The following is a 230,686-nucleotide window of genomic DNA, read 5'->3' as shown; positions in this document are numbered from 1 at the left end:
GATTTTTGTTTTTTCTTAATTTTGCCGTTTACTATAAACCCTTCAAAACCTTATGTTTACTACATCATTGATATAAGCTGATTCGCTAATAATCAATATCTATAAGTGTTTCTGCTTATATTTTTTATATATAAGTAATTATGCTTATATTTGCAGTATGATAGCGGTCATTACCGGTGATATTATAAATTCACAGCATGCGGATACTGAAGTTTGGATTACCAGGCTTAAACATCTTCTCGAAAAATGGGGAAGCGCTCCTGACACATGGGAAATCTACAGAGGAGATGAGTTTCAGTTCAAATGCAAAATTGATGACGTTTTCTGGCGTTTTCTAGCCATAAAATCTCTTATTAAAAGCCTGGAAAATTTAGATGTAAGGATGGCCATAGGTATTGGTGAAGAAAGTTTCTCTTCTGAGAAAATCACTGAATCTAATGGTACAGCTTATGTAAATTCCGGAAGATTGCTTAATGACCTTAAAAATGACGGGCATACCGTTGCCATTAAAACCTCCAGTGACCCGGTGGACAGAGATCTTAATATTCTTTTGAAATGGTCGTCTAAGGACTTTGATAACTGGACCATGGCTACAGCAGAGATTATTCATGAGATGATCATGAATCAGGATATTACTCAGGAAGATCTTGCTAAGAGATTTGCTATTTCACAGTCTTCGGTAAGCCAGAGACTGAAGCGAGCCAACTATGAGCTCATCGTGGAGACCAATCAGTATTTCAGAAAGAAAATCTCAGAATTGTAAGCATGATCTTTATCAAACTCATATTGGCACATCTACTTGGAGATTTTATACTTCAGCCAAATTCATGGGTTGCGGATAAGGAGAACTATAAACTAAAAAGTAAGTTTTTATACTTTCACATTCTGATTCACACGGGTTTAAGCCTTCTCTTTCTTTGGGATCTTCAGCTTTGGTGGGTCGCCGTTTTAGTAGGAGTTACTCACTTCATTATTGATGCAGCAAAACTTACATTTCAGAATGTAAAGACTAAAAAAAGATGGTTTTTTATTGATCAGCTGCTGCATGTTTTGGTGATTGCCGGAGTTTCTTTTTATTTTCAGGAATTCAGCTTCAGCTTTTTACAGAATCAGGAGTTTTTAAAAATAATTATGGCAGCATTGTTTCTGACAACACCTGCTTCTATTTTTATTAAAATCTTACTGTCATCCTGGACTCCTGCTCCGGATGGTGCCAACACTATTCAAACCGAATCTTTATCAAGTGCCGGAAAATATATCGGAATTTTAGAACGTCTGCTGGTTTTCACTTTTATTATGGTGAATCACTGGGAAGGCGTAGGTTTCATGGTAGCTGCCAAATCTGTTTTCAGATTCAGCGACCTTGCACAGGCAAAACAGAGAAAACTTACAGAATATGTATTAATTGGTACACTGTTAAGTTTTGGACTGGCTGTCTTAACAGGAATAATAATAAAATAAATCAATAAATCTAACTACAATTTAGAAAGTAAAATTATGAGTCAAAAGAAAGAAATGTTGTACGAGGGGAAAGCAAAACAGGTATTTGCAACTGATAATCCTGATGAAGTAGTAGTACGTTTCAAAGACGATGCTACAGCATTTAACGCTCAAAAGAAAGGTCAGGTTGATCTGAAGGGTGAAATGAACAACGCGATCACAACCCTTATTTTTGAATACTTAAATGAAAAAGGAATCAAAACTCATTTCATCAAACAATTGGACGAAAGAGAGCAGTTGGTAAGAAAAGTATCTATCATTCCTTTGGAAATGGTAGTAAGAAACTACTCTGCAGGAAGCATGGCACAAAGATTAGGAGTGGAAGAAGGAATTAAATCTCCGGTAACCATCTTCGATATCTGCTATAAAAAAGACGAGTTGGGAGATCCGCTTATCAATGACCACCATGCCGTTTTCTTAGGAGCAGCTACTTATGAAGAGCTTGACGAAATGTATGAGCTGACTTCAGATATCAACGAAATCCTTATCGACCTGTTTGACAAAATCAATATCATCCTGGTAGATTTCAAAATCGAATTGGGTAAAACTTCAGACGGTGAAATTATCCTTGCTGATGAAATCTCTCCTGATACTTGCAGACTTTGGGATAAAGATACCATGAAGAAATTAGACAAAGACAGATTCAGAAGAGACTTAGGAGAAGTTACTGAGGCTTATGTTGAGATCTACAACCGATTGAAGAACTTACTTGCAAAATAATTTCAGAAATTAGAAGTTAGATATTAGAAATTAGTATGAAATCGCACCGGATAGAGGATTTGAAGGTTTGGAACAAATCAATGGCTTTAGTTAAAGAGGTTTATTTGATCTCAGCTGAATTACCCATGGAAGAAAAATTTGGACTACAATCTCAAATCAGAAGATGTGCTGTTTCAATACCGTCTAATATTGTGGAAGGAGCCGGAAGAAATAATAAAAACGAATTTTACCAGTTTCTCGGAATTGCGTTTGGTTCTACCTATGAACTTCAAACCCAACTTCAGTTATTGATTGATTTGAATTTTATTTCGGAAACTAAAATAGCTCCCTTAAAAGAACTTTTATCTGAAATTCAGAAAATGATCTATTCATTAAAAGCAAGTTTAAAATTATAATTGAAGTTAACTTAGACTAATTTCTAACATCTAATATCTAACTTCTAATCATTAGAAAAAATAGAAATGAAAAGTTTAGACATTCATAAAAGTGAATATTTAAAACAGTTTGAGACCCAGACTTACGGAAGGAATCTTTTCAGAACTCAGGAAGAGGAAAGACTGGATGCTCCTAATGAAGAGTGTGGGATCTTCGGATTGTATTCGGATAATGATCTGGATACTTTCTCTCTTTCACAATTCGGGCTTTTTGCTTTACAGCACAGAGGTCAGGAGGCTTGTGGGATTTCCGTTTTAAAAGATGGAAGAATCACAAACATGAAAGATGAAGGACTGGTTTTAGATGTTTATAAAGACATTCAGGAACCTGAAACTTTTATGGGAAATTCTGCAATCGGGCATACCCGTTATACTACTGCAGGAGATAAAAAGAAATATAACTTCCAGCCATTTTTCGCGAAAAACGAATATGACCAGATTATACTTTCTATAGCACACAACGGTAACCTTACCAATGCAAAAGAATTAAAAACAGAATTAGAGGCTGAAGGTGTAGTTTTCAGAGCTACTTCCGATTCTGAGGTGATCCTGAGACTGATCCAGAAAAACCTTGATTTAGGTCTTCGTGGAGCCATCAAAGCTACCATGGAAAAAATCGAAGGAGCTTATTCTGTTGTAGGGATGACAAGAAACAAATTCTTCGCATTCAGAGACTTCAACGGAATCCGTCCATTGGTGTTAGGAGCTATCGACGAAAGATCTTACGTGGTTGCTTCAGAATCTGTGGCACTGGATGCTGTAGGAGCTCAATATGTACGTGATATCCTTCCTGGTGAAATCATTTATACCAATGAAAACGAACCTGGAAAACTTCATTCTTATATGATGGATGAAGCGAAAGGAAAGCAGAGAATCTGTTCTTTTGAATATATTTATTTTGCAAGACCTGACTCTACATTAGAAAATATCAATGTATATGAAATCAGAGAAAAATCGGGTGAGAAAATCTGGGAACAGGCTCCTGTAGATGCTGATTTGGTTATCGGAGTTCCGGATTCCGGAGTTCCTGCTGCCATTGGTTTCTCTAAGGCTTCAGGAATACCTTTCCGTCCTGTTTTAATCAAAAACAGATACATCGGAAGAAGTTTCATCGTTCCTACACAGGAAATGAGAGAAAGGGTAGTGAACCTTAAGCTAAACCCAATTATCTCAGAGATGAAAGATAAGAGAGTGGTAATCATTGATGATTCTATCGTTCGTGGAACTACCTCTAAAAGACTGGTTAAAATTTTAAAAGATGCAGGGGTGAAAGAGATCCACTTCAGAAGTGTTTCTCCACCTATTATTGCACCATGTTATCTGGGGATTGATACGCCGTCTAAAGATGATCTGATCTCTGCAAATATGTCTACAGAACAACTTAAAAACTATCTGGGAGTAGACTCTTTAGAATTTTTAAGTATTGATAATCTGAAAACTATTTTAGGGTCTGCTAATCACTGTTTCGGATGCTTTACTGAAGAATATCCTGTAGGAAAAGGAGAAGAGGTAGATTTATTCAATTAATCTCTTTATTGAAATAGTAAAAATAGAAGACCTGGGTTAATAGCCCGGGTCTTTTGTTTTATAAATGTAGCAAAAGCTTAATATTCCTTTGTTATACAGTATATAATGAAATTTTAATTTTGTCAGAATAAACGTCAGGATATGAAAAACGCATTTTTTACGGGTATTTTTCTGGTATTTGCCCAGCTTTATTCTTCACAGTCATTCGATAAACAGGCACACCGGGGAGGAAAATCACTTTACCCGGAAAATACAATTCCGGCCATGAAGAATGCCTTAAAAATGAATGTCACAACCCTTGAAATGGATTTGGCTATTACCAAAGACAAAAAGGTTATTCTTTCTCATGATGCTTTTCTGTCTCCTGAACTCATTACAAAGCCAGATGGAACTTATATCCCCAAAGACTCAGGTTTTTACTACAAAATTTATGAAATGCCTTACGCAAAGATCAAAACATTTGATGCAGGCTTAAAAAAATTGAATAACTATCCGGACCAAAAGAAAATGAAGGTTCAAAAACCTCTTTTTTCAGATGTTATAGATGCTTGTGAAACCTATGCCCGCGAATTGAAGAGGCCACTGCCTTTTTATAATATAGAAACAAAAACACGCCCTTTCTCTGACAATATTTTCCATCCGGAACCACAAGAATTTGTAGATCTGATGATGAAGATGATCGTAGAAAAAAAGATTCAGAACAGAGTTATTATCCAGTCTTTTGACCCCAGAACTCTTGAAATTATTCATAAAGAATATCCTAAGGTGATGACTGCTTTACTGGTAGAAAAAGTAGATGATAAAAAGCTGGCTCAGCAACAGGCTTATTTTAAAAATATTCCTGTAGAAAAGTTCAAAATGTATCCCAATCATCTGAGTGGAGTAGCCGGAGATATGAAGTTTCTAAGTTTTACTCCAACCATTTATAGTCCGGATCACACCCTTGTTACGTCCAAATTGGTGCAGGAATGCCACTTATTAGGAATGAAAGTAATCCCATGGACTGTGAATACCAAAGAAAGGCTGGAAGAATTAAAAGATATGGAAATAGACGGCGTTATCAGCGATGATCCGAGAATATTCGAATAAAACCTTTTTTCAATATAAATAGCCGGAAGAAAAACTTCCGGCTATTTTATGCATGCAGATTACTCTGCACTTAGGGTTAAAAAATTGGTCGTTGATTAGAATTTATAATTCAGTCCTAACTGAAATACTCTGTTGTTGTTTTCAGCTGCAGACATGCTCTTATCAATCTTTGTTAAGCTGTTTACGTATCTTGCATTGATACCGATATTGGAAGTGATGTCATATCCTAAACCAAGGCCTAAACCAAAGTTGAATTTGTTGATCATATCTTTGTCGATATCTGTAGAGTGAGAACTTGAAGTGGTAGTTGTAATACCTCCTGTAGTACTTGCTACAGTAGATTCTCCTTTATTTTTTCCGTTGATGAAATAACTGAACTCAGGTCCTGCTTCGATATAAAACTTATCAGTAGGTCTCATCTGAACCATTAACGGAACTGAAATGTAATCCATTTTTACTCTGCTCTGTACCTTAGTTTTTACATTCGTTACACCATTGTCAGTTTCTGTAGAATACATTACATCTTTTGCACCCATTTGGTTATACAATACCTCTGGCTGGAAGCTGAATTGTTTTGAAATTGGAATATTAACGAATACACCCGCGTGGAAACCTAGTTGTTGAGTGTTGATTCCGAACTTTTGCTGACTGAAATAAGCTGAGTTTCCTCCTGCTTTGATCCCAAATCTAACGGGTTGAACATCTTTTTTTAGTGGTGATGCACTTACTGTTTTTGTTTCTGTCTTAGTCTCTGTTTCCTGAGCGAAAGCTAATGCACCAGCAGTTAATGCTAATCCTAAAAATAACTTCTTCATAATTTTATTTTTTAATTTTACTATTTGTGTCGAATGATTTCCCAATCAGACTCGAATTATTTTGCAAATTGCTTGCCAAACTTGAAAAATGCCTATTTATAAAGGTTTTCGAGTGGTTTCGCTAAAGGTTTTTTTTAATCATTTATCCCTTTTTAATGAATAAATGTATTGCCAATCTCTATATTTTTGAAAAGAGTTTAATGTTAAAAATGCTTTCTTGTTGATAATTAAAATGATGAAAATTTAAAATCAGAAATGAGTTTTTAAGAAAATTTATAAGCTATCTGGACTATTTTTATGAGTAGAAGTAAAAATACCGGACTTTAAAAAGCCCGGTATCCATTTTGAAAATAATAAATATCGCTATTTAAACTTATAAGCAACGCCAATCTGAATGGCATTATTTCTTACTTTGTCACCCTCATTGTATTTGTAAACCTCAGTAAGGCCCGCAGTAAATCTGGCGGTCACACCAAAACTTTTAGTAAAGTAATATCCGGCACCAATTCCTAGTCCCAGATTAAAACGATTAAAAAGGCTTGTTGAAATATTCTGTGAAATATGATCTGTATGATCAACAGTAATTGAATTTCCGGTAGTTTCAATAGTCGTTAAATCTCCTTTTGTTCTTCCTCCAAGCAGATATCCAAATTCAGGACCTGCTTCCACATAAAGCTGAGGAAGGATATTATATTGAACCATCACAGGAAGAGAAAGATAATTTAAGGTTGTACTATAATCATAGTGTTGTGTTCTTCTGTAGTTCCCAGAGCTTGTTCTGTAGTTATAATCTGATTTTGATCCCAGCTGGCTGAAAAGAAGTTCGGGCTGGATGCTGAATTTTTCAGAAACCGGAATATTAGCGAATACACCTGCATGAAAACCTACTTTCATTTTCTCATTGTTGTCATATTCATAACCGTCTCCTCTGGTAAGGGTAGACCCATTCAATCCGGCTTTAACACCAAAAGTAACAGGAGACGAAGATTTTGACTGATTTTTTTCTTGTGCATTTGCGAAAAGGCTACCCGCAACTGCAAGGACTGCAAAGAGTTTTTTCATGGATTTAAAAGTTTAATTTAATTTTTCTTCATTGTGACAAAATATCTGCCATAAAGGGGAGAAGTGATAAAAATCATGCTAAAAGCGAAAAAGTCAGGCCTAAATTAATAAACCTGACTTTTTCTATTGAAATCAAAATGTATCTAAATTATGGAACAAAATACTTTCCGGTATTCTGCAATGCACTCTAAATGCCAGCCAATTTGTTGAAGTTCTCGTTAAAAATTAATGGTAATAGTTAGTTTCAGTCTTGAAAATCAATTGAATGATCAACTGAATCAATACCTATTCATTGTAAAAACAGGAACTGTAAATTGGAAATTCCGAATAAAGTACAATCAGTATTCAATAGGCAAATTTCTTGCCAAAATATCAATAAAATATAAAAGCCGGATTAATTATAATCCGGCTCTGTATTGAATAGAAAATTTACTTAGAATTTATAAGCTAAACCAAATTGGAATACTCCATTTTTAGCTTTATCATCAGATAAATCTGGTCTGTTTTTAGCAACATCTGTTAAACCTGCAACATATCTTGCTGTAACTCCGATGTTTTGTGTGAAATAATATCCTGCTCCAAGACCAATTCCAAAATCAAAACCTTTGAATAAATCTTTAGCATCTGCAGAATTAGAATTAGCCTTAAGTTTTGAATTAATTAAAAAACTGAATTGTGGTCCTGCTTCCAGGTATAGATTAGGAAGTGCGTTATACTGAAGCATTAGGGGTACGGAAATATAATCCAGATTTACTTTAACATCATTACTTCCTTTAATCTTTGCACCCATCCCGCTATATAATACTTCTGGCTGGAAAGAAAAATCCTGAGCAACCGGAATATTTGCAAATAAACCTCCGTAGAATCCTGCTTTAGAGTTGAAATCATTTTCAGATAGAGTAGAGATGTTAAGACCTGCTTTTACCCCAAATCTAGCTGGAGAAGTTGATGCAGTAGAAGTTGAAGTTTTCTGAGCGAAAGTAAAAGTACCTGCTACTAGCGCAAGGCCTAAAAAAATCTTTTTCATAAGTTTATATTTTAATAGTTATTAAGTTTTATTTAACATTTCATTAAGAATCAAATGGTGTGCCAAAGTCAAACTATGCTGTAAATCTACTATTTACGTATATTATGAAGAATAATTTCCCATTGAAACTAAAAAAGCCGGATTAAAATTAATCCGGCTCCACTTTAATTATAAAAATTTAACAAAAAAGGTGATCGTGCTTTAGAATTTGTAATGTACTCCTACCTGGAATACACTGTTTCTTACAGATCCCGGTCTGCCATATCCATAAAGATATCGCTGTTGTTTTGCATTCACAATATCAGATAGCCCTGTAGTATATCTTACATTCACACCAATGTTTTTGGTAATATTATACCCAGCTCCCAGTCCGATTCCGAAATCGAAACTCTTGGTTGCGTTTTTAAGTTGCAAACTTCCGACATCATCTTTTAGTTCTGCCCCCATAAGGAAATTAAATTGAGGTCCGGCTTCTACATAAAAATTAGGAAGTGCTTTATACTGAAACATTACAGGAACGGAAATGTATTCTAAATTAAGTTTTGCATTACCGTCTCCTTTTTGTTTTGCCCCCACAGCACTATATAATACTTCCGGCTGGATAGCGAAATCTTTTGCCACAGGAATATTTACAAATATACCACCATAGAATCCTGTTTTTGCTTTCATATCCATATGAGAAAGAGCGGATACATTCAGACCTGCTTTTAAACCGAATTTGATTTTGGAAGAAGATGTAGATGGAGTAGCTGCATCAGTGGATGTGGAAGTGCTTTGAGCAAAAGCAAAAGTACCTGCGACAAGTGCCAGGCCTAAAAAAATCTTTTTCATAGATTAGTTTTATTTTACATTGTTTAACGCTGGATAAGCAACAAACAATATGCCGTGAAACCCCATGAATAGAGACTTTATATATTTTTAACGAATGAAAAAATCAACTATATGGGATGTATTTATGGTGAATTATTAACTCCATCTTATTTTAACATAAAAAAAGACCAGATTAAAAAATTAATCTGATCTTTTCTATTGAATATAAAATTTGTTAGTGAATGTATAGCTTATTTAAATTTATAAGCTAATCCAACCTGGAATACATTGTTTCTGACAGCATCAGCACCGCTAGGTCTGTTTTTTGCAATATCTGTTAAACCTGCAACATATCTTGCTGTAAGTCCAAGGTTCGGAGTGAAGTAATACCCAGCACCAAGACCAATACCAAAATTGAATGTATTGAAATTGTCTTTGTAATTGTCTGAAGTAGTAGAATCTCCGTTGGATTCATTTTTCAATTTGTTTTTAGCACTTACCATGAAACCAAATTCTGGTCCTGCCTCTACATAAAGATTAGGGATTAAATTATACTGGAACATCACTGGTACTGCAATATAATCTAACTTCGTAGAAGCTGAATATTTTGTTCCAAATGAAGTGAAATCTGATTTATTACCATACTGAGAATATAATACCTCCGGCTGAACGCTGAATGATGCAGCCAATGGAATATTAGCAAATACTCCTGCGTTGAATCCTATTTTAGATTTCTGGTCATCAAGACCACTGTCTTTTGAAAGTGAAGATACGTTCATTCCCCCTTTTACCCCAAATGTTACTGGATTGGAAGATGTATTTCCTGTCTGTTGAGCGAATGCGAATGTTCCTGCAGTTAACGCTAATCCTAAAATTAACTTTTTCATAACTTTAATTTTTTTAATTTTACTCTTTCTTAATTTTAAATTTTACTACTGTTCAGCATTTTCAGTTGAACGCAGAGTATCTTTCAAATTGCTTGCCAAAAATATTTTTTATGAGTAAAATCAATAAAAAAATCACTTAGCGTTTAAGTGGTTTTTGAAATATGTAATTGATTTACAGTAAATTATGAATTTAAATAAACATTTGTTTAGAAGAAATCTAAATTGACAATTTTGTCAAAAATAGCTTTTAAAGGGAATATGTTTCTCCAAAAAAACGTTAAGCATCATTTAATTTTCTATAAAAAGATAAAGATTCAAGGATATTTTCCTGGCTGCATTGATGATCATACGTACAAGAACCTATTCCTGAAAGCAGAGAAAAGTTGATTTTACTGTCTGTATTCTTTTTATCATTTAATAATAGTGCTGTGATATCTTCATCTTTGAAATCGCTGATATCAAGGTATGGATAATATCTCTGGATATTTTCAATGATCATTTTTGCGTCTTCTTCAGAAATAAGATTTTCAAGCCAGGCAAGATGCGCTTCTGCAATCATTCCCATAGCAACTGCTTCACCATGAAGGATAGGATTTTGCTGTTGTAAGCACAAACTTTCCACAGCATGGCCTATTGTATGACCGAAGTTGAGTGTTTTTCTGATGTTCTGCTCATGGAAGTCCTGATCTACCACATTCTGCTTGATATTCATTGAAGTCTGAATATGTGGGGTTACCGTTTCCACTTCCAGCTTACGGATCTGAATCAGCTGATCCCAATGATTTTTATCAGCAATTAATCCGTGCTTCAGCATTTCAGCAAAGCCACTTCTTAATTCTTTAAAAGGTAATGTTTCTAAGAATTTTGGGAAAATAAAGATCTGTTCAGGAAAAGCAAAAGTTCCCACCATATTTTTAAAGTGCATCAGATCAATCCCTGTTTTTCCTCCTATGGAAGCATCACACATGGATAAAAGGGTAGTAGGAATGTTGATAAACTGTATCCCTCTTTTATAAGTAGATGCAACAAATCCGCCCATATCCGTAATTACACCGCCACCAAGATTGATAACCAATGCTTTTCTATCCGCCTGCATCTCCGTAAGAATTTCCCAAAGCTGATTGGCTGTCTGGATATTTTTCATTTCTTCTCCGGCTTCAATCTCTAAAATTTCAAAACCAAGATCAGTTTCCATATTTCCTAAAAGAACAGGAAGGCAGTATTCATGGGTATTTTCATCTACAAGAATGAAAATTTTACTGAAAGATTTTTCGTGAAGAAACTCGTTTAGCTGTGAAAAATTATCGTTTAATATTGTTATCATCTTCAAATTTATGTAAAGTTAAAATGTAAACTATAGTGCAAAGTTATGATTCTTAATTTTTAACTCGTAACTAAATTACTATCTTTGCAGAAATTTTTAGAATGAGCAGAGATAATAATAATTCAGACAGACCAAAGAGACCAAGAATTTCAACCAAGAAAAGTTCTGATGATTCTCGTGCTTCCAGATCTGGAAATTCTTCAGGATCAAAGCCTTTTAAGAAACCGTTCTCTAAAGATGGGGGAAGAAAAGGGGCAGAACATCAGGGATCCACTTCAAGATTTGAAAAGAAACCTTTCAAAAGAAATACAGACAGCTCCGAAGGTTCCAGCGATGAGATGGGATCAAAATCTGAAAGAAAACCATACATCACGAACAAAAGTGAGAGTTATGAGAAAAAATCTTTCGGAAAACCAAAGAGAGGAGGAAAGAGCTTTGATGCAAGAGATAAATATGAAAGAGGTAGTCTGAAATATGGCAGAAGACCCTCTAATGGAGATGAAAGAGAAGACAGAGCAAAATCTTTTGTACAAAAAAGAAGGTTAAACAAAATTGACAAAGATGTTCATAAAGACACGATTCGTCTCAATAAGTATATTGCCAATTCAGGGATCTGCAGCAGGAGAGAAGCTGATGAGCTTATTACTCAGGGACTTGTAGAAGTAAACGGAAAGGTAGTCAATGAAATGGGCTATCAGGTACAGAAAACCGACAGAGTAGTTTTTGACGGACAAAGTATTACTCCGGAAAAACCTGTTTATGTACTTTTGAATAAACCAAAAGGCTACATTTCTACAACGAAAGATGACAAAGCCAGAAAAACAGTAATGGATCTTGTAGCGAATGCTTCTCCTTACAGAGTTTTCCCGGTTGGAAGATTAGACCGTTCTACAACGGGTGTTATTTTATTGACGAATGACGGACACATGACTAAAAAATTAACGCATCCATCTTTTGATGCTAAAAAGATTTATCATGTAACGTTAGATAAAAAACTTACGGGTGAAGATTTACGTCTTATTGCAGAAGGAATCCGTCTTGATGAAGGTGTAGCAGTTGTTGACCAGATTTCGTACATTGAAGGAAAGCCTAAAAATGAGATCGGAATTGAGATTCATATCGGATGGAATCGTGTTATCAGAAGAATATTCCAAAGATTAGGATACGAAGTGGAAGCTTTAGACAGAGTGATGTTTGCAGGATTAACGAAGAAGAATATCAAGAGAGGACACTGGAGAATCCTTACAGAACTGGAAGTGAATAACCTTAAAATGCTTTAGAATAATGATGAATTATGAGTTATAAATGATGAATGACAGGTTCAGTTTGTAACTTATTTCATTCTTTTAAACAGTACATTTAAGTGTAAAGAATAAAAAAGCGCAGAATTGTTTTCTGCGCTTTTTGTTTTATATGGTGATGAAGCCTATCATTAAAGTATTTCTTAATTCATAGCTCATCATTTATAATTCATCATTATCCTAACACGGTTACTCCTTTTTCAATCATGTCGTAGATGGCATCTCTTGCATTGTCAGGTTTTACGTTTACAGCACGTGTTCCGTTGAAATGAAGGCAGGTTACATATCCGTTGGCCACAGCATCCTGAGCCGTGAATTTAACGCAGTAATCTAATGCTAATCCTACGATTTCAACCAATTGAATGTCGTGGTATTTCAAGAAGTCATCCAATCCGGTTTTCATAAAATGATTATTATCCTGGAATCCGCTATAGCTGTCTATTTCAATATTTTTACCTTTTTGTATAATGTGGGTTACTTTATCTCTGTTCAGATCTTTGTGAAATTCTGCTCCGAAAGTTCCCTGAATACAGTGATCCGGCCACATAAACTGTGGAACACCATTCAAAATAATACTTTCTCCTACCTTTCTGCCATTGCTGCTTGCAAAACTTTTATGACCTGCAGGATGCCAGTCCTGCGTCAAAACCACCTGATCATATTCATTTTCCTCCATCAGAAGATTGATATAAGGAATAATTTCGTTGGCTCCAGGGACTGCAAGTGCTCCGCCTTCACAAAAATCATTCTGTACATCGACTATTATTAATGCTTTTTTCATATTTTGATTTCTCGAATTTTTGATAAATTTAAAAAAACTAAACCACAAAAATTTGTCCAAAAAAGAATTATCGGACAAATCGGCAATGTAAATTTTCAATACTCCCGAAATGAGTGGTTTACAATTAAAATAATTGTATTTTCTTTGAAAAGTATGGCATTTTTGGGATATACACCAAATATCAATAACGTATCTTTGCAGGAAATAAGTATTTTTTATGTCATTTGAGTCTTTAGGATTATCACACAATATTATTCGTTCTGTTAACAAATTGGGGTATTTAAAACCATTTCCAATTCAGGAGCAGGCCGTTCCCGTAATTTTACAAGGGAAAGATCTGATGGGAATTGCACAGACAGGTTCTGGTAAAACAGCTTGTTTTGTGATGCCGATTTTAGAAAAACTACAGAATTCGGAAGTTAAAAAAGACCGTAATGTTCAGGTTTTAATATTGGTTCCTACCCGTGAACTGGCTATTCAGATTGATGAAGTATTCAGAGCTTTTACAGAAAATCTGAAAAGAGAAGTCCGAACAATGGCTGTTTATGGAGGAGTTTCTATCAATCCGCAAATGAAAGGAATGTTTGGGGTGGAAGTTCTGATTGCAACTCCGGGGCGTTTATTAGACTTAATTGATCATAATGCCCTGAGTATTTCAGGAATTAAACATCTGGTGATTGACGAGGCAGATAAAATGTTTCAGCTTGGCTTTGGTGAAGAGATGAATAAGCTTTTTGCAATGATGCCGGTAGCCAAACAAACCACTTTATTTTCAGCAACTTTAAATGATAAAGTTTCTGAGATGAAAGAACGTCTGTCCATTAATCCTACCATTATTGAAATTAAAAAAGAAGAAGTTGAGATAGATAATATCGAACAGCTGGCCTATCATGTTTCTCCGGAAAATAAAGGTCCTTTTTTAAGATATTTAATTAAGGAAAAGAAAGTTGAAAAAGCTCTTATTTTTGTCTCGTCCACAAGATCTGCAGACAATTTGGTAGAGAAGCTTAAAAAGAATAAAATTAAAGCTGTGGCGATTCATAGTCAAAAGTCACAGGGTGCCCGTAGAAATAATCTGGAAGAATTTAAAGTAAATGGAGCTCAGATTCTGGTGGCTACAGATCTGATTGGCCGTGGAATTCATATTGAATCTCTGCCATGTGTTATCAACTACGAATTACCGCGTTCTCCTTTAGATTATATCCACCGCATTGGTAGAACAGGGCGTGCCAACGAAAAAGGAACAGCAATTAGCATTCTAACGGATGACGAATTACAGCATTTCAGGGTGATTCAAAAGAAAATGGGAAGAAAAGTAACCCTGCAAAGAACAGAAGGTATTGATTTACACGGTTATTAATACTTGATTTAAATAAAAAAAAGGCTTCAGTTGATACACTTGAAGCCTTTTTTAGTGAAAAATTGGTACCACAAAAATCATTATCTGTACAATTAATGCTTTATTCACCTTAGATTCTTGAATTTTTGATAAATTTACATCCAGTGATATTTGAAAAATTGTCTGAAAAGAAAATGATCGGACAAATCGGCAATATTTAAAAATTAAAACCCTTGAACAATGAGTGATTTAGAGAAAAAAAAGTTTCCAATAGGACCGTTTGAAGCTCCTGAAAGCATCTGTGACACCACCTTGGATACTTATATCAAAGTGATTAAAGACTTTCCCGGCAGGCTAAAAAATCTCATTGAACATTTTACAGACGACGAATTGGATACTCCTTACAGAGAAGGTGGCTGGACGGTAAGACAGCTTGTGAACCATCTTTCAGACAGTCATATGAACAGTTTTATCCGTTTTAAACTGGCTCTTACGGAAGATAATCCTACAATAAAACCCTATGATGAAGCGAAATGGGCAGAACTGCAGGACAGTTTCCATATGCCTGTAAAGCCGGCCATGAGAATGTTGAAAGGAACACACCAAAGATGGGTGGTACTTCTTAAAAGCCTTACCAATAAACAGTTTGAAAGAACTTTTCATCATCCTGAACACAATAAAAATTATGATTTAAGAGAAAGCCTTGCTTTGTACACCTGGCATTGTAATCATCATTTTGCTCATATTGAAAATCTGAAGAAAGAAAAAGGTTGGTAAGAAAGCGTCTTGATAATCCCATATACTACAACGAAATTGTAAAGAGAATTTCTTTGTTATCTGAAAACTCCATAGGAAAATGGGGGAGAATGAGCGTATGCCAAATGGTAAAGCATTGTGATCTAGTTCTTCAGGTAGCCCTGCAAAAAATTGAACTTCCCCGTATTAATGTGGTATTCCAGACAATAGGAATCATTACAAAAGTAGAAATGTATGTTTTCAATAATGGAATTCCCAGAAACATGCCTACTTTTCAAAAACTAATCGTTAATTTTGAGTGTGATTTTGATGTATCAAAAACCAATCTGCTGAAAACGCTGGAAGAATTCCGGGAAGCTTGTGAAAAAAACAGGCTGCCGGATCATCACAGACTATTCGGTAAAATGACTGAAAAAGACTGGACATTTTTAGAATATAAACATCTTGATCACCATCTAAAACAATTTAATGTATGAGTTTTTTTGATAAAATATTTGGTGGAAAAAGCGAAACCCCTGATCAAAAATCATTCTGGAAAAAGATAGAGTCTGAGGAAGACCTTACAAAGGCTATAGAAGACTCTTTTCAGAATAAAATTGCTATATTCAAGCATTCAACAAGCTGTTTCATCAGTAAGACAGTACTGAAAAACTTTGAAAAGGAAGTGGAAAGTTCAGATCAGCCGGTTCATGTTTATTATCTGGATCTTCTGGCTCACCGATCTGTTTCTAATAAAATAGCCGCAGATTTTGAGATCAGACACGAAAGCCCGCAGCTCATTGTAATTGAGAACGGAAAGTCCATAAACAATGCTTCACACCAGGATATTTCTTTAAGCCAGATTGTATCATGAAGAATATAAATAATTATTTAGCTAAAGTTTTAAATGTTCCGCTTCAAAACGTGAACACCTGCAGCCTGCACTATGAGGTAAAGAAAATTCCTAAAAACCAGTTTCTTCTTCAGTATGGCGAAATATGCCGTCATATATTCTTTGTAGAAAAAGGACTGATAAAAATGTATTCTATTGATAAAAACGGAAAAGAACATATTATACAGTTTGCCCCGGAAAGCTGGCTTATTTCTGACCGAAGCAGTCTTTATTTCAATGAAAAATCCATTTATTATATAGAAGCAGTGGAAGATTCAGAGGTTCTGTTTTTACATCCTGATTTCTTTAATAAATTGGTGGAACAATTCCCAAACAGTATTGAGAGAAGTGATTTTCTGCTGCAGAAACATATCAGAAGTCTTCAAAACAGGATCAATTCTTTATTGGGAGAGACGGCAGAAGAAAGATACATGAAATTTATTAAAATGTATCCGGATTTACTGTTGAGAGTTCCACAATGGATGATTGCTTCTTATCTGGGGATTACTCCTGAGAGTCTTAGCCGTGTAAGAAAAGAACTGGCAAGAAAAAACTTCGTTCCTGATAATAAATAAAGAGGGCTGGAAGATGGGAGAGGGAAGCTTGAAGCTCTGGTAAACACAAAAGAACTTGACAGTTATTATTCAAACATCCTTAATAAGAATCGGCATAATCTATTCTTAAAACCATAATAACTTCCATCTTCCAGTCTCCTTACTTTAAATAAATTTTTTTAGCAAGATTTCCGACCTGTCTGAGCTTTGCCTGTGTATTTTCCGACCAGGGAAGCCCTATACAAAGTCTCATACAGTTTCCAAACTGCTCCTGAAAAGTAAACATTCTTCCGGGAGCTATACTGATGTTTTGCTTGATGGCCAGATCATATAATTCTGTTGTCCGGATTTTTTTATCAAATTCTACCCATAATGATAATCCTCCCTGTGGACGACTGGTTTTGGTGCCTTCAGGGAATGATTCTGCAATAGTCTGAACATAATTCTGATAGTTGAACTGTAAGGTTCTGCGAAGCTGCTGAAGGTGTTTTTCGTACTTCCCGGATTTCAGAAAGTTGGCAACAGCTTCATTCACAATAGAAATAGAAGATGTGGAATGCAGGAGTTTTAATTTCATGATCTTATCTTTGTATTTCCCAGGAGCAATCCAGCCAACTCGATAGCCGGGAGCTAGTGTTTTTGAAATTGAACTGCAGTACAGTACATTTCCGTCTTTATCGAAAGATTTGCAGCATTTTGGACGGCTGGAACCAAAATAAAGGTCTCCATACACATCATCTTCTATCAGCGGAATATTGTTTTCCGACAATATTTTTACAATTTCTTTTTTATTTTCATCAGGCATACAGCTTCCCAGCGGAGAATTGAAGTTGGGAATCAACAGACACAGATCTATTTTGGGAATTACTTTTTTTAAGGCTTCAATTTCTATTCCGGTAGTAGGATGGGTGGGAAGTTCCAGTACTTTTAGGCCTAATCCGTTTGCCAGCTGTAAAATACCCGGATAACAGGGACTTTCAATAGCAACGGTGTCTCCTGGTTTTCCCAGAGCCATTAAGCAGAAAGAAAGAGCATTCATTCCGCCATTGGTGGTAATCAAATCATTTTCGCTCAGGTTTCCTCCCCATTGCAAAGAACGTATAGCAATCATTCTTCTGAGCTTCAGATTTCCCTGAAGTTCTTCATAGTCAGTACCTCCGTCTTTTAATTCTCTGGTGGCATTCACTATTTCTTTTTTCAGTTTTGCCTGAGGTAAAAGATCTCCGGACGGAATACCGATAGAGAAAAAAGTAAGGTCCTTTTTGCCCATATTTTCATACACTTTACTGATCAGCTCATCCGGTTCATCATTATTGGCAATCAATGACGGACGGCTTACTTCGGGTAAAGGAAGTTTTGCAGAGAGCAGCTGGCTTACAAAATATCCCGACTGTGGTTTTGATTCTATCAAAGATTGTGATTCCAGTTCAAGGAAAACACGTTTAGCGGTGTTCATACTCACCTGATGTTCCTGGCATAGCATTCTTACCGAAGGAAGCTTGTCGCCGCTCTTTAAAATGCCATTTCTGATCTGCCCTGCAATTCCGTCTGCAATTTCTGTGTATAAAAATTCTTTGCTCATATTTTCAAACTGTGCTCATGCAAATATACAAAACTGATACTGTGTTTATCAAATTATCCTTTCTAATTTTGAACCATCAATTAAAACCTTTCTTACAATGATGACAAATCAGATAACAAAAGATGAAAATATAAGCGGATGGATCAATGGCTTCATTGGTGTTGTATTATTTAGTGGAGGGCTGCCCGCTACCAAATTAGCGGTAATGGAAATGAGCCCAACTTTTGTAACAGTAGTTCGTGCAGCTGTTGCCGGAGTATTGGCTTTAATCGTATTATGGGTGGGCAAAGAAAAGCGACCGGTGAAGGAACAATTCGTTCCTTTGCTTCTGGTTTCCCTTGGCTGTGTGGTAGGATTTCCGCTTCTTTCTGCATTGGCTCTTCAGTATCTTACTTCGGCTCACTCCATTGTATTTCTGGGAATGCTGCCTTTGGCAACCGCTATATTTGGAGTTTTCCGTGGGGGTGAGAGGCCTCATCCTATATTTTGGTTTTTTTCAATTGTAGGAAGTCTTTTAGTGATTGGATATGCTGTTTCACAAGGAATATCAGCGTCACCAATTGGCGATATTCTGATGTTGTTGGCAGTTATTTTATGCGGTATGGGCTATGCTGAAGGCGCAAAATTATCCAAAACATTAGGTGGCTGGCAGGTGATTTCCTGGGCTTTGGTACTGGCATTGCCTGTGATGATTCCTTTATTCTTTATTTATTTTCCTGAGGATATTGGCCATGTTAGTTTCCAGGGATGGTTTGGATTGGGCTATATTTCTCTTTTCAGTATGTTTATTGGATTTATATTCTGGTATAAAGGATTGGCACAAGGAGGAATTGCTACTGTGGGACAGCTGCAGCTGCTTCAGCCTTTCTTTGGTCTGGCATTGGCTGCCTGGCTTCTTCATGAGCAGGTGAGTATGGGAATGCTGGGGGTAACGGTAGGCGTGATCTTATGTGTTGCAGGAACTAAAAAATTTGCGAAATAATTAAAATATATTAAGAATAATACCCCAATAATCCTTTGGGAACTCCTTATAGAAAGCCTGGTTTCATACAGAAACCGGGCTTTTGCTTTAATAATCAAAATGTTGCGATGAATATCGGACTTTTTTTAATTGCAAAAAAATGCATATAAAGCGGATTCTTTGATAAGTTTAGAGCAATAAGCTTGAAAGTGATTGGAATTAACAATTTATTTAACTTTATTTAACATTCTGATCAATAATTAAGGTGCGGTTTTTGCATGCAACTTACAATCGATTGCCAATACTATTTTTACTGAGACTAAGAGGATAGGAAGAAGAAAACAATTCCAAAAAAGGCTATTATGGTTATCGACGAAAACATTTTGATTTCAGCGGGAGCAGAAACGAGATATTATAACCCTTCAGAAATTATATTCTGTGAAGGGGATATTCCTAATTATTATTATCAGATTGTTAAAGGGGAAGTAAAACTCAACAATTACAATGAGGAAGGGAAAGAATTTATTCAGAACATTTTATCTGACGGGGAAAGCTGTGGAGAATCCATTCTATTTATAGAAAAACCTTATCCTATGAATGCAGAAACTATTACAGAATGTAGTGTTCTCAGACTTCATAAATCTTCTTTTTTTAATCTGTTGAATCAATCTCCGGAATTATATATGGAGGTAAACAGCTTTCTTTCAGAACGCCTTTATTATAAATTCATTATGATGCAGAGTCTCTCCTCACAAAACCCTTCCATACGCTTGAGAGGATTGATGGATTATCTTAAAAGTTCTCAAAAGGATCTGAGCCCTTATTCTTTTCTGGTTCCGCTAACAAGGCAGCAAATGGCAAGCCTTACAGGTCTTTGTGTGGAAACTGCTATAAGGACTATCAAACATATGGAAAGAGATAAAATTGTAAGAATTGAAAATCGTAAAATTTTGTATTAACTTAGGCATATTATTTGTAATTTTTTTCATTGAAAAACCTAGTAAAATATGAAAACAATAAGCTGCATGAATATTGATGAAAGCCTTCTGTACTCTTTTGGTGCAGAAAACAGGGATTATAAAAAACGGGAGTCGGTTTTTAGAGAAGAGGATCATGCGCTTTATTATTTTCAGATCAGCGAAGGAAAAGTAAAACTGAATAATTATAATGAAAACGGAAAAGAATTCATTCATAATATTCTTGGCAAAAAACAAAGCTTTGGAGAAGCCATGCTTTTCCTTAATCAGAATTATCCAATCAATGCCATATGTCTTGAGGATTCGCGGATTATAAGACTTCCCAAAAATAATTTCTTTGAAATGATCACGCAGAATCCTGATCTTTCTCTCGAAATGAATGCCTGCCTCTCCCAGGAAATTTTTTATAAATTGAAAATGATGCAGAGTCTGGCATCGCAAAACCCTATGCAGAGGCTGAAAGGCTTACTTGATTATCTTAAAAGCTATCACGATGAAGACTGTCATCAGTGTTACCATATTGCATTTACGCGGCAGCAGATTGCCAATCTTACGGGTCTGCGTGTAGAAACAGTGATCAGAAACTTAAAAAAGATGGAAAAAGAAGGAATGCTTTCTTTAAAAGATCGAAAAATTTTATATTAATATTCATTTTGATGACTCAGATCATAAAATAGTGAGTTATTCTGTCGTACATTTGACATTCATTCTTTCCATATAATTCTTAAGACCTTAGTAAAAGGCACGCAAAAAGCACTTTGCTTTTGTTATCGTTTAAAATTACCGATACCTAACTGTTGCCGTCTAATACTAGCTACGGGCTGTAATACGTATCACTAATATTAATATAAAAAAATCAGTTATGAACACTAGAAATTCAGGAAACTACGGACAATAAAGTCTCATTATTTGGAGTGAGACGTAATTCATAATTCTTTTTCCAGGATTGTTTCTTTAATCAAGTAAAAAGAGGTAATCCTTTAATAACAAACACCATTCACACCATGCCCAATAAGATATTAGAAAATAATAGTGCAGTTCCTGCCACCAAAAAAGGAACGGCAGATAAAGAAACAGTCAACAAGGATGAAATGAAAAATTCACCGCTTCATAAGTTCTTTGTAAGTGCCCTAAAGGATATTTATTTTGCTGAAAATGCCATTCTGGACGCATTGGAAAAAATGCAGGAAGCTGCTACTGCAGAGGAATTGAAAGATGCTTTTGAAGACCATCATCTTCAGACCCAAAAACATGTTGAACGACTGGAAAAAGTATTCCAGCTCATTGATGAAAAGCCTGAAAAGAAAGAATGTAAGGCTATCAAAGGGATTATTGAAGAAGGGGAAGAAGTTATCAAAGCTACAGAAGACGGTACTGCAACAAGAGATGTAGCATTAATTATTGCCGCACAGAAAGTAGAACATTACGAAATTGCCACTTATGGCGGATTGGCTCAGCTAGCTATAACCATGGGACATGATAAAGCTGCGGATCTTCTTGAAAGAACCCTTCAGGAAGAAGAAGACACTGATTCTTATCTTACAGATATTGCAGAAACATCCATCAACTTTGATGCAGAACAAGAAGACTAAACTATACAATAAGCCATGTAGCTTTATGGCTTATTTAATCATGAAATCAAAATATATGGACTGTCAGAAAATTATAAAAACACTGAGACACAAAGATTTTGTAAAAGTGTCCCATACAGGAAAGTGCTTCGAGGACGGAGCCGCAATTTATGCAAAAGAGATCAGAGAAAATATCTTCCTGCTATTTATCATTCTGAAAGATATTGATATTGAAAATATACAGGCGTTAATTGCTCATTTCGACTGTTTCGGCAGTATCGGATTAAAAGAACCGGAACAGATCATGTTTTATTTATCCATAAAAGATAAAAATGACCTTCATTATTTTGAACAATATTTGAAAGTTTCCAATAACTAATACCATTTTTTGACTATGACATTTGAAAACGACACTTTGCAACATTCCGAATTGAATAGCAAAAATAATGCAATAGAAAATGAGTCATTATTTCCGTCTATTATGAATTCTTACGGAGTAACAGCTTTTCTGATTAAGTCTTTAGAAAAGATTAAAAACAATGCTACCTGTGAAGTTCTGAAAGGAGTTATAGATACTTATCTCGAAGAATATATCCTCAATATCCAGGAGTTTCATTCTAACAACACAACGAAAACTACAGATATGGATGCTGAAATAAGATTTGAATCACCTGCATTTACCTTGTATGCTAAAACAGCTTATTATAAAGTCCTGAAGGAGGAAGAATATATCAACAGGCTTCTTGAAATTCTGGGAAATAAGACAGAGTAATTTCTGCGCCCCATTATTTAACTGCTTTTGAAAGAAAATACACCAACTACAAAAAGATTATGAATATGAACACCAACGAACACAACAAGAAAGCAGAACAACTGGATGTACACAGTACTTCTAACGAAAATGAAAAACTGACTACCAATCAGGGTTTAAAGATCAATAACAATCAGGATTCTTTAAAAGCCGGAGAGCGTGGCCCTTCATTGCTGGAAGATTTTATTCTGAGAGAAAAGATTACCCATTTTGATCATGAAAGAATTCCTGAAAGGGTAGTTCATGCACGGGGATCCGGTGCACATGGCGTTTTCAAACTTAGCAAAAGTCTTGCGGCATACACCAAAGCAAAATTTTTAACAGAACTGGGAAAAGAAACTCCGGTATTTGTAAGATTCTCAACCGTTGCAGGAAGTAAAGGAAGTACCGATCTTGCGAGAGATGCCCGTGGATTTGCTGTGAAATTTTATACAGAAGAAGGAAATTATGATCTTGTAGCCAATAATATTCCTGTATTTTTTATTCAGGATGCCATCAAATTTCCGGATCTGATACATGCTGTAAAGCCGGAGCCGGATAATGAAATTCCGCAGGCCGCATCTGCTCATGATACATTTTGGGATTTTATTTCACTGATGCCCGAAAGTATGCATATGATTATGTGGGTAATGAGTGACAGAGCCATCCCGAGAAGTTTGAGAATGATGGAAGGATTTGGGGTACATTCTTTCAAATTTATCAATGAAGAAGGAAAAGTTCATTTTGTAAAATTCCATTTCAAACCCAGATTAGGAGTTCATTCCGTAGCCTGGAATGAAGCACAGATGATTTCCGGAGTAGATTCTGATTTTCATAAAAGAGACCTTTGGGAAGCTATTGAAAATGGGGATTATCCGGAATGGGATTTCGGAGTACAGTTGATTCCTGAAGAAGATGAACACAAATTTGATTTTGATCTTCTTGACCCTACAAAACTGGTTCCCGAAGAAGAAGTTCCGGTAGAGATTGTAGGAACTTTGACATTAAACAGAAATCCGGATAATTTCTTTGCAGAAACTGAGCAGGTTGCCTTTCACCCGGGACATATCATTCCAGGGATTGATTTCACCAATGATCCGTTGCTGCAGGGAAGATTATTTTCCTATACCGATACTCAACTCTCAAGACTGGGATCTCCCAATTTCCATGAAATACCAATCAACAGATCTATCAACACCGTTCATAACAACCAAAGAGATGGTCATATGAGACAGCAGATCGTTAAAGGAAAAAGCAGCTATGAGCCCAATTCCATAGGTGGCGGATGTCCTTTTCAGGCCATGATGTCTGAAGGCGGATTTACCTCTCAGAAGGAAAGAGTTTCCGGAGAGAAAATAAGAGAAAGAAGTAAAAGTTTTGTAGATCATTATTCACAGGCTAAACTATTTTACAACAGTCAGTCAACACCGGAGAAGACGCACCTTCAAAATGCATTGATTTTTGAATTGTCAAAAGTCACCCGTCCCGAGATCAGAGAAAGACTGGTAGGTCAGCTGGCCTATATTGATACAGATCTTGCCGGAAAAGTAGCAGAAAAATTAGGAGTAGAAGTTAAAAAACTGGAATGGCCCAATCAAAGTCTGCCAGCGGATAGTAATATCATAGACCTTCAAAGCGAAGAAAAAGAGCCTCGTACAAAGACTTCTGATGCTTTAAGCATGAAGAATACCATTAAAAATACCATTAAAACCCGGAAAATAGGTTTTATTCTGGCGAATGGCGCTGATGGCAAAACTGTTAATAATCTTAAAGCTAAACTCGAAGCAGAAGGCGCCAGAGTGGAACTGATTGCAACCAGTGTAGCTCCTGTAAAATTGAATGACGGTTCCGAACTGACTCCCAAACATTCTCTTAACAGTACGGCAAGTGTCTGTTTTGATGCTCTTGTCATCTGTCCGGGAGAAGATTCCGTAAAAGAACTGATGATGGCTGAAAACAAACATCTGGTTCTGCATTTTATCAATGAAGCATATAAACACTGTAAAGCAATTTACTTTGGAAAGGATACAGAGGTACTTTATCATAATTCCAATGTATCAGCGAAACAGCATGAGGATCCTGCAATCATTACATGGGAGGACGGAGATCCAACAGATAAATTCATCAAGGCTATTGCTCAGCACAGAGTCTGGGATCTTGAAAAGGAGAGAAACGCATAATCATAAAACACCCTTCACACCCATCATTTTAAATATTTTAATATGAAAGCAAAGCTGCTGTCTATTCATTCAGCAGCTTTTTTTAGCCTTTTTTTAACCTCACAAAAAATATTATTATGGATTTTCAAAAAAATCTTCTTGAATATATAAGCCAATCCCTGATGACCATCGATGAGAGCATTTCTATTGCAGAAAGTGTTACTTCAGGATGTTTGCAGCTGGCTTTCTCACAGATGCCTAATGCTTCTATGTTCTACAAAGGAGGAATGACAACCTATTCTTTGTCAGAAAAAGTAAAATTACTAAAAGTGGACAGACAGGAAGCCGAAGAATGTGATTGCGTATCCGAAAATATTGCCGAAACAATGGCATTAAATGTTGCAAAATTGTACGACTCGGACTGGTCTATCGCTACAACCGGCTATTGTACGCCAATCAGGAATTCCGGCTATAAAATTTTTGCCTATTTCTCATTCTCTTACAAAGGTGAGATTGTTCTGACTAAAAAACTGGAATTGCATCCGAAAACACAAGCCCTGAATGCCCAGCTGTATTACACAGAATTTATTTTGGGATGTTTTAAAAGTGAACTTAACAGGCTTTTAATCTTAAAATAAATCTATGGAACGCAAGAATCAATATGCCCTTATTACAGGGGCTACCAGTGGTATAGGTTATGAACTGGCAAAACTGTTTGCAAAGAACGGTTATGACCTTGTAATTGTGGCCAGAGATCATGAAGAGCTGAAAATAAAAGCCGGTGAATTCAAAAATTACGGAGTGAATGTGATCAGCATCTCCAAAAATTTATTCTTACAGGAAGAGGTCTATTCTCTTTATTCCGAATTAAAAATGAATGGAATAAGCCCTGAAATATTGGTGAATGATGCCGGACAGGGAGTGTATGGGAAATTTCAGGATACGGATATTCACAAGGAAGTAGACATTGTCCAGTTAAATATCATTTCAGTCATCATATTGACCAAACTGTTTTTAAAGGACCGTCTGCCCAAGGGATCAGGGAAAATTTTAAATCTGGCCTCTGTTGCCAGTAAAGCTCCTGGTCCGTGGCATTCGGTATATCATGGTACTAAAGCATTTATATTATCATGGTCTGAAGCCATTCGTGAAGAGCTGAAAGATTCAGGAATTACAGTAACGGCTCTATTGCCAGGTCCTACAGACACGGATTTCTTCAATAAAGCAGATATGAACAGAAGTAAAATACTGGAAGACAGAGATAATCTGGCTTCACCAGAAGAGGTGGCTGCTGATGGTTATCATGCCCTGATGAGCGGTGATGATAAAATAATATCAGGGTTAAAAAACAAACTTTCCGTAGCAATGGCCAATATAGCCAGTGATAGTATGGCAGCTCATAGAATGTCTGAAATGCAGAAACCTTCAGCAGAAGAATAAAAAGATTGGTATGACAGGAAAATTAGAAAATAAATCTGTTTTAATTACCGGAGCAGACAGCGGTATAGGAAAGGCTGTAGCTCTTCTTTTTGCCCTGGAAGGTGCTGATATTGCTATTATATACCATTCAAGTGACAACGATGCCGGAAAAACAAAGGCGGAAATTGAAAAACTGAATAAAAAATGTATCATTTTCAAGGGAGATATCAATGATTATGAATTCTGTGAAGAAACGGTAAAAGAAGTTATTTCATCATTCGGAAAAATTGATATTCTCATTAATAATGCTGGTGTTCAGTTTCCGGCAGAAAGCATTGAACAACTTGAAGAAAAAAACATCAGACAGACTTTTGATTCCAATATCGTAGGAATGATTTTGTTAACGAAAGTAGTATTTCCATATCTGAAAGAAGGTGGAAGTATTATCAACACTACCTCGGTTTCAGCGTATCAGGGCCATCCTGAACTCCTTGATTATTCTGCAACCAAAGGAGCTATTGTTTCCTTCACCCGCTCATTGGCACTTCAGGCAAAACCAAAAGGAATCCGTGTGAATGCTGTTGCTCCGGGACCTGTGGCTACACCGCTTACCGAAGAAACTTTTGATCAAGAGAAAGAAAATCCCCAAAAACCTCCTCTGGAGAGAAATGCCACACCGGAAGAAATTGCTCTTAGCTTTTTGTTTCTGGCCAGTAAAGATGCTTCACAGATTACAGGCCAGGTACTACATCCCAATGGAGGGCTGATTGTAAACGGTTAACATTAAATAGTTAAAATATGAAATCTACAGCACTTATTTTAGGCGTTATCAATCTATTTGCTTTTGCATAGTGCAGATGTAATATTGACGAAGATGAAAATAGAAAAAGAGACCAAAAAAAATCATTCCAATACCGATAAAACAGGGCTTCCTGAAAGTGATATATTGAGTGTCAGATAAGTTTAACATTAAAATATTTGGTTATGTACAGAGACGGAGCAAGAAAAAGCATATGGCAGGAAGAGGTCAGAAAATTTTCTACAGAAACTGATCTCAATTCATTATTTGATGTTGCCATAGTAGGCGGCGGAATTACCGGAGTTTCAACAGCAGTGAAGCTCCAGGAATCCGGAAAAAGATGTATTATCCTGGAAGCTGTGAATATTGGATTCGGAACAACCGGAGGTACAACTGCTCATTTAAATGATTTTTTTGATACAACTTTTAATCAGGTTATCCGTGATTTTGGACTGGATCATGCTAAACTGTATGCACAGTCCGGAACTGATGCCATCAGCATTATTGAAGATAATATTCAGAAATATCAGATCAGCTGTGATTTCACAAGGAAGTCAGCTTACCTTTTTGCTTTGGACGAAAAACAGGAAGAACGGTTAAAAGATATTGCAGAAGGAGCAGCTAAGGTAGGTCATGAAATGAATTATGTAAATGAGATTCCTTTTCCTATACCATTTAAAGAAGCGGTGCTTATTCCGGGGCAAGGGCATTTTCATCCTGTAAAATATATTAAAGGACTTTGCGAAGCCTTTATAAAACGGGGAGGTTCTATTCTGGAAAATTGTCTTGTTAAAGAACATGATGAGCAGAAAGACTATGTTATTTTAAAAACTTCTCAGGGAGAAATAAAAGCCAAGCATGTAGTGTATGCCACTCATATTCCGCCTGGAGTGAATCTGCTTCATTTTACGAATGCGCCTTACAGAAGCTATGCTATGGCATTTACTATGAAAAATGATAAATATCCGTGGGAACTTGGCTATGATCTCTGTGAACCTTATCATTATTATCGTATTCAGAATATTGATGGTGAAAATCTATTGATTGCTGGGGGCGAAGATCACAAAACTGGGCATGCAGACGATACCGGAGAATGTTTTTCAATTCTTGAAAATTATGTCAGAAAATACTTTGATGTGGAAACTGTATTTTACAGCTGGTCCAGCCAATATTATGAACCTATAGATGGACTTCCGTACATTGGAAAACTTCCCGGAAGTAAGGAACGAATTTTTACAGCTACCGGTTTCAGAGGAAATGGAATGATATTCGGGACCCTTTCTTCACAGATCCTGCATGATCTGATTAGTACCGGAAAAAGTAAATACGGAGAACTATTCAATCCTTCAAGAATAAAACCTATTGCAGGATTTTCAGATTTTGTGAAAGAAACTGCAACCGTTGCATTTGATTTTATAAAAGATAAAATTTTAACTGAGAAAATTGATTCCTTCTCAGAAGTCGGAGAAGGAGAGGCAAAAGTCATTAAGTATGAATCCGAATCTTACGCCCTTTATAAAGAAAATGACGGCACACTGCACCTTCTCAGAAGTACCTGTCCGCATGCCGGATGTGAAGTCCGGTGGAACAGTGCAGAGCTGAGCTGGGACTGCCCATGCCATGGATCCAGGTTCAATGTCAATGGGAAAATCCTTACCGGACCCACCACAAAGAATCTGCAGAAAGTATTTCCTTATCAAAAACGTGATTCATAAACCTTAAACTTTAAACTTTAAACCTTGAACCTTAAACATTTAAATTAAAAGTTATGTCACGCACCAGTTTCCTGTATCGCAACAGCTTAAGTATTGTTCTGATTACTCTGATGATTATATTTCTTGCAGGGCAGTTTTTTATGGGTTGGAGAACTGAAAACAAAGAACTTATTGAAAACGGCAAATCTGCGTTAAAGATTACTGAATACATTCATAGCGGTCATTTTATCCAGGCTACCTTTGAAAACTGGGAGAGCGAATTTCTTCAGATGATGCTCTATGTTTTACTAACGATTTCTCTGCGGCAAAAAGGCTCCAGTGAATCAAAATCTATGACAGAAGAGGAAGATGTTGACAAAGAACCTGTTGCACATCCCAAAGCGCCATGGCCAGTTAAAAAAGGCGGCATATGGCTGAAACTCTACAAACACTCTTTATCACTTGCTTTTGCAATTCTCTTCCTGGCAAGCTTTATTTTGCATTTCTATGGAAGCTTAACGGATTTTAATGATGAACAGATGATGAAAAGTAAACCTTCCGTTACAGCAATGCAGTATATTTCAGAATCAAGGTTCTGGTTTGAATCTTTTCAGAACTGGCAGAGTGAATTTCTGGCGGTAGCTTCCTTGGTTCTTTTATCGATCTGGCTTCGTGAAAAAGGCTCTCCCGAATCAAAACCTGTTGATATGCCTCATGACGAAACCCCTTAATTCTTATTCACCTTTGGCTTGGTCTGCATGATGGCAAAATAGGATGACGTGAATGCTGATAGACTTTGGTAACCCACTTTATAAGCTACTTCACTCAAAGTGTATTGTCTGGTATCGATTAGTTCAATACTTTTTAAAATCCTTGTCAGCTGAAGATATTTCTGTAAGGTAATTCCTGTTTCGTTTTTAAAAATTCTCTGCAGGCTTCGCACAGACATTTGTGCTTTTTCAGCCAGAGCATCAATATCCATATTATATTTAAAATGAGAATTGATCTCATTACATACCGGGATCAGTCTTACATCAGTAGGTACAGGAATTTCCAGACCGCTGCTTTCCTTACAGAAGTTGGGAAGGCTCTTTAAAATGGCTTTAAAAAAGATGTCCTGTTCTTCATTATCTTCCAATAATTGATTCCATTTTGAGGCATACAAAAGCATTTCCTTTAAAACAGGCGGAACAGCAAATACCTGAACATGCTGGTAAAATTCTTCTTCAAAAACCGATTTGAACAGGAATACCATCAGATTGACTGTTTGGGCTTCCGAGGTTATTTTGTGAGCTTTTTCTGAAGGAATCCAGATGACATGATGCTGTGGGACAAGATAAATTTTCTGGTCAATATGGAAATACTGATAGCCTTCCTCTACAAAAGTAAGCTGTGCACGGTTGTGCATATGCTCATAATCGTCATGCTTCCAGTTTTTTTCGCACCATACATAAGCTTCTTTGTTGATGGAATCTACAAACTGGCTTTCCGTTTTTTCAATCAGTCCACATTTCATGTTGTCGTTTTGTATGTATATTTTGGCAAATTTAATAAAAACGACAGTAGTAATTTTGTACTATCAAATAATTAATCCAACATATAATCTATATCTTATTCAGAATGAAAAAACTATGTCTTTTTTTTATTTTAATTTTATTATCTAATACCACCAACATTATGGCACAAAATAAAGCTAAAATATTAGTTCTCATCCATTCAGATAATGGAGGAACTTACAACCTGGCTAAAGAAATAGCCAAAGGAATTGAAAGTGAAAATATTGCAGTTCCTTATATTAAATTGGTCAAAGCTTCAGAAAATCCCAACCTGAAGAATATACCAGTGGCAACAGTAGATGAACTTACAAATTATGATGGAATTGCCTTTGGATCACCGGTTTATTTCGGGAACATCAGTACAGGAATGAGCGAATTCTTATCAAAAACTGTTCAGTTGTGGACCAGCCATGCTTTGGAAGGAGTTCCGGCTACCGTCTTCATGTCTGCAGGAAGTGGAGCCGGAAAAGAACTGGCACTTCAGGCATTCTGGAACAGTCTTGCCGTACACGGAATGGTATTGGTGTCTAATGGAATCCGCGGAACAGAAGAATTGAATAAAGCGATTCCACAGGGGAATACAGTACTGGGAGTTACGAGCATGGCTTCTTTAAAAGATGTGGAAAGGCCTACGAAAGGAGAGCGAAATATTGCCGAACTTCAGGGAAGAAATTTTGCAAAAGTAGTATGGGCACTAAAGGATACGCATCCTAAAAAAATAGTAACTGCTGTTGAAAATCACCAGAATTTCAGTGAAATACTGAAGAAAAAAAATATTACCCTTCCTCAGGTTCCTAAACCGGCAGGGAATTATCAGCCGTTTGTGCGTTCCGGAAATCTGGTATTTATCAATCAGGTTGCTTTGAAAGACGGCAAAATTTTCAATCCCGGAAAGTTAGGAGTGGAAGTTAATGAACAGCAGGTAAAAGAGGCAACAAAAGTAACGATGCTGAATGTTATTTCTGTATTGAATGAAGCGGTAGGAGGAGATTTAAGCAGAGTGAAGCAGTGTGTACAACTTACAGGAATTTTCAATACCAAAGATGATTATACAAAACATGCAGATCTAATGAACGTTGCTTCTGATCTGGCGGTTGAAGTTTTCGGAGAAAAAGGAAAACATGCCAGAGCTACTTTGGGAGCTTCATCTATTCCTGTAGGCTCTTCCGTAGAAATTCAGGCGGTTTTTGAAGTAGAGTAGTTTTATAACTGATATATAGCTTCCTCAATTAAAAGTTTATCATCTAAAAACATATCCAATTCAACAGATTACGCAGAGTTTCTAATGCTCTGCGTAATCTGTTGAAAATTTAGAAATAACCTCAGCAATCAAAGGAATACTTTGTGCCAGCTGTTCCTCAGAAAGTGCTCCATAGCTTAATCTGAAACCATTTACATGATTTTGACTGTATTGCTTCGGATGGATAATCTTAATATTTTTATCCAGTAATAATTGAGTTATCATATCCCAATCCAGTTGTTTTTTAGGAACAATCCAAAAGGCGAGACCACCTTCAGGCAAAGTAAAATCTGCAATATCGATCATGCATTTTTTTAACAGCTCAAAAACAAAATCTCTTTTATTTTTATAATGAACGGTTGCTTTTCTGATATGTTTTTTCACAGCTCCTTCTTTGATCAGTTGAAGAACAGCCTGTTCCATGATGACATCTCCGTGAACATCAATAATCTTTCTCAGATCACCAATTTTTTTCAGCAATTCCTGGTTTTTAGTGACCAGATAACCAATTCTCAAAGCTGGTGCCACCACTTTGCTCAATGTTCCGATATACACATAATTGTGAAGTTCCGGAAAACTCGAAATGGGCAGAATAGGGCGATATCCAAAATGAAATTCATTATCATAATCATCTTCAATAATCGTTACATTATATTGGTTTGATAATTCAATCAATCTCAATCTTCTTGACAGGCTCAGCGTAACCGTCGTAGGATATTGTCTGTGAGGAGTAATGTATATGGCTTTGACATTCTGATGCTCTGTCAAAAGTCTCTCAATAGCTTCCATATTGATTCCTTCTCTATCCACAGGCACACGCAAAAGCTGAGCTCCGGCATATTGAAAAGCTTGCCATGCAGGCTGATATCCGGGATCTTCTACAATAACCTGGTCTCCGGAAGTTAAAAGAGTCTGAGCGGTAAGAAACATTCCCATCTGGCTGCCACGGGTAATAGAAATTTCATTTTCATGAATATGCATTCCGCGCTGATGATTAAGCATCTGGGAGATCATTTTCCTGAACTCTATATCGCCATGTTCATCTCCATAACCCATCATTTGCCATTTGGCTTTGATACTGAAGATTTGCCTGTAAGCTCGTGCCAGTTCATTGACAGGCGCAATTTTACTATCAGGATGACCATCATCAAAATTGATCAGAACTCCGTTAGGCATTGTCCGTTGATTTTGAGAATCATGCATTGCATCTGCATTTTTTCCATGTAACAGAGGAAGCTTTTCTGATACAAAAATACCTTTCCTTTCTCTTGAAATTACCCATTCTTCATTAATCAGGACCTGGTAGGCTTCCACCACAGTATTTCGGTTAATTTTTAAGGTTTGGGCAAGATTTCTGCTTCCGGGCAGTGCATCTCCTGCTTTTAATCTTCCTGAGCGGATATCCGTGATAATAGTATCTGCAATCTGTAGATAAACGGCTTTATCAAGATTTTTATCAATTTCTAATTCTAATTTCCAAGGACGTAACATCTGGACTATCTATTTATGTGAAAACTGAATCATTTAAACAGTCCAAATATAGAATAATTTTGTCATGCAATAAAGCACAAAACCATAATAATTTTAAAATCATGGACAAGAAACAATTCAGTTCTAAAGATTTCCACGAAACTTTTGCAAGACCAAAGTATGTAAAACCAAGCCATTTAATTCATAAAAATGTAGAGAATGCGGGGGAACACAACCAGTTTTCAACTGAGAGAAAGCATCCGGTTTTCTTTGTTGATCTTCCGAGTAAAAATGTAAGCATGACCATTGGAGGATTAACTCCCGGACAGCAAACGAACAGACACCGTCATACTTATGAAACGGTATTATTTGTAATCGAAGGAAAAGGCTGGACAGAAGTAGAGGATGAAAGAGTACACTGGGAAGCTGGAGATGCCGTTTATATTCCTTCATGGGCCTGGCATAAACACCAAAATTTAAGTGATACGGAACCTGCCAAATATATTGCCTGCGAAAACGCTCCTCAACTGCAAAACTTAGGAGTGGCTTTGAGAGAAGAAGAAGGCAGAGACCTTTAGGATCTGAGAGGTAAACCATTGAGAAACTGTTTTCGTTACTTTTATTGATACTGGATATGATTTTCCTTTTTAAAGGAAAGCTCAATTGAATATTCTTAACAACTTACTATTTTCTTAATGGTTTAAAATAATCTTAAACATTTAAACCAAAAAACATGAAAAATGTGCCATTTAAAGGGATTATTGCCTATCCCATAACACCTTTTGATGAAAATGAAAAAGTAGATATTCCTCTTTTCAAACATTTGGTAGAAAGGCTGATCACTTCCGGAAGTCATGGTATTGCTCCATTGGGAAGTACAGGGGTAATGCCATACCTGTCTGATGAAGAAAAGGAAGAGGTTACAGAAGCTACCTTACAACAGGTAAAGGGAAGAATTCCAACACTGGTAGGGGTTTCCAATCTTACCACAGAGAAAACGATCCACCATGCTCAATTTGCAGAGAAAGCAGGGGCTGATGCCGTGATGATCATTCCGATGAGCTACTGGAAGCTTACGGACGATGAGATTGTTGCCCATTATGATGCCGTTGCCCGTAAAATTTCTATCCCGATTATGGCTTATAATAATCCGACAACAAGCGGAGTAGATATGTCACCAATCCTGTTGAAAAGGCTGCTTGAAATTCCTAACGTAACCATGATCAAAGAAAGTACGGGAGATATTCAAAGAATGCATCATCTGAGAAGAGAACTGGGAGAAGAGGTTGCTTTCTATAACGGTTCCAATCCCTTGGCTCTGGCCGCATTTTCTGCAGGAGCAAGAGGCTGGTGTACGGCTGCACCCAATCTTATTCCTGAACTTAATATCAGCCTTTACAATGCTGTTGAAGAAGGAAATCTTGAAAAAGCAAAAACAATTTTCTATCAGCAGTTTGACCTTTTAAAATTTATTGTTAATAAAGGATTACCAAGAGCGGTGAAGTCAGGTCTGAATATTCTGGGTGAAGATGGCGGGAACTTGAGAAGTCCTTTAAAACCTTTACATGAAAAAGAAACAGAAGAATTAAAAAATATTATTAAAACCCTTATTAATTAATACAATCTTATGAAAAAATCCATTTTTTATCATGCAGGATGTCCTGTATGTATCAGCGCAGAACATGATATTATCAGCCTTATAGGGTTGGAAAATGTTGAAATTATCCATTTGGGTAATGACAAAAACAAAATTGAAGACGCAGAAAAAGCAGGCGTGATGTCTGTACCCGCTTTAGTAACACCAAACGGGAACGTCCTTCACATTAATTTTGGAGCATCTATAGAAGATGTGAAAAATTAGCATTATTAATCTTGTATAAACGGCTCAATTTCTTGAGCCGTTTTTTTTCTTATTAGAGAATTTACTGCTTATTCAGAATTTTCTAAATCGTTGCATTTCCTTCTACACCGTCAGAATTATTGGTTTTATTTCCTGTGATTGCAGCCGCTACAAAACTAAACAGGCTTACCAGTTTTCCCGCTTTGGTATCCCAGTAATAGGTTTCTCTAGGTTCTACACGGATAATTGTAACGTTGGGATCATCTTTTCCGTCAAACCATGCTTTAGCCAGAGGAGACCATTTATCTTCAATAGTGGCTTTGTCCTTATAAACAGACGCTTCTCCGTACACAGAAAGATATTGGGAATCACTGTTATTCATAAAAAACAGTTGAACTCTCCGGTCTTCTTTAATTTCAAAATTTTTATTGCTGGTACCACTGCTGATAAACCAAAGATTTCCGCTGTCATCCGTTTCCTGTAAGCTCATGGGTCTTGAATTAACCGGAACGGTGTCCAGTTCTGTACAAAACATACATATTCTGGCTTTTTCCGAAAGTTCTTTGATTTTTTTGATCGCTTCGAGATGGGTAAGATTTTGTGTTGACATGATATAATATTTTAGTGATTGGTATTCATTAAAATATTCAAATACCTGACCAAAAAGGAATAAAGTGTGGTACCTTCCGTTGATTTCTTTTCAATAAATATGTTTTACGTACATTTGATGGATGCAGATTTCGCCTCCTAAACATTTAGCGCCTTATATCAGGCATTATATCTTTCTGGAAAATCCCGAAAGCGATATAAGGCACCTAAGGCTCTTTACTGATGGGAGTTCCGGACTTATTCTATCCGGGGATATGAATCTGTATTCCGGTATTTCAGAAGACCATATGCCACTTTCCTTTTTTTACGGAGCTTTAAACGGATACAAAGACTTTTCTTCAAAAGGGAGATTTTCTCTGATTGCTGTTGTATTCCAGCCTTATTTTCTGAATATTCTTTTAAAAACTTCTGCTAAGGAAATCAGTAATCAGATTGTTTCTGTGGAAGACGTATTGAAAAATAAGCTGGAAGTATTTCAGGAAAAACTGTTTAATAAGACAAACCCTTTAGCTGTTATTCATGATCTGAATACATTTTTTACTGATTTTTTATCAGAAAGCATGCATGCTGAACATCATATGATAGCTGCAACACAGCAATATATTCTTCAGAATAAAGGCTCTGTATCCTCCAAAAATTTACAAAGTTTCACTGGGTATTCTGAACGGCATCTGGAAAGAAAGTTTGAATATCATATGGGAATATCTCCCAAAAAATATGGAAATATTATCCGTCTTCATTACTTTTTAAGCCTTATGAATAAAGGATTTGATCATGAAAATATGACGATGCTTTCATATGAAGCGGGATATTCCGACCAGTCACATCTTATCAGAGAATTTAAAAATAATATCGGGCTTACTCCCAAGCAGTATCTGAATACAGAAAATAAGATGGCTGTTAATTTCATTGAGCTGTAAACCGGACATGTCGGTTTTATACAATTTTTCAGCGGCGGATCTCTCTAGTTTTGCTTAAAAAAAATCAATGAATATTAAAATTTCAACCGCACAATTTGAAAACAAAAGCGGGGATAAAGCTTATAACCTGTCCGTTATCGAAAAATTAGCTGCTGAAGCGGCATCCAAAGGCTCTCATGTGATTGTTTTTCATGAATGTTCAATCACAGGCTATACTTTTGCAAGGAAACTTTCCAAAGAACAACTCCTCGACGTTGCTGAACGTATTCCGGAAGGGGAGAGCATCCAAAAATTGCAGGAGATTGCCATAAAATATAATATTACCCTATTAGCAGGTCTGTTTGAAAAAGATCAATATGACAATCTTTTCAAAGCATATGTATGTGTTGATAAAACAGGGCTGAAGGCTAAATACCGAAAACTTCATCCTTTTATCAATCCGAATCTTATACCCGGAAATGAGTATTGTGTATTTGATATTATGGGCTGGAAGTGTGGAATTTTGATCTGCTATGATAACAACATCATTGAAAATGTAAGAGCAACAAGACTTCTGGGAGCCGAGATTATTTTTATGCCACACGTTACCATGTGCACCCCTTCTACAAGGCCGGGAGCTGGGTTTGTTGATCCTCAATTGTGGGAAAACAGGGTCGCTGATCCTACCTCTTTACGGTTGGAATTTAAGGGAATGAAAGGCAGAGACTGGCTGATGAAATGGCTTCCGTCAAGAGCTTATGATAATGGTGCTTACATTGTTTTTTCAAACCCTGTAGGAATGGATGATGACCAGCTGAAAAACGGATGTTCCATGATTATTGATCCTTTCGGAGATATTATTGCAGAATGTCATTCGTGGGAAGATAGCTTTGAATCGGCTGTCATTACCCCAGAAAAGCTTACTCAGGCAGGAGGGTACAGGTATATTAAAGCCCGAAGACCTGAATTGTACCGAGACATCATAGGGCAGGAGCATTCACCGCAACAAAAAGTTGTATGGCTTGACGATAAAACCATTTAAAAAATAAATCTCTCCTGTAAATGATATGCAGGAGAGATTTATATTTATTGACTCATTGTTTTCTGAAGGTCTGTCCAGGCACCTCCGTTATGAATATGGCTGAAGCCTCTTTCTTTGAGAATATTTTCAGCTTTTACACTTCGAAGCCCATGAGAGCATACTGTAATGTATGTTTTTTCAGGATCCAATTCTACATACCGCTCTCTGATTGTTCCTAATGAAATATTTACAGAACCTTCTATATGTCCCGTTTCATATTCTTTTTCAGTTCTTACATCGAGAATTATCGCTCCTTTTTTGAGCAGCTGCGGTAATCCGTTATCTAAAGTCTGGAATCGGTATATTCTGTAGGCAACATAAAGAATAAGGGCAATTCCACAGAATATAAAAAGGCTTTTCATAGCTTGCTCAGTATTTTTTTGTCAATATAAAATGTTCCAAACGGAATAAAGCAGGCAAGAATTACTTTCCATGTTATTTCTTTGAATTTCCAGTTCTGTTCCACACCCACACTCAATGTATTGAATAGGAAAAGCAGGAATAATGTTCCGTGTACCGGGCCGATGAGTCTTACCAATAAAGGATTTCCCATCCAATACTTCATAGGAACGGCAATGCCTGTCAGGGTCAGTAATGAGATCCCTTCTAAAATAGCCAGAATTCTCAGCCGTCCGATTTTTGTTTTAAATAAATCTATCATAATTATCTGAAATAAGGTCTGTTTGCAAAAGGAGAAAAGGGCCATGGAATGGCAATGAAAATAATAATCAGCGCAATAGAAAACCAGATGCCCATAGTTTTGAATTTTTCTTTATCTGAAGATTTTCTTTTGGTTAAAGCAGAACCAACTGTAATGATAATAATGGCGGTAATCATCAATGAAATATGAATCAAACCAAAAAACAGATGTTCAAAAGATTCTTTGGCTGCATTCAGATTCTTCCAGAAGTATTGAATTACTGGGCTTTTCAAATAAAAAACCATTCCTATGATCAGTTGGATATGAGCGATAGTAGCGGTCCAATGCCTGACAGCATTATCAGTTCCTGTAAATTTTCTTTCCGACATAAATCCTTTGAAAGAACGGTAAATAGCATAGAGTAAGCTTATTAAGACCAACCATCGGGTTAATGAATGTAAAAAAGTAAGGGTTTGGTACATGGGTTATTTTTTAGAACAGGACAAAGGTATAATAAAAACATACTAATTAGTATGTTTTTGAGTAAAAAAATTATTGAAGAGTTTTGAAGTAAGACTTAAGTCCCTTTAAATAAATAAGATATACTTCTTTTGAATTTTCAACCTTCCCCAAATTTCTGACTCCCCAATACCCGGAAATGACAAAAACACTGACTTCTCTTGCGCTGACTTCCTTTTTAATGATTCCTTCCTTTTTTCCTTTTTCAATACTTTCAGTAAAAGCTTCTTCCCATTCTTTTGAAAGCTCATGTAAAGCCTGGGTAAAGGCAGTGTGCCAAGGTGCCATTTGCTGCACAAAATTCGAAGTAGGGCAGCCATACTCAACTTTTAGAAAATCATTTTCCATCAGGAGATTGTGGATGATCTCATAAATATTGTCCAGAGGATTTTTGTTGTATTCAAGGGATTCAATAAAGTTGCGTCTGAAGTTGGGCTTCATCAGTTCGTTGATAATAGCCAGTCCCATCTCATCTTTAGTTTTAAAATGATAGTAAAAAGCACCTTTTGTCACCTGAGTCGTTGCGATAATTTCATCAATGCTTGTTGTCTGGAAACCTTTTACATAGATTAATTCGAACGCTTTCTGGAGAATAGTAAGTCGGGTTGCTTCTGATTTCTTCATTAAAACTGCTGATTATTGTACAAAGGAACAAATTTTAAACTTAAAATAAAACTATCATTATTCTGATACTTTGATGCAATTTAAATAATTTTTATAATACAAATATTCGTCGGAAATTTGCCTTATCAATATCAACAAATTATAAGACAATGAATTTTCAAAAAGAAATAGAAATCAATACTGCAACACAGACGGTTAAAAAAGGTCTTCCTGCAGCTTTATGGGCATTAACGATTAGTGCCTTCGGAATAGGAACTACTGAATTTGTAATTGTGGGACTGCTGCCCACTGTAGCATCTGATCTCGGGATTACCATTCCGTCAGCAGGATTACTGGTGAGTCTTTATGCGATTGGAGTAGCTATCGGAGCTCCTATATTAACGGCATTAACGGGGAAAATTCCTCGTAAAACACTTTTGGTTTCTATTATGCTGTTATTTGTTATCGGAAATGGCCTGGCATCGATTGCTCCCGGATTTATAACTTTAGTGCTGGCAAGAATTTTAACGGGTTTTGCCCATGGAGTTTATTTTTCCATCGGTTCTACCATTGCCGCTTCATTGGTACCTGAAGAAAAAAGAGCTACAGCAATTTCTATTATGTTTGCCGGACTGACACTGGCCATTGTAACAGGAGTTCCGCTGGGAACTTTTATAGGACAGCACTTCGGATGGAGAGCGACTTTTATTGGGGTTTCAATCCTTGGAATGATTGGGTTAGCAGCCAGTTTATTACTGGTTCCCAATACGCTGAAAAATGGGAAAACAGCTTCATTAAAAAGCCAGTTTAAGGTATTGGGAAATAAACGTCTGATCTTTGCTTTTTTAATGACTGCAATGGGGTATGGAGGAACATTTGTTGTTTTTACTTATCTGTCACCTATTTTACAGAAGATCACAGGATTTCAGGAATCTACAGTCACTTTTATCCTTTTGATTTATGGAATTGCCATTGCACTAGGAAACCTGATTGGAGGAAAAGTAGCAAATAAAAACCCTTTGAAAGCTCTTCTATGGATGTTTGCCGCACAGGGACTGGTATTGCTTGCCTTTTATTTTACCGTAAGCAGTCCGGTGCTAAGTATAATTACCCTTTTCCTTTTAGGAGCATTATCATTTGCTTCTGTTCCGGGACTTCAGCTATTGGTGGTACAAATTGCAGAAAAAGAACTTCCGGGAACGGAAGACGTTGCCTCAGGGATCAATATTGCAGCCTTTAATATGGGTATTGCAATCGGATCTTATGCAGGAGGAATGATTGTGACATCTTCTTTAGGGCTGGAAAGTACACCCTGGATCGGGGCTTTGTTCCTGCTGGTTACCGTATTGATAACGATCTACAGTATCCGTTTAAGCAGGAAAAATTAAGATTTCACAAATAATTTTTATCAGACTTATCAATCCTTGTCAAGGTTCTGAACCTTGACAAGGATATAAAACCAAAGTATTAAATTTCATAAATTTCCGCGTCTGTAAATACAAAAAATGTACTTTTCTTAGGCAGATTTTTGGTATCCAATCCTGTGAATTCACTAAAAGCAGGAAGTAACAATTGATCGCTGGTGAGCGCAAAGCAGGGAAGCCTGATATTCTTTACCGCAGAACTCAGCACAATTCCGGGGTGAATATGTCCGGTAATCTGAAATCCGGATCTGGCCGGATCAAAATCATGAATAAAAGTAATGTCATCAGTTTCAAGCCATTCAGCTTTGTAATCAAAACATAATTTTTCCTCTAAAGCTTTGGAAATTCTGTCATGATTTCCTTCAATAAGATAAAACTGCAAGTCGGGATATTGCTTTTTCCATACACAGAATTCATCCACATCAGAATTGTCTCCGGCGTGAAGTAGATCACCAACCACAATGAATTTTTCAGGCTGAAAAAACTCAATCAGTGCGGATAATCTTTCCAGGTCGCTTTTCATAATATGATTGGCCAATGCAATACCATTTTTACGGAAATGAGCAGTTTTCCCGATATGAAGATCGGAAAGGATCAATGCTTTATCTTTTTCCCGGAATGCTGCCCGCTGATTGGTCAGAATTAAAGTTTCATTATGGATGGAAATTTTTTTTGTTGCTATAAACACTTGATGGATTGAAAATTTAATGCTTAAAGGTAAACTATTTAAATCGGATTAACTGACTCTCCGGCTTACATGAAATTTTTCATCAAAAACATAAGTCAGAGGAATACCGGTAGCAATTTCCCGTTCTAAAATTTCTTCAGGAGAAAGATGCTCCAGATACATAATAAGTGCACGGAGACTATTTCCATGGGCTACAATCAATACATTCTCGCCCTGTTTTAATAAGGGTCTTATCTGACTTTCAAAATAAGGAATTACTCTGCTGTAAGTATCTTTAAGGCTTTCTCCGCCCGGAGGAACCACATCAAATGATCTGCGCCAGATATGAACCTGCTCATCACCATATTTCAGTGCGGTTTCTGCTTTGTTTAATCCTTCTAGATTTCCGTAAGAACGTTCGTTTAATGCTTTATCCTTGATGACCGGAATATTGGGATTTCCAATTTCGTTAAGGATGATGGAGAGGGTATGTTGTGCCCTTACCAAGGCAGAAGTAAATGCAATATCTATTCTTTCTCCTTTTAGCGCAAGACCTGCTTTTTTTGCTTCTTCAATTCCGGCTTCAGTTATATCAATATCTTTCCAGCCTGTAAATCTGTTTTCCAGATTCCAGAGTGACTGTCCGTGACGGACCAGGAATAATTTTTCCATTATTTACATTTTATTTTAAACTTCTAAGAAGGTATACTCTAAGTTACGATGATTATTTAAACTTATCAAGAAAATTAACTTAGAATATTAGGCTAAGAATAAGATTAAAATTGCAGAAGAATTTATCAGAAAAGCCTTATGAAATATCACTTATATTAGATAGTTTCAACATTCTTTTAATCCTTGCATCCAATCCTTCACTCGAAAGAGTTTGTCTCAGACTGTCTACTTTGATGGGGAAGCTGAGCGGGGTAAAAGAACGGGAATGTTTTAGAATAATTTCAGATTTTTCAATCCTTTTAAAAGCTTCTACAAGCCGTTGTTCCTGAAGCTGCATGTTAAAAACTTCTGTATAGGCCTGCTTTATTAAAAAATGATTGGGATCATGGTCTTCCAGAACTTTGAAAATCAATCCGGCAGAGCTTTGTAATGATTTGTTGGAGCGCTGCTGTCCTGCATAATTTTGAATCACCATTCCTGAAATTACAGCAATATCACGAAATTTTCGTCTTGCCATTTCTGCAGAATTAATACTTGCAATCACATCGTTCATCAGATTGTCTCTCGTAAGAATCTGTTTCAGGTTTTCTTCATTTAGCGGGATCTCTTTGTCACTGAACAATTCGAATCCGTAATCATTCATCGCCATAGAAAAGGAAATAGGCGCAAGCTTTGAAATCCTGTAGGCAATCAGGGCGGCCATTACTTCATGAACCAAACGTCCTTCAAAAGGATACATGAACAAGTGATATCCTTCACGGTTTTTAATCATTTCAACAAGAAATTCATTTTCTTTGGGAATATGAGAATTTGCTTCCTGATTGATCAGAAGTGGATGCAGAAATTTGAGTTCTTTTTCTGAAGCTTTTGGATTTAAAGCGTGTGAAAGTTTTTCTCTTAAAAAATGTCCTAAATTAGAGCTTAGTGGCAATCTTCCTCCCAGATAACTGGGTACTAAAGCCCTTCCTTTAGCTGCTCTTACATACACGGTCATATCTTTGATCATTGCAACTTCAAGGGTACGTCCGGCTAAAATGAATTTTTCCTCTTTCTTTAGTTTTGAAATAAAATATTCTTCAATCATTCCGATATAACCTCCGGAAATAAATTTCACCTTTAGCATCGCATCACTTACAATAACACCCATATTCATCCTGTGAAGCATCGCTATTTTTCTTGAAGTGACTTTATAAAGGCCGTCTTCCATAATGACTATTTTATGGAATTCTTCATAGTTTTTCAACACACTTCCGCCAATGGTAAGAAACTCCAGGATGCTTTGCCACTCTTCATCCAACATTTCCTGAAAAGCATATACTTTTTTGATTCTTTCATAGAGTTCATCAGGATAAAAGCCATCACCAACAGCCAATGTCATCAGAAACTGAACCAATACATCAAAACATAAAACCTGTGGTTCTCTGGGCTCCACTACTTTTTGTTTTACGGCTTCTTTTAAGGCTGAAACTTCAATCAGTTCCAAAGAATGGGTAGGGACACAATAAATTCTGGAAGTTTCAAAAGGGGAGTGACCGCTCCGTCCGGCTCTTTGGAGGAAACGTGCGACACCTTTTGCGGATCCTATCTGAATAACGGTGTCAACTGGTTTAAAGTCAATACCAAGATCGAGGGATGATGTGGATACCACAGCTTTTAATTTACCGGAACTTAGATTTTCCTCAATCCAGATTCTCAAATGGGCATCAATAGAACTGTGATGGATTGCAATTTGTCCTGCAAAATCAGGATGAGCATCCAGCAGAAGCTGGTACCACATTTCGCTCTGGCTTCTGGTATTCGTAAATACAATGGTAGATTTTGAATCCAAAATAATAGGGACTACTTTATCTGCAAGCTTATTTCCAAGATGTCCTGCCCAGGGTAATGTTTCGATTTCATTAGGAAAAACAGGAAGAATATCTATCTTTTTATGCTCTTTAGCTGTGATTTTTGTCTTTTTAATATCATAAGGGATGAGTACTTCCATAGCTTCATCCAGATTTCCGATGGTGGCTGTAATTCCCCAGATTTTAACTTTCGGGACATATTTTCTAAGCTGTGAAATACCGAGTTCTACCATCACACCTCGTTTTGAGCCCAGTAATTCATGCCATTCGTCTACAGCAATGCATTTCATATCCCTGAAAAAAGCTTCATTATTTTTCTGAGCAAGGAGCAAATGGAGACTTTCGGGAGTTACCACCAGAATTTCAGGCATTTTTTTAACCTGCTGCTGTCTTACTTTTGGATCAGTATCGCCGTTTCTTACTCCTACAGCCCAGTCGAGCCCTATTTCATCAATTGCTTCCTGCATGGCTTTAGCAATATCTTTGGACAGAGAACGAAGTGGTGTCATCCAGATCATTTTCAGTCCTTTTTTATATTGATCGGGATGATTCAGGAAGTTAGAAATTAATGCTAAAAAAACAGAGAACGTTTTTCCAAAACCGGTAGGAGCAACTACCATTCCGCTGTATCCGTTTTCAAATTTCTTCCAGGTTTCTATCTGAAATTTAAAAGGTTCAATACCTTTACCGGTCATCCATTGCTGAATGATCTTAAATCCGTCGGTATGTTCGAAAGCTGCCAAATCTATTTTAATTTAATTTTAACGCAAAAGACGCTAAGGGTTTATATTGGTTTCATTTTTTTGTTCGCAATGGCGTTTCACTCAGCAAAGACAACATTTCATAATAGCTGAACACAGTGCCTTTTCGATCGAAAAAATATTCATAAATAACATGAAAACTTTTGCGGTCGTTGCGCCAAAAATATTATTGTATTAATTTTTTAATTTCTTCCAAATCATCAATTTCATCCACCGTTTTATCTTTCCGCCATCTTACAATTCTTGGAAACCGGAGTGCAACACCACTTTTATGACGGTTGCTGAAACCAATGCCTTCAAATGCAATTTCAAAAACCAGTTCTGCTTTTACGGTTCTCACAGGTCCGAATTTCTCAATGGCATTTTTGGTAACAAACCGGCTCACTTCCATAATTTCTTTATCCGTTAATCCAGAATAGGCTTTGGCTATGGTGACCAAAGTATCTCCGTTTTTCACAGCAAAAGTATAATCCGTATAATAAGCACTTCGTCTGCCACTGCCTTTTTGGGCATAGATCAGGGCTGCATCAATCGTAAACGGATTGATTTTCCACTTCCACCAGTCGCCTTTTTTCCGGCCGGAATGGTAGGGTGAGTTTTTTTGTTTTAACATCAATCCTTCACTGTTTACTGTCCTTGAATTTTCACGAAGCGAATCCAGTTCTTCCCACTGTTCAAAGTCCAGACTTTTAGAGAGACTGATATTCTGAGGATTCTCATTCAATAATAATTCTTCAAGCAAAGCTCTTCTTGCAGAGATTGGTTTTTCCCTCAAATCATTATCTTCAAGTTCCAATAAGTCATAGGCAAAGACTTCTATCGGAATTTCCGACAGCATTTTTTTAGTTAAAGTTTTTCTGTTTAATCTTTTTTGTAATTCATTAAAATTTAAAACCTTACCATCCTTTACCGCAAGTATTTCTCCATCTATAACAAAGCTGCCTTTCATCGCTTTCACGACCTCTGTAATCTCAGGAAACTGCTCGGTAATAAGTTCTTCTCCTCTTGACCAGATGAAGACTTCATCGTTTCTACGGATGATTTGTCCGCGTATTCCGTCCCATTTATATTCTACCAGCCATTCGTCCGGATTTCCCAGTTCCTGAGTTTCTTTTTCCAAAGGATAAGCAAGACAGAAAGGATAAGGTTTTGAATTGTCAGGATTCACATTTTCAGCATCAATAAGTTCTTTGAAAGAAACTTCATCAGGCAGCCATTTTCCCATTAAACTGTGCATGAGAGCACTCGATTCCTGCCCGGAAAATTTTGTCAGCGCATTGATTAATGTTTTATCTGAAACCCCGATTCTGAAGCTTCCACCAATTAATTTGTTGAAAATCAAACGCTCTGTATAGTCCAGACCGTTCCATGACTGTAATACAAATTCTTTCTTTTCTGTATCTGTTTTGCCTTTGAGATTGACAATGTCGTTCATCCATTCTGATAAGGAGCGCTCTATTTTTTCTTCCGGAGGTGGAAGAATTAATGATAATGTTTCCCCAAGATCTCCTACAGAAGAATACGATTCCTGAAATAGCCAGTAGGGAAGTTTCGTGATTTCCAGCGCCCATTCTTTCATGTAATTGGTATTAACATTTCTCTTAGGTCTTTTTCCGGTAAATAAGGCGATAAACCATACTTTATCTTCATCGGGAGCGCGTTCCAGATAATCAATGATAGCATCAATTTTAGCATTGGTTTTGTTGGTGGTTTCCAAAGCATTGATAAGGTCTGCGAAATGTCTCATGATTCAGGGTTTTCAGTGATTTCTTTTTCAGATTCCTCTTCATCTTCGCCAAATAATGTTTCTACAACATCAGCTTTTATGCCTATTTCATTCAAATATTTTGAAAATACTTCCGTCTGTCCATGGGTAACATGCACAATTTCGGCTTCCGTAGCTTTTACAGTCTGCAATAAACCTTTCCAATCTGCATGATCACTCATCGCGAATCCTGCATCTGCACTCCGCCATCTTCTGGCACCACGAACCTGCATCCAGCCTGAGCATATTGCAGTAGCCGGATCAGGGATTTTTTTGATGATATTGCTGTCGAGTAAAGCAGGAGGAACAATAACAATTTCATGCTCCATTTCCTTTGGACGTTCTCTGAAGTCTGCAATGGTATAGTCCGGAAGGTCAATTCCTACAGTTTCAAAAGCTTCATTCAGTTTTCCGATGGAGTAGTGTACATATATTTTCCCCAATTCTTCCACTGCTTTCATAATACGCTGGGCTTTCCCTAAAGAATAGCCTATAAAAACAGAGGTTTTATGATTTTCTTTATTCTTCAGTACCCAGTTTTGGAGTTTTTTATTTAAATCCGGAACTTCAAGCCAGTTATAAATAGGCAGGCCAAAGGTACTTTCTGTCACAAATTCATTGCATTTTACCAGCTCAAAAGGAGTGCTCAGTCCATCATTCTGAACTTTGTAATCTCCTGAAATTACGGTCACATATCCTTTATATTCGAGTTTTATCTGTGCCGAACCAATGATATGTCCGGCGGGGTGAAGGGAGAGTTTTACTCCATTGATGGTAATAACTTCTCCATATTCTACACTTTGGCATTCGATATCTGTTCCTATTCTTTGATGGAGAATGGGTTTTGTAAAATGATGACAAAGGTATTTTTTCATTCCCCAGCGGGCATGATCGGCATGGCCATGGGTGATAACCGCCATATCTACAGGTCGCCAGGGATCAATATAGAATTTTCCCTGTGGACAATAAATTCCTTTTTTTGTAAATGTGATTAATTTCAATGGTGTGACTGGTTTTATGAGATAAGCTTCAAAAACTTAACCAATTTACAATAAACTGTTTATTTTTTATTATCATTCAAATCTGAAATCTGACTTTCATGGTTCTTTGATAATAGTTTTTTTGAACTTTTCAGCAATATAAAAATGAACTTCCAGGCAATATTATCCTTCTGGAAATCTTTGAAATTTGTACCAACATTAAAAAAGAATACAATGAGTAAAACAATTTTAATTACAGGTGCAGCAAGTGGATTCGGAAAGATTGCTGCTTTTGAGCTTGCGAAAAAAGGACATAAGGTAATTGCCACTACACAGATTTATCCTCAGATGAGTGATGTAATCCGGGAAGCTAAAGAACAGGGAATTGATCTTATAGTGGATAAATTGGACGTTACCAGCCAAAGGGATATTGATTATATCTTAAAGAAATATGAAATAGATATTTTAATCAGCAATGCCGGAATTATGGAAGGCGGTCCAATTGCTGAACAGCCGGTGGACATTATCCGCTCTATGTTCGAAGTCAATGTATTTGGTGCATTGAATCTTACCCAGGGTTTCATCAAAAAGTTTGTTGAAAAAAGAAGTGGTAAGATTGTTTTCACTTCATCAATGGGAGGTTTATGGACAGTTCCTTATGTGGCTGCCTACTGTTCCTCCAAGCATGCGTTGGAATCTATTGCTGAAGGGCTGAGGACTGAGCTTGCTCCATTTAATATCAAAATTGCAACTTGCAATCCAGGGGTATTTGGAACAGGATTTAATGACAGGGGAGTAGATTCTATTTTCCATTGGTATGATCCGAAAATCAACTTCACTCCGAAATCCGCTTTTGACGGAGCCGCAGAATCTTTAGCCCATCAGCTTGATCCACAGTCTATGGCTGAAGTGATTGTAAATGTGGCTTTAGATGAGGACAGTCATTTTAGAAATGTACATCCAAAGGAAACCGAAGATTTTGTGAAACAGCTTCAGGCAGAGGCGTGGACAGCAAAAAGTTAATAGTATGGAACTGAATTATAAAGCTGTAGAAAAGGTTTTAAATGCAGCAAAAGAAAAGGCATTATCCATGAATATTCCCGTGAGTATTGCCGTAGTGGATGCGGGAGGTCATCTTGTTGCACTGGCAAGATTAGATAGTGTGTATGGAGTGATTGATTTTGCTGTTAAAAAAGCAAAAACAGCTGCTATGTTCGGAGTAAATAGTGATGTGATGGGAAGTATTATTTCAGAAACCGGCTTTCATGGCTATGGAATGCTGAATTCAAACGAAGGACTGCTGACTATTGCAGGCGGTGTTGTTCTTAAGGATATGGAAGGAAAAATCATTGGTGCTATAGGTTCTTCAGGAGGAACCCCTGAGCAGGATAAAGAAATTGCAGAAGCAGGAGCTCATGCTATTGCTTAAATTTCAGATATTTGTATGATGGAAAATACTTCTGAGATTATATTTGATAAACTGGTTTATTCATGTGCTTTTGAATCTTACAGAGGCCATGAGGAATTTATTCCTGACCATTTTCTGGGATTTCAGATATCCGGGGAAACGCATGCTTTTCATGAACAAGGTAAAACGGTGATCAAAGAGAATACGGTGGTTCTGGTAAGGAAAAATCAACTGATCAGAACGATTAAATATCCTTCAGACAATGAAAAATATCAGTTTGTTTCTATCACTCTTGACGATGAAACCCTGAGAGATTATGCCACAGAAAACAAAATAGCTGTACATGCTAATTTTCCGGAAAGCCAGCGTTTGTTTTTTGAGCCTGATGATTTTTTTAAGAGCTATTTTGCTTCACTCATTCCTTATATTCATAAAACGAAAGAAGTGCCTCCAACATTGGCTGCTTTAAAGGTAAAAGAAGCCATCGAGCTTATTTTATTGAGTAATCCTGATCTTAAAAATCTTCTTTTTGATTTTTCTGAACCCCATAAAATTGACCTTAAGGAGTTTATGAACAAGAATTTTATGTTCAATGTATCGGTGGAGGCTTTTGCAAAGCTTACAGGCCGTAGTCTTTCAGGTTTTAAGCGGGATTTCAACAAAATATTTGAGATGACTCCAAAACAATGGCTGAAAGAAAAAAGACTAAAGGAAGCGTATTATTTAATTAAAAACAGGGATAAAAAACCTTCGGATATCTATCTTGATCTGGGTTTCGAGAATTTATCCCATTTTTATTCTTCTTTTAAAAAGAAATTTGGGGTAACCACTACAGAAGTTTAATGGAAGTCATTAAAAAAACACAAATTATACTATAAGCATTGCTTGTTTGTTGAAAGCACAAAGACACAGGAAATAAATCTTGAGTCTTTGTATTTCCTTTTCCATTAAGGAATTATATTTTCTGCTCTAAGTCTTTCAAAAACATTTATAAAAGAATCTTCTGTGCTTACATAAGCCGTGAAACCCAGTTTTCTGCTTTTTGACATATCACACATGACTTCCAGCGGTCTTCCAAGATCAAGATCCGTATGCCATGCTGATGATAAACGGTTAAGATCTTTTTCTTTCAGATTATATTTTTCGGCAATAGCTGTCCAGGTCTGGTGGTCGTTTTCCAGTTCTTTTTCAAGAGGTTGTATGGTTCCTTCAAAACCTACAGCTTCTATACCGAACCAATCTGCCAGTCTTTTCCACAGCCATTTCCATCTGAAAACATCTCCATTTGTAATATTGAATGCCTGATTTTTTGCTGATTCTGTAGTAGATGCCCAAACGAGTTGCTGAGCTAATATTCTGGCGTCCGTTACATCCGAAACTCCATTCCATTGTGCTTCGGATCCCGGCCAGATAAATTTCCTTCCGGTTTCTTTACAGATGCTGGCGTATACAGCCAATGTTACTCCAATATTCATGAGGTTTCCAACTGCATATCCAACCACGGTGTGAGGCCTGTGAATACTCCATGTGAAGCCCTCTCTTTCTGAAGCTTTATACACTTCGTCTTCCTGTGCATAATAAAAATTGGGAAGTGGAAGTCTTGGATGTTCTTCTCTGACAGGGGTTTCAGGTAAAATTCCTTCTTTAGCATAGGCCTCAAATGGTCCCAGATAATGTTTAAGCCCTGTAACCAGAGCTACATGCTGAACCGATTTTTTAGGAGATAAAACGTTCAAAAGGTTTCTTACCAGCATACTGTTGACCCGGATATTTTCTTCCTCAGTGTCATTACGCATCCAAGTGGTAAAGTAAATATGAGTAGGAGAGATCCCATCCAGGGCTTCCGCAAGATTCTGCTCATTCGTAAGATCTGCTTTAATGGGAAGAAGACCTGGAATACCGGTATTTGGATTTCTTGATAATCCGTATGTTGTCCAGCCCTGGGTGATCAGTTCTTCAGCAAGATTGCTTCCTGTAATTCCGGTAGCACCTACTACCAATGCAATTTTTTCCATAAGTATTATAAAATTTCTTGTACAAAATTATGGGTGGATAGAAGCTTTTATCCTTGATTTGGATCATGCCTTTGAGTTGATCTGGATCAAGTATTGTTCAAAGAATTCTTTTTACGGATCCTGCTCACGGTTTCAGGGGCAAGACCAAGATAGGAGGCAATAAGATTGTGAGGCACTCTTTTAATCATTTCCGGACTCTTTTGTGCCAGTTGAAGATACTTTTCTTCAGCAGTATAGCTATTGGAAACAATAAGTCTGTAATCTTTTGTAACAAGACTATTCTGATATAAGATCCTGAAATATCTGTCCATTACAGGAACTTCCAGCATCATTTTTTCATAATTTTCCAAGGTGATCATCAGAACTTCCGTTTCTTCAATAGCATCAATATTCAAAACTGATTTTTCCTGATTGATAAAACTGTTGAAGTCTGAGATCCACCAACCTTCAAAGGCAAACATATTGATGTGTTCATTTCCTTTTTCATCCAGAAAATAAGATTTTAACAATCCTTTACTTACAAAAGACAATGATTTACAGATATCTCCTTCCTGAAGCAGATATTGTTTTTTACGAAGCTTTTTTAAGGTAAAGAAAGATTTAACCTGATTTTTCTGTTCGTCGGTGATATCAATCTTATTCTCAATATGGGAAAGCAGAACCTCAAACATCCAATAAATATTTCATCAAAAATACTACTTTCAACAGCAATTAAGGTTTTATTTCTCAAAATCATAGAGATTGATTCCTATTTCTTCGTTTTTAATTTTTACCACTCTGGCATTCAGTGGATAGAAAATAAATTCTGCAGCTCCCTGGATTTTTGCTTCCAAAAGATGCCCTGCCAGCGCAGTGTAATCTTCTCTTCCCAACGTAATGTGAAGATGAAGAGTCGGTTTTCCTTCTATTTCAGAGACATTTCCGGAAATATTGGTAACTTCCATCTGTTCTTTAAAGGTTTTATCCACATATTTTTTTGTTGAAGGATTAAAGAAACGAAGTGTTGCCTCACTCACGGCACCTATTCCAGTCACTTCTCCTGCCTGGATATTTTGGTTTTGAATAAAATCCGTTAAAGATTCTACAATATTAGAATGGTTGTCAAGGCTGACGATATAGATGTGACCTACCTTTTTTGCTGACCATTGTTTACCGTTATAATTGATAATCTCCATATTATTTTTGTTTTAAATAGTTGATAATTCCTATAACATCATCCTGACCAAAGCCTTTATCATGTGCATTTTGATAGGTTTGAATCAATGCTTCGGATAAAGGAAAATCAGCGCCTGCATTTTTAGCGAGGAGGATGTCTTTCAACATTAAATCAAGAGCAAATGCCGGAGCATACTGATCTGCAATCAACATCGGTGTTTTTACTTTGGTAGCACCGCTTCCACTGGCACTTTCATTAATTATCTCAAGCATATCTGATCTTTCAATTCCTAATTTTCCAGCCAATAAAACAGTTTCTGCCAATCCCTGATAAATTGTGGAAAGAAAATAGTTGATCGATAACTTTCCGGCAATACCTTTTCCGTTTTCGCCCAGATGTTTTACGGATTTTCCCATTTTCAACAGATAGGGCATGGCACGCTGGATATCGTCATCTTCACCTCCAGCCATAATGATTAATGTACCTTCCTGAGCGGGTTGGGTACTGCCTGCTACAGGAGCATCAATAAATGAAGCTTCTTTTATTTTCAGAGCTGCTGCCGTTTCTTTGGAAACTTCCGGAGAAATTGTACTCATGTCCACAAAGAGTTTCCCTTGAATATCTAAAGGAAGAATTTCCTCATACACTGCTTTTACAGCACTGTCGTTGGTCAACATGGTGAATATGATATCGCTGTTTTGTATCAGGTCTTTAATGTGGGTACAGACAGCAGCTTTTTCTTCGAAATCTTTGGCTTTTTCTGAAGTTCTGTTGTAAACAGATAGCGGAAATCCTACTTTTTCAAGATTTTTAGCCATAGGATGTCCCATATTTCCCAATCCGATAAATCCGATTCTTTCCATTATGATATTTTTTATGTTGTTGTTAATTAAATTTTTAACTCCTGAATGAAAAGGAGTTATCTGACGATCTACAAATAAGATTCTAAAATACGTGTATTTTGCAGCAAAATATCTACCAAATAGCTGCTTCACAAAATTAAGCTTTAATTATATTTTTAATCGTAACCTTTTAAAACCGGAGAAACTTTCAGAAATTTGCAGCAAATAAGAATCAATGAAGATTGTAGATATAGACAACTGGAACAGGAAAGAGCATTTCGAATTTTTCTCTAATATGGCAAGCCCTTATTTTGGATTTACCACAGAGGTAGACTGTACAAAAGCATATGACACAGCGAAAGAAAAAGGATATTCATTTTTTGCCTATTATTTTCACAAGTCTATGGTAGCCATCAATACAGTGGATGAATTAAAACTAAGAATTATTGATGGTCAGGTAATACAGTTTGATACGGTTCATGCCGGCAGTACAATTGGAAGACCTGATGGTACTTTTGGTTTTTCATTTACTCCTTATTCAGAGGATTTTGAAACTTTTAACACTGCTCTGCAGGAGGAAATAAAAGGCGTACATCAGACTTCAGGATTGAGATTGAGCAATGAGAGACTTGGAAAAGATCATATAAGACATACGACTATTCCATGGAATGCATTCAGTGCTATATTGCATCCTACAGATTTTAATACCACAGAATCAGTTCCTAAGATTGCTTTTGGAAAATTTACGATCAGGGAAGGTAGAAAATACCTTCCGGTTTCGATTGAAGCGCATCATGGACTGGCAGACGGAATTCATCTTGCCCAATATCTGGAAGAGTTTCAGAAACAGCTGGATCAGTAACACATTACAAAGGAGAACTAGGAAATAATTTTGATGGTTACAGTTTCCATTTTTGAATTCTTTCTTTTTCATTTTTATCAACGTTCTTACGGAAAACCGTAAAGAATATTTTGGGATCTTCAATACATTTGAGGTAATATATTGTTATATTAGAGCATTGATTTACGATCAATAAACTAATTACCATAACTCAATTGTATTAAGATGACTAATTTTGAAAATCCTGAACTTCAGGTTCTTACTTCCAAAGCAAGAGCAGATAAAGCAATCAATTCTTTAAAAGGGCTTTTACTAGGTATTCTTTCTGATAACATTATTGATGTCAGAGAAATGGATGAACTCAGATTATGGGCCAAAGAACATTATGATCTGATCAGTAGAAATCCATTCCGAGAGTTCATGCTTTTAATTGAAAATACAGCCTCCAACGAAATTCCGGCTAAAGAAGCCATTGAAGATTTGTATTGGTTATGCCAGAAATATGAACATGACAGTATCTATTACAATGGAATTACTTCAGATTTGCAGCTTTTGCAAGGAATTTTCCATGGTATACTGGCTGATGGTATTCTCAATGATGATGAGATCTTTAAACTTCATGAATGGCTATCTGAGAATGAGCATCTGAATTCTCATTATCCGTATGATGAGATCAGAAGTCTCGTTCTATCAATTGTTGCTGACAAAAAAATAAATGAAGAAGAAAGAGCTGTGCTGACAGCTTTTATTAAACAGTTTGTAGAATTAAAAAATACAGAGATCGCTGAAAAAGTGGAAAAAGATACGGAAGGTGTTTCTATATCTGGTATCTGTGCTGTAGATCCTGAAATTACTTTTGAAAATAAAACCTTCTGTATTACAGGGATTTTAAGTCGTGGAACCCGGAACGAATTGCAGGAAGCAATTTCTAACAAAGGGGGAATTCCTGTGAATACCATTTCAAGAAAAACAGATTACCTGATTATTGGAGATACCAATAATGCTTGCTGGAGCTATTCCTGTTACGGAAGAAAAGTGGAAAAAGCCTTAGATCTCAGAAAGTCAGGACACACTATTATTTTGGTTCATGAGTTTGATGTTTTTGACGCGGTTTGAAGAGAAGCCTCTTCAGAACATTCTATAATGATAACCTCCGAAAATACTATGCCTAACAATCAAGGTTCATTCAATACCGATCCTTTTATTATTGATGTTTCCGGACATTTGGAAAGTCGGATTGATTTTGGAAACGAAGATTTTGTTTCTGGGAATATTCCTCAGGATCAGAGCCAATCTTCTCATCCGGATTCCTGGAAAATTGGAAAAAAATACAGCAGAAAGCTCAATCTTAACGAGGATCAATCCGCCATGTTGGATACCATGTCCTTTTCCGGTAACGTTTTCAATGAGATTGAATATTGTAAAATACAGATTATTAAGCAGTTTTTAAGATCCATTGAATACCTGTATCAGAACTGTATTCCTGTCAACAAATCATATCCAACTGTCATTGAAGAACTGTCAGAAATTATTGTCTGCCTCCGGTACAATTACAGAAAAGACAGCCTGAATTACAATTATACTTACAATTCCGTACAGACAGAAATTTTCAATCATATTTTGAAACTGAGTGAAAACAATGTCCGTGAAGTGTATGGTATTAAAAGAAAAATTAATACTGATTTTATTTATACTGAGGAGGAAATTCTTTATCATTACAATAAAAAGATCGTTTCAAAGCTTGATGCCTTCCTGAGTGAAAACCAGCACCAGATTCTTGATGCCGATTACAAAACCAATATTATCCTCAATGAGAATAATACTAGCCGTTGGAAGACCAAATTTGAAATGATCCGGAATGATTATTCCAACTCCCTGGCTTTTGAAAGAGAGATATTCAGGCTTTCGGATGTGAATATCAAAAATCCGTCAATAGATGCTTTATTTTTTGAAGCTTCAAAATTTGTAGCAGAATATGATAAAAACTGTGCATTAAGGCTTTATATTCACTATCTGGAAAAGGATCTTAGCTCCCCAAAATTTGATAAAAGAGAGCTCCCAAAAAATGTTCAGAAAAACCTGTTTTCTACCTCAGAATTGTTCACGGACTTTGAAAATATTCTGAATGAGTTTATTAGCGACAGAAATATGGAAATCGCTCTTGAGAAAATTAGTCAGTTTTATTTGCCTAAAAGAAAGAGAATTAAAATTGATACTGAAGTCATTAAAAATATTCAGGCACAGCATTCAGAAACAGCCGATATATTAGGACAGATTCTGAATGATGATAGCGGAGAGGAAATGATTTCCATACAACAGACAGAAATTGCTGATGAAAAAGAATTAACCATTACCGCTATTCCACACCTATCAGAGATTCAGGTTTCCAAATATATGGATGATCTTCATTTAACAGAAATTCAAAAAGATATTATAGATTTATTTGAGAAACACAGCTTCAATATCCTGCAGGAAGAGCTTCAGGATTTTATCAAAGCAAAAGGAATGTTTATGGGCTCTACCATAGATTCTATTAATGAATGTTGTTTTGAACTTCTCGACGATATTCTGATTGAGGAAGAAGAGGAATATTTTATTATTAACACAAATTATTACAAAAAACTTTTAAAAAATGATTGACAATATTAAACCTAAAGAAGCTACTTCCATTATCAATTCTTTGGTAAGCGGAGTAGTTCCGAAAATAGGAGTACAACATATTACAGTAGGGAGATCTGAAGAAATTAATGCTTTTATAAGCTCTCTGGATGATGTCAAAAACGGATTGAGCCTTGTGAAATTCTGGATTGGTGACTTTGGAAGTGGAAAATCTTTTATGCTTCATTTACTGAATACAGTGGCTTTAAAACAAAAGTTTGTTGTAGCTAATGCAGATTTTACACCGGATAACAGACTGTATTCCAATGATGGAAAAAGTGTGATCCTATATTCTGCAATTATGGATAATATTGCGATCCAGACCAAACCAGAGGGAGGAGCATTGCCAACTTTACTTGAAAAATGGATAGAACAGGTGATTGCAAAAACGGCAGAGGAAAATCACATATCCCTGATGGAAATCCGAAGTGATCAGTATCTGGGGTTGATTCAGAATTCTATTATGAAAACTGTGAACGAAATCACAGAAATAGGTGGTTTTGATTTCGGTTCAGCTATTGTAAAATACTATGAAGGTTATATTAACGGAGATGAATTGCTGCGCAGAAATGCACTGAAATGGTTGAAAGGAGAATACAGCACTAAAACAGAAGCAAGACAGGATTTAGGAATCAGGGAAATCATCAATGATTCCAATTATTATGATATGCTCAAGAATTTCTGCAAGCTTTTTGTGAGCATGGGCTATAGTGGTTTCATGATCAATCTGGATGAAGCCATCAATCTCTATAAAATTTCTACAATGGCTTCCCGTGAGAAAAATTACGAGAAAATTCTGTCTATTTACAATGACTGTTTTCAGGGGAAAGTAGCCAACCTTTTCATTAATTTTGCCGGAACAAAAGAGTTTCTGGAAAATGAGAGAAGAGGTCTTTTCAGCTATCAGGCACTGAAATCCAGACTTGAAGCCAATAAATTCGAAACCTCTGAACTGCGTGATTTCGCCCAGCCGGTGATCAAACTAATGCCTTTGAATCATAATGAAATTTTTGTTCTGCTAAAAAAGCTGAAACTGATTTTTGATTTCAATTATAAAACAGAGCTGGATATTACAGATGAGGATATTTCTGCTTTTATGGAGGAAATTTTCAACAAACCAGGAGCTGCAGAGTTTCTGACGCCAAGAGAAGTGATCAGAGACTTTCTCAATATCCTTAATATCATCAGACAGAATCCTGAAGTGGATAAAAAAAGACTTTTCGGGGAAATTGAAATTGCAGACGAAAGACCCAATGATCTTATTCTTTTAGACAGTATTGAAGAATTATGACAGCCTTTAATCTGCTTTCCGAGCCTATCAGGAAATATATTCGGAATAAGAAATGGGAGAGCCTAAGACCTATTCAAGAGGCTTCTATTCAAAGAATTATTTCTACCGATAATAATTATATTTTAATATCAAGAACAGCTTCAGGGAAAACTGAGGCTGCTTTTCTGCCTATTTTGTCTAAGGTAAATTTTAAAATCCCCGGAGTAAAAGTACTTTATATTTCACCGCTTATTGCTTTGATCAATGATCAGTTCTTCAGAGTGGAAAGCCTTTGTGAATACCTGGATGTTCCTGTCACAAAATGGCATGGGGAAGCTTCTAAAGCTGCGAAAGACAAACTTTTAAAAAACCCGGAAGGTATTGTTCTTATCACTCCTGAATCTATAGAAGCGATGTTTGTGAATAAACCTTACAATATACACCATCTTTTTTCTGGGCTGGAGTATGTGGTTATTGATGAAATTCATTCTTTTTTAGGATCAGACAGGGGAACTCATCTGCAGTCATTATTGAGCCGCCTTCAAAAAATAAATGTCAAAAAATTTAGTATTGTAGGGCTTTCAGCAACAGTAAGTGATGCCAATCAATATACCGAGCTAAAAGAATTTTTAGGAGATAGTGAGCATACAAAAGTTATCAGGGATACCACTCCCAAGCCAATCAATGCAGTATTTAAATATTTCCCCGGCTCTGTTGAAGAACTACCTTTACCATTATTAAAAGACCTTTATATCCGAACCAGAGAAAGTAAAGTTTTAATATTTCCAAATGCCCGTGGAAGAGTGGAAGAAGTGGCTGTAAAACTGAAACAGATCTCTGAGAAAGTAGGTGGACATAAAAATTATTTTTCACATCATTCTTCTGTAGACAAAGAAGTCCGCGAATATGTTGAGTTTTTTGCTAAAAATTCAGCTTTACAGAACTTTTGTATTTCCTGTACTTCAACACTGGAACTGGGAATTGATATTGGTAATGTAGATGAAGTAGTACAAATTGATGCTACCCACAGTATTGCCTCCCTCATTCAGAGGGTAGGAAGAAGTGGCAGAAGGGAAAGAAAAGCGAGCAATTTATTACTTTACGCGACAGAACCATGGAGCCTATTACAATCTTTAGCCTGCTGGATGCTCTATAAGGAACAATATATAGAACCCGTTTCCATTAACAAAAAGCCTTATGACATTATGGCTCATCAGCTTTTATCTATTGTTAAAGGCTCTTCAGGGATTTCTTTACCTGAACTTGTGGAAGAAATTACAGGAAATTCTGCATTTTCAGAGATCAGCATGGAGGAAACAGAGGAAATCATCCACTACCTTATTGCTATTGATTTTTTTGAAAAACTGGGTAATGAACTGATCATTGGGATACACGGAGAAGAAGTGGTCAACACGAAAGAGTTCTATAGCCTTTTTGATACCCCTGTTTTTTTTAAAGTATCCAGCAGCGGAGTGAAAATTGGAGAATTACCATTATCGCCACAGATAAGAGAGAATGAAAACATCTATCTGTCTGCTAAAATATGGAGTATTAAGGATATTGATTATCAAACCAAAAAAATAGAGGTAATTCCTGCCAGAGATGGTAAAAAGCCCAAATTTTTTGGAGATGCTGCAGATACAGCTCATCAGATCAGGGAAAAGATGCTTGAGATACTTATTTCCAAAGAACAATATGAATTTCTGGATGATGTTGCCCAGCAAATCATTATTCTTTTAAGAAGTGAATTTTCTTCTTTTACCATCAGTGATTTTAAAAAGGAAAGACCTCTGTTGGATCATAACGAAAAACTTACGTTTTATTCTTTTACAAGTTCAAGAATTAACCGTTCTATAGATTTGATATTGGATAGTATGAATATAGAAAATACGCTGGATCCTCAAAAGAGTGCTTTTGAAATAGGAGGTCATACTACAGAAGAGCTAAAAACCGTTTTTGCCAATTTTCTTATAGAAAAAGATATGGATAAAATACTGACGGGTTTATTAGAAGACAAACCTGAAATTATTGATTTTTCTAAATGGGGTAAATATCTTCCTATAACCTATCAAATAAAATTACTAAAAGAAAAATATTATGATTTTGAAGGCTGCCGGATTTATCTTCAGAACTTGAAAATAATAGAAAATAAATAGTAATAATAAAAAAGCCGGCTTCAATCCTGCTTTTATTTTTAATAATAAATTTTCCCGCGTTCTATTTTCAGAACCTGATCCTTTTCCATATGTTTTATGGTTCTTATAACTGTTTCTACACACAATCCGGTAAGTGAAGCAAGCTGTTGGCGGGTAAGCGGAATCTGGAAAGAATAAGGGGTTTTATCGTCATGATAGCTTTTCAGATAATCCATCAGGAGTTTTAGTTTGGAAACGGGGTTTTGGAATGAAAGATTATAAAGCATGATATATTTATAATACATTCTTTCAGCAAGACATTGATAGACATTTAATGAAGTTTCAGGGTGATTCTGGAGCAGCTCCAGAAAGTTCTGTCCCGGCATTATAAAAATACTTGAATCTACCATTGCAACAGCATTCATAGGATAAGGTCTGTTGACAAAAAGTAAGGATTCTCCAAAGCTATGACCATCTGAGAATATATTTTGGATAAACTCTTTCCCGTTTTCTGTATAATTATTGAGTTTAATTTTACCTTTTTGAATCTGGTAATACTGTATTGGTAACTCTTCTTCACGAAAAATAATATCTTCCGCTTTATAGTCTTTAATTTCGGCTCCAAATGAGATAAGCAAATTTTCACTGATCATTAGTTTTCATTTAAATTTCATATAAAATTTTAAATACCTCTTTTAGAGACTGCTAATGCTTCAAAATTTTATAATGATAAAGGAACATCCATTTTATTTGTTTCTTCTATGATGTGGTACCATTCATATACCACATATATTGGTTTTTTCCGATAAATAGGTTGAAAACATTGATCGAGATCATAAAAAGTTAAGGGAATAACACACTACATTTACTTCCTATCAAAACAGGAACGCAAAGAATGGGAAACAAGCTGATAAAAGCAATTATGATATTTTGACTCAATATATAACGTGGTATCTATGTGGTACACATATTTAATAAAATTTTAATCATTTTTTCTTTCTTTGCCTGTATAAAAATGGAAAGAAATTCATATGTGTAGTTTTTTTAACATAATCATTCAATAAATGCGGGTTATACACCATCAATCGTTACATTATATTAATTAAAAGCTACAGAATTTTGAATACATAAAAATTATTTTGTTCCCAATGGTGATTTGGTAAAATACAAATTGAACAGTAAAAAAAGACTTTGTACAGATTCCCAAGAGATGTGGTATCTGAAATAAGAGATGAAAAAGTATTATGAAAAATAGAAAACCTGAAACTAACTTAGAGGATTTAACCCAAAAGATTCTTGTACAAGACGAAATAATGGCATTGGCCAAAGCAAATTCCCCTCGTCTCTTAAATAAATTCAGATTGGTTTATCCCGATTTTTTTAAAAAGTTATCTGATATACAGCCTTCCCTTAAAAATTCTGAACTGATCTTTTGTATTTACCTTAAGCTCAATATGACCACAAAGGAAATTGCAACCTGTATTTTTGTTACCCCAAAAGCAATACAAAACAGGAAAAACAGGATCAGAAAAAAACTTAATATTCCTTCTGAATTTGATATCTATAAATGGTTTAATGAAATTTAAACCATTTTTTTATTTAAATTTCTACTACAGATTTCTCCAGGTCATGGTACAAAAGAATTTTCCAGTTGTTCTCTCTTGCTTCCTTTTCCCATGTAAGTCTTAATTCCATGGCTTTTCTGCCATCGAAATCACTTTTATAGGCTAGATGATATTTTAAATAAGAAGCCTGTGGAAGATCATCAGCACCATAAAAGACAGTTTCCCCATTTTCTCTGATCCAGAACACCTGCATAAAAGGAGTGTGTCCGCCAACCACTTCATAGGAAATCTCATTAGTGATCTGTCCCTGATCATCATTCATCCAGGTAATATTCGGGAGCTGAATCAGTTTTTCCAGCATATCAAAATCAAAAGAAGGATTTCCTTTCTTTTCCATCGCAAAATCCAGTTCGCGTTTCTGAATATAAATCCGGGCATTTGGGAAAGCAGCTTCAAAACCATTCTCTGTAAGCTTTACAGCACCTTCAATATGATCTTTATGAAGGTGAGACAGTAATAACTTTGTAATTTGATCAGGCCGGATATTTTCCTTTTCCAGAATTTCTGAAACAACGGTGGATCCGGACTCATTTTTCCAGCCAATTCCTGCATCCAGAAGGATATAATCATTTTCAGTAATGATAAGAAACGGTTGTACAGACATTTTTATTCCTCCAACTTTATCAAAATTGTCTTCTGTTAAAAGCGTGAAGTCTTTGGTTTTGCTTGCCGAAAAATTACCTTCTTTAAGTGGAATGATTTTCATGCTGCAAATTTCTTTAATATTTCTAATATTCAAAAGGTTTTTCATCGATATAAGTTATCAATAAAAACAATCATAGAAGCAGAACGCTGGAATCATTCTACTTATCACAGAATCATCCATCATTCATAAAAATGTAAAGAAGAGAGACTGATCATTTCTTTTTTTTATGATTACCTTTGATCTCTTAAAAATCTGACGGTTCCATCATGATCTGCCGTCGGACAGCTTTCAATCCAAATAAAATCTTATACGCAATGCAGGAGAGTTCTTCCCATGGTATTTCCCGGACTGTTATCTGGCTTATGGCCATTATTTCCGGACTTGTGGTCGCTAATAATTATTATAATCAGCCTTTATTGGCGCTTATTTCTGAAGAACTTCAGGTTTCTGAGAGTGCGGCGAGTAAAATATCTGTGCTTACCCAGATTGGTTATGCCTTAGGGCTGTTGCTAATTGTTCCGTTAGGAGATAAATTCTTTCGCAAGAAATTAATTCTAATCGATTTGTTTCTGGTTTTCGGGTCGCTCTTATGGATGACTTTTGCCACTCAGTTATGGATGTTGTATGCTGCCAGCTTATTAATTGGTGCTACATCCGTGATTCCGCAATTGTTTGTTCCTATTGCTGCAGAGCTTTCATCCGATAAAGAGAAATCAGCCAATATTGGATTGGTCATGTCCGGATTACTGCTGGGAATCCTTCTTTCCCGTTTTATAGGGGGAATAGTAGGGGAAGTATGGGGCTGGAGAGCCATGTTTGGTATTGCTGCCGGATTGATGATTCTGGTTTGGCTGGCAGTTTATAAAATGCTACCTGAGCTATCTCCTAATTTTAAAGGAACTTACAAAGAACTGATGCGTTCTGTTGCTCAGCTTGCCAAAACACAGCCTGTACTTCAGCTTGCATCTTTCCGTGGAGCAATGGCATTTGGATCAATGTGTGCACTGTTTACAACATTGGTTTTTCACATGGAGAAACCGCCTTTTAACGCCGGATCATCTGTAGTAGGAAGTTTTGGATTGGCAGGAGCGGTAGGAGCTTTAGCGGCTGCAAAAGTAGGAAAGCTTCAAAAGTATCTGGATCTTAACCGAATTATATTGTATTCTTTATTGATCGTTATTGGAAGCTGGGGTTTTACCTATTTTGCGGGGGAAACTTATTGGGGATTGATTGTAGGAGTAATTCTTGTTGACCTGGGAGTACAGTCGAGCCATATCATGAATCAGACCAATTATTTCCTTATCAAATCTAATGCTGTCAACAGGCTCAATACTGTTTATATGGTATCTTATTTCATTGGAGGATCACTGGGAACATGGCTGGCTTCTATCGCCTGGCAAAAGGCTCAATGGACAGGAGTTTGTTTTGTAGGGACAACATTTGGAATATTGGCACTCATAGCACATGTTCTATTTTGTAAAAAAGTGAATAAAGCATAAATCAGAATTTATTTTATATTTCTGATCCTTTTAAGTTTCGGGGATTTTATCGTAGATAAAATCCCCGAAACTTTTTTATTTATACTCTTCTGCATTCTCTTGTACCTGCATCAATTCTCTATGCTTTCCACCCCATTCATCGAGCTGTTTCCAGATCGGAATCAACTCTCTGGCAATAGCTGTAAGTTCATAATCTACTCTTGGAGGAACTTCCGCATGTACGGTTCTCTTCACCAGGCTTTCTTTCTCCAGTTCTCTTAACTGGAGCGTCAGCATTCTTTCTGTTATCCCTGAGATAGAGTTTCTAAGTTCACTGAAACGTAATTTCCCATCTTTTAATTTATTTAAAATAATCAGTTTCCATCGGCCCCCGATTTTACATACGGCGTAACTCAGATCACAACCCTGTATATACTGTCTGTTGATATTATTCGTTGAATTTTCTTTTATCTTGCTCATTACTTACAAATTTGTTAGTACCATACATTTAGCTGTATACAATGCAAATGTAAGGGTTGAGATTTAATTTTGTTGCTCAAACCAGAAAATATACTGCAATAAAGAACAATAGCGCTCATGTTCGCGGCAGAAACAATAACTTAAATCAAAATAGAAATGCAATTAACTCCTAAAATAACACAGATTTTAAATCATTTAGAAACAATACAACCTTTCAATCCAAAAGATTCTTTAGACGGAGCCCGTAAATATCTTGAGACGATGTCGCTGCAGTTAAGTGGTAAAAAAGAATCAGTAGCGATGATTGAAGAACTGAGTATTCAGCAGGACAATTATCAGATTCCTGTTCGTATTTACCGTCCTCATGGAAAAGAAATACAACAGTCATCAGCTATTATTTATATTCATGGAGGATGGTTTATAGCAGGAGGATATGAAACCCATGATGCTGTAGTTCGAAAACTGGCTAATAAAACCGGATCTGTAGTTATTTTTATAGATTATCGCCTTGCTCCGGAACATCCTTTCCCGGCAGGCTTAAATGACTGTATTGATGGGATAAACTGGGTGTTCAAAAATGCAGAATCTTTAGGGATTGATCCTGATAAAATTGGCATCATAGGCGACAGTGCCGGAGGTGCTCTGGCAACGGCAGTTTCCACTCAGTTAGGAAAACAGTTGAAATTTCAGATTCTGATTTATCCTGCCGCTGACAATCAATTGAACTCAAAATCATGGGAAACATATGAAAATGGTCCGGTTCTTAACAAACAGGGAGGAATTGATGCCTGGGCAGGCTATCTTCCCGAAGAAGAGAAAGGTAATCCGCTGGCGATTCCTGTTTTGATAAAAGATTTTAAAGAAACTCCGCCTACATTAATCATTCTGGCGGAACATGATCCTTTGCTGGATGATGGAAAACAGCTTTCTCTGAACATGGAAAATGCAGGAGTAACCCTTAAAACAAGCCTTTATAAAGATATGGTTCATGGGTTTATGCATATGGGAGACCTGTTGGAGGAAGTGCAACTGGCGGTGAATGAAATGGCAGATTTTGCCCATCAAAATTTAAAATCTGACGAATAAACAGGATTATGAAGAAGTATGCATACATTGGATGTCTGGGATTTATAGCTGTTATTACAACAGAATTCGGAGTTATCGGAATTCTTCCGCAAATTGCAGAACATTATCAGATGAGTATAGACAAAGCAGGGTATCTGTTAAGCGCTTTTGCATTAATTATTGCTCTTACAGGACCTTTTATGACCCTACTTACCTCAGGTTTTGACCGTAAAAAAATAATGCTCACGGCCATTTTTATGTTTCTGGTGACAGGATTTGTGTCTTCTTTTTCACCACCTTTCTGGCTGCTGATGTTGGTAAGAATTTTACCTGCCTTTCTTCAGCCTGTATATATTGCGACTGCATTATCTGTGGCCGTTTCTCAGGCGGATGATCGTAAAAAGAATGAACTCATGGGGATTGTTTTTAATGGAGTAGCCATTGCCATGGTCACTACAGTTCCTTTTGCAACATGGATTGCTGGACTGTGGTCCTGGGAATATTCATTCATGATACAAACTATAGTCAGTTTGATTGCTCTGGTTGTAATTTATTTCCTTCTTCCTCCGATGCCTGTGAAGGAGAAAAAATCTTATGGAAATCAGGCCCGAATATTGAAACAGCCTCCATTCGTTCTGAGTACGCTGACTAATTTTTTTATGATTACAGCCTGGTTTTCTACCTATAGTTATTTTGCAGATTATCTGAATAAAGCCAAAGGAATGGATACTTCAATGGTAAGCTATATGCTCCTGTTATTCGGAATTATTGGAGTGGCAGCCAATGGAGTAGCCGGAAAAATGCTCAATAAAAATGTGGTGGCTACAACGGCTATTTTTCTTTCCGGAACTATTTTAGTACCTGTTCTTTTATATTTTTCTGATGGGAATCTCTTAGCAACAATTGCGGTCATTGGAATCTGGGGATTTTTGTATTCACCAAGCTTTTTGAATGCATCCACCTATATGATTTCTTCCGCACCGGATTCACTGGAGTTTGCCAACAGTCTTGCCACATCATTCGGAAATTTAGGGGTGACGCTGGGAACCACCATTGGAGGATGGGTTATCGTGACAAAAGGAGTAGAGTATATTCCCTGGATAGGCGTGATCTTCGGGCTTCTAGCTTTTCTGATGATGATCTTAAAAGGGATCGTTGAAAAGCGCAGCCAGGTACTTTCCACCTGTCAGAATTAAACTGTAATAATATTTGTTACATTAAATAAAATACAGTACATTTGTACTATTAATTTGAAACTTGTTTAAACGTTTATTTTTGAAACATTAAGATTATATCAAGATGTTGAGAATATTAAGATAGGCTTCGCTTTAAGCTTAAAAATCAGAATGATTCATCTTAACTATGCTTTATTTCTTACATTCTCCTTAATGGTTTTAATAAGTTTAAATAGTTTCTTGATTTAAAATTAAATACAATGAAAATAGAAATCTGGTCGGATGTAATGTGTCCGTTTTGCTATATTGGAAAGAATAATTTTGAGCAGGCTTTAAGTAAACTTCCTTTTAAAGATGAAGTAGAAGTAGAGTGGAAGAGTTTTCAGTTGGATCCTACTTTAGATCCGAAGGAAACGCAGGACACCATTCAGTATTTTAGAGAAAAAAAGGGTGTTGCAGAAGCTCAGGCTACACAAATGCTTGGTCAGGTAACGCAAATGGGGAAAGGAGCCGGAATTGATTTTAATTTTGGAAAAACATTGATCACCAATACTTTCAGCGCTCATAAATTGCTTCATTTAGCCAAAAAGCATAATAAAGCTAATGAAATGGAAGAGGCATTATTTATCGCTCATTTTATCGACGGTAAAAACGTAGGCGATAGAGATGTTTTAGTGGGTCTTGCTGAACACTTAGGAATTGATAAAGACGAGGCAATCCAGGCGGTTACAACAGATCAGCTGGATTATGAAGTGAATCAGGATATTCAGGAAGCAAGAAATAATGGGGTTTCCGGAGTTCCGTTCTTTGTTCTGAACGGTAAATATGCTGTTTCCGGAGCTCAGCCGGTAGAAGTATTTGAAAATGCACTTCAGCAGACTTATAAAGAAACTGTGAGTCCGTTTAAAGATCTCTCAGGAGGCAGCGGAGCTTCCTGTGATGCAGATGGATGCAGTATTTAAGATATCAGAACCCCAAAATAGTTTTATTTTGGGGTTTTTATTTTAAAAGATTAGAAGAAAACTCTCGTATCTTTGTAATACAGTCACAACAACTGCATAAATCTAATTCCTCAATGATAAAAATTAACAACGAAACCCATTATTCAATTGATGACACCCTTTTTGTTTTTGCCTTAGATTCCGAAGCAGGAACTGTTTTTGATGATAAAAACAAATTAATTACAGGTATTGGAAAGGTGAATGCAGCGATAGAATTAACCAAAGAAATTCATACAAGAAAACCTAAACTGATCGTGAATTTAGGTTCTGCAGGAAGTAAAGGATTTCACAAAGGAGAAGTGGTATGCTGTACAAAATTCATCCAAAGAGATATGGATGTAAGAGGATTAGGATTTAAATTATATGAAACCCCTCTATCCGGAGTTCCGCCCGTATTGGAATATGGCCTTAAAATGGAAACTTTGCAGGAAGGAATCTGCGGAAGTGGCGACAGTTTTGAAATGAACCATTCTGAAACGGATTATAATATTGTAGACATGGAAGCCTATCCACTGGCACTGATTGCCCAACAGGAAAATATCCCGTTTCTATGCCTGAAATATATTTCTGATGATGCAGGAAGTGATGCTGCAGACGATTGGAGTGTACAGGTACACCTGGCTTCTGAAGCATTTAAGAAAATTCTTTTCTCATAACAATTACTCTTACAATCATGAGTTCAATTATTATAAACAAAGCAACTGCTGAAGACTTAGACGTTCTACAAAGCCTAGGAATTCAGACATTTTCAGAAACATTTGCTGAAGATAACACAGAAGAGGCTATGAAAATATATCTTGATAAGAGCTTCAACACAGAAAAGATAAAATCAGAGCTGAATAATCCTGATTCTCTTTTCTATATTGCCTGGGAAGAAGACAATCCGGTAGGCTATCTGAAAGTGAATACAGGAAACGCACAGACAGAACTTCAGGATGAGACCAGCCTTGAAATTGAACGAATTTATGTCAAGAAAAGCCATCATGGGAGAAAAGTAGGACAACTCCTTTATGATCAGGCTTTAGATACCGCCAGACAGCTTGATAAATCATACTTATGGCTGGGTGTCTGGGAAGAAAACCTGAGGGCTTTACAATTTTACAGAAAAAACGGATTTGTTGAGTTTGATAAACACATTTTCAGACTTGGGGAAGAAGAGCAGACCGATCTGATGATGAAGAAAATGTTGGTTTAATTTTTTTTTGCCCACAGATAGCACAGATTTTCACAGATGATCATGGTTTTATCTAAGAAAAAAACTGGTTGCTCAATTTTTCTTGTTGAAAATTTTGTGATTCAAAAATCAAGGTGATTATATTTAGACTAAAAATTTTCAAATGAACCACTCAGAATTTGTAAAACATATCAATCAGTATTATCTTTTATCTGAAGAAACAATTCAAGATTTACTGGATATCTGTACGGAAGAGTACTATCACAAAAATGATCTTCTGCTGGAATCCGGCTCCATGGCAAGGTATTATTATTTTATCAAATCAGGATTGATAGGGTATTATACAGTAGATGAACAAGGAAATAATATTTATAAAATCTTCTTTGAAGAAAACAGTTTTGTAGCATCTACAGCCGCCATTATTAAAAATGTACCTAGCGATTTCAATATTATTGCACTGGAAGACTGTGCAGTTATCCAATATCCTGCAAAACAGTATAGAGAATTGTTGGAAAAGCATCATGATCTGGCTCTTTTCCATATGTATTATCTGGAAAAAAACTGGGTAGTGAAAAAAGAACCTCTGGAAGTATCTCTGAAATATGAAACTGCAAAAAAACGGTATTTACAGTTACTTGAAAATCAATCTTTGTACAACAGATTAAAGCAACATCATATCGCTTCTTTCCTTGGAATTACTCCTACACAGCTAAGCCGGATCAAAAAGGAAATAAACTGATATTCCTAATTCTGAGTGGAATAAATTACCCTGAGTTCGGTTTAAGAAAATTCAGTTTTCTGGACTGAAGCTGTCTGATCTTTATATTGATTTTTTAACCACAAAAGACACAAAAGTTTTAAATACTGAAGTTTTTTTTATGCTAAGCTTTATGTATAATCAGTACACCTAAGTTTTGTGAAAATCTTTGATTTTCATCTTATGTGAACTTTTATACTGTATCATTTTAAACTTACTTAAGTGAACTAAAATGTTTTAAAATAATAGCTTTGGTGACTTTTGTGGTTGGTAAAGTTTAGATAACTTTTTTATAAAGATTAATAATCCTCTTGGAATTTTATTCTTGAACTTCAATAACTTCGCTCTCCAGCTTTCTGACTTCATTAAAATGAAATTCGAAATCTGAGTAAAATAAACTAATAAAATCTTCAACATATGTTGAGGTTTTTTTTCTTTTTATGCTGCAATTTTGCTTCATCATACAGTCATTGGTACATTATATGTTTTATCATAAAAACCTGTGATTATTATTCATTAAACATTTTTAAACATGAAGAAACTTATCAAAATTGTAGTTGTGCTGGCTGCATTTGCCCCATTATCAGCACAAAAAATTATTCATCAGGAAATTTTCAGTCCGAAAATGAATAAAAAAATCAAAACAGTTATTATTACCCCAAACCTTCAGCCTAATACAACCTATCCGTCTGTGTATATTCTTCATGGTTTCAGTGGTAATCCGGACAGAATCATGAAACAGGATATTCCTGATCTTGTTAAAAAAGCACAGGAACTTAAAACAATCTATGTGCTTCCGGATGGAAATTACAGTTCATGGTATGTAGACAGTCCGATCGTTAAAGATTCACAATATCAAACCTTTATTGGAAAAGAACTGGTAGAATTTATCGATAAAAATTATCCTGTGAAAGCTGATAAAAAATTCCGTGGCATTATGGGATGGAGTATGGGTGGCTATGGAGCAACCAATATTGGGGTTACTTATAATAAAACGTTTGGTATTGTAGGAAGTTCATGTGGTGCGTTGGATTTCAACTCATTTGGAGAAGGATATCAAAAATATATGGTAAATAAAGTTCTGGGACCACTGGAATCCATTAATCCTAATTTTCTTACCGACAGTAAAGTGAAGCTGATGGCTGGAGCCGGACAGCAATATATCTTCGATTGTGGTACGGAAGATACTCAAATGATCACGATGAACAGGAATTTTCATAAAAAACTGACAGAAATGAAAATCCAGCATCTCTATACAGAATCGTTGGGTGGGCATGTTCCCGAATACTGGAGCAGATCACTGTCTGAACAATTGTCTTTATTTGATAGATTTTTTAAACAATAAACCTGTTTTTTAAGTTTTGGCTAAAGCCGTTGGAATTTATATTTAATTATTAAAACGGGCTAAAGCCCGTTCCCATTGAATTTCGATTAGTTTTTATATTAATAGAAGCGGGCTAAAGCCCGTTTGTTTTTATTGTTGATGCAATACTGGCTTTAGCTTTACCCCATTGATCCGTGTCAAGGTTTTGAACCTTGACACGGATTAATCAAATGAAAATCAAATAAAAAATCCTTTTTAAGCACTGCTTAAAAAGGATTTACGATTGATTGATGTTCAAAATGCTAACTAACCAGCATATTAAAATTGTTGAAAGTTTTTACCCAAATGCTCTTCTATTACAAAGAACGGATCTTCTGTAAGCGTGTGTGCTCTCATATCGATAAGACTTACTTTACTCATCATACGAAGCATAATTCTTCTCTCACAAGGCTGTTCAATACCGTCAATTTTTCTCACTCCTGCACGGAAAGCTGATCTTCCGTGAGCACATAAATGATTATTAACCAGAATGACATCTCCCGCCTGAGGTGTAAACCCTGAATAAATCAAATGTCTGGCTTCTTCCCAGAACTCATGCAGCGTACTTTGAGCTTCCTCAGATTGTCTTATACTCGAATTGAAAAGCTGCTCAGCAGCATCAAACCTCATAAAAGGAAGGCTTAAATTCCCATACAATACAGAATCTAATGTTTCTTCCTCAGTATCTCCTGTTTCCAGATTCGCATCTTTTGGGATTTTATAAATACGCTCAAAAAGAGGTCTGTAGTTTTCACCGATAGACTCATGAGAACGGATGGAGTAAAGAGTAGAAGGAACCTGTTCTTCATTTCTTACATACATAAAGCTTAAATAATCTGCCTGATGTTTCAGGAAGGCATCTTCGGTATGTACATACAAATCTGTTGAAGATCCTGATCCTGTCTGCGTTTCTTTCATTTTCTCATCCGGAATGATGGCATGAATCAATCCGCCTCCTTTACGCTGTGAATAATATTGTACAGGTTTTGATGGCAGCGCTCCATGAATAAGTGCACATGCAAAACCATATAAATTAAATTTTGAATAATCTGCAGCCTGCCAATTGGAAGGGGTTGAACCTATATTCTCCTGATCTATATCCATTAATCCGGTAAAGATCAGTGCACCATACTGATTTTTTGAAAAGTCACTTGCAAAATCAGCTGCTATATTTAAAATTCTCTCCGGTAAAAAATAAGACGCCAGCTGATGTACATGCTTAATAAAATCACGGTTTTCATAAGTGTCATACTTTTTCTGAAGATGTAGTGCAGCATCTTTTATCATTCTTCTCTCCTGTGAGGTGACCTCTATGACCGTAGGAAGCAGTTTTACCGCTGTAGAACAGTCTTTATCTAAAATTTCTGTAGAATTCATTAAAAAAAAATTTGGTGTTAACTAATAATTTTTATATTTGTTTTTAATTATTCTAAATAACAATAACCGAGTCAAATTTATGAATAATTACTCAACCACCAAACAAAATCTTAAAAAAATGTAAAAAATAAAAACCTGACTATCAGATATATATAATCGTATATCAAAAAAACCACAACAACTCACAGATTTAAAAAATCACATTACAAAACTTTTATGAACAACAATTTAATTTCCCTAGAAGAGCTCGCAAGCACAACTTCACCTCACATTTCGGGGAATTTCGGGAATATTTTCCATCCAGACAATTATGATCATTATCGTAATGCAGTCAATAGTACTTTAGACCTGGTTCAGGAATTTCTTTACAGAAACAACAAACCTTTCAGTGGTATAGAAGCCAAAACAATGAAAGGGATGGTACAACAGATCGATCTTAATCAAAAACTTTCCAATTACAATGAACTTCTTGCGGAAGTAGATGAAATTTATGTAAAACACGCTACAGCTTTTCACCTTCCACAATATGTTGCACACCTTAACTGCCCGGTAGTTATTCCGGCATTGGCAGGAGAAATCCTTGTTAGTGCTATCAATTCTTCACAGGATACTTATGATCAGAGTGCCGGTGGAACTTTTATGGAAAGAAAACTGATCGACTGGACAGCGGGTCAGATCGGATATAATACCAATGAAAGCGATGGCGTTTTCACAGCAGGCGGCTCACAGAGCAATTTAATGGGATTGGTTATGATGCGTGACTGTTTTTCCCAGAAAAGATACAACCACAATATTAAAATGGATGGCCTGCCGGCAGAGGCAAGCCGCTTCAGAATATTTGTTTCAGATAAATCTCACTTCAGCAATTTAAAAAATGCTTCCATTATGGGATTGGGTGAGAAAAGCATTGTTAAAGTTCCTACCGATGACAGATTCCGTATGGACATTTCTCTTTTGAAAAAATACATTAAAAGAGAAGAACAATTAGGAAATATTCCAATTGGAATCGTGGCTACCGCAGGAACAACAGACTTTGGAAATATCGATCCATTAGAAGATATCGCAAATATTGCAGAGCATTATAACATCTGGATGCACGTGGATGCAGCTTATGGTTGTGCTTTATTATTAAGTGATAAATACCGTAACCTGATTAATGGTATTGAAAGAGCAGACTCTGTAACGATTGATTACCACAAATCATTCTTCCAACCCATCAGTAGCAGTGCCTTTATTGTTAAAAATAAAAAAGAACTGCTGATTCTTAAACATCACGCCGATTATCTGAATCCGAAAGAAATGGATGAAGAAGAAATTCCAGCACAGATCAATAAATCTATTACGCAGAGTACCCGAAGATTTGATGCTTTAAAACTTTGGTTTACCATAAGAATGATGGGTAGAGAGCAGCTGGCAGAATATACAGATACCGTTATTGATCTTACCAAGGATGCAGCCGCAATGATTACTGAAGATGCAGATTTTGAACTTCTTTCAGATTCGGATTTAAGTGTTCTTGTTTTCAGATATGTAAATCCGGAAATCAGTGATCTGAATGCCCTGAATCAATACATTAAGATGAAACTTTTCTACAGCGGAGAAATCCTTGTAGCCAGCACAAAGGTTGATGGAAATTTCTATCTAAAATTTACCTTCCTGAACCCGATTACCACTACTGAAGACATTCATCAAATTCTTACCACAATCAAAAAACATGGAAAAGACTTTAATTCAGAAAAATAAAACAGGAGAACAAGCCAGAGAAATTACCTTCAGAATTCTTCTTAACGGAATGCTGAGAGAACTGGGAAATGGAAAATTCTATCAGGGAGTTCCAAAATATGATCTCCTTACAGCAAAAGCTCTGCAGAACAGCAATGATCCGCTGTATATGAGATTCGAAATGAAGAAAAGTGGATTGTTCCTGTTTGCTCCCGTTTCTTATCGTTCCGAGACTCTTTTTCATGAATACGGACCTGTTTTGTGGGCCGTTGACCATCAAAATCAAGAGGTTTTTGAAGTCAATAATGAAAAACTGACTGAATTGGTTTACAAGGAGTTTTCAGAAACGACAAACGAAACCGGATTCAAACAGTTTGTGGAAAGAATTCAAAGCAGTTTAAGAAATCTGGAAAAAACAACGGAAGCATGTCTTCAGGATGATCAGCTTTTAAGCTATTCTTTTCTGGAATCTGAACAAATGCTTCCTGCAGGACATAATCTACATCCTTTCACCAAATCAAGAATGGGATTTTCTGAGGAAGAACAGCTTTTATACGGCCCGGAATTCGGAAAAGGATTTCAGCTGGATTACTTCCTGATTCATAAAGACTGTATTACAGAAAAATCTCTTCCGGGGATTTCAGCAAAAGAAATCTTCGAAAAATGGGCTTCTTTACCGGAAAGCTACGATTTTGAAAACATCAATGATTTTTATATAGTTCCATGCCACCCATGGGAGGCACAATATCTTTTATCAACAGCAGAATATCCTGAAATGTTAGGTTCCGGAAAAATTATTCACATCGGACCTTTGGGAGAGGATTTTTATGCAACATCATCTATAAGAACAGTTTACAACCCTGATTTCAGCTGGATGTTGAAATTCTCTCTGCATGTTTTAATGACCGGTTCTGTGAGAACAAACAGTTTAAAAGATCTCAACAGAGGGTATGCTTCTGCAATCTGGTGGCAGCATCAAAAAGCTTCATTTGAACAAGATTTCCCGAATTTTAAATTATTGCTGGAACCTTCCACGTTAAGCGTTCATAATGGAGGAAAGAATATGGACAGTCTTAATATACTGCTCCGTGAAAATCCTTTTTCAAATGAAGATAAAGTTATTTTACTGGCAAGGCTTTGTCAGGATGAATCTACAGATGGATTCAATTTTACGACTCATTTCTTTAAGAATGTGGCGAATCAGCTGGGTGTAGATGTTGAAAAAGCAGCTATTATCTGGTTTGAAAAGTATGTGAATCTTTTGCTTTCACCTTTAAACAGATTGTACAATCAATTAGGTATGGCTCCGGAAGTTCATCAGCAAAACCTTCTTGTTCAGCTTGACAATCAGCTTTTACCGCAGTCTATTTACGTAAGAGACGGACAGGGATATCTTATAAAAGACAGTTTCAAAGGAAAATATGAATCTCTGATCAAAGATTATCCTGAAGTGGAAGATCTTTTCATTAGAGATGAGCGTCTTCTGGATATTGTTTCCCACCATCTTTTGGTAAGTAACCTGAGCGCACTGATTGCTTCAATAGGCAAAACGGGACTGGTTAAAGAAAGAAGATTAATCAATATTCTGTATAGAGAATTTGAACAGCTTCATGAATCTGAACCATCATCTTTAACAGATTACGCACTGAATCAAAGATATTGGGCGGTAAAATCTAACTTACAATCGGCGGTAGCTGATGTAGACGGAGGCGTGAATGCAGCATCTATTGCTTATGCGAAAGTTCCGAATCTTCTTCACAAACATTTCTTCTCAGACCAGTTAATTCACCCGCAAGGAAAAGAAGTTTTCTTCAAAAGATACTTCCAGAAAGAGGATGTAACCATGAGTATGCGTCCTATAGATCTTGAAAATGACCTTGAAATGCTTCATGAATGGTTCAACCGCGAGCATGCTGTAAAAATCTGGCAGATGAACTGGCCGATTGACGAACTGGAAACGTATTACAGACTGATGCTTCCAAGTGATGAAGCCCACAGCTATATTATTGCAGGGAATGATGAACCTTCCTGTAATATAGAGGTGTATTGGGCGTGCAGAGATATCGTAGGAGATTACTATGATGTATTGCCTACAGATTACGGAACGCACCAGTTTATTGCACCTACTGATCCTAAAAAGAAATTTGTTTCTCCATCTACACAATCTATGGTTGACTATGTTTTTGCACAGCCACAGGTAGGAAAAATGGTAGGAGAAGGATCTGTAGACTCTCTTGCTTCGATGATGAATAAAGCCCATGTAGGCTTCAAAGTAGACAAAGTAATTGAAATGCCTCATAAAAAAGCCAATCTGAACTTCTGTTACAGAGAATGGTACTGGGAAAAATTCCCGCAAAATAAAGAGGTACAAATCACCACAAACATCACAAAAAATGACTAACGAAGCCGTATACAACGTAATAGGCATAGGTATTGGCCCTTTCAATCTGGGACTTGCCGCATTATCCAATCCGATTTCGGAACTCAAGACCCTTTTCCTGGACCAGAGAGATGGTTTCGACTGGCATCCGGGATTGATGATTGACCATGTAACCCTGCAGACTCCATTTTTGTGTGACTGTGTATCCATGGCTGATCCAACCAATCCTTTGAGCCTTTTGAATTATTTAAAGGAAACCGGAAGACTGTATAAGTTTTTTATCAGAGAAGATTTTTTCATTCCGAGAAAAGAATACAACCGTTACTGCCAATGGGTGATTGAACAGCTTCCTCAGTGTCGCTTTTCAACACAGGTAGTTGATATTATTTATGAAGATGGATTATATCATGTAACGACAGTTCACACCAAAACCAAAGAAACTACAGTTTTCAAAACAGAAAGACTGATTTTAGGAACAGGAACACAGCCTCATATTCCTTCTTTCATTCCGAAAGATGATTCCCGTGTTATTCATACCAGTTCTTATCTATATAGAAAAGAGGAATTGCTGTCTCAAGGAAAGAAAATTGCCATTATCGGTTCGGGACAAAGTTCTGCTGAGGTATTTTATGACCTGCTTCAGAGCAGAGATGAAAAAACACAGTTGGGTTGGTATTCCCGTCCGGACAGATTTTTCCCTATGGAATATTCTAAACTGACACTGGAACTTACTTCTCCGGATTATGTTGAATATTTCTACAACAGAAGTGAATCTGCAAGGAAAACCATTTTAAGCAAGCAGCAAGCTCAGTTTAAAGGGATCAATTACGACCTGATCAATGATATCTATGATTTTATTTATGATCTGAATATCGACAATGCTGATCCTAATCTTAAAATTATTCCTAACAGTCAGCTGAATAAGGTAGACAACAGCAATCCGGATTTCATCAATCTCGAATTCACCCAGCTGGAACAGGAAGTACCTTATGATCAGGAAGCCGATTATCTGATTCTGGGAACCGGATATCGTTATCATGAGCCTGCATTCTTAAAGAATATTCAATCCAGAATCAAGAGAGATTCAAGCGGATTGTTTGATGTCAACAGGAATTATTCAATAGATCATAACAAAGGCGAAATCTATGTTCTCCACGCTGAAGTACATACCCACAGCTATATTTCTACCGATCTGGGAATGGCGGCTTACCGTAATTCCTACATTATCAATGACATTCTGGGAAGAGAGCATTATAAAATTGAAAAGAAAATTGCTTTCCAGGACTTTGATGTGGAAAAATACGCTGATTTACCAACTGCCAAAATTTAATCATAAAATGAACACCAACTTAAAAAATACAGTAAGCCAGGAAAACTGGAATCAGGCTAACAGAAACTTAATGGCCAAAACCATCGCAGAACTGATGCACGAAGAGCTTCTAAAACCTGTGGTAACTTTTGAAGATAAAGACGGATATACAGTTTTTAAACTTGAAACCGGACTTGAAAACATTACCTACAGCTTCCGTGGGCAGGAGAGAATGATGGATTATTGGCATATTGATAAAGACAGCATTACAAAAACAGAAAACGGTGAAGATCTGTCTGCCGTAGATGTGGCGGCTTTCTTTTTGGAAATGCAGACTGTTTTTGACTTAGATCCTTATACTATTGCAAGATACACGGAAGAATTACTGCATACGTTGTATTGTGATGCTTTAATTTTATCCAAAGGAGTAATGTCTTCAAAAGATCTTGCTGATGCAGATTATCAAACAGTAGAGCACAATATGACCGGACATCCGTGGGTCATTGTGAACAAAAGCCGATTAGGTTTTTCTCCACGCGATCTGAAAACATTTGCGCCTGAAGCTGATGAAAATTTAAAAGTAATCTGGCTGGCTTCTCATAAAAGCAGATCGTCATTCCAGTCTTTGGAACATATTAACAGAGAAGAATTTTATCGTTCTGAAATAGGAGATTCGCTGTATAATGATTTTCAGCAGCAGCTGATGAGCGAAGGAAAAATTGTTGAAGACTATCATTTTATTCCTGTACATCCATGGCAATGGGAACACAAACTTCAGATTCATTTTGCAGGAGATCTTGCTTCAGGGCTTTTAATCCCAATGGGTGAGGGTAGTGATACTTACAGTCCACAGCAGAGTATCCGTACTTTATTCAATGTAGATCATCCAAAGAAAAGATATTTGAAAACAGCTGTCTCTATTCTGAGTACAGGAAATATCAGAGGGCTATCTCCTAAACAGATGAAAATTGCTCCGGCTATTACCGATTGGGTAAAAGGATTAATCAAAGATGATGTTTATCTGGAAAACAAAGGAACTATTTTCCTGGGAGAAGAGGCAGCCATTGCTTATCTGCATCCACAATATGGAGCTATTGCCAGCGTACCTTATCAATATAATGAATTCCTTGGAGCATTATGGAGAGAAAGTGCCGAAAATTATCTGAAAGAGGATGAGCAAATGGTTACCATGGCTTCTTTACTTTATGTAGACGAAAGCGGAGTTCCACTAGTTCAGGCATTTGCAGAAAAAGCAGGAATGAGTATCAAAGAATGGGTTGAAAGCTATCTTGATGCTTATCTGACTCCTTTATTGCATATCTATTACACGCATTCATTATGTGTTACTCCACACGGAGAAAACATTATGGTTGTTTTGAAAAACGGAGTTCCACAGAGAATTGTAATTAAAGATTTTGTGGATGATATCGTTTTAACAACTGAGGCCAGAGAAAAACTTCCTGCACACCTTGCAGACGGTTTGATTCAGTCTTCCAACAAAGAAAATATTCCGTTGTTTATTTTGCTTGGAGTTTTTGATGCCTTCTTCAGATATCTGTCAAACGCTTTACACACATATTCCAACTTTAATGAAGAAACATTCTGGGAATTGGTTCACAACTGTGTAGAAAATTATAAAGCTGAGAATACTCACCTTCAGGAAAGATACGAAAAGTATGACCTGTACGTACCGGCATTCAAAAGATTCTATATCAACAGTCTGCGTCTGAAAAATAACGGTTACAGTGAGAATAAAGCATTTGCTATTCCAAGAAAAGATGGAGCATTGCCTAATCCGTTGTATCAGATTGCTAATAAAAATTCAGTAGCAGCAATATGAGGAAATTCCTGCATATACTAAAAGAAGGAGCGGTTTTTACGTATGGAGCCATAGCCGGGAAAAAAGTCGAACTGACTTCCGGAAGTATCAACCGTTCCATCTTTAGCCTTGCCATTCCCATGGTAATGGAACTTGTCATGGAATCTGTTTTCGTGAGTGTCAATCTATTGATTATTGCAAAATTAGGAGACAAAGTTCTGGGCCTTGTGGGAATTACAGATAACTACATCAACTTTGCTTATGCCATTGCAGTAGGGTTAGGTATTGCTGCAGCTACTCTCACAGCCAGAAGAGCAGGTGAAAAAGATCAGGAAGGAATGGGCAGAACAGCTCAGTATATCATCCTTCTTGCTTTACTTTTTGCGGTGCTTATTGGTGGGGTTTCCAGCTATTTTGCAACAGAAATTGTGGATTTCCTGGGAGTCAATGCCAAGGCAGTAACTGAAGGCGTTTCTTTTTCAAGACTGGTATTTCTGAGTATCGGACTTGTCATTCTGCGACTTTCAATAAATGGACTTTTCAGAGGTGCGGGTGATGCAGATATTGCGATGAAATCACTTTGGATCTGTCATATTTCCAATATCATATTGGCGGTAATCCTTGTTTTCGGAGTAGGATTTATTCCTGCTTTTGGATTAATGGGATTGGCTTATGCTACCGTTTTATCAAGAACGTTAGGAGTCTTATACCAGGCTTTTATATTTCTGTCTGGTAAAACCAGTATCAGCATCAGAGTTCCTTTTCAGCTTGATATCCCATTGTTGCAGAAGATTCTGAAAATAGCCTTTGGAGGACTGGTTCAATATATCATCCCCACATCCAGCTGGCTGATTATGGTGAAGATCATCTCTACCTTCGGAACAACTGCTCTTGCAGGATATATTATTGCACAGCGTATTGCTTCCGTAGCAACGATGCCTGCCTGGGGAATAGGAAATGCAGCAGGCGTTCTTACAGGCCAGAATCTGGGTGCCGGAGAGCCTGAACGCGCAGAAAAAACAGTATGGAGAGCCGGAACAATCAACATGACCTATCTGGTTATTGTAGCCTTATTCTGGCAGATTGCCGCGGAATATGTGGTGAAATTCTTCACTACAGAACCTGAAGTTGCAAGATATGCAGTTCAGTATATTCATGTGGTATCTATGGCTTATCTGCTGTTAGGATTCACCATGGTAATCAGCCGTGCTTTGAATGCAGCCGGAAACATATTACAGGTAACGTTGTTGTATCTCGTCATGTTTTATGTCATTCAGCTTCCTATGGCTTATCTGTTAGGGGTAAGACTTCATTGGGAACTGAGAGGAATATTTACCGCCATCGTTTCTTCGGAAATTGTTTTAGCCGTGTTATTCCTGATGATTTTTAGAAATGGAAAATGGAAAACTATAAAAATTTAAAATGAACACTACAGAAGAATTTTATGAAATTATTGCCTCTGCCATTGCAATCAAGAAAGAATTGGTAGATGAAAAACTAACGTATCAGGAAATCCCGGAATGGGATTCTATGTCTCATCTTCTTATCGTAGAAGCGCTTGAACAGTTTTATCAGATCAAATTTGATTTTAATGATATTCTGGAGATGGGAACCGTCGGAAAGATTCGTGAAAAAATGAAAAAATACGAAGTATTCGTAGAAAACTAAGCATATGAAAATTTTAGAAAATGTAATTGCCAATAAGAACTTGGAGTTTACAGATGCTTCCACCGGTACAACAATACCGGTGGGAACACTGTACCGGTCTCTAGGCTTAAACCCCGTAGAAAAAGGGCTCCTCTTTTTGTACAATGACAATCAGCTGCCCAGTATTGAGGTTCTCCTCAATTTTTATGGAACAGCTCATACGATTGCGGTACTGGGACAGAAACTGCATGAGGAATTCAAAGCACGTATTGAGGCAGAATACCGTCCAAAATATATCTTTGATCCGCAAAGAGAAACCATTGAAGGATACAGCCTGAAAGAATTCTCGGACAACATCAGAATCTTTGCAAAGGATGATTATAAGAGTGAAATTACCATTCATTCCGAAATCAAGATCCTTTTGAGTACTTCCGGTACTACGGGTGTTCCGAAGTTGGTGAAATTATCCGATGAAAGCCTTTACCAGAATGCTTTGAGCATCCTTCAGTATATGCCCGTTAAGGAATCCGATGTGGTTCCTTTAAACGTTCCTATCAACTTCGTATACGGATTCTCTATTTTCACTACGAACTGTATACGCGCAGGAAGAATTGTATGTACAGATAAAGACATTATGCAGAAAGCATTCTGGGACGAAATGGAAGAGTACGGCTACAGTACTTTAGGTGGAGTTCCTTTTCTTTATGAGAACCTGAACAGAATAGGATTTTTCAGAAAAGATTCTCCAAGTCTGAGGTATTTTACCCATACCGGAGGCGTGATTAATGCTGAATTGAGAAAAACAATTTTCACGTATTGTCATGAATTTAAAAAAGATTTTTTTGCTCAATATGGTCAGACGGAAGCTGGAGGAAGAATGGCTTATCTTACGACGGAAGGACTCCTTGAAGAAGAAACCTCTATTGGAACTGTTGTAGAGAGAGGAAACTTCAAGATTGATCCTGACACGGATGAACTTCTTTTTTCACATGTCAGTATTTTTGGAGGTTATGCCAACAAACTGGAGGATCTTGCCACTTATGAGCAACCTTCCGTACTACATACCGGAGATACCGCCAGAAAAGGGGAGAACGGAATCTATTATATCACAGGAAGAATAAAGCGTATCATGAAGCTTTTCGGAATACGTCTGAATCTGGATGAGGTAGAATTTATTCTTAAAAATGAAATGCAGGGCAATACCTTCGTATGTCTGAATGCCAATGATAAAAAAATCGTTGTGCTGTATGACAATCCGGACATTGATCCTCAGATCATCACCGAGACCATCAAAAATAAACTGCGTATCAATCCACAATATGTACGTGTCGAACTTATAGAATCATTCCCATTATCACAAAACGGTAAAATAAACTATCCCCTGTTACAAAACTTACAGCATGAAAACATCTAAAACCCTTATATTACTTCTTGGTCTTGCTTTATCTTCAAACTCGCTTTCTGCACAGCAGGGCGACAGAGTTCATGGCAAGATCATGCTGTCTGAAAAGTCGCCGGTAAAAAATGCAATTTTAAGACTTGTCAACACGTCTTATCAGGCAAAAACAAATAATTTAGGAGAATATTACTTTGAAAATGTGCCACCTGGAGAATATACGCTTCAGGTGGTTTTAAATGACATTGAACTGATGAGAGAGCAAATCTACATTCAGAAAGATGTCCACGAAATTCCTGCGATCTACGCCCCGTTACACAATAATGTGATTGAGGGAATCACCGTATACGCAGTGAGCAGAAATAAATTTTTGGATAAAGACAGTACTTCAGTGGGCAAAATGCCTTTAAAAGCTCTTGAAAATCCACAGGCTTATACAAGCATCAACCAACAGATCATGAAAGAGCAGATTACTTATGATATTTCGGAAGTATTGAAAAATGTTCCGGGAATGGTAAAAATGCAGGGAAGTCCGGGAAGAGGTTCAGGAGATGGAAGTTTCTACTACAGCCTTAGAGGTTTTCCAACCAAAGTATCTATGGTAGATGGTGTTCCGGCAACTACCAATGGTGAGATAGATCCTGCCGATCTTGAGCGTCTGGAAGTAATCAAAGGACCTTCCGGAACATTGTACGGAGGTGCTGTAACTTCTTTTGGAGGTTTGATTAATGCGGTCACCAAAAAACCTAAAGATTATTTCGGAGGAGAAGCTTCTTATCTGATGGGAAGCTACAACCTGAACCGTGTAACCGCTGATGTTTATGGTCCCATTACAGAATCACGAAATATGCTGTTTCGTTTAAATGCTGCTTATCAGTACCAAAATGGATTCAGGGATTCCGAATTCAGAAAATCATTTTTTGTAGCTCCTACGATAAGTTATCAGGTGAATGACAGACTTAAGTTCAACCTGGGAGCTCAGATTTACAATTATGAAGGAACAAATACTCCGATTATTTTCCTGACCAGAACAAGGCCTTATGTTGCTCACAACCCTGATGAACTTGGCTTCGATTGGAAAAGGTCATACTCCAACAATGATATGACCCTAAAAGCTCCATCCATCAATGTAAAAGCTGAGGTTAACTACAAAATTTCAGACAAATGGACTTCGCAAACTTTACTTTCAAGAAACTTCAGAAAAACGGAAGGATTATATCAATATCAGTTTATCAGAGGGACAACCAGTGATGCTCTGTTGGAACGTAATGTACAGTGGCAGAACTCGGAAGCTTCTTCTACAAGTGTCCAGCAGAACTTTAACGGAGAATTTAACATCGGTAAAATTAAAAATAAAGTGCTGATTGGGTTAGATTATCTTAATCAGACCATCAACAATAACCATTCCCCGATTGTGGTATATGACTATATCGATGGGACAAATCCTTCAGGGCCAGTGGTAGCACCAGTGACTGGAATATATGGTAACATATCCAAAGATCTGGCGCTGCAAAAAATTCAGGCGGTTACCCAGGCTGCAATCCTGGCGGGTAAATCTCCATTGGTAAGAAATACCACAGCATCCAATCTTTATGGAGCTTATATCTCAAATGTAACCCATATTACCGACCGTTTAACTACCTTGATCAGTTTGCGTATGGACCATTATGAAAGTAAAGGACAACTTAATTTGAATGACAACAAACGCGCTGGAGAATTCAAACAAACAGCATGGTCTCCAAAAGTAGGCGTTGTATACCAAATCCTTAAAGATCAACTATCTGCTTATGGTAACTATATGAATGGTTTCAGCTATACAGCACCTATTACCCAGCAATTGGCAGATTATAGCGGAGATATGAAACCACAGATGGCCAATCAGTGGGAAGTAGGAATCAAAGGAAACCTTTGGAGAAACAAGGTTAACTTTACCGTTTCATATTATGATATCCTTGTTGACAATATCCAGAGAGGAACCGGAGTGATCCGAGACGGAAAAGAATACAATATTGTGATTCAGGATGGACAACAGAGAAGTAAAGGAATTGAAATAGAAACCATTATGAATCCTGTTCAGGGATTAAATATTATGGCCGGATATGCCTACAACCACAGCAGATATGAAAAAGCAGATCCCGCTGTAGATGGCCGTCGTCCGGAATCTGCAGGTCCTGCGAATGTATTCAATTCATGGATCAGTTATATTCTTCCTATCAGAGGACTTCAGGGACTTGGAGTTGGCTTTGGGGTAAACCGTGTAGGAAAACAGCTTACCGGAAACAAAGTACTTACCGGACAGTTTGCATTCCCAGCTTATACGTTGGTGAATGCTTCCATTTCCCTTGAAAAAGAAAGATACAGATTAGGATTTAAAATGAATAATCTGGGCAATGTGCAATATTTTGCAGGGCAGGGAGTGGTAGTAGCTCAGATGCCTCGTAACTTTGTTGCTGAGGTTAGCTTTAAATTTTAAGAATGAAGTTAAAGTTTAGAAAAATTGCATATCAGTTACATCTATGGCTCGGACTAACGTCCGGGCTTATAGTTGTTATCATGGCCGCTACAGGATGCATCCTGGCTTTTGAAGAAGAATTAAAACATATTGTTCATCCTAACAGATATTTCGTTGAAAATATCGGAAGAAAAAAACTTTCATTATCAGAACTTACGGAAAAAGCAGAAAAAGCACTTCCTGAAGGTTTGAAAGTCAAAAGAGTGGTAATGTCTTCTGATCCCTCACGAACCTATGTCTTCCGCACGCTCAAAATGGATGAGGAAGCATGGACGTATTGGGGAACTTATCTTTATTATTACCGGATTTATGTAGATCCTTACACGGGAAAAGTACAGGAAGTAGAAGATGCCAAAAAAGATTTCTTTGAAATTGTACTGGATCTTCACAGAAGACTTCTGCTGGGAGAAAAAATTGGAAAAACAATTACCGGTTATTCCACATTGATTTTTGCTGTAATCCTTTTATCGGGACTTGTGATATGGTATCCCCGAAAAATGAGTAAAGCCATGTTGAAAGGAATGTTTTTCATTAAAACATCTGCTAATTGGAAAAGGATTAACTATGACGCTCATAATGTGCTGGGGTTTTATGCTGTGATTCCTTTACTCTTAATCTCTTATTCCGCATTGATATGGAGCTTTGAAGATGTAGACAAATGGGTAAAGAATACACTGAACGGAAACATTACAGAAAAGAAAGCCAAAAGTACCATTCCTTCCGGAGAATCTTCAAACCGTGAAAATATTCTCAATCTCATCGGAAATACCATGGAAAAAGGATTGAAAGATAAGAAATCAGCGCTTGTCAATTTTCCAAGATCGGAAGAAGGAACATATTATGCTGAACTGACCTATGACGGAAGGCAATATAGAAATGAACATTTTAATTTGGATCAGTATTCAGGAGATATTGTAAAATCTCAATCTTATAAAAACAAAAATATCGGATATGGAACCGCATTAAGAGAAAGAAATTATGATCTTCACACCGGAAGTATCCTTGGGCTGACCACCAGAATTATTTATTTTCTGGCCGCTGTTATCGCACTATCACTCCCGATTACAGGTTTTGTCATCTATTTGAATAAGAAAAAGAAGAAACCAAAACATAAGAAAAACAAAGTAATTTTCCCTTCTCAACATTAATAAAAGCCTCTGTAAAGGGACTTTTGCTTTTTTTTAAACCACAAAAGTCACAAAAGATTTTATTTTGAACATTTAACCGTTAATAAGTTTAAAATGATACCGCACAATAAGTTTACATAAGAAGAAAATCAAAGATTTTCAAAACTTAGGTGTACTTTATTATGCATGAAATTTAACTTTAAAAAACTTAAGTGGTTAAAACTTTTGTGTCTTTTGTGATTAAAATAAATCTAAAAGTTAGATAACTTCTTATTTTTAAATATCCAGTATCAATTTTATCGCAGATAAAATCCTTGCGCCTTAAAAACAAGTTATTTTTGATTTCATTTGCGCCTTTGCGTTCAAAACTAAAATATTCTTTTGATAAAGTATTTTTTTTGAAATCGCAAAGGCGCAAAGTTTTTTAATCTTATAACTTTTTAAGGCGTAAGAAAATCAAAGATTTTCAGCAAGTGATACCTCATAATTTTCCTGCAGATCCATAAAACGGTACAATTATCTATTCTAATCACCCAATCAGTCCCTTCACATTTTTTGAAAAAACCTCAATTCCTTTGTTCATTTCTTCAAAATTAAGATCCCCAAATCCCAGTCGCATGGCGGTAAGCCCTTTGTTCTGATACAAAAGCGTTTTGGGAATGAAAAGGTTATCCTTAGCACAGTTCCGGCTTAGCTGCATCAGGTTCAAATGGATATTCCATTCCAGCCAAATCGCAAGACCTCCGGAAGGCTTTTGGAAGGAGATCAAATTACCCAGATTTTCTTCCAGTAACAAAGTAAAATGATCACGTCTTTCCTGATATACTTTTAAAGACTTCTTCAGATAACGGTTGATTTCTCCCTCTGCAATCATTTCTCCAAGTGCCCTTTCCATCAGGATATCACCCTGTCTGTCGATAATTCCCAGATATTTACGCATTTCGGTCATCAGATTTTCCGGAGCTACAATAAATCCAGTCCTGAATCCCGGAGCTAAAGACTTTCCGAATGAACCAATATAAATTACCATTCCGTTGGTATCGGCGCTGGCTAACGGAAGAATAGGGCTTTTATCATAATGAAATTCATAATCATAATCGTCTTCCAGAATAATAAATCCGTATTCATTCGCTAGCTCTAATAACTCAAATCTTCTCTGAGCACTCAAAGCAACGGTAGTAGGATAGTGGTGATGGGGTGTCAGGTAAAGCATCCGTATTTTCTGCTTTTTACAGGCTTCTCTTACACTTTCTACAATAATTCCTTCCTCATCAATGGGAATAGAGACAATATCAACACCCGCTTTCATAAAGATCATATTGACAGAAAAATAGCTTAAGGCTCCTACTAACACAGTATCACCAGCCGAAAGAAGAATTTCGGAAACAATATAAATACTCATTTCCGTACTTCGGGTTATGAGTAGGTTGTTCTTAGAAATAGGAAGTCCACGGGAGAGATTCAGATATTGAGATAAATGTTCTTTAAAAAACTCACTTCCGTCATGATTATAATGTCCCAAAGTCTTCTGGTTGGATTTACGCTTCAAAATAGAGCTGTAAAACCGGGAATGTTGTCCGATTTGCGTCAAACGGATATCCGGCACTCCATCATTAAAGACATATTCACAATCCGAATGTTCAAAAGGATTATCTAAAATATTGGATGTTTTAAATGAAAAACCGGTTGATATTGGGTAGTTTTGAAGGTTATTTTGCTCAAAATCGTTCACTTTTACAGGTTTCTCCTGATCCTTTCCAATCACAAAGGTTCCTTTATTCGGAAAACTCTCTGTCCAGCCCTGAGCCGATAATTCATCGTACACAGCAACAGCAGTATTTCTATGGATTTCCAGCATTTCACTGAACGTTCTTGTTCCGGGAAGCTTTGTTCCAAAAGGAAGAAAACCTCTTTGGATCGCATTGACTAATTGATTCGCAATCTGCAAATAGATAGAAGTCTCTGATTTTCTATCAATCTTTATAAAACTTTCATAAGGAATCTTAACCGGACTATCCATAACATCAAAACTGGCACAATACAACCATCCGGCAATATACTACTTTTGACATCAAAATAAAAATCTATGGAATTTCATCATCTGTTAAAAAAAATTGTACAGGAAGGAAGTACCCACGCCAAATGGCTGAATACACTTTCTTTTATGGAAAATGCCGGTGCAAGAAAAATATCAAAATGTGAACATCCTACATTGGTTTCTCAGATCCAGCTGAAACATGCTGCCGAAGAGCACCGCCATGCTTATTATCTAAAAAAACAGATCGGGAAAATAGATCCTGAGTTATGCAAAACCTACGAAAGTATGGAACTTCTGGCTCCGATAGCAACAAGCCAATATCTTCACTCATTGGATATTAAAGCCTGCCGTTATCTTCAGAAAGCTTTCAATCTTAATAAAACAGATATTAAATATGCCGCATACCTTTTTGTAACCTATGCTATTGAGGTTCGTGCTGATGAACTTTATCCTGTTTACCAGCAGGTTCTTACCGAAGCTTCTTCCAGAATTATGGTAAAATCTATTATTCTTGAGGAAGAAGGCCATCTTGAAGAAATGATCAACCAGCTTAATGAATTTTCACCAGATTGGAAAGAGCATGCGGACCATGTTTTAACAATAGAAAAAGACCTGCACGAAGAATGGATTAATGCTGTTACAGAAGAAGTAGCTCAGTTGAATTATGCTTAGTAATAGCACTCGTTTTCAGGAATCTCTTAACAAAAGAAAAGAGGAAGGAACATTAAGACGTTTGCGGCTTCAATCTGATGGAATTGATTTTTATTCTAATGATTACTTGGGGTTGGCAAAAAGTGAAGAACTTCAACATGTACTACTGCAAAAGATTACAGATAACCCTCAATTGCTTTCAGGAAGTACAGGCTCAAGGCTTATTAGTGGAAACAGTGATATTGCGGTCTCTGTAGAAAATGATATTGCTCAGAAACATCAGTTTGAATCTGCATTACTTTTTCCATCCGGATACAATGCAAATCTGGCCTTATTTTCTACGCTTCCCAGCCGTCATGATATAATAATTGTAGACGAACAGATTCATCGGTCGGTACATGATGCCTGCAGATTATCAAATGCAAAAAAGCTGAAATTCAAGCACAATAATGTTGAAGATCTTGAGAATGTTTTAAAGAAACAAAATGGACACTGTTATATCGCAATAGAAAGTTTGTACTCTATGGAAGGAGATTTTGCTCCTATTCAGAAAATTGCTGAGCTTGCCCATCAATACAAGGCCTCTCTGATTGTTGACGAAGCCCACGCATTTGGAGTCTTTGGATATGGATTGGTTGAAAAATATCAATTACAGAACCAGGTTTCAGCAGCAGTTGTAACCTATGGAAAAGCTCTCGGAGCTCATGGAGCAGCAATCCTCTGCAATGAAACAGTGAAATCTTACCTGGTCAATTTTGCAAGCCCTTTCATTTACACTACTTCCGCACAGGATTTCCAGTGGATGAGTATAAAAACTGGGTATGAATTTTTAGATCAGCATCAGGATCTCACAAAAAAACTTCAGGACAATATCAGAGTTTTCCGAAGCAGAAATTTAGACTCTCCATCAGCGGAAACAAGCCCCATTCAGGCCATTGTAATTCCGGATAATCAACAACTGAAACAATTACAGGACAATTTATCTGAGGAAGGATTTTTAACCTACGCAATATATAGTCCCGCCGTAAAAGAAGGAAGTGAACGACTGCGGATTTGCCTTCACAGCTTTAATACAGAAGAGGAAATTATAAAACTGACAGAAATTATTAGAGAATTTATTTAAAACAAAAAATAAGCTTTCAAACCTCGCAACACGAATCCCGAATCCCGAAAACATGAAATTATTTATAACAGGAATAGGAACCGAAATCGGAAAAACAGTATGCTCGGCTGTTTTGGTTCAGCATTTTAAAACAGAATACTGGAAACCCATACAGTCTGGAGATCTGCAGTACACGGACAGTGATAAAATTGAAGCATGGACAGACACGAACTTCTGCCATCCTGAAACTTTCCGCTTACAGCTGGCCGCATCACCACATCAGTCCGCAAGAGAAGAAAACATCACCATAAATCTGAATGATTTTCAACTCCCCAAAACAGAAAAACCATTAATTGTAGAAGGAGCAGGTGGTCTTATGGTTCCCATATCTGATTCTACATTTATGATCGATTTGATTGAAGAATTAGATCTTCCGGCGGCATTGGTAGTCAGAAATTATCTGGGATGCATCAATCACAGCTTATTGTCAATCATCGCATTACAACAGAGAGAGATCCCATTGGAATATTTAATTCTCAACGGAGATTTTCCGGAAGATACTGAAAGAGTAATCTGCAGTTTTATTGAAAAAGAAACAAAAATTATAAAGATTCCCGAAATCCAAAGTACTGATAAGGAATCTATACAACATGCTGCAAAGCAATTAACAATAACAAAAATAGGATAATGGATACAAAAACAACATTGAGAAACACCTGGACTAAAGAAGAGATTGAGGAAATTTATCACCTTCCTCTGATGGAACTGATCTACAAGGCAGCCACCGTACACCGCGAATGGCATGATCCTTCTGAAGTACAGATTTCCACCTTATTATCCATCAAAACCGGCGGATGCCCTGAAGACTGTTCATACTGCGGACAGGCAGCCCGTTATCACACGAATATCAAAGTACAGGCTTTGTTGCCTACGGAAACAGTAATTGCACACGCTCAGAAAGCAAAAGATTCAGGATCTTCAAGATTCTGTATGGCAGCAGCATGGCGTGAAGTTCGTAATAACCGTGATTTTGACAGGGTTATTGACATGGTAAAAGGAGTGAATGAACTTGGATTAGAAGTTTGCTGCACTTTGGGAATGCTTACCGAAGAACAGGCTATCAGACTTCAGGAAGCAGGATTATATGCCTACAATCATAATCTTGATACCTCTGAGCAATATTATGAAGAGATCATTTCTACCAGAACATTTGACAACAGGATCAATACCATCAACAATGTAAGAAATGCAGGAATCACCGTGTGCTCCGGAGGAATTATCGGACTGGGTGAAACGCACAGAGACAGAATTTCAATGCTTCTCACGTTGGCAACAATGCCAAAACACCCGGAATCTGTTCCTATCAATGCTTTAGCAAGAGTAGCAGGAACACCGTTAGAAGATAATGAAAAAGTAGATACCTGGGAAATGGTAAGAATGATCGCTACAGCAAGAATTGTAATGCCTTCTTCTATGGTGAGATTAAGTGCCGGCCGTATAGAAATGTCTGAAACAGAACAGGCATGGTGTTTTATGGCAGGTGCCAATTCCATTTTTACAGGAGAAAGAGAAACATTATTGGTAACCCCTAATCCTGGAGTTTCAGAAGATATGCAGATGCTTCAGACATTAGGACTGAAACCTATGATGAAAAAAGAAACATGCTGCTAGGTAATTATAAATTATGAATGATAAATTATGAGTGATGAGCTGGATTATGAGTATTATAGAGTTTATTATAAAATTGATAGATACTTTAATCAATATTTAACGCTAAGATTCGCAAAAGATTGATTACCAATAAAAACACTTCGTTCGCAAAGGCATTCTATTCAGCAAGGCAGAATATCTATTATTGCTTAGTGAAACGTCTTTGCGAACTTTAAAATACAGCGTACACATTAAAAAAAACTTAGCGATCAAAGCGTTAAAATAAAGCACTCCATCACTCATTATCTTTTTTACATCAATATATGAATACAATAACAAAAGAAATCAGCCTGCAGCAAAGAGATAAAGCGGTTAACTGGCATCCGTATACGCAGATGAAAACAGCTGACGACATTATTCCTATTGTAAAAGGAAAAGGAATTTACCTTTATGATAACGAAGGGAACAAATATCTGGATGTCGTTTCATCATGGTGGGTGACGCTGCACGGGCATTCTCATCCTTATATTGCGCAGCGTGTTTTTGAACAGTTAAACACCCTTGAGCAAGTTATTTTTGCAGGATTTACCCATGAACCTGCCATACAACTTTCAGAAAATCTACTGAAAATTCTTCCGGCTGGCCAGGAGAAGGTTTTTTACTCTGATAATGGCTCTACTGCAGTGGAAGTGGCTTTAAAAATGTGTATTCAATATGCATACAATAAGGAAAAAAAGAAAACGAAGATTTTAGCTTTTAAAAATGCGTATCACGGAGACACCTTCGGTGCCATGTCTGTAAGTGAAAAAAGTTTCTGGACAAGGCCTTTTGAAAGCATGCTGTTTGAAGTTGTTTTTATCGATACACCCAATACAGAAAATCTGGAAAGCCTTCAGAAACAGATTAAAGAACTGGCTGATGAAGTAGCCTGCTTTATCTACGAACCGTTAGTGCAGGGAGCAGCCGGAATGCTGATGTATAAAGCTGAAGATCTTAGCCAATTGATGAAATTCTGCAAGGAAGAAGGAATTCTTATGATTCAGGATGAAGTTTTTACAGGATTTGGTAGAACGGGTAAGCTTTTCGCAGCAGATTATCTTACACAGAAACCGGATATCATGTGTTTTTCAAAAGGACTTACAGGAGGAACAATGCCAATGGGAATTACCACCTGTTCCAATGAAATCTATGATGCTTTCCTTTCTGATGATCGTTATAAAACTTTATTTCACGGGCACTCGTTTACGGCCAATCCTTTAGCCTGTACAGCGGCTTTGGCCAGTATGGAACTCCTATTGACAAATGAAACTCAAATGAATATCAACCGCATCACTTATCAGCATTCAGAGTTTGTGAAAGCACTTGCTTTGCATCCTCATGTAGAAAAGGTTCGACAGATCGGAACTATTTTAGCTTTCGATTTCAAAACCGGGAATGGTACTTCTTATTTCAATGAAATAGGGAAGAAACTTTACAATGAATTCTTACAGAGAGGGATTATCATGAGGCCGTTGGGAAATGTAATATATCTGGTTCCGCCATATTGCATTACATCCGAAGAATTGGATTTTGTATATCAGAATATTATGGAAGTTCTGGATCAGTTTAAAGATTAAATTGATCCTGCTCCGGTAATAATTATTTTTAATTTTTTTAAATGTACCTTATAGGTTTTGTACACCTATAAGGTTTTTATGTTTACCTATTGACAACGATTGCAGCTCAGGATTTTTTAAAGTTCCTGTTCCGCTTTCTTCAAAAGAGTAATCAATTCTTTCAGGTCATCTTTATTGAATTCCTGTAAGCTCTGATTAGAATAATGGGAAGGAATTTTTATATAATTAACCCACGAAGAAAGTTTTTCCCGATAAACACTTCCAAACTGAATATTGCTCATCGTAACAAACTTATATTTGGTTTCCTGGTTTGTTTTTTCATTTTCTTTCTGTTCTACCATCTGAAGAGCCTGAATCAGTTTTCCCAATTCATTTTTATCAATTGTCAATGTCTTTTTTGATATCTCATCAAAGGTTTCATATTCATACATGATTCCCAGAAAACGATCTGATGAATTATCAGAAATATCTTTCGTTACAATCTTTTGAATATTCAGGTTTTTAAACGTGCCCAGAGTGCTGATTTTCTTCTCAATTAATGTCCCTTTTCTTGAATTGACGGTAAGTGCCCTGGATGGTGTTGATCTTTGGATAGTAGGTGGCGGCGCTATTTGAGCAGCAGCCCATGTACATGATACACAGGAGATCAAAATAATGATTCTTTTCATTGGTAAAAATTGTTATTAGTTTTTATACCAAAATTACACGGTAATTTTTGCCAATATATAAAATATTAAATAAACAGTTCTATCTCAGTTCATTTCCCCACAGATGTAATTGAGAAAGGATAGGCCCTAGCTTTTTTCCTTTTCCAGTAAGCTTGTAATACACTTCCGGCGGAAAATTATACACTTCAATCCGTTCAATAATAAGATCTTCTTCCAGCTGTTTCAATTGCTCGGCAAGTACTTTCTTGGAAACTCTGGGCATACTTCGCCAAAGTTCCACAAACCGTACCTGATCTTCTTCAAAAAGGTTATGTAGAATCAGCGGTTTCCATTTGCCCGAAAGAATATTCAGGCTTCGTCTTAATCCACAGTTTTTAAATTCTTCAAAATTCATACATCAATTGAATATTTATGGTTAACCTTTTGGTAACCTTCGATTGTTTTACCTTGATCAGGCAATAGCTTTGCTCTACAAACTTAGTCAAAATGAAATTACAATTATGGCGCAATGCAACATTGCTATTGAATATTGATGGAATTTCCATCCTGATAGATCCTATGTTGGGAGAAAAAGGATCTATGGGAAAAATGCCCATGACAGATAGTGAATTACTGAATCCTCTCGTAAATCTGCCTTTCAGTAAAGATGAATTATTAAAAAAATTACAAGGAATAGATGCCGTTGCCGTCACCCATCTTCATCCTGATCATTGGGATGCTGCAGCCATAGAACTTCTTGATAAAAAAATTCCGATTATTTGTTCAGGGATTATTTCAGACCAAATTTCAAAACAGGGATTTACCAACGTGATCGCTGTGAATGATCAGCTTCAATGGAAAAATATTGAGATATCTACCACCAAAGGCCAGCATGGAACCGGAGAAATAGGAGAGAAAATGGGAATTGTAAATGGTTTTGTTTTTAAAACAGAGCATACATCAGTTTACATCGCAGGAGATACTATTTGGTATGATGAAATTGCCCAGGAAATTGATAAACATAATCCTCAACATATCATTGTGGCAGGAGGAGCCGCCACTTTTTCTGTAGGAGATCCTATTATTATGACCAGTGAAGACATTGTAAAAGTCTGTGAACATGCACCGGAGTCTACGGTTTGGATAACCCATCTGGAAGCAGTGAGCCATTGCAGAGAAGACCGAAAATTTATTCAGGGAAAAATAACAGAAAAAGGGCTCGAAAACCAATGTTTCATACTGAAAGACGGAGAAGAGGTAAGCCTGAAACAGAAATGAAATAAATAACAGGAGCTATGGCTTGTTTTTTGAATATTTCCTGATAAATAATTTGTATGCTGTCAGTTTTTCTCTTAAATCTTGATTGGAAAGAATTATTACTGGGACACGAAGAATGGTCTTTTCTTTTAGAGATCATTCTTCGTACCATGATTATGTTCCTTGCTATTATCATCGGACTTAGAATTTTAGGAAAAAGAGGCGTAAAACAACTCTCAATCTTTGAGTTGGTAGTGATTATTGGCCTGGGATCGGCCGCAGGAGATCCTATGTTTAACAAGGATGTCGGAATTATTTCATCCCTTATTGTTTTTATTGTTATTATTCTTCTATATTCTATTGTGACCTATTTTATCGGAAAAAGTAAAAAATTTGAAAATCTAGTCGAAGGAAAATCTATCTGCCTGGTAGAAAATGGTGAATTTTCAATTAAAAACTTTCAAAAAGAAAACCTTGGGAGTGACGAATTCTTTGCAGAGTTGAGGCTAAAAGGAGTTTCGCAACTTGGGCAGGTTGAAATGGCTATAGAAGAAATATCAGGAGAGATCAGTGTATTCTTTTTCGAAGATGAATCTGTAAGATACGGGCTTCCTATTATGCCAGACTCATTACATAATCCGTTACAATTTATTCATGAGGACAGCTATTACTCTTGTATATTCTGTGGGTATACAGAGCATAAAAAAGCAGGTAATGCAGGAAGCTGCCCAAAATGCCAAAAAGAAGAATGGGTAGCATCCCACAATAAAAGACGTGTTACCTGACCTTGATGACTATCTTAATCTTCTACAAACTTATTTCTCGCCGCTTTCATTCCAAAATACAACATCAGCAGTACAGCACCACTTAATAAATAAAACGAGCTGTCCCAGGAAATATCCCAATCATGAAGCTTTCCAAACAACGGAGGTCCGAATGCCGCAATCAGATATCCTACAGACTGTGCCATTCCTGATATTTTAACAGCATTGATACTGCTTTTCGTTCTTGTAGAAAAAAACAGAATCGAAAGACTGAAAGATAATCCATTAGAAATCCCTATAATTACTGCATTCACATAGATCCATTGAGATTTTAGGAAGACAAACATCATGGTACTTCCAAACATCAAAGCACAGATAAAAAGGATCATTAGCCTCTGATCTTTCATTTTACTGGCAATAATCGGGCAACAGAATGTTACAGGAATCATGGTAATCTGAATCACAAAGAAAACCCAGCCGGAACTTTCTCCCTGCATATGAAAATCTGAAAGAAATGAAGGAAGCCACGCTACAAGACAGTAGTAAAACAACGACTGAAGCCCCATAAAAATGCTGATATTCCATGCCTGAGGAGATTTAAACATATTAAAATCTGAAGTACTGAGTGCGGTTTGAGATTGAACCGGATTTCTTTTATTAAATATGAACTCCAATGATAAAACAAGAAAACCCAATGCAGCAATCACCAGCCAGATCCCCAGAGAACCTTTCCATCCAAACCCTGTCAGTTCCCCGATTTTTACACTGAACCCTGAAGCTAAAGCAGCAGTAAGGTTCATAGATACCGCAAAAATTCCGGTCATGAGACCAATCTGTTTCGGGAAATTATTCTTAACATATCCTGGAGTAACCACATTTCCAATGCAGATACCCAACCCAATGAATATAGACCCTACAAACAAAAGCCATAGAGATCCGCTGATTCGTAAAAACAACCCGAAACTCAGAATAATCAGTGAGTACATCAGAAGTTTGCTGATACCGAACTTATTGGAAAATCTGCTAACCAGCACCGAACAGGCAGCAAACATAAACAGTGGAATAGAGGTTAAAAGGCTCACCTGAAAATTGTCCAGCTTCAAAACATCTCTTATCTCTCCCAATACAGGCGCAACCGCCACAATAGGTGAACGGAGGTTACTGGAAATGAGTATAACCACCAGAACATTAATAAGTAATAAAACATACGAAGCATTCTTTTTTACTTCATTCTTCATCATAATAAAAACTTTTGTACAAAATTAGTACAGTAATTTTGTTTAATTTTGCCAAAGTTTTAACCTAAAACGACATGAACATCAACGGCACCATAAAAATAGATGAACTGAAGAAACCTTATTTTGTATGGTTTGAAGAAAACTGGATTCATGATGATGTTCTTCATCACCATCAGAAAGGGCAGCTTGTTTATGTAGAAAGTGGGTTTCAATATATTACTATCGAAGAAAAAATCTATCTTCTTCCTCAGAATCATGCCGTATGGATTCCTCCGAATGCTGTTCACAAAACCAATTCTCATTCTGAAAAGATCAAGCTGATGATCATGTTTGCCGATATCAGTACCCAAGAATCTTTCTATCATGAAGTGAATGTATTTTCTGTTCCTCCTGTATTGAAAGAAATGATAAAATACGCAGAAAAGTGGTCTAAACAGATGACTGTGGATCATAATGAAAACCAATTCCTGAAGGCACTTTTCAACGAACTGCCACAATTTGTAGAGCATTCACTGACCTTTCACATCAGCCTTCCCAAAGATAAACGTCTTGCTAAAGTTATACAGCATCTGCACAATCATTACCGGAATGAAATCAAAATGGAAGATCTTAGTGATACGGCTCATTTATCTTTCCGTACCCTGGAACGTATTTTCAAAAAAGAAACCGGGCTTACTTTAAGCAAATACCAGCAAATGCTTCGTATTATCAAGAGTCTGGAGTATTTGAGTTCGGGTAATCTTACGATTTCAGAAACCGCTTATGAAGTAGGGTATAAGAGTGTTCAGGCATATACCAGAAGCTTTCAGTCTGTAATGCAGTTCAGGCCAACGGATTTTATGAAAACAATTCAATAGGCTTATAAACCTGTACAAAGGGGGTTGAAATTTATCAAAAAGGAGAGTTATTGACATCTTAAAACATCATACATTCCTTTATAGAAAAGAAATTGGAAAGATTTAAAAAGGTAATATTTCACATTTCACTCTTTTTTCCACTTCAATAGACAATATTCAATTATGATGTTATTGAAAACAAAAAGGTCTCCACGAATGAAGACCTTAAAAAAACACAAATGATGAAAAAAAATTATTTCGATTCACAAATATAAGCAAAAATCATGGTATGCAAAACATCATAAGCTCATTTTTTTTAAAAATTATTTATTTCAAGTGAAAATAATTATTTACTAAATGTGTTTCATTTTATTCAGGATTCCGAAATTAGGAGTAGAAAATCATATCCAATTAAATATAATTCGCCATCTGAAGAATTGTACGTATGATTTTCGCCAAAAATAAATAATTGACAAAAAGTGAATTATTATCAAAACAAGGTCTATATCAATCGATATTTAAACAATTGTTTGACTCTTTTGTGACCCCAGTCATAAAATTTTGTAATGTTTTTATCCTATTTTGCTTAAAACCGATCCTATGAGTCCAAAGAAATTCAAGGGAGTTCCTGTACAAAAATTCGGAGGTTCCCATGATACAGAAAGCCGAAAAGCATTTGAGCAGGATTTGATTCCGCTGAAGTATAAAATATTGAAAGAAAGATTTTTTTCAGTTAATAAATGGGAAAGTTATAGTGGTAAGGCATTTGCCGCATTTAAATTGTATAATTTTGATGGGAATCCCGTAGATCGCGAGCCTCAAAAAGGAGATTTCATCCGCATTGATATTCCGGGGCCGGGAGAGCCTGAAGCAAAAGGGTACGACTGGGTAGAGATTACAGATATCTGTTTCTATCAGGACAGTTTTTCTGAAAGTATATCGATGACATGCAGGCCATCAAGAGATCCCCAAAACAAAGAAAGTCATCATATTGCTCATTTTTACAGTTCTGCAGCAAGTTCAACCTTTATGATTTCCAGAAATATAGCTCATGTAAAAGCAGCAGTATACGGACGAAATGAAAGGCCTAACTGGAATGCTCAATTCCTTGATGTGATTAGAAATCTTGCAACGGCTGCAGGTGGAATGATGGGAATTGCTAAAATACAATGGAAACAACTTACTGATAGCTTCCTCGATTTTGATTAATTTAATGTACCGTTTTTGATCTAGATCAAAGTTTTTTATTTGTTGTACAGGGACCTTTGCACCCGAATATTTTAAACAAAATTTATGAGTACAACATTAGAAAAAGGACAGACTATTAATTTCTATCAGGCGACTGCTCCGATTATCATTTCGGTATTCGGGGTTTATCTCACAATAGGAATTGCCCTGGGAGTACTTCCAAGGTTTGTCCAGGACAGTTTAGGTTTTGACAGTATTATTGTAGGACTTGTCATTGGTCTGCAGTCGTTGTCAACCCTTTTAACCCGTGCTTATTCCGGAAAAATCACTGATACAAAAGGAGCCAGGAAAAGCAAAATGTCCGGTGTGATACTGGCAGTGATTGCCGGAATAGTTTATGTATTGGCTGTCGTATTTCAGGCTCATCCATTGCTGGCACTGGTCTTTCTTTTAATCGCAAGAATTATCCATGGAGTTGGTGAAAGTTTCCTGGTTACCGGAGCTTTAACGTGGGGAATAGGTCTCGTAGGGCACTCCAATTCCGGAAAAGTAATGACATGGAATGGTATTGCCATGTATGCAGGCATTGCCATTGGAGCTCCCATCAGTATCTGGCTAAGTAAAGAATACCATATCCTGCCTGCTTTTATGCTGATTGCCTTACTTCCGCTGGTAAGCTGGCTTTCCACCGCAAAACTTCCTTCTATTCCGGTAGATAAAGATCATGTGCGAACTCCTTTCTACAAAGTAATTGGTGCAATATCCGGTCAGGGGTTGAGTCTTGCTTTTTCATCAATGGCTTTTGGATGTATCGCTTCTTTTATTGCCTTATTTTTCACACAAAAAAATTGGGGTGACGCCTCACTTGCTTTTATGATTTTTGGAGCCTGCTATGTCCTCACCAGAATTTTATTCGCTTCTTTTCCGGATAAATACGGAGGTTTTAAAATAGCATTGATCTCTCTGATTATCGAAGTGGCGGGGCAGATGCTCATCTGGACATCTCCTTCCAAAACATTAGCCTTACTTGGATGTGGATTAACAGGTGTAGGATTCTCACTGGTTTTTCCGGCGTTGGGAGTTCTTGCCATTCAAAAAGTAAAACCTCAGATGAGGGGAACAGCATTGGGAGCTTATGTGGCTTTCGTTGACCTGTCATTAGGACTGGCAGGACCTATTGCCGGATTGATTGCAGGCTGGTTTGATTATCAGACAGTGTATCTGTTCGGAGGCATCAGCTGTGTTTTATCTATGATCATTTTACTATTCAATAAAAAATAAAAAATGGAAAATTCTATAATAGTTCAGGCAGGGAAAACAAAAAAAATACGTTCTGCATTTATTGTTAAAAACAAGCAATATCTTACTCCACATCTTATCCGTGTGATATTCGAAATCGATGAAAAACAGGCTGAGTTGTTGGCGAATGTCGGTTCCGGTTCTAACAATAAAATTTTTATCCCGGCTGAAGAGGACGGCGTTTCTCTCGTCAGAACCTATACCAACAGAAAAATTGATCTTGAAAATAGGGAATTAACTATTGATTTTGTTGCTCATGGTGATAATGGTCCGGCTTCTGCCTGGGCACTAAAAGCCTGTACAGGTGATGTATTAGAAGTAGGAGTGAAAGAAAGTACAAGACCACTAGTTCCTGATGCTGATTTTTACCTGCTGGCAGGAGATGCAACAGCGCTTCCTGTTATCTGTGCCATTGCAGAACAGTTTCCGTCTTATGTATCCGCAAAGATCCTATTGGAGGTAGCCGGCAAAGAGGACGAGCTTATTCTGTGTTCTGCAGCCGATATTTCGGTTGAATGGCTGCACAATCCTCATCCTGAGAAGGGAAGTAAGCTTACTGAAACGGTGAAATCTGTTCAGTTTCCATCCGGAGTTTTAAAAGAATATGTTTACATCGCTGCAGAATATACTACGGTACATGAGCTTCGTACTTATTTCAAAACAACGCTGGACTGGGATCCACATGGGATGTACATCTGTTCATACTGGAAAGCCGGGCAGGCAGAAAATCCATAGACAGTACGGAATAAAAGAGGTAAGCAAAGCCATTTATCCCTATTTTTGCTTACATGCAGGAACTTTTAACATCATATATTAAAAATAGAATAGCAGTAACGGATAAAGAATTGGAAACGATTCTCTCTTATTTCAGACCGATCCAATTAAAAAAGAATGAAATGCTGCTTTCTAACGGGCAAAACAGCCAGAGAACATTCTTTGTAGTGAATGGCTGCCTCCGTATATTTTTCATCAATGAAGAAGGACAGGATTCCACCCGATATTTTGCATTTGAAAACCAGTTTGCCACTGCACTTACCAGTTTCATTACTTCTGAACCCTCTGAGGAATTTATTGAGGCCGTAGAGGATTCAGAAGTATATTATATCAGCCATAAGAATTTTTACCACCTCCTGGAAGTTATCCCGCAATGGGAAAAGTTTTACAGAATTTATCTGGAAACAGCGTATGTGAATAATACCAAAAGACTCATGTCTTTCCTTGTTCAGGATGCTCTTGAAAAATACCGTCAGCTTCTGGATGAAAATCCGGTTGTTGTAAGAAGACTTTCCAATAAAATGGTGGCTTCTTATCTTAATATTTCACAGGAAACGCTAAGCCGGCTGAAATCCAGACTTTAATTTTTGTTTGGTGAATCTAACATTATTTTGAATCGCTATTATTTATTTAAACCATTTTTAAACTAGATAAAATTCTCAAAAAATTAATACTGGTGCGCTCTCAGGAAAAATTTAAGCCCTATATTTGCATCCATGTTAAAATGGTTCTCCATATTATGTTCGATGATGTATGTACTGGCTACCACCAATGCGGGGGAAGTATTGAAAGTTCCTATGTTTGTTGAGCATTTCATGGAATATCACGGTAGCTTTTCAGAATTTGTAATGGAGCATTATGATAACCATAAACAGGATTCTGACTGGGACACTGATCAGAAACTGCCGTTTATCAATCCACCAATTGTACTAACTGTACATGCTCAGCTTCCGGAGTTGACATTCGAATTTAAAAAACCTAAAGAAATTACGGTTTCAAAGAAAACCACTATCTACAAAGAAAAAGATTTCTCCAATCAATATCTTTCTCAGATTTTTCAGCCTCCGCGGCTTTCTTAATTGATTTTATCCTGAAATTGCTTTATCCTTAAAGCAATCCATTTATTATTCCATATCAATTTAACCTGTTGTGCATTATAACTCTGTTTACGATGTCATTATAACTTTGTTGTTACCCTAAGCAATTTCTGCAATGGAAAAGTCCAACAGTTTTTATAACGCATTCCCGGGTTACTAATTAATCGTTTTTCCATGTTAAATAAAATTATTGAGTTTTCTGTAAAGAATAAACTCATCATTGCTCTGTTTACAGTGGGGCTTGTGCTTTTTGGAGTCTATGAAACCACCAAACTTCCTATTGATGCACAGCCGGATATCACTAATAATCAGGTTCAGATCATTACAACAGCTCCTTCTTATGGTGCAGCAGATATAGAACGTCTTGTTACATTTCCTATTGAACAGGCTACCAGCAATATCAGCGGAATTACAGAGCTGAGAAGCTTCTCCCGTTTCGGGCTTTCATTGGTGACTGTAGTTTTTGATGATAATACCGATGTGTATTGGGCTCGTCAACAGGTTCAGGAACGTTTACAACTCGTTCAGGACAACATCCCTGAGGGAATCGGGAAGCCGGAATTAGGGCCTATTTCAACCGGATTGGGAGAGATTTTCCAATATGTGGTACGACCCAAAAAAGGATACGAAAATGTGTATGATGAAACTGAACTCAGAACCATTCAGGACTGGGTAGTCAGAAGACAGCTTCTGGGAACAAAAGGTGTGGCTGATGTCAGTAGTTTCGGGGGGAAATTGAAACAATATGAAATTGCCATTAATCCGAATAAACTCCAGGCATTTAATATCAATATCAACGATGTTTTTGCGGCTCTTGAAAAGAATAATCAGAATACGGGAGGTGCTTATATTGAAAAGAAAGAAACGGTCTTATTTATCCGAAGTGAAGGGCTTCTGGGAAGCACAGAAGATATCGGAAGCATCCAGGTAGCGGAAACCAAAGAAGGGATTCCTGTACATATTAAAGATGTGGCTTCTGTAAAGATCGGGTATGCCACAAGATATGGCGCCATGACCTATAATGATACCGGAGAAGTATCCGGAGCAATTGTCTTGATGCTGAAAGGAGAGAATGCCAATGTGGTGATCGGAAATATCAAAGAAAGACTGGAAAAAATCCAGGAATCATTGCCTGAAGGAGTGGTCATCGAGCCTTTTCTTGACCGTGCTAAAATGGTGAACAATACCATCAGTACGGTAAAAACCAATCTTATGGAAGGCGCCTTGATTGTTGTTTTTATCCTTGTTTTATTCTTAGGAAATTTCAGAGCGGGATTATTGGTTGCTTCCGTTATTCCTTTAGCGATGCTTTTCGCGATTATCATGATGAATATTTTCGGGGTGGGAGGAAATCTGATGAGCCTTGGAGCTCTTGATTTTGGGCTTATTGTAGATGGTGCCGTTATCATCGTTGAAGCAGTACTGCATCAGCTCGCTCATAAAAAGCATTTTGGAAAAGACAATATGCTCAGCAAAAAGGAAATGGACGACCAGGTTTCCAGCTCTGCAACTAAAATGGTTAACAGTGCGGTTTTCGGACAGATTATTATTCTGATTGTATACCTTCCTATCTTTACCCTTCAGGGAATTGAAGGAAAAATGTTCAAACCTATGGCTCAGACGGTTGCCTTTGCCCTGATTGGTGCCTTTATTCTTTCTCTGACTTATATTCCTATGATGAGCTCTTTGGTATTAAGCAGAAAGAAAAAGGAAAAAGAAAACATTTCAGACCGTGTGATGGGTAAAGTGGAAACAGGACATCAGAAACTCCTGATGAAGGCTCTTAAATTCAGAAAAACCATTATTGTTGGCGTATTCATCCTGTTTGTTGGTGCTGTTTTTACCCTTTCCAGAATGGGAGGAGAATTTATTCCTTCTTTGGAGGAAGGTGACTTTGCCGTGGAGATGAGAATCCTGCAGGGAAGTAATATCAATGAAACAAAGAAAGCAACCACTCAGGCAGCACATATCCTTTTAACACAGTTTCCTGAAGTAGAAAAAGTAGTCATGAAAATTGGTAGTGCAGAAATTCCCACAGAACCTATGCCTATGGATTCCGGAGATATGATCGTCGTTTTAAAGCCTAAAAAGAAATGGACTTCCGCAACAACATTTCCTAAACTTTCTGATAAAATGAGCAAAGCATTAAGCATTATCCCAGGCCTTACCACCAGCTTCCAGTTCCCTGTACAAATGCGTTTCAATGAACTGATGACCGGAGCAAGGCAGGATGTGGTATGCAAAATTTATGGTGAAGATCTTGATAGCTTAGCTGCCTATGCGAAAAAGATGGGAATTGTCATCAATACCGTAAAAGGAGCTCAGGATCTTTATATTGAACCTGTTGTAGGTGCTCCGCAGGTTGTGATTGATTATAACCGTTCCGAACTGTCCCGTTATCATATTTCGGTGGCAGATATCAACAGGGTGATCAACATGGCTTTTGCAGGTCAGACAGCAGGAGCATTATACGAAGGCGAGAAGAAGTTTGACATCGTTGTCCGAATGGATAATGAACAGAAAAAAGATATTACCAGCATCCAGAATCTTTTGGTTCCTACGGCTTCTGGAGAGCAGATTCCATTGTCACAATTGGCTAAAGTAGAACTTAAAAACAGCCCGAACCAGATTCAGAGAGAAGATACCAAAAGAAGGATTATTGTAGGCTTTAACGTAAGAGGAAGAGATGTTCAGAGTATTGTGGAGGAACTTCAGCAAAAAGCTGGTAAAAGCCTTAAGCTGTCACCAGGCTACACTGTTTCTTATGGAGGTGCTTTTGAAAACTTAAATGAAGCTAAAGCCAGGCTGGGAATTGCTGTTCCCATTTCGTTGGTGATGATTTTCCTTCTCTTATTCTTTGCTTTCGGTTCTGTAAAACACAGCCTGCTCATCTACACTGCCATTCCGTTGTCTGCAATAGGAGGCGTTTATTTTCTGGCGTTGAGAGGAATGCCTTTCAGTATTAGTGCAGGAGTAGGATTCATTGCTTTGTTTGGAGTAGCTGTACTTAATGGAATTGTTTTGATATCAGAATTTAACCGATTGAAAAACAGTGGAATATCAAATACCAGCAGAATTGTACTCATAGGCACAAAAATCAGACTCCGCCCGGTTTTGATGACGGCTTTTGTAGCTTCTTTGGGATTCCTTCCCATGGCCATAAGCAACGGTGCAGGAGCTGAAGTACAGAGACCTTTGGCAACTGTGGTAATCGGAGGTCTGATGCTTGCAACCTTTTTAACCCTATTTGTACTTCCCATATTATACGTCCTGTTTGAACATATTAATAAAGATAAAATGAAATTCGCAAAAAAAACCAACTATAAAAAACTTTCTGTTTTCTTGTTGTTAATTTCCTTTGGAAGTTTCCAGGCTCAGGAAAATATTACCTATAACCAGGCTTTGGAAAAGGCATACCAACAAAACGGTATTCTTAAAAACTCAAAATTATTATCAGATTATCAGGAAAAGCTAAAAGCCAGCTATCTGGATATTCCTCAGATGGAAGTTACCGGAGGATTTGGGCAGATTCAGGGAGAAGAAACAGATAATTCATTCGGGATTTCCCAGAGATTCAGCTTTCCAACGGTCTATTCAAAAAGGAAGCAGATGCTGGATGCCGAATGGTCTGCAAGTGTCATTAATCAAAACCTTACAAAAACACAGCTTACCAGAGAAGTGACGGATGTTTTCTACAGAATACTCGTGCTTCAGGAGAAGAAAAAAGTCCTGGAATACATCAGTCAGTTGTATAATAACTTTGCAGATAAAGCCGCATTACGGTTAAGAAAGGGTGAAGCCAATATTTTAGAGGAATCCACCGCTGAAATTCAGAAAGAACAGGTAAAAGTACAGTTGAATATTCTTGAAAATGATCTGAACATGGCCAAACTTCAGCTTCAACTATTACTTCAGTCCGAAATTCCTTACCAGCCTATTGCTGAAAAGCCCACCATGAGTATAGGGATGCAGATTTCCGGGGAAATGGTAAAGCAACACCCCGAACTTCAGTATCTGCAGCAACAGGTCAAAATAGGAGAGGCCGAAGCACAGCTTGAGAAAAGCAGACTGCTTCCGGATCTTCTTATCGGATATACTAACCAGAGTATGAAAAACATCAATAACAACCGCTTCAATTCAGTGCAGGTAGGAGTGGGAATTCCATTGTTTACAAAAGGACAAAGAGCTTTGGCTAAAGCAGCACAGGCTAAAATTGCAATCTCCGAGAATCAATACCAAAGAAAAGAAATCGAGCTTCAAAACAGATTAAATCAGCAGCTGAACAATTATATGAACCAGCAGCGGATCATCGAAAATTACGAACAAAAACAGCTCCCAAAATCTGAAACCATTTTAAAAACTGCACAAAAACAGATGGAAGCAGGAGAAATTGATTATCTGGATTGGGTAATACTGGTGAACCAGGCCGTAAAAACCAAAGCAGATTATACTGATCAGCTGGAAAAACTTAATCAGATTGGGGCAGAACTTCAATTCTTAATTTCAAAATAATATCATCATGCATTTCAAGAATATATCTTTATACAGCCTTACTTTAATCCTTACTTTATCTTCATGTTCAGGAAAAAAAGAAGAAGAAAAAACAGTGTATGAAAACACGAAATTTACTGAAAACAATAAAAACTCAGTTCATCTTACAGAAAAGCAGATTCAGTCTGTAGGATTAACAACAACCAGTATCCAGAACAGAAATATGGAAAAACTGGTAAGACTAAACGGGAAAGCAGAAATTGCACCATCACATATTAATTCCGTTTCCAGTATTATGGGAGGGCATATAAAATCTATTAACGTGATTAATGGAAGCCACTTCAACAAAGGACAAGTGCTCGCTGTAGTAGAAGATCCGCAGTTTATACAGCTGCAACAGGATTATCTGGTGACAAAAGCTCAGTTTGAAGCCGCAAGACTGAATTTCAACCGCCAGAAAGACCTCAATACAAGCAAAGCCAGCAGTGATAAGACGATGCAGACCGCACAGGCTGATTACGCTACACTGAATGCTACGTTGAAAGGACTTGAAGAAAAACTGAGAATTATCGGAATCAATACCAAAGGTTTACATACCGGAAATATCAGAAGCAGGATCAGTATCCATGCTCCGTTTACAGGTTTTGTAAGCAAAATTCTTGTGAATAACGGACAATACATCAATCCGGCAGATACTTTATTTGAATTGATCAATCCGGCAGGATTACTTTTAGAATTAAAGGTTTTTGAAAATGATGTGAATGATATTCAAACAGGACAGGAAATTTTAGTGTATAACAATCAGAATCCGGAGCTGAAATCCAATGCTAAAATTGTCAGCGTAGTGCCAAGTATTGAAAACGGAGGATCTGCCACTGCAATTGCTAAACTGTCTTCGGTAAATGCTGAATTTGTAAAAGGAATGTATATCAATGCTGAAGTCAAAATCAGCAGCCGTTATACACAAGGTCTTCCCAATGAAGCAGTGGTTTCTTATGAAAATAAAAATTACGTTTTTGAAGATCTTGGAAAATCCAATTATAAAATGATTCCCGTAGTAACCGGAATTTCTGATGACCAGTTTACAGAGATAATAAAATCAGACTTTTTAAAAGATAAGAAAATTGTCCAGAAAGGTGCTTATAGTCTTCTGATGATGCTTAAAAATAAAGCTGAATAACTTTAAAAACATACTGGTAAAATAAAAGATCAGCCACTAAAAAATGACATTTGACATATTTCTTACAAAACAAAATATTATTTACCGCATAATTCATTTTAAAATAATATTTTTAGGCAGTGAATAGTTGTAAAGGATTTTTAGATAAATAATAAAAGAACTTTTATCAAAACTTTATGACAAAAAAACCTTTGCACAATTTCCATATTCCGGTAATGGGTCTGGCTTATACTATAGACAGCCCGATTCGTGTTGCCCAATATGGAATTTCTTCTGTGATCTCCATCATTGATGATGAAATCCTGGAAAAAATGAAGAACTTTTACAATAAAAAGTTCAATCTTGACTATTTCGGAATTTCAGCAAAAACAGAAGACTACAGAGCCAGAAGAGTGACAGCCTATCTGGATATGGTGGATGATATTGTGAATGAAAAATTTGAATCTTTCAAACAGGAAATCAGCAAAAACAAAGAAGCTTTAAAGGACTTTATGGCCATGCTTCCGAATACTTCGGATCTTAAAAACAGCCTCCAAACCCTTATCAATCAAAAAGACAACTGGAGTTCCAATATCAAAAACTTCATAGAATCCAATTTAAAACCGGGAAGTATTGATGTCAATATCATGACGAAAGTAGATAAAGACAATTATCATAAAAATGAGCAGCTTCCTGTAATGTATAACGATGCCCATGCTTCACTGCGGGGTTTTGCCAAAAGTAAACTGTCATCATCAATGGTTCTTTCTGCAGGCATGAATCCCCGTTTGTACAGCTATATGGAAGAGTTTGAAGACTTTTTCCCGGATGAAAACGGAAAAATCAAAAAGAAAATCATTCTTAAAGTAAGTGATTTCCGCTCTGCGATGATCCAGGGGAATTTTCTGGCTAAAAAAGGGTTATGGGTTTCAGAATACAGAATAGAATCCGGATTGAATTGCGGAGGCCATGCATTTGCCACTGAAGGAATGCTTCTTGGACCTATCATGGAAGAGTTTAAGCAGAAAAAAAATGATCTGATACAATCGGCTCACACTTTAATGACTGCTGCTTTAGAACAAAAAGGAAAACCTGTAGTTTCAGAACCTTTAGAAATGAAAATTACGGTACAAGGTGGAGTAGGTACTTCTGAAGAACATGAGTTTTTATTGGCGAATTATAGTGTAGACAGCGTAGGATGGGGTTCTCCGTTTTTATTGGTGCCCGAAGCAACCTCTGTAGATACTGAAACCAGAAATTTACTTTTACAATCGAAAGAACAGGATTTTTATCTGAGTAATATCTCACCATTGGGAGTTCCTTTCAATACAGTGAAAGGAACATCCAACGAGACATTGAAGTATGAAAAAGAAGCGAAAGGAAAATACGGAAGTTCGTGCCCTAAAAAACTTCTGGCATTAAGCAAAGAATTTTCTCCGGAAGGAACCTGTACCGCATCTAAAAAATATCAGGATATCAAACTGAAAGCATTGTATGCAGAACAGGAAACATTAACAGAGCAGGAATTCAATAAAAGAAAGTCTGAAATTACCGATAAAGCCTGCCTGTGCGTAGGACTTGTAAATGCGGCATATATGGAACAAAACCTTGAAATAAAAGGTGAAAAACAAGGGGTAGTGATATGTCCCGGACCCAATATTGCTTTTTTTGATAAGGAAGTTTCTCTTTCGGAAATGGTAAAACATATCTACGGAAATACCAACATTCTTTCTAACAATCAACGTCCGAACATGTTCATCAATGAATTGAAAATGTATGTGGATTATCTGAGAAAGGAAATTGCAGAATCAACCGTACAGATTACCCATTCCCAGACAAAAAAATGGAATGCCTTCAGGAAAAATATTCTTGAAGGGATCGCATATTATCATGAGCTTTTTACAGCATCTTCATTCTTCAGCAACGGTTTATCGACCATCAACCAGCAATTGCAGGAATACAAACTACAGCTTATTGCTATTGAGATTCCTCAGGTTGAAAAATAGCCGTATTTTTAATTGATAGATAATAAAAACAGCTTTTCAAACGGGCTGTTTTTATTTTTTTTAGCTGTTTTTGCAAGAGACACTCAATTTTATCAGAGATAATATCTTTGCGCCTTGAAGCAGCTGGTGTTTAATTCATTTGCGCCTTTGCGATTTCGCAACAAAAATAATAATCAAAAAAACTGAGGAAAGATCAGCATTTTCATTTATAATAACTATAAAGAGAATGGTCATTTTGAATAGTCTCCGCCCTTAATATTCCCTACCTTAGAGCTCACGTAGTAAAATTATTTTTATGGAAAAAAGAAATATCAAAAACACCGATTTAATGATTGCCCCAATCAATTTCGGAGGAAATGTTTTTGGATGGACTCTGGACGAGAAACAGTCTTTCAATATACTGGACCGCTTTACGGAAGCCGGATTCAATTTTATAGATACTGCAGACACCTATTCATGGTGGGTGAACGGAAAAGGCGGACAGTCTGAGGAGATTATCGGAAAGTGGATGAAAAGCAGATCAAACCGCAACGACATCGTTTTAGCAACGAAAGTTGGCTCAGAGACAAAAGAACATGGCTATGACATCAGCAAAAAGCATATTCTAAAATCTGTAGACGAGTCTCTGCAAAGGCTGCAGACCGATCATATTGATCTTTATTATACTCATTTTGATGACCATATCACTCCGGTAGAAGAAACGCTTTCTGCTTATGATGAGATCATTAAGGCAGGAAAAGTACGTTATATTGCCGCTTCCAATTTATCACCAGAACGTTTGAAAGCTTCATTTGATGCCGCTGAGAAGAATAACCTTCCCAAATATGTAGCATTACAGCCTCATTACAATTTAATGGAAAGAGAAGGTTTTGAAACAAACTATGCTCCTCTCGCAGAACAGTTTGACTTAAGTGTATTTCCTTATTGGTCTCTGGCAGCAGGTTTTTTAACCGGTAAATATCGTGATGAAGCAGATCTTGCAAAAAGTGCGAGAGGTGAGGGCGTAAGAAAATATTTAAATCCTAAAGGGCTTGAGGTATTAAAAGCCTTGGATCAGGTAAGTGCAAAGCATAATACCACTCAGGGAACGGTTTCTCTGGCATGGCTGCTATCCAATCCTTTAATCACAGCACCTATCGTAAGTGCCACCAGTGCTTCACAGCTGGAGACTGTATTCAATGCTCCAAAACTTATTCTGGATCAGGAAGATATTGCTCTGTTGAATAGCGCAAGCAACTAATTTTTTCAACTTTCATTATAGACTAAAATTAAATCCGTTCATTGCTGAACGGATTTTTTGTATACCACCCTGTCAAATCTGTTGATTTGACACCCCTCCAGAAGAGGGGAATGGAGTTCTTTAGTTGTTATATTCTACTATCAAATATTAATCAGAATATTCTTTCAGAAGCTGCCTGTAGCTCATAAGTATTGAAGATTTTGAAATAAATCCTATAAAATCATTATTTTCATTCACTACCGGAAGATTCCATACTCCGGTATCATCAAAGGTCTGGAGAATATCCAATGGTTTATTTTCGCGGTGAAGAACGGCTGGTGGAGTTTTCATGATCTGGGCAACACCCTGGGAGGTTTCAATTTCTTTATTAAAAAGATAAGGTCTTATATCATCCAAAGTAAGAACTCCTTTCAGTTTTCTGCTTTCATCCACAACGGCAAAAATATTTTTATCCCCATTCTTTACCATTTCAAACAGTTCTGTCACAGATGCATTTTCATTTATAGTTTGTGAATATTTATCAATAAAATCTTCGGTTCTTAAAGCAAAAAGGAGGTTTTTATCATGTTTATTTGTGAATATTTTTCCTTCATCTGCTAAAGATTTCAGCTCGGGAGAAATCGGGGAGAACCATTTGGCAATGAGATAAGACATGATGGAAACAATCATCAGCGGGATAAACAAATCGTACCCGAAACTTGATTCTGCAATCAGAAATATTGCGGTAAGCGGAGCGTACAATACGCCACTCATCGCTCCGGCCATTCCTACCAAAACAAGATTGGTCACCGGAACATCTGTAAAACCTAAATGCTGGCAAACCAAAGCAAATAAATACCCTAAAGTTCCTCCGGCAAAAAGAGAAGGTGCAAAATTACCTCCGTTTCCGCCACTGAATATGGTAAATGAGGTTGCAAATGCTTTTAAAAGTAATACCAGCACCAAAAATATAATAATCGTCCAGTCTCCGATCTCAAAGTATCTGAAAAAGCTGTTTTCAATAATAGAGTAGGTGTTCCCGTTCGTAAAAGCCTTTACAGTTTCATAACCTTCCCCAAACAGAGGAGGAAAAAGAACACATAATAAGGACAGCACTGCTCCTCCAAACATCGCTTTACGCATTCTGGAAAGCTGAAGTCCTTTTATGAAATGTTCCACTTTCTGAGAAATGATGACAAAATAACGGGCATATAATCCTGTAACCAATCCTAAAATCAAATAGTATGGAACGTTTTTATAATTGAATGCCTCCCTGGTATAAAATCTGAAAAGGACATCTTCCTGAAGCAAAATTCTTGACAAAAGACTTCCGCAAACTGCAGCAACGACCAAGGGAATGAAATCTGTAAAAACCACTCCGGTTAAAAGAATCTCAAAAGCAAACATAATCCCCGCAATAGGAGCGTTGAATGCTGATGCAATTCCGGCTGTAGCACCCGCGGCAAGCAATAAAGTACGTTCTTTGTAGCTCAGTCTGTAGGTCTGTGCATAATTGGAGCCAATGGCAGCTCCTGTAACGGCAATAGGACTTTCCAATCCGGCAGATCCTCCCAATCCTACGGTAACCGCACTTTGGATCACCTGAGAATACATTTTAACGGAAGCTACAATACTGGAATTCTGTGCAATTTCGTACAAAATAGCTCCGATCCCTTTACGGTCCTGACCTTTGAACAGCGTCAGAACAATCATGGTAGTCAAAACAATTCCTAAAAAAGGAAAAACAATATAGAATAGTATCTGATATTCAAAATGAACTTTATTGGTAATGAAATAATGAATATTGTGTACCAGAGTTTTCAGGATAACTCCTGCCAGACCAGCGGTACAGCCTACCAAAATCCCGGAAAGAACAAGAAATTGATTTCTGCTCAGCCTGTTGTTCAGCCAATGCAGAATAAGCTCATAGCTGCGTGCTTTTTCTAATCCGTATTTTTGGAAATCTCTTTTAAATTTAAGGAAACTGAGGTATTTTTTTTTGTTGTGAATTTTCACCGCCGAAACATTTTATGCTGCCATCAGATTTGATACAGCTGCGTAAATTTATGAAATATATCACAAAAAAACATACAAAAGAACCTTTTTCAAAATATATTGATGACTGTTTATTTCTATCAATCTTATCTTATTTCTTTAGATTTTCCTGAAAAAATGAGTCCAAATGCCAATGCTCCAATGATTCCTGCGCCTGCTAAGATTAAGGGTTTCTTTGGAATGGAAAATAATGTTTTCCCGTCAATTCTCATATTCCCTGCGGAAGGTTTTTGTACATTTCCTGCGGTATTTTCATCTTTACCGGCTTTTTTCATTAGCATTCTCACTCCTGCGGAAGATGCATAGCGGACTATTCCGGGAAACATTTCATATAAATTTTTAAAAACTACTGCTGACCAATCCGGATAAGAAGCTTCCGTTGGATTTTTGGCTGTTTTTACAATAGAAGCTGCCAGTTTACGTGGATCAAACGCTGGAGGCGGTGTACTGAGTTTTATCCCTGAATAATTGGCGGCATGTTCAATCCCGGAAGATTTCTGAAACCCTGGGTAAAGCGCACAGATATGAATATCAGGAAAGTCTGAAACCTCACCCTGTAATGTTTCTACCATTCCGCGGACTCCAAATTTTGAGGCTGTATAGGCTGTTCCGTATGGTGCAGGCATCCAGCCTCCAATAGAGATATTATTAAGCAATACGCCTCTTTTCTGCTTTTTAAAGACAGGAAGTACGGCATGTGCCGAATGCATATATCCCAAAAGATTTGTTTTTACAATCTGATCATTGACATCCATCGGAATTTCTTCAAATTTACCAAATGCCAGTACTCCCGCATTATTTATCCAATAATCAATTTTCCCGGTGAATTCAAGGGTTTCCTTTACAAGGTTCTGAACATCTTCAGCTACAGAAGTATCTGTAGGAACAGCAATAACTGTAGCTCCCAGCTTTCTGCATAATTCTACGGTTTCCATAAGCGCTTCTTCACCTCTTGCTGCTAACACAAGGTCTGCTCCCTGTTCTGCAAAAGCTTCTGCTGTGGCCTTACCAATTCCGCTTGAAGCACCTGTGATGACAACTGTTTCCCCAAAAAAAGGAGGCCTTTTTTGATTTTTCATAATATGATAGATTTAAGTGTTCTTATTTTTTTATCATGATCCGTTTTCTGTATTTCTTTTTGGAAAGAGGATAAGCCTGATAGATGGATTATTGGTGATAAATAACCGAAACCAATCCATGGCAAGCTGAATTTTATTTTTAAATCCTACCAGCGGAATGATGTGGATGAAAAGCCAGGTAAGCCAGGCTATAAATCCGTTAAAAGATTGCTTTGGAAGATCCACTACTGCATTGTACTTGGATATAATGGCCATACTGCCTTTATCATTGTAGCGGAACTGCTCCAGGACTTTCCCGTCTTCTATCCGTTTAAAATTGGCAGCGAGATTCTTTCCCTGCTGAATGGCAACCTGAGCGAGCTGAGGATGTCCTTTAGGATATTTTTCTTCGGAAAGCATCAGGCATATATCTCCCAATGCATAAATATTGGTTGTACCCTCTACTTTATTATAATCATCTACAAGTATTCTTCTGCCTTTTCCAATAGTATCTTCCGGTAATCCGGGGATTTCTCTTCCAATGACCCCGGAAGTCCAGATGAGGGTTTCTGTTTCTATTGAACTCCCGTCACTTAAAATGACTTTATTGTCTTTATAATCCTTTACAGAAACATCCAGAATGATTTTCACTCCTAATTCTTTAAGCTTCTCATAAGCTGTTTTCTGAGCGAGTTGGCTCATGGGTGAAAGCAGAGTAGGGAGAGCATCAATGAGATAAAGATTAGAAAGCCCCAGTTTGATTTCGGGGTATTCTTTCTGGGCAATATATTTTCCCATTTCGGCAAGCATTCCCGCCAGTTCTACTCCTGTAGGCCCACCTCCGGCAATAACGATGTTCTGAAGTTTTTCTGCTTCTTTAATATTTTTATTTCGCGCTGCTTCTTCCAGCGTCAGCAGAATATGATTTCTCAGATAAAGTGCTTCTTCAATATTTTTCATCGGAAGGGCACATTTTTTTACGTTTTCCATTCCGAAGAAATTAGATTCTGTTCCTAATGCAAGTACGAGATAATCATAGCTGAGATTTCCGGTATCAGTTTCTATAGTTTTGTTTTCAGGATTCACCTTAATCAGGCTTCCCATGTGAAATTTCACATTTTTATTTTCCGAAAACAGCTTTCTGAAAGGATAGCTGATATTAGAAGCTTCTATAAAGGAAGTAGCTACCTGATAAATAAGCGGTGGAAAAAAATGATAATTGTTTTTGTCAACAAGAGTTATTCTGAACCTTTTATCATTCTTGAGAGATTTGATAAGATTGATGCCCGCAAATCCTCCTCCTACGATTAGAATATGCTTTTTCATAGTATGTGATTATTTCAAATGGTGTACTATATTTCATTCAATAACAAGACCAAAGAAACTATAATACAAATATTTAACATAGTATATAAAGTAACCAAACAGCCTTAATATCAGTTCCCATTAAGAATTTCAGGTTTCAACATCCATTTTCTTTTTAACGTTTTATTCGGTGCCAGCACGATGTTTGTACGTTACTGATCATCCAACACTTTAAATATTCATATATGAAATCACACATTTTAACAGAAAAGCACCAACTGGGAATAGGAGGTGTAGCTATAGGAACAGCTTTTGAAAATATTACAGATGAGCAGGCTCATGAAATTCTACAGACTGCCTGGGATAAAGGAATCCGGTATTATGATACTTCTCCATGGTACGGATTGACCAAAAGTGAACGGAGATTTGGACATTTTCTTAAAGATAAAGACAGGGATGATTTTATTTTCTCCACCAAAGTAGGAAGACTTTTTCATCAGGTTCCTGAATCTGACATTCCTCCAACCATGTGGAAAAACCCGCTTAACTTTGATTTTTTCCATGATTACACTGCCGATGCTGTACAAAGATCTATAGAAGACAGCCTGGAAAGAACGGGCTTGAGTCACATCGATATTGTTTATATTCATGATTTATCTGAAGATCAGGTAGGAGACCGTTATCCCTATTTTTTGAAACAAGCTCAGAAAGGAGCTTTCAAAATTCTTTCTGAACTTCGTGATCAGGGAGTCATAAAAGCATGGGGAATGGGGGTTAATAAAATAGAACCTATTTTAGATTGTATTGAATCTGCTGATCCGGATATCTGTCTTTCGGCAACACAATATTCTATTCTGGAACATGAAGATGCTGTGGACCGTCTTCTTCCTGCGGTTAGAAAAGCAGGTGTAAAACTGGTTTCGGGAGCCGGATATAATTCAGGATATATAGCAGGAAGAGAGCGTTATAATTATAAAGATGTAATTCCAAAAGGAATGCATGAAAAACGGAAAAGAATGACTTCCATTGCAGAAAAATACAATATCAGTCTTATTGATGCTGCCCTTCATTTTGTATTGGCTTCTGATGAATTTGCCTCCATTACCCCCGGAGCCAGCCAGCCTGAACAGGTGAAAGACAATATACAGGCTCTCCATACTGAGATTCCTGCTGAATTCTGGAAGGAATTGAAAAATGAAGGACTGATCTATGAGAAGGCACAGATTCCGGGAAGGTAAATAAGTTTTTCTCTTTTTACTTTAAATTCAAAATTTCTCCTAAATTTAATAATGCTCTTGATGATAAGATTGAAGGCTTAAAATTGGGTGCTGATGATTACCTTACCAAACCTTTTCATCTTTCTGAGCTTATGACAAGAGTGTATTCTATTATCCGGAGGAAACAGTTCAGGAGTTCCAATGTGGTAAAACAAAATGAACTTCAGATCGATTTATTAAGGGGAAAAAATAAAAGTAAAAATGCACTGTCATCCACCATGGTAATGCCATTTTATCAAAATAAAACAGTAGGAATTGGATTGGTGAAAACCTTTTAATACAGCCCCATTCGTCTATTTACTAAAAAAGCACTGTTCAATAAGGAATGGTGCTTTTTTATACCACTTTTGCCTTACGGATTATTTTTGCCAGTAAATTCGGAAAGAATCTTTTCAGATAGACGGCCATTACTTCTTTACCTCCTATGGCTTTTTGTTTTTTCTGTTTTTCAATCGCATACAGCATTTTTTTTGCAAAAACATCTGCAGGCATTCCGTTTTTCGTGGCATCATCCATTGTTCCCTGTAATGAACCGTCTCCGGTAACGGCATTCACAGAAATATCGGTTTGTATAAAGCCCGGACAAATGATCGTAATCAGAATATTCTGATTGAATAATTCTGCCCTCAACGCATCAAAAAATCCGTGTAAGGCATGTTTTGCCCCTGCGTATCCGCTTCGCATAGGAGCCCCGAATATTCCCATAAGGCTTGATACCACAGCAATTTGTCCGCCTTTATTCCTGATCATATAAGGCAGAACTGCTTTTGTAAGAGCTACTGTTCCGATATAATCAATATCTATCAGCTGTTTATCCACTTCAATATCTGTTTCCATGGCTAAAGAACGTTGTGAGAGTCCGGCATTATTGATCAGAATATTAATTTTTCCAAACTGTTCAGATGCTTTCGCTGCAATGGCTGGCATTTCTTTATAATTTTTAAGGTCTAAAGGAATTACTGAATACCGTTCAGTATTCAAACCTGCTTTTTCTGCAACTTTATGCAGCTTTTCTTCCTTTCTGGATGAAAGAATGACTTTCGCATTGCTGTTCTTTGCAATCTCTTTTACCAGTGCTTCACCAATTCCTGATGATGCTCCTGTAATCCAAATGACTTTATGATCAAAATAATGACTCATCCTACTATTTAATTTTAAAGTCCGGCAATATATTTTCCGGCTTTCATCCCTGAAAAAATACAGCCTCCCAGAAATGTTCCTTCCAGAGCTCTGTAGCCGTGCATTCCGCCACCGCCAAATCCAGCAGCTTCTCCGGCAGCATACAATCCTTCAATGATGCTGTCATCATCTTTTAATACCTGTCCGTTCAGATTGGTTTTTATTCCACCTAAAGTTTTACGGGTTAAAATATTAAGACGTACAGCAATCAAAGGACCATTTTCAGGGTCTAAAATCTTATGCGGAGCAGCAACACGTCCCAATTTATCACCCCAATAATTTCGGGTATTCCTGATATAATTAACCTGAGTATCTTTTGAAAACTTATTGTCTAATTCCCTGTCTCTGGCTTCAATCTGCGAGTGTATGTCTTCATAATTCAACAGGTTATTTCCAGCCAGCTCATTCATCCTGTTAACCAGATCTTTCAGATTATCTGATACAATAAAATCTTTTCCATGTTCTTTAAAAGCTTCTACGGGTCCGGGAGCTTTTTTACCAAAAATTCTTTTCAGAAAAAGAGAATAGTCTTTATTGGTAATATCCGGATTCTGTTCTGAGCCTGAAAGAGCAAACTCCTTCTTAATAATTTTCTGGGTAAGAATAAACCAGGAATAGGAAAATCCTGTTTCCTGTATATATTGTAAAGTCCCTAACGTATCAAATCCCGGAAGCAAAGGAGCGGGGAGGCGTTTACCTTTGGCATCAAACCATAAAGATGATGGACCTGGAAGTATGCGGATTCCGTGATTCGGCCAGATAGGATTCCAGTTTTGTAATCCTTCCGTATAATGCCACATTCTGTCCGGATTAATGATATGAGCACCTGTATTTTCTGCAATGCCAATCATTTTGCCATCCACATAGGCTGGCACACCACATACCATATTTTCAGGGGCTTTTCCCAATCTTTCCGGCCAGTTTTTCCTTACCAGCTCATGGTTGGCACCAATTCCTCCGGAAGCGATGATAATATTCGGAGCTGTATATTCAAATGTTGAGATAACGTTTCTGTTTGTAGCAGCACCTCTTTCCTGGGTATCATTTTCCAGAATATCTCCTTTAAGACCTTTTATCTTTCCGTTTTCGGTGATAAGTTCTGTCACCCGATGTCTGAACTTCATCTGAAGCAGTCCTTTTTTCTGAGCTTGATAAGCTTTTTCCACAAACGGTTTTACGACACCTGTTCCCGTTCCCCAGCTAACATGAAAACGGGGCACAGAATTTCCATGACCTGTTGCCGAACCATCACCACGTTCTGCCCAGCCTACCATAAACATCAGCTTGATACCCAGCTTAGAAATGTATTCATATTTTTCCCCGGCAGCAAATTTCAGATAGGCTTCTGCCCATTGACGAGGCCAATAGTCTTCAGGACGGTCAAATCCGGCTGTTCCTTTCCAGTCCTGCAATGCCAGTTCATAAGAATCTTTAATTCCCATTCTCCTTTGCTGAGGGGAATTGATCAAAAATAATCCACCAAATGACCAGAATGCCTGTCCGCCAATATTCTGTTCTGTTTCCTGATCCAAAAGCAGAACTTTTTTCCCGGTATTGGTAATTTCCATGGCAGCAGTAAGCCCTGCCAGTCCGGCTCCTATGATGATTGCATCAGGCTGGAATCTTTCTTCCATCTTCTTTTTTTTAGATTGAATGATACTTGATATAAATGTATTAAATATTTAAAATCAAACAGATATTAACCTTTAAAATATCAACATTTACATTAAAATATTTTACTATTTCTGGTCTAAAATATTCTTGATACTTTTATTACTGATAAAAAACAGAAGAATGAACGAAAATCATAAATACCAGGCATTTGCTGTCCTAAAAGACGGAACCCGTCAACCCATTGATGCAGAATCTATTATTATACAGCTTGAAGAAGAGGAAATTGAAATTCCGCTGTCGTCAATTCATCCCGTTTTTCAGGGGAAATTAACTCTGGTTACCGGATCCGCAATTCAGGGTCGGGAAAATGAAAGGGGAGGAGGAACTCAATTGGTCATAGAGCCCGGAGCATCCAATGTGATTCATATTACTCCCAAAAAACTCTGATTGAAGTAAAATGTACGAAAACAGCTAATTTTCCTGTCTTCTGAACAGATCCCTCAATAAAACATTTTTATCTTTGTGAAAAATAAAAGTATGAAGTATTTGTTAATCATTGCGTGCTTTGTCTGCTCCATTTTCAGCCAGGCACAGCAAAAACAGGATCCATGGAAAGACAGTCAGCTGATGGATCCCGCGTTACTGGCTTCCAGAATTGAAAAGCATAAGACAAAAGACCTTGTAATCATTTCAGTCGGACCGGAAGCCATCATTAAAGGTTCGGTAGACATTGGTCCTACCCATGAGCCTGAAAACCTTGAAAAGCTGAAAAATTATCTCAAAGATATTCCTAAGAACAGAGAAATTGTGATTTACTGCGGATGCTGCCCTTTTGTGAAGTGTCCTAATATTCGCCCTGCTTTTGCATTACTGATGGAAATGGGTTTCAAAAATGCGAAACTTTTAAATCTTCCCAAAAACATTAAAACAGACTGGTTAGATAAAGATTATCCTACAAATGATTAATATGAAGACCGGTTTTACCATAATATTTTTAATAGTTTTCTCAGGATTTATTGCTGCTCAAAACAAAATAGAAATTGGAAAGAAAGCTCCTGAGATAATAATGACCAAAGCAGACGGAACTTCATTTTCTCTTTCAACACTGAAGGGAAAACTTGTTCTGATTGATTTCTGGGCAACATGGTGTGCTCCATGTGTAGAAGAACAGCCTCAACTTAAAGCGATGTATGAAACCTACTCAGAACAGGTAAAGAACAATCAGTTTGAAATACTTGGAGTTTCTTTGGACAAGAATAAGGAAAGCTGGCAGAAAGCAATTGACAGGTTTACTATCAACTGGATACAAATCAGCGATTTAAAATTCTGGAAAAGCCCCGTAGCAAAGCTTTACGAAGTTGATGAACTGCCTTTTAATGTGATTATTGACGGAGAGGGAACTATTCTAGCTAAAAACCTTCATGGCAAAGAACTGGAAGAGTTTATTAAGAAAAGTCTGACACAGAATTAAAACTGACAATTTTTTTGAATTTAATATAAAAAGAGTGGTATTTAACCACTCTTTTTTTGATTGAAAAAGAAGCATTTGTGTTTTAGAATCTTACCCTAATAATTTAAAGAACAAAAACAGATTCATGATCATGAGGGAATTAATCATGGTGTCTGCTCTGTAAGACCTTCCGGATGTTTCCTAAGTTCTCATCCTGATATCCTGCATTTTTTTGTATCATTATTTTATTTTGGTATTCGCGCCTGATTTGAACGTAAATATAATAATTTATTTTATTTAAATCACTATATAATGATATATGTGAAAGAAAATTATTATTGCCACTATCTTATTAAAATACAGTTCACATACTTTTAAAAAGTAAAATTTTTATACCTATTTCCAAGTTGTTGATATACAAAATAAAAGAGGCCTGTTCTTCATGTATTACTTTTGGTTACATGAAAAAGAGTTTCTTTCTTCGCTTAGCCTTGTCAACAATATTGCTGATGCATAGTGTAATTTCCATTTTCAGTGGAGATGTGAATGATTTCGGACATGTTTATCTGGATAGTATAGGTTTCAGTCCAATAGGAATTTATGTTGCGTGGATGATCAAACTTATCCATTTGTTTTCTGTAGTATTGATCTGGATCGACAGGTGCATTAAACCGGTAGCTGTTTGTAATATTCTCATTTTCATTTTCGGAATTTATTATGTACACTGGCAAAATGGCTGGTTTGTAGTAGGAGGCGGAAATAACGGGATTGAATTTAATATTCTGCTGATCTTCAGCTTTTTCAATCTTATGTATCCTGAAGTTTCTTTAAAATTCACCAATAAAAAAAGGGCTTAGAACTTCCCAAACCTTCTGTTTTCTCAAATCCTGATGATCCGGCATCGTTCAAAATCAATAGTTTGTAGATCGTTATCTTCATTTGATAGACTTATATTTTTATATTTGAGTTAACAAATGGTACTTTGTACTTTTAAATCATCACAAATTTGAAATCAGATCGTTCCTCTAAATGGCGGATTCATTTGCTTTTTTGGATATTGTATTATATTCTGGAAGTTTACCTTGACTTTTACTGGTCCAGATATCAATTCCCGGATTTCAAATGGTCCATAAGACTTCAGAATACACTTATTCTGGAGCTTGGCTATCTTTTTATCAAAATTCCACTAGCCTATGCCTTGCTATATGTCTATGAGAAGATTTATTTTAAAGGTTTTTCTAAATACTTTATCTATATTTTCATTGTAATTGCTGCTGTTTTCGGGCATCGGCTTTTGACTCATTTTATCATTTACCCTCACCTCTACGGAGTTACAGAAACACTGGATGGGAAAGAGGTTTCTGGTTTTATGAATGGCTATGTAGCATTCAATTCTTTTATGGATCTTATTTTTATGGTGGGCCTTATTTTCGGGGTTGAAATTACCAGGCAGAAGAATCTTCTGAAAGAGCAAATAGCTCAATTAAAATCAGAAAAGCTGGATCAGGAACTGACCATGTTGAAGGCACAGATCAATCCTCATTTTCTTTTCAATACGCTCAATAACATCTACGGTATGGCTCTGAAAAAAGCAGATGAAACCCCGGATGTAATCCTGCAGCTTTCCAAGATAATGCGGTATAATATCTATGAATCCTCCGAAAAAAGTATTTCTATAGCCAAGGATATTGAAAATATTAAAGACTTCATACAGATCCAGAAAATCCGTCATCACCAGCTTACCATTAATTTTACGGAAGAAATTGATAATCCTTCACAGGAAATTTCACCTCTGATCTTGATACAGTTTGTGGAAAATGCGTTTAAACATGGTGTTTCTGAAAGTCTGGGAAAAGCATTTATTACCGTTGATATCAAGTTAAAGAACGGAATTCTTACTTACTGCATAGAAAATTCCAAACAGGAAAAACCTCATCAACATTCCACAAAAATAGGATTAAAAAATATCCGCCGACAGCTTGAACTGCTTTATCCTCAACATACACTGTCGGTAGAAGACAAGAATAACCACTATACTATAACTTTAACCATTAATTTCCATGATACCATCAGCCTATAAAAAATACAACTGCATTATTGTAGAAGATGAACCCATTGCCGCCGAAATTCTGGAAAATTTCATCTCCAGAGACCCGGAACTGAATCTTATAGGAAAATGTACAGATGCAGTATATGCCAGCAGTCTTTTAAGTATCCATGATGTGGATCTGATGTTTCTTGATCTTCATCTTCCGGTGGTAAAAGGTTTTGATTTTCTCAGAAAGGTAAAAAATCCTCCCTTTGTAATTGTTACCACAGCGTATCATCAGTATGCTGTAGAAGGTTATGAACTTGATATTGCAGACTATCTGATGAAACCTATTCCGTATGAGCGTTTTCAGACTGCTGTTGGCAAATTCAAACATTTGATGGAAGCAGAAGATGCTTTACTTGAAGTCTCTGAGCGCGATTTTATATTCATCAGCAGTGGTAAAAAGCAGGTGAAAATTATTCTCCACGATATTTTTTACATCGAAAGTTTAAGAGAATACATTCATATTCATACCAAAGCAGGGTGCTTCACTTTTAAAATGCCCATCAGCAAAATAGAAGAGACTTTACATCCTGCAATGTTTACCCGCATTCATAAATCATATATTATATCACGATCAAAAATAGAAGTCAAGTCAGCCAATATGATCCAGATTAATGGGAAAAAACTTCCGGTAGGGAGAACGTATAAGGCGTTGTTGGAGCTATAATATTGGAAATAAAATTGTTTAAAACGACCTCATAATTATAAGTTTTGTAGATCCTGAATCTCTGTTGATAGATATTTTTTCCGCATTTCTATTGGTTTGTTCACATTTGCTTTATAAAAAATATAATACATAAAAGAATATTAAAACCAGGAAAAATGAATGTGGTTAGTTTATTATTCGAATGTTGAATAATGTTTTGGCTTAAGACTTCTGATAGTCTTAAGCCAATTTTACTTTAAAATAATTTGAGACCAACGATACCGACAACAATCAGTAAAGCAGACAATAGTCTTAAAATACTTGCAGAATCCTGAAAAAAGAGAATTCCAACCAATAGAGTTCCTACCGCTCCGATTCCTGTCCAGACCGCATAAGCCGTTCCAATAGGGATGCTTTTCTGGGCATACCAGAGAAATCCTCCACTAACCGTCATACATAAGACCGAAAAGATGATCCAGTTCCATTTACTATTTTCCGGTTGTTGAGATAGTTTAAGCCCCAAAGGCCATCCGATTTCAAAAATTCCTGCGATAATTAATGCAATCCAGTTCATACCATTTGTTTTTAAGATGTTTTGCTGTTGATTAAAAGAGTACCATTAAAATGAGCTCTTTACCGCAAACAATTTCATCTAATTTACCTGGCAAAATTACCGTTATCAATTCGTATTCAGTATTATAATCTGAGTGACACCGCAAAAGAGCTAGATAAAACGTATTTTAAAGAAGATGAAACGTTCTGTATCTTGAGATAAAATTTATCTTTGAACAATTCAAATATCAATACCTTTAAAGTCTTTTATTATCCATATGCTGACAGATATTATTTCAACCGATCTCAATGTTATTTTTTGCGGAATCAATCCCGGTTTAAAATCATCAAACGAGGGTCATCATTTTTCAGGAAAGAGCAATCGATTTTGGAAAGTGCTCCATCAGTCGGGGTTTACACCATATGAAATAGAAGCCGTACATGATACTTCACTACTGGATTTCGGATATGGGCTGACCACTGCTGTGGCTAGAGCAACGTCCCGTGCGGATGAGCTTTCAAAGGAAGAATTTGATGAATCTCTTGAAAGTTTTACATCAAAAATAATAAAATACCGACCGAAATATATTGCTTTTCTGGGTAAAGCAGCCTACAAATCGTTTTCTAAAAAGAAAGAAATTCTTTGGGGAGAACAGTCTGAAGATTTCTGTGAAGCAAAAGTCTGGGTTTTACCCAATACGAGCGGCTTAAACCGTGGCTTTTCTCTTGACAGTCTGGTTATACACTATAAAGAATTTTATGATTCAATCAGTACATCCTGATCTTTATACTTTATTGGGTTTACTCACATATTTGTTTCCCTTGACAAAAAACCGCCAGGGCAGAAGCGCATCTTCCTGAGCGTAAGCTACCCCTATACGAGGTCCCGTGACAATTTCATCAGAAGTATACGAAATACCGTGATCTTCAATCCAAATCTCCTGACCGTTCAGATCTTTTTTATTAAAAGAACGGTCAATTCCCAATGCTTTGGAGGCTGATCCCGGACCTGCGGAAATGGCTGGTTTAGAAGCCGGCATATTTCTTCTCAACTCCATGATTTCTTTACCAATCAAAGGTTCAACAGCTCTCACCAACACTGCGTGAGGATCATCTTCCACAGAAGTGACGATATTGAAAAGATGATGAATTCCATAGCATAAATACACATAAGAAATTCCGCCATGATGATACAGGGTTTCCGTACGGTCTGTACGCCTGCCTCCATAGGCATGGGAAGCTTTATCTTTAACTCCAAAATAGGCTTCCGTTTCTACAATGATTCCGCCTGTAGTTTCACCATTGAGTTCCGTAAAAAGTATTTTTCCCAAAAGATCCTGAGCCAGAAAAAGAACATCCTGATTGGAATAATAGGAGCGTGGTAGTTTCATGAATAATGTTAGAAATGATTCACTCAAATTTAGTGATAATCATGTAAAATAGAAACACTAAGGAAGAAAGAAAACAAAAGGTACCACAAAAAATCACATTTCATAAAATAGTGAGTAATTTGGCACATCCATTGTTGCGTTTAATGTAACATCATTCCACACCACTATAAAAAATTATAGGTTTTGACACTTATTTTTCCCTGGAGCAATCCGGGGAATTTTTGTTTAATGCTGTAATGGTTTTACATAATAAAAGCCCCACATTACTGTGAGGCTTCATTATTTATCTTGCTCCCGGAGGGCAGTGTTCTTTCAGGTATTTTGTAAACATAGTGGCAAGATGCAGTGATGTTCCTTCCCCTTCATTAATAGAATGAGTACGGTTAGGATAAGACATTAGCTGAAACTGTTTGTTATATTTTACTAATTCGTTGATGTATACTTCTGTATTCTGGTAATGTACATTGTCATCACCTGTTCCGTGAACCAGCAGAAGATTTCCTTTTAGGTTTTTAGCATAAGCCAGTGGAGAACCATTGACAAAATCTTCCCTGTTCTCCTGTGGAAGCCCCATATAGCGTTCCTGATAAATATTGTCATAGAACAACTGATTGGCAACCGGAGCAATGGCAATTCCTGTCTGGTAAATATCAGGATATTGTCCCAAAAGGTTCAGGGTAGAAGAACCGCCACCGCTCCATCCCCAAACAGCAACTCTTGAAGTATCTGCATAAGGCCATTTTGCGAATAAAGCTTTGGCTCCCATTGCCTGATCGCGGATATTAAGCTGTCCTATTTTACGATAAATGGATTTTCTCCATTCGCGTCCTCTTGGGGATGGAGTTCCACGGTTTTCAAGGGAAACGTATAAATAACCGTCCTCAGCCATATTCCCTGTATATAGATAATTCCAGCCGGTATAGAAATTATCGGTTACGGTTTGTGATCCCGGTTCTCCATAAACGGTAAAAACAATTGGATACTTTTTATTAGGATCAAAATTTTTAGGCTTTACCACCCATCCGTCCAGTGTAACACCATCTTGTGTGGTAATCTGGAAAAACTCTGCTTTAGATTTTGCAGGATCAGCTTTTGCAGATCTTTTGGCTGCAACCAGTTCTTTATGTTCCGGAAGAGAGATTACAGAGCCTATGGAAATTGAATTGATGCTGTTATTGGTAAACATCGCAATCTTTCCGTTAGGGGATATCGTATAGTTATTAGATCCTGTATAAGATGCCGGAGTTACTTTTTGCGCTTTTCCTCCTTTCATACTTACTTTATACAGGTATTTCTGAGTGGCATTATCAGGAGAAGCCAAAAAGTAAATCAGTTGATTAGGAACATCAAAAAACTCAGGTTTTATAACATCAAAATTATCTTTCGTAAGTAATGTTTCTTTACCGTTCATATCTATTTTATAAATATGTCTCCAGCCGTCTTTTTCAGAAAGCCATAAGAATTCTTTACCATTTTCAATCCAATCCCAGCCGCTCGGATCATTATCGTTCCAACGGGATTTGATATCAATCCATGCAGCATCTGTTTCCGTATGAATGGTTTTACTGCTTCCGGAATTGGCATCTGCTATGATGATTTTACTTTGATTCTGTTTTCTGTTCAGCTGCTGCAGGATTACGGATTTAGAATCCAGCACCCATTCCATTCTCGGAATATAGTTTTGTACTTCATCACCTGCAATATTGGCTTTCTTTGATGTTTTGGAGGCAAGATCATAAAACCAGATACTGCATCCTGAAGGATTTTCTCCTACTTTTGGATATTCTACAGGAACGGTAAAAGAATACAGGCTATCCGTATTATTGATCATCAGAAAATTCTTAGTTCCCCGTGCATCCATTTTCCAATACGCTATTTTACTTCCATCCGGAGACCATCTGAAACCATCCTGAGTTCCAAACTCTTCTTCATATGCCCAGTCAAAAGTACCATTGATCATTCTGTCTGTACCATCGTTTGTAATTTTGCTGAGCTGATTATTTGAAAGGTCTTCAATATAGATATTATGTTTAGAGACAAAGGCTACTTTTTTTCCATCCGGTGAATATTTTGCAAACATTAGCGATGAAGCAGGCAAATCTTTTCCAAGCTGGGTAAGCTTTTTGGTGTTTTTGTCGAAGATCCAGTAATCTCCGCGGGTATTGTCCCTCCATACTTTTTTGGTGTCGGCAAAAAGCAATAAACTTTTACCATCAGGAGATACCTGAAAACTCTGTACCTGCAGAGCATCAGAACTTCCGGCTGGAACCAGCTCACTACTGTTTAAAAGCGTCTGATCTTTCCCTGGATGGAGTACATCAACAATTTCAACCCCTTTTTTAGTAAATGAATAATATGCATTACCATCAGGAGTCCATTGAGTTTTCTGTGCTGCCAATGGGGATAAACACAGGAAATACAATGCAATAGCTGTTAGTTTTTTTATGTTCTTCATAAATATGATTTAAATTAAGCTAAATGTTCAGCTCTGTAATTTTCAATTTCTTCAACCGTTTTGATCAGTCCGTTGCCTAAAAGTCTGTAACCGTTATCTGTTATCAGGAAATCATCTTCCACACGGATTCCTCCGAAATCCCGGTATTCATTTACTTTATCATAATTAATAAAGTCTGCGTTTTTGTTTTCAGACTGCCACATATCAATCAGATCCGGAATCATATAAATACCAGGTTCCACCGTAACGACAAAACCAGATTCCAGGGCTTTTCCCAAACGTAAAGATTTTAGCCCGAATGTTTGGGTATCTTTAGGTTCTTCCTCCGTATAGCCAATATACTGTTCTCCAAGGTCTTCCATATCATGAACATCAAGTCCCATCATATGTCCCAGTCCACACTGGAAAAACAGAGTATGAGCATGGTTTTTAACAGCCTCTTCAGGATTTCCTTTCATCAGTCCGAGATCGGTAAGCCCTTCTACCAGATGTTGTGCTGCTTTCAGATGAATATCTTTAAATCGTACTCCCGGTTTCAAAAGATTTTGAGCCTGATTAAAAGCATTCAGAACAACTTCATACATTTCCTTTTGTTGGGTTGTAAAAGTTTTGCCTGCAGGAAAGGTTCTCGTAAGATCCCCTGCATATCCCATCGCTGTTTCTGCTCCGGAATCATTGAGGAAAAGATCTCCTTCTTTTAAGGTCTTGAGACGGTAATGATTATGCAGAATCCCTCCATTTATCGTTACAATCGGGGGATAAGACATCTGGCATTCTTTGTTGGCCGCAAGATATTGAATTGCATTTGCAATTTCATATTCTTTAATTCCGGGTTTTGCTATTCGCATGGCCAATAAATGCATATCATTAGATACATTCACGGCCTGTTCTATCTGTACAATTTCCTGAGGTTCTTTGATAGAACGCTGTTTTACAATCGCTTTAATCATTTCTGCAGAAGGCTGTAATTCTGCAATTGGAGTCCCAAGAAGATCTCCCAGTAAAATTTTATTCGAAGATTGATAGGGAGGAAGATAATGAACCTTTCTTCCGGAAGCCTGTGCTTTTGCGATGTATTGAGAAAGCTCAGCATAAGGCAGCGTTTCCTGTACACCGGACTTCTGACATTTTTCTTTCAGGGTTTCCTGTCTGCCCATCCATACGATATCATCTATACTGAGTTCATCTCCGAAAACAATGGTTTTATTTTCATCGATATCCATGATGGCTGCAATACGGGGTTCCTGAATTCCGAAATAATATAAATAAGTACTGTCCTGACGGAAATAATAAGGATTGTGCTCAAAATTCACGGGATTCTCTATATTTCCTAGAAATAACAGGATTCCCCCAGATACGCCTCTTTGTAATATTGCTCTTCTGTCTTGATAAGTTTGTGCTGAAAACATATATTATGAATACTTTTTATTTTAAAAGGTTAAAGTTACGATTTTGTACTATTGATAGCCCTTTATTCATTAAAATTAAGAATATGTAAAATTTGGATTTTAATATGATAATCAATGTTCATATTTTGCTTACCTTCAGCAATATTTTAACCTTTAAGAAAATGTTATTGTAATAAAGCCATGATATTATGAAGAGTCTGCAATTTTCTGTTCCTGCTGATACCAACAAGAGTCTTCGCATCCAGGAAGATATAATGCCTAATTTCTATCCTTATTTCCACCGTCATACAGAAACACAGATCATGTGGATTCTTAAAGGACATGGAACACTGGCTATAGAACAGAATCTCTTTAATTTTGAAGCGGGAGATATTTTCTATCTGGGAGCCAATCAATCCCACGTCTTCAGGGGTAATTTTGAGAAAAATGAAAAACAGAAGGTTCATTCTATTTCTATTTTTTTTGACCCTCATAAAAAGATCGCTGCATTTTTCGGCTTACCTGAATTTGAGGAACTTAAAAATTTTATCAATCATTCAGAAGTAGGTTTCCAGGTATCTTCTAAACTTAAAAAAAATATCGGGGAAAACATTGCGGCATTACAAAAGACAAAAGGAGTAGATCAGATCATTGATTTTATCAGGATTTTAAACCATCTTATGCAAAACAGGCATTTGCATATTCCATTATCTTCAGAAAAGAATCTGCCTGATCTTATTTCTGATACCGACCAAAGAATTATAGATGCCCAGACTTTTATTAAGAAAAATTTCGCCCAGAATAAACTTACGCTAGACCTTATTGCCAAAGAAGCCTGTATGACTCCTCAGGCTTTTTGCCGATCTTTTAAAAAACGTACCCGCATTACGTATATTGAATATCTGAATGAACTTCGTGTACAGCGAGCATGCAGACTATTGACAGCCAGCAGTATGTACAATATTTCTTCTGTTGCTTTTAATAGCGGATTCAGCAGCCTTACCAATTTTAACCGTGTTTTCAAGTCCATTATGAAATATTCACCTAAAGAATACCTTAAGCACTACAAAGAGGCCACCATAGACCAGTAAAAGCAACCTGTTAAAATATGGTTAGTATCTATTAAAATATTAACATTTACCGTTTTAAAATTCACCTAGTTTTGAATAAATATTATTTGATATGAGTACAAAACTAAACTGGGAAGGTATTTATCCTGCTGTATTAACTCCTTTTACGAAAGAAGGTGAGATAGACTTTGAAATGTTCACTCTCAATACAGAAGCCCAGATTAAAGCAGGAGTTCACGGAATTATCCTTGCAGGAACATTAGGGGAGGCCAGTACTTTGGAAACGGAAGAAAAATTTGAGTTGCTGAAATATGCAAAAAAAATAACACAGGGAAGAACTCCTGTCATTCTTAATCTTTCTGAAAATACAACCAAAAATGCGGTGAACTTTGCACAGAAAGCAAAAGAATTCGGAGCAGACGGCCTTATGCTTCTTCCGCCCATGCGTTATAAAGCTGATAACCGTGAAGTTGTTGAGTATTTCAAAGCAGTGGCTTCTGCTACAGATCTTCCTATTCTTATTTACAACAATCCTGTAGACTATGGAATATATGTTACCCTTGAAATGTTTGAGGAGCTTATTGAATATCCAACCATTCAGGCTGTTAAAGAATCAACGAGAGATCTGGCGAATGTAACCCGAATGATTAACCGTTTTGGAAAAAGGATCAAAATTCTTGGAGGTGTAGATACAATTTGCCTGGAAACCCTGATGCTTGGAGCTGATGGTCTTGTGGCAGGTCTTGTAGATGCGTTTCCTAATGAAACCATGGCGATGTATAACTACGCAAAAGCCCATGAATATGACAAAGCTGTAGCCATCTACAGATGGTTTATGCCTTTGCTGGAGCTGGATATTCATCCTAAACTTATCCAGTATATCAAACTGGCGGCGGCATCAGAAGGAATAAGCAATCCTTATGTGAGAGCTCCACGTCTTGAACTCCAAGGAGAGGAAGCTGAAAAAGTTCAAAAAATCATTGATGAAGGCAGGGCTAATCGTCCGGTACTCAATTAACACCTGAAAAACAATTATGATTGAAGAAACATCAAAAGAAAATATTGATAAAAGAATTCAGAGGGCAGCTGAAGCCTTCCAGTTCCTGAAGAATACCACCATCAATGAACGGGCAGAATTTATGAATGCTGTTGCTGATCAGATTGAAGCTTTGGGAGAAGAACTGTTGGCAGTTACTCACGCTGAAACGTCATTGCCTTTAGCAAGACTTACAGGTGAAAAGGCCAGAACAGTAGGACAATGGAGAAGTTATGCAAAAGCTGTTGCTACGGGGATATATGCAGAACCCAGAATTGATCTTGCCCAGCCAGAAAAACAAAAAGGAGATCTCCGAAAATACCATGTAGGCATTGGGCCTGTTGTTGTTTTTGGAGCCAGTAATTTTCCGTTTGCATTTTCTACGGCAGGAGGAGATACAGCAAGTGCTATCGGGGCCGGCTGTCCTGTGATTGTAAAGGCACACCCGGCACACCCACAGACTTCACAAATAATGGCTGATACAATAAATGCCGTTGTTACAGCTTTTGGATGGCCTGAAGGGATCTTTAGCCATATTACCGGAACATCTTATGAAACCGGAGCTTACCTGACTCAGCATTCGGATATACAGGCAGTTGCATTTACCGGTTCTTTCCAAGGGGGAAAGGCTTTGTTTGATATTGCTAACCGTCGTGAAAATCCTATTCCGGTATTTGCAGAAATGGGAAGTATTAATCCTGTATTTGCTTTTCAAAACTTACTTGAAACTAAAGCTGAAACATTAGCAAAAGAATATATTGCTTCTTTAACGTTAGGAGTAGGTCAGTTTTGTACAAATCCGGGAGTATTTATTGCATTGAAAGGGAATTCTCTTGACCGCTTTATCAACACATTAAAAGATGAAATTCTGAATGTTGCTCCTGCGAATATGCTTCACAAAGGAATATCGGAAAGCTTCGAAAAACATAAAAATATTGCGATAGAACAACCGGATGTTGAAATAATTGCTTCGGCAAACCCCACAACAGAAGATGGTCTAGGACATGCTTCCGTTATAAAGACAAATGCTCAGACCTTCCTGAATAATCCTGTATTGAGTGAAGAAGTTTTTGGCCCATTTGGTATTGTGGTGGTATGTGAAACACTTGATGAAATCACAGAAATCGCCCATCAGCTAAAAGGACAATTGACGATTACGGTAGCCGCTACTGATGAAGACCTACGTGATAATCTTACGTTAGTCAGCCTTCTGAAAGATAAATGCGGAAGACTGTTATTCAACGGAATGCCTACCGGAGTGGAAGTAGTTTATGCCATGCAGCATGGTGGTACGTTTCCTTCTACCACAGATTCTCGTTTTACTTCTGTAGGACCGGATGCTATAAAAAGATTTGTTCGTCCTATTTCTTTTCAAAACTGGCCGGATGAATTTTTACCCGAAGAGTTAAAGAATGACAATCCATTGCAGATCAGCAGAATGGTGGATGGAGAAATGAATTCAGGATCATTAAAATTACAGACCACATGAACAGAACATTTTTTTGTATAGATTCACATACCTGTGGCTGTCCTGTACGCCTTGTTGCAGGAGGAGCACCTATTTTAAAAGGAAATTCCATGATGGAGCGCAGGCTTCACTTCATGAAAGAATATGACTGGATAAGAAAGGGATTAATGTTTGAACCCCGAGGTCACGATATGATGAGCGGAAGTATTCTGTATCCTCCTGCTGATGAAAATAATGATATCGGGGTTTTATATATTGAGACCAGCGGATGTCTTCCCATGTGCGGACACGGAACGATAGGAACAGTAACCATTGCCATAGAAGAAGGCCTTGTTGTACCTAAAATTCCCGGGAAATTGCGTCTTGAAACACCTGCCGGACTTATCCTCATAGATTATGTACAGGAAGGGAAAAAAGTAAAATCGGTAAAACTAACGAATGTAAAGTCTTTTCTGTATGCAGAAAATCTGCAAGTTGAATGCCCGGATCTTGGATTAATCAATGCTGATGTAGCCTATGGCGGAAACTTTTATGCTATTATAGACCCTCAGGAAAATTATAGAGATATTTCTGATTTTACAGCCAGCCAGCTTATTCATTATGGAAAAATCATCAGAAAATTACTCAATGATAAATATGAATTTATTCATCCTGAAATTGAACACATTACCGGATTAAGCCATATTCAATGGACAGGTATACCTACAGATCCTAAAGCAAGTGGGAGAAATGCGGTATTGGTAGGTGAAAATGCCTTGGACCGCTCACCATGTGGTACAGGAACTTCTGCAAGAATGGCGCAGTGGCATGCTAAAGGAAAACTCAAAAAAGGAGAAGAATTTATCCATGAAAGCTATATTGGTTCTCAGTTTATTGGCAGAATTGAAGAAACTGCAGTTGTAGATGGAAGATCAGCCATTATCCCATCAGTAGAAGGCTGGGCAAGAATTACCGGATATAATCATATTATTATTGATGATGAAGATCCTTATTGGCAGGGTTTTCAGGTAATGTAACACGCATATGACACAGAATAAAGGAAAAGCCCTCATCATTGGTGCAGGAATAGCCGGATTAAGCTCAGCCTATTACCTTTTACAGAAAGGATGGCAGGTGGAAATTCTGGAGCAGAATGATCTTACCAACAACTGTTCTTATGGCAATGCAGGAATGATTGTACCCAGTCATTTTACCCCATTGGCCGCACCGGGAGTTGTTGCCCAGGGAATACGCTGGATGTTTGACAGTAAAAGTCCGTTTTATGTGAAACCTTCACTCAGCGCTAAACTGATATCATGGGGTTTACAGTTTTTGAAACATTCCAACCAGAAACATGTTGATCATTCAGCAGCAGCCATCCGTGATCTTAATCTCGCAAGCAGCAAACTTTATAATGAAATTGCAGAAACAGATGGTTTTGATTTTGAACTTAATCAAAATGGTATTCTGATGCTTTATAAAACAGAGAAAGTAGCAGAAGAGGAGATAGAGCTTGCCCACAAAGCAATTAATATGGGATTATCAGTTGATATTCTTGATAAAAAAGAAATTCAGGAACTCGAGCCCAATGCCCGATTGGATGTTATCGGAGGAGTCAATTATAAGTGTGACGGTCATATGAATCCGGTAAAACTGATGAAACAAATGATCGCCTATCTTAAAAATAACAATGTCATTTTCCATACTCATCACAAAGTAACAGGTTTTGAAACTTCTGGAAATGCTATTAAAACAGTCATTGCCAATGGTAAGGAATTTACTGCAGACCAATTTATTATGACCGGAGGTTCATTTCTTCCTGAACTGGCTCAGAAGGTAGGAATCAAAATTCAGTTAATGCCCGGAAAAGGATATTCGTTTATGCATACCCTTGATAATCCGGTCAATACCCTGAATCATGCTGCTTTATTACTGGAAGCAAGAGTGGCTGTCACTCCTATGAATGGGCAGATCCGTTTTGGGGGAACTATGGAACTGGCTTCCCATCATGATAAAATTAATATGAAAAGGGTAGAAGGTATCGTCCGGTCTATTCCTAAGTATTTACCCGATTTCCAGATGGAAATACCCAAAGAATCAGAAATCTGGTTGGGTTACAGACCCTGCGCTCCGGATGGCCTTCCGTATTTAGGTCAATCTTCGAAATTAAAAAATCTAATTATTGCCGGAGGCGGTGGAATGATGGGGCTAAGTCTTGGACCCATTTTCGGAAAAACAGTTTCAGAACTTGCCAATGACCAAAAGCCAACGGTTGAGATAAAGATATTCAACCCTGAAAGATTTAATTAAAAAACATAACATAAAACACACAAAATTATGCCTAAAACCATTTAACTATTCAAATAATTTATTAACAACCAAATCCAAAAAATCATGAAAAAATTTAAATTACTACTACTTGCTTCCCTATTTCCAATAATAGGTTTTGCTCAAGAAAACAGACCTCATGAGTGTAAAGCAGATGAAATGATGAAAAAACATTTTGAACTGCATCCTGAATCTAAGGCTGAATATGAAAATTTTGAAAAATTCACAAAAGATTTTGTAAAAAAAATGGAATCAAACAAAACTCCATTGAATAAAAAGGTGAATTCTCCCACCTACATCATTCCTGTGGTTTTTCATGTGTATGGAGAATCTCAGAGTAATGTAAAAGTGAATTACCAAAAAGTAGTTGACTTGCTGCAACAAATCAACTTAAATTTCAATGGAATCAACACTGATTCAAACACTATAGATCCTTACTTCCAGCCTATTAGGGGCACATTAAGTATTGAATTCCGCTTAGCTAAAATTGACCCAACCGGAAAAGCAACAAGCGGAGTGGTATTTCATCCTTTCAAAGGTGGATATGGCAATGGTGGCGGATATGATGCACAAATTGGCACAGATGCCTGGGATAATACAAAGTATATGAATGTGTATATACAAAATGATCTATATGCTAGTAAAGATTTATATCAATCAGGAGTTGCCTGGTATCCGGATTCATACATGACTTCAGTAAATACAGCCAGAGTTGTTTATAATGGCCGTTATATATATGATGCTGCAGGAACTGTTGCTTCAAACGAGTTTTCTGACACATTCACTCACGAATTCGGGCATTGGCTAAATCTTCAACATACATTCAATGTTCTTTGTTCAACTGCAAATCCCAGTAATGATGGTGATGGAGTTGCTGACACCCCTGTAGAAAATAATTCTAATGGATTAGGATGTGCAGCTGGAAACAATTGTCTTGGACAAAAAGTGAACGTTGAAAACTATATGGGATACAACGGCTCTGCAGGTTGTTATAAAATGTTTACCACTGGACAAGTCAACAGAATGTTAGCCGCATTAAATCACCCTTCAAGAATAAATTTATGGCAGCCCGCAAACTTAGCAGCAACCGGTGTTGCCAATACTCCGCCTAGATTAGCTCTTAGCAACAGTACATTTACTGAAAACTTAAACAATAATGGTAAAGTATCATTAGATGGAACAGTAGCATCTACTCCAATCTCAGCCATTACCCTAAACGGAGCAACATTTGGGGTACCAAATGGAACAACTCTTATTTCAGGAACACATTTCACTTCTTCATTACCAGCAGGATTAACAGCAGCTATAGCAGTTACAAGTCCTACTACTGCTACACTTACTCTAAATGGATCAACAACCAGTCATCCTAAAAGCCAGATTCTCAATTCATCAATTACATTCCTAAATCCTGCTATAACAGGAGGTGTAACTTCATTAGGATCCACAACCGCTTTGGCATTAACTTTTTCATATAAAGATCCTTATAAAATAGTTACCGGAACTCCTCTGGAAAGTTATGCCAATCCAACACCAACAACAGTAACAACCAACTCCGGAGCAACTTGGAAATACTTTATCATTAACCCTGAGCTTAGTGATGATGCCGGGTATGGCGCCTGGTACTATGGGGCAAATCAATTAAAATTGGAAACCTATTGGAAAGGATTAGTATGTGAAGCAGGAACAAGAAATATTAGCCTAATTCCAGCCTGCACCACCATAACGAATGCAAGTAATATAGGTTATCCTACTTATACTCCCGGACAACTTGATGTTTACACTCCTACATACACTACCTGGTCTGGCAAAACAGCTTATGTTGGTTTTAGAAACCAATTTGAAGGCTACAATATTAACGGCTATTTCAAACTGATTGCCGGGGCTAATGGTTCAGGGTATTCTGTAACTGAGTTTGCCTACAACACACAACCCTATGGCAGTATTACAACGCCTTGTGCATTACCATTATCCATTGCAGACAGTGATACAACGAACTCAGAAACATCCATCTATCCAAATCCAGTTTCTGATGTATTGAATATTAAAACAAAAGGGGAAATTAAATCAATTGCTGTTTACGATATGTTTGGAAGAAAAATGAATGCTAAAGTTATTGGTGATAAGGTGGATGTTAAACACTTCCTAAGCGGAACTTATTTAATTGATATTGAAACCTCTTTAGGAAAATCTTCCCAAAAATTCATTAAAAAATAGAATCAAACTCAAAGCAGTTACAGACTGGCTTAAAGCTTTTTAAACAACAAAACACTTTTCTCAGAAATATGAATAATAGTTTAGTATTCATATGCAGTTAATTGGGCTTCATGGTAAGCCCAATTTTTTATTGTATTTATGAGCAGTTCTTCATTTATTTATGTAATTTTATTCTTTGATAACAATATTCAGTGCATTATAAAAACGACACCATCACCATCCGCGAATTTACTCCCGAAGAATTCCCTTTATTTTCTACTCTTTTTGAAAATGAAAATGTTACCCGGTACCTGCCTTACAAAACTCCCGAAGAATATAAAGAGATGTTTGACAAAGCACTGGCAGATTATGAAACAGAACCATTCAGCAGATGGGGAATATTTAACACAAAGAATAATGATTTTGTAGGAATGTGTCTCGCAAGAGTCTTCCTTGACCATCCGGAACAACTAGAAATCGGTTATACATTAGGAGAAGATTATTGGGGTAAAGGACTTGGAACTGAAGTCTGTAAAGCTCTTGTTGATTATTGTTCTTCACTGAATCATCAGAAAGATATTGTGGCTGTTACTGATCTTGATAATATAGGATCTCAAAAAGTACTTTTAAAAAGCGGCTTCAGCAGAATTGAAAACCTGGTACGAGAGGATAGAGAACTGGCTTACTTTATATTGCACAAAGGGTAAACTTATTGAGTATCTTTTTTCCACCAGATTGCACAGATTTCCACAGATGTTTGTGCATATTTTTAGACTAAAATAATCTCAGGCAATAGAAAATGTTTGATTTTTTTAAGCTTAATTGAACTCCTCGACAGTTTATTTCTTACTTAAAATCAACTTAAGTGTTTTTAAAATCTTTTGTGACTTTTACAGTTAAATGCAAAGTCTTCAACCATAAAAACATTTCATTTATACAATAATTTATCATAACTTGCAGGAATTATGATGTCGAAACGTTGCAAATATGCGCTTAAAGCAATGGTCAGATTAGCAAGGAATTATAACCAGGGCTTTCTGCCAACCTCCGTTATTGCACAAGACGAAAACATCCCCAAGAAATTTTTGGAACAAATTCTTCTCGAACTTAAAAGAGCCAAACTGGTGAACAGTAAACAAGGCAAAGTAGGAGGATATTACTTGCTGAAATCACCCGACGAGGTCTCATTAGCAGATATTTACCGTATTTTCGATGGGCCTATTGCTCTTACGCCATGTGTATCTCTAAATTTTTATGAAGCATGTGATGATTGTGTAGATGAAGCGGTCTGTTACTTAAGAAAAGAATTAATGATCGTTCGTGAAAAGACCAGAACAAGCATGATGGAGGCCACTCTGACTAAGTTTATCAATAACAATTAATTTTTTTTATTTAAATTCTACTATTTTGATAGGAGTTATAGAATTTTGTATATATTTGCAAGACTTAAATCTCAATTCAAAATGAAAAACAGTCTGGAAAATGAATACGAAAATCTTGTAAAAGAGGCTAGTGAAGCTTCTTTTCAAACAAATGGGCTGCAAATACTGACCGAAAGATTCCCGGGAGAAGTTATCTTTTCAACCAGTTTCAGTTACGAAGATCAGGTTATCACTCATCTGATAAAAGATTTAACTATTGAAATATTCACGCTTGATACCGGAAGACTTTTTGAACAAACCTATGAAACCTGGACCTCCACAAAGGCTTTTTTCAAAAAGAATATCAAAGCCTACTATCCGGATACTGAAGAACTCAGGGAATTTGTAACCGAAAATGGACCGGATTCATTCTATCAGTCCGTAGAAAAAAGAAAAGCGTGCTGTACCATCCGAAAGGTTCACCCTCTGAGAAAAGCACTGGAAGACTATAAAGTATGGGTTACAGGCCTGAGGTCAGAACATTCTCCCAACAGGCAAAATATGCCCCAGCTGGAATGGGATCCGGATAATAAGATAATAAAATTTCATCCTATCCTTCACTGGACTACAGAACAGGTGACAGCATATGTAAAAGATCATCATCTGCCCTACAATCATCTTCATAAAAAAGGATTTGTAAGCATAGGATGTGAGCCTTGTACCAGAGCCATCAAAGAAGGAGAAGATTTCAGAGCAGGCCGTTGGTGGTGGGAAGATGCCAACAAAAAAGAATGCGGTCTGCATATTCATCAATAAAAAAAGAAAAAAATGTCAATACATCAGTTCAATTATTTAGATCAGTTAGAAGCTGAATCTATTTATATATTAAGAGAAGTAGCCGGTCAGTTTGAACGTCCTGCCTTATTATTCAGTGGTGGAAAAGACAGTATTGTACTGGCTCATCTGGCAAGAAAAGCATTCTTCCATGGCAAAATACCGTTTACCTTTGTTCATGTAGATACCGGACACAACTTTCCGGAAGTTCTGGATTTTCGTGATCAGCTGGTAAAGCAGTTAGAGGTCAATCTGGCTGTAAGGAAAGTGGAAGACACGATAAAAAGTAAAAAATTAACGGAGGCCAAAGGTAAATTTCCAAGCAGAAACTGGCTGCAAACTTATACACTTCTTGATACGATTGAAGAATTTGAATTTGATGCCTGCATCGGAGGAGCCAGAAGAGATGAGGAAAAAGCCCGCGCCAAGGAAAGAATATTTTCCGTCCGTGATGAATTCGGGCAGTGGGATCCTAAACTTCAGCGTCCTGAGCTATGGAATATCTTCAATGGAAAAATTCACAAAGGAGAAAATGTAAGAGTTTTCCCTATCAGCAACTGGACAGAGCTTGACATCTGGAACTATATCCGAAGAGAAAAAATTGCACTTCCTTCCATTTATTTTTCGCATGAAAGAGAAGTGGTAGATTTTAACGGTCAGTGGCTTGCCAATTCCTCACACGTCTTTTTAGAGCCGGAGGATATTATCACTACCAAAAAAATACGCTACCGTACCGTTGGAGACATGACCTGTACCGCTGCAGTAGAATCCAATGCGGTAACAATAGATGCCGTAATCGAAGAAATTGTAGCGACCAGAATTTCAGAACGTGGCGAAACAAGAATTGACGACAGAGTGACAGAAGCCGCCATGGAAGACAGAAAAAAAGGAGGCTATTTTTAATCAATGATAAAAGATAATTGATCAACGATCACACAGAATATTTTTATCAATTATTATTTATCACTTATCATTTATAACAAAAATCGGATGGATATATTAAGATTTATAACAGCAGGAAGTGTAGATGACGGTAAAAGTACCCTTATCGGCAGACTGCTTTACGATAGCAAAAGTATTTTACAGGATCAATTGGAAGTCCTTGAAAAACATTCTAAAAATAAAAATGAAGACGGGGTAGACCTTGCTCTTCTAACAGACGGATTGCGTGCAGAAAGAGAACAGGGAATCACTATTGATGTTGCCTACCGTTATTTTTCAACGGCAAAAAGAAAATTTATTATTGCTGATGCTCCCGGACATGTGCAATATACCCGTAATATGATCACCGGAGCATCCAATTCTGACCTGATGGTCATTCTGATCGATGCCCGAAAAGGTGTGATAGAACAGACCAGAAGACATTCCATCATCGCCTCTTTATTACAGTTGAAGAAAGTTGCGGTAGCCATCAACAAAATGGATATGGTGGATTATGCAGAAGATGTTTTTGAAAATATAAAATCAGAATATACAAAAATTGCAGAAAATCTGGGATTAAATGACGTAAGCTATTTTCCGATCTCTGCATTAAAGGGCGACAATATTGTTTCAAAATCATCAAAGACAGATTGGTATGAAGGAAGCTCTCTTCTTGAGTATCTTGAAGAAGTAACTTTAAATGAAGAAAAAAACAATGGAAGCCGTTTTCAGGTTCAGTATGTGATTCGTCCTCAAACGGAGGAACTGCATGATTACCGAGGCTATGCCGGGCAGATACTTAGTGGAAAATTCACCAAAGGAGACAAAATTCATATTCTTCCTGCAGATCTTACGACTGAAATTACGAAGATAGAGATCAATGGCGTTGAAAAAGAAGAGGCATTTGAAGGTCAGCCTGCAGTGATTCACCTTGCTCATGATGTAGATGTCAGCAGAGGAGATATTTTTGCAACGGAAGAACATGTTCCTACCGTTGAAAAAGACCTTGAAATTCTGTTATGCTGGCTTGATCAGAAGCCTTTGCAGCCAGGGAATAAATATCTGTTGCAACAGAATAGCAGACTTGTCAAAGCCGTTGTGAAAGAAGTAGATTACAAGATCAATGTTAATACTCTTATCAGAGAACAGGCAGATGGGGAAATTAAACTCAATGAAATTGTGAAAGTTACCCTACGAACGGCACAGCCTTTGGTCTATGACAGCTTTACCAATAATAAAACAACGGGCTCTGCCATTTTGGTAGATGAAACGTCCAATTCAACGGTAGCAGCCTGTATAATTCAATAGAAAAAATGGCAATTTCCGATCAATTAATTGAAAGAATTCATCAGACAAAGCAAAACAGCATTCATGGATTCTTTGATAAAATAAAGACCAAAAAATGGGTTAAGGATTTGTATGAAACACTTTTCCTGCCTCAGACTGACAATACTGAAGAGCAGCTGAAAAGAAATTTCGATGCTCTGCAGGAAACACTATCTGACTTAATTAATACCGTTGCAGGAGATAAAAATATTACAGAAAAACAAGTCAATCAATTTTTTGAAGCCTTGCCGGAGTTATATAATCAGTTGGTTCTGGATGCAAAATCTATTCTGGAATTTGATCCGGCAGCAGATTCTCTGGAAGAGGTATATCTGGCATATCCGGGCTTTTTTGCCACCTATGTCTACCGTATTTCGCACCAGCTTTGGAGTCAGGAAGTGAAGATTCTACCGCGGGTCATTTCAGAATATGCCCACAGTAAAACCGGAATTGATATTCATCCCGGAGCTACCATCGGCAAATCTTTTTTTATTGATCACGGAACAGGAATAGTGATTGGAGAAACAACCATTATTGGAAACAATGTCAAAATCTATCAGGGAGTAACCCTCGGAGCCTTGAATGTTTCCAAAGAAAAAGCCCATCAGAAAAGGCATCCCAATATTGAAGATGATGTGATTATCTATTCGGGAGCCACCATTCTGGGAGGCGAAACAACCATAGGCAGAGAAAGTATCATAGGAGGAAATGTCTGGGTAACCCAAGATGTTCCTGCCAACTCTCTGGTCTACCACAAAAGTGAAATAAAAATAAAGGATAATACTTCATTACCGGAATCATTAACCTTTGTGATTTAAAAAAACAAAAAAGTACATTGATATGAAATTTCAGAACGCATTAGAAACGATTGGAAACACACCCGTCGTAAAAATTAATAAACTCTTCAATTCAGATCATGAAATCTGGATCAAACTTGAAAAAAGCAACCCTGGCGGAAGCATTAAAGACAGAATTGGTCTGGCCATGATAGAAGATGCAGAAGCGAAAGGATTATTAAATAAAGACAGTGTCATTATAGAACCCACGAGTGGAAATACAGGGATAGGACTCGCTTTGGTAGCTGCTGTAAAAGGATACAAACTGATCCTTGTCATGCCGGAAAGTATGAGCATTGAACGCCGTAAAATTATGGAAGCGTATGGAGCAGAATTCGTACTTACCCCAAGAGAAAAAGGGATGAAAGGAGCCATTGAAAAAGCCAATGAGCTTGCTGAAGAAACCCCCAATTCATGGATTCCAAGACAGTTTGACAATCCTGCCAATGTAAAAGTACACGTAGAAACCACCGCACAGGAAATTTTAAAAGATTTCCCGGATGGCCTGGATTACATCATTACAGGAGTAGGAACCGGAGGACACATCACCGGAATTGCAAAAGCAGTAAAGGAAAAGTATCCTAATGTAAAAGTAATTGCTGTAGAGCCGGAATTATCTCCCGTACTCAGCGGAGGAAGCCCCGCACCACATCCATTACAAGGACTCGGAGCTGGATTTGTTCCTTCCATTCTGGATATTACTCTTTTAGACGGAGTAATCACAGTAGGAAAGGAAGAAGCTTATGAATACGCCCTCAATGCCGCTAAACAAGAAGGTCTTTTTGTGGGAGTTTCCACAGGAGCCGCTCTAGCAGCCATTGCAAAACATTTACCGGAAATACAACCTAACGCTAAAATTCTCACCATCAATTACGATACCGGAGAAAGGTATCTGTCCGTAGAAGGACTCTTCTAAATCCTTAAATAACACCTACTTCAATGAAAACAAACATAAAATCACCAAAGGTCTTCCTTATCGGTGCAGGGCCCGGCAACCCTGAACTGATCACTGTAAAAGCAGTAAAAGCAATCGCAGAAGCAGATGTCATCTTATGTGACCGCCTTGTAAGTCCGGAGATTCTGGAAACCTACGTCAATGAAAACACTGAAATCATCTATGTAGGGAAAGAATGCAGTAAAAATGCTTCCACACCGCAGTCTCATATCAATACTTTGATGGTGGAATATGCCCTTCAGAACAAAACTATTGTCAGGCTTAAAGGAGGAGACGTTTCTATATTCTCCAATATTCTGGATGAATTGCAGGCTTTAAAACACAATCATATCCCTTACGAAATTATTCCGGGAATTACAGCCGCATTAGGAGCCGCCGCATTTGCAGGGATGCCTTTAACAGCAAGAGGATATTCTACATCAGTACGTTTTCTGACGTATTATAAATCAGAAATTGTGAGTGAAGAATACTGGAAAGAGCTTGCTTTAACCAATGATACCCTTGTTTTCTATATGTCTAAAGGAAATCTGACTCCTCTTGTGGAAAAGCTGAAACAGCTTGAGATTTCAGGTGATAAAAAAATTGCAGTCATTGAACAGGCGACAACGCCTTTCCAAAAGGTGTACACCTCATCATTTGATGATTTTAATGAAAAATTCGGAGACAAAAACTTTGCTTCACCTTCATTGGTTGTTGTGGGCAAAATTGTTAACCTTCACGAAGAATTTTCATGGCTGGAAAATGCCGAACAGGAAGGTCTTTACTTTAAATCAGTGGAAAACGGAAGTCTAATCCCTACAACTCAAAATTTCTTTGAATATGCTGTCTGAAACTAAATTAAATGTATTAAAACAAATATCCGGAGACTTATCCAGAGATGAAGCCATTTGGGCAAGCGGATATCTTGCCGGTATTGCCGGAGGATCGTCACTGACCGCCGTACTGCCGCCTCAGGAAACGAATAGTATTACACAGAATGTTGTAAAGAAAATAACCCTGGCTTACGGAACAGAAACCGGAAACAGTAAAAAATTAGCGACAGCTTTGGCAGGTATTGTGAAGAAAAAAGGACTTCAGGTAAAACTGGCCGACCTTTCTCAGTACAAACCCAAAGATTTGGCTAAAGAAGAGTTTTTCTTCGTAGTGATAAGCACTCAGGGAGAAGGTGAACCGCCAGCGCTGGCCAAAAAGTTCTATGATTATATTTATGAAAATGAAATTAATCTTAGCGGACTTAAATTCGGAGTATTGGCTTTAGGAGACAGCAGTTACCCTCTGTTCTGCAAAACAGGAGAAGATGTAGATTCACGCTTTGAAATATTGGGAGCTCAGCGCGTTATTCCATTAAAGAAATGTGATATCGATTATGAGCAGGAAGCTTCACACTGGATAGAACATGTATTCGAGACAGTTAATAAAAATGCTGGTCAGAGTACAAAAAGTATTTCAGCTCCAAAGGTTTCTGCCGGAAGAAAGAAATACCAGGGAAAAGTTTCAGCAATCATCAACCTAAATGATATTACATCTGAAAAAGAAACCTATCATATCGAAATTGAAACAGATGAAGCTCTTGCTTATCAGCCGGGTGCAGCGTTAGGACTAATTCCTTTCAATTCAAAATCTATAGTAGATGAAATTATTACCCTTACAGGAATTGATCCTCAAAAAAAGATAGAAACAGCAAAAATTACAGATACCGCTGAAGAACTGTTACACAAACATCTTAACATCACCTATCTGCTTAAATCTGTTGTTGTTCAATATGCGAAAATAACAGAACATTCCATTCCGGAAGTCAGATTAAGCCTTCTTGATCTGCTTAGGATTTATCCGGTAAAAAATGCTGATGAATTTGAAGAAATTATTCAGATATTAACCGCTCAGGCTCCTCGTCTGTATTCAATTTCTTCCTCTGTAGAAGCGCATGGGGACACGGAAATTCATATTACGGTCGCTAAATCAGAATTCTTTATAGACCATCAGAAACATAATGGATTATGCAGTGGTTTTCTGAGTGAATTCAAAGAAGGAGAAGATATTGAGTTTTATATTCAGGATGCAGGACACTTCAAATTGCCTCAAGCTGATAAAGATATCATCATGATTGGTCCCGGTACAGGAATAGCTCCTTTCAGATCATTCCTCTGGGAGCGTGATGCAACAGGTGCGGAAGGAAGAAACTGGTTGTTTTTCGGGGATAGAAGCTTCGTGTCAGACTTCCTTTATCAGGCAGAACTTCAGGATTTTATTAAAACAGGCAGTCTCACTCATTTAGACCTTGCTTTTTCAAGAGATACCACTGAAAAAATATATGTTCAGCACAGACTGGAACAAAAAGCACAGGAAGTTTTTTACTGGCTGGAAGGCGGAGCATCTGTATACGTTTGCGGAGCCAAAGAACCAATGGCTCGTGACGTAGAACAGACACTTCTCACCATCATTCAGAATGAAGGAAAAAGAAGCAAAGAAGATGCAGCCCTTTATCTGGAAGAAATGGAGCTTAGTGGCAGATATGCCAAAGATGTTTATTAAATGGAATAAAGAAGTAGTCGTAAAAAATTAAAGGAAACAATTATGAACAATGATAAAGAAAACCTTTCACCGGTAGAAAGGATTAAAACCAGCAGTAACGGGCTTAGGGGATCTTTAAAAGAAAGCCTTGCTGATTCTATTACCGGAGCCATAAGGGAAGATGATCAGACGCTGATCAAATTTCATGGAATGTACCAACAGGACGACAGAGACCGAAGGGAAGAGCGTGTTTCTAAAAAACTGGAATGGCTATACTCCTACATGATCAGATTAAGACTTCCCGGCGGCTTTTTAACTCCGGAACAATGGATAGGATTGAATGAAACAGCAGAAGATCATTCCACCGGAACCATTAAAGTAACCACAAGACAAACGATTCAGCTGCATGGCATTTTAAAATCTCATTTAAGACCTACCATCCAAAGCTTCAATCTTCAGCATCTGGATTCTATTGCCGCTTGTGGGGATGTCAACAGAAATGTAACGTGTACAGCCAATCCCTCAGAATCACCTTTGCACAAGGAAGCTTACGAACTGGCAGGGAAAATCAGTGAGATGTGTCTTCCAAAAACCAAATCTTATTATGATATCTGGATTGATGATGAACTTCTGGTGGACCGTAAAGCAGAAGAAGATCCTCTGTATCAGGACAGATATCTTCCGAGAAAGCTGAAAATAGGAATAGCTGTTCCTCCTAATAACGATGTGGATGTATTCATCAATGATATTGCCTTAATTGCTATTATCGAAAATGATAAAATTGTTGGCTACAATATAGCTGCCGGAGGAGGACTTGGTGCCACTCATGGAAACGAAGCAACCTATGCACGTCTTGCCTCCATTCTTGGGTTTGTAGATACGGAAAAAAAAGTTTTGAAGGCTGTCTACGAAATCATCACGGTTCAAAGAGACTTCGGGAACAGAAGCGACCGGAAATTATCAAGATTAAAATATACGATTGATAAATTGGGTATCGACCAGTACAGGGCCGAAGTAGAAAAAAGAACAGGATTCAGCTTTGAACCTGCCAGAGAATTTAAGTTTGAACAGAGAAAAGACCGTTACGGCTGGATTCAAAATCATGAAGGAAAATGGTTTTACACTGTATTTGTAGAGCATGGAAGAATCCTTAATACGGCAGAATATCCTTTAAAATCAGGATTATTAAAAGTAGCGCAGACTGGCAATGCCAATTTCCGTTTTACCTGTAACCAGAACCTTATTCTTGCTGATATTGATGAAAAAGATAAACCAGAAATTGAACATATTTTAAAAGAACACGGAATTTCAGAATATACAAACGGAGCCAGTGCTCTGCGTAAAAACTCTGTTGCCTGTGTAGCTTTGAACACCTGTTCACTGGCATTGGCTGAAGCTCAGCGCTATCTTCCTTCTTTGGTCACAAAAATAGAACCTATCCTTGAAAAATATGGCCTGCGGGACGAAGATATTACCATTCGTATGACCGGATGTCCTAATGGATGTGGGAGATCTCCAAATGCTGAAATCGGATTTGTGGGTACAGCTTATGGAAAATATAACCTTCACATCGGAGGAGACCGTCTGGGAATGCGATTGAATACAAAATTTAAAGAAAATATTGGCGAAGAAGAAATTCTTACAACCCTTGATGAGCTTTTCGGAATTTATGTACAGAAAAGACTTGCAGAAGAAACATTTGGTGATTTTTCATACCGTTACTTACATACCTTAAATTAATTATATGGCTAATTTTCATTATGATCTAAAAAAAAATATAAAAACTAAACCTCTTCATTTTGGGAGACGAATGTGTATGTGTTGTTTATTCTTCAATAACAATACAATCAAAGCTGTTTGAAGTTTTCAATCCAACCACAAAAGTCACAAAAGTTTTTAAACACTTAAGCTTTTTAAGAGCCCAACTTTGTGCATAATAAGAACACCTAAGTTTTGTGAAAATCTTTGATTTTCATCTTTCATCTAATGTGAGCTTTCTACGGCATCATTTTAAACTTACTTAGGTGAACTAAAGTGTTTTAAAATGAGAACTTTTGTGTCTTTTGCGGTTAAAAATAATCAATGAAAAAGTTCAGACAGCTTCATTCTCAAACCTAAAAAATGAAGCAAAAATGAAAAACAAAAAACAGGGAAATTTTCTGCCTAAAGTAGGTATTATCGCATTTACATTTCTATTTTTTAACCTGGCAGAAGCCCAGCAGCAGCTCATAGAACTTAGTGGAAGCATCAAAAATACAGGGACAAGCAAAGGCCTCGATTCTGTAAAAGTATACATCGAAAATACACAGGATAATGCCATCACAGATCAACTGGGAAATTTTAAGATCAGAACAAGAGTTACCATTCCATTTCGGGTGGTTATTCAGAAAGACGGCTTCACCAGCCAGACTGTTGAAATTCTTTCTCCTTCCAACAAAATAACGATAGGTCTTAACCCTCAGAATACGATTATTGATGATGTCGTAATTTCAGCCTCCAGAGTTCCGGAAAAAATATTAAGATCACCGATTGCCATTGAAAAAATTGATATTAAAACCATCAGGGAAAGTCCGGCAGCTTCGTTCTATGAAACATTGGAAAATGTAAAGGGACTGCAGCTTTTGACCTCAAGTCTTACTTTAAAAATCCCTAATTCAAGAGGTTTTAACTCACCCAATAATTTCCGTTTTATGCAGTTGGTAGATGGAGTAGATGTACAGTCAGCAACATTGGGAGTACCATTGGGAAATGCAATAGGGCCTACAGAGCTGGATATTCAGTCTATGGAAGTAACGCCAGGAGCAGCTTCGGCTTTGTACGGAATGAATGCCATCAACGGGCTGGCCAGCTTACAGACCAAAGATCCGTTTACGTCTGAAGGAATAAGCCTTTATTTCCGTGGCGGAGTCAATCATGTAGACCATGTTAATCATAAAATAAGTTCTTTGGGCGAAAGCGCCATTCGCTTTGCAAAGGTGATCAATAAAAATTTCGCCGTTAAAGTCAATGCCTCTTATTTCAGTGGAACCGACTGGATTTCAAATAATCTGACAGATCAGAATCCCGGATCTATGGTAACAGCCAATCCTAATTTTGCTTTGGCCAATAATCCGGCTGAAGATCTTTGGAATAAATACGGAGATGAAAGAAACAACCGTGTTGCTGTAAAAGTAGATTATAACGGAAAGCCTACCACATTTAATGTTTCGAGGACAGGATATCTTGAAAAAGATCTTGTAAGCCCGGATGTAAAAAATATTAAATTCGATGCAGGACTATACTACCGCTTCGGGGATCAGTGGAGAACATCTTATGTATACCGTTATGGCTTGCTGGACGGAACTTTCCAGAGAGGAAATAAAATCCGGTTACAAAATGCCACGGTTCAAAACCATAAAGTAGAACTGACAGGAAAAGAACTGACTTTCAGAGCTTATGTATCCATAGAAAACACCGGAGATTCTTATAATCTGAAACCTTTGGCAGACAATCTGGATTTAACGAATCTTTCCAACACCAACTGGAAGAATATATTTCAAACGGCTCTTCAGAATAACCTGAATGCGGGAGCCAATCTTAATGATGCATTCATCTTAGCCCGTCAGGAAGCAGATAAAAACAGAGCTGTCCCCGGAACTGCTGCTTTTGAACAGTTAAAAAATACCATTATCGGAATCAATAATTGGGATTCAGCTAATGCAGGAATAGCTGGCGCGCCGGCAACCGGTGGAGCCAAACTGGAACAGAAATCCCGTTTCTATCAAGGAGAACTTACCTACGATTTTAGCAGATTTGTAAAGATATTCAATCTTCTTGCAGGAGTAGATTACCGTTTGTACAGCATTACTCCGGATGGAAATAATTTTGTGGATTTTGCCCGTCCAGTAAGCGAAAGAAATATTCCTTTGGCTAATGGTACGTTCGGGAAAGATGTTATTTATCAGAAATATGGAGCTTTTGCTCAGATTACCAAGCTTTTCTTTAATGATAAATTAAAAATTAATGCCGCTTTACGTATTGACAGGAATCCCGAATTTGAAGCCAAACTTAACCCTAGAATAAGTGTTGTTTATTCTCCTGTTAAAGAACATAATTTCAGAGCTTCATTCCAAAACGGATACCGTTTCCCTTCGTTATTTGAAGCACTTTCGTTCGTAAATAACGGAAATGTAAGAAGAGTGGGAGGTCTTTCAAAAGTGAATGACGGACTGGGATATCTGGAAAACTCCTATACCCTGGCTTCTATTGACAAATTTACCTCAGCGGTGAATGCAGCTATAGATGCAGGAAAAACCCAGGCTCAGGCCGCTCAGGATAATAAACAGCTTTTAACAGTAGCCAATCTGCAAAAATTACAGCCGGAAAAAATCAATTCATTTGAAGTAGGGTACAAGTCTACTTTCTTCAATAACAAGCTGGTGCTGGATTGGGATTTCTATTACAATATTTACGAAGGATTTCTTGGTCAGGTAGAAGTAGCTGTCCCAAAAAACAGTCAGGTAGGAAGCAATACCGCTGTACTCGCTATGCTGGACCGAAGCAAACAGGACAGATACAGAGTCTATACCAACAGCAACAATACCTACAAAAGCTATGGAACCTCTTTAGGCATCCGTTATAATATCACAGGAAATTATAATGTCAACACCAATGTTTCTTATAATGATCTTGCGTCCAACAATACCTCAGATCTGTTTATTACGGCTTTCAACACCCCGAAATGGATGGTGAATGTAAGTATCGGAAACAGAGAAATTGTCAAAAACATAGGATTTACCCTTGTCGCAAGATGGCAGAGTGGTTTTATGTGGGAAAGTCCTTTAGCATCAGGAGCAATTCCGGCTTATTATACCATTGATGCACAGGCTACATGGAAGCTTCCTGAAATCCGTGCGAATGTTAAAATTGGGGCTACCAATTTACTGAACAGACGTTATTTTCAGTATGCAGCAGGTCCTGAAATCGGGGGACTGTACTATCTCGCTTTTACTTATGATTTAAAACTGTAATCAGCATGAGCAATTCTTTATATCCCATATTTTTAAAACTTGAAAACCTTTCACTGCTGATCATCGGTGGCGGAAAGGTTGCTCTTGAAAAACTGGAATCCGTACTGGGGAATTCACCTGAAACATCCATCAAACTGGTAGCAAAAGAAATTATCCCTGAAGTCAGAACCTTACAAAATCAGTTCTCCAATATCACTCTTCACGAAAGGTCATACAATGATCATGATTTTAATGATATGGATCTTGCCATCATAGCAGTGAATAATATTGTACTGGCAGGGGAAATCAGAGAAAAAGCCCAGAAAAAAAATGTACTGGTCAATATTGCGGACAAACCGGATTTGTGTGATTTTTATTTAGGTTCTATTGTCAAAAAAGGAAGCCTTAAAATTGCCATTTCCACCAATGGAAAATCTCCGACCATCGCTAAAAGATTAAGAGAAACTTTTACTGAAGTCATCCCTGATGAAATGGATCATGTTCTGGATAATATGCAGAATATCCGAAATCAACTGACGGGAGATTTCAATTACAAAGTGAAAGAACTCAATAAGATCACTACAGAATATCTATCTGACGGAAAAGTTGCTGCAAAACCGGATATGGAAATTGAGAAACTGATCAATATTACCAAAACAGCTCAGAGAAAAGCCAATATTTATCTTGCCATTATAGGTGTTTTATTACTTTTTGGATTATTTGGCCTTGTGGTGTATCAGTTCAATCTTTCCGGGGATATCCAATACTTTCTGAATAAAGACGGTCATATTTTTTACTGGATGCTGTTTGCTGGTTTTATGGCAGAAATTGTGGCCGGATCCATGGGAATGGGGTATGGAGTAATATGTACCACCATACTTCTGCTGTTGAATGTTCCGCCGCCCGTTGTAAGTGCAAGCATTCATTCTGCAGAATCTTTTACGACGGCAGCAGGAAGTTTCAGTCATTATAAACTGGGAAATGTCAATAAGAAAATGGTGTGGGTATTATTCCCGCTGGCTATTGTAGGTTCTGTTATCGGAGCATTAACGCTTTCTCATTATGGCGAGCATTATGCTCATATTGTAAAACCTATTATCGCCTGCTATACCTTGTATCTTGGAGTAAACATCTTAAGAAATGCATTCAAAGATAAAAAATCAGGACAAGGTAAAACCAAACGCAGAACCAATCTCAGAGTATTAGGACTGACAGGTGGTTTTATTGATTCTTTTGCAGGAGGCGGATGGGGACCATTGGTAACCGGAACCCTTATAAAAGAAGGACGAATTCCGCGATATGTAGTGGGAAGCTCCACTGTTGCCAAGTTTTTACTTACCATAACCAGTGCCGTTACCTTCATCTTTACCATTGGTATTCATCACTGGAATATTGTTTTGGGACTTTTGCTGGGTGGTGTTTTTACCGCTCCTTTTTCTGCCATGCTTACCTCAAAACTGCCAACAAAGAAAATGTTTGTCGTGGTAGGAATGGTAGTTATTGTAATGAGCCTTATTACGATAACCAAATCAGTTTTATCGTAAAAACAAGTATAAAATTGAGAGGAAAAGTATAATCTATTTAACGCAAAGGATTTAAATTATTCATTACAAATTTAAGAAGGTAAAGACAGGAATCAATGCATTGATTCTTTCTAAGCGAACGCGTAGTTTCGTAGCTTCATCAGCGACTTTGCCGAACCTTTGTTCGCTCTAATAAAAAGGTCTGGATTTTTAAACTTTGCGTTTTTTATCAGAACTTGTTATAAATATTTTTTAGCGCAAAGATTTTAATGTTTTACTTTATCTTGAGGAATCAAAGGGGAAAAATCAATGATACAATCTGTTGACATGATATCATTACTCATTTTTAGTAAAAATCTGAAACCATTAAATCTTTGCGTTTTTATTTTTTTAAATGAAAATGTTTTGGATACGCAAAGGCGCAAAAATGATATCAAAAAAATCTGCAATAAGACGCAAAGATTTTATCTTCGATAAAATTAAACACTGTATATTTTAAAACTTTCACAGATGATTTAAGTCAACAGATGTTGATGCAAAAATATGCTAATCACTTTACTCTATTATAAAAACACAATCATCACTTGCTGAAAATCTTCGATTTTCTTGCGTCTTAAAATCATACATAAAATTTAGAAAAACCTTGCGATTTTGCGATTTCCAACAAAAAACAGCTCCAAAGAGAGCTGTTTATAATTATTAGCTGTTTCCAGATTTTGTTTTTCGGAAACGATCAATTCCAAATCCTGTACACCCCTTAAATAAAAACAGAAGCAAGAACAGGAGATATAACATTTGAGGCAGATATAGAAAATAGCCCAACCATGTAAAAGGATCCATTTTATAAACTCCGGTTTCGGGTTTGATAGGAATAAGTTCCTTAGGAATTGAGCCCAGATCATGGGTAAATAAAGCAACAAGTATAATAACGATTAAAAATACGGAGCTTATTCTCGTCCAAAAACCCAGCATTAAAAATAAACCAAAGATACATTCACAAAAGGCGGTGAAATTGGCCGTAAACTGAGGGAAAGGAAATCCTATAGTACTGATGGTATTGAACATATATCCCTGGAAAACAGGATGGAAAAGTTTGTTAAAGCCTGCTACAAAAAAGAATAATCCAATTAATATTCTGCATATTATATAAATGGTATTCGTATTTTTTTCAAGGTTTGATACTATTGTTTTCATTATTTTTTTAATTCATTGTTTGATTACATCACCGTGACAAAGCCATGAACAGCAGCTGGTCATGTAATTCTGGTTAAGATAATAGGATAGGGTATGGAAAAAAAATATTCCATAGCTGAAAAATGTTATTTTACCAATAACTGAAAATTACATTTTTATTTTGGGCGGAATCCAAATAGAATTAAAAAAGGAAGAATAGGGCGGATCATCGTATAAAAAGAAGCCTTTGTTTACTTCCGGATCCATAAATTTTTCAAATCCAAAGGAAGGAAAAGAGGTGGTAAAAAAGAGAGAAGAATTAGAGCAATAGTTATTATTGCATTGTATAGGAGTCTTGTTATTTTCTTCAAGAAAAGTCTTATTACATTTTTTCTGAGGGCTTTCTTCGGAATTGGAATTACTAGTGATTTCTATGGGAGAAAAGGTCGTGTTTTCTGTTTTGGGGATCAGAAAATGGACTAGTATTAAAAATATACTAACGATCTGTATACCATGTAATATTCCATTTTTTCCTGTCATAAATCCCATTCAATTCAGACAAATATAATAAAATATTCATAGCTACCTTTCAAAAGACTGGTTATCTTTCAAGTTCCCGAATAACTGTTCCAGCCATTTCTTTGGAGCTGAAGGGATTTTGTCCTGTGATCAGATTATCATCAACCACCACGTTGGAAGTCATAGGAATAAAGGCTTTTCTGTAATGTACACCCCGTTCTTTAAGCGCCGCTTCAAGATTAAAAGGAACTTCATTTTTTCTTCTGGCCAATGATTCTTCAAACCAGTCGAATCCGGTTACAGATTTTCCTTTGATCATATATTCTCCATCTGATAATCTTACGTTCAGCAATCCTCCGACTCCATGACAAATCGCGGCAACCATTTTATGGCTTTCATACTGTTTCCTAAGAATAGCCTGTAATGTGGGATTATCCGGAAAATCATACATCGTAGCATGTCCGCCCGTCAGATAAACACAATCGAAAGCGTTGTTTTCTATTTCACTCAGACTTTTTGTATGAGCCAGTATATCCATAAATGCGGGGTTTTCATAATAACTTTTTGAAATACCATCAAGCACAAGCGGCTTCAGACTTTCCGGATCAATAGGAGTGTGTCCGCCTTTTGGAGAAGCAATGGTAATCTGCCATCCTTTTTCTTTTGCAGCATGATAAATATGGGTCAGTTCACTCAGCCACAAGCCTGTTTTAAGCTGACTGTTCGCGTATTGGTCTACATTGGTTACGATTAATAAAATATTTTTCATCATAGCAGTATTAATTAAAAGATTTTCTGAATTCTAAAGGAGAAACAGCGGTCTGATTTTTAAACAAACGATGAAAAGACTGTGGATGCTCAAATCCCAGATTGTAAGCAATCTCAGATACAGACATTGTAGTGGTAGACAACAGCTCTTTTGCCTTTTCAATCACTCTGTTCTGAATATGCTGCTGTGTGGTCTGTCCTGTATGCACCCTCAGCATATCACTTAGATAATTGGGACTTATATTCATCTGTCCTGCCACAAACTGTACGGTGGGAATCCCATTGATCAGTAGTTTTTCATTTTTGAAATAATCATCCAGTAAATTTTCAAGCTGAGTCAAAAGATCATGATTTACTTTTTTTCGGGTTAAAAACTGGCGGTTGTAGAATCTGTCACAGTATTTCAACAGCAAATCAATATTGGAAACCAATAAATCCTGGGTAAAACCATCCATATTGGCTTCTATCTCTCTGCTGATATTATCCATAATGTCCGTTACAGATTTTTCTTCTTTTTCGGAAAGGTACAGCGCTTCATTGGCCGTATAAGAGAAGTAGCCATAATCTTTTATGACAGAGGCTAACGGATATCCCTGCAGAAAATCAGGATGTATAACCAGTACATTTCCTCGAACTTCAGAAAGCAGAATATCTTCAAACTGCAATACCTGATGGGGAGCAATAAAATACATGATTCCATCCTCAAAATCATAATAATGCTGTCCATATTTACATCTTCCTGCACAATCCTTTTTAATGGAAACCACATAAAAATCTGTAGTCACGGCACTCAGAATAGTTTCCGGATCTATATTCACTTCATTAAAATCAAATACACTGATCAGAGGGTTGGAAGGCCTTTTCAGTTTCAGATAGTTGTGTAATGCTGTGATAGAAGTTACTTTTTCAGGAGCTTTCATTTTTTCGTTTATTTTTTACCACCCCGTCAAAAATTCTTTGAATTTTCGCCACCCCTCCAAAAGAGGGGAATATTTTCCCCTTCGGTTGTGGTATTGGTGTTTCTAAGTTACTTATTTTAACCGTATTATTTTGCTGATAGCTGTTCTTTTTTGATCTGTTCAATTCCCTGTCTGTAGGGAGTTACCTTAAATTCCGGGAACCTTTTTCTGAATTTTGAATCGTCAAAGAGATTATCATATTGATATCTTGGAAGCAGTTCCTTCAATTCTTTTGCATTTTTATTGAAGAAAGATCCTATGGTAAAAGCCAGATTGGGGATTACGGCATACCTGAATTCTTTCCCATAGATCTGAGAAGTCAATGCAATGAATTCTTCATAGGTTAACTTATTATCGTCTACCGGCAAATGCCAGGTTTGTCCATAAGCATCGGGAGTATTTCCGATTAAAGCGGTAGCACGGCTTGCATCAGGTGTCCAGATCAGACTTCGTAATTTATCATCTCTTAAAGGAACTTTCAGCTTTTTATCTTCTTTGATGGCATTGAAAATAAGACTATTGGTAATACTTTGAGTTTTCCCGGGACCATAAAATTCAGGAGCTCTGCAGATGACGGCTTCTATGGTTCCGGCTTTCATCTCTTTCAAAAGCATTTCCGCCATTTCTCTTCTTACATTTCCTTTCCTGCCTACAGGAGCAAATTGAGTCTGCTCCGTTAAAACCTCATTATTTTGAGGGTACATATAGGTATTATCAAAAAATACCAGCTTCGTTTCATTGATTTTACAGGCTTCAATAACATTTTTTAATATTACTGAGAATTGTTTTTCCCAAAGAACGGTATCCATGGGAAGTCCAAGGGTAAAATAAGCAATTTCACTTCCTTTCACGGCTTCTATTGCTTTTTCTCTGTCTGATAAGTCTGCTGAGAAAACACGATCTGTAGCATTTACTTTTTTAGCATTTCTGCTGACAATACGGATATCTGAAGTATAATTTCTTGCCAGTTCTCTTGCCAGTTCTTCGCCAATCTGTCCATTGGCACCTAATATCGTTTGCATCATTTTTTATTTTGAGGGTTAGATATTGCATTGAAAATAAACAGAATATTTTCAGCTGCTTTTATTTCTGATACAAAATTCGGGCATAATGATAAAAATAGAGTAGCTGAATTCATGAAAGTTGTAACATAATCTCTGAAGTCACAAAAAAAACCGGAAAAGTAAAGATCGCAACGATGAATAATTTATTCTTTATTTCTCTTTGTTTCCTTTTCTTTTCCAGCCTTCACTGCTTCATTAGCTTGGTTTAATTTTTTCTATCCAGTGCCAGATAATTATCTTCAATTCTGCTGATCAGAATGTAAAATAAACCTGCATAAATCATCTGAATTCCCATGGCTTCCCAATTTTCAACGGTACTGCTTCCAAAAAGCAGCAGGATGATGAGGGAAGCTCCAGCTATGGTGGCAATTCGGGTTTTAAAACCAATCATCAGCAATAATCCGATGAGAAATTCCAAAAAGGGGAGCGTTATCCCAAAGAGCTGTACCAATGGCTGTGGAAGCCAGCTTGTTTCAAAACCTTTCATCATTCCTGAGGCAAAGTCCTGTAATTTTACCAATCGGACCAATCCGTGTCCTAAAAGGTTTATTCCCATCGAAACACGAAGGAAAAAATAGGCTGTTTTTGTATTCATAGAGTATTTTTTTGGTTGGAAGCTGGAAGCTAGATGCTGGAAGTTTTATACGGTAGTTTCATTCTACTGTCTTAAGGAACTGTAATTTGTTTTTGAAGACCTTAATAACTTCCTTCCTCCAGCTTCCCGCTTCCTTACTTATTAAACTTTTCTTCACTATTATCAACCGGAGTATCGGGATCATTCATTACCATTTTGGCGATATCATCTTTTCTCATAAAGACTACGCCTTGTTTTTCTTTGGTGTATTTAATGAATTCTTCCATGGCGTGCACCATTGCCGGAGTTCCACCGATTCTGTCATGAAAACTGATACTCATCATTCTTCTTTTAGAAGCACCTTCTTCATAGAGACGATCAAACTCAAACTTCAATTGAGCCAGAAACTGATCCGGACTCCAGTGCTTTCCTTCGATATTGACAATATCATTGTTACGCAATGTATAAGGAATCACTACAAAATTTTTACCTTTTACTTTGGTAATGAAGGGCTCATCATGGCTTACATCATCTATGTGATACAAAAAGCCCAGCTCCTGTAATACTTTGAGGGTATTCGGGCTTCTTCTGAGCCAATTAGCGTTATAACCAACAGCTTTCTTCCCTGTGATCTTTTCAACCACATTGACGCCTTCTTTGACAAAATTCAATTCATCAGAATAGCTCTTATTCCATTGATTGTCCCAGGAAATACCGTGAGCGGCAATTTCATGCCCTCCGTTTGCAATGGCTTTAGCGACTTCGGGATATTTTTCCGCTGCCGTTCCCACTACATGAGACGTTACTTTAATATTGTATTTTTTCCATAAATCCAGCATCCGGTAAATGCCTTCATTCCCACCATAACGGTACCAGCTTTCCGCCGGAAGATCCGGTTGTCCCTTAGGAAGAGGTGTTCCACTGAACGGACTTTCTGCTCCTTCCGGCTGGCCACCTGTTTCAAACTGCATAGAAACAGAAATGACCAGCTGAGCCCCATTAGGCCAGTGTTTTTTAGTGGAAACCTTTGTTTCATGCAGTTCCTTTTTCTCTCTTTTATCTTTATTCTGACGATCAGAAAAAGACATCAAAACAATTGTTGAGGCAAGCAACAATACCGATTGTTTTATGTATTTCATGTTGAATGTATTGATAGGACAAAATTGAGGAATAGCCCATCAGTTTGTATTGTAAAAATTAATGGTAAATTTGTAAAAATCCATTCTTAGATGAAACGAATCGTTAATTTCAATTCTTTTAATGTTTTCAGTATTGAAAAAGAAATTTGGGATGTTGAATATCACAATCATAATTTCTATGAACTGATTATTATAGAAAACGGGAAAGGGTTTCATCATCTCAACAATATTACTTTTCCATACAAAAAAGGAGATGTTTTTCTCTTAAGACCCAGTGATGGCCATGAGTTTTCTATTAAAAGCAAAACAAAGTTTATTTATATAAAATTTACAGAACAGTATATTTGGGAAAACCTTTTGTCTAATAAAAAGAATGAACTTAAAAAGGTTGTTCAACTTCTGATGGAAGATCATTCTTTCGTTTACGAATCAGTAATTAAAAGTAAAACAGATAGAGTACACCTGTTACAGCTTGCCGGAATTCTCCTGTACGAGTTCAGTCATAAAAACACCTATAATAAAGAGATTACCAGCGATCTTTTTTCAGGGATCATTACCATTCTCATCCGAAATACGATGAATACTGCCACCACCAAAAACTGGATTACCCAAAATCTAAGCAGAATTGAAAGGATATTGTATTATATCAATGTCAATGCCCTGGATGCCAATAAAATGAAAATTGAGAATCTTGCCAAAGAGTTTATGCTTTCCCCCAATTATATCAGCATCTATATTAAAAAGCAGACTGGTTTCTCCATACAACAGCATATTATGCAGCATAAAATAAAAACAGCGGAAAAACTTTTACTCCAAAGCCACTACAACATCAGTGAGATAGCAGATAAGCTAAGTTTTAATGATGCCAGTCATTTCAATAAAATATTCAAAGCATATAAAGAAATGTCTCCTTCTGAGTTCAAAAAGAGATCAATAGAAAAGTGATTGATTAGCAAACAAATACAGTTTTATCTTTTTATTCCGATTGCTTTTAATGCACTGGATGTTAAAAAGATGTCATCAAAAACAGTAAGGGATTCTACATCGTTAAATCCTGAAGGAATAAGATCATTTTTATTAAAAGATAATTCAATAGAAGGATCATATGAAGCTATAATCCGCACTTTTGAATAGCCGTTATAATCTACTTTAAAACCTTCAAACATGCAGTTCTGCTCAGCCTTCTGATATTCCGCGTATTCTTCAAATCCGGCAACATCTGTTCTTTTCCCGTCATTATGATCCAGAGATTTCCATTCAGAATAGTTTTTAGGCTCTTTCAGAATATCTCCTTTACGGTCTACGGGAACAAACATTCCAAGAGTCAAACGCTTCTTTAAGAAATTGGCATAATTATTCATCAGATTCAAAATCTGAAGATCGGCATATCCTTCGTGAGAATAATATTCAAGCACGAAAGTGGTCATCGGAATCAGCTTATGAGAAGCATCAGTCGGCATAATGAGTCTTTACTTTTTTTGGCCGATAAAAATAGTATTTTTATTGGCGCTACCCAATGGAAACAGGTGAATAGCATGGAATTTATACCCATTCTGAATAACAATAAGAGTAGGAATGTCCTTCATTATTCAGTATTTTTGAAGGAAATAACCTTTTAACAATAGCAAACTCTTTTCCAAAAAAGGGAAATATTAGGTTTGTCCAAATTACAATATGTTGAAAAAGATACTATTAGGAGCCGGCATTATTCATTGCTGTTTTTATTCTATCATGGCTCAAAAACCTGGTGAGCATCCTGTTTATACCTCCGAATGGGGACATCTCTATCGTGAAAATGGGAATGATAAAGACCTTCTGGGAATATTTTCTACCGAAGCTCCTGTTTACCTTCTGGATTCTACCCAAACCCAATATAAAGTACAGGTAAGTAATGGTGATATTGGGTTTATAGATCGTCAGCCTTTATTAAAATCCATGCGTGGCAAGAAATCTTCGGGTGAACCTGTTCAGTATTTTTATAGAGGAACACAGGGATATCAGTGTCCACACTATTATGTACAGGTGTCTGAATTACGGGTAAGAAAAGCTCCTGCCACAGAAAGTGCCGCCATCCGAAGAGCTGCTTTAAATGAGCTGGTGTGTATTGATTATGTCCCTTTATATCAGGATGGCTGGGTATATATTGGAGATCATTTCCATGAAAACCCTGAATATATTCAAATGAAATATCTCGGTGCTGAACTTACTTATGAAAAAGTTCTGAAAGAATATCTTGCAGTGAAAGGAAAAAATAAGGAAAAGGAACTTACACAGGTGGGAAGATTACGTGAAATGGCATGGCTGGAGGACAAAAACCTGAAGCAGGCCTTGAATTACTGGAAAGAATCTTATACCAATGCCGGCGTAGAAAATCCTAAAATAGATATCGACTTTGAACGCTTTCTGGCTGATCAATTGGCAAAAAAACCGGGAACGGAAGCTTATGAAAAAAAACTTAAAGCACTGAACCTGCATTTTACATGGAAAGACACTCAACTTTTTGACGGAAAAATTACAGAAGCTCAGGTAAAACAGCTGGACATGCAGAAAGTGAAAGATATTCCCAATACCCCTGAATGTGGCTGGGAACCTCAATATTTTTACAGAACCCCAAACACCATTGTTGCCTTTGAAGAATATAAAGGAAAAGTTTCCGGAAGTATCTATAAAATGTCTTTTAGCAATGGTGAAGCTGTAATTCTCGGAAATGAACGTATTGATTCCAATTATAATGAAAAGGATTTTGTTAACCGTTTTGGTGATATGCTGTCTACCCGCTGGATCTCTTCACCCCATGAATATCACATTCAGAATAGTGATGCAGGCCTTTTCATTTTCACCTTTAAAGATGGCAAACTTTTCAGCTATGAATGCATGTTCTATTGCTAAATTATTTTTAAATCTAAAATTAGGAGGTTTTCTCAAAACGATATTTACATTAAACTTTGGATCATCGCAAACCATAAAATAAGCGGGCTAAAGCCCACTTCCATTGATGTACAAATTACAAATATTCAATAGGAACGGGCTTTAGCCCGTTTTAATAAAAAAATATAAAGTCCAATGGCTTTAGCCCAAACCTAAAATATTATCTATTCGTATTTTCTAAAACTCTATCTATATTTTCCTACAAGGGTGATTAAATTTAAAGCTGTATCTTTACCCTACCAAAACAAAATAGTATAATATGTCATTTATCACACCGGAAGGAGCCAGGAAGGCTCAGCTATCCCTAACCGAAAGGGCACCCGTTGCCCACGCTATTCTCTCTGGGGAAGAGAATATTTCGAAATACAACAGTGGAGTATGTCATGATGTGGTAGCCTATGCATTATATATGCGTGGTGCCAGAATAAGCCCTACTCAGCTGGCAGAATCAGCAGGACAAAAATGGTTAACTCTGTTTAATTATCCTGCAGGAGAAAAATGGGATGGATATTCACCCATTCCCGGAGGAAAAGCCATTGGTTTTTACAGACTTATTGATAAAACCTTCTTTCATTCAGCAATTACTACAGGAAACGGAAATGAAATAAGATCTGTAAACGGTTTTTCGTTAGGATCTGCATGGACTGTGCCTGTAGATATGAAATGGGTATTAGGTAAAAAGAATTCTGATGGAACCTTCAATTATGACGGGACCAAAATAGAAGTCTATATCTCTTCCTTATAACAGCAAACAAAGGTAAAAAGGCAGATGAGCGAATACGCTTTTCTGCCTTTTTGCTTTTTTAAGCGTCAGCACATTTCGGACAAATCCCGCTGATAATAAAATTGTATTCCTGTGCGATAAAATGCTCCGGTAAACTGATTTCCGGAATAGCATTTTCAATGCATGTTACAGAATGGCATTCTTTACAGTTAAAATGAACATGATTGTGAAAATGCTGTTCATGACTGCATTTGCCACTGCACTTTGCAAAATTTACCACTCCGTCAATATTGACAATCTTGTGGATAGCGCCTTCGTTTTCAAGCCTTTCCAGCACCCTGTAAATGGTTACTCTATTGCACAAATCACCCAGTTTTTTCTGAATATCAGAGTGGGTAAGAGCTACATCTGAACCATTAATAAGGTTTAAAATTTCAGTTTTGGCATGAGTATTTCTGACCTGTTTCATATTTTAATGCAACAAAGTTGCGTTATTTAATTTTTTATTTCTACTTTTGCAACAAAGTTACGATAAGAAAATTAATCCATACTATTATGAAATCAAAAATTCTTGATGCTGTAGGAATCTCCGCTGCTGTTTTATGCCTGATTCATTGTATTGTCTTTCCATTATTACTGATTGTTCCATTGGGAATATCACACAATCCCTATATTGATCTGGGTTTCCTTTCTATTGGTGTAGTTGTCGTATTCAGGGTAACCCACAAAATGGAGAAGCGCTGGCTGAAATTTTTATTCTGGATATCTATTGCTCTTATCTTTATTTCTGTACTCACAGATCTCCTGTTTGAAGTACATATTCCTCTGATCTACGTAGGAGCAGCAGGTTTAATTACAGGTCATATCATCAATTTTAAAAATCATAAACATTAAAAACATGACTAAAAAACTTCCTGTAACTGTACTCAGTGGCTTCCTGGGAGCGGGAAAAACGACATTATTAAACCATATTCTGCACAACAAACAGGGCTTAAAAGTAGCGGTTATTGTGAACGATATGAGTGAAGTTAATATTGATGCCCGCCTTGTTGAAAATCAAAATACCCTTTCAAGAACAGAAGAAAAACTGGTGGAAATGAGTAACGGATGCATTTGCTGCACACTCCGGGAAGATCTTATGGTAGAAGTAGAACGCCTTGCTCATGAAAACCGTTTCGACTATCTCCTTATTGAAAGTACAGGAATCAGTGAGCCTATTCCGGTTGCCCAGACCTTTACGTATGTGGATGAAGAGAGCGGAATCGATCTTTCCAAGTTCAGTTATGTAGATACAATGGTAACGGTGGTAGATTGTTTCAACTTTATGCATGATTTCGGTTCTAATGAAATGCTGACGGATCGTGACCTTACAGATATGGAAGGGGATTACAGAACTATTGTTAATCTTCTTACCGACCAGATTGAATTTGCCAATGTGATTATTTTAAACAAAACAGATCTTATCAATGCTGAAACCCTTGGCTTTTTAACAGCTGCCATAAAGAAACTGAATCCGGATGCAGTTCTTCTCCATTCTGAATTCGGGAAAATTGACCCTCAAAAGATTTTGAATACACAGCTTTTTGATTTTGATAAAGCACAATCTTCAGCAGGCTGGCAAAAGGAATTACAGTCTGAACATCATACTCCTGAAACTGAAGAATACGGAATAAGTTCAATGGTTTTCAGGGATAAGAGACCTTTTCATCCCGTAAGATTATGGGAATACCTGAACCAGCAATACCCGGAAGGAGCAATCAGAGCTAAAGGATTGTTCTGGCTGGCTTCAAGACCCAATGATGCTTTGAATTTTTCCCAGGCAGGAGGATCTTTTCGTCTTGAAAAGGCGGGTGTATGGTGGTGCAGCATGCCTTTGAATCAAAGGGTACAATATTCTTCATTTGCAGAAAATCAAAAATTTATAGAAAGCAGATGGGATAAAAACTGGGGAGACCGAATCAATGAACTGGTGTTTATCGGGCAGAATCTGGATAAAGATCAAATGTCATTACATCTGCAACACTGCCTCATTAATGATAAGGAAAAAGAAATGTTTGATCAGGATATGATGTTTGAAGATCCGTTTCCCAAGAACATTTAAAATTAACCTTTATTTAATGCAACAAAGTTTCAGTAAAACACTAAATACAATAACTTACAGCATTATTTCAAAACAATATGGACAGAAGAAAATTTCTAAAAGGATCTGCAATACTTTCAGGATTATTGACCTTATCACCGTCTGATCTCTGGAGCTTCGGGAAAAATAACGAAAAATCCGGGACAGGTAAAGCAAAGAATATCATTTTTATGATTAGTGACGGAATGAGCCTCGGAACGCTTTCAATGGCAGACCTTTATTCACGGAATATTTTAGGAAAGGGAAGTAACTGGTTCAATTTGTATCATGAGAAGAAAGTAACACGCGCTTTGATGGATACCGCTTCAGCAAGTTCTATTGTTACAGATTCTGCGGCCGCAAGCTCAGCATTCGGTGGAGGAATCAGAGTAAAAAACGGAGCACTGAACATGGGAGCTAACGGAGAGAAACATCTTCCCATATGGCAGCAATATAAAAAAGCAGGAAAGAAAGCAGGTTGTGTAACCTCTGTAACCATTACTCATGCTACTCCTGCCGGATTCTGTGTGAATTCTTCCAGAAGAAATGCTGAACCTCAAATTGCTGAAATGTATGCTGATCTGGAACTTGATGTACTGTTGGGAGGAGGAGATGAGTTTTTCAACCCTGCCAAAAGAGAAGACAAAAAAGATCTCTATTCTGTTTATCGTAAAAAAGGATACCGGATTCTAAAAACACAAAATGATCTGAAAGAAATCAGAAAAGGAGAGAAACTGCTGGGTATTTTCAATACAGGTGCATTACCTTATAGTATTGACAGAGCTCATCTCCAGGAATTCAAAAATACACCAACGCTGGCTGAAATGGCTCATGCAGCCATCCATCAGATGAAAGATCATCCCGAAGGTTTTGTCCTTCAGATAGAAGCAGGAAAAGTAGACTGGGCAGCCCATGCCAATGATGTAGCAGCGTTGATACACGATCAGCTGGCGTTTGATGAAGCTGTAAAAACAGTCATAGATTTTGCTGAAAAAGATGGAAATACCCTCGTGATTATTACCACAGACCATGGAAATGCCAACCCCGGAACGATTTATGGAACAGAGGCCACCAAGAATTTTAACAGTATTTCAGACTATCAATATACCAATGAATATATTCTGAACAAGATTCAGAAAGAGCATTCGGTAAAAGATATTAAAGACTGGATTTATGAGGGCAACAAAATTGTTCTGAATGATGAGGAGGCCAAGCATATGCTGAGTTTTTACAACAGGCTTGAGAAAGAGGAAGAAGGACTTTATAATTATAAAAAACTGCCCTTTAAACTGTATTCAGAAATTCAGAAAAGCAGAAATTCTGTAGGATGGATCAGTATGGACCATTCCGGAGATTATGTGGAAGTGGCAGCCTATGGCCCTGGAAACGAACTTTTACAGCCTTTCATTAAAAATACAGACCTGCATGATCTGATGCTGAAAGCCTGTTTAATATAGACATTCATATTTTTTTTCATATTCAATTATTTGGGAGATACGAGGCGGATTGATTGTGTCCGCCTTGTTTTTTTGTGCGTAAGAGATTTTAGATTTCTCCCATTACAAACATATTTTCCATGGTAGGAATCGCACTTCCACCTTCTTTTTCAAGAGTAATGGCAAAAGCTTGCGCTTGAGGAATACTGGCCAAAGCAATTCTGCTGTCTTTATCTTCCGTGTACATTCCTGCATTTACCGGTTTTCCGTCTTCTATTGCCCAAAGCTGATACTGCATTCCTTCAGGAGCTTTAGGAAGTTTTTCGGCATTCAGATAAACTTCTTTTGTTTTTTTATCCCAGAAAACCATTGCTTTGGCTTCTGTATGCTTTTCAACCCCTTTCAGCATCACCATCTGCATATCAGGATTAGAGAACATATCAATCTTCAGATTCATTCGTTCCATAGCCTGAGCCTGAGCCTTTTTATCAGCAGCCAGTAAAGCCATTTCCTTTTTATCAGAAGATTGCGTATTCATCATGAACACATTTCCGCCAACACTGATCAGAAACAATAAAGAAGCCGCTATTGCATAGGGTTTCCAATTGGTATTCTTTTGAATATCCACTCTTTCAGTGGTTTCTCTATGATCTTTAATTTCAGGAATATTTGTTGAAAGAGTAGGACTTACTTCTTCAACATTCTGTTCCTGTTGAATCTTATTCCAGATCTTAGATCTCAACTCGCTTGGAGGTGTTACAGCTTGTGCTGTAGCAAGATGTTCCAAAGTCTTTTGTGCTTCTTCAAAAGCCTCCTTTACTTCAGCATTATTCTTCATCACACACTCCAAAATCCCTGCTTCCTCAGGAGAAGCATGGCCAAGAATATAAGATTCTATAATTCCGGATGATATGTATTCTTTAGTGTTCAATTTATTGATAATCTTTTAGCAAATCTTTTAATTTCATCAATGCATTCCGCATTTTCGTTTTTACCGTTCCCAGCGGTATCTTCAGTTTTTCGGATATTTCATGTTGGGTATATCCCTGATAATACGCAAGATCAATAAGCTCCTGCTTGTCTGTTTCCAAACCTTCAAGTACGTTATTAAATCCAATATAATCGGAAGAATTATTCGTTGTTGAAAGCTCTGCAGTATTATATACGAAATCCGGAAGTGATTGGTTTTTAAGTTCGTTCTGGAATGCTTTTGATTTTAAATAATCGATAGCAGTATTCCTGGCAATATTGATCATCCAGGTATAAAACCTTCCTTTTGAAGCATCATATTGATGAATAGAGTTCCAAATTTTAACAAAAACATCCTGTATAATTTCTTCAGTATATTCTTTAGACTGAACAATTCGAAGAATAATTCCGTACAGCGCACCAGAATAGTGGTCATACAGATAATGAAAACCATTTTCGTTTTTTTCTTTTAGTAAAACGATAAGTTCCTCTTCAGAATAGGTTGTTTTAATAGTATTTATTTTTCTATCCAAATGTAATAAAATAAAACATATTCCCAAAAAAATCTATCTCAACTTTTATATCGTACATGATTTTAAGAAAATAATTAAAAAATAGTAAATATGAAAACGTTAGCTTCAAAAACAATATTCACTTGTTGCATGGCACTATTTTTCGGAACCTGTAATGCACAAAGTACACTTTTTAAAAATAAAAATCCTTATTACTCCCACACTGCAGAAAATGTACTGAAAGTAAGCAATAGTGAATGGAAAAAGATTTTAAAACCTGAACTCTATCAGGTCGCAAGGGAAGGAGATACAGAAACTGCTTTTACCGGTAAATATTATGAATTTGATGAAAAGGGAACCTATTATTGTGCTGTCTGTGGAAACCCTCTTTTCATTTCAACTTCCAAATTTGCCACTACTTGCGGCTGGCCTTCCTTTTATCAACCTATCCGTAAAAACAGTGTTAAATACAGAAAAGATACTTCTTATCATATGGAACGTACAGAAGTATTATGTGGAAGATGTGATTCTCATTTGGGACATGTCTTCGATGATGGTCCAAAACCTACAGGAAAACGGTTTTGTATGAATTCTATCTGTCTTGAATTTGTTCCAGGTAAAAATAATTAACTGAAAATCAATCAATTGTAATTTATTTTATTTTTTTTCAATCTAAAATAAAACCAACCTCGTAAATGACATTAAAGACACATATTAAATATAATTAATAAAAAAATCAACACAATGAACACACAGTCAAAAATCACAGTTTTAGCAATGGTAGCTTTATCATTTGCTTTCAGCGGAAAGGTAACTGCACAAACGATGAAAGAAAAAACAGTAATGGTGGGAGGAGCTCCAATGTATCCATCCAAAAATATTATTGAAAATGCTATTAACTCTAAAGATCACAAAACCCTTGTTGCAGCAGTAAAAGCTGCAGGCTTGGTAGAAACATTACAGGGAGCAGGTCCTTTTACTGTATTGGCACCTACAGATGCTGCCTTTGCAAAACTTCCGAAAGGAACAGTAGAAAGTCTTGTAAAACCTGAGAACAAAGCAACACTTACGAGCATCCTTACTTATCACGTTCTACCAGGAAGATACAGTGCAAAAGAAATCTGGGCTGCTGTAAAAGCAGGAAATGGAAAAAGCATGATGAAAACTGTACAGGGAGAGGATCTTACATTCTGGACCAAAGGAAAAGACCTTTACATTAAAGATGCAAAAGGAAACAGTGCCAAAGTGACTATTGCTGATGTGAACCAATCTAACGGAGTAATTCATGTAATAGATACGGTTTTAATGCCATAACAATTTCTAAGATTTCAAACAGCATATTGGAATATGCTGTTTTTATTTCTTTTATATCTAACACTAAAAAATTAATAGTATGAAAAAGACAATTCAGGTTTCTAATCAGGGTGCTACCCTTGATACCAGCAGAAGAAACTTTTTAAAATTAAGTGGAGTGGGATTGGCTGTTGCAGGCCTTACCTTAATAGGTTGTGATGACAGTGATGACTTTATGATTATAGAAGAATCCAAGTATGATCTTGGAACAGGAGATGTAGGCGTATTGAACTATGCCTATGCACTGGAACAGCTTGAAGCAGATTTTTATACAAAAGTGGTCAACAATTTTTATACCGGAATTTCCAGTATTGAAAAACAGGTCTTTACTGATCTCTACCATCATGAGGTCATCCATCGAGATTTTTTCAAAGCAGCCATTAGCGGAGCTACAGATCATGTGCTTCCAAAACTTGAATTCCAGTATCCAAATGTGAATTTTAATGACAGAAATTCGGTACTGGCTACTGCAAAAGCATTAGAAGATACCGGTGTGGCAGCGTATAATGGTGCCGGAAAATATATTTCCAATCCTGCTTATCTTGTCATTGCCGGAAAAATAGTTTCGGTGGAAGCCAGACATGCTTCTGCCATCAGAAATTTAATCAATCCGGGATCTGCAGATTTTTCAGGAGATGATGTGATAGATGCCAACGGTCTTGACCTTGCCAAAGAACCCAAAGACATAGTAATGGCCGCAGGAGCATTTATCAAAACACCTTTTACCTGGAAAGAAAGAGGTATCAACTAATCATTCATCTTAAAAAACTTACATTATGAATATTCTTAGATTACTGGATAAGCTTTCACATGATAAATTTTTTACCACAGAAGCTTCAAGATTAGAAACCCTTACGAATATATCCTTATTCGGAAAAAAAGCCGCTACAGCAGCCGTTCCTCTTGGATTAGGCACATTGATGGCTACTTCTGCCAAAGCAGAAACTACAAAACCCGTTTTAACGGGTACTGCTTTAAAAAGCACATTGACAGATGCTTTACAACTGGCATTGGTACTGGAATACCTGGAAAATGAGTATTACAGCATAGGACTGTCAACACCAGGACTAATCCCCAATGCAGACAGAACTGTTTTCATGCAGATTTCAAAACATGAATCCGCCCATGTAAGCTTTCTGAAAAGCACGCTGACTTCTTTAGGGACAACCCCGGGGAATAAACCTACTTTTGATTTTACGGCCGGCGGAAACTTTATGCCTTTTACAGATTATAACCAGTTTCTTATCCTTGCGCAAGCCTTTGAAGATACCGGAGTAAGAGCGTATAAAGGGCAGGCAGGAAACGTAATGTCCAATAAAGTAGTGCTTCAGGCAGCCTTACAGATTCATTCCGTGGAAGCCAGACATGCTTCACAGGTAAGAAGAATGAGAGCCAATAAAGGATGGATTGAGCTTGCTGATGGAGGAAGTATGCCTTCAGCTACTAATCCTGTTTATGCCGGAGAAGACAATACCAATCAGGCAGGCTACAACACAGCAACTCTGTTTGGCGCTGCAGCAGGTTCTGCAGCTTATGATGAAATTTTAAGTGGCAGCGATGCACAGGCTATTGCTTCACTCTTTATAGTTTAGTTGTGATTTGGATGATGATAAGTGGTGAGTCCATTTCCTGAAAATACGGAAATGGACTTTTATAAACATCAATCGTCAGGCCTTAAGAAAACACATTATGAACTACTTATATCATCCCGGTTCATTCATTAAGTACCCTATTTTACAGAGGGTACTTTTTATTTTCATAATGCTCATTAATTCCATATAAGCACAGGATTCTTATAAACTATTTTAAAATAAATATACATATAGCTTTATTAACAAATTTACCACAATAGAATACAAAATTATTTCGTACTTTGGTTTACTTATTAAAATAATAATTTAAAGTGCTGAAAAATATTTAAAATATAAACTTTAAGGCCTTGATTATCATTTTTTAATAATCAAAAAAGAATAGTCTCTAATTGTTGATATAATATATGAAGAAGTATCCAATTCCTGCGAATGAAGAAGGTCGAATAAAAAAACTGGAGTATTTTAATCTTTTAAACCTTGAAAAAGATCCCCAGTTAGACATTTTTGCAGAAACAGCATGCCTTGTGACAGACTGCCCTGCAGCCCTTATTGCTATGATGGAAAGCGAAACCCAAACCATCCAGAGCTGTGTGGGGCTTGCCCTGGATTTTGTAGACAGGAAAAATACTGTATGTCAATATTCTATCGCTAGTGGTGACGTTGTAATTATTAATGATACATTATTGGATGAAAGATCTTCCGATAATCCTCTTATTCTGGCAGGGGGAATCCGGTTTTATGCAGGAGTTCCTTTGATTGATGATGAAGGATTTGTATTAGGAACATTATGTGTTATTGATTATAAACCTAAAACAATCACAGACGATCAGATTTCGACCCTGAAAAAAATAGGAGAGGCCATTACAAAAGTCCTGATGGGAAAAAGGAAAAACATCCAGGCTGAATATTTTCAACAAACTTTTACCATTTCGAATAACCTGATCTGTGTTCTGGATAAAAACTTTCTTCTGAAAGAGAGCAATCCGGCTTTTGAAAAAACCTTTCAAATGGATAAAAGTCAGATTCTCGATCAGAATTTCCTGGACCTGATAGGGAATCATAATTCTCAACTCCAATTACTTTCCAAAAACCTTCCCAATACGGATGAAGAAGTAACATTTACTACTTCAACAAAAATAGATGATACTCAAACCATCATTATTGAATGGTCTTTAAAACTCAATCACAACCATTCAGAGATTTTTTGTTTCGGAATCAATATTACCCAACGTATCGAAGAAAAACTCAAACTGGAAAGCTCCGAGCGCCGTTTCAGAAGCTTCTTCGAAAACGCCATAGGTTTGATGAGTATGCATGATATGGAAGGAAATATCATTGCTGTCAACGAAAAAGGAAGAGAATCCTTGCAATATTCTGCTGAAGAGGTAGAAAGGCTGAATTTAAAAGACCTTGTTCCTAAAAAAAACTGGCCTCTTCTAGAGCAATATCTCGAGCGGATTAACAAAAACCAGGAAGATTTCGGAACCATGATTCTGAAAGCAAAAGGAGGTGAAGAAATGATCTGGATGTATCACAATCTTGTGGAGATCAATAAAGAAGGAAACCCTTATGTGGTCAGCACCGCACTGAATGTTACTGAAAGAGTGACTTTGGAAAAAGATCTGGTGCATACGAAAAAGATGCTGGAACAGACCAGTGCTGTTGCCCAGGTGGGAGGATGGGAAGTAAATCTGAAAAACAATACCGTCACTTGGTCACAATCTACCAGAGAAATACATAAAATAGATAAGGATTTTCAGCCTAATTTTGACAATGCTCTGGGTTTCTATACTGAAAAAAGCAGGGAAAGACTGCAATTCTTATTCGAAAAGACTGTAAAAGAAGGCATTCCCTACGATGAAGAATTACAGCTTGTACAAAATGACGGGGTAATGATCTGGGTAAGGGTAAAAGGTATACCTGAAATTGAAGATGGAGTATGCACCAGAGTCTACGGAATCATTCAGAATATTGATACCTTCAAAAAAGTTTATCTTGAACTGGCCAAGAAAGAGGCTATGCTACAGTCTTTTGTAAAATATGTACCTTCTACAGTAGCCATGTTCGACAAAGATCTTAATTATGTTTCTGTAAGCAGAAGCTGGAAAGATGAATTTCAGATGAACGACATCAGGCTTATTGGTGAAAATATGTTTAAAATTTCTCCCAATGTACCTGATGAAAGACTAAAAATATATCAGGAAGCACTGGCAGGAAAGGCCTACAAGAATGAAGACATGGCAATAGAAGTTCCGGGTAAAGGAATTATTCAGCATTACAGCGTAGAGGTTACGCCATGGTATCTTTCCAATAATGTTATCGGGGGAATTATTGTTTCTGCCCAAAATATTACAGCATCTGTAAAGATCAACAGAGAACTGAAAAATGCTAAGAAAATGGCAGATATTGCCAGCAAAGCAAAATCTGAATTCTTAGCTAACATGAGCCATGAAATCCGAACTCCACTGAATGGGGTTATTGGTTTTTCCGACCTTCTTTTAAAAACGCCTTTGAATGATATACAGACCCAATATCTCAATTATATCAATGAATCAGGAGAGAATTTATTGAATATCATCAACGATATACTTGATTTTTCCAAGGTAGAATCCGGAAAAATGGACCTTATTATTGATAAGTCTAATATTTATGACATGGTAAGCCAGGTAATCAATGTTATCCTTTACCAGTCGCAGAAAAAGAATATAGAATTACTGTTAAATATAGAACAGGGACTTCCTGAAACAATCTGGCTTGATGAATCAAGACTGAAGCAAATTTTGATCAACCTCCTTGGAAATGCAGTAAAATTTACAACACAGGGAGAAATAGAACTTAAAGTAGAAAAACTGAATCTGGACAGCCAAAATATCAAACTCAGGTTTTCCGTAAGAGATACCGGAATTGGGATTCCTAAGGAAAAACAACAGCATATTTTCAATGCCTTTACCCAGGAAAACAGCTCTATCAGCAAACAGTATGGAGGAACAGGTCTTGGATTAACAATTTCCAATAATATCCTGAACTACATGGGAAGCAAGCTGTCATTGGTAAGCGAACTTCAGAAAGGTTCCGTTTTCTATTTTGACATCGAAGTTCCTTATGAAATGTCTGATCACCGTGAGGATGATGACCTGAAAATAAGCAAGGTACTTATTGTAGATGATAATGAAGCCAACAGGATTATTATCCAGCATATGCTTGCCTATAAAAATGTGGATTCAAAACTTGCGGCCAATGGAATGGAAGCGCTTCAGATACTGCTTGCCGGAGAGCGTTTTGATGTCATTCTGATGGATTATCACATGCCGATTATTTCCGGGCTGGAAACCATAGAAAAAATCAAGGAACTGTTTAATACACAAAATGAATCTTCTCCTCTGATTATCCTTCACACGTCTTCTGAAGAACATGATGTCATTAATTCTTTCCGCCAGGAAAGCAATTCATACTTCCTGCTGAAGCCTATCAAATCCGAAGAACTTTACAAAACCTTGAGAAGGGCGGTAAAAAATACTGAAAAAGAGATCACCAGCAGTTCACAGCCGGAAATAGAAACCTCAATACTGATGCAATCGCCGGAGGTTTTATTGGTGGATGACAACCCGGTGAATATGGTGCTGAATAATAAAATGATGCGTTCATTAATCCCTGATGCACAGCTTACAGAAGCTACAGACGGCCTTCAGGCATTTCAGCTTTGTAAAGAAAAAACATTCAATATTATTTTAATGGATGTTCAGATGCCGGTAATGGATGGGATTGAAGCGACAAAACAAATCCGATTATTGCCGGAGTATCACAACATTCCGATTATTGGAGTAACCGCAGGAAATGTACTGGGCGAGAAAGAAAAATGTCTGGATTCCGGAATGAATGACTTCCTTCCTAAACCTTTAAGACAGGCAGATTTGCTGGAAATGCTAAAAAAGTACATCCTTAATGAAAACCCTATCAATATCCCATCTGAAGATTCGGCCAATAAACCAAATTATCTTGATATCAATGTCCTGAACGAACAAATAGGTGATGACGACGAGGATTTCAGAAAAATTTTCCTGAACCTTGTAGTAGATCAACTTACCCAGGCTGAAGAAAATATCAAAAAAAGCACAGCAGAAAAAGACAGTGCCAATATGAAATTGATTCTTCACAAGCTGAAAGGAACAGCAGGAACAGCAGGATTGGTAAGACTTACAGAACGTAGCGCCCACTGGGAAAGCCAAACAGAAGCCAACATGGATTTTGCTTCCATGGAAAAAGAAATGATCCGGGAAATAACAACAGGATTACAATTAATAAAAAATCTAATACAATAAAAAACTAAAATTATGCTGATTCTAATCGCCGAAGACGACGAACTGATTCTAAAAACGATTGAACATAAATTATTAAAAGAAGGGCATGAAGTGATCCTAACCCGCAACGGAAAAGACGCTATTGAAACTTTGAAAACCAAGGATATAGACCTGGCTATCACAGATATCATGATGCCGTTTGCCTCCGGAATTGAAATACTTTCAGCCATTAAAACCATGGGTAAGCAGATCCCGGTGATTATGCTTTCCAGTATGGGGCAGGAAGAAGTGGTACTGAATGCTTTTGACCTGGGAGCAGCCGATTTCATCATAAAGCCATTCAGTCCCAATGAATTGATATTAAGAATAAAAAGATTTTCTTCAAAATAAACTACAGCCATGTTTCTCACCACTTCTGTGCATTTTCTCTTTCTTGTTTTTCTGGGAATGCTATCATTAGTACTCTTACTGATCATAGCGGTACTGATCTACAGCTTTTATCAGTACAGAGAATCTCTTCAGGCTTTCAGATGGTCTGAAGTGATCAATAAAAAAATCTCAGAAGTGATTGTATATAGTGAAGAGGAAATACCAGCAAACAGTAACTTTTCAGCAGCTTCCGGCAATGCCTCATTCAGAAATTTATTCCTTCAGAGACTGGCAGAATCCGAGAAGAAATTTTCCGGAGCAGCCCAGAATAAACTCAAAGACTTATTTCAGGAATACAGCCTTCAGGAAGAAGCATTGAAAAAACTGAATCAAAAGAAAGAACATATCATTGCAGGAGGAATACAGGAGCTTACGGCTATGCAAGTAGAAGAAGCCTTACCTAAAATTTCTACATTTTTAACCCATCCTTCAGCTCAGGTATATCAGGAAGCTCAATATGCGATGGTGAATTTTAAGGGATTTGAAGGTCTTCATTTCCTGAACAGCATTTCATCAAAAATTTCGGAATGGCAACAGCTTCGTTTGCTGATTTCAATTACCAATATTCCTGAAAACTCCGGAGAAAGTATTAAAATCTGGATGGAAAGTTCTAATGACTCCGTAGTTATTTTCACCCTTAAACTATTAAGAAAATTTCAGGTATTATCTCTCTATTCTACCGTAACTGATGTATTGGATCATCCTTCTGTTGATGTACGGGTACAGGCAGTTCAGACTTTATTATCGCTGGAAAATTCATTTACCATTGGAGATCTTATGGAAGTGTATCCGCAACAGCCGATTGAAGTACAGAAAGAAATCCTTAAAGTCATGAAAAAGTCAAAAGACCAGTGCTGTACAGATTTTCTGAAGGATCAATTATTGAACACGCCTGATTCGGGAATAAAAGTGTATGCTGCAGAAGCTTTATGTGCTTTGGAAAAACAGGAATACCTGACAGAACTATCCCAAAAGGAAAACTATTCTGAAGAATTAATTCAAATCATTAAATACGCATTGCAGGAAAAAGTATGTTAGAATTCTCACACATCATCTATGAAGTTGTTATTTGGGTGTTTCTGATTTATGGAACAGCAGTAACCCTTATCTATGGCTGGATAGGAATTTATGCGCTGGGTGCCGTATTGCGTTATAAAAAAGAAAATACATTTACAGATTACAGCATTATTGCGGCAAATCCAAACGCTCCTGTATTCAGTGTTATTGCTCCGGCCTATAATGAAGGAATGACCATTGTGGAAAATGTACGTTCCCTGTTATCCCTTTACTATCATAATCTGGAAATCATTATTGTTAATGACGGAAGTAAGGACGATTCCATTCAAAAGCTAATTGAAGCTTACGAACTTGAGTCTGTAGCTTATTTCATTCAGGGAAAAATAGAAACCAATGCGGTAAGAGGCGTTTATAAAAGTAAAAATCCGGCCTTTAAAAAACTGATTGTGGTTGATAAAGAAAACGGAGGAAAAGCAGATGCTTTAAATGTTGGAGTGAATATTTCTTCCGGCGAATATCTGGTCTGCATTGATGTTGACTGTATTCTGGAGCAGGATTCTATTTTAAAACTTGCAAAGCCCATGCTGGAGCAGACTGATAAAAAGTTCATTGCATGCGGCGGAGTGATTCGTCTGGCCAACAATTGTGTCATTGAAAACGGAAAAGTAGTCAGTGTCAACATGCCGAAAACTCTTCTGGGAAGAACTCAGGCATTGGAATATATACGGGCTTTTGTTCTCGGACGTATGGCATGGTCCCGCGCATCAGGGTTAATCCTGATCTCTGGTGCTTTTGGAGTATTTGACAGAAAAATTGTACTGGCATGCGGTGGTTATGATAAAAACACCGTAGGAGAGGATATGGAGCTGGTGGTAAGAATGAGAAAATACATGGAGGAAAAGAATGAGCCTTACGAAGTGCTTACCATTCCGGATCCTTTATGCTGGACGGAAGTTCCCGAATCCAAAGATATTCTTAAAAAACAGAGAAACAGATGGATGCGAGGAACCATGGAAACCTTGTGGAAACACAGAAAACTCATGTTCAATCCGAAGTATAAAAAACTGGGAATGATCAGTCTTCCTTACTGGTTCTTCTTTGAATTTCTGGGACCACTTATCGAATTTTCGGGCTATATTATCTTCATTATCTTTTTATTGTTGGGAATTATCAACTGGCCTTTCTTTATCGTTCTGTTTGCTCTCGTCATATCAATGGGATTTCTCTATTCCATCTATGCGATATTAGTGGATCTCGTAAGCCATCAGGTCTATACCAAAAGAAAAGATTTCCTTAGATTGATTTTCACCGCTTTTTCCGAACCTTTTTATTTCCATCCTATTGTAGTAAAAGCAGGAGTAAACGGATTTATAGATTATTTCAAAAAATCCCATGGCTGGGGCGAAATGACGAGACAAGGTTTCAATCAGAGTACACAGCACTTACCTCTAAAAGAAAGAATATATGCTATCCTTCAGGCAGGGCTGAAAAAATGGGGAATGCTGGCGCTGGTTTTCTTTGTTTTATTTTTAATAGGAGTTGCCGCAGAATCATTGTGGTACAAATATACTTTTCCAAAATTTGAAACATCTGCCATTATTGGTAATCTTTTCGTAGAAAATATTTTATTTGCGTTTAAACTGACATTCTGTATTGGAGTCGTATATCTGATCATTAATTTTATCAAAGAAGGCTGGGCAAGGACTTTGGGAATGATAACGTTGCTTATTGTAGCAGTTACCCAATATATCTTATTCCTGTATTTTTCTGAAAGCCGTAATGTATTGGGGGCAGATCTCTTATACTACAGCAAAGAAGAGATGAAGCAGATTTTGCAGGCAAGCGGAATGCTCAACTTCAAAAACTTTGCATTACTGGGAATTTTAATAATAGCTTCTCTTGTTCCTTTATGGATTGCAGGCAAAACAGCTTTAAAATCAATCTATCCCGGATTGGTATTATTAATTTTCGGGCTGGCGGCATTTTTCATTCCATCCAATATAGCAGGATCTAAGATTTTAGGTTCTGAGAGTGAATTTAATCAAAATGCAGCAAAAAGTAAATGGGCTTATTTCTTTAAATCCAATGAAGACAATTTCATCAGCGACCACCCGGAACTGACTGAATTACTGAGCGAAAATGAAGATTTTGCAGCCAACGCAGAAATGATTGATAAAAACTTTCCGTTCTGGAGAAAAGAAAATACACAGGATTTCTTAGGGCCTTATCTTAACAAGTCCGAGAAGATTCCTAATCTTGTTTTCCTTATTATGGAAGGTTTTGGACATGCCTATACCTCTCCAAAAGGGTATATCGGGAATTTTACCCCTTATCTTGATTCTTTATCAGGTAAAGGATTATTCTGGGAAAACAGCTTAAGCTCAGCAGGAAGAACATTCGGAGCATTGCCATCACTGACAGGGTCACTTCCTTTCGGAAAGAACGGCTTCCTTGAAATAGAGAAAACACCGGAGAATTTCAATCTTTATAATATCCTTAAAGCCAACGGATTTGAAACTGGATTTTATTACGGAGGTCACGCATCCTTTGACCGTTACCGTGAATTTCTGGAATATAGCGGGGTAGATCATATCGTAGACGAAGCTTCATTCAGCAGTCCTTACCGTAAACTTCCCGCCAACAACGGAGAAAGCTGGGGATATGAGGATCAGGCTGTCTTAGATAAAGTGCAGCAGCAACAGAAACCACAGAATCAGCCGTATTTCAATATGATACTTACGCTTTCAACCCATAATCCTTTTTTAATCAACAATAAAAATTATTATGAAAAGCTTTACAACCAAAGGCTTAATTCAGGGATTTTAACTGCTGAACAGAAAAAATGGGCAGCCGCTCACAAAGATCAGCTCATTTCAGTATTGAATGCAGATGATGCCATTAAAGGCTTCTTTGAAAAATACAGCAAACGACCGGACTTCAAAAACACAATTTTTGTGATCACGGGAGATCACAGTATGCCTGAAATTACATTACAATCTAAAATTGACAGGTTCCACGTACCCTTATTAATCTATTCTCCACTATTAAAAGAATCAAAACGTTTTCACAAAACAGTCAGTCATTTTGATATTGCACCTTCTATTTTGGCGTATTACAGAAATAATTATAAAATCAGTACTCCTTCTACAGTAACATGGGTAGGAAGAGGCTTTTCTGAAGATTCTGAGATAAGCAAAACCGGAATTCCTATGATGCAGAGTAAAAACCAACTGATCGACTTTGTATCTGAAAAGTATTACATCCATGACGGACAACTTTTCACACTGAAAAATATGGAAGAGGGCGCGGACAATGATGCGGCAGCCATGAATAAGATCAATGGCAGATTCAATCAATACAAAAGTATGAATGCCAAGTTTTATTCTACGAAAAAGCTGATGCCGGATTCGGTAATGGTCAATTTTAAGAAAAAAACGAAATCAAGATTTTAAAACTTTCGGGTATAGCCTAAAGTAAGATCAAACTGATTTCCTTTCTCACCCGGACGGAATTCCTGATTATAGTACATCGTTCCCACAGAAAAAAGATTGACGGAGCGGTAAGAAAAATTATATTCAGCTCCTACTTTAAAGGTTTTAAGCTTAAAGGTCTCGTTTTCCAGAAGGTTATTACGGTACTCTTCAGGGCTTATACCTGTTCCGATCTGAAAAGCAAAATAGTCCTGGGCTCCTTTTGTATAATATCGTACCGTTCCTGTATAAGAGTGTGAAATATTCTTGCTGTCAGGAGTAATATAAGTGCGCAGATTGAACCAGAAATTTTTATAATATTTACCTACAGCAGCAGTAAACATCCAGATACTGTTGCTGAAATAAAGCTGACGATAGCCCAGTTCTGCCTCAAAACTATGAGGAAGATTGGCATTTAAAGAAACTCCCGTGCGGTATTTCGGAAACAGACCAACATCATCAGAATATCCTCCGCCAACGTACAGATAAAACATTTTGGAAAGTCTCGGATAGGCTTCCAGCTCAATCTGTGTGCCGCCCTGTGCAAACTTATTGGCATAATTACCCCGAAGGATCACAGAACCAATCGGCGTAATTCTCTTATAGCTTACCCCCACGATGTGCCAGTCATCATCAAACTGTTTGTCAAAATGGGAATAATTATAAACAATTCCTACCGCATTTTTAGAAGAAAGATCATTTATCCTTACCGCAAGAGCTCTTGCCTCAGTATTTTTAGGATTGATGGATAAAAGAGTTTTTACAGCTTTGTCGGCTTCCTCATAATTATCCATGCCAAAATATACTTTTGCCTTCAGCAGCAGTAATGCTTCAGATTTTGAATGGTACGAAAGTCCTTTATCTATAATTTCAATAGCTTTTGTATTCTGATCATTCCAGTATTCCAATGATGCATAGGCAAGAAAATAATCTTCATCCTGAACCTCTCTTTTTCCAAGATCTTCAAACACAGCTCTTGCTGCAGCCAGGTCTTTGTTCCAGGTATATAACCTTCCCAGAAAAACTGAAATATCTGTATAATTGGGTGCTTTTTCCAATGCTTCTTTGGCGAGTGCTATAGATGTAGTATAATCTTTCTGTTCAAAAGCAGTGGTACGGGCTTTAACAAACAATTCATCAGCAGATAAATTTTGCTGGCCATACATTGTGATTGGAAAAAGTAATGCTAATAAAAAGGTCGGGTATCTTTTCATCGAAATTTATTATTAATGAGCTACATCTGGTATCACAAATATATTGAACTTTTATTTCTCAAACCAGAGATTATTCATTAAAACTTATTTTTTTGAGATTATTATTCCATAAAATATCAAATAATAGATATTTATGATGGAATAATTATTGTCGTAATTAAAAAGAATTGATTTTCTAAAAAACCTTCATCATGAAAATAGCAACCTATAATGTGAACGGAATCAATGGCCGTCTTCCTGTTTTACTGAAATGGCTGAAAGAAACGTCTCCGGATATTGTCTGCCTTCAGGAATTAAAAGCCCCACAGGAACGCTTTCCATTACAGGATATCAATAACGCAGGATATCAGGCCATATGGAACGGACAAAAAAGCTGGAACGGAGTAGCCATACTGGCAAGAAACAGAGAAATAACTGAAGTACAAAGATCTTTACCCGGTGATACAGATGATGTTCAGAGCCGTTATATAGAAGCTATTATTGATCAAATGGTAATCTGCTGCCTGTATCTTCCCAATGGAAATCCTTATCCGGGGCCCAAATTTGATTATAAATTATCCTGGATTAAGCGTTTTAAAAGACGAACCAACCAGCTCATTAAAATGGAACTTCCCGCCATACTGATCGGTGATTTCAATATTATACCGGAACCTATGGATGTTTATAAACCTGAACGTTGGGAAAATGATGCGCTATACAGGACAGAAGTAAGAAAAGCATTTAAGGACCTTCAGAAAAAAGGCTGGCTTGATTCTATACGAAGTCTTTATCCTGATGAGAGAATTTATACCTTCTGGGATTATTTGTATAAAGCTTACGACCGTAATGCGGGAATAAGGCTTGATCATATTTTATTAAGTCCTTATCTACAACCCAGACTGGCATCCGGTGGAGCAGACAGCCATGTAAGGGGTTGGGAAAAAAGCAGTGATCATGCTCCCGTTTGGATTGAACTATCGGATCATCTGTAATGACAGAAGTTCATATACAATATACTCCCGCGAAAAATCAGGAGTATATTATATAATAAATATTTTATAGATTAAGACTGCTTACGGCGACGGCCAGAAACCTTTTTATCAAGATCCCTGATATCCTGTCTCAGCTCACGGAACATCTCTTTAAAATTATAGCTTTCATAATCACCCGGCTCAAAATCTTCTGGGAAAATCCCCGAAGCGTACTGCCAGATTTCCATTACTTCTTCAAAAGGAATATCGTAAGGTTCATAAAATGAATTGTCAGCACTTACACTGATTGCCGTTTCTTTTCTTTCTTTAAACCTTTTGTAGGTAATCCCGTCATTTAAGGTAACAAAAACATAGGTTTTACCTTCCTTAAGCTCATTAATTCCTTCTACATATTTTCCTACAATATAAGATCCGTTTCTGAACGGAGGCATAGAATCACCATCCGCAGGAAAAGCTCTGTATTTTCCATTGGTAAGGAAAGGAAGAGCAATACGCTGAAGACTTTCAATGTATTCTATATCGCTATAGCCTTCCAGATATCCCATTGAGGCTTTCTGCGGGATAATTTCTATCGTATCATTTCCATGCGTATCTACTGCAACCGGAAGAACAATTCTGTTATCAGGAAGTTTCAGCATCTCATCCATAGGATGCTTCTCAATATCTACAGAAAGCATAAGGTCAATACTTACATGAAAATATTTGGAAATTTTTACCAGAAGCTCGATAGGAGGTTCGGATATTCCATTTTCATATTTTGAATACCGAACTCTTGAAATCAACAATTCGTCGGCTACATTTTGTTGAGAGAGCTTTCTTCTGGCTCTTAAAAAGCGTATATTATTTGAAAAAACTGACATTGATAAAAGTATGTCAGCAAAAATACAAAATTTGACCTCTTTTATCAACGAATGAAACAGGTTTTCCCCTACATTCTACAGAATTTTATTCAACCTGTATCCATTTTTCCTGAAATAGGGCAGCCTGAACCGTAAAATACTCAATATTCATCACTGTAATAAGCCTTTTTTAAGCCAATACAAAAGCTCTTATCAGTATTGAATAATAATCATAAATAATCAGTATTTAATACAAAACCAATAACTCTACATTTCATAAATTGAGTTATTAGTTTTAACATTTAGTAAATCAATCACATATAAGTGAAAATATTATTTTCATTAAAACACACTTATATTAATGAAATATTAAATAATAAAAACATATAATTAATTTATTGAAAATAATTTGCAATAGTATTATTATTATTCATATATTCGTGATGTAATAATCATATAAAATTATAGTTATGAAAAACTTAAAAAAATTGGACAGAAACGAATTAAAAGCTATTTCAGGTAACGGATTACTAGATCCAATCGGCGGACTTCTAGGTGGACTAGGAGGTGTAGTTGGTGGAGTAGTAGGCGGTGTAGGTACTATCGTTGGTGGCGTAGTTACTGGCGTAGGATCTACAGTAGGTGGAGTAGTTGGCGGTGTAAGCACTGTTGTAACTAACGCGTTATGCCAAACACAATGTGTAGTAAACGGTGTTATCCACATCAAATTACTTGAGTGTGGTTCAACTTGCTAGTCAAAAAGCATTGAATTAAAAAGATTATACCGCTCTGAAAAGAGCGGTTTTTTTAGGTCTCTGAAAAAATAATTCAGGGATTTAACCCTTTAGCTTTATAAGGAAAAATTTAATAATTTCAATAAAGCAACATTGTTGCATTAAATAATTTAATTTTCTAGCTTTGCCGGATCATTAAAGTATATGCACATGAAAAGGACCGTCTATTTTTTGGTGGGAAGCTCACTTATGTATTCACCATCTATTCTGAAATCTCAGAAAATTACTCCTGAGAAAAAAATGGTAAAGGATATAGAATCTGTCAGGGTACAGGGAAAAACAAATTATAACTCTGCAAATATTTCAAGAAAAAAACTGGATTTTATTCAGTCTAATACACTGGGTGAAACATTGAGTAAAATTCCCGGAATTCAAAATTCAGGATATGGGCCCAACTCCGGAGCTCCCGTTATCAGAAGCCTTAGCGGAAACCGTGTCAAAATATTGGAAAACGGAACTGCAGTTAATGATCTTTCCGGAATAAGTCCTGATTTTAATACGGATATAGAAATGAACAATGTTCAGAATATCACGATTTACAAAAACTCTGCATCGGTTTTATATGGAGGAAAAGCTATTGGAGGCGCCATAGATATTGAAACAGATTATATTGCCAGACAGCTGCCGGATAAAAAGATAAACTTTCGCGGGCTTTTGGAAGGAGGAAGCAATAGTGGGCAGAAACAGGCCTTTTCAGCTAAAGGTACTATTGCCAAAAACTGGGTTTGGACGGTAGGAGCATCCAATCAGAAGCAGGAAATGGTCAGTATTCCGGGAAAATCAAAAGACAGCAGATGTTATGACCCAAATCTGGTAGGTTTCAACAGTATTTTACAATCACTTTGCCAGATAGATGTGGATTCAAGACGCGTACTTAACAAAAGTCTTTTCCCTTACATCAGCCAGTTTGCCAAAGATCATATGATAGAATATGAACTGTCGGAAGATGATCTTTACACCTTCAGTTCCACGTATTATAATCCTGCTGACGGTAAACATTATCCCAACCCAAAGAATGATCTTTATGTTCCTGGTCAGGATGCTGTGAAAGACCGTTACAGAAGTGAAGTAAACGGAATCAGGGATTATGTGGAAACAAAAGACGGAATCATTCCCAATAGTCATTCAGAAAGTAATTCATTCTATTTAGGAACCAGTTATATAGGAAAATCTTTTTATGCAGGAGGAGCCTATCAGAATTCTTACTCTTATTTTGGAGTTCCGGGATATGCAATCCCTAAAATCCCCAAACATACTCATGGAAAACCATCGCAAAAAATAGAATATCTTCCGATCAACATCAGAAGTTTATCCCATAAAGCCATGTTTGAATCAGGTTACCGATTTACAAATTCTCCGATTTCAAGCATAAAACTGAATTATATGAGTGTATTCTCAAAAAATGCAGAACTTCTTGATCGTTACCGCGCCAATCAGTTTGCTGTAAATCAACACAATGGACGCATGGAAATTGCACAGCAGAAATTAAAATTTCTTACGGGAACCACTGGCGTTGACATTCAATACAGAGAAATGGAAGGAAATGGTGGTCAGAGATATTTACCTAATAATATAAGCCGTGAAATTGGACTCTTTACCATGCAGCATCTTGATTTTAATAGTATTCAGATAGATCTTGGATACAGAAATGATCATGTACAACGCAGGGCGGAAGCAGATCAAAAATATGTCAGAAGCCGCGGACTTTCCGGTGGAAAACTCAGCGACAGAGACTTTACCCTTCATCAATTCCATAGTTCCGCTCAATGGAATATCTTTAAAAAAGGATATCTGAAAGTACAATACAATCACTCAGAAAGAGCACCGGAAGTGAATGAGCTTTATTCAGGAAATAATCATTTTGCTATTCTGACAGAGGAAAATGGTGATGACAGACTGGATAAGGAAACGGCAAACACCATTGAAATCGGGACTGGAGTTAACCTGAAGAACCTTCGGATATCTGCCAGTTGGTATAATACTTCTTATAAGAATTATATTTACCTTGCCCACACCGGAATTTCGAGAGAAGTTTTTCTGGTAAAAGAATGGCGCTCCGATGATACAGAAATCAACGGAATTGAAGCTGAAGCCGCTTATAAAGCCGATCTCGGAAAATTAGGAAAGTGGGAGATAGGCGGATATTATGACTTGGTAAGGAATATAAGCGTTGCCGACAGTTCCATAAGAAAATGGAGTGATGGCGATTATATGCCCAATATGCCTACCAGCCGTTTTGGATTCAATCTGGAAGGAACTCTGAAGAACTTCAGCCTGAATCTAAGCTTAGATCATTATTTACAACAAAAATATTTAGGAAAGAATATTAATCCGGAGCTTCCTATGCCTGCATTTTCATTATTGAATGCCCGTTTAGCCTATAAAGACAACAGTTTAGGCTTTGGGGAACTGGAATATTATATTATTGGAAATAATCTTCTGAACACTGAGGCCCGACTTCAGAATTCTCAGTTAAAATTTCTAAGTCCGCTGCCCGGAATTAATATTTCAGCCGGTGTGAAGATCACAATATAAATCACTTTTATTTCTGCAGTTATTATTCATTAATAGCTGCAGATTTTTTTATGTTATCTATTCAAAATCAGCTCTAAAGCCATTGTACTTTAGAACTTTATGGTTTTCCTCATTTTTATATATAAATAACTGTGTTATATTTGTGTAAACTAAGAATAAACCTCTACGAACAAGAATTAAATGCCAGAGAAATTTCCGACAATAAACAGCACACTTTCACCTCATAGACTTGGTCAACTTATTCAAGAAAAATATGGACTAACCGACAAAACAAAATGCAATATATTTCGGCTTGCTATGAACCATTTATACATCGTTCATGATGGTGAAAACAAATACGTTTTTAGAGTGTACACTCATCATTGGCGAACTCCATTAGAAATTGAAGAAGAATTAAGGCTTCTCAATCATCTGAAAGAAGCAAACCGACAAATTGCTTTTCCTATAGCTGATCAATCAAACCAATTTATCCAAGAAATTGAAGCTCCGGAAGGGACAAGATTTGGTGTTCTATTTTCATATGCTAAAGGTATAAAGACAGCAAAATTTTCCTCCGAAACAAGTTTTCTGATTGGACAAGCATTAGCTAAAATTCATCAATCAACAGAAAATGTCGAACTGATGAGAATGTCTTACAATACTCAAAACCTACTCAAAAATCCTGTTCTAAGAACAAAAGAATTCTATAGTAAAAATACCAGCGAAATTGAATTTTTGGAAAATCTATCTGATTTTTTAACGCTGAAAATGGAAAATGCAGACAAACAGCACATGAGATATGGAGCAGTTCATCTTGACGTTTGGTTTGACAATTTGCACATTGATGATGAAAAAGAAGTAACCTTTTTTGACTTTGATTTTTGTGGCAACGGCTATTTATGCTTTGATATTTCTTATTTTTTATTTCAGTTATTTACAACCCATCTGAACGAAGAGGAGTATCATACAAAATCAGACAGTTTCCTGAGAGGTTATGAGACTGTAACTAAAATTACTCCTGAAGAAAAAAAGTTTTTGTCTTTCGCATGCCTGGCCATCATGAACTATTATATAAGTGTTCAGTGTGACAGATTTGAATATTGGACCAATATTTTCCTCAATGAAGATCATTTAAAAAGAATGGTGGGCAATTTAAAACGATGGATTGCTTATCATAAAATTGAGATTAAATAATCACAGGAAGCGGTATCTATTTTATTTTAATTTTATAAAATCATACAACATGATAAGATGTTTGACAATTATTATATTATCCTTTTTTTCATTAACAACTTATGGACAAACAAAAATGCGCTCTATTGAGGAATTAATAAACGATAAAGATCCGGGTTGGACTCTTGTAAAAGAATGGATAGACTCCGCAAAAAATAAAGTGGAAATATTGCCCGTGGATACAAACAGAGCAAAGGATGCCTTATATAAAAGTCAAGTTACAACCAGATCTCCAATGGGTTCCATTGTATATATGACAGGAGGACTTCTGGTTGATAGTGGATGGATAAGGATTCTTGGCTCAGGCAGTGATAAATTAAACAGGTCTTTGCCAGAATGGAATAAAGGAAAAACATTTCAGGATTATGGGCAGCCAATACCATATCTTTTAATTGCTGATGATGCAATAGGCGGCATTTTTATTCTTAATGGTGGCGGACTGGGCAGCGATTTAGGAAAAGTTTATTATTTGGCACCCGATAATTTGGAATATGAACCTCTTGATATTACCTACACTGAATTTTTGAATTTTTGCTTTAATAAAAATCTTGATGAATTTTACAAAGAATACAGATGGTCCAATTGGAAAAAAGATGTAGTGAAACTTAAAGGAGATCAGGTATTTAGTTTTTTTCCTTACCTATGGATGGAACAAGGTAAGGATATCAATAAAGTATCAAAAAAGGAAATTCCAATTGAAGAAAATTACAAGTTAATTCTTGAATTTAGAAATCAGCTTGGATTTGATACAGAGAAATAAATGATAGAATGCTTAGCATGAAAAATTATTTGTGATTTCTTAACAAACTCATCATCAAAATAAATTTTATCTTAGCAGCATAATAACCATCTAAAATTCAACAGTTAAATACAGAAAAAAATGAGGAACACTATTTATACTTTCTTACTATTATTTTTATTCACAAGCATTAATGCTCAGGAATATTCAAAATTAATAAGTGAAGCTAATAAATTATATGAAACAAAAGATTATAAAATGTCTGCAGATTTATATGATAAAGCATTTAAAATTGAAAGCGAAAATCCAAGTCACTTATATAATGGCGCATGTTCATCTTCTTTAGCAGGAGATACAAAAAAAGCATTTAAATGGTTGAACTTATCAATAGAAAAAGGTTGGACCAATCTAAAGCATTTAAACTCTGATACTGATTTAGAAAATTTACATTCAAAAAAAGAGTGGGGGAAAACAATTGAAAAGTTAGAAAAAAAATTAGCTTTAATAGAAGCAAATTATGACAAACCATTGCAGGCTGAATTATTGGCAATTCATGAAGAAGACCAAAAATATAGAGTGCAAATGAATGAAACTCAGAAAAAATTCGGTCCCAATTCTAAAGAAATGAATGATCTTTGGAGAATAACCAATCAGAAAGACTCAATTAACCTATTAAAAGTAAAAAAAATCCTGGATGAAAAAGGTTGGGTTGGCAAAGACAAAGTAGGCGCGCAAGCTAATAGTGCATTATTCCTGGTTATTCAGCATTCAGATTTGGAAACGCAAAAAAAATATTTGCCCATGATGAAAGATGCAGTAAAAAAAGGAAATGCAAGTCCAGGTTCTTTAGCATTGTTAATTGACAGAATAGAAATTCGGGAAGGTAGAAAACAAATATATGGAAGCCAGATAGGAATCATTCAGAGTAATAATACTTTCTATGTTTCACCTTTAATTGATCCTGACAATGTAGATAAAAGAAGAACAGAAGTTGGTTTAGGTCCAATCTCTGACTATCTTAAAAATTGGAATTTAGTTTGGGACGTTGAAAAGTATAAAAAAGAATTACCCGAATTAGAAAAATTAAATAAATAGAAAAACGTCTGCTCACAGCAGTTTGCAAAAATGGCGGATTAAGGCTTAATCGAAAGATTCCTTAATCCGCCATTTATTTTGTAGGCTGTAAAAACGTAAGAGATTAATTGAGACACTAACAACTTTTCCGGATCTAAGGAAATGATTTTGAGCAATAATGATAGTCATAGATAATCTGAAAGCTGTTGAGTACAACATGGGATAAATAATGAAATCTGACATGTTCTGTGAATTTTGAGAAACTCAAATAATATACAATTTAACATAATATAAATTATAGGATTTTTATTATCCAACTGAAATAGAGTAATAACCTCCTCAGAATCCCTTATTTTGAATATTTCCCATCCAAATATTCTGTAACGATTTCTAAAAACTCTTCTTGGGTCATAAAACGATCCAGAAACTCTTCCAGGTTTCCTTCATTCTCAATTTCCTGAAAATACATTTCATGATCTGTACTGTACACCGTTGGATTATTTTGGTTAGGATCTGTTGTGCAGACAAAAAAATGATCAGGATATCCGTAAGAATAAAATATACAGATAAAATCCATCTCTTTGCCTTGTACGATTTTTTTTACTTCGTATTCCTCTACAAGTCCGCCCAACTCTTCATAATCCTCGGAGTTTTCTTTAAATGGCGTGAAAATCCAATCTTTGAAAAAATATTGACCGTACGGCAATTCATGATCAGAAAAATAATGTTCCAGCAAGTTCTTATAAAAACTTTTCTGATCTTCTATATACAAATCTTTGTACTGTTCATAATACTGATCTATCCCATAAACATCCCAATCTTTATCATATAGATAATGGCTGAAGCTGAGACTTTGCCAGTTTTCAGTAAAACTTTTATCTGCATGTAAGCCCTCTGTATTTCCTCCTAACTGCTTAAGTTTATTTGCAATATTTTTATTCATGAGTTATAATTCACTAATATATTATGTTAAATTGAAACGATTCCAAAGTCTCTATAGTTCTTAAAAATACAAAATCTTGCCACATGACAGTTTTTATTCCATAAAAACAAAATACCTTTATCCTAACCAAAATATCACGCATATGAAACCTAAAATGATCTGGGCCAATCTGGCAGTAGCCAACCTTGAACGCACCCAAAAATTCTACACTGAGCTGGGATTCAAACCCAATAATCCACACACCTCCAATGAACTGGTAAGCTTTTTTATGGCTGGAAATGAATTCATTATTCACTTTTTCTTAAAAAATGTTATAGAAAACAACCTGAAAAGTATGAAATTCGGAGATCCCCAAAGCTCCAATGAAATTATATTCACCCTTTCTGCAGACAATAAAAACCAAGTGGATGAATGGGCTGAAGAAGTAAGAAATGCTGGTGGAACCATTGTTTCAGAACCTGAAAGTTTTGGAGAAAACTATTATGGTTTTGTATTTGCAGATCCGGATGGACATAAGTTCAATGTATTTTTCATGTAGAATTTCAAAATATTTTTCCCTATATTTGGCATTCAACAGATCATTATGAACCGCTCGAACTGTCTGCCTCCTCCGGCACCTTAATATTTTCAATTTAATTTGAAGCCTACTCATGTCGTTAACTTATTAACGACCGGGTTTTTCGTGCTTCACATTCTAACAAAAATATTAATTCCAATTTTACAGTTCATTCTCTAATGAAAAAATCATATTTATTATTACATTTGGCCGTAATTCTGGCCGGATTTACAGGTGTATTCGGAAAATTAATCACACTTAATGAAGGATTGCTGGTCTGGTACAGACTCCTCTTCTCCTCTATTATTTTATTCTTTATTTTAAAACTTTTTAGAATTCCAGCAGATATTCCTCTCCGGGGAAAAATTCAGATTTCAAAAGCCGGATTGCTCATTACGCTGCACTGGCTTCTGTTCTATGCAAGTATAAAATACGCGAATATATCTATTGGTGTTGTATGCTACTGCCTGACCAGCTTTTTTACAGCGGTATTTAAACCTATTATTGATAAAGAGAAATTCAAACTTTCAGAATTGCTTCTTAGTACACTGACGATTCTGGGAATAAGCTTAATTTTTCATTTTGATACCTCCTATCAGCTTGGAATTATTTTAGGTATCTTTTCATCTGCATTTGGAGCCCTTTATACCATTTACAATAAACGTCTGGTACACCATTTTGACACCAAAGTCATTAACTATTATCAGATGATTGCCGGTACTTTATGCTGGGGAGCGTTTTTGCCCGTATATCTCCTCTATTTCCCGTCAGATAGCATAGTTCCTGACTTAAAAAACACGGCTTATTTGGGCGTTTTATCTCTTTTTTGTACCGTTGGCTTATATGTGATGTTTGCAGAGGTTTTAAAGAAAATTCCTGCCTTTACCGTTAATCTCACCTACAATTTGGAACCCGTGTACGCTATTATGATGGCATTTTTATTTTTTGGAGAAAGCAAGGAAGTCAATCTGTCTTTTTATATAGGATTGGTTTTTATTATTGCTTCTGTGGTTTTACAGACATTAATCTCACTGAAAAAAGCAAAATAACAGCTAACGCTGTTTAAAACAAAACCGGATACTTAAACTAATTTAAGTGTCCGGTTTTTCTGTAATAAGTTTTACATATTACCCATTCAATCCCAAACTATTATACAGCTGCACCTGCCATATTCCCAGCACCTCTTTAAGCATGACGAAGGTAAAGGCAGCATTATAGCTGTTAGGAAACAAAGTGATTTCTGTATCTATAAAGTCGGATGCCTGTGGAAAAGGATCTAATCCAAAGGTATGAAACAAAGCAACAGACCTTTTCATATGAAACCCGGAAGTAACCAGATATACATCCGAAGGAGCCATCTGTTTTAATATCTTGCTGGAATATTTTGCATTTTCATAGGTATTCATACTTTTATCTTCTTTAATGAGATCTGTCTCTGATACTCCCATTTCTTTAAAATTTTCGCTGAATAACTCTGCTTCACTTTTTTGTCCTCTTCCCTTTCCGGAAATGACTATTTTACAAGGCAGATTATTCTTCTTATATTCATGATACAGCTGATAAGCAGTTACGAGTCTGGAATAAGACATTGTATGCAGCCTCTCCGTATTGTCAAAGTCTACAACCCCGCCACCCAATACAACGATAACAGGATTCTGAGAAGTCTTATTTTTATTCACAATCGTATTAACATAACTTTTCTGCAGATATCCCGAGGTGAGTTTCCCCAGAAAACCATTTCCTATAAAAATGATCATTATAACGGCAAAAAGGCCAACTCCTATCCTTAGATTTTTACGCTTATTTTTTCTTTTTAGTAATGCGATGATTACTATTGCAAGAAATACTAAGAAATAAGGTTCTGTAAAAAGCTGAATAACACGAAATAAAAAGTCTAGTAAAAATTTCATCTTCAAATAATATTGATTAATGTATAGAAAACATTGGATTTGCAAAGGTAGACATTTCCTGAATATTGCTTTCCAGACTACATTTCAACGGCTTAAGGCCATTTCATTTTTTATGGGCAGAAATTTCAGGTATCATGAACGGAAAAATGGCCAGACAATCATTTCCTATGAAGAAGATACAATAGATTATGTACTTTTCTGGTTATCATAACAGGTTTTTATATTTCTCTAAAATGTATTTACTGTAATAAATTATTAGTCAGTAGAACAATTTCGCCTTAATTTTCTTTTGGTTTATCCAATTATTTTATACATTTGCAAACAACACACTAAAAAGTGTGTTAAAAAATACCTACCCCAGTGAAAAAGCAGAACAGTATAGCCGTTTTTATGACCGTACTCCATATATTTTTGGACAGACATTTTTGTAAAGGAAGAAATAAAAGTATTTCCTCAAATACAAAGAAATGATTTCTACCTTAAGTCATTGAAAAACAATTTGATATCCTTGTTGTAAAAATCAAGGAATACAATCTTTTGTGATGCGGATCTATGCTGCAGATTATCCTATAAAAATCTGTGAAAAGCTCTTCACAGCCACTCATTTATCTATCTCTAACTTATTGAAATAATTAATTTTATCATTTCATTGCTTTATTTACATTAAAAAATCTTAAACAGATTTACTCTTAAAGTTAATATTGTTTCAATGCAATATGGTTTTAAAAAAAATACATTTGTCTTGTAATTTTAATACCATCAATGAAATGTCAACAGTTCTCAAAACATTTGTAGCGTATCTTAAAAGACCTGCTCTTTATCCTGAACTGGGCAGAAAAATCATTAAAAATACGATAAAGAGAAGAAGCCCTTTTAAAGGAAAAGCAAAAACAAATCACTGGGCCGCATCCATAGCCGTTTCACAAAAAGAAGTGATCTCCAGGCTTTTCTCAATGGATACTGACAATTTTAAATCTGCCTATGCTGACATCCTGGAAAAAGCCAATGCCAAAGAAAAAGAATGCCCTGTTAAAATGGGTGGCGCTGGTGCAATGGAGCTTATTTACTACGCCTGCGAATTCACCAAAGCACAAAACGTTCTTGAAACAGGCGTGGCTTATGGATGGTCTTCTTTAGCGATATTGCTTTCTCTTCAAAAAAGAAATGGTACACTCTATAGCTCAGATATGCCTTATCTTGCTCAGGATGGTGATCAGTATGTAGGCTGTGTTGTTCCCGAAAACCTTAAAAAGTACTGGCAGCTATTCCGTTTTGCAGACAGAGAATCTTTACCTAAAATTTTAAAAAAAGTTTCCTCTTTTGATGTTTTCCACTATGATTCTGACAAAAGTTATCACGGAAGAATGTGGGCTTATCATCAGATTTATAAAAGACTGAGACCTGGCGCCGTGTTTATCAGTGATGACATTGGCGACAATTCCGCATATCAGGATTTTTGCAACAGAATGAATATCAGCACTTGTGTTGTAGAATACCATGGGAAATACATCGGTATTTTTGTAAAAGAATATGTTCCGCTCATCAGAGCTAAATAACGCAATTGATGAGATAAAACTATACTTAATTTTAAAAACCATTAAGAATGGATAAGTAATTAAGAATATTAAGAGAATATCTAAAGACATTCTAAAGCACAACGCTTCATTCAAATTTATTTGAATCTTAACTTTACTTAAAGCCTTAAATCTACTTAATGGTTCAAAAAAAAATCTCCCGCAGATCAAACAGATATCGCAAATTATAATGCTAAAAAGATCTGCTCAATCTCCTAAATCTGTGAGAGACCATCAAAAAATTATACTGATCCTTCATAATCCACTTCCCTTTCCAAAATAATCTGGTTTTTACTTACCGAAACCAATATCTTATCTCCTGCCTGAAAACCACATTGCTGTACCCACTTCCCTGCAATTCTTATTTCGGGGAAGTACACTATTTTGCCATACGCTCTTGAAAACGATTTGAGGAAAACCGTAAGGTTACGATTATGCAGTTCATTATATTTGCTGCTGTTCATTCTTCTTTTTCTTTTCATCTTTGTTATTTTTTTACAAATCAAGGCATAGTCAGAAGGATAAACCAGTTGAGAATAGAATATTTTATTCAGAAAGAGGGATATTTTAGAATAGTATTTATTTTAAAACAGAGCTTCATTTTTTTGTTCTAAAGCTTTATATTTGTTATTATGACTTACACAGATATGCAAAATAAAAAAATACACCAAGGGAGAAATATAAAGCGTTTTCGCGAAATGCTGGGCATCAAACAGGAAGCGTTGGCTTTTGAACTCGGTGATGACTGGAACCAGAAAAAAGTTTCCCTTTTAGAACAAAAAGAAACCGTAGAATCTGATATTCTGGCGCAGGTAGCGCAAATTCTTAAAGTTCCTGCGGAAGCGATTGAGAATTTTGATGAGGAATCAGCAATTAACATTATAGCCAATACTTTCCACGATAGCGCTGTCGCAAATACTTTCAGTGATGGTGGACAAGCAAATTTCCATTGTACTTTTAATCCTCTTGATAAAATGGTTGAGCTTTATGAGCGTATGCTTGAGCAGCAGAAGGAGATGATTGAGAAGTTGGAGAGATTGATTGAGAAAACATAAAATTTATTAAAAAATGAAACTAACAGAACCAAAAATAACTATAGATTCTGAACATTCAATTGAATTTGGTGAAGCACCATGGGATTCTAGTGTAGAAGTAATACGAAGAAGAAAAGATAATTCGTCTGGGGGATATGACCCTCATAGTAGCAGTACAATACCTATTAATGGCGGGTTTCTTGATATAGCCGATTTAGTTAATACTTGCTTAGATTTCGATAAAATTCCACCTCATGATATGCACAAAATACAAGCTGCATTACATGCTTCGGCTACAAGATTAGGTATAACATTATGATGTATATTAAGATTGTAATAAATGATTAAAAGAAAGTAATCCGTTAATAATTATAGCTTACAAATTTGTTTATAAATGATCATTAATAAACTTCTTTTTATTCTTTCATAAGTGTATAAAGGAATGATCATGATTTGGATGATACTTAAAGAGAATCAATTTTATTTTCTAAGCAAGATATTCAATACATAAAAAATCAATATATTTACACAATATGCAATTTTTATGAGTAAAAAGGCAATTAATAGATTGAAAGTAGTACTTGTAGAGAAAAATCTTAGTAGCAAGTGGCTTGCAGAACAATTAGGCAAAAATGAAGCTACCATCTCAAGATGGTGTACGAATGATGTACAACCCAGTTTAAAAACATTGATGGAGATAGCAAGTATTTTAAAAATAAAGCCTGCGGATTTAATCAACAATACTGAACAATAAGTATGGATAATCAAAATAAATTACTAGAGTTAAAACAAAGGTTGTCCGAAGAAATTTTAAAAAAAGAATCTGACAATAATATTATTATCTCTCTATCGAATGAAATAGCAAGCCTAGACGAATCTGCTGTAAGATTTTCCGTAGATGCCGGTATTATAAATAGGCTTGGTAAAGAATTGGTTGGAAAACAAGAAACAGCAGTTTCTGAACTTATAAAAAATGCATATGATGCAGATGCTACAGAAGTAAATTTGATTTTTGAAAATGCTTGGAATAAGGGTGGTATTTTAACTATTGAAGATAATGGACATGGAATGAACAGAGAACAATTGGTCAATGGTTTTATGAGATTGTCTTCTTCTGATAAAATTCACAATCCTGTATCTACAAAATATAAACGTCAAAAAGCAGGCAAAAAAGGGATTGGCCGTTTTGCAACCCAACGTTTAGGAGATAAGCTCATCATTATTACTCAGACCGAACAGTCATCTAATGCATTAAAAGTAGTTGTAAATTGGAATGACTTCGCAACGGATAAAGATTTATTAACTATTTCAAATAAAATAGAATTTATTCCTAAGATTAAACAAAATGGTACAACTTTAAAAATAGAGGGACTTAGAGAAGGATGGTCTGATGCTATGATTAAAAGAGTTTACCGCTATACCTCTGAACTACTACAACCCTTCCCCCTATCAAAAAAAAAGGAAAAAGAGAAAGAAGGTTCTATTGATGAAGGCTTTAAAAGCAGCTATTACAGAAACGATAATGGTAATTTAGTTGCTATTATAGATGAAGAAAAAGCTATTTTTCAGCATGCTTTAGCAGAAATTGAAGGATATGTTCTAGATGATGGTCAAGGATGCTGGGCTCTAAAAAGTGATAAATTAAACTTTCCAGAAGAAATATATTTGATAGGTAATAATGAAAATGATAAAGAAGACACAACAACTCCATTTAATTTAATCAAAGGAATACATTTTAAAGCGTACTATTTTATTTATGAAGGCTCATTATTTTCTCCGGGTAATTTTACTTTTATAAGAGATTTAAGTTACGAAAAAGGTGGTATTAAATTATATCGTAATGGCTTTCGTGTTCTTCCATATGGTGAACAAGGTGATGATTGGCTAGGATTAGACCAATCAAATAATAGAAGTATTGTTTTAGGACCACACATGAATCGTAGTTTTTTTGGTTTTGTAGAACTTGAAGATAGGGATGGAAATTTTGAAGAAACATCAAGTAGAGAGGGAATAATTGAAAATGAATATCTGAATGAATTGGTAAGTTTTGTATATCGTTCTTTAACTAGTGCTGTTATGAAAGTTTCTGAGCTTAGAGGAAGAAAAGCTACGGCATCGCAAAAGGGCTTTAAGAAAGAAAAAGAGAATCCCTCTGAAAAAGTTGACAATGCTATTAATGAAATTAAAGAGTTAATAATCCCTTCTATAAAAACGAATGATAGCAGTCAAAATATTTCAGAGCAAGAAGAGAAAAATAAAAAAGCAGAAGATATATTTGAAAAAATAAAGCAAGCAAGAGAAGAAGAAAAAGCAGAAAATCAAGAATTAATTGATGAAATTAATATGCTTCGTATTCTGGCAGGATTAGGTTTAGTAATTGGTGAATTTGTTCATGAAGTTCAGCGTTTTTTACCTGGTTTTGATGCGGATATTAACTTTCTAAAACATGCGGTTAAAGATTATAAAGAAGTATATGAAAGAACAGAATTATTAGAAACAAATGTAAAGTCATTTAGTGCTTATACATCTTATTTTGATAAAACCATTTCTAGAAATGTTCATCGTGAATTAGAGCCCATTGAGTTAAGGGATGTAATAAGAAGTTTTGAGGCAGTTATTTCAAATGATTTAAAAAGAGCATCAATCGAAATGAGTCCAACAAAATTTGAAGGATATGACTTATTTACTATTCCTATGCATCCTTCAGAATGGGCTTCAATATTGTTTAATTTATATACAAATTCAAAAAAAGCTATAAAAAGAGCTAAGTCTAATGGTAAAATTTTCATTCGTTGTGGTAAGGATGAAAATACTGTTTTCTTAGAATTTTCAGATAACGGAGATGGCATTAGTAGAGAAAATGAAGAAAATATTTTCAATGCATTTTATACTTCATCTACAGTTGCCAATCATACAGCAGATGATGCTACAGCACTTACAGGAACTGGATTAGGATTAAAAATAGTAAAAGATATAATTGAGTTCTATAATGGTGAAATTTATGTTTCAACTCCATTAGATGGTTATAATACCACTATTAGAATAGAAATACCGAAAAATTTAAATAATTAAGTAATGTCAATACTCAAATATATATATGTTGATGATGAGAATGATACTTCAATTGAATCGTTAATAAATGGTTTTAACGATACCAAATTGATTGAAGTAAATCAGCTCACTATAACTAAAGGAATGGATTTTTCAGATTTAGAGAATCTGATAAAAAGGAAAATAGTAGAAGAAAAATACGATGGACTATTAATAGATTTAAGATTAGACGGAGAAGGACCCAATCAATTACGATATAGTGCTATTTCAATAAGCTCTGAATTAAGAGCCGTTTGTGCAAGGAAAGAAATACCATCTTTTCCAATTGTATTATGCTCAACGTTAGATAAAATAAAAGAAACATATAAATCAGACAAGACAAGTCATGATTTATTTGATTATACTTTTAGAAAATCAGAAAATCCAGACTATGAAAGATTTTCACGAAAGTTAAAAGCGTTAGCTGAAGGATATAAAGGATTACCCAATGATATAGACACAATAGATAAAATATTTCAAAGAAAAGATTTAAAGAACCTAGACCAAAGAATATTTGAACGCTTTTACAATCAAGATATAATAGTACCATATGATTTTGCTCATTTTACTGTAAAAACACTTTTCCATGCAACTAATCCATTAATAAAGGAAACTATTTTAGCAGCTAGACTAGGTGTTAGTATTAATAAAAGTGGGAAACATTGGATAGAGTTGCTATCAAAATTTGAAGATTGCAAATTTTACGGCCTATTTTCAAATGGTTGGGATAGATGGTGGGCTGATCTACTAAATATAAAATTAAAAGGAATTTCCGGAAAGAATTTTTCATTCTTAAAAGCTGAAGAAAGAGTTGCCATTTTAAAAGAAACTTATAAAATTGATGGTATTATAGCTGCAGAACCTTTATCACATAATAACAGTAGTGAATTTTGGACAATTTGTGAAGCTACTAAATGTCCATTAGACCCTTTAGAAGGATTTAAAGTAAGATTATCTCATGAGTTAAAAGCATGGCAGGAACCCAAATATATGTCATTGTATGCGATACTTGAAAGAATAGGCATAGATAAAGGGATAGAACCTAATTATACAGAAATTGAACGGATTGAAGAATGTAAAAGAAACTTATAAGATATGGCTGTAAGTACTAAAAATATGAGTTTCAGAAATGAAAGAGCCAAAGACTTAAGACAATTAAGCCAATTATTATCAAGAGTTGTTGGTGGAGATGTAAATACTTATGTACTGGAATCTGTAATTTCTCAACTTCAAAATAAAGATTTCATACCAACATTAAAAGATGGTTCAACAGATGAGAATGTTTGGGGATATGATATTGAAGACTTTAAAATGCCCTTAGATACTTTAAGTCATGTAAAACCACAAGATATTACAAAAGGGGAAATTATATTGAATATGAAATTACGTGCCAAAATAGAACATTGGAATACGTATCATGATCCTTTCATAGAATTGGCATATAGCGTTATGATTAAAGGTGTTGGCAATAGAACTTATCATTTGGGATTCCACATTGATAAACATATTGCAAACACTCAAACTAAAGAACCACACCCTATTTATCACTTACAATACAATTTAAATCCGACAAAATCAAACAGCCCTAATCTAGGTAATTTATTCTATATTGATACACCTAGAATTATGCACAAACCTATTGATTTTATATTAGGAATTAGTTTTCTTACATCTAATTTTTATCCTATAGCATTTGAAAGTTTAAAAGAGGAAAGAGAATTTGTAAAATTACAAGAGAATTATCAAGACGCAATTTGGAAACCATATTTTCATACTATAGCCAATAAATGGAAACCATTTCAAGAGACAAATATAGTATGGAATCCAATTAATGATATTTGCCCAATATTTATATGACAAACATATTCAGATACTTAAAAACTTATTCAACTCAACCATTAGAAGTTGATAGGCTTATCGTGTCTGCTTTTTTAGAAATTAATCGGTTAACAATAGTTGAAAACCGTTTTTTATTAGAGTATTCAATCCAAAGAAATCAAACTCAAGAATGGGATAGATTAACCCAATTTATTGAAATTATCAATAATGAAATAACTGATTTTAATATCGAGAAACTTATTGAATTATTTGAATTTGTCATATCTCCATCCGACAGAATTATAAATGGAGCAATATATACTCCAGCAGAAATCAGAGAATATATTGTAAATCAAGCATTCGATAGAGAAGGCAATGAACTTCAAAATGCTAAAATAGCGGATATTGCGTGTGGTTGTGCAGGGTTTTTATATACTGCTGCTCAAGAATTAAAAAGAAGAACAGGAAATACTTATCAATATATTTTCCAGAATCAGATTTTTGGTTTAGATATACAGGAATACTCTGTTACTCGCAGCACATTGTTACTAAGCTTATTAGCATTATCCGAAGGTGAAGATATTAGAGAGTTCGATTTTAATATTCATCAAGGTGATACCTTAGTTTTTAACTGGAGAGAGTATTATGAAAATTTTGAAGGCTTCCAAATTATTATTGGAAACCCACCTTATGTACGTGCAAGAAACCTAGAAGATGCGGTAAAAGAAAACCTGCAAAATTGGGCTGTATGCCGAACAGGAAATCCTGACCTTTATATTCCTTTCTTCCAAATTGGTTATGAGAGTCTTGCTCCAAATGGTATTCTTGGTTTTATAACAATGAACAGTTTTTTCAAAAGTTTAAATGGCAGGGCTTTAAGAAATTATTTTGAAGAAAATAGGGCTACAGTAAGAATTATTGACTTTGGTACACTTCAAGTTTTTAAATCTAAAAGCACTTATACTTGTATTTGCTTTTTAGAGAATGTAGAACAAAACTATGTTGAATATTACAAGTCTGTTGAAAAAGAACTACCTACAAATGAAAATCAATATAACAGAATCAATTATCAGAATCTTAATGCAAAGAATGGCTGGAACTTAAACAACCATGAAACTATATCTCGACTTGAAGCTATCGGAAAGCCATTTGGAGAAAAATATAAAACTAGACACGGTATTGCTACTTTGAAGAATGATATTTATATTTTTAAGCCTGTAGCAGAAGACGATGACTTTTTCTATCTACAGAATGGCAGCCTATACCCCATAGAGAAAGGCATATGTAAAGATATTCTAAACTCCAACAAATTGAGTAGAGATATTGATTTTGATTCAGTAAAAGAAAAGGTTCTATTTCCATATGATAACGAAGTAAAACCTAAAGCACTTGAAGAAGAATTACTGAGAGAACAATTTCCAAATGCTTATGAATATCTGCAAATAAAAAGAAATATTTTAGCAGGAAGAGATAAAGGCAATGGTGACTATGAAAAATGGTTTGCTTTTGGAAGGACACAATCTTTGGAAAAAGTCACTAATAAATTGTTCTTCCCTAAGTTTTCAGATAGAACGCCAAACTATTTAATTAGTGATAATGTTGATTTATTGTTTTATAATGGTCAGGCAATCATTGGGCATTCGGAAGAAGAAATGCTATTGATTAAGAAGATTTTAGAATCTCGTTTGTTTTGGTATTATATAAAAACTACAAGTAAACCATATTCTTCGGCATATTATTCATTAAATGGCACATATATCAAAAATTTTGGTATTCCTGATTTTGACAATAAGGATACTGATTTTCTGATTAATGAAGATAATCAGGATATTATTGATTCCTTTTTAGAAGATTATTATAATGTTAGGCTCGCAGAAGATTTAGTACATTAATTTAATAATATAAGCATATAAAATGGAGAGCATTCAGTTCTCCATTTTTCTTTTAAAAAGCATACTTACAAATAATTAATATAAATTTTTAACAAAAAAACTTGCGTAGCTAAATAACTACACATATATTTGTAGTCAAATAACTACACAATGAATTTAAGAAGAGATGTTTTTCAGGCGATAGCAGATCCTACAAGACGGTCTATATTGATGTTGGTGGCGGCACAATCGATGACAGCGGGAGCCATTGCTTCTAATTTTGATACGGCACGACCTACCGTTTCAAAGCATCTCCAGATCCTTACAGAATGCGAACTGCTGAGATCTGAACAAAACGGCCGAGAAATAATCTATCACCTAAATCCCAATAAAATGAAAGAAATAGCCGATTTTATAGAACCTTTCCGCAAAATGTGGGACGAAAAATTCAACAAGCTGGAAAGTGTGATGAAAGCGTATCAGAATAAAAATACGTGATGCGGGATACGGGTTATTGAGATTCGTGGTACGGGTTTCGGGATGTGCAGGATAAATGAATTGCAGCTTAAAATCTCAAAATCCTCACCCACAAAATAACTCGAATCTCAATAACCCGAAACACGTAACACGCACCGAACCCTCAAACTCTCCCACTCTCAAACCCAAGAAACCCTCAAACACCAACATCATGGAACTTAAAACAAAAATCCACGCTGAAGACGGCAAACAGGAAATTTTCATTATCAGAGAATTTGATCTTCCTGTAGAATTGCTTTTCAAAGCGTATACAGAAGCAGAACTTTTCGAGCAATGGATGGGAACTAAGGTGACCAAATTCGAAAACAAACAACACGGAAGTTACCGTTTCGAAACGCTAAACCCTCAGGGCGATGTGGTTTTCAGTGCCAATGGAACGATTCATGACATTGTTCAGAATGAGAAAATTATAAGAACTTTCCAGATGGAAAATACTCCTTTTCCGGTTCAGATTGAGTTTTTAGCATTTGAAAAGTTAACGGATACCACCAGCAAGATTACCATCCAAACCATTTATAAATCTGTAGACTTCAGAGATCAGCATCTGAAAATGCCATTCGCCCAGGGCATCAATATGGCGCATAACCGTTTACAGGAGATGTTAGGTGGCAGGTAGCAGATAAAAGATAATAGAGGAAAAGATGAGGGACATGGATACCATAGTTTAAATTGTGAACATCAATGTCAATAATGAATATTGCTTTGCAAGTGAATCGTCAATGATCAGGGAAAGAATAACAACTTTAAACGTTAAACCTTGAACCCTTATACTCTCCCACTCTAATACTCTCCAACCCTCTTACACAAGAAACCCTCAAACCCAAAACATATGAATCCAAAAGTTAATTTTTTCTTCGAAAATGCCGGACAATGGCAGGAAGAATTTGAAAAATTAAGAGCCATTGCTCTAAGTACCGAACTTGCAGAAGATGTAAAATGGGGATGTCCATGTTATACCTATGAAGGGAAAAATATTTTCCTGATCCACGGTTTTAAAGAATATTGTGCTCTTCTTTTCTTTAAAGGAGCGCTGATGAAAGATCCGGACAACATTTTGATTCAGCAGTCCAAAAACGTACAGGCTGCAAGACAGATCCGTTTCACGGATGCAGCACAAATCAATGACTTGGAGGAAGTTCTTCGTTCTTATATGTTTGAAGCCGTTGAAATTGAAGAATCAGGTGCTAAAGTGGAAATGAAGAAAACAAAAGAGTTCGAAATGGCTGAAGAGTTTCAAGAGAAATTGGATCAAAACCCAGCATTACAGGAAGCTTTCCAAGCATTGACTCCCGGAAGACAAAGAGCTTATCTGCTCCACTTTTCTTCTGCCAAACAGTCCAAAACCCGTGAAGCCCGCATTGAAAAATGTATTCCACAAATCATGGACGGAATAGGATTAAACGATTAACTATAAAAAAACAGATCATGAACACACCACAACCCACACAAAAAAGAACAAAAATCATCTATTGGATATTCACCCTCTGGATGGCACTGGGAATGGGTTCCACAGCCATTGTCCAACTTATGAAAAACAAAGATGAACTGGCCAATTTTACCAACCTCGGCTACCCTTCTTATCTGATGACCATCATTGGAGTATGGAAAATTCTGGGCGTTATTGCCATACTGATTCCTAAGCGTCTGATCCTGAAAGAATGGGCCTATGCAGGATTTTTCTTTGTCATGTCAGGAGCTGTAATCTCTCATCTTATCGTGGGTGATACAGTTGGCAGAACATTTCCGGCCGTATTATTATTGGTATTGGTTCTTATTTCATGGTATTTCAGACCTGCAGACAGAAAAATCACCATTACTGATTAATCATAATTAAAAATCAGAAATTTTATCGAAGATAAAATCTTTGCGCCTAAAAAAACTCTTATTTGTAAAACTTGCGCCTTTGCGATTATCCAACAGTATAAACCAATTCAATCAATAGTAAAACAAAATTTGACATGAAAAATAAACTCACCCAGGAACAAATCAACGAACTTTTAAAAACACTAAAAGCCCGTTTTGAAAAAAATATGAACCGTCATAAGGATCTGAAATGGGAAAAAATCCAGCAAAAACTGGAAGCCAGCCCTGAAAAGTTATGGTCTTTATACGAAATGGAAACTACAGAAGGAGAACCAGATGTAGTAGATTATAATAAAAAAACGGATGAATATTCCTTTGTGGACTGCTCTCCGGAAAGTCCAAAACGCAGAAGTTTATGTTATGATTATCAGGCCTGGGATGCCAGAAAAGCCAATAAACCTGAAAGCAATGTCATTGATACCGCTTCCGAAATGGGTATTGAATTGTTGACAGAAGAACAATACCGCCATCTTCAGGAATTGGGAAAGTTTGATCAAAAGACTTCAAGCTGGATCCAGACCCCCTCTCCAATACGAGAGCTTGGAGGCGCCCTTTTCTGTGACAGACGATACAACACTGTATTTACCTATCACAATGGCGCAGATTCTTATTATGCAGCAAGAGGATTTAGGGGATTATTAAAAATATAAGGGAGAATTATTTACTGGGATCTCTCAACCAGGGAGATTCCACACTCCAGAAAATAATATTAACACCCAGATAGTTTTCAGCATATTCTGTAAATTCTTCTTTGGTAAAAGGTTTTTTGGTTTTTGGATTTTTATAAGTAAGAGTCGGTTCCTGAACCGCCATGGCAACAAGAGAAAGCTTTCCTTTGTATTGATTAAAAAAGGGATAAGAGTTTTTCATCTGGCCTTTTTTATTGGGAACAATATCAGGCCCTCCCAGCCCTATATTATTTTTATAAGCAAAATCAAACAATCTGGACATGTATTGATGATCATTATCCCACTCACAGGGAAAAAAATTGACATACTGCAATACATTGGATTGGCGGAAAGCATTTTTTGCGAACTTCAGATTTTCCAGTTCAGCCTGAAAATAGCGGTCACAGCTAAAGCCTGTTTTATCTGCTTTCATTTCTATATCTATTGATGTTTCAGGAAGATTAATTCCTTGAATTTTGCCGTCAAACTTCTCTGCCAGCGCTGCTATAAGCTTCTGGAATCTCATTCGGACAGCAGGATTCCATTGCTGGGTAACCCATCCGCTTCCCACAGGTTTATTCTCACCAGGGTTATCATATTGAGGAACCAGCCCTCCCGTATACTCTTTATCGTTCAAAAGATAATCAGGAATATATCTTGCCTGGGGCTCAAAAAACCTGTCCTGAAGCTGAATAAATAATTTTCTGTTGATGGAAGTTAAATATTCCAGATCTTTTTCAATAACAGAAAAATCATACACATCTTTTGAAGTTTCCAAAGCTTTCCAGTTATAAACAATTTGTACTCCCCCAATATCCTGGCGAGTAATCATTTTTTCTATGTTCTTAAGGTCTCCCGAAGATGTATAAATATAATTCTGAGGAGTTTGCCCTGACATCCAATGTAAACCAAGCATAAATAATCCCAATCCCAGCGCTTTGGTCATCTTTTTCATTACAATAAATTTTGCATAGTCAATCATTTTCCGTGCCTAAAATATTCCGACTAATGCATTTTAGAAAATTATTCTTATTTATGAACAATATTCTTTATTATATAAATAGTTTATTATTTTTGAGCTTCAAAAATTTGATTTAACAATTAAGGATATGAAAAAATTAATCTTATTGGGCGCTGTATCAGCTTTTTTAATCAATTGCAATAAAAAAACTGAAGCACCGGCTCCCAAAGTGGAAGCAGATACCATTGCTGTAGAAGAACCCGTAATAGATACCCTTGGACCAAAATCGTTCTGTTATATCGGGGTAACAGGAAAAGACAGTGTTTTTGCTTCTATTGATGATAATCTGGGAACCATCACCGGAAAATTATCTTATAAAAACAGTGAAAAAGACAGCTCAAAAGGTGATGTGACTGGTTTCAAATCAGGAGATACATTGAAACTGACTTATGAATTTACATCTGAAGGCAAAAAAAGCAAAAGAGATATCTATTTCCTTCAAAAAGATAATGCTTTAACAGAAGGAATTGGCGATCATAAAGAAGAAGACGGACAGTCTAAATATGCTAACGAGAATAAAATAAGCTATAAAGACGGACAGAAGTTGAACACTGCAGATTGTAAAGTAGTGAACAAAGCTGTAAAATAACACTCCATTATAAACAAAAAGTTGTCTCAAAAATCAAACTATTTGACTTTTGAGACAATTTTTTTGTTACTATAGTTCTCTTTCTATAATTTCAATAAATTGGTTTACCGCTTCATCTCCTGTATTCCATGAAGTAATAAGACGAATGGCAGAAAGATTCTCATCTACTTTTTTCCAGACATAGAACTCAAAATTCTCGGATAACACTTCAATAAGATGATTATTCAGAATAGGAAAAATCTGATTGGTATAGGTATCGGAAAGAAAAGTAATTCCTTTATTCTGCAAAGCATTTTTAATTTTCATGGCCTGCTGATTGGCGTGTCGGGCCAGATCAAAATACAGGTTGTCTTTCATCAGCTCCAAAAACTGAATTCCCAGCAGTCTTCCTTTTGCTAATAATGCTCCTTTTTGTTTGATATTAAAGGCGAAATCTTCCTGAAGAACAGGATTATTAATCACAATCGCTTCACCAATCAATGCACCGTTTTTAGTTCCTCCAAGATAGAAAACATCGGTAAGAGCAGCCACTTTCTCCAGGGTAAGATCACTGATTTCCGCTGTGAGGCCATGTCCCAGCCTGGCTCCATCCATAAACAGATATAATTTATTCTCCTTACAAAATGCAGAAAGCTCTTCCAGTTCTTTTACCTGATAGATGGTTCCCAACTCTGTAGAATTGGAAATATAAACCAACTTGGGCATTACCTGATGGGGAACATTACGATGTCCTTCTAAAATCGGGATAATATCTGATGGTTTTATTTTACCATCTTCGGTTTCAATGCTCAATATTTTATGACCTGTAGCTTCGATGGCACCGGTTTCATTATTCAGGATATGTCCGGGAGCGGCAGAAATTACACATTGATAAGGTTTCAAGATGGCAGAAATAACAATTAAGTTAGCCTGCGTTCCTCCTGAAACTAAAAAGACTTCCGAATGTGGGTTGTTGATTTTTTCTTTGATTAATGTCTTCGCTTTTAATGAATACTCATCTTCTCCATATCCGGCCTGCTGATCAAGATTATACTGTAAAAGAGCCTGTAAAATATTAGGATGGCATCCTTCAGAATAATCGTTTTTGAATGAAAATTTCATAGAGTAAAAGTAAAAAAAGTTAAAATAACAAGAGCTAACTTTTCATTTTATTTTGTTAGATTTGTATTGAAAATCATCTAACATTTTGAAAACAACCCTAACAGAAGAGAATTACCTGAAAGCTTTGTTTCATTTAGTTGACAATGAAGGAAAGGTTACGATTAATGAGCTCAGTAAATTTTTAAATGTAAAAATGCCGAGTGTTAATAACATGATGAAGAAATTTGCCGAGAAAAAGTGGGTCATTTATGAGACTTACAAACCACTAATCGTTACAGAAAACGGAAGACGTGAAGCTGCTTTGGTGGTTCGTAAACACAGACTTACGGAAATGTTCCTGGTTAAAAAAATGAATTTCGGCTGGGAAAACGTTCATGAGATTGCAGAACAGCTTGAGCATGTACATTCTCAAATCTTTTTTGATAAAATGGATGAAATTCTGGATCATCCTAAATTCGATCCCCACGGGGAACCTATTCCTGATAAAGACGGTAATATTATCGCTCAGGATCTGCAAAAGCTGAGCCATTGTGAACCCGGCGAAGATGTTACTTTCGCTTCGGTGACGCTTTCTGATGACGCCTTCCTTACTTACCTGAATGACAGGAAACTGCTGCTTAATACCAAAGTAAAAATCATTAAAATTGAAAGTTTTGATAAATCAATGACCATAGAAATTGAGGGTAAAACAGAAATTTTAAGCAAAAAAGCGACTGAAAAAATATTGGTTAAGAAATAATCCTTACCACTGAAAAAATAAACCTTACAGACTTTAAAAGCCTGTAAGGTATGATATTCATACAGATCTGCATTTAGTCCATTCCTCAAACTGTTAAAAAACGGTTAAACTCTCCTCCCCTGAATACCCAAAAATTAATTTTTAGTTAGGTTTGCAAAACAATCTACAGAATTTGTCTTTTCCGACAAATAAAAATCTTTAATTATTACTTAAAAAATTATGAAAAAAAGCCTTTCTTTTTTTATTATTTCGATGCTATTAAGTCCATTGGCAAATGCTCAAACCACTCAGGTAAGAGATTTTGTGATTGAGCCACAGATTAAGCCTAATTTTTATATTTATAAAACTTTCGGAGTATTCGGAGGAAAAGAATATTCTACGAATGCCGTTTATCTGGTGACCAAAAAAGGAGTTGTTTTGTTTGATGTCCCATGGCAGAAAACACAATATCAAAGCCTGCTGGATACCATCCAAAAACGCCATAATCTGCCTGTTATTGCGGTGTTTGCTACCCATTCACATGAAGACAGAGCCGGAGATTTGAGCTTTTATAATAACAAAGGAATCAAAACATACGCAACTGCCAAAACCAACGAATTATTGAAGAAAGAAGGAAAAGCTACTTCTACTGAACTTATAGAAACAGGAAAAACGTACCGCTTTGGCGGTGAGAAATTTGTAGTGGATTTTCTTGGTGAAGGACACACTGTTGACAATGTAGTGGTATGGTTTCCACAATACAAAATACTGGACGGAGGGTGTCTGGTAAAAAGTAAAGCAGCTGTTGACCTTGGCTACACCGGAGAAGCCAATGTTGCCCAATGGCCAAAAACCATGGAAAAACTGAAATCCAAATACGCTCAGGCCACTCTGATTATTCCGGGACATGATGAATGGAAAGGAGGCGGACATGTAGAGCACACTCTTGATCTTCTGAATAAAAAATAAAATAGTAGAGCCCTGGCGAATGCCAGGGCTCTACCATTTTAAACCACATTTTAAAGGTTTATATTTTCTAAAAGCTGTGACACTTTTTCAATTTCTTCGATCGTATTGAAGTAATGAGGAGATAAACGGATTGCATGGTCTACGTTTTTAGAGGTAAAATCAATTAAGGCGTGCTCTCTGCGGTTTTCCTTAAAAAATACCTTATGATCACTCAGAATCTTATGGATCTTTTCAACCTTTCCATCGGCCTGACAAAAAGTAACAATACTGCTTAATCTATTTCCTTTATCCAAAATTCTGAAACCATTATTCTGCAGGGTGATTCTTAAAGTATCTGCCAACGTACGGTTGTAATGCTCAATTTGATCCATTCCAATCGTATTGGCATAGCGTAAAGCTTCTGCAAATCCCAGTAAAGCAGCATAGGGTCTTTCAAAAAGTTCAAATCTTTTGGCTGTATCATTGAGCTGATAATCATCAAATGCCGTCCATCTAGCTCCAATACTATCTAAAAACAGAGGATACATTTTCTGGTGTAAGGCTTTATCAGAAACATACAAAAATCCTGTTCCTCTCGGTCCCCGCATAAATTTCCTTCCGGTTGCCGTCAGAAAATCACAATGGATTTTTTCAACATCCACCACAATCTGCCCCACAGACTGGCAGGCATCCACAAGATAAAGGACATCATATTGTTTACACAACCTTCCTACTCCTTCTATATTCTGAATCAAACCGGAATTGGTAGGAATATGAGTGACCGCTATTAATTTGGGATGATGTTTTTTGATTAAATTTTCAAAATCCTCAAGATCGAGCTCATGGTCAGGCAGATTGGCAACCCTGATGATTTCAACATGATATCTTTTCTGCAAAGAAATAAAAGCAATCTGATTGGAGATATAATCATCATTGGTGGTAATAATACAATCTCCTTCTTTAAAAGAAATGCTGGATAAAGCTTTTGCATATCCATCTGTAGAGCTGCCTACAAATGCGATATTGGAAGGTTTGGTATTAATAAGTTTGGCGGCTTCTTCATAAAACTGACTGATAAGACCGGTATTTTGCACTGCAGCAGCATAACCTCCAAGCTCCTGTTCTTCATATAAAAACTTAATAGTGGCCTCTACAACAGGCTTCGGCATTAATGATGACCCTGCACTGTTTAAAAATATCTTATCCGAACATCCCGGAGTATCCTGTCTTATAACCTCTAAATTCATTTTATCAATCCTTACAACAAATTTACTTTTTATTTTTTTTCTATATACGCCTATAAAAAATCCCGAATTTTCATTCGGGACTCTATTTTTACTCAATGATTTTAATCTAAAACACTCCAACCTCTTTTAGGATTCGTGTTGGTAGAAACTTCCTGCTCATTAACGATGATATTTTCTTTTCTCTGACCGATGTAATCAAGCTCACTCAGTTTAGAGAAAATGATTTCAAGGCTTCTCAACATCTGTTGAATGTAAAGCAATGGCTCACCACAGTTATGGTGATCGTAATTGGTTTCTGCAACAATAGAAAGCTGGTTCAGTAAAGTATGAGGGGCAATTTCGCTCCACTCAAGGCTGTAGTTCAGCATTTCTTCCAGCTCAGCAGGAACAAGAAGCTGTGTTGAATTGTATAAATGAAGTGCCAGTCTTGCAAAAGATTCAATCAAAAATACAGGCGGTTGCCAAGGGGTAATATTTCTAAACTGGAAATACATATCTCCAAAAGTATTCACCATGGTAGTACACAAAAACTTAACGTTTTGGGCTAAAGCTGTATTTTGGTTTTTATGGGATGCTTTCTGAATAATTTTAAAAGCATACTGCTGAAGGTTTCCGATAGACTTCGCATAGCTGCTGTAGTAATCTACCAAAGCCGGATGGCTCTGTACAGAAGTACAAGGCGGAATAAAATTCGAATCAACCTGAGCAATATTTCCTTTTAAATCTACCTTACCAATAATAAGATAATTTCCTCCTGAATAGCTGCTGTTCAAAGACGTTACAGGAAGCAGTTCAATATGGTGATTAGGCTGTGCACTTGGGTGGCGCGGCGGAATTTCCTCAGGATCAATATCTCCAAAAGGAACTTTATCAAAAGGATTTACAGAGATTAAGATATAATAGTCTCCATCTGCCTGCTCTTCATTCATTGATTTCGCCAATGATTTTACGCTGATTCTCCTGTCTGTCAGCTCAATACGGTATCCTGCCATCGTAACAGCGCTGCAACGCTTAATGACAAGCTGTACATCGTTGGTTGCCGTGTTATGAACATCAAAAATGGTACGGTCTGTAAATTCATTGGAAATGGGCAAAAGTCCGTAGTTATATGTAGTAATTCCAAGGGAATTGGAATCTCTGATGGTATCAATTAAGAAATTATCCTGATCATTAAGGTGCCTCTGGGAAACCTTCATCCCATCCACCCAATTGATTGCAAAATGTTTAATAGGCTGTATCATGTTTAATACTTTTTAATTTTTGTGTTTATGATTTTCTTGTGACTCCCTCCTCTTCATGCTGAATAACTCTCTTACAAATCACCACTTCATTTTCAGAAATGCTGTTTGTCGTAATGTCGTGGTCGAAATCTATATATTTTCTAAAGCTGAAAAACGATTTTTTAGTATAAAAGATCCAGTAATAAGGCTCATTTCCTTCGTCTGAAAGATGAATAATTGAACCTGGATTTTTATGGTTGTAATCATCCACTACTCTGTAGAACCAATCTCCGAAAGTGACTCCTGTCGGAAGTGTCTTCGCTTTAATTCTGAAACGGTTGGTATCTTCTAATTTTTTGCTCAGTTCAACATTCAGTACCATTAATCTGTCAAAATCTGCTCCTTCAAAATCAGGCAGTTTCTGTTCCGGTGAATATCTCCAAGTTTTATAAATATCAAAAGGAATGCTGATAAACTGGATATAGCAGTAGTAAAACACCATGGGAACCACAAAGATGACCATACTTGTTGCTGCCATTACCGCATATCCTGTTCCTTTGCTCATCCAGTTAAAAATCAGGGTAAAAAGATATCCTCCCAAAGCTATGCACGTTAATGAAAGTATAGATTCAAACAGAATACTCATAGCCAGAGAATCGATATGCTTTTTGAAATATTTATGCAGCAGATTCACATGAATAATCCCAAAAATAAGGTAGATGATCTGTGCAATGAGATACCAGTATGGGTTAAAAAGATTTCCGGCAAATCCAAAAACGCCCGGGATAGCCAGGCATAAACTGCACAGCAATACGTATATAATAATGACTTTAATTTTTATCGCAGGTTTATTTCTCCTGATTACACCGAGTATAACCATCATAATAATTGCGATTAAAGGCATTAAGATATACCTTAAAAAAATACCTTTTACTGAAGAAATTTCCATTTGTTTCTTTTCGAATTTATACTTTGTTGGTAGTTGTAAATATAATAAAATAATTTAGAGGAATGTAGAGTATCCAAGGCGGCTGGCATTTCTTTCCTCATCCTCAAGGCTGAAAGAATAATCCTCCTTTTCTGTGACAAAATTTTCCTCCACATCCACTGTTACGGGAAGAAAATAGTCATACAATGCCTGGAGTACATTTCTGAAAGGACTTCCCGGAATATACTTCTTCATATCTCCGTAAGGAATTGGGCCAATGTTGACCACCCAGTTTCGTTGCCCGTCCATATGAGGTCCACTTGGAATATAGGTTACCCCCAATCGTGAATTTCCTAATAACATGGAATCATCGTTTTTCTCAATCCCGTCAATAATATTAGGTGAAAAAGTGACTTGTACAGGTACCTGTAGAAATGCAGTCATACATCTTTCAAACCATCTCTTATCTCCTCTGATCTGATGGAAAAACGGTAAAATATGCATAAAGATATAAGCACTCTGCTTGTCCAGCATTTTTATCATAGGCCACAGCTCACTTACCGTGTCCAGTAAAGCATCTGTATTGCTTGTAATGTCAAATTCCGATTCTTTAAGCAAAGCACTGATTTCCGTAAAAAATACTTCCAGTTCAAAAGGACGGAAAAATTTACGGGCATCATCTTCTACCCTTTTCTGCTTTCGGATTTCCCTTACCACAGTATCTACATTCTTTCTTGAAGCCCCAAGAGAAGGTGGATGGAACAGTCCTTCCGGAAGGTAATCGTAAATACCCTCTCTGTAACTCTCTATGGTAAAGACTTCTTCGTCAAATCCTAAATAACTGCTTGAAATACTTTTAATGTCTTTCAGGTAAGCACGGTCGTTTACACCCACCCTTTCTATGAATATATTGCTTACCGCACGGTGGTATTTCAAAAGGTTAACAGCTACAGCTTCAGCCTTAAAGTCTGTCTGCAGCTTATTGTAATGCATATCTACAATATTACTCTCATACATAGTGTTTCCTCTGATTATGACTTGTAAAGATAATATATCTCATAAGTTTGAAAAAGTATTTTAACAACAATTTTATCCTAAAAATAATAATTTATTGACATTAATAGGAATTATTTTCTACAAATTCCGTGAAAATACGGTAAATAGCAAGTTTATTTGCTTTTTCGAATTTAAAATTAACTATTCAGAATCAAGTGTTTAGAATTTGAGATTCAAGGTTCAAGGTTCAAGGTTCAAGGTTCAAGGTTTAAAGTTCAAGGTTTAAAGTTCAAGGTTTAAAGTTTAAAGTTTAAGGTTGTGATAAGGTTTTACTTTTGCTTTTATGTATTATATGAAGAGTTTTATGTCTTTACGCTCCTTACTTTCTATTTTTTCCAAACCTAACATTATTATGTATTTATTTAAATTAAATTTTATTAACATCATCTTATAGAATAAATTCAGGATAATGTATGCTCATTCCGAAAGCGGGCCGTATCTTTGCAGACTGAAAATTGTTATTTAAAATGAAAAGTATTTATTCTAAAATTCTGATTTTAGCATTCATGGCCTCTTCACTTTATTCTTATGCGTGGGGATTAACGGGACACCGAGTGATTGCAGACATTGCACAAAACCACCTTTCCCGCAAAGCAAGAAGAGAGATTAAAAAAATCATGGGAAAAGAGCGTCTGGCGTATTGGGCTAACTGGCCGGATTTTATCAAATCTGATACCACAGGGGCTTGGAAGCAGGCTTCATCATGGCACTATGTAAACATTGATCCGATGGCTGACTTTAAAGCTTTTGAACAAAACCTGAAAGCACAGGCCGGCCCAAGTCTTTATACTCAGGTCAATACCTTGTCCAGCCAGATCAAAGACAAAAACACCTCTGAAAAAGACAGAAAAATTGCTTTAATCTTCCTTATCCACATTATGGGAGATCTTGCTCAGCCCCTACACGTAGGAAGAGCAGAAGATTTAGGCGGAAACAAAATCAATGTTACTTATTTCGGAGAAAAAACCAATTTACACTCTGTTTGGGATGGGAAACTAGTAGATTCTCAAAAATACAGCTACACCGAATATTCTAAGCTTTTAGATATCAAATCTAAAGACGAAGTAGCACAGATTCAATCCGGATCACTGGAAGACTGGTTGTATGATTCTCATAAAATTGCCAACAAAATTTACGCACAGACTCCTAACGATTCCAAGTTATCTTATGACTATCAGTATAAGTTCAATGAAACAATGGAAAGACAGCTTCTATATGGAGGATTAAGACTGGCGAAAGTATTAAATGAGCTTTTTTAGTTACGAATTGCGAGTTTATGGGGTTGATAAACCCAAAATAGCTTAAAATAGTACTCTTAGATATAAAAACGGAACTTCGGTTTCGTTTTTTTTTGTTTAGGGTTTAGGGTTTAGGGTTTAGGGTTTAGGGTTTAGGGTTTAGGGTTTAGGGTTTAGGGTTTAGGGAAATTACAAAATTCTCAAATAAGGTGTGGTCTTTTTGTTATTACTATATATTTTTCAGGCCGGAGAAAACCACAATCAACTGAATACCAGTAATATATATTGTTTTAAAGAAAATTATCATTATTTTAACAGGTTTCTTTTCACAAAAAAATAAAAGTTGTGTAACCTTTTTACCTTTTCATACGTATATATTATAGTAACTCTTTTTTGAGGAAAAAATAAATGAGACAATTAAAAATCACTAAGCAGGTTACCAACAGGGAAACTGCTTCATTAGACAAGTATTTGCAGGAAATTGGTAAAGTGGAACTGATTACTGCGGACGAGGAAGTAGAATTGGCACAAAGAATACGTGCAGGCGACAGAGCCGCACTTGAGAAATTAATCAAAGCCAACCTTCGTTTCGTAGTTTCTGTATCTAAGCAATACCAAAATCAAGGTCTTTCTTTACCCGATTTGATCAATGAAGGTAACTTAGGATTAATGAAAGCGGCAAAAAGGTACGATGAAACTAGAGGTTTCAAATTTATCTCTTATGCAGTATGGTGGATCCGTCAATCAATTTTACAGGCATTGGCTGAGCAGTCAAGAATTGTAAGATTACCGTTGAACAAAATTGGTTCTATCAACAAAATCAATAAAGCATACGCTCACCTTGAGCAGGAAAATGAAAGACCACCTTCTCCGGAAGAATTGGCTGAAGTTCTTGACATGAGCGAGGAAGATATCAAAGAATCTATGAAAAACTCCGGAAGACACCTGTCTATGGATGCGCCTTTAGTAGAAGGTGAAGATTCTAATCTTTATGATGTATTACGTTCAGGAGAATCACCAAGTCCTGATAAAGATCTAATGCTTGAATCTCTACAAATTGAGATTGAAAGAGCATTGAATACTTTAACTCCGAGAGAGGCTGATCTGGTAAGATTATACTTCGGACTGAACGGAAAACACCCAATGACTTTAGAGGAAATTGGTGAAACTTTCGATCTTACAAGAGAGAGAGTTCGTCAGATCAAAGAAAAAGCAATTAAGAGACTAAAACACAATACCAGAAGCAAGATTCTTAAATCTTATCTGGGTAAATAATTTTAGCGTTAAAAATTTTATAGGCGGAGTCTGTTTTCAGGCTCCGTTTTTTTATTGTCATTCATCAGTAAACAAATTATTTGTACGCTATAGTATTATGGATGTAACATTTTTCCCCGTTTGTTCAACTAATTAAAATCATGCTCAGTATTCACCTGTGATAAAATTGAAATGATTAATTTTAGTTGCCGTGATATAATGCTGATTTTCAAATCAAACAAAACATACTATGAAAAAAATACTGTTCGCCTCTATTCTGGCTTTATCTCTACTTTCCTGCAGTGAAAACAAATCACGGCAAGCTCCTACCGTAGAAAATGCAGTTGATAATGCAGAATCTTCAGTTTCAGGAGCTATTAAAAAAAATACAAGATACTCTTCACGTGAAGGAAACCTTGTTCATGAAATCTATCAGGAGCTGATAAAAAATGATAAAGCTTTACAGGATCTTGATAAAAGAATAGCAGTTATTAATCAGGAAACAGAGGATGCAATGACTGAATATGATGACGTTATTCAAAAATCTGAAACCTATTATAATGATGCAACGACGCTATCAAATTCAGTAACCGACTCTGTTACCAAGAAACAAATTGAAAAAGAGATAAAAGCAAGCTCTGAAAAATATGATATAAAAACACAAACTATCAGAGACCTCATCACCAAAATAAAAGCTAACAGAAAAACACTTCATGATCAATACGTTGTATTCAAAATCAGAAAAACACTTCCTGAAATTGAAAAGTATCAAAACGCCCATCCTCTGAAAACAGATAGTCTCAATCAATTCATCAATAAGCAGAATGCCTTGCTGGAAGAATTGAAAAAATTAAAATAAACACCATTACCACTCATGAAATATACTACCCAATGGCTTACTGATAAAGCCCGTATCAAGGAACTCGTAGACTTTTTTATTACCCATAAGACAGATTCTTATATTTCCCATGGCGAAATGATGTCCGGCAGAGCTATTGATTCTCATCATTGGAATCCTGATCTTGAAGTAATTCTGACGGAACAGCTCATTACTGATTTTAATTCCGATGGCAGTTCCAAACTGAATATTCTGATTGCTGAAAATGAGAATGGAGAAATTGTGGGAATGATGGTTTTCAATGTAATCAACAGTCCGTTTAAAAAGTATGCGATTCTGGAGGACATGCTTCTGGATCAGTCTGTAAGAGGCCAGTCTCTTGGAAGTAGACTTTTGGAGAAAGCCATTCACGAGTCTAAAAGCTGGAATATCAGTTTTATTTTACTGGAAAGCGGAGTCAACAATCACGGTGCTCACAATTTTTTCAGCAGATATGGTTTCAAAAAAGTATCAGAGAGTTATATTTTAACAATTTAAATCAGATGATGTAAAGAGATATCTGTTTCAATAGACAATTAACTGAGATTCTTCACTACATTCCATTTCTTTCAGAATGACATATCTAAGGTAAATGTCTCAAACAATAGCCATCTTTCACAATGTATGTTTTCAAAAAAATAAACCTTATGAACACCATTTCAATCATCGGAGCAGGAATCGGCGGACTTACCCTCGGAAATGTACTGAAACAGCATCAGTATGATTTTACCATCTACGAATCTGCCCCGGAAATAAAACCTGTAGGCGCCGGAATTATGATGGCCGTCAATGCAATGCAGGTTTTTGACCGTTTGGGTTTAAAAGAAAAAATTGAAAATGCGGGTAATAAAATTCACAGAATTGTTATCGCTGATCAATCTCTGAGAACGATTTCAAAAACAGAAATTTTAGACCTGGAAACTCAGTACAACTCTTGCAATGTTGCTATTCACCGGGCTGAACTTCAGAAAATTCTGGCGGAAAATTTAAATCCCGGTTCTATACATCTGAACCATTCATTACAAAAAATAAGAAAAGAGGAAAACTATATTTTAGATTTTGAAAATGGAAACCAGATTGAAAGTAAAATTGTTTTTGGGGCGGACGGCATAAAATCTCCTATCCGAAACATGATCTTAAAAACGGGTACAATCCGAAACTCAGGGCAAAAATGCTGGCGTGGTCTGGTGGATTTCCACTTACCTGAGAAACACCATCAGGAAGCTTTTGAGATGTGGGGAAAAGGAAAACGGTTCGGTTTCGTAAAAATTTCTGATAAAAAAGTCTACTGGTACGCCTGTGTCAATGAAAAAAGTTTTGGCAGATATCAGAGAATTGCGGAAATTTTTCATGATTTTGATCCTTTGGTTTTACAACTTATTGAGGCTACGGCCAATGAAAATATTATTTGTAATATCATATCAGACCTCGCTCCTATTCCACAATGGCATACTGAAAACCTCTGCCTGATTGGAGATGCAGCCCACGCAACGACACCTAATATGGGACAGGGTGCCTGCCAGGCGATTGAAGATGCTTATATCATTGGAAAGCTGCTGGAAAAGAATACTGACTTCAATACAATTTTCGGAAAATTTCAAAATATCAGACGAAAGAAAGTAGATTATATTGTCAATACAAGCCGCAGCATCGGAAAGGTTTCTCAATGGGAAAGAGGAAATTCAATAAGAAATTTTCTGATAGGACTGATTCCTGAAAGCATGAATCAAAAAATGGCAAAAAAAATTATAGAACTGGAAATGTAGAGTTTATAATCATAAGAAAAGATAAAATTGTAAAAATTATATTCGATGTATTAATAACAACTAAAAATTAAAAACATGAAAAAAATCTTTTATGTATTGCTCTTACTGATAGGAGTTCATGCTGCACAAGCACAGGAGGTTCCGTTACTGGACAGGGGTTTATTTTTTGGTAACCCTGAAATTGCCGGAGGACAGTTGAGCCCGGATGGAAAATGGATTTCATTTATGAAAGAATATGGCGGTATCATGAATATATGGGTAAAAAAAATTGATGAGCCCTTTGAAAAAGCCCGCCCATTAACAGACAGCAAACGCCCAATGAGTGGCTACTTCTGGACAGAAGACGGAAAATATATTCTGTATGTAAAAGATAGTAATGGTGATGAAAACATGAATATTTTTGCAGTAGATCCTATGGCTAAAGCAAAGAATGGAGTTCCGGAATCAAGGAATTTAACTCCGCTTAAGGAAGTAACTGCAAATATTTATCTGGCAAGCAGAAAAGATCCTGACTTTCTGATGATTGGACTGAATAATCGTGATAAAGCATGGCATGATTTATATTCATTGAAAATTTCTACAGGAGAACTGAAAAAGATTTACGAGAATACAGACCGTATCACAAGCTATAATTTTGACTGGGATGAAAAACTGAGAGTACTGTCGAAAACTGATGATAAAGGAACCACACAGTTCTTTTACAAAGAAGGAGATAAACTTACTCCTATTTACGAAACACTGGTAACGGAAAATGCTTATATCTCAAACTGGAATGAAGATAATTCTAAGTTTTATCTGGTGACCAATAAAGGAGATCTTGACAAGTCTGCATTATTCCTGATGGATCCCAAAACCAAGCAAATCACCAAAGTAGAAAGCGATCCTAAAGATAAAGTAGATTTTGGAGGACTGTTTCTGGACAGAAATACCAGAAAGATGATCTACACCTCTTACACCGGAGATAAAACAGAGTACTACTGGAAAGACAAAACGTGGGAAGAAAATTATAAATTTTTGCAAAGTAAGTTTCCTGGAAGAGAAGTTAATTTTTCAAGCTCTACCAATGATTATTCTAAATTCTTAGTTGCCGTTGGAGGAGCTCAATATGCTTCTGAAGCCTATTTCTTTGATGCAAAGACAAAACAGCTGATTTTCCAGTATACCCCAAGAACAGAATTGAAAAAAGTTGAAAAATACCTGGCTGCCATGACTCCTGTTTCTTATAAAAGCAGTGACGGACTTGAAATTCCGGCATACCTGACCTTACCTGTAGGTTCATCCGGTAAAAATGTACCTGTAGTTGTTCTCGTTCATGGAGGTCCGAAAGGTCCAAGAGATTATTGGGGATACAATTCAACCGTACAGTTTCTAGCCAACAGAGGATATGCTGTACTGCAACCCAACTTCAGAGCGAGTGGCGGATATGGTAAAAAGTTCCAGAATGGCGGAGATCTTCAGTGGGGAAAACTGATGCAGGATGATATCACGTGGGGCGTTAAATACCTTATTGATCAGGGAATTGCAGACAAAAATAAAGTAGTAATTATGGGAGGAAGCTACGGTGGATATGCAACACTGGCCGGTTTAGCATTCACTCCGGATGTATATGCTGCAGGAGTAGATATTGTAGGGCCAAGCAACCTCTTTACTTTATTGGATTCTGTCCCTGCTTACTGGGAAGCCGCCCGTGCCTTCCTTTACGGGATGGTAGGTGATCCTAAAACTGAAGAAGGAAAAAAACGTATGCATGATGCCAGCCCGTTATTCAGTGTAGATAAGATCAACAAGCCATTATTGATTGTTCAGGGAGCTAATGATCCAAGAGTAAAGCAGGCTGAAGCGGATCAGATTGTCATTGCACTACGCGATAAAGGTAAAAAGGTAAATTACATTCTTGCTGATGATGAAGGCCACGGATTCCGTAAGCCGGTTAACAGCATGGCGATGTATGCTGAAACCGAGAAATTCCTTGCTGAAGTAATCGGTGGAAGATATCAGAAAGAGATACCCGATAATGTGGCAAAACGTCTGAAGGAAATGACGGTGGATATTTCAAAAGTGACCTATACACCAAAAAGCGAAAAAACTGTAGGAACTACTAAATAAAAGTATTTATATTAATTATAGAAAGCCACTTCATTTTATGAGGTGGTTTTGTTTTTAAACAAATAGATTAATCAACACATAATCTTACAACTTATAAGAATAATATTATCTTTCTCAAGATTTTTAATTAATTTAATCACAAAATAAACAACAAAAATACTATTAATTTGAAATAATTTAAATTTAAACAAACAATAATTGTTAATAATATAAAATACCCATAACATTGTTTCCAGATTGCAATCTAAAACATTTTATTATTTATTAAAAATTAAAATTTTAACGATGAAAAAAATTATCTTTATTGTTGCCTTTGGTGCAGCTGGACTTATGAGTGCTAAAAATACTACTGCTAAAAAAGTAATTAAAAAAGCTGAAACTATTGAGAAAAAAGCTGTAAACCATAGTAAAGTTTCTCAAAAGACAAAAGCTATTTTTTATAACTGGATTCAAGTAATATCTCCGTGTGGAGCTGTTTATTATTTAGAAGCTAGTGATTATGATAGCGTGGGTGATTTTACTGATGATGTAATTTACTTTAATGCGCAAAAGTGCGGAACATCTTATCCTCTAGCATAACGAATTATAAATAAGGCGGATAGAAGTAATCCGTCTTAAATTTTAACAAAAAACAAATAGAATGAAATTTATAGTTGTATTATCAGTTACATTTATCAGCTTTATTAAAGGGCAGGATACTAAATTTCCTGATAATTTTACACTTCAAGCTCCTAAGTACCAAGTGAAAATCTATGAAAAAAGTAATCTAAATATTTATTATCAGGTCAAGTTTTGTGATAACATCAATGTTCCTGAAAGCAAGAAGGAAGCACTTTGTATCTTACAAGTAGGAAATAGCCATTCTAAATTTAGTGACAATAAGGGTGTCCAACAAGATTCAATATCTGAAAAATTTAGTCATCAGGAAAGAATTGGAGGAAAAGAAATTAACCAACTACTTAAAGTTCGAGAAATATGGTCAAATATTATCTTTAAAAATAAATTAACAGATAGCTTAATTATACAGGATAAAGCCAAAAATAAGTATCAATATAATGAAAAAATACCTTTTTTTACTTGGACTATGAGTGAAGAGAGAAAAAAAATCCTTAATTATGAGTGTAAAAAGGCAACAACACGATATAGAGGTAGAGATTATACGGCTTGGTATACAGATAAAATACCTATTAGTAATGGGCCTTATGTTTTTGGTGGATTGCCTGGTTTAATACTTGAAATTGAAGATAATAAAAAATATTTCCATTTTGAAGCAATTGCAGTTGATCAAAAACCTACTGATATTTATTTACGTAATGATAAAAGCATATTCAAAGTAAGCAGAGATAAATTTAGAATGATTCAGCAATCATATTATGATAATCCTGGATTTTTTCATGGTAAAGTTTATAATGGTGATGGTAGCCAAATGCCAATAAAATCTAATCCTCTCCCTTATAACCCTATTGAATTAGAGTAAATAAAGAATCAATCTGTAAGATCAAAATATTAATGTACTTAAATTTAAAAAGCAACTCTGAATAAACAAAGCCATCTCACTTTCACGAGATGGCTTTTGTTTTTAAGTTCTTATTTTTCCTTTTCAGCCTGCGTCAGCTCTATCCAATGAACTATTTCTTCTATCTGTTTTTCGGAAAGTTTCGCTTCCGGATGAAGATAAGTATAAGAAGTAAGCGGCATTTTCTTCTGCTGTATTTGATTCACAATAGATTCTAATTTATTCGTCTGTTTACGACGGCTGTAACTCCCCCATTCATTAAAATTCAATTCTTCTTTTCCTTTTTTAATATGTTTTTCAAGATAATAACTTAAAGGCTGTATATAAGAATAAAATGGATAATGAGTAGAATTGCTGTGACAGTCATAGCAGGAATTTCTAAGAACAGACTGCACATTCGCAGGAAGTTTGTAAACCTTTGAGATATCTGTAGAAGGAACCTGCCCGTAATCAATATTACGGGCAGGCTGAATAATCTGAATAAGTAAAAAAATTAGAACAAACCCTAGCAATATGTTTTTCATGTGTCGGTTCATCACTTTTTACTATTTTAAAATACTTTTTTTATAGATCCGCAGTTAATCATTTTCTGTCCTTCATATGGATTGATAATCTCTTCCGATTCACTGATCCAGGTTCCGCCTTTTCCATTATTATACATTGGACAGAAGTCCTGGTATAATTTTAATCCGCCAGTTCCCTTCTCTTTTATTAAATCGGTAATATCATTACTCAGGGATAGCAGATGTTCTCTCTGATGAGCTATATCATCAGATTTTTCTCCGATATGCTCTGCATTTTCTGCTGCACTTTCTACAATATCATGCAACTCAGAATTGCTTTTTGCATCGGTTTTACTGATATCTATTTTCTTTAATATAGAAAACAGACTTTTAGCCGCATCGGAAGCTTTTTTAGAATCATCCTGAGCCAGGGCATTTTTTAGAGGAAGGTAACCTTTGATAATTTGCTGAATCGGAAAAGCGGAAAGCTCGCCGGTTTCTTTTTTACTTTCTTCCGGGCTTTCTTTTACCTCCTGATTTGAGATTTCTGCAGGTTCAGTTTTGCCCGTCGTTTTAATTTCCGGTTCCGCTTTCTTCTCAGATATTTTACTGTCGGGTTTATTACAAGAGTATAGTGTAGCTCCCACAAAAAGTACGGTTATTATATTTTTCATTGTTTCTTAAATAATATGGTTAAAAAAATTAATACGTTAAAGTAACACCTGCACCCCAGCCCATTTCATTATCATAGTTTCCGGAAACGGATAACCATTTTTGAAGAATATACCTCATTCCTGTTGAGAATTCACCGTCAGAATTGACGCTGAAGTTTCCTCTCAGTCTTCTTGAAAGTGGTATATCCTCACGGCTCAGTTCTAACAGTACTTTTCCGTTTTGATCCACACTTGCATCAGCTGTAATCAACATCGGAAGTACATATTGCATACCTACCATGAATGCAAATTTGTTTTTAGAAGCTTTCTGCTGTCCAAACCATGTTTTTTTACCATGAAAATCCATACCCATATCTTCTGCCATCTGCCTTTCCATGATCTCGTGATTTTTTTGAACCCTGACTCCTGCATAAGGAAGCGCCCATTGGAATTTTCCTAAGAAGCGTCCTACTTTTGCACTTCCTTCAAAATGATCAAAATTCCAGTTGGAGTGAAACTCATTCAGGTTAGCCCATCTCGGCCCGAACATCGTCATCGTTTCTGCATGGATCTTATTGCTTGCTACATCCAGCATCGCCATAGAACTGGTCATTTTATTATCCTGTATAAAGTTCTTCCAGGCTAATTTTCTGTTCGGAAGCTGTGGATTGGGTTTAGAGTTTTCATAACTGAAGATTCTTCCCATTCCTGCCATCATATGGTATAAGATATGGCAGTGGAAAAACCAGTCACCATCCTGATTGGCAGCGAATTCTATCGTTACGGTTTCCATTGGCATGATATCTACCACATTTTTCAATGGAGAATATTCCCCTTTTGAATTGATCAATCTGAAATCATGACCGTGAAGGTGCATCGGGTGGCGCATCATAGAATTATTATATAGTTTAATTCTGACAATCTCTCCTTTTTTGATCAGGATTTTATCTGTTTCCGTTACGGTTTTATTATCCAGCGTCCACAGATAATGGTTCATATTCCCCTCAAGCGTAAATTTCATTTCACGGATGCTGTCTGTAGGAAGAATGGTTTTTTCAGGAGATTTTAAAATATTGTAAGACAATCTTTTAATGGTTTTCTCTACTCCCATATCCATTCCTGAATGTTGAGAATGATCCTCTTTCTTATCTTCTTTCGTCTTCACTCCCATCATCTCATTGATATGCTTTGCTGTAGTTTTTCTTTGATTTTCAGATAATTCCGGGTACATTACTTCGTTCATATCCATCATCTGGTTTCCCATCGTCATGGTCATAGGCTTCATATTTCCGCTCATTTCCATCATACCGTTCATCATTTTCATTCCTTCAAAAAGCATCAGCCTTGGAAGATTGGGAGCTTCTACCTTCTCACCTGAACCCAGCCAAAGGGAAGCATGTCCTATTCTGTCTTCTGAAGTCGCTCTGAATTCAAAGCTTTTATTCTCCGGAATCGTGACTTCAATATCATAGGTTTCTGAAACGCCAACAATCAAACGGTCAACTTCTGTCGGAACTACATCATTTCCATCATTTCCGACTACTTTTATCTTTCCGCCTCCGTAATTCAGCCAGAAATAGGTAGATGAACCTCCGTTGGCCACTCTTAATCTTACTTTGTCTCCAGGCTTTAGATTGGAATAATCTGAACTTGGAGTTCCATTGATCAGGAATTTATCATAATAGACATCACTCACATCCATCGCCTCCATTCTTTTCCATTCATTCAATGCTTTTGTCCCTAAATTTCCGGACTTGATGGCTTCCCAGTAACTCTGTACTGCATTTTTCTTTACAGCATACCAATCTGTATTGGCCATGTGAAGCCTTCTTGCAATCTGCATCGGATCATCATCACTCCAATCTCCCAGCAATACCGGAATCTCTGCATTATATTCTGTTTTGGGTTCACCTTCTCTTTTTTTGAAAACCAAAATTCCATTCATTCCTATCTGCTCCTGAAGTGCTTCGTGGGAATGATACCAATATGTCCCATTTTGGGAAACTCTGAATTTATATAAGTGGGTTTCTCCAGGCGTTACAGGTTTTGTCGTAAGGTATGGAACTCCGTCATGTTCATTAGGGAGAATTACTCCATGCCAGTGCAATCCGGTATTTTCCTTAAGCATATTGTGCAGGTAAATTTCGGCAGTATCTCCTTCAGTGAAATATAAAGTAGGAGCCTGAAGTTTCCCGTTGATCGCAATTGCTCTCCTGTTTTTTCCGGTGAAATTGACAATGGTGTCTTTTACATACAGATCATAACGAACCGTTTTCCCACCGAAAGTAATTCTTCCGTTTTCGGAGTTACGTTTTAAAACAGATTTTTCTTCTTTGGGACTTTCAGTCTGCGAATGGGAATGATCTTCTTTCTCTATCAGATCCATCCCGCATTTAGGACATTTTCCCGGCTTATCCGAAACTACTTCAGGATGCATCGGGCATGTATAGGTAGTTTGAGCTTTAGCTGATGATACAACTTTTTTTTCTGGCTGAACAGAAGGCTTTATTACTTTTGTTTGCTCAACCTTAGTTGTTTCTTTTGCTTTATTTGCCTTATTTATTTTTGTTTCTGCAGGTTTTGCCTTTGTTTCTGTTTTAGCTGCAGGTTTTGCTTCCGGTTTTACAACGGCTGTCTTTTTAACCAGAGTCATTCCGCATTTCGGGCAGTCTCCAGGTTTTGAGGACACCACTTCAGCGTGCATCGGACAGGTATAATACGTTTTTGTATTTTGTGCGAAAGTAAAAACAGAGAATAACAGCACCAGAAACATTATCAGTTTTTTCATAATATTTCAAAGTTTTTAGAAGTTGTAAAACTTAAAGTCAATTATAACTTAAGCTATACAACTTATTATTTTAAAGAATAATAGACTAATTATTTAATCTCTGACTTTACACTTCCACATGAAAGCATAGACTTCCCGTAGTATGGGTTGGCAATCTGTTTTTCATCGCTCAACCAGCTGCCATCTGCCATTGGGCAATATTGTACATAGACTGGATTTTCAGAAAGTTTGAACTCCTTGGTTAAAGCGATCATATTGTCTGAAAGGTTGAGAAAGGTTTCTCTTTGGGCAGTAACATTTCTTGCTTCGGAAATAACAGAAGCATCTTTTCTAAGAACATTAAGATTCCCTTCTGAAACCATTTTATAGTCAATGGTGGAAGCTGTTTTAATGAATTCTGTTGCAGCTTTTGAAGTTTTGTCAGCATCATCTGAAGCTAGTGCTGATTTGATTGCGATATAGTTCTGATACAGCTTAGAAACCTGAGCATCCTTTTTAGATTGTGCTGATAGTGAGATAACTGAGAATATAGATAAGGCTGCTGTGATGATATATTTTTTCATTGTTTTAAATTTTAGAATTAATTTTTAATAAAGAATAATGGTAACGCATCAGGAATATGCGTCAGGACATGTCGCCTCTAACTGTACATGGTAATGATACAGAAAACGACAGACGAATTCTAAATTCTAAAATTACAATGATTGATATAGATTGGGACCGGCTGGTATTCAGGCGGTGCATTAATCTGGATTTGAGTAAATTTGGTGGCTGAAAAAGACTTATCAATAACAGCAAACTGATGTTCCACAGGAATTTCTGAAATATGGCCTAAAAAATCAATTTTAAGCAAATCTGATTTCTGGGAATCATCTACTTTTACTACTTTGATCTCTGTTTTGCAGCATCCTTTTTTGTCTTTAACACCGCATTTAGCACAGATACCATCTGTTTTCTGGCTTACAGAAACAAATTCCTTCATGCAATAATGAATGCTAAAAGCTGCTCCGGAAGAAAACCCGAAGTAGAAAATAGAAAACAATATGGCAAGAATCTTTTTCATTGATAGGACAAAGATAAAAATATCTCTGATACCTTTGTTATAAAATTTGGTAATGTTGTTATAAAATTCGGGTAAATAAAAAAGCTTCCGAAAATTTCCGAAAGCTTTTATTGTATTTTTTGATTTCAATTCTATAGCTTGAATTCCAGTTTCACATTAAAGAAACGTCCTGTAAGACGTACCGGAACAGGATACATATAATTACTGTTATAATCAGTGATCCATTGGTTCGCTACCGTGTTGTTGATGTTGAATGCGTTGAAAACCTGAACTCCTAATGTCAGCTCCTCAAAATTACCCCAGAATCCTGATCTCTTATTTTTTTCTTTCGGATCAATGAATACTTTTGTCAGTCCCAAATCTACTCTTTTATAAGAAGGAAGCGTCTGCTGATAATTATAAGCTGCATTAAAATCCGGCTGCCCGTTACTGTTGAATAGCACAGGAGCGCCTGTCGGCAATCCCATAGCATAGACCAAAGTAAGATTCACGCGCATAGACGGAAAGCTTGGCATATAATCCTGGTAGAACATAGCAAATCTCAATCTCTGATCTGTAGGTCTCGGAATATCTCCCCTTCCATCGATATTCTCATACACTCTTGCATAACTCGCAGATAACCATGAATCTACACCTGGCACAAATTCTCCGAATAATCTTGTATCAATACCGTAGGCATATCCTTTGGAATTATTCTGCCCTGAATAACGAATCCTTACATTATCCATATAATATGGAATCAGGTTATCCATTTTCTTATAATAAAGTTCCGTAGTCAGCTTAAAGGGTCTGTCATACATCTGGAACTCATAATCGTTGGCAAGAATCACCTGGATAGAACGCTGCGATTTTATATTAGAGTTAAAATTACCGTCTAAATCTTTAATCTCTTTATAGAAAGGAGACTGATAATAGATTCCCCCTGAAATTTTGAATAACATATCGCTGTCCCAATCCGGTTTAATGGCGAACTGAGCTCTTGGAGAGAATATTGTTTCTTTATTAAAACTCCAGTTGGCTACACGCACTCCCGCATTCACGAATACTTTACTGGCTCCCCAGTAGAACTTTTGTGAATACTGTGCATAGGCAGAAAGCCTTGTAGGTTCAATATTATTTTGTCCGGCAATATAGTAAGCAAGTTTAAGATCTCCAGTAGTTCCGGTTCTCGGATCAATCACTTCCGGCCTCGGGATGCTGTATCCTGCAGAATCTACCAATTTCCATTCATTGGTAAGATCTTTCAGATTTTCTTTTTCATATTTAAATCCAAACTCAAAATCAGTATTTACATTAGGAGAAAATTTCGCTCTGAACTGTGTTCCGTATGTTCTTACAAATAAATCATTTCTTGCATGCTCAATCTGACCTCCAACATCAAAAGATGTCACAGGCTGCTGTGTCACAGGATCAAAGGTCTGAAGCTCATACGCAGACTGTATTGTATAATATTCTCTTTCTCTGTTCTGATAGGCAAAGGCATCCAATGTAAGCTTCCATTTATCTGTTGGCTTATAGTTCATGGAAAATGTACCCATCATATTTTTATACTGGTCATTTTCTTTACCTCCATAGCCTATATTCACCGTAATAGGCTGCTGAAGACTTCCGAACGTAACACTTTTTGCTCTTGGAATCATCTCATAATCATTCTTGGAATAATATCCGATGAATGACATCGTGAATTTATCACTCACGTGATAATTCAGATAAGACTGGAAATCCCAATACGTTGGATTAAAATCCGTATCTTCTTTTAAGGTGTTAAGAACAAGATTGGTATTTCTGTATCTACCGGAAAATAGGGCTGTAAATTTTTTATTTTTGGAAGCCAGACCTGTTGTTAATCTACCTCCAATTAAACTGGCCTCTCCCGAAAGTTCAAATTTTTCAGGTTCACGGTAATAAATATTTAAAGCAGAAGACATTTTATCACCATACTTGGCTTCAAATCCACCTGCAGAAAAATTCACTGCAGAAACCATATCCGGATTGATAATACTCATTCCCTCCTGTTGAGAATTTCTGATCAGGAAAGGTCTGTAGATCTCAATATCATTAATGTAGATAAGGTTTTCGTCATAGTTTCCACCACGAACCATATATTGTGAAGACAGCTCGGTATTGGAGTTTACGGAAGGTAGTGTTTTAAGCAATCCTTCAATTCCTCCATTAATAGAAGCTACTGATTTCGCTTCTTTCGCTGAAATTCTTACGTTGGTAAGGTCATTGGTTCTTCCTGTTGCTTTTTTCTGGAAGACAACTTCCTCTATATCGGTTACTCTAGTGGTCGCTGTATCCTTTTTTCTTTGTTGGGAGAAAATCAGAAACGGGACCATAAGGCTTAGCGGTAAAACTAGTTTTTTCAAAAGAAATGTTTTAGAATTTCTAAAATTAATGTTTTTTTAACAATTACAAAATCGATTCTCTAATTCTTGTCAATTTTTGTAACAAATCTTCTAATAAATCTAATCTTAACATGTTGGCACCATCAGATAAAGCCGTTTCCGGTGTAGGGTGTGTTTCTATGAAAATTCCGTCTGCACCTACTGCAATTCCTGCTTTGGCAACGGTTTCAATAAGATCCGGTCTTCCACCTGTAACCCCTGAGTTCTGATTAGGCTGCTGCAGAGAGTGGGTAACATCTAAAATTACAGGAGCATATTCTCTCATCGTAGGAATTCCTCTGTAATCCACGATAAGGTCTGTATATCCGAAAGAATTCCCTCTTTCAATAATGGCTACCTTCTGGTTATCAGAATCAGTCACTTTCTGAACAGCAAACTTCATGGCTTCCGGTGAAAGGAACTGTCCTTTTTTCAGGGTAACACATTTTCCTGTTTTTGCTGCTGCGATTAATAAATCAGTTTGACGTACAAGGAATGCTGGAATCTGCAGAACATCTACATATTGTGCTGCCAGCGCTGCATGTTCATTTTCATGAATGTCTGTTGTTGTAGGAATATTGAACGTCTCTCCTACTTTTTTAAGGATTTCAAGAGATTTCTCTTCACCAATAGTTGTGAAAGAATCTACACGGCTTCTGTTTGCTTTTTTGAAACTTCCTTTGAAAATATAAGGAATATTATATTTATCTGTGATATTGATTACTTTTTCAGCAATTCTTAATGCCATATTTTCCCCTTCAATAATACAAGGTCCGGCAATAAGGAAAAAGTTCTTTGAATCTTTGTGCGAAATATTATCTAAATACTGAATCATTTTGTTGTAATTAAAAAGTTCAGTAAAAATACTGAGAAAGTTTCACAAATGGAAATTATTT

215 protein-coding genes and 1 pseudogene are annotated in these 230,686 nt (G+C 36.6%); 147 read left to right on the top strand and 69 right to left on the bottom strand.

Annotated features, from left to right (window positions below):
* Positions 1-157: 157 nt before the first annotated feature.
* The 6 genes from ODR02_RS07900 (at position 158) to ODR02_RS07875 (ending at position 5,270) form a co-directional block, all read left to right on the top strand.
* The gene (locus ODR02_RS07900; protein ID WP_105682397.1) at positions 158-763 is read left to right on the top strand and encodes a SatD family protein; all 606 of its coding nucleotides are present in this window, start codon (positions 158-160) and stop codon (positions 761-763) included.
* A gap of 2 nt (positions 764-765) precedes the next feature.
* Positions 766-1,461 carry a DUF3307 domain-containing protein gene (locus ODR02_RS07895; RefSeq protein ID WP_105682396.1) on the top strand — a complete coding sequence of 232 codons (696 nt, stop codon included), beginning with the start codon at positions 766-768 and terminating at the stop codon, positions 1,459-1,461.
* A 36-nt stretch (positions 1,462-1,497) separates the two neighbouring features.
* Complete coding sequence (gene purC, locus ODR02_RS07890) at positions 1,498-2,220, top strand: phosphoribosylaminoimidazolesuccinocarboxamide synthase (RefSeq protein ID WP_065397805.1); 723 nt, start codon at positions 1,498-1,500, stop codon at positions 2,218-2,220.
* Between the two features lie 35 nt (positions 2,221-2,255).
* Complete coding sequence (locus ODR02_RS07885; RefSeq protein ID WP_209784495.1) at positions 2,256-2,615, top strand: four helix bundle protein; 360 nt, start codon at positions 2,256-2,258, stop codon at positions 2,613-2,615.
* A gap of 66 nt (positions 2,616-2,681) precedes the next feature.
* Complete coding sequence (gene purF / locus ODR02_RS07880) at positions 2,682-4,181, top strand: amidophosphoribosyltransferase (RefSeq protein WP_209784494.1); 1,500 nt, start codon at positions 2,682-2,684, stop codon at positions 4,179-4,181.
* 141 nt (positions 4,182-4,322) lie between these two features.
* Complete coding sequence (locus tag ODR02_RS07875; protein ID WP_309512063.1) at positions 4,323-5,270, top strand: glycerophosphodiester phosphodiesterase family protein; 948 nt, start codon at positions 4,323-4,325, stop codon at positions 5,268-5,270.
* A 95-nt stretch (positions 5,271-5,365) separates the two neighbouring features.
* Here ODR02_RS07875 and ODR02_RS07870 read toward each other — a convergent pair whose 3' ends face one another.
* From ODR02_RS07870 to aroB, 6 genes are all read right to left on the bottom strand, one after another.
* Positions 5,366-6,085 (bottom strand): porin family protein, encoded by a 720-nt coding sequence (locus tag ODR02_RS07870; RefSeq protein WP_209784492.1) that lies wholly within the window; start codon positions 6,083-6,085, stop codon positions 5,366-5,368.
* A 363-nt stretch (positions 6,086-6,448) separates the two neighbouring features.
* On the bottom strand, positions 6,449-7,147 hold the full coding sequence (locus ODR02_RS07865; RefSeq protein ID WP_209784491.1) for a porin family protein: 699 nt from the start codon (positions 7,145-7,147) through the stop codon (positions 6,449-6,451).
* Positions 7,148-7,580: 433 nt separating this feature from the next.
* Positions 7,581-8,174, bottom strand: coding sequence for a porin family protein (locus tag ODR02_RS07860; RefSeq protein WP_309512062.1), 594 nt, complete (start codon positions 8,172-8,174; stop codon positions 7,581-7,583).
* Positions 8,175-8,375: 201 nt separating this feature from the next.
* Entirely contained in the window at positions 8,376-9,005 is a 630-nt protein-coding gene (locus ODR02_RS07855) for a porin family protein (protein ID WP_309512061.1), read from the bottom strand.
* 230 nt (positions 9,006-9,235) lie between these two features.
* A complete protein-coding gene (locus tag ODR02_RS07850; protein WP_209784488.1) occupies positions 9,236-9,871 on the bottom strand; it encodes a porin family protein in 636 nt (211 codons plus the stop codon).
* A 277-nt stretch (positions 9,872-10,148) separates the two neighbouring features.
* Positions 10,149-11,195 carry a 3-dehydroquinate synthase gene (aroB, locus tag ODR02_RS07845; RefSeq protein ID WP_209784487.1) on the bottom strand — a complete coding sequence of 349 codons (1,047 nt, stop codon included), beginning with the start codon at positions 11,193-11,195 and terminating at the stop codon, positions 10,149-10,151.
* 101 nt (positions 11,196-11,296) lie between these two features.
* Here aroB and ODR02_RS07840 point away from each other — a divergent pair, with 101 nt between their 5' ends.
* Positions 11,297-12,475: a pseudouridine synthase gene (locus ODR02_RS07840; RefSeq protein ID WP_245169707.1), complete on the top strand. Its 1,179-nt coding sequence runs from the start codon at positions 11,297-11,299 to the stop codon at positions 12,473-12,475.
* Between the two features lie 196 nt (positions 12,476-12,671).
* Here ODR02_RS07840 and pncA read toward each other — a convergent pair whose 3' ends face one another.
* Positions 12,672-13,277: a bifunctional nicotinamidase/pyrazinamidase gene (gene pncA / locus ODR02_RS07835; protein ID WP_105682388.1), complete on the bottom strand. Its 606-nt coding sequence runs from the start codon at positions 13,275-13,277 to the stop codon at positions 12,672-12,674.
* Between the two features lie 217 nt (positions 13,278-13,494).
* Here pncA and ODR02_RS07830 point away from each other — a divergent pair, with 217 nt between their 5' ends.
* The 5 genes from ODR02_RS07830 to ODR02_RS07810 all read left to right on the top strand — a co-directional run bounded on the left by ODR02_RS07830 (position 13,495) and on the right by ODR02_RS07810 (position 16,818).
* Positions 13,495-14,637: a DEAD/DEAH box helicase gene (locus ODR02_RS07830; protein WP_209784486.1), complete on the top strand. Its 1,143-nt coding sequence runs from the start codon at positions 13,495-13,497 to the stop codon at positions 14,635-14,637.
* Positions 14,638-14,856: 219 nt separating this feature from the next.
* Positions 14,857-15,393 carry a YfiT family bacillithiol transferase gene (locus tag ODR02_RS07825; protein ID WP_309512060.1) on the top strand — a complete coding sequence of 179 codons (537 nt, stop codon included), beginning with the start codon at positions 14,857-14,859 and terminating at the stop codon, positions 15,391-15,393.
* Positions 15,387-15,848 carry a DUF1569 domain-containing protein gene (locus ODR02_RS07820; RefSeq protein ID WP_280893504.1) on the top strand — a complete coding sequence of 154 codons (462 nt, stop codon included), beginning with the start codon at positions 15,387-15,389 and terminating at the stop codon, positions 15,846-15,848. The genes ODR02_RS07825 and ODR02_RS07820 overlap by 7 nt, the downstream gene beginning before the upstream one ends.
* Entirely contained in the window at positions 15,845-16,225 is a 381-nt protein-coding gene (gene ytxJ / locus ODR02_RS07815; RefSeq protein WP_209784484.1) for a bacillithiol system redox-active protein YtxJ, read from the top strand. Before ODR02_RS07820 ends, ytxJ begins: the two co-directional genes overlap by 4 nt.
* Positions 16,222-16,818, top strand: coding sequence for a Crp/Fnr family transcriptional regulator (locus ODR02_RS07810; protein ID WP_089691886.1), 597 nt, complete (start codon positions 16,222-16,224; stop codon positions 16,816-16,818). The genes ytxJ and ODR02_RS07810 overlap by 4 nt, the downstream gene beginning before the upstream one ends.
* Before the next feature lie 139 nt (positions 16,819-16,957).
* On the opposite strand, the gene ODR02_RS07805 is transcribed toward ODR02_RS07810, so the two are convergent.
* A complete protein-coding gene (locus tag ODR02_RS07805) occupies positions 16,958-18,379 on the bottom strand; it encodes an aminotransferase-like domain-containing protein (protein ID WP_209784483.1) in 1,422 nt (473 codons plus the stop codon).
* A gap of 97 nt (positions 18,380-18,476) precedes the next feature.
* Here ODR02_RS07805 and ODR02_RS07800 point away from each other — a divergent pair, with 97 nt between their 5' ends.
* The 12 genes from ODR02_RS07800 (at position 18,477) to ODR02_RS07745 (ending at position 29,480) form a co-directional block, all read left to right on the top strand.
* A complete protein-coding gene (locus tag ODR02_RS07800) occupies positions 18,477-19,361 on the top strand; it encodes a DMT family transporter (protein WP_209784482.1) in 885 nt (294 codons plus the stop codon).
* A 341-nt stretch (positions 19,362-19,702) separates the two neighbouring features.
* Positions 19,703-20,299 (top strand): Crp/Fnr family transcriptional regulator, encoded by a 597-nt coding sequence (locus tag ODR02_RS07795; RefSeq protein ID WP_209784481.1) that lies wholly within the window; start codon positions 19,703-19,705, stop codon positions 20,297-20,299.
* Between the two features lie 48 nt (positions 20,300-20,347).
* A complete protein-coding gene (locus ODR02_RS07790) occupies positions 20,348-20,962 on the top strand; it encodes a Crp/Fnr family transcriptional regulator (RefSeq protein ID WP_245169705.1) in 615 nt (204 codons plus the stop codon).
* 359 nt (positions 20,963-21,321) lie between these two features.
* Positions 21,322-21,909 (top strand): ferritin-like domain-containing protein, encoded by a 588-nt coding sequence (locus ODR02_RS07785; RefSeq protein WP_309512059.1) that lies wholly within the window; start codon positions 21,322-21,324, stop codon positions 21,907-21,909.
* Between the two features lie 55 nt (positions 21,910-21,964).
* Positions 21,965-22,267, top strand: coding sequence for a hypothetical protein (locus tag ODR02_RS07780; protein ID WP_209784479.1), 303 nt, complete (start codon positions 21,965-21,967; stop codon positions 22,265-22,267).
* A gap of 15 nt (positions 22,268-22,282) precedes the next feature.
* A complete protein-coding gene (locus ODR02_RS07775; RefSeq protein WP_309512058.1) occupies positions 22,283-22,660 on the top strand; it encodes a hypothetical protein in 378 nt (125 codons plus the stop codon).
* Positions 22,661-22,719: 59 nt separating this feature from the next.
* A complete protein-coding gene (locus tag ODR02_RS07770; protein WP_309512057.1) occupies positions 22,720-24,858 on the top strand; it encodes a catalase in 2,139 nt (712 codons plus the stop codon).
* 116 nt (positions 24,859-24,974) lie between these two features.
* Positions 24,975-25,475 carry a CinA family protein gene (locus ODR02_RS07765; RefSeq protein WP_209784476.1) on the top strand — a complete coding sequence of 167 codons (501 nt, stop codon included), beginning with the start codon at positions 24,975-24,977 and terminating at the stop codon, positions 25,473-25,475.
* Positions 25,476-25,479: 4 nt separating this feature from the next.
* Entirely contained in the window at positions 25,480-26,277 is a 798-nt protein-coding gene (locus tag ODR02_RS07760) for an SDR family NAD(P)-dependent oxidoreductase (RefSeq protein WP_309512056.1), read from the top strand.
* Positions 26,278-26,287: 10 nt separating this feature from the next.
* Positions 26,288-27,037, top strand: a complete 750-nt coding sequence (locus tag ODR02_RS07755; protein WP_309512055.1) for an SDR family oxidoreductase — start codon at positions 26,288-26,290, stop codon at positions 27,035-27,037.
* Between the two features lie 203 nt (positions 27,038-27,240).
* Positions 27,241-28,770 (top strand): FAD-dependent oxidoreductase, encoded by a 1,530-nt coding sequence (locus ODR02_RS07750; RefSeq protein ID WP_309512054.1) that lies wholly within the window; start codon positions 27,241-27,243, stop codon positions 28,768-28,770.
* A gap of 53 nt (positions 28,771-28,823) precedes the next feature.
* Complete coding sequence (locus ODR02_RS07745; RefSeq protein ID WP_209784472.1) at positions 28,824-29,480, top strand: DUF6766 family protein; 657 nt, start codon at positions 28,824-28,826, stop codon at positions 29,478-29,480.
* Here the strand turns inward: ODR02_RS07745 and ODR02_RS07740 are convergent.
* The gene (locus ODR02_RS07740; protein ID WP_309512053.1) at positions 29,477-30,265 is read right to left on the bottom strand and encodes an AraC family transcriptional regulator; all 789 of its coding nucleotides are present in this window, start codon (positions 30,263-30,265) and stop codon (positions 29,477-29,479) included. The genes ODR02_RS07745 and ODR02_RS07740 overlap by 4 nt on opposite strands.
* A gap of 161 nt (positions 30,266-30,426) precedes the next feature.
* Here ODR02_RS07740 and ODR02_RS07735 point away from each other — a divergent pair, with 161 nt between their 5' ends.
* Positions 30,427-31,506 (top strand): Atu1372/SO_1960 family protein, encoded by a 1,080-nt coding sequence (locus ODR02_RS07735; RefSeq protein WP_309512052.1) that lies wholly within the window; start codon positions 30,427-30,429, stop codon positions 31,504-31,506.
* Between the two features lie 81 nt (positions 31,507-31,587).
* Here the strand turns inward: ODR02_RS07735 and pdxR are convergent, their stop codons facing one another.
* Positions 31,588-33,036: a MocR-like pyridoxine biosynthesis transcription factor PdxR gene (gene pdxR, locus ODR02_RS07730; RefSeq protein ID WP_309512051.1), complete on the bottom strand. Its 1,449-nt coding sequence runs from the start codon at positions 33,034-33,036 to the stop codon at positions 31,588-31,590.
* Positions 33,037-33,137: 101 nt separating this feature from the next.
* On the opposite strand from pdxR, the gene ODR02_RS07725 reads away from it, so the two are divergent.
* From ODR02_RS07725 to ODR02_RS07715, 3 genes are all read left to right on the top strand, one after another.
* A complete protein-coding gene (locus ODR02_RS07725; RefSeq protein ID WP_034698222.1) occupies positions 33,138-33,593 on the top strand; it encodes a cupin domain-containing protein in 456 nt (151 codons plus the stop codon).
* 155 nt (positions 33,594-33,748) lie between these two features.
* Positions 33,749-34,633 carry a dihydrodipicolinate synthase family protein gene (locus ODR02_RS07720; protein ID WP_309512050.1) on the top strand — a complete coding sequence of 295 codons (885 nt, stop codon included), beginning with the start codon at positions 33,749-33,751 and terminating at the stop codon, positions 34,631-34,633.
* Between the two features lie 9 nt (positions 34,634-34,642).
* Positions 34,643-34,876, top strand: coding sequence for a thioredoxin family protein (locus tag ODR02_RS07715; protein WP_105682372.1), 234 nt, complete (start codon positions 34,643-34,645; stop codon positions 34,874-34,876).
* A gap of 82 nt (positions 34,877-34,958) precedes the next feature.
* On the opposite strand, the gene ODR02_RS07710 is transcribed toward ODR02_RS07715, so the two are convergent.
* Complete coding sequence (locus ODR02_RS07710) at positions 34,959-35,465, bottom strand: pyridoxamine 5'-phosphate oxidase family protein (RefSeq protein WP_309512049.1); 507 nt, start codon at positions 35,463-35,465, stop codon at positions 34,959-34,961.
* A 121-nt stretch (positions 35,466-35,586) separates the two neighbouring features.
* On the opposite strand from ODR02_RS07710, the gene ODR02_RS07705 reads away from it, so the two are divergent.
* Both ODR02_RS07705 and ODR02_RS07700 read left to right on the top strand, forming a co-directional pair.
* Positions 35,587-36,384: an AraC family transcriptional regulator gene (locus ODR02_RS07705; protein ID WP_309512048.1), complete on the top strand. Its 798-nt coding sequence runs from the start codon at positions 35,587-35,589 to the stop codon at positions 36,382-36,384.
* A 67-nt stretch (positions 36,385-36,451) separates the two neighbouring features.
* Positions 36,452-37,405 (top strand): nitrilase family protein, encoded by a 954-nt coding sequence (locus ODR02_RS07700; protein WP_309512047.1) that lies wholly within the window; start codon positions 36,452-36,454, stop codon positions 37,403-37,405.
* Positions 37,406-37,449: 44 nt separating this feature from the next.
* On the opposite strand, the gene ODR02_RS07695 is transcribed toward ODR02_RS07700, so the two are convergent.
* From ODR02_RS07695 to ODR02_RS07680, 4 genes are all read right to left on the bottom strand, one after another.
* Positions 37,450-37,806, bottom strand: a complete 357-nt coding sequence (locus ODR02_RS07695; protein WP_209784464.1) for a rhodanese-like domain-containing protein — start codon at positions 37,804-37,806, stop codon at positions 37,450-37,452.
* Positions 37,803-38,105 carry a DUF3817 domain-containing protein gene (locus ODR02_RS07690; RefSeq protein ID WP_209784463.1) on the bottom strand — a complete coding sequence of 101 codons (303 nt, stop codon included), beginning with the start codon at positions 38,103-38,105 and terminating at the stop codon, positions 37,803-37,805. Before ODR02_RS07690 ends, ODR02_RS07695 begins: the two co-directional genes overlap by 4 nt.
* Before the next feature lie 2 nt (positions 38,106-38,107).
* A complete protein-coding gene (locus ODR02_RS07685) occupies positions 38,108-38,566 on the bottom strand; it encodes a hypothetical protein (RefSeq protein ID WP_209784462.1) in 459 nt (152 codons plus the stop codon).
* A 70-nt stretch (positions 38,567-38,636) separates the two neighbouring features.
* Positions 38,637-39,227: a TetR/AcrR family transcriptional regulator gene (locus tag ODR02_RS07680; RefSeq protein WP_309512046.1), complete on the bottom strand. Its 591-nt coding sequence runs from the start codon at positions 39,225-39,227 to the stop codon at positions 38,637-38,639.
* Between the two features lie 149 nt (positions 39,228-39,376).
* On the opposite strand from ODR02_RS07680, the gene ODR02_RS07675 reads away from it, so the two are divergent.
* Positions 39,377-40,594 (top strand): MFS transporter, encoded by a 1,218-nt coding sequence (locus ODR02_RS07675; protein WP_309512045.1) that lies wholly within the window; start codon positions 39,377-39,379, stop codon positions 40,592-40,594.
* 79 nt (positions 40,595-40,673) lie between these two features.
* Here the strand turns inward: ODR02_RS07675 and pdeM are convergent, their stop codons facing one another.
* From pdeM to ODR02_RS07650, 5 genes are all read right to left on the bottom strand, one after another.
* Entirely contained in the window at positions 40,674-41,318 is a 645-nt protein-coding gene (pdeM, locus tag ODR02_RS07670; RefSeq protein ID WP_309512044.1) for a ligase-associated DNA damage response endonuclease PdeM, read from the bottom strand.
* Positions 41,319-41,366: 48 nt separating this feature from the next.
* Complete coding sequence (locus tag ODR02_RS07665) at positions 41,367-41,969, bottom strand: 2,3-bisphosphoglycerate-dependent phosphoglycerate mutase (RefSeq protein WP_209784459.1); 603 nt, start codon at positions 41,967-41,969, stop codon at positions 41,367-41,369.
* 136 nt (positions 41,970-42,105) lie between these two features.
* Entirely contained in the window at positions 42,106-44,559 is a 2,454-nt protein-coding gene (locus ODR02_RS07660; RefSeq protein ID WP_309512043.1) for a ligase-associated DNA damage response DEXH box helicase, read from the bottom strand.
* A gap of 184 nt (positions 44,560-44,743) precedes the next feature.
* On the bottom strand, positions 44,744-46,324 hold the full coding sequence (locus ODR02_RS07655) for an ATP-dependent DNA ligase (RefSeq protein WP_309512042.1): 1,581 nt from the start codon (positions 46,322-46,324) through the stop codon (positions 44,744-44,746).
* Positions 46,321-47,343, bottom strand: coding sequence for a ligase-associated DNA damage response exonuclease (locus ODR02_RS07650; RefSeq protein ID WP_309512041.1), 1,023 nt, complete (start codon positions 47,341-47,343; stop codon positions 46,321-46,323). Before ODR02_RS07650 ends, ODR02_RS07655 begins: the two co-directional genes overlap by 4 nt.
* Before the next feature lie 213 nt (positions 47,344-47,556).
* On the opposite strand from ODR02_RS07650, the gene ODR02_RS07645 reads away from it, so the two are divergent.
* Genes ODR02_RS07645 through ODR02_RS07635 form a run of 3 tightly spaced genes read left to right on the top strand, consistent with a single transcriptional unit; the run spans position 47,557 to position 49,573 of the window.
* Complete coding sequence (locus tag ODR02_RS07645) at positions 47,557-48,345, top strand: SDR family oxidoreductase (RefSeq protein ID WP_309512040.1); 789 nt, start codon at positions 47,557-47,559, stop codon at positions 48,343-48,345.
* Between the two features lie 4 nt (positions 48,346-48,349).
* Positions 48,350-48,751 carry a GlcG/HbpS family heme-binding protein gene (locus ODR02_RS07640; RefSeq protein ID WP_309512039.1) on the top strand — a complete coding sequence of 134 codons (402 nt, stop codon included), beginning with the start codon at positions 48,350-48,352 and terminating at the stop codon, positions 48,749-48,751.
* A gap of 15 nt (positions 48,752-48,766) precedes the next feature.
* Positions 48,767-49,573 (top strand): helix-turn-helix domain-containing protein, encoded by an 807-nt coding sequence (locus tag ODR02_RS07635; protein ID WP_309512038.1) that lies wholly within the window; start codon positions 48,767-48,769, stop codon positions 49,571-49,573.
* A gap of 104 nt (positions 49,574-49,677) precedes the next feature.
* On the opposite strand, the gene ODR02_RS07630 is transcribed toward ODR02_RS07635, so the two are convergent.
* The 4 genes from ODR02_RS07630 to ODR02_RS07615 form a co-directional block, all read right to left on the bottom strand.
* Positions 49,678-50,745: an SDR family oxidoreductase gene (locus tag ODR02_RS07630; protein ID WP_309512037.1), complete on the bottom strand. Its 1,068-nt coding sequence runs from the start codon at positions 50,743-50,745 to the stop codon at positions 49,678-49,680.
* A gap of 86 nt (positions 50,746-50,831) precedes the next feature.
* Positions 50,832-51,416 (bottom strand): Crp/Fnr family transcriptional regulator, encoded by a 585-nt coding sequence (locus ODR02_RS07625; RefSeq protein WP_309512036.1) that lies wholly within the window; start codon positions 51,414-51,416, stop codon positions 50,832-50,834.
* Positions 51,417-51,464: 48 nt separating this feature from the next.
* Positions 51,465-51,920 (bottom strand): PPC domain-containing DNA-binding protein, encoded by a 456-nt coding sequence (locus tag ODR02_RS07620; protein ID WP_309512035.1) that lies wholly within the window; start codon positions 51,918-51,920, stop codon positions 51,465-51,467.
* Between the two features lies 1 nt (position 51,921).
* Positions 51,922-52,896 carry an NAD(P)-dependent oxidoreductase gene (locus ODR02_RS07615; RefSeq protein WP_309512034.1) on the bottom strand — a complete coding sequence of 325 codons (975 nt, stop codon included), beginning with the start codon at positions 52,894-52,896 and terminating at the stop codon, positions 51,922-51,924.
* Positions 52,897-52,978: 82 nt separating this feature from the next.
* Here ODR02_RS07615 and ODR02_RS07610 point away from each other — a divergent pair, with 82 nt between their 5' ends.
* The 5 genes from ODR02_RS07610 to ODR02_RS07590 all read left to right on the top strand — a co-directional run bounded on the left by ODR02_RS07610 (position 52,979) and on the right by ODR02_RS07590 (position 59,668).
* The gene (locus tag ODR02_RS07610) at positions 52,979-53,605 is read left to right on the top strand and encodes a chloramphenicol acetyltransferase (protein WP_309512033.1); all 627 of its coding nucleotides are present in this window, start codon (positions 52,979-52,981) and stop codon (positions 53,603-53,605) included.
* Positions 53,606-53,809: 204 nt separating this feature from the next.
* Positions 53,810-54,700, top strand: coding sequence for a BRCT domain-containing protein (locus tag ODR02_RS07605; protein ID WP_105682355.1), 891 nt, complete (start codon positions 53,810-53,812; stop codon positions 54,698-54,700).
* A gap of 27 nt (positions 54,701-54,727) precedes the next feature.
* On the top strand, positions 54,728-56,224 hold the full coding sequence (locus tag ODR02_RS07600) for a tellurite resistance TerB C-terminal domain-containing protein (RefSeq protein WP_309512032.1): 1,497 nt from the start codon (positions 54,728-54,730) through the stop codon (positions 56,222-56,224).
* Positions 56,217-57,533, top strand: a complete 1,317-nt coding sequence (locus tag ODR02_RS07595) for an ATP-binding protein (RefSeq protein WP_309512031.1) — start codon at positions 56,217-56,219, stop codon at positions 57,531-57,533. The genes ODR02_RS07600 and ODR02_RS07595 overlap by 8 nt, the downstream gene beginning before the upstream one ends.
* Positions 57,530-59,668 (top strand): DEAD/DEAH box helicase, encoded by a 2,139-nt coding sequence (locus ODR02_RS07590; protein ID WP_309512030.1) that lies wholly within the window; start codon positions 57,530-57,532, stop codon positions 59,666-59,668. The genes ODR02_RS07595 and ODR02_RS07590 overlap by 4 nt, the downstream gene beginning before the upstream one ends.
* A 38-nt stretch (positions 59,669-59,706) precedes the next feature.
* Here ODR02_RS07590 and ODR02_RS07585 read toward each other — a convergent pair whose 3' ends face one another.
* Positions 59,707-60,300: a Crp/Fnr family transcriptional regulator gene (locus tag ODR02_RS07585; protein ID WP_209784451.1), complete on the bottom strand. Its 594-nt coding sequence runs from the start codon at positions 60,298-60,300 to the stop codon at positions 59,707-59,709.
* Positions 60,301-60,891: 591 nt separating this feature from the next.
* Here ODR02_RS07585 and ODR02_RS07580 point away from each other — a divergent pair.
* Positions 60,892-61,233: a helix-turn-helix transcriptional regulator gene (locus ODR02_RS07580; RefSeq protein WP_062669594.1), complete on the top strand. Its 342-nt coding sequence runs from the start codon at positions 60,892-60,894 to the stop codon at positions 61,231-61,233.
* Positions 61,234-61,246: 13 nt separating this feature from the next.
* On the opposite strand, the gene ODR02_RS07575 is transcribed toward ODR02_RS07580, so the two are convergent.
* The gene (locus ODR02_RS07575; protein WP_309512029.1) at positions 61,247-61,978 is read right to left on the bottom strand and encodes an MBL fold metallo-hydrolase; all 732 of its coding nucleotides are present in this window, start codon (positions 61,976-61,978) and stop codon (positions 61,247-61,249) included.
* A 254-nt stretch (positions 61,979-62,232) separates the two neighbouring features.
* On the opposite strand from ODR02_RS07575, the gene ODR02_RS07570 reads away from it, so the two are divergent.
* A complete protein-coding gene (locus ODR02_RS07570; RefSeq protein WP_105682350.1) occupies positions 62,233-63,417 on the top strand; it encodes an MFS transporter in 1,185 nt (394 codons plus the stop codon).
* A 75-nt stretch (positions 63,418-63,492) separates the two neighbouring features.
* Here the strand turns inward: ODR02_RS07570 and ODR02_RS07565 are convergent, their stop codons facing one another.
* Positions 63,493-63,876, bottom strand: a complete 384-nt coding sequence (locus tag ODR02_RS07565; protein WP_309512028.1) for a winged helix-turn-helix transcriptional regulator — start codon at positions 63,874-63,876, stop codon at positions 63,493-63,495.
* 156 nt (positions 63,877-64,032) lie between these two features.
* On the opposite strand from ODR02_RS07565, the gene ODR02_RS07560 reads away from it, so the two are divergent.
* The 7 genes from ODR02_RS07560 (at position 64,033) to ODR02_RS07530 (ending at position 70,393) form a co-directional block, all read left to right on the top strand.
* A complete protein-coding gene (locus ODR02_RS07560) occupies positions 64,033-64,962 on the top strand; it encodes an alpha/beta hydrolase (RefSeq protein WP_309512027.1) in 930 nt (309 codons plus the stop codon).
* 8 nt (positions 64,963-64,970) lie between these two features.
* Positions 64,971-66,137: an MFS transporter gene (locus tag ODR02_RS07555; protein ID WP_309512026.1), complete on the top strand. Its 1,167-nt coding sequence runs from the start codon at positions 64,971-64,973 to the stop codon at positions 66,135-66,137.
* Positions 66,138-66,376: 239 nt separating this feature from the next.
* Entirely contained in the window at positions 66,377-67,078 is a 702-nt protein-coding gene (locus tag ODR02_RS07550) for a DsbA family oxidoreductase (RefSeq protein WP_309512025.1), read from the top strand.
* A gap of 113 nt (positions 67,079-67,191) precedes the next feature.
* Positions 67,192-67,773 (top strand): 5'-methylthioadenosine/S-adenosylhomocysteine nucleosidase family protein, encoded by a 582-nt coding sequence (locus tag ODR02_RS07545; RefSeq protein ID WP_105682345.1) that lies wholly within the window; start codon positions 67,192-67,194, stop codon positions 67,771-67,773.
* 17 nt (positions 67,774-67,790) lie between these two features.
* Positions 67,791-68,312, top strand: a complete 522-nt coding sequence (locus ODR02_RS07540) for a GNAT family N-acetyltransferase (protein WP_209784445.1) — start codon at positions 67,791-67,793, stop codon at positions 68,310-68,312.
* A gap of 142 nt (positions 68,313-68,454) precedes the next feature.
* Positions 68,455-69,030: a Crp/Fnr family transcriptional regulator gene (locus ODR02_RS07535; protein ID WP_209784444.1), complete on the top strand. Its 576-nt coding sequence runs from the start codon at positions 68,455-68,457 to the stop codon at positions 69,028-69,030.
* Between the two features lie 550 nt (positions 69,031-69,580).
* Positions 69,581-70,393, top strand: a complete 813-nt coding sequence (locus tag ODR02_RS07530; protein WP_209784443.1) for an alpha/beta hydrolase — start codon at positions 69,581-69,583, stop codon at positions 70,391-70,393.
* 297 nt (positions 70,394-70,690) lie between these two features.
* On the opposite strand, the gene ODR02_RS07525 is transcribed toward ODR02_RS07530, so the two are convergent.
* Positions 70,691-71,788, bottom strand: a complete 1,098-nt coding sequence (locus tag ODR02_RS07525; protein ID WP_209784442.1) for a TauD/TfdA family dioxygenase — start codon at positions 71,786-71,788, stop codon at positions 70,691-70,693.
* 216 nt (positions 71,789-72,004) lie between these two features.
* On the opposite strand from ODR02_RS07525, the gene ODR02_RS07520 reads away from it, so the two are divergent.
* The 9 genes from ODR02_RS07520 to ODR02_RS07480 are packed head-to-tail and all read left to right on the top strand — an operon-like array spanning position 72,005 to position 85,721.
* Positions 72,005-73,531 carry a pyridoxal phosphate-dependent decarboxylase family protein gene (locus tag ODR02_RS07520; protein WP_309512024.1) on the top strand — a complete coding sequence of 509 codons (1,527 nt, stop codon included), beginning with the start codon at positions 72,005-72,007 and terminating at the stop codon, positions 73,529-73,531.
* Positions 73,503-75,911: a GNAT family N-acetyltransferase gene (locus ODR02_RS07515; RefSeq protein WP_309512023.1), complete on the top strand. Its 2,409-nt coding sequence runs from the start codon at positions 73,503-73,505 to the stop codon at positions 75,909-75,911. The genes ODR02_RS07520 and ODR02_RS07515 overlap by 29 nt, the downstream gene beginning before the upstream one ends.
* Positions 75,904-77,220: a lysine N(6)-hydroxylase/L-ornithine N(5)-oxygenase family protein gene (locus ODR02_RS07510; RefSeq protein ID WP_309512022.1), complete on the top strand. Its 1,317-nt coding sequence runs from the start codon at positions 75,904-75,906 to the stop codon at positions 77,218-77,220. Before ODR02_RS07515 ends, ODR02_RS07510 begins: the two co-directional genes overlap by 8 nt.
* Positions 77,221-77,227: 7 nt before the next feature.
* Positions 77,228-79,039, top strand: coding sequence for an IucA/IucC family protein (locus ODR02_RS07505; protein WP_309512021.1), 1,812 nt, complete (start codon positions 77,228-77,230; stop codon positions 79,037-79,039).
* Positions 79,036-80,439, top strand: coding sequence for an MATE family efflux transporter (locus tag ODR02_RS07500; RefSeq protein WP_309512020.1), 1,404 nt, complete (start codon positions 79,036-79,038; stop codon positions 80,437-80,439). Before ODR02_RS07505 ends, ODR02_RS07500 begins: the two co-directional genes overlap by 4 nt.
* Position 80,440: 1 nt before the next feature.
* Entirely contained in the window at positions 80,441-80,686 is a 246-nt protein-coding gene (locus ODR02_RS07495; RefSeq protein ID WP_047374822.1) for an acyl carrier protein, read from the top strand.
* 4 nt (positions 80,687-80,690) lie between these two features.
* Positions 80,691-82,079: an AMP-binding protein gene (locus ODR02_RS07490; protein ID WP_209784436.1), complete on the top strand. Its 1,389-nt coding sequence runs from the start codon at positions 80,691-80,693 to the stop codon at positions 82,077-82,079.
* A complete protein-coding gene (locus ODR02_RS07485; RefSeq protein ID WP_209784435.1) occupies positions 82,066-84,534 on the top strand; it encodes a TonB-dependent receptor in 2,469 nt (822 codons plus the stop codon). The genes ODR02_RS07490 and ODR02_RS07485 overlap by 14 nt, the downstream gene beginning before the upstream one ends.
* Before the next feature lie 2 nt (positions 84,535-84,536).
* Complete coding sequence (locus ODR02_RS07480; protein WP_209784434.1) at positions 84,537-85,721, top strand: PepSY-associated TM helix domain-containing protein; 1,185 nt, start codon at positions 84,537-84,539, stop codon at positions 85,719-85,721.
* 508 nt (positions 85,722-86,229) lie between these two features.
* Here ODR02_RS07480 and ODR02_RS07475 read toward each other — a convergent pair.
* Complete coding sequence (locus ODR02_RS07475) at positions 86,230-87,720, bottom strand: aminotransferase-like domain-containing protein (RefSeq protein ID WP_209784433.1); 1,491 nt, start codon at positions 87,718-87,720, stop codon at positions 86,230-86,232.
* Positions 87,721-87,786: 66 nt separating this feature from the next.
* On the opposite strand from ODR02_RS07475, the gene ODR02_RS07470 reads away from it, so the two are divergent.
* The 5 genes from ODR02_RS07470 to bioA all read left to right on the top strand — a co-directional run bounded on the left by ODR02_RS07470 (position 87,787) and on the right by bioA (position 92,757).
* Positions 87,787-88,410, top strand: coding sequence for a hypothetical protein (locus ODR02_RS07470; RefSeq protein WP_309512019.1), 624 nt, complete (start codon positions 87,787-87,789; stop codon positions 88,408-88,410).
* A complete protein-coding gene (locus ODR02_RS07465; RefSeq protein WP_309512018.1) occupies positions 88,403-89,512 on the top strand; it encodes an aminotransferase class I/II-fold pyridoxal phosphate-dependent enzyme in 1,110 nt (369 codons plus the stop codon). Before ODR02_RS07470 ends, ODR02_RS07465 begins: the two co-directional genes overlap by 8 nt.
* A gap of 52 nt (positions 89,513-89,564) precedes the next feature.
* Complete coding sequence (bioD, locus tag ODR02_RS07460; RefSeq protein WP_309512017.1) at positions 89,565-90,179, top strand: dethiobiotin synthase; 615 nt, start codon at positions 89,565-89,567, stop codon at positions 90,177-90,179.
* Positions 90,179-91,162, top strand: a complete 984-nt coding sequence (gene bioB, locus ODR02_RS07455; RefSeq protein WP_309512016.1) for a biotin synthase BioB — start codon at positions 90,179-90,181, stop codon at positions 91,160-91,162. The genes bioD and bioB overlap by 1 nt, the downstream gene beginning before the upstream one ends.
* A gap of 302 nt (positions 91,163-91,464) precedes the next feature.
* Positions 91,465-92,757: an adenosylmethionine--8-amino-7-oxononanoate transaminase gene (gene bioA / locus ODR02_RS07450; protein ID WP_309512015.1), complete on the top strand. Its 1,293-nt coding sequence runs from the start codon at positions 91,465-91,467 to the stop codon at positions 92,755-92,757.
* A gap of 116 nt (positions 92,758-92,873) precedes the next feature.
* Here bioA and ODR02_RS07445 read toward each other — a convergent pair whose 3' ends face one another.
* Positions 92,874-93,425 carry a hypothetical protein gene (locus tag ODR02_RS07445; RefSeq protein WP_309512014.1) on the bottom strand — a complete coding sequence of 184 codons (552 nt, stop codon included), beginning with the start codon at positions 93,423-93,425 and terminating at the stop codon, positions 92,874-92,876.
* Positions 93,426-93,504: 79 nt separating this feature from the next.
* Positions 93,505-93,819 carry a winged helix-turn-helix transcriptional regulator gene (locus ODR02_RS07440; RefSeq protein ID WP_309512013.1) on the bottom strand — a complete coding sequence of 105 codons (315 nt, stop codon included), beginning with the start codon at positions 93,817-93,819 and terminating at the stop codon, positions 93,505-93,507.
* A 92-nt stretch (positions 93,820-93,911) separates the two neighbouring features.
* Here ODR02_RS07440 and ODR02_RS07435 point away from each other — a divergent pair, with 92 nt between their 5' ends.
* Together ODR02_RS07435 and ODR02_RS07430 are read left to right on the top strand one after the other, a co-directional pair.
* On the top strand, positions 93,912-94,682 hold the full coding sequence (locus ODR02_RS07435; RefSeq protein WP_309512012.1) for an MBL fold metallo-hydrolase: 771 nt from the start codon (positions 93,912-93,914) through the stop codon (positions 94,680-94,682).
* Positions 94,683-94,738: 56 nt separating this feature from the next.
* Positions 94,739-95,446 carry a DUF421 domain-containing protein gene (locus tag ODR02_RS07430; RefSeq protein WP_309512011.1) on the top strand — a complete coding sequence of 236 codons (708 nt, stop codon included), beginning with the start codon at positions 94,739-94,741 and terminating at the stop codon, positions 95,444-95,446.
* A 14-nt stretch (positions 95,447-95,460) separates the two neighbouring features.
* On the opposite strand, the gene ODR02_RS07425 is transcribed toward ODR02_RS07430, so the two are convergent.
* Positions 95,461-96,666, bottom strand: coding sequence for a CynX/NimT family MFS transporter (locus tag ODR02_RS07425; protein ID WP_309512010.1), 1,206 nt, complete (start codon positions 96,664-96,666; stop codon positions 95,461-95,463).
* Positions 96,667-96,737: 71 nt separating this feature from the next.
* Between ODR02_RS07425 and ODR02_RS07420 the strand changes: the two genes are divergently transcribed.
* The 10 genes from ODR02_RS07420 to ODR02_RS07375 all read left to right on the top strand — a co-directional run bounded on the left by ODR02_RS07420 (position 96,738) and on the right by ODR02_RS07375 (position 110,753).
* Entirely contained in the window at positions 96,738-97,520 is a 783-nt protein-coding gene (locus ODR02_RS07420; RefSeq protein WP_309512009.1) for an AraC family transcriptional regulator, read from the top strand.
* A 579-nt stretch (positions 97,521-98,099) separates the two neighbouring features.
* Positions 98,100-98,708, top strand: coding sequence for a hypothetical protein (locus ODR02_RS07415; RefSeq protein WP_309512008.1), 609 nt, complete (start codon positions 98,100-98,102; stop codon positions 98,706-98,708).
* A gap of 84 nt (positions 98,709-98,792) precedes the next feature.
* Positions 98,793-99,968: an MFS transporter gene (locus ODR02_RS07410; protein ID WP_209784421.1), complete on the top strand. Its 1,176-nt coding sequence runs from the start codon at positions 98,793-98,795 to the stop codon at positions 99,966-99,968.
* A 3-nt stretch (positions 99,969-99,971) separates the two neighbouring features.
* Positions 99,972-100,721, top strand: coding sequence for a siderophore-interacting protein (locus ODR02_RS07405; protein WP_309512007.1), 750 nt, complete (start codon positions 99,972-99,974; stop codon positions 100,719-100,721).
* A gap of 53 nt (positions 100,722-100,774) precedes the next feature.
* Entirely contained in the window at positions 100,775-101,344 is a 570-nt protein-coding gene (locus tag ODR02_RS07400) for a Crp/Fnr family transcriptional regulator (protein ID WP_309512006.1), read from the top strand.
* 132 nt (positions 101,345-101,476) lie between these two features.
* Positions 101,477-101,839 (top strand): hypothetical protein, encoded by a 363-nt coding sequence (locus ODR02_RS07395; protein WP_331835233.1) that lies wholly within the window; start codon positions 101,477-101,479, stop codon positions 101,837-101,839.
* Positions 101,840-102,031: 192 nt separating this feature from the next.
* Entirely contained in the window at positions 102,032-106,369 is a 4,338-nt protein-coding gene (locus ODR02_RS07390; RefSeq protein ID WP_309512005.1) for a CusA/CzcA family heavy metal efflux RND transporter, read from the top strand.
* Between the two features lie 7 nt (positions 106,370-106,376).
* A complete protein-coding gene (locus tag ODR02_RS07385; protein WP_309512004.1) occupies positions 106,377-107,528 on the top strand; it encodes an efflux RND transporter periplasmic adaptor subunit in 1,152 nt (383 codons plus the stop codon).
* Between the two features lie 176 nt (positions 107,529-107,704).
* Complete coding sequence (locus tag ODR02_RS07380) at positions 107,705-109,513, top strand: hypothetical protein (protein ID WP_309512003.1); 1,809 nt, start codon at positions 107,705-107,707, stop codon at positions 109,511-109,513.
* A gap of 295 nt (positions 109,514-109,808) precedes the next feature.
* Positions 109,809-110,753, top strand: coding sequence for an aldo/keto reductase (locus ODR02_RS07375; protein ID WP_309512002.1), 945 nt, complete (start codon positions 109,809-109,811; stop codon positions 110,751-110,753).
* Positions 110,754-110,900: 147 nt separating this feature from the next.
* On the opposite strand, the gene ODR02_RS07370 is transcribed toward ODR02_RS07375, so the two are convergent.
* The 3 genes from ODR02_RS07370 to ODR02_RS07360 all read right to left on the bottom strand — a co-directional run bounded on the left by ODR02_RS07370 (position 110,901) and on the right by ODR02_RS07360 (position 115,171).
* Entirely contained in the window at positions 110,901-112,748 is a 1,848-nt protein-coding gene (locus ODR02_RS07370) for a chloride channel protein (RefSeq protein ID WP_309512001.1), read from the bottom strand.
* 125 nt (positions 112,749-112,873) lie between these two features.
* A complete protein-coding gene (locus ODR02_RS07365) occupies positions 112,874-113,866 on the bottom strand; it encodes an SDR family oxidoreductase (protein ID WP_309512000.1) in 993 nt (330 codons plus the stop codon).
* A gap of 33 nt (positions 113,867-113,899) precedes the next feature.
* Positions 113,900-115,171 carry an NAD(P)/FAD-dependent oxidoreductase gene (locus ODR02_RS07360; RefSeq protein WP_309511999.1) on the bottom strand — a complete coding sequence of 424 codons (1,272 nt, stop codon included), beginning with the start codon at positions 115,169-115,171 and terminating at the stop codon, positions 113,900-113,902.
* 224 nt (positions 115,172-115,395) lie between these two features.
* Between ODR02_RS07360 and ODR02_RS07355 the strand changes: the two genes are divergently transcribed.
* The gene (locus tag ODR02_RS07355; protein ID WP_309511998.1) at positions 115,396-116,388 is read left to right on the top strand and encodes an aldo/keto reductase; all 993 of its coding nucleotides are present in this window, start codon (positions 115,396-115,398) and stop codon (positions 116,386-116,388) included.
* A gap of 62 nt (positions 116,389-116,450) precedes the next feature.
* Positions 116,451-116,555 (top strand): annotated as a pseudogene (locus ODR02_RS23575) (DNA-binding response regulator); the annotation flags it as partial.
* 208 nt (positions 116,556-116,763) lie between these two features.
* Here the strand turns inward: ODR02_RS23575 and ODR02_RS07345 are convergent.
* Together ODR02_RS07345 and ODR02_RS07340 are read right to left on the bottom strand one after the other, a co-directional pair.
* Positions 116,764-117,567: an SDR family oxidoreductase gene (locus tag ODR02_RS07345; RefSeq protein WP_309511996.1), complete on the bottom strand. Its 804-nt coding sequence runs from the start codon at positions 117,565-117,567 to the stop codon at positions 116,764-116,766.
* Between the two features lie 14 nt (positions 117,568-117,581).
* Positions 117,582-119,240, bottom strand: a complete 1,659-nt coding sequence (locus tag ODR02_RS07340; RefSeq protein ID WP_309511995.1) for an FAD-binding dehydrogenase — start codon at positions 119,238-119,240, stop codon at positions 117,582-117,584.
* A 160-nt stretch (positions 119,241-119,400) separates the two neighbouring features.
* Between ODR02_RS07340 and ODR02_RS07335 the strand changes: the two genes are divergently transcribed.
* From ODR02_RS07335 to ODR02_RS07310, 6 genes are all read left to right on the top strand, one after another.
* Positions 119,401-119,667, top strand: coding sequence for a hypothetical protein (locus tag ODR02_RS07335; RefSeq protein ID WP_209784406.1), 267 nt, complete (start codon positions 119,401-119,403; stop codon positions 119,665-119,667).
* A gap of 90 nt (positions 119,668-119,757) precedes the next feature.
* Positions 119,758-120,186 carry a rhodanese-like domain-containing protein gene (locus ODR02_RS07330; RefSeq protein WP_209784405.1) on the top strand — a complete coding sequence of 143 codons (429 nt, stop codon included), beginning with the start codon at positions 119,758-119,760 and terminating at the stop codon, positions 120,184-120,186.
* Between the two features lies 1 nt (position 120,187).
* Complete coding sequence (locus ODR02_RS07325) at positions 120,188-120,691, top strand: TlpA family protein disulfide reductase (RefSeq protein ID WP_245169699.1); 504 nt, start codon at positions 120,188-120,190, stop codon at positions 120,689-120,691.
* A 488-nt stretch (positions 120,692-121,179) separates the two neighbouring features.
* Entirely contained in the window at positions 121,180-121,527 is a 348-nt protein-coding gene (locus ODR02_RS07320) for a DoxX family protein (protein ID WP_245169698.1), read from the top strand.
* A gap of 185 nt (positions 121,528-121,712) precedes the next feature.
* Positions 121,713-122,750, top strand: a complete 1,038-nt coding sequence (locus tag ODR02_RS07315) for a sensor histidine kinase (protein WP_309511994.1) — start codon at positions 121,713-121,715, stop codon at positions 122,748-122,750.
* Complete coding sequence (locus tag ODR02_RS07310; RefSeq protein WP_309511993.1) at positions 122,731-123,432, top strand: LytR/AlgR family response regulator transcription factor; 702 nt, start codon at positions 122,731-122,733, stop codon at positions 123,430-123,432. Before ODR02_RS07315 ends, ODR02_RS07310 begins: the two co-directional genes overlap by 20 nt.
* Positions 123,433-123,667: 235 nt before the next feature.
* On the opposite strand, the gene ODR02_RS07305 is transcribed toward ODR02_RS07310, so the two are convergent.
* On the bottom strand, positions 123,668-123,985 hold the full coding sequence (locus tag ODR02_RS07305) for a DMT family transporter (protein WP_105682296.1): 318 nt from the start codon (positions 123,983-123,985) through the stop codon (positions 123,668-123,670).
* Positions 123,986-124,241: 256 nt separating this feature from the next.
* Here ODR02_RS07305 and mug point away from each other — a divergent pair, with 256 nt between their 5' ends.
* Entirely contained in the window at positions 124,242-124,745 is a 504-nt protein-coding gene (gene mug, locus ODR02_RS07300; protein ID WP_209784399.1) for a G/U mismatch-specific DNA glycosylase, read from the top strand.
* A 3-nt stretch (positions 124,746-124,748) separates the two neighbouring features.
* Here the strand turns inward: mug and ODR02_RS07295 are convergent, their stop codons facing one another.
* From ODR02_RS07295 to ODR02_RS07285, 3 genes are all read right to left on the bottom strand, one after another.
* A complete protein-coding gene (locus ODR02_RS07295) occupies positions 124,749-125,354 on the bottom strand; it encodes a DNA-3-methyladenine glycosylase (RefSeq protein WP_309511992.1) in 606 nt (201 codons plus the stop codon).
* Between the two features lie 283 nt (positions 125,355-125,637).
* On the bottom strand, positions 125,638-127,809 hold the full coding sequence (locus tag ODR02_RS07290) for a S9 family peptidase (RefSeq protein ID WP_309511991.1): 2,172 nt from the start codon (positions 127,807-127,809) through the stop codon (positions 125,638-125,640).
* 14 nt (positions 127,810-127,823) lie between these two features.
* Positions 127,824-129,218 carry an aminopeptidase P family protein gene (locus tag ODR02_RS07285; RefSeq protein ID WP_309511990.1) on the bottom strand — a complete coding sequence of 465 codons (1,395 nt, stop codon included), beginning with the start codon at positions 129,216-129,218 and terminating at the stop codon, positions 127,824-127,826.
* A gap of 188 nt (positions 129,219-129,406) precedes the next feature.
* Here ODR02_RS07285 and ODR02_RS07280 point away from each other — a divergent pair, with 188 nt between their 5' ends.
* The 18 genes from ODR02_RS07280 to ODR02_RS07195 all read left to right on the top strand — a co-directional run bounded on the left by ODR02_RS07280 (position 129,407) and on the right by ODR02_RS07195 (position 152,547).
* Positions 129,407-130,288, top strand: coding sequence for an AraC family transcriptional regulator (locus ODR02_RS07280; RefSeq protein WP_309511989.1), 882 nt, complete (start codon positions 129,407-129,409; stop codon positions 130,286-130,288).
* 91 nt (positions 130,289-130,379) lie between these two features.
* The gene (locus ODR02_RS07275; protein WP_309511988.1) at positions 130,380-131,285 is read left to right on the top strand and encodes a dihydrodipicolinate synthase family protein; all 906 of its coding nucleotides are present in this window, start codon (positions 130,380-130,382) and stop codon (positions 131,283-131,285) included.
* Positions 131,286-131,301: 16 nt separating this feature from the next.
* Positions 131,302-132,792: an aldehyde dehydrogenase (NADP(+)) gene (locus ODR02_RS07270; RefSeq protein WP_309511987.1), complete on the top strand. Its 1,491-nt coding sequence runs from the start codon at positions 131,302-131,304 to the stop codon at positions 132,790-132,792.
* Positions 132,789-133,787 (top strand): 4-hydroxyproline epimerase, encoded by a 999-nt coding sequence (locus ODR02_RS07265; protein ID WP_309511986.1) that lies wholly within the window; start codon positions 132,789-132,791, stop codon positions 133,785-133,787. The genes ODR02_RS07270 and ODR02_RS07265 overlap by 4 nt, the downstream gene beginning before the upstream one ends.
* A gap of 7 nt (positions 133,788-133,794) precedes the next feature.
* On the top strand, positions 133,795-135,060 hold the full coding sequence (locus ODR02_RS07260; RefSeq protein ID WP_309511985.1) for an NAD(P)/FAD-dependent oxidoreductase: 1,266 nt from the start codon (positions 133,795-133,797) through the stop codon (positions 135,058-135,060).
* Between the two features lie 84 nt (positions 135,061-135,144).
* The gene (locus ODR02_RS07255) at positions 135,145-137,292 is read left to right on the top strand and encodes a zinc-dependent metalloprotease (protein ID WP_309511984.1); all 2,148 of its coding nucleotides are present in this window, start codon (positions 135,145-135,147) and stop codon (positions 137,290-137,292) included.
* 191 nt (positions 137,293-137,483) lie between these two features.
* Positions 137,484-137,978: a GNAT family N-acetyltransferase gene (locus ODR02_RS07250; protein WP_309511983.1), complete on the top strand. Its 495-nt coding sequence runs from the start codon at positions 137,484-137,486 to the stop codon at positions 137,976-137,978.
* Positions 137,979-138,236: 258 nt separating this feature from the next.
* A complete protein-coding gene (locus ODR02_RS07245) occupies positions 138,237-138,653 on the top strand; it encodes an RrF2 family transcriptional regulator (protein ID WP_309511982.1) in 417 nt (138 codons plus the stop codon).
* An 81-nt stretch (positions 138,654-138,734) separates the two neighbouring features.
* A complete protein-coding gene (locus tag ODR02_RS07240) occupies positions 138,735-139,448 on the top strand; it encodes a phosphoadenylyl-sulfate reductase (RefSeq protein WP_309511981.1) in 714 nt (237 codons plus the stop codon).
* 12 nt (positions 139,449-139,460) lie between these two features.
* Complete coding sequence (gene cysD / locus ODR02_RS07235; protein ID WP_209784386.1) at positions 139,461-140,369, top strand: sulfate adenylyltransferase subunit CysD; 909 nt, start codon at positions 139,461-139,463, stop codon at positions 140,367-140,369.
* An 87-nt stretch (positions 140,370-140,456) separates the two neighbouring features.
* Positions 140,457-141,695 (top strand): sulfate adenylyltransferase subunit 1, encoded by a 1,239-nt coding sequence (locus ODR02_RS07230; RefSeq protein ID WP_309511980.1) that lies wholly within the window; start codon positions 140,457-140,459, stop codon positions 141,693-141,695.
* A gap of 5 nt (positions 141,696-141,700) precedes the next feature.
* Positions 141,701-142,531 (top strand): serine O-acetyltransferase EpsC, encoded by an 831-nt coding sequence (epsC, locus tag ODR02_RS07225; RefSeq protein WP_309511979.1) that lies wholly within the window; start codon positions 141,701-141,703, stop codon positions 142,529-142,531.
* Positions 142,532-142,553: 22 nt separating this feature from the next.
* Positions 142,554-143,465, top strand: a complete 912-nt coding sequence (gene cysK, locus ODR02_RS07220) for a cysteine synthase A (protein ID WP_309511978.1) — start codon at positions 142,554-142,556, stop codon at positions 143,463-143,465.
* 23 nt (positions 143,466-143,488) lie between these two features.
* Positions 143,489-144,334 carry a uroporphyrinogen-III C-methyltransferase gene (cobA, locus tag ODR02_RS07215; protein ID WP_309511977.1) on the top strand — a complete coding sequence of 282 codons (846 nt, stop codon included), beginning with the start codon at positions 143,489-143,491 and terminating at the stop codon, positions 144,332-144,334.
* Positions 144,324-146,036: a diflavin oxidoreductase gene (locus ODR02_RS07210; protein ID WP_309511976.1), complete on the top strand. Its 1,713-nt coding sequence runs from the start codon at positions 144,324-144,326 to the stop codon at positions 146,034-146,036. Before cobA ends, ODR02_RS07210 begins: the two co-directional genes overlap by 11 nt.
* 42 nt (positions 146,037-146,078) lie before the next feature.
* A complete protein-coding gene (gene cysI, locus ODR02_RS07205) occupies positions 146,079-147,755 on the top strand; it encodes an assimilatory sulfite reductase (NADPH) hemoprotein subunit (RefSeq protein ID WP_309511975.1) in 1,677 nt (558 codons plus the stop codon).
* A gap of 392 nt (positions 147,756-148,147) precedes the next feature.
* Positions 148,148-151,024, top strand: a complete 2,877-nt coding sequence (locus ODR02_RS07200) for a TonB-dependent receptor (protein WP_309511974.1) — start codon at positions 148,148-148,150, stop codon at positions 151,022-151,024.
* A 5-nt stretch (positions 151,025-151,029) separates the two neighbouring features.
* Positions 151,030-152,547 (top strand): TSUP family transporter, encoded by a 1,518-nt coding sequence (locus ODR02_RS07195; protein WP_309511973.1) that lies wholly within the window; start codon positions 151,030-151,032, stop codon positions 152,545-152,547.
* 678 nt (positions 152,548-153,225) lie between these two features.
* Here ODR02_RS07195 and ODR02_RS07190 read toward each other — a convergent pair.
* From ODR02_RS07190 to ODR02_RS07165, 6 genes are all read right to left on the bottom strand, one after another.
* Positions 153,226-153,720, bottom strand: a complete 495-nt coding sequence (locus tag ODR02_RS07190) for a DoxX family protein (RefSeq protein WP_309511972.1) — start codon at positions 153,718-153,720, stop codon at positions 153,226-153,228.
* A gap of 580 nt (positions 153,721-154,300) precedes the next feature.
* Positions 154,301-154,990, bottom strand: coding sequence for a type 1 glutamine amidotransferase domain-containing protein (locus ODR02_RS07185; RefSeq protein ID WP_309511971.1), 690 nt, complete (start codon positions 154,988-154,990; stop codon positions 154,301-154,303).
* 7 nt (positions 154,991-154,997) lie between these two features.
* Positions 154,998-155,906, bottom strand: coding sequence for a helix-turn-helix domain-containing protein (locus ODR02_RS07180; RefSeq protein WP_209784376.1), 909 nt, complete (start codon positions 155,904-155,906; stop codon positions 154,998-155,000).
* A 125-nt stretch (positions 155,907-156,031) separates the two neighbouring features.
* Complete coding sequence (locus tag ODR02_RS07175; protein WP_309512340.1) at positions 156,032-156,967, bottom strand: NAD-dependent epimerase/dehydratase family protein; 936 nt, start codon at positions 156,965-156,967, stop codon at positions 156,032-156,034.
* A 247-nt stretch (positions 156,968-157,214) separates the two neighbouring features.
* A complete protein-coding gene (locus ODR02_RS07170; protein WP_309511970.1) occupies positions 157,215-157,604 on the bottom strand; it encodes a DoxX family protein in 390 nt (129 codons plus the stop codon).
* Between the two features lie 134 nt (positions 157,605-157,738).
* On the bottom strand, positions 157,739-158,722 hold the full coding sequence (locus ODR02_RS07165) for a polysaccharide deacetylase family protein (protein ID WP_309511969.1): 984 nt from the start codon (positions 158,720-158,722) through the stop codon (positions 157,739-157,741).
* Positions 158,723-158,812: 90 nt separating this feature from the next.
* On the opposite strand from ODR02_RS07165, the gene ODR02_RS07160 reads away from it, so the two are divergent.
* Entirely contained in the window at positions 158,813-159,667 is an 855-nt protein-coding gene (locus tag ODR02_RS07160) for an AraC family transcriptional regulator (protein WP_309511968.1), read from the top strand.
* 23 nt (positions 159,668-159,690) lie between these two features.
* On the opposite strand, the gene ODR02_RS07155 is transcribed toward ODR02_RS07160, so the two are convergent.
* A complete protein-coding gene (locus ODR02_RS07155) occupies positions 159,691-160,182 on the bottom strand; it encodes a hypothetical protein (RefSeq protein WP_105682267.1) in 492 nt (163 codons plus the stop codon).
* 214 nt (positions 160,183-160,396) lie between these two features.
* Between ODR02_RS07155 and ODR02_RS07150 the strand changes: the two genes are divergently transcribed.
* The gene (locus ODR02_RS07150) at positions 160,397-161,611 is read left to right on the top strand and encodes a hypothetical protein (protein WP_309511967.1); all 1,215 of its coding nucleotides are present in this window, start codon (positions 160,397-160,399) and stop codon (positions 161,609-161,611) included.
* 298 nt (positions 161,612-161,909) lie between these two features.
* Positions 161,910-162,395 carry a hypothetical protein gene (locus tag ODR02_RS07145; RefSeq protein ID WP_209784370.1) on the top strand — a complete coding sequence of 162 codons (486 nt, stop codon included), beginning with the start codon at positions 161,910-161,912 and terminating at the stop codon, positions 162,393-162,395.
* 58 nt (positions 162,396-162,453) lie between these two features.
* On the opposite strand, the gene ODR02_RS07140 is transcribed toward ODR02_RS07145, so the two are convergent.
* A complete protein-coding gene (locus tag ODR02_RS07140) occupies positions 162,454-162,843 on the bottom strand; it encodes a Fur family transcriptional regulator (protein WP_114820230.1) in 390 nt (129 codons plus the stop codon).
* 86 nt (positions 162,844-162,929) lie between these two features.
* Here ODR02_RS07140 and ODR02_RS07135 point away from each other — a divergent pair, with 86 nt between their 5' ends.
* The 3 genes from ODR02_RS07135 to ODR02_RS07125 all read left to right on the top strand — a co-directional run bounded on the left by ODR02_RS07135 (position 162,930) and on the right by ODR02_RS07125 (position 165,950).
* A complete protein-coding gene (locus tag ODR02_RS07135) occupies positions 162,930-163,268 on the top strand; it encodes a MerC domain-containing protein (protein WP_209784369.1) in 339 nt (112 codons plus the stop codon).
* Between the two features lie 4 nt (positions 163,269-163,272).
* The gene (locus ODR02_RS07130; RefSeq protein WP_309511966.1) at positions 163,273-164,475 is read left to right on the top strand and encodes a GTP-binding protein; all 1,203 of its coding nucleotides are present in this window, start codon (positions 163,273-163,275) and stop codon (positions 164,473-164,475) included.
* Between the two features lie 77 nt (positions 164,476-164,552).
* On the top strand, positions 164,553-165,950 hold the full coding sequence (locus ODR02_RS07125) for an alkaline phosphatase (protein WP_309511965.1): 1,398 nt from the start codon (positions 164,553-164,555) through the stop codon (positions 165,948-165,950).
* A gap of 88 nt (positions 165,951-166,038) precedes the next feature.
* On the opposite strand, the gene ODR02_RS07120 is transcribed toward ODR02_RS07125, so the two are convergent.
* A complete protein-coding gene (locus ODR02_RS07120; protein ID WP_309511964.1) occupies positions 166,039-166,860 on the bottom strand; it encodes an anti-sigma factor in 822 nt (273 codons plus the stop codon).
* Position 166,861: 1 nt separating this feature from the next.
* Complete coding sequence (locus ODR02_RS07115; protein WP_228421627.1) at positions 166,862-167,431, bottom strand: RNA polymerase sigma factor; 570 nt, start codon at positions 167,429-167,431, stop codon at positions 166,862-166,864.
* A 129-nt stretch (positions 167,432-167,560) separates the two neighbouring features.
* Between ODR02_RS07115 and msrB the strand changes: the two genes are divergently transcribed.
* From msrB to ODR02_RS07075, 8 genes are all read left to right on the top strand, one after another.
* Positions 167,561-168,040: a peptide-methionine (R)-S-oxide reductase MsrB gene (gene msrB, locus ODR02_RS07110; protein WP_245169872.1), complete on the top strand. Its 480-nt coding sequence runs from the start codon at positions 167,561-167,563 to the stop codon at positions 168,038-168,040.
* A 114-nt stretch (positions 168,041-168,154) separates the two neighbouring features.
* Positions 168,155-168,724 (top strand): fasciclin domain-containing protein, encoded by a 570-nt coding sequence (locus tag ODR02_RS07105; protein ID WP_209784364.1) that lies wholly within the window; start codon positions 168,155-168,157, stop codon positions 168,722-168,724.
* A gap of 79 nt (positions 168,725-168,803) precedes the next feature.
* Entirely contained in the window at positions 168,804-169,514 is a 711-nt protein-coding gene (locus ODR02_RS07100; RefSeq protein WP_209784363.1) for a ferritin-like domain-containing protein, read from the top strand.
* 25 nt (positions 169,515-169,539) lie between these two features.
* Complete coding sequence (locus ODR02_RS07095; RefSeq protein ID WP_209784362.1) at positions 169,540-170,355, top strand: ferritin-like domain-containing protein; 816 nt, start codon at positions 169,540-169,542, stop codon at positions 170,353-170,355.
* 404 nt (positions 170,356-170,759) lie between these two features.
* Positions 170,760-174,674, top strand: coding sequence for a response regulator (locus tag ODR02_RS07090; protein WP_309511963.1), 3,915 nt, complete (start codon positions 170,760-170,762; stop codon positions 174,672-174,674).
* 12 nt (positions 174,675-174,686) lie between these two features.
* Positions 174,687-175,043, top strand: coding sequence for a response regulator transcription factor (locus ODR02_RS07085; protein WP_209784360.1), 357 nt, complete (start codon positions 174,687-174,689; stop codon positions 175,041-175,043).
* A 9-nt stretch (positions 175,044-175,052) separates the two neighbouring features.
* Complete coding sequence (locus ODR02_RS07080) at positions 175,053-176,120, top strand: HEAT repeat domain-containing protein (protein ID WP_309511962.1); 1,068 nt, start codon at positions 175,053-175,055, stop codon at positions 176,118-176,120.
* Positions 176,114-179,551, top strand: a complete 3,438-nt coding sequence (locus ODR02_RS07075; protein WP_309511961.1) for a sulfatase-like hydrolase/transferase — start codon at positions 176,114-176,116, stop codon at positions 179,549-179,551. Before ODR02_RS07080 ends, ODR02_RS07075 begins: the two co-directional genes overlap by 7 nt.
* On the opposite strand, the gene ODR02_RS07070 is transcribed toward ODR02_RS07075, so the two are convergent.
* Positions 179,548-180,783 carry a YaiO family outer membrane beta-barrel protein gene (locus tag ODR02_RS07070; protein ID WP_309511960.1) on the bottom strand — a complete coding sequence of 412 codons (1,236 nt, stop codon included), beginning with the start codon at positions 180,781-180,783 and terminating at the stop codon, positions 179,548-179,550. The genes ODR02_RS07075 and ODR02_RS07070 overlap by 4 nt on opposite strands.
* Before the next feature lie 191 nt (positions 180,784-180,974).
* On the opposite strand from ODR02_RS07070, the gene xth reads away from it, so the two are divergent.
* Entirely contained in the window at positions 180,975-181,754 is a 780-nt protein-coding gene (gene xth / locus ODR02_RS07065; protein ID WP_309511959.1) for an exodeoxyribonuclease III, read from the top strand.
* Between the two features lie 71 nt (positions 181,755-181,825).
* On the opposite strand, the gene ODR02_RS07060 is transcribed toward xth, so the two are convergent.
* Positions 181,826-182,614, bottom strand: coding sequence for an XRE family transcriptional regulator (locus ODR02_RS07060; protein ID WP_309511958.1), 789 nt, complete (start codon positions 182,612-182,614; stop codon positions 181,826-181,828).
* A 449-nt stretch (positions 182,615-183,063) separates the two neighbouring features.
* On the opposite strand from ODR02_RS07060, the gene ODR02_RS07055 reads away from it, so the two are divergent.
* From ODR02_RS07055 to ODR02_RS07035, 5 genes are all read left to right on the top strand, one after another.
* Complete coding sequence (locus ODR02_RS07055; protein ID WP_002979306.1) at positions 183,064-183,348, top strand: bacteriocin-like protein; 285 nt, start codon at positions 183,064-183,066, stop codon at positions 183,346-183,348.
* Positions 183,349-183,537: 189 nt separating this feature from the next.
* Positions 183,538-185,922, top strand: a complete 2,385-nt coding sequence (locus ODR02_RS07050) for a TonB-dependent receptor (protein ID WP_309511957.1) — start codon at positions 183,538-183,540, stop codon at positions 185,920-185,922.
* 180 nt (positions 185,923-186,102) lie between these two features.
* Complete coding sequence (locus tag ODR02_RS07045; protein WP_309511956.1) at positions 186,103-187,095, top strand: phosphotransferase; 993 nt, start codon at positions 186,103-186,105, stop codon at positions 187,093-187,095.
* A 49-nt stretch (positions 187,096-187,144) separates the two neighbouring features.
* On the top strand, positions 187,145-187,894 hold the full coding sequence (locus tag ODR02_RS07040; RefSeq protein WP_309511955.1) for a DUF2625 domain-containing protein: 750 nt from the start codon (positions 187,145-187,147) through the stop codon (positions 187,892-187,894).
* Positions 187,895-188,014: 120 nt separating this feature from the next.
* The gene (locus ODR02_RS07035; protein ID WP_309511954.1) at positions 188,015-188,968 is read left to right on the top strand and encodes a DUF6624 domain-containing protein; all 954 of its coding nucleotides are present in this window, start codon (positions 188,015-188,017) and stop codon (positions 188,966-188,968) included.
* A 328-nt stretch (positions 188,969-189,296) separates the two neighbouring features.
* Here ODR02_RS07035 and ODR02_RS07030 read toward each other — a convergent pair whose 3' ends face one another.
* The gene (locus ODR02_RS07030; RefSeq protein ID WP_309511953.1) at positions 189,297-189,890 is read right to left on the bottom strand and encodes a hypothetical protein; all 594 of its coding nucleotides are present in this window, start codon (positions 189,888-189,890) and stop codon (positions 189,297-189,299) included.
* Between the two features lie 142 nt (positions 189,891-190,032).
* Between ODR02_RS07030 and ODR02_RS07025 the strand changes: the two genes are divergently transcribed.
* Positions 190,033-190,428 carry a VOC family protein gene (locus ODR02_RS07025; protein ID WP_209784350.1) on the top strand — a complete coding sequence of 132 codons (396 nt, stop codon included), beginning with the start codon at positions 190,033-190,035 and terminating at the stop codon, positions 190,426-190,428.
* A 197-nt stretch (positions 190,429-190,625) separates the two neighbouring features.
* Entirely contained in the window at positions 190,626-191,495 is an 870-nt protein-coding gene (locus tag ODR02_RS07020) for a DMT family transporter (RefSeq protein ID WP_309511952.1), read from the top strand.
* 78 nt (positions 191,496-191,573) lie between these two features.
* Here ODR02_RS07020 and ODR02_RS07015 read toward each other — a convergent pair whose 3' ends face one another.
* On the bottom strand, positions 191,574-192,356 hold the full coding sequence (locus ODR02_RS07015; protein WP_309511951.1) for a YdcF family protein: 783 nt from the start codon (positions 192,354-192,356) through the stop codon (positions 191,574-191,576).
* Positions 192,357-193,093: 737 nt separating this feature from the next.
* Here ODR02_RS07015 and ODR02_RS07010 point away from each other — a divergent pair.
* Positions 193,094-193,912: an O-methyltransferase gene (locus ODR02_RS07010; protein WP_331835208.1), complete on the top strand. Its 819-nt coding sequence runs from the start codon at positions 193,094-193,096 to the stop codon at positions 193,910-193,912.
* Between the two features lie 260 nt (positions 193,913-194,172).
* On the opposite strand, the gene ODR02_RS07005 is transcribed toward ODR02_RS07010, so the two are convergent.
* Positions 194,173-194,412, bottom strand: a complete 240-nt coding sequence (locus ODR02_RS07005; protein WP_209784346.1) for a SymE family type I addiction module toxin — start codon at positions 194,410-194,412, stop codon at positions 194,173-194,175.
* Positions 194,413-194,562: 150 nt separating this feature from the next.
* Between ODR02_RS07005 and ODR02_RS07000 the strand changes: the two genes are divergently transcribed.
* The 12 genes from ODR02_RS07000 to ODR02_RS06945 all read left to right on the top strand — a co-directional run bounded on the left by ODR02_RS07000 (position 194,563) and on the right by ODR02_RS06945 (position 204,793).
* Positions 194,563-194,985 carry a helix-turn-helix transcriptional regulator gene (locus tag ODR02_RS07000; protein ID WP_309511949.1) on the top strand — a complete coding sequence of 141 codons (423 nt, stop codon included), beginning with the start codon at positions 194,563-194,565 and terminating at the stop codon, positions 194,983-194,985.
* A gap of 13 nt (positions 194,986-194,998) precedes the next feature.
* Positions 194,999-195,283 carry a hypothetical protein gene (locus ODR02_RS06995; RefSeq protein WP_309511948.1) on the top strand — a complete coding sequence of 95 codons (285 nt, stop codon included), beginning with the start codon at positions 194,999-195,001 and terminating at the stop codon, positions 195,281-195,283.
* Positions 195,284-195,508: 225 nt separating this feature from the next.
* Entirely contained in the window at positions 195,509-195,718 is a 210-nt protein-coding gene (locus ODR02_RS06990; RefSeq protein WP_309511947.1) for a helix-turn-helix transcriptional regulator, read from the top strand.
* 2 nt (positions 195,719-195,720) lie between these two features.
* Positions 195,721-198,036, top strand: a complete 2,316-nt coding sequence (locus ODR02_RS06985) for a sensor histidine kinase (RefSeq protein ID WP_309511946.1) — start codon at positions 195,721-195,723, stop codon at positions 198,034-198,036.
* Between the two features lie 3 nt (positions 198,037-198,039).
* Complete coding sequence (locus ODR02_RS06980) at positions 198,040-199,146, top strand: hypothetical protein (protein WP_309511945.1); 1,107 nt, start codon at positions 198,040-198,042, stop codon at positions 199,144-199,146.
* 3 nt (positions 199,147-199,149) lie between these two features.
* A complete protein-coding gene (locus ODR02_RS06975) occupies positions 199,150-199,911 on the top strand; it encodes a hypothetical protein (RefSeq protein ID WP_309511944.1) in 762 nt (253 codons plus the stop codon).
* Complete coding sequence (locus tag ODR02_RS06970; protein WP_309511943.1) at positions 199,908-201,764, top strand: Eco57I restriction-modification methylase domain-containing protein; 1,857 nt, start codon at positions 199,908-199,910, stop codon at positions 201,762-201,764. Before ODR02_RS06975 ends, ODR02_RS06970 begins: the two co-directional genes overlap by 4 nt.
* A 150-nt stretch (positions 201,765-201,914) precedes the next feature.
* Positions 201,915-202,241 (top strand): ArsR/SmtB family transcription factor, encoded by a 327-nt coding sequence (locus tag ODR02_RS06965; protein WP_309511942.1) that lies wholly within the window; start codon positions 201,915-201,917, stop codon positions 202,239-202,241.
* A gap of 190 nt (positions 202,242-202,431) precedes the next feature.
* Positions 202,432-202,896 carry an SRPBCC family protein gene (locus tag ODR02_RS06960; protein WP_309511941.1) on the top strand — a complete coding sequence of 155 codons (465 nt, stop codon included), beginning with the start codon at positions 202,432-202,434 and terminating at the stop codon, positions 202,894-202,896.
* A gap of 213 nt (positions 202,897-203,109) precedes the next feature.
* Positions 203,110-203,688: a YdeI/OmpD-associated family protein gene (locus tag ODR02_RS06955; RefSeq protein WP_309511940.1), complete on the top strand. Its 579-nt coding sequence runs from the start codon at positions 203,110-203,112 to the stop codon at positions 203,686-203,688.
* Between the two features lie 17 nt (positions 203,689-203,705).
* Complete coding sequence (locus tag ODR02_RS06950) at positions 203,706-204,104, top strand: DoxX family protein (RefSeq protein ID WP_309511939.1); 399 nt, start codon at positions 203,706-203,708, stop codon at positions 204,102-204,104.
* Positions 204,105-204,238: 134 nt separating this feature from the next.
* Positions 204,239-204,793 (top strand): DUF4256 domain-containing protein, encoded by a 555-nt coding sequence (locus ODR02_RS06945; protein WP_309511938.1) that lies wholly within the window; start codon positions 204,239-204,241, stop codon positions 204,791-204,793.
* Positions 204,794-204,800: 7 nt separating this feature from the next.
* On the opposite strand, the gene ODR02_RS06940 is transcribed toward ODR02_RS06945, so the two are convergent.
* Entirely contained in the window at positions 204,801-205,766 is a 966-nt protein-coding gene (locus ODR02_RS06940; RefSeq protein ID WP_309511937.1) for a hypothetical protein, read from the bottom strand.
* A 154-nt stretch (positions 205,767-205,920) separates the two neighbouring features.
* On the opposite strand from ODR02_RS06940, the gene ODR02_RS06935 reads away from it, so the two are divergent.
* Positions 205,921-206,421: a hypothetical protein gene (locus ODR02_RS06935; RefSeq protein ID WP_309511936.1), complete on the top strand. Its 501-nt coding sequence runs from the start codon at positions 205,921-205,923 to the stop codon at positions 206,419-206,421.
* A gap of 69 nt (positions 206,422-206,490) precedes the next feature.
* Here the strand turns inward: ODR02_RS06935 and ODR02_RS06930 are convergent, their stop codons facing one another.
* Positions 206,491-207,522 carry a threonine aldolase family protein gene (locus ODR02_RS06930; RefSeq protein ID WP_309511935.1) on the bottom strand — a complete coding sequence of 344 codons (1,032 nt, stop codon included), beginning with the start codon at positions 207,520-207,522 and terminating at the stop codon, positions 206,491-206,493.
* An 85-nt stretch (positions 207,523-207,607) separates the two neighbouring features.
* Between ODR02_RS06930 and ODR02_RS06925 the strand changes: the two genes are divergently transcribed.
* Together ODR02_RS06925 and blaIND are read left to right on the top strand one after the other, a co-directional pair.
* Positions 207,608-208,261, top strand: a complete 654-nt coding sequence (locus ODR02_RS06925) for a metal-dependent transcriptional regulator (RefSeq protein WP_209784335.1) — start codon at positions 207,608-207,610, stop codon at positions 208,259-208,261.
* 219 nt (positions 208,262-208,480) lie between these two features.
* A complete protein-coding gene (gene blaIND, locus ODR02_RS06920) occupies positions 208,481-209,209 on the top strand; it encodes an IND family subclass B1 metallo-beta-lactamase (protein WP_105682224.1) in 729 nt (242 codons plus the stop codon).
* A 50-nt stretch (positions 209,210-209,259) separates the two neighbouring features.
* Here blaIND and ODR02_RS06915 read toward each other — a convergent pair whose 3' ends face one another.
* The 4 genes from ODR02_RS06915 to ODR02_RS06900 form a co-directional block, all read right to left on the bottom strand.
* Positions 209,260-210,435 (bottom strand): aminotransferase class V-fold PLP-dependent enzyme, encoded by a 1,176-nt coding sequence (locus ODR02_RS06915; RefSeq protein ID WP_245169693.1) that lies wholly within the window; start codon positions 210,433-210,435, stop codon positions 209,260-209,262.
* 101 nt (positions 210,436-210,536) lie between these two features.
* Positions 210,537-211,676, bottom strand: a complete 1,140-nt coding sequence (locus ODR02_RS06910; protein ID WP_105682222.1) for a hypothetical protein — start codon at positions 211,674-211,676, stop codon at positions 210,537-210,539.
* A 25-nt stretch (positions 211,677-211,701) separates the two neighbouring features.
* On the bottom strand, positions 211,702-212,604 hold the full coding sequence (locus tag ODR02_RS06905) for a TssN family type VI secretion system protein (RefSeq protein ID WP_105682221.1): 903 nt from the start codon (positions 212,602-212,604) through the stop codon (positions 211,702-211,704).
* A 54-nt stretch (positions 212,605-212,658) separates the two neighbouring features.
* Entirely contained in the window at positions 212,659-213,576 is a 918-nt protein-coding gene (locus ODR02_RS06900) for a type VI secretion system baseplate subunit TssG (protein ID WP_245169691.1), read from the bottom strand.
* Between the two features lie 530 nt (positions 213,577-214,106).
* On the opposite strand from ODR02_RS06900, the gene ODR02_RS06895 reads away from it, so the two are divergent.
* The 8 genes from ODR02_RS06895 to ODR02_RS06860 all read left to right on the top strand — a co-directional run bounded on the left by ODR02_RS06895 (position 214,107) and on the right by ODR02_RS06860 (position 222,357).
* The gene (locus ODR02_RS06895) at positions 214,107-214,898 is read left to right on the top strand and encodes a S1/P1 nuclease (RefSeq protein WP_209784333.1); all 792 of its coding nucleotides are present in this window, start codon (positions 214,107-214,109) and stop codon (positions 214,896-214,898) included.
* Between the two features lie 387 nt (positions 214,899-215,285).
* The gene (locus tag ODR02_RS06890) at positions 215,286-216,152 is read left to right on the top strand and encodes a sigma-70 family RNA polymerase sigma factor (protein ID WP_002979276.1); all 867 of its coding nucleotides are present in this window, start codon (positions 215,286-215,288) and stop codon (positions 216,150-216,152) included.
* Between the two features lie 229 nt (positions 216,153-216,381).
* Complete coding sequence (locus tag ODR02_RS06885) at positions 216,382-216,990, top strand: hypothetical protein (protein WP_309511934.1); 609 nt, start codon at positions 216,382-216,384, stop codon at positions 216,988-216,990.
* A gap of 15 nt (positions 216,991-217,005) precedes the next feature.
* Positions 217,006-217,506, top strand: coding sequence for a GNAT family N-acetyltransferase (locus tag ODR02_RS06880; RefSeq protein WP_209784331.1), 501 nt, complete (start codon positions 217,006-217,008; stop codon positions 217,504-217,506).
* A 149-nt stretch (positions 217,507-217,655) separates the two neighbouring features.
* Positions 217,656-218,774, top strand: coding sequence for an FAD-dependent monooxygenase (locus ODR02_RS06875; protein WP_309511933.1), 1,119 nt, complete (start codon positions 217,656-217,658; stop codon positions 218,772-218,774).
* Positions 218,775-218,849: 75 nt separating this feature from the next.
* Entirely contained in the window at positions 218,850-220,880 is a 2,031-nt protein-coding gene (locus ODR02_RS06870) for a S9 family peptidase (protein WP_309511932.1), read from the top strand.
* 285 nt (positions 220,881-221,165) lie between these two features.
* Positions 221,166-221,459: a hypothetical protein gene (locus ODR02_RS06865; RefSeq protein ID WP_209784328.1), complete on the top strand. Its 294-nt coding sequence runs from the start codon at positions 221,166-221,168 to the stop codon at positions 221,457-221,459.
* Between the two features lie 61 nt (positions 221,460-221,520).
* The gene (locus ODR02_RS06860; protein ID WP_309511931.1) at positions 221,521-222,357 is read left to right on the top strand and encodes a GLPGLI family protein; all 837 of its coding nucleotides are present in this window, start codon (positions 221,521-221,523) and stop codon (positions 222,355-222,357) included.
* 110 nt (positions 222,358-222,467) lie between these two features.
* Here the strand turns inward: ODR02_RS06860 and ODR02_RS06855 are convergent, their stop codons facing one another.
* From ODR02_RS06855 to kdsA, 7 genes are all read right to left on the bottom strand, one after another.
* Positions 222,468-222,920, bottom strand: coding sequence for a heme-binding domain-containing protein (locus ODR02_RS06855; RefSeq protein ID WP_309511930.1), 453 nt, complete (start codon positions 222,918-222,920; stop codon positions 222,468-222,470).
* 26 nt (positions 222,921-222,946) lie between these two features.
* The gene (locus tag ODR02_RS06850) at positions 222,947-223,573 is read right to left on the bottom strand and encodes a DUF3347 domain-containing protein (protein WP_309511929.1); all 627 of its coding nucleotides are present in this window, start codon (positions 223,571-223,573) and stop codon (positions 222,947-222,949) included.
* Between the two features lie 28 nt (positions 223,574-223,601).
* The gene (locus tag ODR02_RS06845) at positions 223,602-226,340 is read right to left on the bottom strand and encodes a multicopper oxidase domain-containing protein (protein WP_309511928.1); all 2,739 of its coding nucleotides are present in this window, start codon (positions 226,338-226,340) and stop codon (positions 223,602-223,604) included.
* Between the two features lie 89 nt (positions 226,341-226,429).
* The gene (locus ODR02_RS06840) at positions 226,430-226,903 is read right to left on the bottom strand and encodes a DUF3347 domain-containing protein (RefSeq protein ID WP_047423157.1); all 474 of its coding nucleotides are present in this window, start codon (positions 226,901-226,903) and stop codon (positions 226,430-226,432) included.
* Between the two features lie 119 nt (positions 226,904-227,022).
* Positions 227,023-227,403, bottom strand: a complete 381-nt coding sequence (locus ODR02_RS06835; RefSeq protein ID WP_245169689.1) for an HYC_CC_PP family protein — start codon at positions 227,401-227,403, stop codon at positions 227,023-227,025.
* A gap of 131 nt (positions 227,404-227,534) precedes the next feature.
* Positions 227,535-229,772, bottom strand: coding sequence for a TonB-dependent receptor plug domain-containing protein (locus ODR02_RS06830; protein ID WP_209784325.1), 2,238 nt, complete (start codon positions 229,770-229,772; stop codon positions 227,535-227,537).
* Between the two features lie 43 nt (positions 229,773-229,815).
* Positions 229,816-230,625 (bottom strand): 3-deoxy-8-phosphooctulonate synthase, encoded by an 810-nt coding sequence (kdsA, locus tag ODR02_RS06825; protein ID WP_309511927.1) that lies wholly within the window; start codon positions 230,623-230,625, stop codon positions 229,816-229,818.
* Positions 230,626-230,686 lie beyond the last annotated feature (61 nt).

Source organism: Chryseobacterium sp. CFS2, from assembly GCF_036543225.1.
Lineage (GTDB): Bacteria > Bacteroidota > Bacteroidia > Flavobacteriales > Weeksellaceae > Chryseobacterium > Chryseobacterium culicis_A.
This window is presented reverse-complemented; position numbering and strand designations above follow the sequence as displayed.

Coding starts and splice junctions, on each gene's coding strand:
- ODR02_RS07900 (WP_105682397.1), top strand. CDS start 158: ATGATAGCGGTCATTACCGGTGATATTATAAATTCACAGCATGCGGAT.
- ODR02_RS07895 (WP_105682396.1), top strand. CDS start 766: ATGATCTTTATCAAACTCATATTGGCACATCTACTTGGAGATTTTATA.
- purC (WP_065397805.1), top strand. CDS start 1,498: ATGAGTCAAAAGAAAGAAATGTTGTACGAGGGGAAAGCAAAACAGGTA.
- ODR02_RS07885 (WP_209784495.1), top strand. CDS start 2,256: ATGAAATCGCACCGGATAGAGGATTTGAAGGTTTGGAACAAATCAATG.
- purF (WP_209784494.1), top strand. CDS start 2,682: ATGAAAAGTTTAGACATTCATAAAAGTGAATATTTAAAACAGTTTGAG.
- ODR02_RS07875 (WP_309512063.1), top strand. CDS start 4,323: ATGAAAAACGCATTTTTTACGGGTATTTTTCTGGTATTTGCCCAGCTT.
- ODR02_RS07870 (WP_209784492.1), bottom strand. CDS start 6,085: ATGAAGAAGTTATTTTTAGGATTAGCATTAACTGCTGGTGCATTAGCT.
- ODR02_RS07865 (WP_209784491.1), bottom strand. CDS start 7,147: ATGAAAAAACTCTTTGCAGTCCTTGCAGTTGCGGGTAGCCTTTTCGCA.
- ODR02_RS07860 (WP_309512062.1), bottom strand. CDS start 8,174: ATGAAAAAGATTTTTTTAGGCCTTGCGCTAGTAGCAGGTACTTTTACT.
- ODR02_RS07855 (WP_309512061.1), bottom strand. CDS start 9,005: ATGAAAAAGATTTTTTTAGGCCTGGCACTTGTCGCAGGTACTTTTGCT.
- ODR02_RS07850 (WP_209784488.1), bottom strand. CDS start 9,871: ATGAAAAAGTTAATTTTAGGATTAGCGTTAACTGCAGGAACATTCGCA.
- aroB (WP_209784487.1), bottom strand. CDS start 11,195: ATGATAACAATATTAAACGATAATTTTTCACAGCTAAACGAGTTTCTT.
- ODR02_RS07840 (WP_245169707.1), top strand. CDS start 11,297: ATGAGCAGAGATAATAATAATTCAGACAGACCAAAGAGACCAAGAATT.
- pncA (WP_105682388.1), bottom strand. CDS start 13,277: ATGAAAAAAGCATTAATAATAGTCGATGTACAGAATGATTTTTGTGAA.
- ODR02_RS07830 (WP_209784486.1), top strand. CDS start 13,495: ATGTCATTTGAGTCTTTAGGATTATCACACAATATTATTCGTTCTGTT.
- ODR02_RS07825 (WP_309512060.1), top strand. CDS start 14,857: ATGAGTGATTTAGAGAAAAAAAAGTTTCCAATAGGACCGTTTGAAGCT.
- ytxJ (WP_209784484.1), top strand. CDS start 15,845: ATGAGTTTTTTTGATAAAATATTTGGTGGAAAAAGCGAAACCCCTGAT.
- ODR02_RS07810 (WP_089691886.1), top strand. CDS start 16,222: ATGAAGAATATAAATAATTATTTAGCTAAAGTTTTAAATGTTCCGCTT.
- ODR02_RS07805 (WP_209784483.1), bottom strand. CDS start 18,379: ATGAGCAAAGAATTTTTATACACAGAAATTGCAGACGGAATTGCAGGG.
- ODR02_RS07800 (WP_209784482.1), top strand. CDS start 18,477: ATGATGACAAATCAGATAACAAAAGATGAAAATATAAGCGGATGGATC.
- ODR02_RS07795 (WP_209784481.1), top strand. CDS start 19,703: ATGGTTATCGACGAAAACATTTTGATTTCAGCGGGAGCAGAAACGAGA.
- ODR02_RS07790 (WP_245169705.1), top strand. CDS start 20,348: ATGAAAACAATAAGCTGCATGAATATTGATGAAAGCCTTCTGTACTCT.
- ODR02_RS07785 (WP_309512059.1), top strand. CDS start 21,322: ATGCCCAATAAGATATTAGAAAATAATAGTGCAGTTCCTGCCACCAAA.
- ODR02_RS07780 (WP_209784479.1), top strand. CDS start 21,965: ATGGACTGTCAGAAAATTATAAAAACACTGAGACACAAAGATTTTGTA.
- ODR02_RS07775 (WP_309512058.1), top strand. CDS start 22,283: ATGACATTTGAAAACGACACTTTGCAACATTCCGAATTGAATAGCAAA.
- ODR02_RS07770 (WP_309512057.1), top strand. CDS start 22,720: ATGAATATGAACACCAACGAACACAACAAGAAAGCAGAACAACTGGAT.
- ODR02_RS07765 (WP_209784476.1), top strand. CDS start 24,975: ATGGATTTTCAAAAAAATCTTCTTGAATATATAAGCCAATCCCTGATG.
- ODR02_RS07760 (WP_309512056.1), top strand. CDS start 25,480: ATGGAACGCAAGAATCAATATGCCCTTATTACAGGGGCTACCAGTGGT.
- ODR02_RS07755 (WP_309512055.1), top strand. CDS start 26,288: ATGACAGGAAAATTAGAAAATAAATCTGTTTTAATTACCGGAGCAGAC.
- ODR02_RS07750 (WP_309512054.1), top strand. CDS start 27,241: ATGTACAGAGACGGAGCAAGAAAAAGCATATGGCAGGAAGAGGTCAGA.
- ODR02_RS07745 (WP_209784472.1), top strand. CDS start 28,824: ATGTCACGCACCAGTTTCCTGTATCGCAACAGCTTAAGTATTGTTCTG.
- ODR02_RS07740 (WP_309512053.1), bottom strand. CDS start 30,265: ATGAAATGTGGACTGATTGAAAAAACGGAAAGCCAGTTTGTAGATTCC.
- ODR02_RS07735 (WP_309512052.1), top strand. CDS start 30,427: ATGGCACAAAATAAAGCTAAAATATTAGTTCTCATCCATTCAGATAAT.
- pdxR (WP_309512051.1), bottom strand. CDS start 33,036: ATGTTACGTCCTTGGAAATTAGAATTAGAAATTGATAAAAATCTTGAT.
- ODR02_RS07725 (WP_034698222.1), top strand. CDS start 33,138: ATGGACAAGAAACAATTCAGTTCTAAAGATTTCCACGAAACTTTTGCA.
- ODR02_RS07720 (WP_309512050.1), top strand. CDS start 33,749: ATGAAAAATGTGCCATTTAAAGGGATTATTGCCTATCCCATAACACCT.
- ODR02_RS07715 (WP_105682372.1), top strand. CDS start 34,643: ATGAAAAAATCCATTTTTTATCATGCAGGATGTCCTGTATGTATCAGC.
- ODR02_RS07710 (WP_309512049.1), bottom strand. CDS start 35,465: ATGTCAACACAAAATCTTACCCATCTCGAAGCGATCAAAAAAATCAAA.
- ODR02_RS07705 (WP_309512048.1), top strand. CDS start 35,587: ATGCAGATTTCGCCTCCTAAACATTTAGCGCCTTATATCAGGCATTAT.
- ODR02_RS07700 (WP_309512047.1), top strand. CDS start 36,452: ATGAATATTAAAATTTCAACCGCACAATTTGAAAACAAAAGCGGGGAT.
- ODR02_RS07695 (WP_209784464.1), bottom strand. CDS start 37,806: ATGAAAAGCCTTTTTATATTCTGTGGAATTGCCCTTATTCTTTATGTT.
- ODR02_RS07690 (WP_209784463.1), bottom strand. CDS start 38,105: ATGATAGATTTATTTAAAACAAAAATCGGACGGCTGAGAATTCTGGCT.
- ODR02_RS07685 (WP_209784462.1), bottom strand. CDS start 38,566: ATGTACCAAACCCTTACTTTTTTACATTCATTAACCCGATGGTTGGTC.
- ODR02_RS07680 (WP_309512046.1), bottom strand. CDS start 39,227: ATGAAGAAATCAGAAGCAACCCGACTTACTATTCTCCAGAAAGCGTTC.
- ODR02_RS07675 (WP_309512045.1), top strand. CDS start 39,377: ATGAATTTTCAAAAAGAAATAGAAATCAATACTGCAACACAGACGGTT.
- ODR02_RS07665 (WP_209784459.1), bottom strand. CDS start 41,969: ATGGAAAAATTATTCCTGGTCCGTCACGGACAGTCACTCTGGAATCTG.
- ODR02_RS07655 (WP_309512042.1), bottom strand. CDS start 46,324: ATGAGACATTTCGCAGACCTTATCAATGCTTTGGAAACCACCAACAAA.
- ODR02_RS07645 (WP_309512040.1), top strand. CDS start 47,557: ATGAGTAAAACAATTTTAATTACAGGTGCAGCAAGTGGATTCGGAAAG.
- ODR02_RS07640 (WP_309512039.1), top strand. CDS start 48,350: ATGGAACTGAATTATAAAGCTGTAGAAAAGGTTTTAAATGCAGCAAAA.
- ODR02_RS07635 (WP_309512038.1), top strand. CDS start 48,767: ATGATGGAAAATACTTCTGAGATTATATTTGATAAACTGGTTTATTCA.
- ODR02_RS07630 (WP_309512037.1), bottom strand. CDS start 50,745: ATGGAAAAAATTGCATTGGTAGTAGGTGCTACCGGAATTACAGGAAGC.
- ODR02_RS07625 (WP_309512036.1), bottom strand. CDS start 51,416: ATGTTTGAGGTTCTGCTTTCCCATATTGAGAATAAGATTGATATCACC.
- ODR02_RS07620 (WP_309512035.1), bottom strand. CDS start 51,920: ATGGAGATTATCAATTATAACGGTAAACAATGGTCAGCAAAAAAGGTA.
- ODR02_RS07610 (WP_309512033.1), top strand. CDS start 52,979: ATGAAGATTGTAGATATAGACAACTGGAACAGGAAAGAGCATTTCGAA.
- ODR02_RS07605 (WP_105682355.1), top strand. CDS start 53,810: ATGACTAATTTTGAAAATCCTGAACTTCAGGTTCTTACTTCCAAAGCA.
- ODR02_RS07600 (WP_309512032.1), top strand. CDS start 54,728: ATGATAACCTCCGAAAATACTATGCCTAACAATCAAGGTTCATTCAAT.
- ODR02_RS07595 (WP_309512031.1), top strand. CDS start 56,217: ATGATTGACAATATTAAACCTAAAGAAGCTACTTCCATTATCAATTCT.
- ODR02_RS07590 (WP_309512030.1), top strand. CDS start 57,530: ATGACAGCCTTTAATCTGCTTTCCGAGCCTATCAGGAAATATATTCGG.
- ODR02_RS07585 (WP_209784451.1), bottom strand. CDS start 60,300: ATGATCAGTGAAAATTTGCTTATCTCATTTGGAGCCGAAATTAAAGAC.
- ODR02_RS07580 (WP_062669594.1), top strand. CDS start 60,892: ATGAAAAATAGAAAACCTGAAACTAACTTAGAGGATTTAACCCAAAAG.
- ODR02_RS07575 (WP_309512029.1), bottom strand. CDS start 61,978: ATGAAAATCATTCCACTTAAAGAAGGTAATTTTTCGGCAAGCAAAACC.
- ODR02_RS07570 (WP_105682350.1), top strand. CDS start 62,233: ATGCAGGAGAGTTCTTCCCATGGTATTTCCCGGACTGTTATCTGGCTT.
- ODR02_RS07565 (WP_309512028.1), bottom strand. CDS start 63,876: ATGAGCAAGATAAAAGAAAATTCAACGAATAATATCAACAGACAGTAT.
- ODR02_RS07560 (WP_309512027.1), top strand. CDS start 64,033: ATGCAATTAACTCCTAAAATAACACAGATTTTAAATCATTTAGAAACA.
- ODR02_RS07555 (WP_309512026.1), top strand. CDS start 64,971: ATGAAGAAGTATGCATACATTGGATGTCTGGGATTTATAGCTGTTATT.
- ODR02_RS07550 (WP_309512025.1), top strand. CDS start 66,377: ATGAAAATAGAAATCTGGTCGGATGTAATGTGTCCGTTTTGCTATATT.
- ODR02_RS07545 (WP_105682345.1), top strand. CDS start 67,192: ATGATAAAAATTAACAACGAAACCCATTATTCAATTGATGACACCCTT.
- ODR02_RS07540 (WP_209784445.1), top strand. CDS start 67,791: ATGAGTTCAATTATTATAAACAAAGCAACTGCTGAAGACTTAGACGTT.
- ODR02_RS07535 (WP_209784444.1), top strand. CDS start 68,455: ATGAACCACTCAGAATTTGTAAAACATATCAATCAGTATTATCTTTTA.
- ODR02_RS07530 (WP_209784443.1), top strand. CDS start 69,581: ATGAAGAAACTTATCAAAATTGTAGTTGTGCTGGCTGCATTTGCCCCA.
- ODR02_RS07525 (WP_209784442.1), bottom strand. CDS start 71,788: ATGAATTCTACAGAAATTTTAGATAAAGACTGTTCTACAGCGGTAAAA.
- ODR02_RS07520 (WP_309512024.1), top strand. CDS start 72,005: ATGAACAACAATTTAATTTCCCTAGAAGAGCTCGCAAGCACAACTTCA.
- ODR02_RS07515 (WP_309512023.1), top strand. CDS start 73,503: ATGGAAAAGACTTTAATTCAGAAAAATAAAACAGGAGAACAAGCCAGA.
- ODR02_RS07510 (WP_309512022.1), top strand. CDS start 75,904: ATGACTAACGAAGCCGTATACAACGTAATAGGCATAGGTATTGGCCCT.
- ODR02_RS07505 (WP_309512021.1), top strand. CDS start 77,228: ATGAACACCAACTTAAAAAATACAGTAAGCCAGGAAAACTGGAATCAG.
- ODR02_RS07500 (WP_309512020.1), top strand. CDS start 79,036: ATGAGGAAATTCCTGCATATACTAAAAGAAGGAGCGGTTTTTACGTAT.
- ODR02_RS07495 (WP_047374822.1), top strand. CDS start 80,441: ATGAACACTACAGAAGAATTTTATGAAATTATTGCCTCTGCCATTGCA.
- ODR02_RS07490 (WP_209784436.1), top strand. CDS start 80,691: ATGAAAATTTTAGAAAATGTAATTGCCAATAAGAACTTGGAGTTTACA.
- ODR02_RS07485 (WP_209784435.1), top strand. CDS start 82,066: ATGAAAACATCTAAAACCCTTATATTACTTCTTGGTCTTGCTTTATCT.
- ODR02_RS07480 (WP_209784434.1), top strand. CDS start 84,537: ATGAAGTTAAAGTTTAGAAAAATTGCATATCAGTTACATCTATGGCTC.
- ODR02_RS07475 (WP_209784433.1), bottom strand. CDS start 87,720: ATGGATAGTCCGGTTAAGATTCCTTATGAAAGTTTTATAAAGATTGAT.
- ODR02_RS07470 (WP_309512019.1), top strand. CDS start 87,787: ATGGAATTTCATCATCTGTTAAAAAAAATTGTACAGGAAGGAAGTACC.
- ODR02_RS07465 (WP_309512018.1), top strand. CDS start 88,403: ATGCTTAGTAATAGCACTCGTTTTCAGGAATCTCTTAACAAAAGAAAA.
- bioD (WP_309512017.1), top strand. CDS start 89,565: ATGAAATTATTTATAACAGGAATAGGAACCGAAATCGGAAAAACAGTA.
- bioB (WP_309512016.1), top strand. CDS start 90,179: ATGGATACAAAAACAACATTGAGAAACACCTGGACTAAAGAAGAGATT.
- bioA (WP_309512015.1), top strand. CDS start 91,465: ATGAATACAATAACAAAAGAAATCAGCCTGCAGCAAAGAGATAAAGCG.
- ODR02_RS07445 (WP_309512014.1), bottom strand. CDS start 93,425: ATGAAAAGAATCATTATTTTGATCTCCTGTGTATCATGTACATGGGCT.
- ODR02_RS07440 (WP_309512013.1), bottom strand. CDS start 93,819: ATGAATTTTGAAGAATTTAAAAACTGTGGATTAAGACGAAGCCTGAAT.
- ODR02_RS07435 (WP_309512012.1), top strand. CDS start 93,912: ATGAAATTACAATTATGGCGCAATGCAACATTGCTATTGAATATTGAT.
- ODR02_RS07430 (WP_309512011.1), top strand. CDS start 94,739: ATGCTGTCAGTTTTTCTCTTAAATCTTGATTGGAAAGAATTATTACTG.
- ODR02_RS07425 (WP_309512010.1), bottom strand. CDS start 96,666: ATGATGAAGAATGAAGTAAAAAAGAATGCTTCGTATGTTTTATTACTT.
- ODR02_RS07420 (WP_309512009.1), top strand. CDS start 96,738: ATGAACATCAACGGCACCATAAAAATAGATGAACTGAAGAAACCTTAT.
- ODR02_RS07415 (WP_309512008.1), top strand. CDS start 98,100: ATGAGTCCAAAGAAATTCAAGGGAGTTCCTGTACAAAAATTCGGAGGT.
- ODR02_RS07410 (WP_209784421.1), top strand. CDS start 98,793: ATGAGTACAACATTAGAAAAAGGACAGACTATTAATTTCTATCAGGCG.
- ODR02_RS07405 (WP_309512007.1), top strand. CDS start 99,972: ATGGAAAATTCTATAATAGTTCAGGCAGGGAAAACAAAAAAAATACGT.
- ODR02_RS07400 (WP_309512006.1), top strand. CDS start 100,775: ATGCAGGAACTTTTAACATCATATATTAAAAATAGAATAGCAGTAACG.
- ODR02_RS07395 (WP_331835233.1), top strand. CDS start 101,477: ATGTTAAAATGGTTCTCCATATTATGTTCGATGATGTATGTACTGGCT.
- ODR02_RS07390 (WP_309512005.1), top strand. CDS start 102,032: ATGTTAAATAAAATTATTGAGTTTTCTGTAAAGAATAAACTCATCATT.
- ODR02_RS07385 (WP_309512004.1), top strand. CDS start 106,377: ATGCATTTCAAGAATATATCTTTATACAGCCTTACTTTAATCCTTACT.
- ODR02_RS07380 (WP_309512003.1), top strand. CDS start 107,705: ATGACAAAAAAACCTTTGCACAATTTCCATATTCCGGTAATGGGTCTG.
- ODR02_RS07375 (WP_309512002.1), top strand. CDS start 109,809: ATGGAAAAAAGAAATATCAAAAACACCGATTTAATGATTGCCCCAATC.
- ODR02_RS07365 (WP_309512000.1), bottom strand. CDS start 113,866: ATGAAAAATCAAAAAAGGCCTCCTTTTTTTGGGGAAACAGTTGTCATC.
- ODR02_RS07360 (WP_309511999.1), bottom strand. CDS start 115,171: ATGAAAAAGCATATTCTAATCGTAGGAGGAGGATTTGCGGGCATCAAT.
- ODR02_RS07355 (WP_309511998.1), top strand. CDS start 115,396: ATGAAATCACACATTTTAACAGAAAAGCACCAACTGGGAATAGGAGGT.
- ODR02_RS07345 (WP_309511996.1), bottom strand. CDS start 117,567: ATGAGTCATTATTTTGATCATAAAGTCATTTGGATTACAGGAGCATCA.
- ODR02_RS07340 (WP_309511995.1), bottom strand. CDS start 119,240: ATGGAAGAAAGATTCCAGCCTGATGCAATCATCATAGGAGCCGGACTG.
- ODR02_RS07335 (WP_209784406.1), top strand. CDS start 119,401: ATGAACGAAAATCATAAATACCAGGCATTTGCTGTCCTAAAAGACGGA.
- ODR02_RS07330 (WP_209784405.1), top strand. CDS start 119,758: ATGAAGTATTTGTTAATCATTGCGTGCTTTGTCTGCTCCATTTTCAGC.
- ODR02_RS07325 (WP_245169699.1), top strand. CDS start 120,188: ATGAAGACCGGTTTTACCATAATATTTTTAATAGTTTTCTCAGGATTT.
- ODR02_RS07320 (WP_245169698.1), top strand. CDS start 121,180: ATGCATAGTGTAATTTCCATTTTCAGTGGAGATGTGAATGATTTCGGA.
- ODR02_RS07310 (WP_309511993.1), top strand. CDS start 122,731: ATGATACCATCAGCCTATAAAAAATACAACTGCATTATTGTAGAAGAT.
- ODR02_RS07305 (WP_105682296.1), bottom strand. CDS start 123,985: ATGAACTGGATTGCATTAATTATCGCAGGAATTTTTGAAATCGGATGG.
- mug (WP_209784399.1), top strand. CDS start 124,242: ATGCTGACAGATATTATTTCAACCGATCTCAATGTTATTTTTTGCGGA.
- ODR02_RS07295 (WP_309511992.1), bottom strand. CDS start 125,354: ATGAAACTACCACGCTCCTATTATTCCAATCAGGATGTTCTTTTTCTG.
- ODR02_RS07290 (WP_309511991.1), bottom strand. CDS start 127,809: ATGAAGAACATAAAAAAACTAACAGCTATTGCATTGTATTTCCTGTGT.
- ODR02_RS07285 (WP_309511990.1), bottom strand. CDS start 129,218: ATGTTTTCAGCACAAACTTATCAAGACAGAAGAGCAATATTACAAAGA.
- ODR02_RS07280 (WP_309511989.1), top strand. CDS start 129,407: ATGAAGAGTCTGCAATTTTCTGTTCCTGCTGATACCAACAAGAGTCTT.
- ODR02_RS07275 (WP_309511988.1), top strand. CDS start 130,380: ATGAGTACAAAACTAAACTGGGAAGGTATTTATCCTGCTGTATTAACT.
- ODR02_RS07270 (WP_309511987.1), top strand. CDS start 131,302: ATGATTGAAGAAACATCAAAAGAAAATATTGATAAAAGAATTCAGAGG.
- ODR02_RS07265 (WP_309511986.1), top strand. CDS start 132,789: ATGAACAGAACATTTTTTTGTATAGATTCACATACCTGTGGCTGTCCT.
- ODR02_RS07260 (WP_309511985.1), top strand. CDS start 133,795: ATGACACAGAATAAAGGAAAAGCCCTCATCATTGGTGCAGGAATAGCC.
- ODR02_RS07255 (WP_309511984.1), top strand. CDS start 135,145: ATGAAAAAATTTAAATTACTACTACTTGCTTCCCTATTTCCAATAATA.
- ODR02_RS07245 (WP_309511982.1), top strand. CDS start 138,237: ATGATGTCGAAACGTTGCAAATATGCGCTTAAAGCAATGGTCAGATTA.
- ODR02_RS07240 (WP_309511981.1), top strand. CDS start 138,735: ATGAAAAACAGTCTGGAAAATGAATACGAAAATCTTGTAAAAGAGGCT.
- cysD (WP_209784386.1), top strand. CDS start 139,461: ATGTCAATACATCAGTTCAATTATTTAGATCAGTTAGAAGCTGAATCT.
- ODR02_RS07230 (WP_309511980.1), top strand. CDS start 140,457: ATGGATATATTAAGATTTATAACAGCAGGAAGTGTAGATGACGGTAAA.
- epsC (WP_309511979.1), top strand. CDS start 141,701: ATGGCAATTTCCGATCAATTAATTGAAAGAATTCATCAGACAAAGCAA.
- cysK (WP_309511978.1), top strand. CDS start 142,554: ATGAAATTTCAGAACGCATTAGAAACGATTGGAAACACACCCGTCGTA.
- cobA (WP_309511977.1), top strand. CDS start 143,489: ATGAAAACAAACATAAAATCACCAAAGGTCTTCCTTATCGGTGCAGGG.
- ODR02_RS07210 (WP_309511976.1), top strand. CDS start 144,324: ATGCTGTCTGAAACTAAATTAAATGTATTAAAACAAATATCCGGAGAC.
- cysI (WP_309511975.1), top strand. CDS start 146,079: ATGAACAATGATAAAGAAAACCTTTCACCGGTAGAAAGGATTAAAACC.
- ODR02_RS07200 (WP_309511974.1), top strand. CDS start 148,148: ATGAAAAACAAAAAACAGGGAAATTTTCTGCCTAAAGTAGGTATTATC.
- ODR02_RS07195 (WP_309511973.1), top strand. CDS start 151,030: ATGAGCAATTCTTTATATCCCATATTTTTAAAACTTGAAAACCTTTCA.
- ODR02_RS07190 (WP_309511972.1), bottom strand. CDS start 153,720: ATGAAAACAATAGTATCAAACCTTGAAAAAAATACGAATACCATTTAT.
- ODR02_RS07185 (WP_309511971.1), bottom strand. CDS start 154,990: ATGATGAAAAATATTTTATTAATCGTAACCAATGTAGACCAATACGCG.
- ODR02_RS07180 (WP_209784376.1), bottom strand. CDS start 155,906: ATGAAAGCTCCTGAAAAAGTAACTTCTATCACAGCATTACACAACTAT.
- ODR02_RS07175 (WP_309512340.1), bottom strand. CDS start 156,967: ATGCAAACGATATTAGGTGCCAATGGACAGATTGGCGAAGAACTGGCA.
- ODR02_RS07170 (WP_309511970.1), bottom strand. CDS start 157,604: ATGAATACAAAAACAGCCTATTTTTTCCTTCGTGTTTCGATGGGAATA.
- ODR02_RS07165 (WP_309511969.1), bottom strand. CDS start 158,722: ATGAAATACATAAAACAATCGGTATTGTTGCTTGCCTCAACAATTGTT.
- ODR02_RS07160 (WP_309511968.1), top strand. CDS start 158,813: ATGAAACGAATCGTTAATTTCAATTCTTTTAATGTTTTCAGTATTGAA.
- ODR02_RS07155 (WP_105682267.1), bottom strand. CDS start 160,182: ATGCCGACTGATGCTTCTCATAAGCTGATTCCGATGACCACTTTCGTG.
- ODR02_RS07150 (WP_309511967.1), top strand. CDS start 160,397: ATGTTGAAAAAGATACTATTAGGAGCCGGCATTATTCATTGCTGTTTT.
- ODR02_RS07145 (WP_209784370.1), top strand. CDS start 161,910: ATGTCATTTATCACACCGGAAGGAGCCAGGAAGGCTCAGCTATCCCTA.
- ODR02_RS07140 (WP_114820230.1), bottom strand. CDS start 162,843: ATGAAACAGGTCAGAAATACTCATGCCAAAACTGAAATTTTAAACCTT.
- ODR02_RS07135 (WP_209784369.1), top strand. CDS start 162,930: ATGAAATCAAAAATTCTTGATGCTGTAGGAATCTCCGCTGCTGTTTTA.
- ODR02_RS07130 (WP_309511966.1), top strand. CDS start 163,273: ATGACTAAAAAACTTCCTGTAACTGTACTCAGTGGCTTCCTGGGAGCG.
- ODR02_RS07125 (WP_309511965.1), top strand. CDS start 164,553: ATGGACAGAAGAAAATTTCTAAAAGGATCTGCAATACTTTCAGGATTA.
- msrB (WP_245169872.1), top strand. CDS start 167,561: ATGGCACTATTTTTCGGAACCTGTAATGCACAAAGTACACTTTTTAAA.
- ODR02_RS07105 (WP_209784364.1), top strand. CDS start 168,155: ATGAACACACAGTCAAAAATCACAGTTTTAGCAATGGTAGCTTTATCA.
- ODR02_RS07100 (WP_209784363.1), top strand. CDS start 168,804: ATGAAAAAGACAATTCAGGTTTCTAATCAGGGTGCTACCCTTGATACC.
- ODR02_RS07095 (WP_209784362.1), top strand. CDS start 169,540: ATGAATATTCTTAGATTACTGGATAAGCTTTCACATGATAAATTTTTT.
- ODR02_RS07090 (WP_309511963.1), top strand. CDS start 170,760: ATGAAGAAGTATCCAATTCCTGCGAATGAAGAAGGTCGAATAAAAAAA.
- ODR02_RS07085 (WP_209784360.1), top strand. CDS start 174,687: ATGCTGATTCTAATCGCCGAAGACGACGAACTGATTCTAAAAACGATT.
- ODR02_RS07080 (WP_309511962.1), top strand. CDS start 175,053: ATGTTTCTCACCACTTCTGTGCATTTTCTCTTTCTTGTTTTTCTGGGA.
- ODR02_RS07075 (WP_309511961.1), top strand. CDS start 176,114: ATGTTAGAATTCTCACACATCATCTATGAAGTTGTTATTTGGGTGTTT.
- ODR02_RS07070 (WP_309511960.1), bottom strand. CDS start 180,783: ATGAAAAGATACCCGACCTTTTTATTAGCATTACTTTTTCCAATCACA.
- xth (WP_309511959.1), top strand. CDS start 180,975: ATGAAAATAGCAACCTATAATGTGAACGGAATCAATGGCCGTCTTCCT.
- ODR02_RS07060 (WP_309511958.1), bottom strand. CDS start 182,614: ATGTCAGTTTTTTCAAATAATATACGCTTTTTAAGAGCCAGAAGAAAG.
- ODR02_RS07055 (WP_002979306.1), top strand. CDS start 183,064: ATGAAAAACTTAAAAAAATTGGACAGAAACGAATTAAAAGCTATTTCA.
- ODR02_RS07050 (WP_309511957.1), top strand. CDS start 183,538: ATGAAAAGGACCGTCTATTTTTTGGTGGGAAGCTCACTTATGTATTCA.
- ODR02_RS07045 (WP_309511956.1), top strand. CDS start 186,103: ATGCCAGAGAAATTTCCGACAATAAACAGCACACTTTCACCTCATAGA.
- ODR02_RS07040 (WP_309511955.1), top strand. CDS start 187,145: ATGATAAGATGTTTGACAATTATTATATTATCCTTTTTTTCATTAACA.
- ODR02_RS07035 (WP_309511954.1), top strand. CDS start 188,015: ATGAGGAACACTATTTATACTTTCTTACTATTATTTTTATTCACAAGC.
- ODR02_RS07030 (WP_309511953.1), bottom strand. CDS start 189,890: ATGAATAAAAATATTGCAAATAAACTTAAGCAGTTAGGAGGAAATACA.
- ODR02_RS07025 (WP_209784350.1), top strand. CDS start 190,033: ATGAAACCTAAAATGATCTGGGCCAATCTGGCAGTAGCCAACCTTGAA.
- ODR02_RS07020 (WP_309511952.1), top strand. CDS start 190,626: ATGAAAAAATCATATTTATTATTACATTTGGCCGTAATTCTGGCCGGA.
- ODR02_RS07015 (WP_309511951.1), bottom strand. CDS start 192,356: ATGAAATTTTTACTAGACTTTTTATTTCGTGTTATTCAGCTTTTTACA.
- ODR02_RS07005 (WP_209784346.1), bottom strand. CDS start 194,412: ATGAAAAGAAAAAGAAGAATGAACAGCAGCAAATATAATGAACTGCAT.
- ODR02_RS07000 (WP_309511949.1), top strand. CDS start 194,563: ATGACTTACACAGATATGCAAAATAAAAAAATACACCAAGGGAGAAAT.
- ODR02_RS06995 (WP_309511948.1), top strand. CDS start 194,999: ATGAAACTAACAGAACCAAAAATAACTATAGATTCTGAACATTCAATT.
- ODR02_RS06990 (WP_309511947.1), top strand. CDS start 195,509: ATGAGTAAAAAGGCAATTAATAGATTGAAAGTAGTACTTGTAGAGAAA.
- ODR02_RS06985 (WP_309511946.1), top strand. CDS start 195,721: ATGGATAATCAAAATAAATTACTAGAGTTAAAACAAAGGTTGTCCGAA.
- ODR02_RS06980 (WP_309511945.1), top strand. CDS start 198,040: ATGTCAATACTCAAATATATATATGTTGATGATGAGAATGATACTTCA.
- ODR02_RS06975 (WP_309511944.1), top strand. CDS start 199,150: ATGGCTGTAAGTACTAAAAATATGAGTTTCAGAAATGAAAGAGCCAAA.
- ODR02_RS06970 (WP_309511943.1), top strand. CDS start 199,908: ATGACAAACATATTCAGATACTTAAAAACTTATTCAACTCAACCATTA.
- ODR02_RS06965 (WP_309511942.1), top strand. CDS start 201,915: ATGAATTTAAGAAGAGATGTTTTTCAGGCGATAGCAGATCCTACAAGA.
- ODR02_RS06960 (WP_309511941.1), top strand. CDS start 202,432: ATGGAACTTAAAACAAAAATCCACGCTGAAGACGGCAAACAGGAAATT.
- ODR02_RS06955 (WP_309511940.1), top strand. CDS start 203,110: ATGAATCCAAAAGTTAATTTTTTCTTCGAAAATGCCGGACAATGGCAG.
- ODR02_RS06950 (WP_309511939.1), top strand. CDS start 203,706: ATGAACACACCACAACCCACACAAAAAAGAACAAAAATCATCTATTGG.
- ODR02_RS06945 (WP_309511938.1), top strand. CDS start 204,239: ATGAAAAATAAACTCACCCAGGAACAAATCAACGAACTTTTAAAAACA.
- ODR02_RS06940 (WP_309511937.1), bottom strand. CDS start 205,766: ATGAAAAAGATGACCAAAGCGCTGGGATTGGGATTATTTATGCTTGGT.
- ODR02_RS06935 (WP_309511936.1), top strand. CDS start 205,921: ATGAAAAAATTAATCTTATTGGGCGCTGTATCAGCTTTTTTAATCAAT.
- ODR02_RS06930 (WP_309511935.1), bottom strand. CDS start 207,522: ATGAAATTTTCATTCAAAAACGATTATTCTGAAGGATGCCATCCTAAT.
- blaIND (WP_105682224.1), top strand. CDS start 208,481: ATGAAAAAAAGCCTTTCTTTTTTTATTATTTCGATGCTATTAAGTCCA.
- ODR02_RS06915 (WP_245169693.1), bottom strand. CDS start 210,435: ATGAATTTAGAGGTTATAAGACAGGATACTCCGGGATGTTCGGATAAG.
- ODR02_RS06910 (WP_105682222.1), bottom strand. CDS start 211,676: ATGATACAGCCTATTAAACATTTTGCAATCAATTGGGTGGATGGGATG.
- ODR02_RS06905 (WP_105682221.1), bottom strand. CDS start 212,604: ATGGAAATTTCTTCAGTAAAAGGTATTTTTTTAAGGTATATCTTAATG.
- ODR02_RS06900 (WP_245169691.1), bottom strand. CDS start 213,576: ATGCATTACAATAAGCTGCAGACAGACTTTAAGGCTGAAGCTGTAGCT.
- ODR02_RS06895 (WP_209784333.1), top strand. CDS start 214,107: ATGAAAAGTATTTATTCTAAAATTCTGATTTTAGCATTCATGGCCTCT.
- ODR02_RS06890 (WP_002979276.1), top strand. CDS start 215,286: ATGAGACAATTAAAAATCACTAAGCAGGTTACCAACAGGGAAACTGCT.
- ODR02_RS06885 (WP_309511934.1), top strand. CDS start 216,382: ATGAAAAAAATACTGTTCGCCTCTATTCTGGCTTTATCTCTACTTTCC.
- ODR02_RS06880 (WP_209784331.1), top strand. CDS start 217,006: ATGAAATATACTACCCAATGGCTTACTGATAAAGCCCGTATCAAGGAA.
- ODR02_RS06875 (WP_309511933.1), top strand. CDS start 217,656: ATGAACACCATTTCAATCATCGGAGCAGGAATCGGCGGACTTACCCTC.
- ODR02_RS06870 (WP_309511932.1), top strand. CDS start 218,850: ATGAAAAAAATCTTTTATGTATTGCTCTTACTGATAGGAGTTCATGCT.
- ODR02_RS06865 (WP_209784328.1), top strand. CDS start 221,166: ATGAAAAAAATTATCTTTATTGTTGCCTTTGGTGCAGCTGGACTTATG.
- ODR02_RS06860 (WP_309511931.1), top strand. CDS start 221,521: ATGAAATTTATAGTTGTATTATCAGTTACATTTATCAGCTTTATTAAA.
- ODR02_RS06855 (WP_309511930.1), bottom strand. CDS start 222,920: ATGAAAAACATATTGCTAGGGTTTGTTCTAATTTTTTTACTTATTCAG.
- ODR02_RS06850 (WP_309511929.1), bottom strand. CDS start 223,573: ATGAAAAATATAATAACCGTACTTTTTGTGGGAGCTACACTATACTCT.
- ODR02_RS06845 (WP_309511928.1), bottom strand. CDS start 226,340: ATGAAAAAACTGATAATGTTTCTGGTGCTGTTATTCTCTGTTTTTACT.
- ODR02_RS06840 (WP_047423157.1), bottom strand. CDS start 226,903: ATGAAAAAATATATCATCACAGCAGCCTTATCTATATTCTCAGTTATC.
- ODR02_RS06835 (WP_245169689.1), bottom strand. CDS start 227,403: ATGAAAAAGATTCTTGCCATATTGTTTTCTATTTTCTACTTCGGGTTT.
- kdsA (WP_309511927.1), bottom strand. CDS start 230,625: ATGATTCAGTATTTAGATAATATTTCGCACAAAGATTCAAAGAACTTT.